220 protein-coding genes (2 of these 220 only partly in view) are annotated in these 224,403 nt (G+C 66.6%); 113 read left to right on the top strand and 107 right to left on the bottom strand.

Annotated elements, in window-relative coordinates; all coding sequences use genetic code 11:
* The 3 genes from E8M01_RS24790 to hpaH form a co-directional block, all read left to right on the top strand.
* A protein-coding gene (locus E8M01_RS24790) for an SDR family NAD(P)-dependent oxidoreductase (RefSeq protein WP_136962604.1) crosses the window boundary here: on the top strand, positions 1-692 show its 3' portion. It extends 46 nt beyond the left edge of the window; the window shows 692 of its 738 coding nt (coding positions 47-738); its start codon lies beyond the left edge, outside the window; the stop codon is at positions 690-692.
* Positions 693-756: 64 nt separating this feature from the next.
* Positions 757-2,250, top strand: a complete 1,494-nt coding sequence (locus E8M01_RS24785; RefSeq protein ID WP_136962603.1) for a 2-hydroxymuconic semialdehyde dehydrogenase — start codon at positions 757-759, stop codon at positions 2,248-2,250.
* 47 nt (positions 2,251-2,297) lie between these two features.
* Positions 2,298-3,080: a 2-oxo-hept-4-ene-1,7-dioate hydratase gene (gene hpaH, locus E8M01_RS24780; protein WP_136962602.1), complete on the top strand. Its 783-nt coding sequence runs from the start codon at positions 2,298-2,300 to the stop codon at positions 3,078-3,080.
* Between the two features lie 41 nt (positions 3,081-3,121).
* Here hpaH and E8M01_RS24775 read toward each other — a convergent pair whose 3' ends face one another.
* Positions 3,122-4,051, bottom strand: coding sequence for a LysR substrate-binding domain-containing protein (locus E8M01_RS24775; RefSeq protein WP_170182062.1), 930 nt, complete (start codon positions 4,049-4,051; stop codon positions 3,122-3,124).
* A 171-nt stretch (positions 4,052-4,222) separates the two neighbouring features.
* Between E8M01_RS24775 and E8M01_RS24770 the strand changes: the two genes are divergently transcribed.
* Entirely contained in the window at positions 4,223-5,281 is a 1,059-nt protein-coding gene (locus tag E8M01_RS24770) for an amino acid ABC transporter substrate-binding protein (protein WP_170182061.1), read from the top strand.
* Positions 5,282-5,389: 108 nt separating this feature from the next.
* Here the strand turns inward: E8M01_RS24770 and E8M01_RS24765 are convergent, their stop codons facing one another.
* From E8M01_RS24765 to E8M01_RS24750, 4 genes are all read right to left on the bottom strand, one after another.
* Positions 5,390-6,205 (bottom strand): amino acid ABC transporter ATP-binding protein, encoded by an 816-nt coding sequence (locus E8M01_RS24765; protein ID WP_136964808.1) that lies wholly within the window; start codon positions 6,203-6,205, stop codon positions 5,390-5,392.
* Positions 6,206-6,253: 48 nt separating this feature from the next.
* Positions 6,254-6,931, bottom strand: a complete 678-nt coding sequence (locus E8M01_RS24760; protein WP_136962600.1) for an amino acid ABC transporter permease — start codon at positions 6,929-6,931, stop codon at positions 6,254-6,256.
* A 14-nt stretch (positions 6,932-6,945) separates the two neighbouring features.
* Positions 6,946-7,611, bottom strand: a complete 666-nt coding sequence (locus E8M01_RS24755) for an amino acid ABC transporter permease (RefSeq protein WP_136964807.1) — start codon at positions 7,609-7,611, stop codon at positions 6,946-6,948.
* 174 nt (positions 7,612-7,785) lie between these two features.
* On the bottom strand, positions 7,786-8,709 hold the full coding sequence (locus E8M01_RS24750) for a transporter substrate-binding domain-containing protein (RefSeq protein ID WP_136962599.1): 924 nt from the start codon (positions 8,707-8,709) through the stop codon (positions 7,786-7,788).
* A gap of 662 nt (positions 8,710-9,371) precedes the next feature.
* Between E8M01_RS24750 and E8M01_RS24745 the strand changes: the two genes are divergently transcribed.
* Positions 9,372-10,337 (top strand): Bug family tripartite tricarboxylate transporter substrate binding protein, encoded by a 966-nt coding sequence (locus E8M01_RS24745; RefSeq protein WP_136962598.1) that lies wholly within the window; start codon positions 9,372-9,374, stop codon positions 10,335-10,337.
* A gap of 19 nt (positions 10,338-10,356) precedes the next feature.
* Here the strand turns inward: E8M01_RS24745 and E8M01_RS24740 are convergent, their stop codons facing one another.
* Both E8M01_RS24740 and E8M01_RS24735 read right to left on the bottom strand, forming a co-directional pair.
* Positions 10,357-12,009, bottom strand: coding sequence for a thiamine pyrophosphate-binding protein (locus E8M01_RS24740; protein WP_136962597.1), 1,653 nt, complete (start codon positions 12,007-12,009; stop codon positions 10,357-10,359).
* Positions 12,010-12,126: 117 nt separating this feature from the next.
* Positions 12,127-13,029, bottom strand: a complete 903-nt coding sequence (locus E8M01_RS24735) for a LysR family transcriptional regulator (protein WP_136962596.1) — start codon at positions 13,027-13,029, stop codon at positions 12,127-12,129.
* Positions 13,030-13,224: 195 nt separating this feature from the next.
* Here E8M01_RS24735 and E8M01_RS24730 point away from each other — a divergent pair, with 195 nt between their 5' ends.
* Positions 13,225-13,965: a hypothetical protein gene (locus E8M01_RS24730; protein WP_215908795.1), complete on the top strand. Its 741-nt coding sequence runs from the start codon at positions 13,225-13,227 to the stop codon at positions 13,963-13,965.
* A gap of 58 nt (positions 13,966-14,023) precedes the next feature.
* A complete protein-coding gene (locus tag E8M01_RS24725) occupies positions 14,024-15,022 on the top strand; it encodes an alpha/beta hydrolase (RefSeq protein WP_136962595.1) in 999 nt (332 codons plus the stop codon).
* A gap of 85 nt (positions 15,023-15,107) precedes the next feature.
* Here the strand turns inward: E8M01_RS24725 and E8M01_RS24720 are convergent, their stop codons facing one another.
* On the bottom strand, positions 15,108-16,121 hold the full coding sequence (locus tag E8M01_RS24720; RefSeq protein ID WP_246088420.1) for a helix-turn-helix domain-containing protein: 1,014 nt from the start codon (positions 16,119-16,121) through the stop codon (positions 15,108-15,110).
* A gap of 365 nt (positions 16,122-16,486) precedes the next feature.
* On the opposite strand from E8M01_RS24720, the gene E8M01_RS24715 reads away from it, so the two are divergent.
* Positions 16,487-16,723 (top strand): hypothetical protein, encoded by a 237-nt coding sequence (locus E8M01_RS24715; RefSeq protein ID WP_136962593.1) that lies wholly within the window; start codon positions 16,487-16,489, stop codon positions 16,721-16,723.
* Positions 16,724-16,839: 116 nt separating this feature from the next.
* The gene (locus E8M01_RS24710; protein ID WP_136962592.1) at positions 16,840-17,199 is read left to right on the top strand and encodes a hypothetical protein; all 360 of its coding nucleotides are present in this window, start codon (positions 16,840-16,842) and stop codon (positions 17,197-17,199) included.
* Positions 17,200-17,256: 57 nt separating this feature from the next.
* On the opposite strand, the gene E8M01_RS24705 is transcribed toward E8M01_RS24710, so the two are convergent.
* From E8M01_RS24705 to E8M01_RS24695, 3 genes are all read right to left on the bottom strand, one after another.
* Positions 17,257-17,487, bottom strand: coding sequence for a hypothetical protein (locus tag E8M01_RS24705; RefSeq protein ID WP_136962591.1), 231 nt, complete (start codon positions 17,485-17,487; stop codon positions 17,257-17,259).
* Positions 17,488-17,708: 221 nt separating this feature from the next.
* Positions 17,709-18,254, bottom strand: a complete 546-nt coding sequence (locus E8M01_RS24700) for a hypothetical protein (RefSeq protein WP_136962590.1) — start codon at positions 18,252-18,254, stop codon at positions 17,709-17,711.
* Positions 18,255-18,287: 33 nt separating this feature from the next.
* Complete coding sequence (locus tag E8M01_RS24695) at positions 18,288-19,277, bottom strand: formylglycine-generating enzyme family protein (protein ID WP_136962589.1); 990 nt, start codon at positions 19,275-19,277, stop codon at positions 18,288-18,290.
* 316 nt (positions 19,278-19,593) lie between these two features.
* Between E8M01_RS24695 and E8M01_RS24690 the strand changes: the two genes are divergently transcribed.
* Positions 19,594-19,998, top strand: a complete 405-nt coding sequence (locus tag E8M01_RS24690; protein ID WP_136962588.1) for a helix-turn-helix transcriptional regulator — start codon at positions 19,594-19,596, stop codon at positions 19,996-19,998.
* Between the two features lie 21 nt (positions 19,999-20,019).
* Here E8M01_RS24690 and E8M01_RS24685 read toward each other — a convergent pair whose 3' ends face one another.
* The 3 genes from E8M01_RS24685 to E8M01_RS24675 form a co-directional block, all read right to left on the bottom strand.
* Positions 20,020-20,502 carry a DUF2569 family protein gene (locus E8M01_RS24685; RefSeq protein WP_136962587.1) on the bottom strand — a complete coding sequence of 161 codons (483 nt, stop codon included), beginning with the start codon at positions 20,500-20,502 and terminating at the stop codon, positions 20,020-20,022.
* Between the two features lie 89 nt (positions 20,503-20,591).
* Positions 20,592-21,161 carry a hypothetical protein gene (locus E8M01_RS24680; RefSeq protein WP_136962586.1) on the bottom strand — a complete coding sequence of 190 codons (570 nt, stop codon included), beginning with the start codon at positions 21,159-21,161 and terminating at the stop codon, positions 20,592-20,594.
* A 146-nt stretch (positions 21,162-21,307) separates the two neighbouring features.
* On the bottom strand, positions 21,308-21,853 hold the full coding sequence (locus E8M01_RS24675) for a hypothetical protein (protein WP_136962585.1): 546 nt from the start codon (positions 21,851-21,853) through the stop codon (positions 21,308-21,310).
* A gap of 325 nt (positions 21,854-22,178) precedes the next feature.
* On the opposite strand from E8M01_RS24675, the gene E8M01_RS24670 reads away from it, so the two are divergent.
* From E8M01_RS24670 to E8M01_RS24655, 4 genes are all read left to right on the top strand, one after another.
* A complete protein-coding gene (locus E8M01_RS24670) occupies positions 22,179-22,571 on the top strand; it encodes a RidA family protein (RefSeq protein WP_136962584.1) in 393 nt (130 codons plus the stop codon).
* A gap of 59 nt (positions 22,572-22,630) precedes the next feature.
* Positions 22,631-23,698, top strand: a complete 1,068-nt coding sequence (locus tag E8M01_RS24665) for an ABC transporter substrate-binding protein (protein ID WP_136962583.1) — start codon at positions 22,631-22,633, stop codon at positions 23,696-23,698.
* A gap of 38 nt (positions 23,699-23,736) precedes the next feature.
* Complete coding sequence (locus tag E8M01_RS24660; RefSeq protein ID WP_136962582.1) at positions 23,737-25,056, top strand: amidohydrolase family protein; 1,320 nt, start codon at positions 23,737-23,739, stop codon at positions 25,054-25,056.
* Between the two features lie 223 nt (positions 25,057-25,279).
* Complete coding sequence (locus E8M01_RS24655) at positions 25,280-26,305, top strand: helix-turn-helix domain-containing protein (protein WP_136962581.1); 1,026 nt, start codon at positions 25,280-25,282, stop codon at positions 26,303-26,305.
* On the opposite strand, the gene E8M01_RS24650 is transcribed toward E8M01_RS24655, so the two are convergent.
* The gene (locus E8M01_RS24650; protein ID WP_215908949.1) at positions 26,275-26,955 is read right to left on the bottom strand and encodes an isochorismatase family protein; all 681 of its coding nucleotides are present in this window, start codon (positions 26,953-26,955) and stop codon (positions 26,275-26,277) included. The genes E8M01_RS24655 and E8M01_RS24650 overlap by 31 nt on opposite strands.
* Positions 26,956-27,061: 106 nt before the next feature.
* Entirely contained in the window at positions 27,062-27,928 is an 867-nt protein-coding gene (locus E8M01_RS24645) for a pirin family protein (RefSeq protein ID WP_136962579.1), read from the bottom strand.
* A gap of 125 nt (positions 27,929-28,053) precedes the next feature.
* On the opposite strand from E8M01_RS24645, the gene E8M01_RS24640 reads away from it, so the two are divergent.
* From E8M01_RS24640 to E8M01_RS24620, 5 genes are all read left to right on the top strand, one after another.
* Positions 28,054-28,995, top strand: a complete 942-nt coding sequence (locus E8M01_RS24640; RefSeq protein WP_136964805.1) for a LysR family transcriptional regulator — start codon at positions 28,054-28,056, stop codon at positions 28,993-28,995.
* A 133-nt stretch (positions 28,996-29,128) separates the two neighbouring features.
* Positions 29,129-30,187, top strand: a complete 1,059-nt coding sequence (locus E8M01_RS24635; protein ID WP_170182059.1) for an ABC transporter substrate-binding protein — start codon at positions 29,129-29,131, stop codon at positions 30,185-30,187.
* 57 nt (positions 30,188-30,244) lie between these two features.
* A complete protein-coding gene (locus E8M01_RS24630) occupies positions 30,245-31,615 on the top strand; it encodes an amidohydrolase family protein (RefSeq protein WP_170182058.1) in 1,371 nt (456 codons plus the stop codon).
* A 404-nt stretch (positions 31,616-32,019) separates the two neighbouring features.
* Positions 32,020-33,264, top strand: coding sequence for an acyl-CoA dehydrogenase family protein (locus tag E8M01_RS24625; RefSeq protein ID WP_136962576.1), 1,245 nt, complete (start codon positions 32,020-32,022; stop codon positions 33,262-33,264).
* 218 nt (positions 33,265-33,482) lie between these two features.
* A complete protein-coding gene (locus E8M01_RS24620) occupies positions 33,483-34,463 on the top strand; it encodes an IS110 family RNA-guided transposase (RefSeq protein ID WP_136958299.1) in 981 nt (326 codons plus the stop codon).
* 394 nt (positions 34,464-34,857) lie between these two features.
* On the opposite strand, the gene E8M01_RS24615 is transcribed toward E8M01_RS24620, so the two are convergent.
* Genes E8M01_RS24615 through E8M01_RS24605 form a run of 3 tightly spaced genes read right to left on the bottom strand, consistent with a single transcriptional unit; the run spans position 34,858 to position 38,427 of the window.
* Positions 34,858-36,972, bottom strand: coding sequence for a xanthine dehydrogenase family protein molybdopterin-binding subunit (locus tag E8M01_RS24615; RefSeq protein ID WP_136962575.1), 2,115 nt, complete (start codon positions 36,970-36,972; stop codon positions 34,858-34,860).
* Positions 36,959-37,435 carry a (2Fe-2S)-binding protein gene (locus E8M01_RS24610; protein ID WP_215908794.1) on the bottom strand — a complete coding sequence of 159 codons (477 nt, stop codon included), beginning with the start codon at positions 37,433-37,435 and terminating at the stop codon, positions 36,959-36,961. Before E8M01_RS24610 ends, E8M01_RS24615 begins: the two co-directional genes overlap by 14 nt.
* An 8-nt stretch (positions 37,436-37,443) precedes the next feature.
* Positions 37,444-38,427 (bottom strand): ABC transporter substrate-binding protein, encoded by a 984-nt coding sequence (locus E8M01_RS24605; RefSeq protein WP_136962573.1) that lies wholly within the window; start codon positions 38,425-38,427, stop codon positions 37,444-37,446.
* Positions 38,428-38,629: 202 nt separating this feature from the next.
* On the opposite strand from E8M01_RS24605, the gene E8M01_RS24600 reads away from it, so the two are divergent.
* On the top strand, positions 38,630-39,721 hold the full coding sequence (locus E8M01_RS24600; RefSeq protein ID WP_136962572.1) for a LacI family DNA-binding transcriptional regulator: 1,092 nt from the start codon (positions 38,630-38,632) through the stop codon (positions 39,719-39,721).
* Positions 39,722-39,852: 131 nt separating this feature from the next.
* On the opposite strand, the gene E8M01_RS24595 is transcribed toward E8M01_RS24600, so the two are convergent.
* A complete protein-coding gene (locus tag E8M01_RS24595) occupies positions 39,853-40,818 on the bottom strand; it encodes an IS481 family transposase (protein ID WP_136958885.1) in 966 nt (321 codons plus the stop codon).
* 99 nt (positions 40,819-40,917) lie between these two features.
* Here E8M01_RS24595 and E8M01_RS24590 point away from each other — a divergent pair, with 99 nt between their 5' ends.
* Positions 40,918-41,880, top strand: coding sequence for an ABC transporter substrate-binding protein (locus tag E8M01_RS24590; protein WP_170182057.1), 963 nt, complete (start codon positions 40,918-40,920; stop codon positions 41,878-41,880).
* Between the two features lie 36 nt (positions 41,881-41,916).
* On the opposite strand, the gene E8M01_RS24585 is transcribed toward E8M01_RS24590, so the two are convergent.
* Entirely contained in the window at positions 41,917-42,147 is a 231-nt protein-coding gene (locus E8M01_RS24585) for a hypothetical protein (RefSeq protein WP_136962570.1), read from the bottom strand.
* Between the two features lie 573 nt (positions 42,148-42,720).
* On the opposite strand from E8M01_RS24585, the gene E8M01_RS24580 reads away from it, so the two are divergent.
* Positions 42,721-43,614 (top strand): LysR family transcriptional regulator, encoded by an 894-nt coding sequence (locus E8M01_RS24580; protein WP_425467750.1) that lies wholly within the window; start codon positions 42,721-42,723, stop codon positions 43,612-43,614.
* A 12-nt stretch (positions 43,615-43,626) separates the two neighbouring features.
* Here E8M01_RS24580 and E8M01_RS24575 read toward each other — a convergent pair whose 3' ends face one another.
* A complete protein-coding gene (locus E8M01_RS24575; protein ID WP_136962568.1) occupies positions 43,627-44,010 on the bottom strand; it encodes a RidA family protein in 384 nt (127 codons plus the stop codon).
* 120 nt (positions 44,011-44,130) lie between these two features.
* Here E8M01_RS24575 and E8M01_RS24570 point away from each other — a divergent pair, with 120 nt between their 5' ends.
* Together E8M01_RS24570 and E8M01_RS24565 are read left to right on the top strand one after the other, a co-directional pair.
* The gene (locus tag E8M01_RS24570; protein ID WP_136962567.1) at positions 44,131-45,042 is read left to right on the top strand and encodes a LysR substrate-binding domain-containing protein; all 912 of its coding nucleotides are present in this window, start codon (positions 44,131-44,133) and stop codon (positions 45,040-45,042) included.
* 215 nt (positions 45,043-45,257) lie between these two features.
* Positions 45,258-46,643 (top strand): MATE family efflux transporter, encoded by a 1,386-nt coding sequence (locus tag E8M01_RS24565; protein ID WP_136962566.1) that lies wholly within the window; start codon positions 45,258-45,260, stop codon positions 46,641-46,643.
* On the opposite strand, the gene E8M01_RS24560 is transcribed toward E8M01_RS24565, so the two are convergent.
* From E8M01_RS24560 to E8M01_RS24545, 4 genes are all read right to left on the bottom strand, one after another.
* Positions 46,640-48,091: a M16 family metallopeptidase gene (locus tag E8M01_RS24560; RefSeq protein WP_136962565.1), complete on the bottom strand. Its 1,452-nt coding sequence runs from the start codon at positions 48,089-48,091 to the stop codon at positions 46,640-46,642. The two genes, E8M01_RS24565 and E8M01_RS24560, sit on opposite strands and share 4 nt — an antisense overlap.
* Positions 48,088-49,431 (bottom strand): M16 family metallopeptidase, encoded by a 1,344-nt coding sequence (locus tag E8M01_RS24555; protein WP_136962564.1) that lies wholly within the window; start codon positions 49,429-49,431, stop codon positions 48,088-48,090. Before E8M01_RS24555 ends, E8M01_RS24560 begins: the two co-directional genes overlap by 4 nt.
* A 486-nt stretch (positions 49,432-49,917) precedes the next feature.
* Positions 49,918-50,883, bottom strand: a complete 966-nt coding sequence (locus tag E8M01_RS24550) for a Bug family tripartite tricarboxylate transporter substrate binding protein (RefSeq protein WP_136962563.1) — start codon at positions 50,881-50,883, stop codon at positions 49,918-49,920.
* Between the two features lie 61 nt (positions 50,884-50,944).
* On the bottom strand, positions 50,945-51,718 hold the full coding sequence (locus E8M01_RS24545) for an SDR family NAD(P)-dependent oxidoreductase (RefSeq protein WP_246088419.1): 774 nt from the start codon (positions 51,716-51,718) through the stop codon (positions 50,945-50,947).
* 208 nt (positions 51,719-51,926) lie between these two features.
* Between E8M01_RS24545 and E8M01_RS24540 the strand changes: the two genes are divergently transcribed.
* Both E8M01_RS24540 and E8M01_RS24535 read left to right on the top strand, forming a co-directional pair.
* Positions 51,927-52,577: a GntR family transcriptional regulator gene (locus E8M01_RS24540; RefSeq protein ID WP_136962562.1), complete on the top strand. Its 651-nt coding sequence runs from the start codon at positions 51,927-51,929 to the stop codon at positions 52,575-52,577.
* Between the two features lie 20 nt (positions 52,578-52,597).
* Positions 52,598-53,125, top strand: a complete 528-nt coding sequence (locus E8M01_RS24535; protein WP_136962561.1) for a hypothetical protein — start codon at positions 52,598-52,600, stop codon at positions 53,123-53,125.
* On the opposite strand, the gene E8M01_RS36010 is transcribed toward E8M01_RS24535, so the two are convergent.
* Positions 53,059-53,253 (bottom strand): nucleotidyl transferase AbiEii/AbiGii toxin family protein, encoded by a 195-nt coding sequence (locus E8M01_RS36010; RefSeq protein ID WP_136964803.1) that lies wholly within the window; start codon positions 53,251-53,253, stop codon positions 53,059-53,061. The two genes, E8M01_RS24535 and E8M01_RS36010, sit on opposite strands and share 67 nt — an antisense overlap.
* 27 nt (positions 53,254-53,280) lie before the next feature.
* Positions 53,281-53,775, bottom strand: a complete 495-nt coding sequence (locus tag E8M01_RS24525) for a hypothetical protein (protein WP_136962560.1) — start codon at positions 53,773-53,775, stop codon at positions 53,281-53,283.
* Positions 53,776-53,805: 30 nt separating this feature from the next.
* Between E8M01_RS24525 and E8M01_RS24520 the strand changes: the two genes are divergently transcribed.
* From E8M01_RS24520 to E8M01_RS24500, 5 genes are all read left to right on the top strand, one after another.
* On the top strand, positions 53,806-54,102 hold the full coding sequence (locus E8M01_RS24520; RefSeq protein ID WP_136962559.1) for a hypothetical protein: 297 nt from the start codon (positions 53,806-53,808) through the stop codon (positions 54,100-54,102).
* Between the two features lie 17 nt (positions 54,103-54,119).
* Positions 54,120-55,055, top strand: coding sequence for a sulfurtransferase (locus E8M01_RS24515; protein WP_211596670.1), 936 nt, complete (start codon positions 54,120-54,122; stop codon positions 55,053-55,055).
* 43 nt (positions 55,056-55,098) lie between these two features.
* Positions 55,099-56,325, top strand: coding sequence for a YeeE/YedE family protein (locus tag E8M01_RS24510; protein WP_246088418.1), 1,227 nt, complete (start codon positions 55,099-55,101; stop codon positions 56,323-56,325).
* Between the two features lie 109 nt (positions 56,326-56,434).
* Entirely contained in the window at positions 56,435-56,851 is a 417-nt protein-coding gene (locus tag E8M01_RS24505) for a cupin domain-containing protein (RefSeq protein WP_215908793.1), read from the top strand.
* A gap of 57 nt (positions 56,852-56,908) precedes the next feature.
* On the top strand, positions 56,909-57,874 hold the full coding sequence (locus E8M01_RS24500; RefSeq protein ID WP_136958885.1) for an IS481 family transposase: 966 nt from the start codon (positions 56,909-56,911) through the stop codon (positions 57,872-57,874).
* Between the two features lie 15 nt (positions 57,875-57,889).
* Here E8M01_RS24500 and E8M01_RS24495 read toward each other — a convergent pair whose 3' ends face one another.
* The gene (locus tag E8M01_RS24495) at positions 57,890-58,780 is read right to left on the bottom strand and encodes a LysR family transcriptional regulator (protein ID WP_136962557.1); all 891 of its coding nucleotides are present in this window, start codon (positions 58,778-58,780) and stop codon (positions 57,890-57,892) included.
* Between the two features lie 356 nt (positions 58,781-59,136).
* Here E8M01_RS24495 and E8M01_RS24490 point away from each other — a divergent pair, with 356 nt between their 5' ends.
* Entirely contained in the window at positions 59,137-60,618 is a 1,482-nt protein-coding gene (locus E8M01_RS24490) for a methyl-accepting chemotaxis protein (protein WP_136962556.1), read from the top strand.
* A gap of 185 nt (positions 60,619-60,803) precedes the next feature.
* On the opposite strand, the gene E8M01_RS24485 is transcribed toward E8M01_RS24490, so the two are convergent.
* Entirely contained in the window at positions 60,804-61,865 is a 1,062-nt protein-coding gene (locus tag E8M01_RS24485) for a cyclase family protein (protein ID WP_136962555.1), read from the bottom strand.
* Between the two features lie 208 nt (positions 61,866-62,073).
* Between E8M01_RS24485 and E8M01_RS24480 the strand changes: the two genes are divergently transcribed.
* Positions 62,074-63,123, top strand: coding sequence for a CobW family GTP-binding protein (locus tag E8M01_RS24480; protein ID WP_136962554.1), 1,050 nt, complete (start codon positions 62,074-62,076; stop codon positions 63,121-63,123).
* A 65-nt stretch (positions 63,124-63,188) separates the two neighbouring features.
* On the opposite strand, the gene E8M01_RS24475 is transcribed toward E8M01_RS24480, so the two are convergent.
* Positions 63,189-64,082, bottom strand: a complete 894-nt coding sequence (locus E8M01_RS24475) for a LysR family transcriptional regulator (protein ID WP_136962553.1) — start codon at positions 64,080-64,082, stop codon at positions 63,189-63,191.
* Between the two features lie 84 nt (positions 64,083-64,166).
* On the opposite strand from E8M01_RS24475, the gene E8M01_RS24470 reads away from it, so the two are divergent.
* The 4 genes from E8M01_RS24470 (at position 64,167) to E8M01_RS24455 (ending at position 67,082) form a co-directional block, all read left to right on the top strand.
* The gene (locus E8M01_RS24470; protein ID WP_136962552.1) at positions 64,167-64,787 is read left to right on the top strand and encodes an NAD(P)H-dependent oxidoreductase; all 621 of its coding nucleotides are present in this window, start codon (positions 64,167-64,169) and stop codon (positions 64,785-64,787) included.
* 3 nt (positions 64,788-64,790) lie between these two features.
* Positions 64,791-65,204 (top strand): DUF6220 domain-containing protein, encoded by a 414-nt coding sequence (locus E8M01_RS24465; RefSeq protein WP_136962551.1) that lies wholly within the window; start codon positions 64,791-64,793, stop codon positions 65,202-65,204.
* A 151-nt stretch (positions 65,205-65,355) separates the two neighbouring features.
* Positions 65,356-66,066, top strand: a complete 711-nt coding sequence (locus tag E8M01_RS24460; protein WP_136962550.1) for a spermidine synthase — start codon at positions 65,356-65,358, stop codon at positions 66,064-66,066.
* Between the two features lie 128 nt (positions 66,067-66,194).
* On the top strand, positions 66,195-67,082 hold the full coding sequence (locus E8M01_RS24455; RefSeq protein ID WP_136962549.1) for a cation diffusion facilitator family transporter: 888 nt from the start codon (positions 66,195-66,197) through the stop codon (positions 67,080-67,082).
* Here E8M01_RS24455 and E8M01_RS24450 read toward each other — a convergent pair.
* The 4 genes from E8M01_RS24450 to E8M01_RS24435 are packed head-to-tail and all read right to left on the bottom strand — an operon-like array spanning position 67,079 to position 70,970.
* Positions 67,079-67,714, bottom strand: a complete 636-nt coding sequence (locus E8M01_RS24450) for an HAD family hydrolase (RefSeq protein WP_136962548.1) — start codon at positions 67,712-67,714, stop codon at positions 67,079-67,081. The two genes, E8M01_RS24455 and E8M01_RS24450, sit on opposite strands and share 4 nt — an antisense overlap.
* A complete protein-coding gene (locus E8M01_RS24445) occupies positions 67,711-69,219 on the bottom strand; it encodes an FGGY-family carbohydrate kinase (protein ID WP_136962547.1) in 1,509 nt (502 codons plus the stop codon). The genes E8M01_RS24450 and E8M01_RS24445 overlap by 4 nt, the downstream gene beginning before the upstream one ends.
* 51 nt (positions 69,220-69,270) lie before the next feature.
* Positions 69,271-70,071, bottom strand: a complete 801-nt coding sequence (locus E8M01_RS24440; protein ID WP_136962546.1) for a BtpA/SgcQ family protein — start codon at positions 70,069-70,071, stop codon at positions 69,271-69,273.
* Positions 70,072-70,109: 38 nt separating this feature from the next.
* Positions 70,110-70,970, bottom strand: coding sequence for a DeoR/GlpR family DNA-binding transcription regulator (locus E8M01_RS24435; protein ID WP_136962545.1), 861 nt, complete (start codon positions 70,968-70,970; stop codon positions 70,110-70,112).
* Positions 70,971-71,106: 136 nt separating this feature from the next.
* On the opposite strand from E8M01_RS24435, the gene E8M01_RS24430 reads away from it, so the two are divergent.
* From E8M01_RS24430 to E8M01_RS24415, 4 genes are all read left to right on the top strand, one after another.
* A complete protein-coding gene (locus tag E8M01_RS24430) occupies positions 71,107-71,904 on the top strand; it encodes an SDR family NAD(P)-dependent oxidoreductase (RefSeq protein ID WP_136962544.1) in 798 nt (265 codons plus the stop codon).
* A gap of 135 nt (positions 71,905-72,039) precedes the next feature.
* Positions 72,040-72,909 carry an ABC transporter substrate-binding protein gene (locus E8M01_RS24425; protein WP_136962543.1) on the top strand — a complete coding sequence of 290 codons (870 nt, stop codon included), beginning with the start codon at positions 72,040-72,042 and terminating at the stop codon, positions 72,907-72,909.
* A gap of 1 nt (position 72,910) precedes the next feature.
* Positions 72,911-73,696: an amino acid ABC transporter permease gene (locus tag E8M01_RS24420; protein ID WP_136962542.1), complete on the top strand. Its 786-nt coding sequence runs from the start codon at positions 72,911-72,913 to the stop codon at positions 73,694-73,696.
* A gap of 2 nt (positions 73,697-73,698) precedes the next feature.
* Positions 73,699-74,490 carry an amino acid ABC transporter ATP-binding protein gene (locus E8M01_RS24415; RefSeq protein WP_136962541.1) on the top strand — a complete coding sequence of 264 codons (792 nt, stop codon included), beginning with the start codon at positions 73,699-73,701 and terminating at the stop codon, positions 74,488-74,490.
* A 16-nt stretch (positions 74,491-74,506) separates the two neighbouring features.
* On the opposite strand, the gene E8M01_RS24410 is transcribed toward E8M01_RS24415, so the two are convergent.
* Both E8M01_RS24410 and E8M01_RS35775 read right to left on the bottom strand, forming a co-directional pair.
* Positions 74,507-75,487: an AraC family transcriptional regulator gene (locus E8M01_RS24410; protein WP_136962540.1), complete on the bottom strand. Its 981-nt coding sequence runs from the start codon at positions 75,485-75,487 to the stop codon at positions 74,507-74,509.
* A 349-nt stretch (positions 75,488-75,836) separates the two neighbouring features.
* Positions 75,837-79,730 carry an autotransporter domain-containing protein gene (locus E8M01_RS35775; RefSeq protein ID WP_170182055.1) on the bottom strand — a complete coding sequence of 1,298 codons (3,894 nt, stop codon included), beginning with the start codon at positions 79,728-79,730 and terminating at the stop codon, positions 75,837-75,839.
* Positions 79,731-80,109: 379 nt separating this feature from the next.
* On the opposite strand from E8M01_RS35775, the gene E8M01_RS24390 reads away from it, so the two are divergent.
* Complete coding sequence (locus E8M01_RS24390; protein ID WP_136962538.1) at positions 80,110-81,132, top strand: aldo/keto reductase; 1,023 nt, start codon at positions 80,110-80,112, stop codon at positions 81,130-81,132.
* A 36-nt stretch (positions 81,133-81,168) separates the two neighbouring features.
* On the opposite strand, the gene E8M01_RS24385 is transcribed toward E8M01_RS24390, so the two are convergent.
* The 3 genes from E8M01_RS24385 to E8M01_RS24375 form a co-directional block, all read right to left on the bottom strand.
* On the bottom strand, positions 81,169-82,152 hold the full coding sequence (locus E8M01_RS24385; RefSeq protein WP_136962537.1) for a D-2-hydroxyacid dehydrogenase family protein: 984 nt from the start codon (positions 82,150-82,152) through the stop codon (positions 81,169-81,171).
* Positions 82,149-82,415 (bottom strand): hypothetical protein, encoded by a 267-nt coding sequence (locus tag E8M01_RS24380; protein WP_136962536.1) that lies wholly within the window; start codon positions 82,413-82,415, stop codon positions 82,149-82,151. The genes E8M01_RS24385 and E8M01_RS24380 overlap by 4 nt, the downstream gene beginning before the upstream one ends.
* 140 nt (positions 82,416-82,555) lie before the next feature.
* A complete protein-coding gene (locus tag E8M01_RS24375; protein WP_136962535.1) occupies positions 82,556-83,074 on the bottom strand; it encodes a hypothetical protein in 519 nt (172 codons plus the stop codon).
* Positions 83,075-83,346: 272 nt separating this feature from the next.
* Between E8M01_RS24375 and E8M01_RS24370 the strand changes: the two genes are divergently transcribed.
* Positions 83,347-85,254, top strand: a complete 1,908-nt coding sequence (locus E8M01_RS24370) for a potassium transporter Kup (protein WP_136962534.1) — start codon at positions 83,347-83,349, stop codon at positions 85,252-85,254.
* Between the two features lie 60 nt (positions 85,255-85,314).
* Positions 85,315-86,520 (top strand): S41 family peptidase, encoded by a 1,206-nt coding sequence (locus E8M01_RS24365; protein ID WP_136962533.1) that lies wholly within the window; start codon positions 85,315-85,317, stop codon positions 86,518-86,520.
* A 25-nt stretch (positions 86,521-86,545) separates the two neighbouring features.
* On the opposite strand, the gene E8M01_RS24360 is transcribed toward E8M01_RS24365, so the two are convergent.
* Entirely contained in the window at positions 86,546-87,439 is an 894-nt protein-coding gene (locus E8M01_RS24360; RefSeq protein ID WP_136962532.1) for a LysR family transcriptional regulator, read from the bottom strand.
* 120 nt (positions 87,440-87,559) lie between these two features.
* On the opposite strand from E8M01_RS24360, the gene E8M01_RS24355 reads away from it, so the two are divergent.
* Both E8M01_RS24355 and E8M01_RS24350 read left to right on the top strand, forming a co-directional pair.
* Positions 87,560-88,318, top strand: a complete 759-nt coding sequence (locus E8M01_RS24355) for an SDR family oxidoreductase (RefSeq protein WP_136962531.1) — start codon at positions 87,560-87,562, stop codon at positions 88,316-88,318.
* A 65-nt stretch (positions 88,319-88,383) separates the two neighbouring features.
* On the top strand, positions 88,384-89,286 hold the full coding sequence (locus tag E8M01_RS24350) for an SDR family oxidoreductase (RefSeq protein ID WP_136962530.1): 903 nt from the start codon (positions 88,384-88,386) through the stop codon (positions 89,284-89,286).
* Positions 89,287-89,379: 93 nt separating this feature from the next.
* Here the strand turns inward: E8M01_RS24350 and minE are convergent, their stop codons facing one another.
* The 5 genes from minE to E8M01_RS24325 form a co-directional block, all read right to left on the bottom strand.
* Entirely contained in the window at positions 89,380-89,646 is a 267-nt protein-coding gene (gene minE / locus E8M01_RS24345) for a cell division topological specificity factor MinE (RefSeq protein ID WP_136962529.1), read from the bottom strand.
* On the bottom strand, positions 89,643-90,458 hold the full coding sequence (minD, locus tag E8M01_RS24340) for a septum site-determining protein MinD (protein ID WP_136962528.1): 816 nt from the start codon (positions 90,456-90,458) through the stop codon (positions 89,643-89,645). Before minD ends, minE begins: the two co-directional genes overlap by 4 nt.
* 18 nt (positions 90,459-90,476) lie before the next feature.
* The gene (gene minC / locus E8M01_RS24335; RefSeq protein WP_136964800.1) at positions 90,477-91,142 is read right to left on the bottom strand and encodes a septum site-determining protein MinC; all 666 of its coding nucleotides are present in this window, start codon (positions 91,140-91,142) and stop codon (positions 90,477-90,479) included.
* Positions 91,143-91,349: 207 nt separating this feature from the next.
* Entirely contained in the window at positions 91,350-91,760 is a 411-nt protein-coding gene (locus E8M01_RS24330; protein WP_170182054.1) for a GFA family protein, read from the bottom strand.
* Between the two features lie 49 nt (positions 91,761-91,809).
* The gene (locus E8M01_RS24325; protein ID WP_246088417.1) at positions 91,810-92,310 is read right to left on the bottom strand and encodes an Lrp/AsnC family transcriptional regulator; all 501 of its coding nucleotides are present in this window, start codon (positions 92,308-92,310) and stop codon (positions 91,810-91,812) included.
* 291 nt (positions 92,311-92,601) lie between these two features.
* Between E8M01_RS24325 and E8M01_RS24320 the strand changes: the two genes are divergently transcribed.
* Both E8M01_RS24320 and E8M01_RS24315 read left to right on the top strand, forming a co-directional pair.
* Positions 92,602-93,615 carry a 1-aminocyclopropane-1-carboxylate deaminase gene (locus tag E8M01_RS24320; protein ID WP_136962526.1) on the top strand — a complete coding sequence of 338 codons (1,014 nt, stop codon included), beginning with the start codon at positions 92,602-92,604 and terminating at the stop codon, positions 93,613-93,615.
* Positions 93,616-93,669: 54 nt separating this feature from the next.
* A complete protein-coding gene (locus tag E8M01_RS24315; protein ID WP_136962525.1) occupies positions 93,670-94,011 on the top strand; it encodes a hypothetical protein in 342 nt (113 codons plus the stop codon).
* On the opposite strand, the gene E8M01_RS24310 is transcribed toward E8M01_RS24315, so the two are convergent.
* Positions 94,012-94,767 carry a GntR family transcriptional regulator gene (locus tag E8M01_RS24310; protein ID WP_246088416.1) on the bottom strand — a complete coding sequence of 252 codons (756 nt, stop codon included), beginning with the start codon at positions 94,765-94,767 and terminating at the stop codon, positions 94,012-94,014.
* Positions 94,736-95,665, bottom strand: coding sequence for a dihydrodipicolinate synthase family protein (locus E8M01_RS24305; protein ID WP_136962524.1), 930 nt, complete (start codon positions 95,663-95,665; stop codon positions 94,736-94,738). Before E8M01_RS24305 ends, E8M01_RS24310 begins: the two co-directional genes overlap by 32 nt.
* Before the next feature lie 81 nt (positions 95,666-95,746).
* Between E8M01_RS24305 and E8M01_RS24300 the strand changes: the two genes are divergently transcribed.
* The 7 genes from E8M01_RS24300 to E8M01_RS24270 all read left to right on the top strand — a co-directional run bounded on the left by E8M01_RS24300 (position 95,747) and on the right by E8M01_RS24270 (position 101,328).
* Positions 95,747-96,475: an HAD family hydrolase gene (locus E8M01_RS24300; protein WP_136962523.1), complete on the top strand. Its 729-nt coding sequence runs from the start codon at positions 95,747-95,749 to the stop codon at positions 96,473-96,475.
* A gap of 29 nt (positions 96,476-96,504) precedes the next feature.
* A complete protein-coding gene (locus E8M01_RS24295) occupies positions 96,505-97,368 on the top strand; it encodes an amino acid ABC transporter substrate-binding protein (RefSeq protein WP_136962522.1) in 864 nt (287 codons plus the stop codon).
* A 28-nt stretch (positions 97,369-97,396) separates the two neighbouring features.
* On the top strand, positions 97,397-98,113 hold the full coding sequence (locus E8M01_RS24290) for an amino acid ABC transporter permease (RefSeq protein ID WP_136962521.1): 717 nt from the start codon (positions 97,397-97,399) through the stop codon (positions 98,111-98,113).
* The gene (locus tag E8M01_RS24285; RefSeq protein ID WP_215908792.1) at positions 98,110-98,775 is read left to right on the top strand and encodes an amino acid ABC transporter permease; all 666 of its coding nucleotides are present in this window, start codon (positions 98,110-98,112) and stop codon (positions 98,773-98,775) included. Before E8M01_RS24290 ends, E8M01_RS24285 begins: the two co-directional genes overlap by 4 nt.
* A gap of 80 nt (positions 98,776-98,855) precedes the next feature.
* Positions 98,856-99,584 carry an amino acid ABC transporter ATP-binding protein gene (locus E8M01_RS24280; protein WP_136964797.1) on the top strand — a complete coding sequence of 243 codons (729 nt, stop codon included), beginning with the start codon at positions 98,856-98,858 and terminating at the stop codon, positions 99,582-99,584.
* A 10-nt stretch (positions 99,585-99,594) separates the two neighbouring features.
* The gene (locus tag E8M01_RS24275) at positions 99,595-100,599 is read left to right on the top strand and encodes a threonine ammonia-lyase (protein ID WP_136962519.1); all 1,005 of its coding nucleotides are present in this window, start codon (positions 99,595-99,597) and stop codon (positions 100,597-100,599) included.
* A 72-nt stretch (positions 100,600-100,671) separates the two neighbouring features.
* Positions 100,672-101,328, top strand: a complete 657-nt coding sequence (locus E8M01_RS24270) for a glutathione S-transferase family protein (RefSeq protein ID WP_136962518.1) — start codon at positions 100,672-100,674, stop codon at positions 101,326-101,328.
* 122 nt (positions 101,329-101,450) lie between these two features.
* On the opposite strand, the gene E8M01_RS24265 is transcribed toward E8M01_RS24270, so the two are convergent.
* Positions 101,451-103,895 carry an autotransporter outer membrane beta-barrel domain-containing protein gene (locus E8M01_RS24265; protein ID WP_170182053.1) on the bottom strand — a complete coding sequence of 815 codons (2,445 nt, stop codon included), beginning with the start codon at positions 103,893-103,895 and terminating at the stop codon, positions 101,451-101,453.
* A gap of 447 nt (positions 103,896-104,342) precedes the next feature.
* Between E8M01_RS24265 and E8M01_RS24260 the strand changes: the two genes are divergently transcribed.
* From E8M01_RS24260 to E8M01_RS24250, 3 genes are all read left to right on the top strand, one after another.
* On the top strand, positions 104,343-105,281 hold the full coding sequence (locus E8M01_RS24260; RefSeq protein WP_136962516.1) for a LysR family transcriptional regulator: 939 nt from the start codon (positions 104,343-104,345) through the stop codon (positions 105,279-105,281).
* A gap of 216 nt (positions 105,282-105,497) precedes the next feature.
* The gene (locus E8M01_RS24255; protein ID WP_211596667.1) at positions 105,498-105,881 is read left to right on the top strand and encodes a DUF1236 domain-containing protein; all 384 of its coding nucleotides are present in this window, start codon (positions 105,498-105,500) and stop codon (positions 105,879-105,881) included.
* Between the two features lie 163 nt (positions 105,882-106,044).
* Positions 106,045-106,626 carry a tyrosine phosphatase family protein gene (locus tag E8M01_RS24250; protein ID WP_136962515.1) on the top strand — a complete coding sequence of 194 codons (582 nt, stop codon included), beginning with the start codon at positions 106,045-106,047 and terminating at the stop codon, positions 106,624-106,626.
* 75 nt (positions 106,627-106,701) lie between these two features.
* Here the strand turns inward: E8M01_RS24250 and E8M01_RS24245 are convergent, their stop codons facing one another.
* Entirely contained in the window at positions 106,702-107,298 is a 597-nt protein-coding gene (locus E8M01_RS24245; protein WP_136962514.1) for a helix-turn-helix domain-containing protein, read from the bottom strand.
* A 106-nt stretch (positions 107,299-107,404) separates the two neighbouring features.
* Here E8M01_RS24245 and E8M01_RS24240 point away from each other — a divergent pair, with 106 nt between their 5' ends.
* Complete coding sequence (locus tag E8M01_RS24240; protein ID WP_136962513.1) at positions 107,405-108,907, top strand: retropepsin-like aspartic protease; 1,503 nt, start codon at positions 107,405-107,407, stop codon at positions 108,905-108,907.
* Between the two features lie 57 nt (positions 108,908-108,964).
* Here E8M01_RS24240 and E8M01_RS24235 read toward each other — a convergent pair whose 3' ends face one another.
* From E8M01_RS24235 to E8M01_RS24220, 4 genes are all read right to left on the bottom strand, one after another.
* The gene (locus E8M01_RS24235) at positions 108,965-109,171 is read right to left on the bottom strand and encodes a TOBE domain-containing protein (RefSeq protein WP_136962512.1); all 207 of its coding nucleotides are present in this window, start codon (positions 109,169-109,171) and stop codon (positions 108,965-108,967) included.
* 64 nt (positions 109,172-109,235) lie between these two features.
* The gene (locus E8M01_RS24230) at positions 109,236-110,666 is read right to left on the bottom strand and encodes an aldehyde dehydrogenase family protein (protein WP_136962511.1); all 1,431 of its coding nucleotides are present in this window, start codon (positions 110,664-110,666) and stop codon (positions 109,236-109,238) included.
* 25 nt (positions 110,667-110,691) lie between these two features.
* Positions 110,692-110,931, bottom strand: coding sequence for a hypothetical protein (locus E8M01_RS24225; RefSeq protein ID WP_136962510.1), 240 nt, complete (start codon positions 110,929-110,931; stop codon positions 110,692-110,694).
* A 163-nt stretch (positions 110,932-111,094) separates the two neighbouring features.
* Positions 111,095-111,919 carry a universal stress protein gene (locus tag E8M01_RS24220; RefSeq protein WP_136962509.1) on the bottom strand — a complete coding sequence of 275 codons (825 nt, stop codon included), beginning with the start codon at positions 111,917-111,919 and terminating at the stop codon, positions 111,095-111,097.
* 340 nt (positions 111,920-112,259) lie between these two features.
* Between E8M01_RS24220 and E8M01_RS24215 the strand changes: the two genes are divergently transcribed.
* On the top strand, positions 112,260-113,216 hold the full coding sequence (locus E8M01_RS24215; RefSeq protein WP_136962508.1) for a 2-hydroxyacid dehydrogenase: 957 nt from the start codon (positions 112,260-112,262) through the stop codon (positions 113,214-113,216).
* Between the two features lie 9 nt (positions 113,217-113,225).
* Here E8M01_RS24215 and E8M01_RS24210 read toward each other — a convergent pair whose 3' ends face one another.
* From E8M01_RS24210 to E8M01_RS24200, 3 genes are read right to left on the bottom strand one after another with little or no spacing between them, the layout of a single operon-like run.
* Positions 113,226-113,873: a TetR/AcrR family transcriptional regulator gene (locus tag E8M01_RS24210; RefSeq protein WP_136962507.1), complete on the bottom strand. Its 648-nt coding sequence runs from the start codon at positions 113,871-113,873 to the stop codon at positions 113,226-113,228.
* A gap of 29 nt (positions 113,874-113,902) precedes the next feature.
* Positions 113,903-117,352 (bottom strand): indolepyruvate ferredoxin oxidoreductase family protein, encoded by a 3,450-nt coding sequence (locus tag E8M01_RS24205; protein WP_136962506.1) that lies wholly within the window; start codon positions 117,350-117,352, stop codon positions 113,903-113,905.
* 12 nt (positions 117,353-117,364) lie between these two features.
* Positions 117,365-118,552 (bottom strand): acyl-CoA dehydrogenase family protein, encoded by a 1,188-nt coding sequence (locus E8M01_RS24200; protein WP_136962505.1) that lies wholly within the window; start codon positions 118,550-118,552, stop codon positions 117,365-117,367.
* A gap of 116 nt (positions 118,553-118,668) precedes the next feature.
* Between E8M01_RS24200 and E8M01_RS24195 the strand changes: the two genes are divergently transcribed.
* The 4 genes from E8M01_RS24195 (at position 118,669) to E8M01_RS24180 (ending at position 123,916) form a co-directional block, all read left to right on the top strand.
* The gene (locus E8M01_RS24195) at positions 118,669-120,228 is read left to right on the top strand and encodes an acyl-CoA carboxylase subunit beta (protein ID WP_246088415.1); all 1,560 of its coding nucleotides are present in this window, start codon (positions 118,669-118,671) and stop codon (positions 120,226-120,228) included.
* 8 nt (positions 120,229-120,236) lie between these two features.
* Positions 120,237-122,228: an ATP-binding protein gene (locus E8M01_RS24190; RefSeq protein WP_136962503.1), complete on the top strand. Its 1,992-nt coding sequence runs from the start codon at positions 120,237-120,239 to the stop codon at positions 122,226-122,228.
* Between the two features lie 11 nt (positions 122,229-122,239).
* Positions 122,240-122,704, top strand: a complete 465-nt coding sequence (locus E8M01_RS24185; RefSeq protein ID WP_136962502.1) for a MaoC family dehydratase — start codon at positions 122,240-122,242, stop codon at positions 122,702-122,704.
* 96 nt (positions 122,705-122,800) lie between these two features.
* Positions 122,801-123,916, top strand: coding sequence for a TRAP transporter substrate-binding protein (locus tag E8M01_RS24180; RefSeq protein ID WP_136962501.1), 1,116 nt, complete (start codon positions 122,801-122,803; stop codon positions 123,914-123,916).
* Between the two features lie 96 nt (positions 123,917-124,012).
* Here E8M01_RS24180 and E8M01_RS24175 read toward each other — a convergent pair whose 3' ends face one another.
* Positions 124,013-124,735 (bottom strand): GntR family transcriptional regulator, encoded by a 723-nt coding sequence (locus E8M01_RS24175; protein ID WP_136962500.1) that lies wholly within the window; start codon positions 124,733-124,735, stop codon positions 124,013-124,015.
* 342 nt (positions 124,736-125,077) lie between these two features.
* On the opposite strand from E8M01_RS24175, the gene E8M01_RS24170 reads away from it, so the two are divergent.
* The 5 genes from E8M01_RS24170 to E8M01_RS24150 all read left to right on the top strand — a co-directional run bounded on the left by E8M01_RS24170 (position 125,078) and on the right by E8M01_RS24150 (position 133,470).
* Positions 125,078-126,394, top strand: a complete 1,317-nt coding sequence (locus E8M01_RS24170) for an MFS transporter (RefSeq protein WP_170182051.1) — start codon at positions 125,078-125,080, stop codon at positions 126,392-126,394.
* Entirely contained in the window at positions 126,378-128,213 is a 1,836-nt protein-coding gene (locus E8M01_RS24165) for a hydantoinase B/oxoprolinase family protein (protein ID WP_215908791.1), read from the top strand. The genes E8M01_RS24170 and E8M01_RS24165 overlap by 17 nt, the downstream gene beginning before the upstream one ends.
* Entirely contained in the window at positions 128,200-130,239 is a 2,040-nt protein-coding gene (locus tag E8M01_RS24160; RefSeq protein ID WP_215908790.1) for a hydantoinase/oxoprolinase family protein, read from the top strand. The genes E8M01_RS24165 and E8M01_RS24160 overlap by 14 nt, the downstream gene beginning before the upstream one ends.
* A 24-nt stretch (positions 130,240-130,263) precedes the next feature.
* On the top strand, positions 130,264-131,655 hold the full coding sequence (locus E8M01_RS24155; RefSeq protein ID WP_136962497.1) for a M20/M25/M40 family metallo-hydrolase: 1,392 nt from the start codon (positions 130,264-130,266) through the stop codon (positions 131,653-131,655).
* A 321-nt stretch (positions 131,656-131,976) separates the two neighbouring features.
* Positions 131,977-133,470 carry a carboxypeptidase M32 gene (locus tag E8M01_RS24150; RefSeq protein WP_136962496.1) on the top strand — a complete coding sequence of 498 codons (1,494 nt, stop codon included), beginning with the start codon at positions 131,977-131,979 and terminating at the stop codon, positions 133,468-133,470.
* A 7-nt stretch (positions 133,471-133,477) separates the two neighbouring features.
* On the opposite strand, the gene E8M01_RS24145 is transcribed toward E8M01_RS24150, so the two are convergent.
* Both E8M01_RS24145 and E8M01_RS24140 read right to left on the bottom strand, forming a co-directional pair.
* A complete protein-coding gene (locus E8M01_RS24145; RefSeq protein ID WP_136962495.1) occupies positions 133,478-133,954 on the bottom strand; it encodes a VOC family protein in 477 nt (158 codons plus the stop codon).
* A 65-nt stretch (positions 133,955-134,019) separates the two neighbouring features.
* Entirely contained in the window at positions 134,020-134,451 is a 432-nt protein-coding gene (locus tag E8M01_RS24140; protein WP_136962494.1) for a VOC family protein, read from the bottom strand.
* A 174-nt stretch (positions 134,452-134,625) separates the two neighbouring features.
* Here E8M01_RS24140 and E8M01_RS24135 point away from each other — a divergent pair, with 174 nt between their 5' ends.
* From E8M01_RS24135 to E8M01_RS24125, 3 genes are all read left to right on the top strand, one after another.
* A complete protein-coding gene (locus tag E8M01_RS24135; RefSeq protein ID WP_136964794.1) occupies positions 134,626-135,024 on the top strand; it encodes a MarR family winged helix-turn-helix transcriptional regulator in 399 nt (132 codons plus the stop codon).
* 103 nt (positions 135,025-135,127) lie between these two features.
* Positions 135,128-136,423 carry an MFS transporter gene (locus tag E8M01_RS24130; RefSeq protein ID WP_246088856.1) on the top strand — a complete coding sequence of 432 codons (1,296 nt, stop codon included), beginning with the start codon at positions 135,128-135,130 and terminating at the stop codon, positions 136,421-136,423.
* Positions 136,424-136,458: 35 nt separating this feature from the next.
* Entirely contained in the window at positions 136,459-136,845 is a 387-nt protein-coding gene (locus E8M01_RS24125; protein ID WP_136962493.1) for a tautomerase family protein, read from the top strand.
* A 29-nt stretch (positions 136,846-136,874) separates the two neighbouring features.
* Here the strand turns inward: E8M01_RS24125 and E8M01_RS24120 are convergent, their stop codons facing one another.
* From E8M01_RS24120 to E8M01_RS24100, 5 genes are all read right to left on the bottom strand, one after another.
* Entirely contained in the window at positions 136,875-137,870 is a 996-nt protein-coding gene (locus tag E8M01_RS24120; protein WP_136962492.1) for a DUF808 domain-containing protein, read from the bottom strand.
* A 130-nt stretch (positions 137,871-138,000) separates the two neighbouring features.
* On the bottom strand, positions 138,001-138,429 hold the full coding sequence (locus E8M01_RS24115) for a CopD family protein (RefSeq protein ID WP_136962491.1): 429 nt from the start codon (positions 138,427-138,429) through the stop codon (positions 138,001-138,003).
* A 12-nt stretch (positions 138,430-138,441) separates the two neighbouring features.
* Positions 138,442-138,786 carry a DUF3817 domain-containing protein gene (locus tag E8M01_RS24110; protein WP_246088414.1) on the bottom strand — a complete coding sequence of 115 codons (345 nt, stop codon included), beginning with the start codon at positions 138,784-138,786 and terminating at the stop codon, positions 138,442-138,444.
* A 146-nt stretch (positions 138,787-138,932) separates the two neighbouring features.
* The gene (locus tag E8M01_RS24105; protein ID WP_246088413.1) at positions 138,933-139,775 is read right to left on the bottom strand and encodes an urea carboxylase-associated family protein; all 843 of its coding nucleotides are present in this window, start codon (positions 139,773-139,775) and stop codon (positions 138,933-138,935) included.
* 59 nt (positions 139,776-139,834) lie between these two features.
* Entirely contained in the window at positions 139,835-140,734 is a 900-nt protein-coding gene (locus E8M01_RS24100; protein WP_246088855.1) for a LysR family transcriptional regulator, read from the bottom strand.
* 73 nt (positions 140,735-140,807) lie between these two features.
* Between E8M01_RS24100 and E8M01_RS24095 the strand changes: the two genes are divergently transcribed.
* On the top strand, positions 140,808-141,407 hold the full coding sequence (locus E8M01_RS24095) for a LysE family translocator (RefSeq protein WP_136962489.1): 600 nt from the start codon (positions 140,808-140,810) through the stop codon (positions 141,405-141,407).
* A gap of 18 nt (positions 141,408-141,425) precedes the next feature.
* On the opposite strand, the gene E8M01_RS24090 is transcribed toward E8M01_RS24095, so the two are convergent.
* Positions 141,426-142,277 (bottom strand): SDR family NAD(P)-dependent oxidoreductase, encoded by an 852-nt coding sequence (locus tag E8M01_RS24090; RefSeq protein WP_136962488.1) that lies wholly within the window; start codon positions 142,275-142,277, stop codon positions 141,426-141,428.
* Here E8M01_RS24090 and E8M01_RS24085 point away from each other — a divergent pair.
* The 4 genes from E8M01_RS24085 to E8M01_RS35770 are packed head-to-tail and all read left to right on the top strand — an operon-like array spanning position 142,276 to position 146,649.
* Entirely contained in the window at positions 142,276-144,663 is a 2,388-nt protein-coding gene (locus E8M01_RS24085; RefSeq protein WP_246088412.1) for a TonB-dependent receptor, read from the top strand. The two genes, E8M01_RS24090 and E8M01_RS24085, sit on opposite strands and share 2 nt — an antisense overlap.
* 19 nt (positions 144,664-144,682) lie before the next feature.
* On the top strand, positions 144,683-145,324 hold the full coding sequence (locus tag E8M01_RS24080; RefSeq protein ID WP_342778625.1) for a MotA/TolQ/ExbB proton channel family protein: 642 nt from the start codon (positions 144,683-144,685) through the stop codon (positions 145,322-145,324).
* Positions 145,324-145,761 (top strand): ExbD/TolR family protein, encoded by a 438-nt coding sequence (locus tag E8M01_RS24075; protein WP_136962487.1) that lies wholly within the window; start codon positions 145,324-145,326, stop codon positions 145,759-145,761. Before E8M01_RS24080 ends, E8M01_RS24075 begins: the two co-directional genes overlap by 1 nt.
* Positions 145,762-145,770: 9 nt before the next feature.
* The gene (locus E8M01_RS35770) at positions 145,771-146,649 is read left to right on the top strand and encodes a TonB family protein (protein ID WP_136962486.1); all 879 of its coding nucleotides are present in this window, start codon (positions 145,771-145,773) and stop codon (positions 146,647-146,649) included.
* Positions 146,650-146,688: 39 nt separating this feature from the next.
* Here the strand turns inward: E8M01_RS35770 and E8M01_RS24065 are convergent, their stop codons facing one another.
* From E8M01_RS24065 to E8M01_RS24040, 7 genes are all read right to left on the bottom strand, one after another.
* A complete protein-coding gene (locus E8M01_RS24065) occupies positions 146,689-147,222 on the bottom strand; it encodes a redoxin domain-containing protein (RefSeq protein ID WP_136962485.1) in 534 nt (177 codons plus the stop codon).
* 11 nt (positions 147,223-147,233) lie between these two features.
* On the bottom strand, positions 147,234-147,938 hold the full coding sequence (locus E8M01_RS24060) for a glutamine amidotransferase (protein ID WP_215908789.1): 705 nt from the start codon (positions 147,936-147,938) through the stop codon (positions 147,234-147,236).
* 177 nt (positions 147,939-148,115) lie between these two features.
* A complete protein-coding gene (locus tag E8M01_RS24055) occupies positions 148,116-148,832 on the bottom strand; it encodes a hypothetical protein (protein WP_136962484.1) in 717 nt (238 codons plus the stop codon).
* A gap of 15 nt (positions 148,833-148,847) precedes the next feature.
* Positions 148,848-149,528 carry a MarR family winged helix-turn-helix transcriptional regulator gene (locus tag E8M01_RS24050; protein WP_170182050.1) on the bottom strand — a complete coding sequence of 227 codons (681 nt, stop codon included), beginning with the start codon at positions 149,526-149,528 and terminating at the stop codon, positions 148,848-148,850.
* Positions 149,529-149,679: 151 nt separating this feature from the next.
* Entirely contained in the window at positions 149,680-151,134 is a 1,455-nt protein-coding gene (locus E8M01_RS24045) for a short-chain fatty acid transporter (RefSeq protein ID WP_136962483.1), read from the bottom strand.
* A 51-nt stretch (positions 151,135-151,185) separates the two neighbouring features.
* Positions 151,186-151,371, bottom strand: a complete 186-nt coding sequence (locus E8M01_RS35590; protein WP_246088411.1) for a 2Fe-2S iron-sulfur cluster-binding protein — start codon at positions 151,369-151,371, stop codon at positions 151,186-151,188.
* Complete coding sequence (locus E8M01_RS24040; protein WP_246088410.1) at positions 151,296-154,580, bottom strand: molybdopterin-dependent oxidoreductase; 3,285 nt, start codon at positions 154,578-154,580, stop codon at positions 151,296-151,298. The genes E8M01_RS35590 and E8M01_RS24040 overlap by 76 nt, the downstream gene beginning before the upstream one ends.
* 163 nt (positions 154,581-154,743) lie before the next feature.
* On the opposite strand from E8M01_RS24040, the gene E8M01_RS24035 reads away from it, so the two are divergent.
* Positions 154,744-155,430: a GntR family transcriptional regulator gene (locus E8M01_RS24035; RefSeq protein WP_136962482.1), complete on the top strand. Its 687-nt coding sequence runs from the start codon at positions 154,744-154,746 to the stop codon at positions 155,428-155,430.
* Between the two features lie 67 nt (positions 155,431-155,497).
* Here E8M01_RS24035 and E8M01_RS24030 read toward each other — a convergent pair whose 3' ends face one another.
* The gene (locus E8M01_RS24030) at positions 155,498-155,923 is read right to left on the bottom strand and encodes an Lrp/AsnC family transcriptional regulator (protein ID WP_136962481.1); all 426 of its coding nucleotides are present in this window, start codon (positions 155,921-155,923) and stop codon (positions 155,498-155,500) included.
* A gap of 124 nt (positions 155,924-156,047) precedes the next feature.
* Here E8M01_RS24030 and E8M01_RS24025 point away from each other — a divergent pair, with 124 nt between their 5' ends.
* Complete coding sequence (locus E8M01_RS24025; RefSeq protein WP_136962480.1) at positions 156,048-157,103, top strand: ornithine cyclodeaminase; 1,056 nt, start codon at positions 156,048-156,050, stop codon at positions 157,101-157,103.
* Positions 157,100-158,044 (top strand): citrulline utilization hydrolase CtlX, encoded by a 945-nt coding sequence (gene ctlX, locus E8M01_RS24020; RefSeq protein ID WP_136962479.1) that lies wholly within the window; start codon positions 157,100-157,102, stop codon positions 158,042-158,044. Before E8M01_RS24025 ends, ctlX begins: the two co-directional genes overlap by 4 nt.
* 46 nt (positions 158,045-158,090) lie before the next feature.
* Here the strand turns inward: ctlX and E8M01_RS24015 are convergent, their stop codons facing one another.
* The 7 genes from E8M01_RS24015 to E8M01_RS23985 all read right to left on the bottom strand — a co-directional run bounded on the left by E8M01_RS24015 (position 158,091) and on the right by E8M01_RS23985 (position 167,365).
* On the bottom strand, positions 158,091-158,342 hold the full coding sequence (locus E8M01_RS24015) for a formate dehydrogenase subunit delta (RefSeq protein WP_136962478.1): 252 nt from the start codon (positions 158,340-158,342) through the stop codon (positions 158,091-158,093).
* Entirely contained in the window at positions 158,339-159,160 is an 822-nt protein-coding gene (fdhD, locus tag E8M01_RS24010) for a formate dehydrogenase accessory sulfurtransferase FdhD (protein WP_136962477.1), read from the bottom strand. The genes E8M01_RS24015 and fdhD overlap by 4 nt, the downstream gene beginning before the upstream one ends.
* 5 nt (positions 159,161-159,165) lie before the next feature.
* Positions 159,166-162,012, bottom strand: coding sequence for a formate dehydrogenase subunit alpha (gene fdhF, locus E8M01_RS24005; RefSeq protein ID WP_136962476.1), 2,847 nt, complete (start codon positions 162,010-162,012; stop codon positions 159,166-159,168).
* Positions 162,013-162,022: 10 nt separating this feature from the next.
* Positions 162,023-163,594 carry a formate dehydrogenase beta subunit gene (locus E8M01_RS24000; protein ID WP_170182049.1) on the bottom strand — a complete coding sequence of 524 codons (1,572 nt, stop codon included), beginning with the start codon at positions 163,592-163,594 and terminating at the stop codon, positions 162,023-162,025.
* A complete protein-coding gene (locus E8M01_RS23995; RefSeq protein WP_136962475.1) occupies positions 163,591-164,097 on the bottom strand; it encodes a formate dehydrogenase subunit gamma in 507 nt (168 codons plus the stop codon). Before E8M01_RS23995 ends, E8M01_RS24000 begins: the two co-directional genes overlap by 4 nt.
* Positions 164,098-164,317: 220 nt before the next feature.
* Entirely contained in the window at positions 164,318-165,232 is a 915-nt protein-coding gene (locus E8M01_RS23990) for a LysR family transcriptional regulator (RefSeq protein WP_215908788.1), read from the bottom strand.
* Positions 165,233-165,688: 456 nt separating this feature from the next.
* Entirely contained in the window at positions 165,689-167,365 is a 1,677-nt protein-coding gene (locus E8M01_RS23985; protein WP_136962474.1) for a methyl-accepting chemotaxis protein, read from the bottom strand.
* Between the two features lie 1,062 nt (positions 167,366-168,427).
* On the opposite strand from E8M01_RS23985, the gene E8M01_RS23980 reads away from it, so the two are divergent.
* From E8M01_RS23980 to E8M01_RS23970, 3 genes are all read left to right on the top strand, one after another.
* A complete protein-coding gene (locus E8M01_RS23980) occupies positions 168,428-170,377 on the top strand; it encodes a PrkA family serine protein kinase (protein WP_136962473.1) in 1,950 nt (649 codons plus the stop codon).
* Positions 170,378-170,440: 63 nt separating this feature from the next.
* On the top strand, positions 170,441-171,763 hold the full coding sequence (locus E8M01_RS23975; protein ID WP_136962472.1) for a YeaH/YhbH family protein: 1,323 nt from the start codon (positions 170,441-170,443) through the stop codon (positions 171,761-171,763).
* A gap of 12 nt (positions 171,764-171,775) precedes the next feature.
* Positions 171,776-173,326, top strand: a complete 1,551-nt coding sequence (locus tag E8M01_RS23970; protein ID WP_136962471.1) for a SpoVR family protein — start codon at positions 171,776-171,778, stop codon at positions 173,324-173,326.
* 48 nt (positions 173,327-173,374) lie between these two features.
* Here the strand turns inward: E8M01_RS23970 and E8M01_RS23965 are convergent, their stop codons facing one another.
* Both E8M01_RS23965 and E8M01_RS23960 read right to left on the bottom strand, forming a co-directional pair.
* A complete protein-coding gene (locus E8M01_RS23965) occupies positions 173,375-173,872 on the bottom strand; it encodes a c-type cytochrome (protein WP_136962470.1) in 498 nt (165 codons plus the stop codon).
* A gap of 107 nt (positions 173,873-173,979) precedes the next feature.
* On the bottom strand, positions 173,980-174,609 hold the full coding sequence (locus E8M01_RS23960; RefSeq protein ID WP_211596666.1) for a TetR/AcrR family transcriptional regulator: 630 nt from the start codon (positions 174,607-174,609) through the stop codon (positions 173,980-173,982).
* Between the two features lie 97 nt (positions 174,610-174,706).
* Between E8M01_RS23960 and E8M01_RS23955 the strand changes: the two genes are divergently transcribed.
* Positions 174,707-175,546 carry a nuclear transport factor 2 family protein gene (locus E8M01_RS23955; RefSeq protein WP_136962469.1) on the top strand — a complete coding sequence of 280 codons (840 nt, stop codon included), beginning with the start codon at positions 174,707-174,709 and terminating at the stop codon, positions 175,544-175,546.
* Between the two features lie 32 nt (positions 175,547-175,578).
* Here E8M01_RS23955 and E8M01_RS23950 read toward each other — a convergent pair whose 3' ends face one another.
* Positions 175,579-176,508: an SDR family oxidoreductase gene (locus tag E8M01_RS23950; protein WP_136962468.1), complete on the bottom strand. Its 930-nt coding sequence runs from the start codon at positions 176,506-176,508 to the stop codon at positions 175,579-175,581.
* Positions 176,509-176,614: 106 nt separating this feature from the next.
* Positions 176,615-178,345 carry an L-arabinonate dehydratase gene (araD, locus tag E8M01_RS23945; protein WP_136962467.1) on the bottom strand — a complete coding sequence of 577 codons (1,731 nt, stop codon included), beginning with the start codon at positions 178,343-178,345 and terminating at the stop codon, positions 176,615-176,617.
* An 80-nt stretch (positions 178,346-178,425) separates the two neighbouring features.
* Here araD and E8M01_RS23940 point away from each other — a divergent pair, with 80 nt between their 5' ends.
* The 7 genes from E8M01_RS23940 (at position 178,426) to E8M01_RS23910 (ending at position 184,129) form a co-directional block, all read left to right on the top strand.
* Positions 178,426-179,493 carry a sugar phosphate isomerase/epimerase family protein gene (locus E8M01_RS23940; RefSeq protein WP_246088409.1) on the top strand — a complete coding sequence of 356 codons (1,068 nt, stop codon included), beginning with the start codon at positions 178,426-178,428 and terminating at the stop codon, positions 179,491-179,493.
* The gene (locus E8M01_RS23935) at positions 179,493-180,671 is read left to right on the top strand and encodes a Gfo/Idh/MocA family protein (RefSeq protein ID WP_170182048.1); all 1,179 of its coding nucleotides are present in this window, start codon (positions 179,493-179,495) and stop codon (positions 180,669-180,671) included. Before E8M01_RS23940 ends, E8M01_RS23935 begins: the two co-directional genes overlap by 1 nt.
* A gap of 285 nt (positions 180,672-180,956) precedes the next feature.
* Positions 180,957-181,628, top strand: a complete 672-nt coding sequence (locus E8M01_RS23930; protein ID WP_136962465.1) for an SDR family oxidoreductase — start codon at positions 180,957-180,959, stop codon at positions 181,626-181,628.
* Between the two features lie 3 nt (positions 181,629-181,631).
* Positions 181,632-182,510, top strand: coding sequence for an SMP-30/gluconolactonase/LRE family protein (locus tag E8M01_RS23925; RefSeq protein ID WP_136962464.1), 879 nt, complete (start codon positions 181,632-181,634; stop codon positions 182,508-182,510).
* 133 nt (positions 182,511-182,643) lie between these two features.
* Positions 182,644-182,856: a hypothetical protein gene (locus E8M01_RS23920; RefSeq protein WP_136962463.1), complete on the top strand. Its 213-nt coding sequence runs from the start codon at positions 182,644-182,646 to the stop codon at positions 182,854-182,856.
* 243 nt (positions 182,857-183,099) lie between these two features.
* Positions 183,100-183,321: a hypothetical protein gene (locus E8M01_RS23915; RefSeq protein ID WP_136962462.1), complete on the top strand. Its 222-nt coding sequence runs from the start codon at positions 183,100-183,102 to the stop codon at positions 183,319-183,321.
* A gap of 394 nt (positions 183,322-183,715) precedes the next feature.
* Entirely contained in the window at positions 183,716-184,129 is a 414-nt protein-coding gene (locus E8M01_RS23910; RefSeq protein WP_246088408.1) for a cupin domain-containing protein, read from the top strand.
* 48 nt (positions 184,130-184,177) lie between these two features.
* On the opposite strand, the gene E8M01_RS23905 is transcribed toward E8M01_RS23910, so the two are convergent.
* The 3 genes from E8M01_RS23905 to E8M01_RS23895 all read right to left on the bottom strand — a co-directional run bounded on the left by E8M01_RS23905 (position 184,178) and on the right by E8M01_RS23895 (position 186,463).
* Positions 184,178-184,915 (bottom strand): GntR family transcriptional regulator, encoded by a 738-nt coding sequence (locus E8M01_RS23905; RefSeq protein ID WP_136962461.1) that lies wholly within the window; start codon positions 184,913-184,915, stop codon positions 184,178-184,180.
* Positions 184,916-184,931: 16 nt separating this feature from the next.
* A complete protein-coding gene (locus tag E8M01_RS23900; protein WP_136962460.1) occupies positions 184,932-185,336 on the bottom strand; it encodes a RidA family protein in 405 nt (134 codons plus the stop codon).
* A gap of 92 nt (positions 185,337-185,428) precedes the next feature.
* Positions 185,429-186,463, bottom strand: coding sequence for an extracellular solute-binding protein (locus E8M01_RS23895; RefSeq protein WP_136962459.1), 1,035 nt, complete (start codon positions 186,461-186,463; stop codon positions 185,429-185,431).
* A gap of 187 nt (positions 186,464-186,650) precedes the next feature.
* On the opposite strand from E8M01_RS23895, the gene E8M01_RS23890 reads away from it, so the two are divergent.
* The 4 genes from E8M01_RS23890 to E8M01_RS23875 are packed head-to-tail and all read left to right on the top strand — an operon-like array spanning position 186,651 to position 190,518.
* Positions 186,651-187,793 (top strand): ABC transporter ATP-binding protein, encoded by a 1,143-nt coding sequence (locus E8M01_RS23890; RefSeq protein ID WP_136962458.1) that lies wholly within the window; start codon positions 186,651-186,653, stop codon positions 187,791-187,793.
* Positions 187,790-188,683, top strand: a complete 894-nt coding sequence (locus E8M01_RS23885; RefSeq protein WP_136962457.1) for an ABC transporter permease — start codon at positions 187,790-187,792, stop codon at positions 188,681-188,683. Before E8M01_RS23890 ends, E8M01_RS23885 begins: the two co-directional genes overlap by 4 nt.
* Positions 188,680-189,471, top strand: coding sequence for an ABC transporter permease (locus E8M01_RS23880; RefSeq protein WP_136962456.1), 792 nt, complete (start codon positions 188,680-188,682; stop codon positions 189,469-189,471). The genes E8M01_RS23885 and E8M01_RS23880 overlap by 4 nt, the downstream gene beginning before the upstream one ends.
* A gap of 54 nt (positions 189,472-189,525) precedes the next feature.
* Positions 189,526-190,518: a Bug family tripartite tricarboxylate transporter substrate binding protein gene (locus E8M01_RS23875; RefSeq protein WP_170182047.1), complete on the top strand. Its 993-nt coding sequence runs from the start codon at positions 189,526-189,528 to the stop codon at positions 190,516-190,518.
* A 24-nt stretch (positions 190,519-190,542) separates the two neighbouring features.
* Here the strand turns inward: E8M01_RS23875 and E8M01_RS23870 are convergent, their stop codons facing one another.
* Genes E8M01_RS23870 through E8M01_RS23855 form a run of 4 tightly spaced genes read right to left on the bottom strand, consistent with a single transcriptional unit; the run spans position 190,543 to position 193,998 of the window.
* Positions 190,543-190,950: a carboxypeptidase-like regulatory domain-containing protein gene (locus E8M01_RS23870; RefSeq protein WP_136962454.1), complete on the bottom strand. Its 408-nt coding sequence runs from the start codon at positions 190,948-190,950 to the stop codon at positions 190,543-190,545.
* Between the two features lie 7 nt (positions 190,951-190,957).
* The gene (locus E8M01_RS23865; protein ID WP_170182046.1) at positions 190,958-191,770 is read right to left on the bottom strand and encodes a carbohydrate ABC transporter permease; all 813 of its coding nucleotides are present in this window, start codon (positions 191,768-191,770) and stop codon (positions 190,958-190,960) included.
* 10 nt (positions 191,771-191,780) lie between these two features.
* A complete protein-coding gene (locus E8M01_RS23860; RefSeq protein ID WP_170182045.1) occupies positions 191,781-192,719 on the bottom strand; it encodes a carbohydrate ABC transporter permease in 939 nt (312 codons plus the stop codon).
* Between the two features lie 28 nt (positions 192,720-192,747).
* Complete coding sequence (locus E8M01_RS23855; protein WP_136962451.1) at positions 192,748-193,998, bottom strand: ABC transporter substrate-binding protein; 1,251 nt, start codon at positions 193,996-193,998, stop codon at positions 192,748-192,750.
* A 275-nt stretch (positions 193,999-194,273) separates the two neighbouring features.
* On the opposite strand from E8M01_RS23855, the gene E8M01_RS23850 reads away from it, so the two are divergent.
* Positions 194,274-195,311 carry a LacI family DNA-binding transcriptional regulator gene (locus E8M01_RS23850; RefSeq protein ID WP_136962450.1) on the top strand — a complete coding sequence of 346 codons (1,038 nt, stop codon included), beginning with the start codon at positions 194,274-194,276 and terminating at the stop codon, positions 195,309-195,311.
* 288 nt (positions 195,312-195,599) lie between these two features.
* On the opposite strand, the gene E8M01_RS23845 is transcribed toward E8M01_RS23850, so the two are convergent.
* Positions 195,600-196,757 (bottom strand): mandelate racemase/muconate lactonizing enzyme family protein, encoded by a 1,158-nt coding sequence (locus E8M01_RS23845; RefSeq protein WP_136962449.1) that lies wholly within the window; start codon positions 196,755-196,757, stop codon positions 195,600-195,602.
* 85 nt (positions 196,758-196,842) lie between these two features.
* Here E8M01_RS23845 and E8M01_RS23840 point away from each other — a divergent pair, with 85 nt between their 5' ends.
* The 5 genes from E8M01_RS23840 (at position 196,843) to E8M01_RS23820 (ending at position 201,706) form a co-directional block, all read left to right on the top strand.
* Positions 196,843-197,676 carry an IclR family transcriptional regulator gene (locus tag E8M01_RS23840; RefSeq protein ID WP_136962448.1) on the top strand — a complete coding sequence of 278 codons (834 nt, stop codon included), beginning with the start codon at positions 196,843-196,845 and terminating at the stop codon, positions 197,674-197,676.
* Between the two features lie 12 nt (positions 197,677-197,688).
* The gene (locus E8M01_RS23835; protein ID WP_136962447.1) at positions 197,689-198,564 is read left to right on the top strand and encodes an aldose 1-epimerase family protein; all 876 of its coding nucleotides are present in this window, start codon (positions 197,689-197,691) and stop codon (positions 198,562-198,564) included.
* A gap of 214 nt (positions 198,565-198,778) precedes the next feature.
* Positions 198,779-199,585: an HpcH/HpaI aldolase family protein gene (locus E8M01_RS23830; protein ID WP_136962446.1), complete on the top strand. Its 807-nt coding sequence runs from the start codon at positions 198,779-198,781 to the stop codon at positions 199,583-199,585.
* 5 nt (positions 199,586-199,590) lie between these two features.
* On the top strand, positions 199,591-200,688 hold the full coding sequence (locus E8M01_RS23825) for an ABC transporter ATP-binding protein (protein WP_136962445.1): 1,098 nt from the start codon (positions 199,591-199,593) through the stop codon (positions 200,686-200,688).
* Positions 200,681-201,706 (top strand): Gfo/Idh/MocA family protein, encoded by a 1,026-nt coding sequence (locus tag E8M01_RS23820; protein ID WP_136962444.1) that lies wholly within the window; start codon positions 200,681-200,683, stop codon positions 201,704-201,706. The genes E8M01_RS23825 and E8M01_RS23820 overlap by 8 nt, the downstream gene beginning before the upstream one ends.
* A 13-nt stretch (positions 201,707-201,719) precedes the next feature.
* On the opposite strand, the gene E8M01_RS23815 is transcribed toward E8M01_RS23820, so the two are convergent.
* Together E8M01_RS23815 and E8M01_RS23810 are read right to left on the bottom strand one after the other, a co-directional pair.
* Entirely contained in the window at positions 201,720-204,122 is a 2,403-nt protein-coding gene (locus tag E8M01_RS23815; protein WP_170182044.1) for a putative bifunctional diguanylate cyclase/phosphodiesterase, read from the bottom strand.
* A 58-nt stretch (positions 204,123-204,180) separates the two neighbouring features.
* The gene (locus tag E8M01_RS23810; RefSeq protein WP_136962442.1) at positions 204,181-204,705 is read right to left on the bottom strand and encodes a putative pterin-binding protein; all 525 of its coding nucleotides are present in this window, start codon (positions 204,703-204,705) and stop codon (positions 204,181-204,183) included.
* 190 nt (positions 204,706-204,895) lie between these two features.
* Between E8M01_RS23810 and folE the strand changes: the two genes are divergently transcribed.
* A complete protein-coding gene (folE, locus tag E8M01_RS23805) occupies positions 204,896-205,561 on the top strand; it encodes a GTP cyclohydrolase I (protein WP_136962441.1) in 666 nt (221 codons plus the stop codon).
* A 34-nt stretch (positions 205,562-205,595) separates the two neighbouring features.
* Positions 205,596-206,111, top strand: a complete 516-nt coding sequence (locus E8M01_RS23800; RefSeq protein ID WP_136962440.1) for a 6-pyruvoyl trahydropterin synthase family protein — start codon at positions 205,596-205,598, stop codon at positions 206,109-206,111.
* 68 nt (positions 206,112-206,179) lie between these two features.
* Here E8M01_RS23800 and E8M01_RS23795 read toward each other — a convergent pair whose 3' ends face one another.
* The 3 genes from E8M01_RS23795 to E8M01_RS23785 form a co-directional block, all read right to left on the bottom strand.
* Positions 206,180-206,443, bottom strand: a complete 264-nt coding sequence (locus E8M01_RS23795; RefSeq protein ID WP_136962439.1) for a hypothetical protein — start codon at positions 206,441-206,443, stop codon at positions 206,180-206,182.
* Positions 206,444-206,641: 198 nt separating this feature from the next.
* Positions 206,642-207,241: a GNAT family N-acetyltransferase gene (locus tag E8M01_RS23790; RefSeq protein ID WP_136962438.1), complete on the bottom strand. Its 600-nt coding sequence runs from the start codon at positions 207,239-207,241 to the stop codon at positions 206,642-206,644.
* A 4-nt stretch (positions 207,242-207,245) separates the two neighbouring features.
* Positions 207,246-207,530, bottom strand: a complete 285-nt coding sequence (locus E8M01_RS23785) for a DUF2917 domain-containing protein (RefSeq protein ID WP_136962437.1) — start codon at positions 207,528-207,530, stop codon at positions 207,246-207,248.
* 139 nt (positions 207,531-207,669) lie between these two features.
* Between E8M01_RS23785 and gcvA the strand changes: the two genes are divergently transcribed.
* On the top strand, positions 207,670-208,608 hold the full coding sequence (gcvA, locus tag E8M01_RS23780) for a transcriptional regulator GcvA (protein ID WP_136962436.1): 939 nt from the start codon (positions 207,670-207,672) through the stop codon (positions 208,606-208,608).
* Between the two features lie 133 nt (positions 208,609-208,741).
* Here the strand turns inward: gcvA and E8M01_RS23775 are convergent, their stop codons facing one another.
* Both E8M01_RS23775 and E8M01_RS23770 read right to left on the bottom strand, forming a co-directional pair.
* The gene (locus E8M01_RS23775) at positions 208,742-209,356 is read right to left on the bottom strand and encodes an SCO family protein (RefSeq protein ID WP_136962435.1); all 615 of its coding nucleotides are present in this window, start codon (positions 209,354-209,356) and stop codon (positions 208,742-208,744) included.
* Positions 209,357-209,509: 153 nt separating this feature from the next.
* Positions 209,510-209,899 (bottom strand): hypothetical protein, encoded by a 390-nt coding sequence (locus tag E8M01_RS23770; RefSeq protein ID WP_136962434.1) that lies wholly within the window; start codon positions 209,897-209,899, stop codon positions 209,510-209,512.
* 198 nt (positions 209,900-210,097) lie between these two features.
* Between E8M01_RS23770 and E8M01_RS23765 the strand changes: the two genes are divergently transcribed.
* Positions 210,098-210,778 (top strand): dienelactone hydrolase family protein, encoded by a 681-nt coding sequence (locus E8M01_RS23765; RefSeq protein ID WP_136962433.1) that lies wholly within the window; start codon positions 210,098-210,100, stop codon positions 210,776-210,778.
* A 6-nt stretch (positions 210,779-210,784) separates the two neighbouring features.
* On the opposite strand, the gene E8M01_RS23760 is transcribed toward E8M01_RS23765, so the two are convergent.
* Positions 210,785-211,693: a LysR family transcriptional regulator gene (locus E8M01_RS23760; protein WP_136962432.1), complete on the bottom strand. Its 909-nt coding sequence runs from the start codon at positions 211,691-211,693 to the stop codon at positions 210,785-210,787.
* Between the two features lie 151 nt (positions 211,694-211,844).
* On the opposite strand from E8M01_RS23760, the gene E8M01_RS23755 reads away from it, so the two are divergent.
* The 6 genes from E8M01_RS23755 to E8M01_RS23730 all read left to right on the top strand — a co-directional run bounded on the left by E8M01_RS23755 (position 211,845) and on the right by E8M01_RS23730 (position 216,847).
* Positions 211,845-212,543, top strand: coding sequence for an RraA family protein (locus E8M01_RS23755; RefSeq protein WP_136962431.1), 699 nt, complete (start codon positions 211,845-211,847; stop codon positions 212,541-212,543).
* A 2-nt stretch (positions 212,544-212,545) separates the two neighbouring features.
* Positions 212,546-213,763, top strand: a complete 1,218-nt coding sequence (locus E8M01_RS23750) for an aspartate transaminase (protein WP_136962430.1) — start codon at positions 212,546-212,548, stop codon at positions 213,761-213,763.
* Positions 213,764-213,801: 38 nt separating this feature from the next.
* On the top strand, positions 213,802-214,629 hold the full coding sequence (locus tag E8M01_RS23745; protein ID WP_136962429.1) for an ABC transporter substrate-binding protein: 828 nt from the start codon (positions 213,802-213,804) through the stop codon (positions 214,627-214,629).
* 79 nt (positions 214,630-214,708) lie between these two features.
* Entirely contained in the window at positions 214,709-215,407 is a 699-nt protein-coding gene (locus E8M01_RS23740) for an amino acid ABC transporter permease (RefSeq protein WP_136962428.1), read from the top strand.
* A complete protein-coding gene (locus E8M01_RS23735; RefSeq protein ID WP_136962427.1) occupies positions 215,407-216,117 on the top strand; it encodes an amino acid ABC transporter permease in 711 nt (236 codons plus the stop codon). Before E8M01_RS23740 ends, E8M01_RS23735 begins: the two co-directional genes overlap by 1 nt.
* Before the next feature lie 7 nt (positions 216,118-216,124).
* Positions 216,125-216,847 carry an amino acid ABC transporter ATP-binding protein gene (locus tag E8M01_RS23730; protein ID WP_136962426.1) on the top strand — a complete coding sequence of 241 codons (723 nt, stop codon included), beginning with the start codon at positions 216,125-216,127 and terminating at the stop codon, positions 216,845-216,847.
* A gap of 16 nt (positions 216,848-216,863) precedes the next feature.
* Here the strand turns inward: E8M01_RS23730 and E8M01_RS23725 are convergent, their stop codons facing one another.
* The 4 genes from E8M01_RS23725 to E8M01_RS23710 form a co-directional block, all read right to left on the bottom strand.
* Complete coding sequence (locus tag E8M01_RS23725; protein WP_170182043.1) at positions 216,864-218,216, bottom strand: carbohydrate porin; 1,353 nt, start codon at positions 218,214-218,216, stop codon at positions 216,864-216,866.
* A gap of 104 nt (positions 218,217-218,320) precedes the next feature.
* Positions 218,321-218,779 carry a DUF2493 domain-containing protein gene (locus E8M01_RS23720; RefSeq protein WP_136962424.1) on the bottom strand — a complete coding sequence of 153 codons (459 nt, stop codon included), beginning with the start codon at positions 218,777-218,779 and terminating at the stop codon, positions 218,321-218,323.
* Complete coding sequence (locus E8M01_RS23715; RefSeq protein WP_136962423.1) at positions 218,767-219,093, bottom strand: hypothetical protein; 327 nt, start codon at positions 219,091-219,093, stop codon at positions 218,767-218,769. Before E8M01_RS23715 ends, E8M01_RS23720 begins: the two co-directional genes overlap by 13 nt.
* 274 nt (positions 219,094-219,367) lie before the next feature.
* Positions 219,368-220,603, bottom strand: coding sequence for an MFS transporter (locus E8M01_RS23710; protein ID WP_136962422.1), 1,236 nt, complete (start codon positions 220,601-220,603; stop codon positions 219,368-219,370).
* A gap of 280 nt (positions 220,604-220,883) precedes the next feature.
* On the opposite strand from E8M01_RS23710, the gene E8M01_RS23705 reads away from it, so the two are divergent.
* Positions 220,884-221,648 carry an SDR family oxidoreductase gene (locus E8M01_RS23705; protein WP_136962421.1) on the top strand — a complete coding sequence of 255 codons (765 nt, stop codon included), beginning with the start codon at positions 220,884-220,886 and terminating at the stop codon, positions 221,646-221,648.
* 81 nt (positions 221,649-221,729) lie between these two features.
* A complete protein-coding gene (locus E8M01_RS23700) occupies positions 221,730-222,080 on the top strand; it encodes an endonuclease domain-containing protein (RefSeq protein ID WP_136962420.1) in 351 nt (116 codons plus the stop codon).
* A 265-nt stretch (positions 222,081-222,345) separates the two neighbouring features.
* On the opposite strand, the gene allE is transcribed toward E8M01_RS23700, so the two are convergent.
* Together allE and E8M01_RS23690 are read right to left on the bottom strand one after the other, a co-directional pair.
* Positions 222,346-223,143, bottom strand: coding sequence for a (S)-ureidoglycine aminohydrolase (allE, locus tag E8M01_RS23695; RefSeq protein ID WP_136962419.1), 798 nt, complete (start codon positions 223,141-223,143; stop codon positions 222,346-222,348).
* Between the two features lie 175 nt (positions 223,144-223,318).
* Positions 223,319-224,403, bottom strand: partial view of an acyl-CoA dehydrogenase family protein gene (locus tag E8M01_RS23690; protein ID WP_136962418.1) — the 3' portion only. 64 nt of this gene lie beyond the right edge of the window; the window shows 1,085 of its 1,149 coding nt (coding positions 65-1,149); its start codon lies off the right edge, out of view; its stop codon occupies positions 223,319-223,321.

Below are 224,403 nucleotides of genomic sequence, written 5' to 3'. Positions count from 1 at the left end.
CCGGCGGCATCGGCGGCGCGGCGGCGCAGGTGCTGGCCGGCCTCGGCGCCCATGTGGTGGCGACCGACCGCACGTCCTGCGCTGGCCTCGCCGAGACCATCGCCGCCACCGGCGGCACGGCCGAGACGATCAGCCTCGACCTCGACGGCAAGGACAAGGCCGCCGAACTCGCCGACCGGGCCGGTGATCTCGACGGCGCGGTGCTCGGCGCCGGCATCTATCGCGCGATCGACTGGGATGACGATGGCTGGGACGAGGCGGCCGCCGCGACGCTCGCCGTCAACCTGATGATGCCGATGCGGCTCGCCCGCGCCATCGCGCCAGGCATGGCCGCGCGTGGCCACGGCCGGATGGTGCTGGTCGGCTCGATCGTCGCCACCACGGGCGGTTCGTTTCCAGGCGTCGGCCCGCACTACGCCGCTTCGAAAGGTGGCCTGCACACGCTGGTGCGCTGGCTCGCCGCTCGCCACGGGCCGCAAGGCGTGCTGGTCAACGGCGTCGCGCCCGGCATTACCGACACGGCCATGGTCGGCGTCCACGATCTCAGCGGCGCGCTCGCCCGCCATCCGCTCGGCCGCGCGGCACGGCCGGAGGAAATCGCCTGGCCGATCGCCTTCCTCTGTTCGCCGGCGGCGAGCTTCGTCTCGGGCGCCATCCTCGACGTCAATGGCGGCGCGATGATGCGGGCGTGACCGACCGGGTTTCCCTGACCGAAAAGCCAGCCACGACGACAGGCTACGACCGGAGTTTCTCAGCATGAACATCGCCGTCAGCAGCCATTCCCGTTCCAGCCTTGCGCAATTGTCGCATTTCATCGACGGCCGTTTCGTCGCCGCCGGGCGGCCAGTCTTCGAGAACCGCAATCCGGCGACTGGCGGCCTCGTCAATCTGGTCGCCGAGGCCGATGCAGGCGTGGTCGACGACGCGGTCAAGGCTGCCCGCCGGGCGCTCAAGGGCCCCTGGGGACGGATGAGCGCGCCGGAGCGCGCGGCGATCCTGCGCAAGGTGGCCGACGGCATCATGCGCCACTTCGACGATTTCCTGACCGCCGAAGTGCTCGATACCGGCAAGCCGGTCGGGCTCGCCTCGCATATCGACATTCCCCGCGGCGCGGCCAATTTCAACGTCTTCGCCGACCAGGTCGTGTCGCTTTCGACTGAGAGCTTCCACCTGCCGACGCCCGATGGCACCGGCGCGCTGAACTACGCGCTGCGCGTGCCGCGCGGCGTCATCGCGGTCGTCTGCCCGTGGAACCTGCCCTTGCTGCTGATGACCTGGAAGGTGGCGCCGGCACTTGCCTGCGGCAATGCCGTGGTGGTCAAGCCTTCGGAGGAAACGCCGACCACGGCGACGCTGCTCGGCGAGATCATGAACGAAGCCGGCGTGCCGCCCGGTGTCTACAATGTCGTGCACGGTTACGGCCCCGACAGCGCCGGCGAATATCTCACCCGCCATCCCGGCGTCGACGGCATCACCTTCACCGGCGAGACACGCACCGGCACCGCGATCATGAAGGCGGCGGCCGACGGGGTCCGGCCGGTGTCGCTCGAGCTCGGCGGCAAGAATGCCGCCCTGGTCTTCGCCGACTGCGACCTCGACAAGGCGATCGAAGGCACGATGCGCTCGGTCTTCGCCAATTGCGGCCAGGTCTGTCTCGGTACGGAGCGCGTCTATGTCGAGCGATCGATCTTCGAGGCTTTTGTCGGCCGCCTGAAGAGCGGCGCCGAGAGCCTCCGGATGGGCGACCCGTTCGACAAGGCGACGACGCTCGGGCCGCTGATCAGCCGCGAGCACCGCGACAAGGTCACCACCTATTACGCCAAGGCGGCGGCCGAAGGCGCCACCGTCGTCACCGGCGGCGGCCAGGCCCGCCTTGGCGGCCCGCATGACCATGGCTTCTTCGTCCAGCCGACGATCTGGACCGGATTGCCCGAGACCTCGGCTGTGGTGCGCGAGGAGATCTTCGGCCCCTGCTGCCATATCGCGCCGTTCGACGACGAGGACGCGGCGATCGAGGCCGCCAATGACAGTCCCTATGGCCTGGCGACCTCGATCTGGACCGAGAATCTCAGCCGCGCCCACCGGGTCGCCGGTCGCATCGATGTCGGCATCGCCTGGGTCAATTCCTGGTTCCTGCGCGATCTCAGGACGCCGTTCGGCGGCTCCAAACAATCGGGCATCGGCCGCGAGGGCGGCGTCCATTCGATGGAGTTCTACACCGAGCTGCGCAACGTCTGCGTCAAGCTCTGACGCGCCCTGCCCGTTTCCTCTCCCAGCCGCTTTCCAAGGATCGAGCCATGCTGTCCGAAACCGACCGCCAGAAGGCGGTGGAAATCCTGCTCGAGGCCGAACGGACGCGCACCCCCGCGCTGCAATTGTCGAAGACCTGGCCAGAGCTCGCGATTGAGGATTCCTACGCCATTTCGAGTCTGGTCACTGAGCGCAAGATCGCCGGCGGCGCGAAGCTGATCGGCCACAAGATCGGCCTGACCTCGAAGGCCATGCAGCAATCCTCCGGCATCGACGAGCCGGACTATGGCCACCTGCTGGACAGCATGCTGCTCAATGACGGCGCCAAGGTGCGCTTCGACGACTATTGCGTGCCCAGGGTCGAGCCGGAGCTGACCTTCGTCCTGAAGGAACCGCTGAAAGGCCCGGGCATTGGCCTCGTCGACGTGCTGCGCGCCACCGAATGGGTCATCCCGTCGATCGAGATCATCGACGCGCGGGTGCAGAACCCACGCCAGATCACCGACACGGTGGCCGATAACGGCGCCGCCGCCGGGATCGTTCTTGGCGGCCGGCCGGTCCGCCCCGATGCGGTCGACCTGCGCTGGGTCGGCGCGGTGTTCTACCGCAATTCGGAAATCGAGGAGACCGGCATTGCCGCCGGCGTGCTCGGCCATCCCGCCATGGCGATCGCCTGGCTCGCCAACAAGGTCGGCCGCTTCGGCACCGTGCTGGAACCCGGCCATCTCATGCTGTCAGGCTCGTTCACCCGGCCGGTCTGGGCCGCCAAGGGCGACACCCTGCATGCCGATTTCGGCCCGCTCGGCGGCGTCGCCGTGCAGTTCGTCTGAGGCGAGAGCGGCGGGCATCCAGCGGCTTCGACCGCCGCCCCTCAGATCCGGCCGATCATCCGCCCCGCGGCGATCGCCTCGTGGATCTCCGCCTTCAGGATGCGGGCGAGTTCGCGCATGGCGAGGGTTGCCGGACGCTGCAGCGAATAGGCGATCATGAACTGCGTGGTGACGTCGGGATCGACCACCCGACGCACCACCAGGTCGGGGTCATTGACCTCCTTCAGGATCGTGCCGTGCGGCAGCACTGTTGGCGCGATGCCGCGCCGGACCAGGTCTTTCAGCGCCTCGAGCGCGTCGATCTCGACCAGCACCTCGAGCTCGGCGCCGCGCTGCTGGGCCACGCTGTCGAGCTGGCGCCTGAGCCCGTGATGCCGGCCGGGCAGGATCAGCGGCGCCGCGGCGAGCTGGTCGAAGGGGATGGTGTCGTCGTCCCATTCGCGCCGGTCGACCATGCTGCGCCTGGCGACGTGGAACAGGTCCACCGTCATCAGCGGGTCCATGCGGACATAAGGCGAGCGCCGGGCATTGTTGATGATCGCCATGTCGACACGGCCCGAGACCAGCCATTCGTTCACATAGCCGGAGAAGGCGTCGATGATCTGCAGCTTGACCTGCGGATGGCGCTCCAGGAACACCTCGACCAGGCGCGAGCCGATGGCCGCGCTCATCGACGGCGGCATGCCGAAGGAGACGGCGCCGGAGATGACGCTGGCGGTGTTTCTCAGCTCATCCTTGGCGGCCAGGAGGTCGCGCACCAGCGGCGCGACGGTCGCCTGGAATTGCGCGCCCTCTTCGGTCAGCCGGATGCCGCGGCCATGGCGGTAGAACAGTTGCGCCATCACCTCGGTCTCGAGCTGCCTGATGGCCCGGCTCAAGGCCGGCTGGGCAATGCCAAGCACGGTCGAAGCCTTCGACAGGCTGCCGGCCTCGGCGACGCCCAGGAAATATTGGAGGTGCCGCAGCTCCACCGGTGTCCATGCCTCCGCACGGCCGCCCCGTGCCACCCATGGTTAGCCGGGATCGATCGCCCAGTCCTATATCACGCCGGCATAGCTGCTAACGAGGCGGATGCGCTATCGGGCGAGCCATCCTTGGGCGCCAGATCGCGGCGCGCGTCGGTCGCGCCGAGGAGAGCCGCCGTGAGCACCCAATTTTCATCGATCGGGCTTGCCCGCCTCTTGCTGGCCGGGCTCGCGGCGCTCGCCGGGATCGCAGGCCAGGCCTCCGCCCAGCAACTGGCGCCGAGCCCGACGCTCGATGCCATCCGCGCCCGCGGCCATCTCGAATGCGGCGTGCATCTCGGCATTCCCGGCTTCTCCTTCGCCAATGACAAGGGCGAATGGCTGGGTCTCGATGTCGACTACTGCCGGGCCCTTGCCGCCGCCGTGCTCGGCGATGCATCAAAGGTCCGCTTCACGCCGACCTCGGTGCAGCAACGCTGGCCGGTGCTGCAATCGGGCCAGGTCGACGTGCTGGCGCGCGCGACCACCATCACCTTCTCGCGCAACGCGACGCTCGGCGTGAACTTCCAGGGCATCAATTTCTACGAGGGCCAGAGCTTCATCGTGCGCACGGCGTCAAGCGCGCGCCGGCCGGCGGATCTCGAGAACGCCTCGATCTGCGTGGCCTCCGGCTCGACCGACGACCGCACCGCCGCCGACTATTTCCGCGAGCGCAACATCAAGGTTTCGATCGTCGGCTTCCAGAAGAACGACGACGCCATCGCGGCCTACGATGCCGGCCGCTGCGACAGCTATACGGCGGGCCTTGCCATCCTGTCGGGCCAACGCACCAAGCTGAAGAACCCGGCCGAGCACACGATCATGACCGAAACCATTTCCAACGACCCGCAGGGACCGGTGACCCGCTGGGGCGACGAGCGCTGGCAGGCCATCGTCCGCTGGGTGATGAATGGCGTGGTCGCTGCGGAAAATCTCGGCATCACTTCTCGAAATGTCGATGACCTCAGGGCCAATTCCAGGAATGCCGAAATCCGTCGCCTGCTGGGCGCTGACGGCGGCTTCGGCGCCATGCTGGGCCTGTCCAATGACTGGCTGTTCAACGCCATCAAGCAGGTCGGCAATTACGGCGAAAGCTACGAGCGGACGCTGGGCAAGGCGTCGCCGCTCGGCCTGGAGCGCGGACAGAACCAGCTGTGGACCCGCGGTGGCCTGCTGTTCTCGCCGCCCTTCCAATAGGCGGCGGCGGCGTCAGGGCTTCACGCCGTCAGGGCTTGGCGTCGTCAGGACTTGGCGTCGTCAGGACTTGCCGCCGGCAGGATTTGGCGCCGTCAGGACTTGCCGCCGTCAGGATTTGGCGCCAACCCCGCCGAAGATTCCATGGAACCGGCCGAGGAAACTCCTCAGACGGTCGTTCTGCGGGTTGTCGAAGACCTCCGACGGCCTGCCTTCCTGGGCCACCCGGCCCTGGTCGAGAAACACCACGTGGTGCGAGACGTCGCGGACGAACAGCATCTCGTGGCTGACCAGCAGCATGGTCATGCCGGACTCCGCCAAAGCCTGGATCACACCCAGCACCTCGGCAACCAGTTCGGGATCGAGCGCCGAGGTGACCTCGTCGAACAGCAGCAGGCGCGGCTGCATGGCCACCGCGCGGGCGATCGCCACCCGCTGCTGCTGCCCGCCGGAGAGCTGATAGGGGTAATGGCCGGCCCGCTCGGCCAGGCCCACGCGGCCGAGCCAATGCGCGGTGATATCGCGGGCTTCCGCCTTCGGCTTGCCCAGCACCTTGGTCAGCCCGAGCATGACGTTGTCGGCGGCGGTCAGGTGCGGGAACAGATTGAACTGCTGGAACACCATGCCGATCCGGGCGCGCTGCGCCGACACCATGGTCTCGCTCAGCCGGCGCCGGCGGCCGTTGATCATCCGGTAGCCGATCGGATCGCCATCCAAAAGGATCTCGCCGCCGTCATGCTCCTCCAGCAGATTGACGCAGCGCAGGAACGTGGTCTTGCCGGAGCCGGACGCACCGATCAGCGACACCACCTGGCCCTGGCGCATGGTGAGGTCGATGCCCTTCAGCACTTCGACCTGCCCGAAGCTCTTGTGCACCGCGCGCGCCTGCAACAGGGGCAGGTCGGTCGCCGCAGATGGTTTCGTCATCGAGGCCTGGTCGGTCATCAAGGTCTGCTCGCTCATGCCGCGGCTCCGTCAGTAGCGCAGATAGGAAAACCGCCGCTCGAGCAGCCCGCCGAGCTGCGCAATGGCGAAATTGATGATCAGGTAGAACAGGCCGGCCAACAGATAGAAGTCGACGATCATGTAGTTGCGGGCCATGACCTGCTGCGAGGCGAGCAAGAGCTCGACCACGCCGATGACCGAGAGCAGCGTCGAGCCCTTGACGATCTCCAGGCTGGTATTGACCCAAGGCGGCAGCATCCGCCGCAGCGCCTGCGGCAGGATCGCGTAATAGAGCCGTTTCGGGAAGGTCAGGCCGATCGCCTTGGCTGCCTCCATCTGCCCGGCCGGCACCGACTCGACCGCGCCGCGAAAATTCTCCGCGACATGGGCGGTGGCGAAGGCCGACAGCGCAATGACGCCGGCCCAGAAGGCGGAAATATTGATGCCGAACAGCGCCAGCCCGTAATAGGTGAAGAGAATCAGCACCAGCAGCGGGATGCCGCGCATCAGGTCGACATAGAGGCGTCCGAGGAGGCGCAGCCACCACCAGCCATAGGCCAGGGCGACGCCCATGGTCACGCCGCAGAGCGTCGCGAACACGATGCTGACGACCGAGGTCAGCATGGTCACGCCAAGGCCGGTGAGCAGGGCCGTGCGGGCCTGCCACGCCTCGAACAGGAAGGTGCCGGGGACAAACGAAAAATCCATGACGGCGTCGTCCTCTAGCGGATCACGGAATAGCGGCGCTCGAGCTGCCGCAGGATGATGGCAATGAGATAGGCCGTTGCCAGATAGAGGGCGCTGGCGGTCAGCCAGACCTCCATGACGCGAAACGTATTGGCGTTGATCTGGCGCGCCACGAAGGTCAGTTCCGGCACCGCGATGGCTGCGGCGAGCGAGGTGTCCTTGAACAGCGAGATCAGGTTGTTGCTGATCGCCGGCAAGGTGATCCGGAACATCACCGGCAGCACCACGTAGCGCTGCCTCTGCCAGGGCCGCATGCCGATCGCCTTGGCGGCCTCGACATAGGCCTTGGGGATGGACGACAGGCCGGAGCGGAACACCTCCGACATATAGGCGCCGGCATAAAGCGACAGCGAGAGCACGAAACTCTGCGTCTTGTTCAGAAAATTGACGTCGAACTCCGGCAGGCCGAAATAGACGAAAAAGATCAGCAGCAGCAGCGGCGTGCAGCGGATGAACTCGACATAGGCCCAGACCGGCCCGGACAGCCATTTCTTGCCCGAGACGCGGGCATAGGCCGCAAGCAGCCCGATCACACAGCCGATCGCCAGCGAGATGACGGCAAGTCCGAGGCCGAGCAGCAGGGCATCGGCCAGCCGATCGGCGTTCCGCGCGATGACGGACCAGTCAAAATGATAATCGATCATGGGGGATGTCGCTGCCCTCGCCCGAATTCTTGAACCCTGGCCGCGATCCGCGCTGGCCACGGCCGTTTTTTAGCGAAATCCGTACGGCGGACGGCAGAGCCGAACCGGCTCCGCCGTCAGGTTGAAGAGGCTGGATTGCGGGAAGATTGGGAAACCCGCTCGCGGTCGTTTTCACGCGAATTCTTGCGGGAAACCCACTTTCGGCGTCGGCAGGTCGATGCCGAACCACTTCTTGTAGGAGGCGGCGAAGGTGTCGAAGTCGACCCCCATCATGGCCTCTTTGTAGACGGTGTTGACCCAATTCAGCCAGATGGGATCGCCCAGCTTGACCGCCGATGCGTAAGAATTCGGCATCCAGCCGTAACCGGCATCGACGAAGCGGCCGGGCGCCTGCTGCATCAACCAGCGCATGGCCGATTGATCCTGCATGGAGGCGTCGATGCGCCGGGCGTTCAGCGCCTGCATCGCCGCGTCGGGGCTCTCGAAGGCGTCGACCTTGGCCTGTGGCAGAGCCTTGTGAACCCATTCCTCAAGGAAGACGTTCAGCATGCCGCCGATCGTCACCGCGCTGCCGGCCGCCTTCAGCTCCTCGAAATTCTTATATTTGGCCCCGCGCGCCAACAGCATCAGGCCGACGCCCTCGCGATAATAGGGGATGGTGAACTCCACCTGCTGCGCGCGGCCGGGCGTCACCGTCATCCATTGCACGACGATATCGACCTTGTCGGTGATCAGGCTCGGAATGCGCGCGTCCGATCCCTGCAGCACGAATTCGACCTTTTCGGGATCGTCGAACAGGCTCTTCGCCAGCAGGCGCGCGAGGTCGATGTCCATGCCGACCAGCTTGCCGCTGGCATCCTGGAAATGCCAGGGCGGGTTGGTACTGCCGGTGCCGACGATCAGCTTGCCGCGCTCCTTGACCACATGGAGTTTGCTCCTCGCCGCGGCCTGCGCCACCGCCGGAGCCGGCAACGCGAGACCGCCGGCGGCGATGCCGCCGAGCGCCGCGCCCGCCAGCCCGAGGGCAAACATGCTGCGCCGTTCCACATTCAGGGCCGGATCACCGGTCGAAGCCTCGTCGTCACGCTTGTCCATCTTGATCTCCATCCTCGAAGCGCTCTCGCCGCGGACACGGTCCGCGGGTCGTCAACAAGCGGGCAAGACACGAGCCTGCACCGCCACGGGGAGTTGGCGCGGATCACCTACATGATCGCGCCGGCCGATCGGGCATGATGCGACGCTGCCTTGTCCGGCCGGGGCCTGATGCGGGTCGTCGCCAAGGCAAACGGAAGGGGCGACCGTGCCGACCAAACCCGATCATGACGGGAGAGACGGCCGCGGCGCCGGTCGAGTGGCGCGGGTCGGGACGAAAACCGGGGCGAAAGCGGCGGAGCGGCCAGCTGTCGCCTCCAGACGACGCGAGCAACGCTACGGCCAAGTGTCCACCCGCCCCAATAGTTCATGTGTTCCAGGAGAACATGATGGCGGCAAGTACTCAGCCGCCCAAAAACAGTGAGCTTGGCTGATTGTTAGGGCAAGACAGAACATGGTGCAAGGCGCGCGATATCCGGCGAAGCCAGCCGCCGGCGCGCCGATCCGCTGTCCTTTCCGCGGCTCGCCTGGGCCATCCCAGCCGCCCCATATGCCGCGCCGCTATATCTGCTAGCTGCGCCGGCATCATTCCCCCGGCATCGCATCGACCCGACAGTGCTGCCGCCTCGATCGAGGCTTCAAGAAAATGACCGGGACGATGCGCCATGCTCGACAGACGATGTTTCATTGCGTCCGCCCTTCTGGCCGGCGCAACCGCGGCCAAGGCCCAGTCCGGCGGCCCCGCGATCAAGCTCATCGTGCCCTTCGCCGCCGGCGGCAGCACGGATCTGGTCGCCCGGATCACCGGCGAGGCGCTGGCCGCCAGGCTCGGCCGCTCGGTGATTATCGAGAACCGGCCGGGCGCTGGCGTCATCACCGGCACCAATTCGGTGGCGCGCGCCGATCCGGACGGCACGACGCTCCTGTTCACCACGGTGTCGCATGCGGTCAATCCAGGGCTCAACAGCCGCCTGCCCTATGATTCCACGGCCGATTTCGTGCCGATCGCCCATGTCGCCACGGCCCCCCTGGTGCTGTCGGTGCACCCGTCCGTGCCGGCGGCCAAGCTCGGGGATTTCCTGGCCTATGTCAGGGCCAATCCCGGTAAGGTCCATTATGGCTCGGCCGGTGTCGGCTCGGTGCTGCACATGGCGGTCGAGCTGTTGAAACATCAGGCCGGGCTCGATGTCGTCCACGTGCCCTATCGCGGCGCGGCCCCGGCGATGACCGATCTGATCGCCGGCCACGTCCAGTTCATCATCGACCCGATCTCGACCTCGGCCCAGCAGATCAAGTCGGGCGCCATCCGCGCGCTGGCGGTGACCTCGGCCCAGCGGTCGCCGTCGCTGCCCGATGTCCCGACCTTCGCGGAGGCCGGCATGGCCGATTACGAGGCGTCGACCTGGAATGTCATTCTGGCGCCCAAGGGCACGCCGCGCGACCTGGTCGAGCACATCAACCGTGCCGCCAATGCGGCGGTGCGCGACCCGGCGATCGTCCGCCGGCTGGAACAGCTCGACATCATTCCGATCGCCGATTCCACGCCGGCTTCGACCGCCGCCTTCATCGCGCGCGAAACCGAGCGCTGGACCGCCATCATCAAGGCATCAGGGATAGCGCTGCAGAACTGAGCCCAGCCTTGGAGCGGCGCTATTCGGCCGCCCGGCCGGCGAGCGCCGGCTTCGGCAGAATGGCTTTCACGCTGGTATCGACCACCACGAATTCCGGGCCTGGCCGCGCCAGGATCGCGGGCAGGCCAGCGAGTTCGCCGGTCGAGCGGATGCGCGTGACGTTGAAACCGAAGGCGCGGCCGATGAGTTCGAAATCCGGATTGGCGAAGCTCGTGCCGCTCACCCGGCCGGGATAGTCCCGCTCCTGGTGGATGCGGATCGAACCGTAGATGCGGTTCTCCGAGACGATCACCTTCAGCGGCAGCCTGCGCTCGATGGCCACCGCCAGCTCGCTGCCGGTCATCAGGAAACCGCCGTCGCCGACCAGGCAGATCACCGGCCGCGCCGGCTCGCGTAGCGCGGCCGCGACCGCCGCCGGCACGCCGAAACCCATGGCGCCGGAGATCGGCGCAAGCAGGCGCTGCGGCGGCCTGAACGGAATGATCCGGTAGGCGGGTGCGGCAAAGGTGCCGGCGTCGAGCGTGATGATGGCATCATCAGGCAAATCGCGCGCGATGAGGGCAACGACATCTTCGAAGGGCACGCCGTCGTCGGCCTGGAACCGGCGCGGTGTGGCGATCGCCTGCTGCTCGGCCTTCAGGCGCTCACGCCAGGCCCGGTCTCTCGATGCCACGAGCGGCGCCGGCGGCGGCCCGAGCGCCGCGATCGCGGCCTGCGCGCCGCAGCCGATGGCGAGATCCGCGGCGAAATGTGTGCCTATGACGCCGTGGTCGGGATAGATGTGGACGAGCCGCTGGTCCGGCCGGACCAGCGACGGGAACGTATAGCCCTGCGTGGTGATGTCGGTCAGCCGGGCGCCCAGCACGATCAAGAGGTCGGTCTCGCGCAGCAGCGCCATCTGGGCCGGCGGATTGGCCAGGCCCATGTCGCCGGCATAGAGCCGATGGGCATTGTCCATCAGGTCCTGGTTGCGGAACGAGACGACGGCCGGAACCTCCCATTGCTCGACAAAGCCCAGCAAGGCCTGGCGGCCACCGGGCCGGTCGAGATTGGCGCCGGCGATGACCAGGGGCCGCCGCGCCTCCGACAGCCAGCGGTGGAGCGTGGCGAGGTCGGCCGGGTCGGGCGCCGCCTTGACCGGGGCCTGCGGCGACACCGCCTTCGATCCGGTCTCGGCGGTCAGCACATCCTCGGGCACGGCGACGACCACTGGACCTGGCTGGCCCGACGTCGCGACCTGGATCGCGCGCAGCATCGTCTCGGCCATGCGGTCGGGGTCGGTGACCTCGGCGGTCCATTTGGCGATCGATCCGAACATCTGTCCGTAGTCGATCTCCTGGAACGCGGTGCGCCTGACGTCGCGGCTGGCGACCTGGCCGACCAAGAGGATGAAGGGAACACCGTCCTGCTCGGCGGTATGCACGGCGATCGCGGCATTGCTGGCGCCGGGGCCGCGGCTGACGCAGGCGACGCCGACGCGGCCGGAAAGACGGGCATCGGCGAGCGCCATGAAGCCCGCCCCGGATTCGTGCCGGCAGACCACCGTGTCGATGTCGGCGCGGCCGTGGAGCGCGTCGAGCAGGCCGAGATAGCTTTCGCCGGGCACACAGAAGATCCGGTCGACGCCATGGGCGGCAAGGCACTCGACGATGACGTCGCCGGCGGTCGGCATGACTGTCTCCAAGACGGTGATGGTGTCCAAGCCGTCATAGACGCGGCGGACGATCCCTCCCAGGCTTGGCCGCCGCTTTCAGATATGCCGAACCGGTATTGATGACAGTCCGTCCCTCTACCCGTGCTTCGGGATCACCGCCGCCATTTCCTCGCGCAGCAGCCGGACGAAATTGTCGGCGTAGAGTGACGGCGCCCGGTCGTTCTTGACCGCGACATAGGTCTGGAACTGGGTCGGTTCGTCGATCGCGAGAATCTTGATGCCGCGCATCGACTGGTGCGCCACGGTGAACTGGTCGATGATCGCGATGCCGAGGCCGGCCGCCACCAGCGAGCAGACGGTGGTGCCGAAGCGCGCCTTGATCTCCATGTCATAGGTCAGGCCCTGGCGCTGGAAGATCTCGGCCATGATCCGGCCATAGGGGTCGTTGGGATCGATGCCGATCAAGGGATAGTCGACCATTTCGCGCGCCGAAATGCTGGTGCGGCTGGCCAGGGCATGATGTTCCGGCACGATGCAGCAGAGTTCGCCATTGGCCAGCGGCACGAAATCGATGCCGGGATGATCGAGCCGATAGCTCATCGCGGCGATCTCGCCCTTGCCGAGCAGGAGATAGTCGATCACCTCCTCGATCTTGAGAATGGTGATTTCCAGCTTCAGGTCGGGATGCAGGCGCTTCAGCTTCTCGATCGCGCGCGGCACCATGACGTGGCAGATGCTCGGCACCGAGCCGAGGCGCAATTCGATCGCCGTGCCGCGATGGAAGCGCGCCAGGGTGAAATGCAGGTCGTCGACCTTCTTGTAGACGCCGTTGATCTGCTCGAACAGCTCGTTGGCCTCGGGCGTCGGCGTGTAGCGGCCATGCCGGCGCTCGAACAGCTTCAGCTTCAATGTGCCCTCGATATGTTTCATCGAGCGGCTGATGCCGGGCGCCGAGACATTGAGGAGCTTGGCCGCGCCCGCAACCGTTCCAGTGATCATCAGGGCACGCAAGACTTCGATCTGGCGAAGCGTCAGCATCTTGGATTCCGGCCTAAGGGGACATCCAGACTAGGACATTGGACGCATGGGCGGAAACAGGCTGCCGCGGGATGCCGGCGCGCCTCGCCGGCACGGGGGCGTCAGGGCCTGAAACCCCGGCCTGGTCCCGTGGCATGACCCGGAAACGACGATCCGTCAGGTCTGCCACTCCGTTCGTCCCGGGATCACCTGTCCATGCGCCGCCTGATCATGTTTGCTCTTGTCATCGCCGGCCTCGCGCCGATGGTCCCGGCGGCCGCAACCGAGCTCGCCATTCCGCCGGTCGATTATCCCCGCCTCGTCCGCACCGCCGCGACGGCGGAAGGCTTCGTGCCGGCCGGCTGGAAGCTCGAAGCCCGCGAGGCCGGCGATCTCAACGGCGACGGCATCGCCGATCTCGTGCTGGTGCTGCGACAGGACGCGCCGCGCAACGTCGTCGACAACAGCGGAGGGCTCGGCACCAGGCGGCTCGACACCAATCCGCGCATCCTGGTGGTGGCTTTCGGGCAGGCGTCAGGCTTCCGGCTGGCGCTCGAGAACCACCAGCTCATTCCGCGCACGGAAGACCCGGTGGCGGACGATTATCTCGACGGCGGCGGCATCACCGTCGCCGGCGGCAGCTTCAAGCTGGCGATGCGCTCGTTCATGTCGGCCGGATCCTGGGAGATGTTCGTCGTGACCTATACGTTCAAGGTTCGCGGCGAGCGCATCGACCTGATCGGCTATGACCGCATCACGGTCGTCAGGAACTCCGGTGAAACCCGCGGCGTCTCGGTCAACTATCTGACCGGCCGGATGAAACTGACCACCGGTACCATCTCGAGCGACGCCGAGCGAGCGGTGTGGCGCGCGGCGCCGCGGCGCGGCACGATGACGCTCGACCAGATCGGCGACGGCATGGCATTCGACCCGCAGGCCGAGCGCAATCCCGAGTGACCACCGCCCCGGTGCGGCGCCGGATTGCCCGGCAAGGCGCATCGTATAGGTTCGCGGGATGAGACAGCGTTGGATCACCTGGTGCCTGATCGCCCTGGTTGCAGGTGCCGCGGCCGGTTACGCCGCCTTCAAGCTCAGCCCGTGGCCGTCGGTCATGCTGATCCGATTTGCCTTCGACATGGACGCCGCCGCGCGCAACCGCGCGCTGGAACGGCATCTGCCGGGCAAAGTCACGGAATGGCGCGACCAACGCTATGGCCAGAGCAGCGATGCGCTGTTTGACATCTTTCTCCCCTCCGATGCCGACGCGACGAGCAAACCGCTGCCCATGATCGTCTGGATCCATGGCGGCGGCTTCGTCGCCGGCAACAAGGCCGATACCGTCGGTTATCTCAGGATCCTGGCGGCCGGCGGCTATGCCGTCGTCGGCATCGGCTATTCGACCGCGCCGGGTGCGCGCTATCCGACACCCGTCGTCCAGGCCAACGAAGCGCTGGCTTTCCTTGTCGCCAATGCCGGCCGCTGGCCGATCGACCGAAGCCGGATCTTTCTCGCCGGCGATTCGGCCGGCGCTCAGATTGCGGCGCAGCTGGCCGCAGCGATCGGCGGCCCCGGCTATGCCGCGTCGATCGGCATCGCGCCGGCGATCGAGCCTGGCGCGCTCAGGGGTATCGTGTTGTTCTGCGGCGTCTATGACGCCAGCGCGATCGATCTCGACGGCGGCTTCGGATGGTTCATCAGGACCGTCCTCTGGTCCTATCTCGGCACCCGGGACTATGCCGGAGACCCTCGCCTTGCCGAATTCTCGGTTGCCCGTCACCTGAGCCCGCGATTTCCCCCGGCCTTCGTATCGGTCGGCAATGCCGATCCGCTGGCGCCGCAATCGGTCATGATGGCCGAAGCCATCCGCGCGCAGGGCGTCGCCGTCGACACGCTGTTCTTCCCGGCCGGCCACAGCCCGCCTTTGCCCCACGAATATCAGTTCAATCTCGACGAGCAGGCCGGGCGCCAGGCGTTGGAACGGCTCGGCACATTTCTCGCCGGATCGGCGCGCTGAGCGGAGCGAGGTCCGGCTTCGGCACGGCACCGGCATTTCGGGCGGGAAGGCCATGTGGTGCCGCGCAGCGGCCGGGCCGCGCCGCCTAGTATAATTCGCTGTGCCAACTGGCGAACGAGCCGCCCGAGCTCTCCTCGTCGGTCTCGTATGTCAGCCGGAGACGATTCATTTCGGCGCGGTACTGCCCGGGCGGCAAGCCGTAGGCCGCCCGGAAGGCACGGCTGCAATGGCTTTCGCTGGCAAAGCCATGGTCATAGGCCAGTGTTGCGATGGAGCGCACTTCGCCGAGGCGGCGGAGCGCGCCGCGCAGGCGCTCCAGCCGGCGGTGCAGGATATGTTGCGCCACGCCGCCGGATGCCTCGAACTGCCGATAGAGCACGCTGCGCGACACGCCGAGGCCGACGGCGACCGCCTCGACATCGAGGTGCGGGTCGGCGAGGCGCGTTTCGATATAGGCCTCGGTGCGCTCGCGTCTGAGCAGGAGGATCTGCTGCGCCGACGAGCCGGAGACCGGGCGCACCTCGCCTTCGCCCAGCGCCGCGGCGAGCAGCTCGGCGACCGCCCGCCCCGCCCGGGACGCAGTTCCCGCACTCAAGTGATCGCCGCGGCGCGCCAGCGAGACCATGAAGTCGCCGAGGAGGCCGGATCCGACCTCGGGCAGAATGGCGCCATGCAAGCTCCGCGTCAGCGGTGCCACCGCCTCGACGACATCGCGCGCCAGGCTGACGGTGATCAAGCGGGCGCCGTCGGCACGGGTCGCCTGCGGTTGGGTCATGTCGAACAGGATGATCTCGCCGGGGGCAAGCGCCCGCTCCTCGCCCGGCCGGCCGCCGGCCAGCTCGCCGCTCAGCAGCAATTGCAGCGCGACATGGTCGAAACCGTCACGCCTGACACGCGCCTGGTCGCGACGATGGATGACACCGCTGATGGTGCGATCGAAGACCAGCATGCGCTTGAAGCGGTGGGCCCGGACACGGGCTTCGAAGCGGCCGCCGGTCAGGCCGACATCCGAGCCGCCGGCATAGAGATCGTGATAGGCGCCGAAGCCGCCGGCCTCGTCGGGATTTTCGGCTGCGAAGGTGAGGGTCTGGACCGGCAAGGCTAAAGGTCGCTCCGCATGGCCAGACCACCGCGCCGGCGCGGAGGAAAGAGGTTCTGCCGCGCCGCTTATGCGGAGAATTTTACGCATCGGCAAGCCTGCCGGGAATCGGCGGGCGGCGCCCCGGCCAGACGTCAATTCGGGATCAACAATAAACGCATCGCGGACAATGCGGGATGCCCGGTCAAGAAAGCCGGACGCAGCGTCAATGCGGGAAGGTCCCCGGTCGTGCGAGAGGATGATCAGGTCGCTGTCAACGCGTCGCGCGGTCATCCGCTCGCGGGCGTTGCGGCGTTCCGCCCCAGGCAGGCCTTCAGGGGCCCCGTCGCGGGTTCTCCTCCCCCGTCCAGAATTGGTTGCACTCCATGAAGATGATCCTCTCGCTCGTCCTGTTGACCGCGATGTCCGCCGCCGCGGCAGCCCAGACCGCCGACACCTGCGCCGGCTATCTGCGTGCCCAGGCCGAAATGAAGGCCGCCCTGCGCAGCGCCGGCACGGCCATGCCGCCGGCCGATCCGATGGACGCCAAGATCGAAGCCTATTGCACGCGCAACCCCAATGCGCCGCTGGCCGAGGCCATGCAGAAGGCCCTCGCGCAGTAATCACCTGACAGCGGGCTGCGACGCAGGCGCTTCGCCTGATGCCGCAGCCCGCATGACAGCCGCATACGCAGCCATCGTTTCACGCCAATCCTTCCCAGCCCAGATCGGAATAGTCCATGATCCGTCGCAGCCTTCTCGCTGCCGCCGTACTGTCGGTCGCCTCGACCGGCGCGGCTTTCGCCCAGGCCCAGCAGAACTTCTCGCTGATCAACCGCACCGGCTTCCAGATCAACGAGGTCTATGTCAGCCCCTCGGCCAACAACAACTGGGGCCGCGACATCCTCGGCGAGGGCGTGATGCCATCAGGCACCCGCCGCAACATCACCTTCCCGCGCCGGACGCAGGCCTGCATGTTCGACCTGCGCGTCGTCTATGAAGATGGCGACAAATCCGAGATGAGCGGTCTCGACCTTTGCAAAGTGAGCAATGTCACGCTGACCTGGACCGGCAGCGCGACCCGTTTCGCGACGGATTGAGGAACCGGGCGGCACTCGCCCAACCCTCTCCGGTGGGAAGGGGGTTGGGCGTGCCGCTCAATTCAGCGTCACGCCGCGGCGGCCGATGGTCTCGAAACGCCAGAGGTCGCCGTGGCGGCGGGCGAATTCGCCCTCGTAGAATTGCAGGCAGGCCAGCACCACGTCGGGACTGACATTGGCGGCCGCCGCGAGTTCCGCGACCTCGCACCAGCACACCATGCCCTTCAGGCTGGTGAGAACGTGTCTGCGCACCGTGCCTTCCGGCCGGTCGTCACTATGGCTTTTCATGATCAGGCACCGTTGAGCCAGCCGTCCGGCGAAGCGGAACGGCTCTCAGCTCACCTGATGTGGGAAGCGCCCAGCGTAATCGATAGGGCCGACCCGCCGAATAGCGCGTCAGCCCAGCCGACCGGGAACACACGCGCCGGCCTGACGTTGACGCGAGCATCCGCCCTGCCGCCACGGCTTCCGACATTGCGCGACCGGCACGAGACTTGGCGGACCGCCGTCTACAGCGCGACCCGCCGGCTCGTGCCACAGGCGAAATCCCGCGCCGAGGCGTCGATAAAGGCGCGCGCCTTGTCATTGGCATCGCCGCCCGTGGCGACCGCCATGACACAGGAGCGACCGGAGGCCTCCAGCCGATAGATCACCAGCCGGCTCTGGTTGAGCGCGCCGACACGGCTGCCGACGCGATGGCGCACGATCGCCGCCATCGGCCGCGCCTCGCCGGCGGCACTGCGCCATTCGATCGTGGCGCCGGCTTCGAATGCCGTGCCGATATCCAGCCCTGCCTCGGGCCGCGTCGAGCCGAAACCGACGCTGGAACTGTCGGGCTCCGACATCCAGAGCACCGGGATGCCGGCCACGCCGCGACAACGCCTGACCTCGATGACGCCAGGCTCGGGCGAGCGCGCCTCCGGGCAGGTCGCGTAGACATGGCGTGTGTAGCGGCTCGCCTGGGCCGAGACGGGCTCGACCGAAGCGGCCAGCAGCAGCGCCGTCATGGTCATGCCGAACAATGTCCGCCGCATGCGCTTGACCTTTCCAGTCACGATGCCTGCCGAAAACCGGCAAGCCGTCAGCCATCAGGGCGCCAGGGTTCGCGCGACACGAATGCCGAGGAAATCCGCGCCTTCGGCGCGCGGTCCACCGCCGCGCGCATTGGATTGCAATTCCTTGGCATCGGCGCCCCAATGGCCACCGCGGGCACCGCGGCCGCTGCAACTGCCGCCGGTCCAGGCCGATCCGTCGGCCGGCGCGCCCTCGTAACCGCGGCCCGTCTCCATGGTCTGGTTGCAGTCCTCCACCCATTCCGCGACATTGCCCAGCATGTCGTGAAGACCGAAGCCATTGGCCGGGAAACTGCCGACCGGTGCGGTCCGCAGGTGGTTGTCGCTGCAAGCGATGTCGGACAGGTCCTCTGGCAGGTCGAGAGCTGCCGTCTGGCGCCGCAAGGTCTCGTCGGCGCCGTTGCCGTGCAGGCAGAGGCTGTTGGCATCGGCGCCGAACGGATAGCGCGTCGTGCTGCCGGCACGCGCCGCATATTCCCATTCGGCCTCCGACAGCAGGCGATAGGACTTGCCGGTCGTCCGGGCGAGCCAAGCGACATAAGCCTTGGCGTCGGCCCAGCTGACGCAGGTCACCGGATGAGTGCCGCCCTGGGGAAAGCCCGGAGCCTGCCATGAGCGATCGTCGCGCGGATTGAAACGGCCGTTCGCGGAATCCTCGAGCAAGACACATCTGGACACGGCATGGCCGCTGTCGCGCGCGAAAGCGGCGTATTGCTCGACGGTGATCTCGAACCTGGAAACGGCGAAGGGCGCGCCGATCCGGACCGCATGCTGCGGCAGGTCGAAGCCGGTCGCGTCGCCGGCCGCGGCGCCCATCAGAAACTCGCCCGAAGGCACAACCACCATCTCCGGACAGGCTTCGCACTCCCGGAAAGCCTCGCCCGGTTTCAGCGCGCCCACGCGTTCGACCGGCAGCGGCTGACCTTCGGCCCCGTTCAGGCTGGCTCCCGCGAGCAGCATCGCCAAGGCGACAGAACGCAGGATGCGGCACCATGCTGGCCCCATGCGAACTCCGTTGTTCGGCCCGCCGACGAGACCGGCGATGGCAACGATCGATGGCAGGCAATGACACCGCGGCCACGATGCCTGCGCGACAAGACGCGCGACCGGGCAGCGCCTCGCTCATCCCTGCACGATCGCGACCATAGCCGCGACCAGGCGAACAGGCTTGGACCAGAACGAAGCTCCCTCGTCTTGTCGCGAAACGACCGGTTCGCGTCGCGCAGCGCAACCGCCCGCGGCAAGATGCGGAAACAGTCGGTCTCCAGATTGATCCCGGGCGGCAACGATTCCTCTTCAGTCCAGACCCGAGGTGGAAGCCATGCTGGATGAGACGTCGACGATGCGGTTCTCGACGGCCGAGCCGACGGACCGCGGGTTTCGGGCGGTCAGGCTCGATGCGATCAAGCGGCTGGTTCTGGACAATCTCGGTGAACCCGATCTGACCGTCGGCAAGGCCGCGGCGGCGCAACGGGTCACGCCGCGCTATGTCCAGATGCTGTTCGAGGCCGAGGGCACCACCTTTTCCGCCTTCGTGCTCGGCAGGAGACTGGCCTTCGCCCATCGCATGTTCAGCGATCCGCGGCTCGCCAAGCGCGCGATCGGCGCCGTCGCCCTGGATGCCGGCTTTGGCGATCTCTCCTATTTCAACCGTGCGTTCCGCCGCGCCTATGGCGAGACCCCGTCGGACCTGCGCAACAGGACATTGTGCGAAGCGAGGAAATAGCGCGCAGCGGCCGGTCGCGCGTCAATGCACGAATGTGTTGCGGACCCTGACGGAATTGACGACGTAGGAGATCCAGATCGCGGCGACGACGCAGCTGAGAACATACTGCCCGACGGTTGCGGTATCGACATAGGCCAGAACATTGCCGCCAACGACCGCCTTCAGCCAGAGCGCCAGGGCTAGCGGCTCCAGCAGGTTGAGAATGCAGGTCGCGATAAACAATTTCGGAAAAGCGCTTTTCTTGTTGAAGAACAGGAATGCGGTGAAGACCAGCAGGCCAAGCACCGTGAGTTCCAACAGGACGGCGCCAAGGAACGCCACCGGCATGTCGCGCGCCGTGCCCTCCGGCAGCGAGGCAAACAGGCTGCGCGTTCCAAGAATGAACGCGATCGGTCCGGCAATCTGGCCGATCGCGACGATGATCAGCCAACCAGCGATGCCCTCGAGGGGCTTCTCTCCGGCGGGATCTCCCGGCGATGGAAGCTGCTGAACGTCCGACATCATCACCCCCCGCTTCCTGCTTCGGCCGCGCGGCCCGTCCCGCCCGTGTGAAAACCCGTCCAATGTCTCCAAAGAAGTGCCGTTGGCCGGCGTCAATCCGCGCTGACCAGGAGCGAGCCGAGAAAGCGCTGCGAGGCGAGATCGGCATCAAATCCCGACGGGCCGGTGGCGATGACCGTGATCAGCCGGTTCCGCTTCAAGACCCATAACCCGATCATGGTCCGCCGATCCTTGTCGATGACCAGCCGCATGGAGGGAAAGCCGCTGGTGTCCTTGCGATCCTCGCTGCGCAGGCGGCCGTCGCTCGCGACGCCTGTCCGGATCGACGCAAACAGGCTGTCGACCGCGACATCGGCCGAGGGCAGCTCCGTGGACGCTGCGGCAAAATCCTGGCCCCCGAGCGCAAAATGCGACTGGGACACCGTCAGTCCGCCCCGCTCATAGGTGGTGACACGCGGCCTGCCGGGGAACTCGATGCGAAAGCCGCCAGCCACGGAACGATGGTCCTGCCACAACGGCAGCGCCGCCTGGGCATGGCCCGGCCGTAATCCGGTCGAGACGGCCAGCAGCACCAGGAGGACGATGAACGCCCATGTCGCCTTCGCTGCAGCCCGGCGGAAGATCGTTTCGATCATCGGGACAACCCCCGGTTTGAACATCATCTCGACCGCGCCTCCTGGTCAACCAGACCCGGCGACGCGCCGGACCAGGAGCGATCGAAGTCGTCGCTGACGACCGGACGCTGCGACGGCGCGGCGCAGGCATCGGTACCTGTCGCCGGGCCTGCGGATGGCGCCCACGGACGCGGTCAATCCGCGTTCAACTGAAACGAGTCGAAATAGCGCCGTAACGTAGGATCGGCGTCAAACCCCGACGGGCCGCTGGCGGTCACGGTGATCCACCGGTTCTGTTTTAATATCCACAGCGCGACCATTGTCTGCTGATCCCGGTCGACGATCAGCCGCATGGATGGAAAGCCTGCGGTGTCCCTCCGCTCTTCGCCGCGTACGCGGCCTTCGCGCGCGACACGCGCCCGGATGGACGACAGCAGGTTGTCCACCGGCCGGCCCGCGATATTCCCAGATTCGGCGGAGGAAGCCATGAAATCCTGCGTGCCCAGCACAAGATCGGCCTGGGACACCGCCATTCCGCCCCGGTTATAGGCGGTGACGACCGGCTTGCCCGGAAACTCGATCCTGAACCCCCCGGCCACGGAACGGTATTCCTGCCATTCCGGAAGCGCCGCTTGCGCATGGCCCGGCCGTGACCCGCCAAGCCCTGTCAGCGCCATCAGGAAGACGATGAACGCCCATGTCGCGATCGCCGCAGCCCGGCGGCAGATGGTTTCGATCATCAGGACATCCCCGGCTTGAGTGTCATCCGAACTGCCAGCTCATTATCGACCGACGCGGATCATCCGGAGGCAGGATCGAAGGCCGTCACTCATCGCCGGCGCCGCCGACGGGTCGGGACCGGTTTCGGCGCCCCCGTGCGCGTCGAAACCACCATAATGAAAGCCGGCGGGCGCCGCTTGGACCAAAACGAAGTGGCCTCCGGCCTGTGGCGCAGTTGCCCGACGGCGGCGGTTCATCCTGGCGAAACCAGTTGGCCGACAATCTCGCTTGCAATCCGTGCAATCGTTTGCAAGCATGATTGCAGTCTTCAATTGGAAGCCGACAATGGAAAGAAACCACATCAGGGGAACCTGGCAGGAGGATTTTTCCTTTTCACCGGCGGTGGTGACGCGTGGCGGCCGGACCGTCTGGCTCGCCGGCCATACCGGCCAGAGAGCCGATGACGGCCGTTCGCTCGCCGGTGATTTCGAGGCGCAGACGCGCCAGACCTTTCGCAACCTGGAGAAAACGCTGACCGAGGCCGGGGCGAGCCTGGCGGACCTCGTCTCGATGACGGTGTTCCTGATCGATGCGCGCTATTCGCGACCGATGACCGATCTGCGCAAGGAGATCCTGAAGCGTGATTTTCCGGCCAGCGCCGCGATCACGGTGGCGGGCTTCGCCAATCCCGACATGATGATCGAGATCCAGGCCGTGGCCGTCGTGCCGGAGGCATGACCTGACGCCGCCCGACGACATCACGACAATCAAGAAACCGGACCCGAGGAGAAGCGCTCATGACGGCGACATCGTTGACCCGGCGGCGAGCACTGGCGCTGGTCGCAGGCGCTTCGGCCGGAGCGCTCGCGGCGCCCCGGCATGGCCGCGCCCAGGACTTCCTGGCGCCGGCAAAAATCGTCTGCGGCTCGGTGCCCTATATCTCGTCGGGCGGCTTCTTCATTCCGCTCGCCAAGGGCTATTATCGGAAGCTCGGCCTCGACGTCGAAGTGCGCAATTTCGTCGATGGCGGCCTTGCCATGCCTTCGCTCGCCGCCGGCGAGATCGATATTTCGACGGCGCCCTGCAATGCCGGCTTCTTCAACCTGGTGGCCAAGGGCATGGCAGTGCGCATCTTCATGGACCGCGGCCATGAAGGCAAAGGCCGCGGCTCGCAGGGGATCCTGGTCAGCAATGCGCTCCATGCCGCTGGCTTCACCAGTCTGGACGGCTATCGCCTGGCCAAGGGCAAGGTGCTGAGCATCGCGGTGATGGGCAGCGTCGCACATTACCTGCACGCCAAGGCGCTCGAACGGGTCGGCCTGAGCTTCGCCGACCTCGAGCTTCGCACCGGCCTGAACTCCAGCTCCGCGCTGCAGCTGATGGCGAGCGGCCGGGTCGACATCGTGCTGGATCCCCTGCCCGGCGCCTATGCCGCCGAGGCCAAGGGTGTCGGCCGGATCGTCACCTGGAGCGACGAGATCGCGCCCGGCATGCAGCTCTCGACCTTCGCGGCCAGTGAGAAATTCCTGCGCGAGCGGCGGTCCGCTGCCGTGCGCTTCTGCATGGCGACCCTGCAGGGCTACGCGGAATTCAACGCCGCCGCCGAGACCGACAAGCCTGATATCATCAAGATCCTCGCCGCCGAAACCCGCCTGCCCGAAGACCTGCTGACCAAGATCCGGCCGCGCTGGTCGACCATGGCGGCCGACGGCGCGCCGAACCGGCAAGCCATCCTCGACCAGCAGCGCTTCTGGCACGAGCGCACCGACATGCTGGTCAAGCCGGCCTCGCCCGAGCAGCTCTTCGACCTCGGCGTGCTGGAAGAGGCCAGAAACCGGATGGCCGAGAAGAACCCGTTCATCTGACAGGCGAAGCCGCGGCGCGCCGACAACGGAGACACAGCATGGCCAAGCGGACGCTGATCAAGGGCGCCCAGGTGGTGACCATGGACGACGCCTTGGGCGACTTCGCCGAAGCCGATATCCTGGTCGAGGATGGCGTCATCCGGGCCGTCGGCGCGTCGCTCGACGCCGGCGGCGCCGAGACCATCGACGCCACCGACATGATCGCGCTGCCCGGCATCATCGATGCCCATAACTGCCTGTGGCAGACGGTGCTGCGCGGCTTCGTCCCCGACCTCTGGCCGGGCAGCTATTTCAGCCAGTTCCTGCCGCTCCGCTCGAAATTTCGCCCTGAGGACAATTTCAACGCCGCCTATCTCGGCGGTTTCGAAATGCTGTCCTACGGCACCACCACGGTGGTCGATTATTGCCACAACGTGCGTGGCCCCGGTTATGCCGAGGCTTCCATCCGGGCGCTGAAAGAGACCGGCATCCGCCACGTCTTTTCCTATTCCTTCATGAGCGCGCAGCCGGACGGCTTCGCGCGCCCGGAGGACCGTTTCGCCGATGCCCGGCTCACCCATGACCGGTTCCACGATCCCGCTGGCCTGACCACGATCAATATCGGGGTGGAGTCGCTCGGCGCCCCCGGCCTCGAGGCCCAGCTCGCCTTCGCCCGCGAGCTCGGTGTCGCGAGCTGCATCCATGTCCACCAGGCCGACGCCGTCACCGAACTGGCGAGGCGCGGACTGATCGGCCCCGACCTGATGGTGATCCACGGCAATGCGCTGACCAATGGCGAGCTGGAGCTGATGGCGAAAGCCCGCATGCCGATCTGCTTCACGCCCTCGGCCGATGTCCAGGGCACGCCCGCCGACGTGGTCCGGCGCGCCATGGAGCGCGGTGTCGACGTGGTGTTCGGCTGCGACGTGCCGTGCCATGTCGCTTCCGATCCGATCGGCCAGCTCCGGGTGATGTACAACGTGCAGGGTTTCATCGACGGCGCCATGGCGCGCTCATTCGGTTCGGTCGCCGGCCGGCGGCCGCCGGTCGGGCCGGGCATGCCGCTGTTGAAGCCGCGCGACCTGATCCGTATCGCCACCATCACGACCGCCCGGGTGCTCGGTCTCGACGACCGCTTGGGCAGCCTGACGCCAGGCAAACGCGCCGATATCCTGCTGGTTCGCAAGGGGCCGTTCGGCGGCTCGGTCGCGCCCGATGCCTGCGCCCATCTCCTGTTGCAGACGAGCCCGCGCGACATCGACACCGTCATGGTGGACGGGCGGATCCGCATGCGTGGCGGCGCCTTGCAGGGTTTCGACGCGCGACGCGCCAAGGCCATGATGGCGGACTCGCGCGGCCGGATTCTCGGTGCGGCCTGAGCGGCAGCGCCGGCAAGGGTCGGGGTGATCGGATATGGAAGGATCGGCTTCCGATTCTGCACGCGCGCCCGGTCGCCTTGTTTCCCGACCGTCGCATGAAGGCCGCGGAGACAGGCTCACCTCACAGCGTCTTGGCCGGGTTTGTCCCGGCCAAGACGATGGATCCCCACCTGCGCCAGCCCTGGCCCGGCCCGATCGGCAACCATTGACGAGGCCCGCGACCATGACCACCGGAAAGCCGACAAGCTACAGCCCCGATCGGCGCGCCCAGCAATGGAGCGCGGCGGTGCCGGTCCGCTCCTATGCCCGCGACAGGGCCGACGGGCCGCGTTTCCACATCCGGGAATCGAACCACATCCAGGGCTTCTACCCCACCCACAAGCACGACTACTTCCAGATCATCTATTTCAGGACGGCCGCGCCGACGATCAGGATCGGCCTGACCGCCGACAAGCCCGCCCCGGGATCGATCTATTTCATCGGACCGATGGTGCCGCACCAGGTGCGTTTCGACCGGTCGACCCGCTGCGTGGTGGTCTATTTCGATCTCGACTTTCTGCGTCCCGACCTGACCACCTCCTATCCGGCCGCCGAGCTCGCCCGCATCGCGCCGGAACTCTATCCCTTCGTCTGGCAGAACCATGTCGAACTCGGTCTCGGCAACGAAGCCCGGACGCGGCTGGAACGATGCCTCGCAGTCATCCGGGCAGCTCACGACGCCCCAAGGCTCTGTTCCGGCGCGGTGATCCGCGCCGAACTGTCGCTTTTGCTCGCCGGCATCTGCCAGGATCACGAAGCCGACTTTGTCCATCTCGCCAGCAGCCTGCCGGCGCCCGGCCGCGACGGCGACCACATGCGCCGGATCGCTGATTATATTGGCGAGAACTATGCCGGCCCGACGAGCCTGGCGCGCGCCGCCGCGGCGACCCGCCTGTCGCGCAGCCGCTTGTGTGCGCTGATCCGCGGCCATACCGGCAAGACCTTCCAGACCCTGGTTGCCGAGATGCGGATCGAGGACGCCTGCGAGCGCCTGGCGGTCACCGACGAGCCGGTCGGGCGCATCGCCCACGGCGTCGGCTATCACGACGAGAAGTATTTCCTCCGGGCCTTCAAGAAGCTGACCGGCCTGACGCCACGCGAATTCCGGTCGAAGAAGGCCGGACCCGACCGCGAAGCGGACATGGCGAGGCCGGGCCTCGCCATGTCCATGTCAGCGGTTCACCTCCGCAGCGAGTCCAGTTCCTCGTGATTGATGGCAACCTGCTGCGCCTTGGTGTAGCTCTCGATCAGCAGCCGGTAATGCGGCCAGGCCTCGGCATAGACCTCGGCCCACTGCGCCGCATCCGGCCGGTTCCAGCTTCCCTGCAGTTCGGACAGCGTCGCCCCGGTGTCGATCGGGACGGCACCGGCCTGAGCGAGGCGGGCGATCGTCAGGTCGGAGGCCATTTTGGAGACGGTCCCGGAGGCGTCGACCACCGAGAAGACACGGTAGCCGGCCGTGACCGCGCTGATGCTCGGAAAGGCCAGGCAGACGCTGGTGATGGTGCCGGCGATGATCAGCGTCTTTTTGCCGGTCGCCTCGACGGCCGCGACGAAATCTGGATTGTCGAAAGCGTTGATCTCACCCCGGCGCGCGACATATTTGGCGTGGGGCGCGGACTGATGGATTTCCGGGATCAGCGGTCCGTTCGGTCCTTGCGGCACCGACGCGGTGGTGATGACGGGGATCTTGGCAAGCGTCGCCGCTTTGGCCAGCGCGACGACATTGCGGCGCAGGCGCGGCACGTCGATATCCTCGACCACCTGAAACAGCCCGCTCTGGTGATCGACCAGCAGCATCGCGGCATCATTCACGTCGATGGTCGGCTTGGCGCCGTTGAAATTGGCGGCATTGGCGATCGTGTTCATCACATTCTCCTCGTGTTGCCGGGCCGGCGGCCCGTTGAGACCCGCGCCGCGCGCGTGTCGGTTTTCCGGGGCGGCCGTTGCCACCCCCGGCCTGCCCTCAGGCTTCGATCCGGCCGAAGCGGCCCGCCTGAAAGTCGGTCATCGCCTGGCGGATTTCCTCGGCGCTGTTCATGACGAAGGGACCGTTCATGACGACCGGTTCGTCGATCGGCTCGCCGCTGAGCACCAGCACCGATGCATCGGTTTCAGCCTCCAGCGTCAGTTCGCCGCCTTGGCTGTCGAGCAGAACGAACTGGGCGTCGCGTGCCGCGTCGGCGCCGTTGATCCTGATGGCGCCGCGCAGCACCACCACGCCGACCGTCTGGCCCTCGGGCGGAGCCAACGATGTTGTCCCGCCGCTTGTCAGCTTCAGGTCCCAGATGTTGATCGGCGTGAAGGTGCGGGCCGGGCCATGATGACGGCCATGGTCGCCGGCAATGACGCGCAGCGTGCCCGCGCCGTCAGGCAGGTCGACGGCGGGAATGTCGCGGTCGAGCAGCGTCTGGTAGCCCGCCGGGGCATTCTTGTCGCTGGCCGGCAAGTTGACCCAGAGCTGGATCATTTCGAGCGTCCCGCCCTTTCGGGTGAACTCCCGGGAATGAAACTCCTCGTGCAGGATGCCGGAAGCCGCGGTCATCCACTGGACGTCGCCGGGGCCGATCAGACCACCATTGCCGGTGGAGTCGCGGTGCTCGACCTCGCCCTGATAGACGATGGTGAGCGTCTCGAAGCCGCGATGCGGGTGCACGCCAACGCCGCGCGGCCGATCGGCCGGCGCGAAGTCCTGCGGGCCAGCATAGTCGAGCAGCAGGAACGGGCTGACATGCTGGCCGTGCGAGCCATGCGAGAAGATCGAGCGGACCGGAAAACCGTCGCCGACCCAATGCGGCCGGGTGCCGCTATAGACCCCTAGGACCCGTCTCATGATGTTTCTCCTTAGCTGCCCCCTCGGGGGCATCGCGTTGGAAAAACAATATGTTTGGGACAATCAGCGCAGTAGCCTGCGAAACTCGGTCACAGAGTCCTATTCCGAGAACGATGGTGGCTATGATGCAGGACCTCAACGACTTGTACTACTTCGTCCAGGTGGTGGATCACGGCGGCTTCGCACCCGCCGGCCGGGCACTCGGCGTAGCCAAGTCGAAGCTCAGCCGCCGCATCGGATTGTTGGAAGAGCGGCTCGGCGTCAGGCTGGTTCAGCGGTCGACCCGCCGCTTCGCGGTCACCGATGTCGGACAGGCCTATTACCGCCACTGCCTGGCCATGGTGGTGGAAGCCGAGGCCGCGCAGGAAGAGATCGACCGGACGCGCTCGGAGCCACGTGGCGTGGTGTGCGTCTCCTGCCCCGCGTCGGTCCTGTATTTCCAGGTCGCCGAGATGATCGCCCGCTTCATGGCCGACAATCCCAAGGTGAACGTGCATCTGGAAAGCACCAACCGGCGGGTGGACGTGATCCGCGAGGGTTTCGACATTGCGCTGCGTGTCCGCTTCCCGCCGCTCGATGAAAGCGATCTTGTGGTCAGGATCCTCGCCGAAAGCGTGCAGCGCCTGGTCGCCAGCCCGGCGGTTCTCGCCGGCATCACTCATCCGCTCGTGCCCGCCGACCTCGGCACCCTGCCGAGCCTCGGCTGGGGGCCGCCGCACCAGGATCACGAATGGTGCCTCGAGGGCCCGGATGGAGCGACCGCGGTGGTGCGCCACGCGCCGCGCCTGATCACCGAGGACATGGTCGCACTGCGCCTTGCCGCCCTGCGCGGCGTCGGCGTCGTGCAGCTTCCGGCCATGGTGGTGAGACGCGACCTGCAGGCCGGAACGCTCGTCGACGTCCTGCCGAACTGGGCGCCGCGGGCCGGCATCATCCACGCCGTCTTTCCCTCCCGCCGCGGCCTGCTGCCGTCGATCCGCAAGCTGATCGACTTCCTGGCGGCGGACTATGCCAGGCTCGCCCGTGACGAAGCCGCGCATGCCCCGGCGCCCGCCGCTGCGCATTGAGGTGAACAACGGGCTTGACTCCCGGGCGGACAGGATCGACGATCGTGCAATCGATTGCACGACCTGGCGCCGGCACGACGCCATGGCGCAACCGCGACGAAGAACGCGGGTCGAAACGAAGGGGAGAGACGAGATGACCGGCATGCGACTGACACGACGGGGAGCGCTGGGCGCCGGGCTCGGCGCGCTTGCCCCTGTCTTTGCACCGAACCTTCAGGCCCAGGACTTCATGACGCCGGAGACGCTGCGCGTCGGCTCGGTGCCCTATATTTCCGCCGGGCCGACCTTCATCGCGCTCGCCCGCGGCTATTTCGACAAGGTCAATCTGAAGGTCGAGATGAAGAGCTTCGCCGACGGTGGCCTCGCCATTCCGATCCTGACCGCCGGCGAACTCGACATCACCATATCGACCTGCTCGGCGGGCCTGTTCAACACGCTCGCCAAGGGCGCGCCGTTCCGCCTGTTCACCGGCGGCAGCCGCGAGCGGCCGGGCGTCGGCTCGCAATGTTTCATGGTCAGCAACGAACTGCACGCCAAGGGGCTGACCAGCATCGCCGAGATCGCCAAGGCCAAGGGCTCGACCATCGGCATCAGCGTGCGCGGCTCGATCTCGCAATTCCTCTATTCGAAGGCTCTGGCGAAGGGCGGCCTGAAGCCCGACGATGTCGAGTGGCAATGGGGTGTTGCCAGCAATATCTCGCCGCAGATGCTGGGCGCCAACCGCATCGGCATCACCAATCTGCCGGTGCCGATGTGTTTCGCCGCCGAGAAGCGTGGCCTCGGCAAGATCCTGTTCTGGGGCGACGAGGCGGCACCCGACACCCAGATCGCCTTGTGGGCGGCGAGCGGCGAGGCCCGCGCCCGCCGCCGCTCGGCCCTGGTGCGCTTCGCCATGGTGCAGCGGCAGGCAGCGCAGGACTTCATGCAGGCCGCGCGCGACGGCAATCCTGCGATCATCAAGATCCTGGCGGATGCGACCGGCCTGCCGGCCGAGATCATCGAGACGTCGCGGCCGCGCTGGTCCGGTTACGCCCCGGACGGCATGCCGAACCTGGATTCGGTGATGGAACAGGCCGCCTTCTGGCACCGGGCCGGGATGATCCCGAAAGTGCCCTCCGCGGCGGAGGTCTTCGAACTCGACATCGCCGAGGAGGCCCGCAAGCGCCTCGACGACAAGAACCCCTTTATCTGATCTCCGGCAGGGCCGAAACATCGGCGGGAGGCACCGATCAGCATGGAAGACAGCGTGATGAAAAAGACATTGTTCCGCAACGGGTGGGTCGTGACGATGGACGAGGCCATCGGCGATATCGAGCGCGGCGAGGTGCTGATCGAAGGCGACAAGATCGTTGCGGTCGGCCGCTCACTCGGCGCCGGCGCCGACGAGGTCATCGACGCCACCGACATGATCGTCATGCCCGGCCTGGTCAATGCCCATATGCACACCTGGCAGGCTGGCCTGCGCGGCATCGGTGCCGAATGGCCGGCGGGCGCCTATCACCGCCACGTCCACGGCAACATGGCCATGCGCTACACCGCCGAGGACACCTATCTCGGCAATCTCGTCGGCGCGCTCAACCAGATCGACAATGGCGTCACCACGCTGTTCGACTGGTGCCATATCCTGCGCGACCTGCCGATGGCCGAACGGGCGGTGGACGCACTGGAGGAGAGCGGCATCCGCGCCCTGTTCGGCCACGGCACCGCCAAGCCGGTTCAGGCGCCGGGCGAGAAGCATCATTCGGAAATCCCGCATCCGCGCGAGCGCGTCGAGGCGCTGCGCCGAGGCCGGCTGGCAAGCGACGACCGGCTGGTGACCCTGGCGCTCGCCATCCTCGGGCCGGAAATCTCGACGGCCGAGGTGTGCCTTTCCGACTATCGGCTGGCGCGCGAATTCGGCCTGGTCTCGACCTGCCACGTGTCCTATCCGAGCGGCCAGCGCGTGCAGGAAAACGGCTGGCCGGCGCTCGCCGCCGCCGGCCTGCTCGGCCCCGACCACAATATCTGCCACGGCAACGCTCTGTCGGACAGCGACCTCGACTTCATCCTCGACCACGGCGTGACGGTCACCCCCACCGTCATGCTGGAACTGCAGGCGAAAGCCGATCCGCCGCTCACCGTGCGGGCGCGTGACCGCGGCGCGGTCATCTCGCTCGGCATCGACACCGAGCCGCTCTGCTCCGGCGACATGTTCAACGAAATGCGGTCGACCTGGATGCATTATCGCCACTTCACCAATATCGCGCGGGCCAAGGCCGGCAAGCCGCTCGGCGAGATCGCGGTGAAGGCCCGCGAAGTGCTCTACTGGGCGACCATGGGCGGCGCCAAGGCGATGCGGCTCGACCATCGCATCGGCTCGCTGACACCGGGCAAGAAGGCCGACCTGGTGCTGCTCGACACCAGCGATCTCGACCTGTTCCCGGTCTTCGATCCGGTGGTGAGCATTGTCGGTTATGCCAGCGGCGGCCATGTCGACAGCGTCTATATCGACGGCGTCGCCCGCAAGCGCGGCGGCCGGCTGACCTTCCCTCGGGAGGTGCTGCAGGCACGCAAGCGCGCGCTCACGGAGGCCACGGCGCGGGTCATGACGGAAGCGGGTTTGAGCCTGCCGATCGGGTGACGGTGGAATGCGCCGATAGACCAACCCTCTCCCAAAGGAAGAGGGTGGCGGCGCATAGCGAGTGCGAACGCATCTCGCGTTCGCTCGATGCTATGAGGCGCCGGTGAGGGGTCGTCCATATCCGGATAGGGCAGCATGCAGCGCGAGCATCGGCATGAGCCCTCGAGGCTTACGCCCCTCACCCGCCCGCTGACGCGGGCACCCTCTCTCTTTGGGAGAGGGTTGGTTCGCGCGCCGCCGCTCGTCCCTCGTTGTGCTCAAGACGCACGTCCCCTTCCCCGCCGAACTGGACGATAATCCACCAGATCGGGACGAAAGCGCCTGTCCGCATCAGCCCGCTCGACTAGGCTTCCTGACCGGAAGAGCTGCCGAAAACGGGGCTCCAGCTGGGCAGGAACAAGGCCATGATCCACGCGCACGACACATCGCTTTCGGAGGACCAGCGGCTGATGCGGCAGAGCTGCCGCTCGTTCGTGGACGATATCGTCACCCCGTTCATCCGCTCGAACTGGCAGCGCGAATGGGACATGAGCCCGGCCGGGCGGCTGCCGCCCGAGATCCTCGAAGGCGCCGACCGGATCGGCATCCGCACCCTCGGCGTGCCGGAGGCCCAGGGCGGCATCGAGCTCGACCGCGATACCGAGGTGAGGACCTTCGCGCTGATCGCGGAAGAAATCGCCCGTGGCGATTCCGGTCTCGCCGACAAGCTGGTGCAGAACTGGAAGGTGTCGATCCTGCTGCGGGAATTCGCGCCTGATCAGCTGCAGGCGACCTGGTTCCCGCGGCTCATCGACGACCCGCAATTCCTGCTGGCCCATTGCTTGACCGAGCCGCGCGGCGCCTCCGACCGCTGGCTGCCCTATAACGTGCCCGAAGCCGCCATGCACACCAAGGCCGTGCTCAAGGACGGCCATTGGGTGATCAACGGCCACAAGCAGTTCATCTCCAACGGCTATGATGCGAGCCTCTACGTCGTCTACGCCAATACCAATCCGAAGGTCGGCATGCTGCAGGGCACGTCGAGCTTCCTGGTGCCGCGCAATACGCCCGGCCTGACGGTGACCAAGTGCAACGAGACGCTCGGCTGCCGCTTCATGAACAATGGCGAGATCGTCTTCGAGGATTGCCGCGTGCCGGCCGATCACCTTCTGGTCGAGAGCGAGGCGCTGGGCAAGGCCGGGGTCTATTTCCGCGCCGGCAAGATCATCCAGGCGGCCAAGAACCTCGGCGTCGGCGTCGCCTGTTTCGAGCGCACCGCCGACTATGTGCAGAACTATGTCCAGGGCGGCCGCATCCTGATCAAGCACCAGGCGGTGGCGCTCAGGCTCGCCGACATGGCGACCCGCATCGAGGCGGTCCGTTCGCTGGTCGAGCGCGCCGCGAAAGCCGTCGACGAAGGCCATCCCGACATGGACGCGCTCTGCAACATGGCCAAGGTCTACGCGTCAGAAGAAATCATGAAGGTCGCCCAGCACGCGCTGGAACTGCATGGCGGCAATGGCGCGATGCTGGAATTCGGCGTCGAGAAACTGTTCCGCGACGCGGCGATCTTCCTGCATATGGACGCCACCGTCGACGTCAGCCGGATGAAGATCATCAAGACCATGTTCCCGGCAACCGCCGGCAAATATGCGGGACCCGAGGCCTGAGGCGGCCGTGAGGGGATGAGCCGCACGGTTGGGCAAACCCTCTTGCATGTTTGCGGGACCGACTCAGCGCAGGCTGAGAGGTGCGTCGAGGCCGGTGGCCACCGGCCTCGACGCGGATGTCCGGGACCGTTTCACCCTTTGGCTCAGCACCGCGGGAGAGCATGGTCCGGCCGTCCTCTGGCTCTTGTCCTGAACAGATGCTGGGGAGGAAGTCCCGTATGCAAGGCAAGGAAGCGTCCAAACAAGAGACCGAAGGCAAGTCTACCGTGGGAATCGACGTCAGCAAGAGCTGGCTCGACATCCACGTTCTGCCCGGCGGGGAGACCCACCGTTTTGCCAATGCCGAGTTGGGCATCCGGCAGTTGAAGCGCTGGCTTCAGCGCTTTGATCTGGCGCTGGTCGTGGTCGAGGCGACCGGCAAGTGGCACCGCCAGGTTCGCCGAAGCCTGCATGCCTCGGGCGTGCCGGTTGCCGTGGTCGATCCTTATCGCGTGCGCATGTTCGCGCGTGCCACGGGCACCTTGGCCAAGACCGACCGGCTCGATGCCCGCGTGTTGGCCCTGTTCGCGCGGGCCATGAACCCGGCCCAGCGACCGCCGGCACCGGAAGCCCTCGATGCGCTCAATGAGTTGGTCAGCGCCCGCGATGCGGCCGTCGACGAACAGACAGCCCTCAAGAACCAGCGGCACGCGGTCACCGACAAGTTCCTGATCCGCCATCTCGCTCACCGTCTCACCCGGATCGCCAAGGCTATCGAAGCCATCGCCGGCGAGATCGCCAAACGCATCGCGGCCGATCCATGCCTGGCCAGACGCCACGACATTCTGATCTCGATCCCTTCGTTCGGCCCGGCGGTCGCCACGACCCTGGTGGCCGCCCTGACCGAGCTGGGGACCTGCAACATCAAACAGATCAGCCTGTTGGCGGGACTAGCCCCGATCGCCGATGATTCGGGTGAACGACAGGGCGTCCGCGTCATCTGGGGCGGACGCTCCCGGGTGCGCCGCGTTCTCTACCTGGCGGCGCTCTCGGCCACGCGCTGCAACGCCGACATGAAAAGTTTCCACGACCGCCTGATCGCCAAGGGCAAGAAGCCCAAATGCGCCCTCATCGCCGTGGCTCGAAAGCTCGTCGTCCTCGCCAACACCCTTATCGCTCAGGACCGCACTTGGGCCACTCACGCTCCAAAACAGGCTTGACCCGAAACACAGATGCTCTCCCGCTTGCGACAGTGGGTGGCGGCGCATAGCGAGTGCGAACGCATCTCGCGTTCGCTCGATGCCATAGCGAGATGCGAACGCGTCTCGCGTTCGCTCGATGCCGTAGCGAGATGCGAACGCGTCTCGCGTTCGCTCGACGCCATAGCGAGATGCGAACCGTCTCGCGTTCGCTCTACGCTTTGGGAGGCGCCGGGTGAGGCTCTGAAAAGGGCCGCCCCTTCATTTCCAGCGGGAATGCACGGCGCGCATCGACGCGGTCACCCTCAGCCGGGCGCTGCCGCGGCCACCCTCTCCCACGCAGACGTGGGCGAGGGTCATGGGCGTTTCGCCGGAGCGGGGTCATGGCGCACGCATAGCTCCGCGCCAGCCCCTCCTAATCAGCCAGCAAACTCGCCATGATCCGCTCGCGGCTGAGCGGCAGGTGGCGGATGCGGCTGCCGAGCGCGCGCGCCACCGCATTGCCGATGGCTGCCGCGACCGGGCCCTGGGAGGCCTCGCCGACGCCGAGCGGCCGGTCGGCGGTGACGTTCAGGAGCTCGACGGTCACCGGCGGCACCTCGGAGAAGCGCAGGATCGGATAATCGTCCCAGGTGCGGCTGGCGATCGCGCCCTCGGCGAAACGCACCTGCTCCTTCAAGGTCCAGCTCGCCCCCTGCAGGATGCCACCCTCGATCTGGTTCCTGACGCCGTCAGGATTGATGACGAGACCGGCATCGACCGCCGACCAGATGCCTGACAGACGGACTTCCTCGCCGACCTCGACCTCGGCCACCACGGCGCAATAGGCGGCGCGGTTCTTGTAGCGGGAAAAGCCGATGCCCTGGGCCCGGCCGGTGCCGGCCTCGGCATCGCTGCGCCAGCCGGCAGTCCTGGCGGCGGCCTGGATCACGGCGCGGGCGCGCGGATCGCCAATGAGCTCCAGGCGGTAGGCGAGCGGGTCGCGGCCGGCGGCCTCGGCCAATTCGTCAAGGAAACACTCGATCGCGAAGACATTGGCGAAGGCGCCGAGCGTGCGCAGCGACGAGGCACGCACCGGCTGGGCGGTGATCAGGTGGTGGATGATGCGCTGGCCCGGCACAGCATAAGGGATCGCCGCATTGCGGATGCCGCCACCGCCGGCGGCGTCGGGAATGTCGGCGGCCGGGGCGGCCGCCGGCGGATCAGGCAAGGCCTCGGCAAGCTGCAGGTTGACATTGCCATTGGTGCCGGGCCGGGCCGCATGGGGCGGGCTCCAGATCTCGGTGGTCCAACCGGCCGGGCGGCCCTCGGCGTCGAGGCTCGCCTGGAGCCGCACCGCCATGGCGGCCCCGACCGGCGAAAAGCCGAGCTCGTCGTCGCGCGTCCACTCGACCCGGACGAGCCGGCCAGGATGGCGGAGCGCCAGGAAGGCGGCATCGGCCGCCGCGTCGTCGGCGCCGTTATGGCCGTAGCAACCGGCGCCCTGCCGATGCATGACCGAGACGGTGGCCGGATCGAGCCTGAGCGCCCGGGCGATCGCGCCGCGCAAGGGAAACACCCCTTGCGAGTGGCTGAAGACGGTGAGGTGCCCGGCGTCCAAGCGGGCGAGGCCGCAGGACAGGCCGATCGAGCCATGCGCGAGAAAGGGCCGCGAGTACGTCGCGACGATCGGCTCGCCAGCGGCCACCGGCGGTTCACCGGTCTCGATGACGCGATCGCTGACAACCTGGCCCATCAGCCAGTCCGGCGAGCCGGCCTGGTCCGGCACGGCCTCGCCGCCGGCCCAGATCGCCTGTGCACGCAGGATGTTTCTGGCGAGGCCGAGCGCGTGCTCGCTCCGGGCGGTCAGCGCCAGCACATTGCCATCGCGGTGCCAGGCAATCGTATCGCCGAACCGGCCCAGGCTTGCCGGGTCGAAACCTTCAAGGGTCGCACCGCGCCGGGGTGGCCGCATGACCCAGCCAAACACCATGCCGGGCTCGGCGATGTCCTGGATGAACGGCGCGCCGGTGACCTTGGCCTCGAGATCGAGGCGCGGCAGGCTTTGCCCGACGAAGCGATAATCCCCCGGCCCTTTGACCGGAGCCGCGCCGGTCGCGGCGCGCGACCAGTCGATCATTTCGGCGAGCGACCAGTAATCGAGATTGGTCGGCCGGCCGTCCCGGGTAAAGGCGCCGTCTTCGACAGCGAGGTCGGCAACGTCGGCGCCCAACCGGCTGGCCGCGGCCGCTGCCAGGAGCCCGCGCGCTTCGGCCGCGACCAGCCGGATGGCGCCGCCCGAGGCCTCGACCGACTGACTGCCGGCGGTATAGCCCTCGTTCGGCCCCTGATCGGTATCGCCGGAGACCATGGTGATCCGGGCGAGCGGCACATCCAGCTCTTCCGCCGCGATCTGGGCGAGCGCGGTCAAGACGCCTTGCCCCAGCTCGACCTTGCCGGTTGCAATGACGACATTGCGATCCGCAAAGCGGATCCAGCGGTCGAGCCGCGGATTGGCGGCAAGACTTGGCGGCAGGTCACCCGGCGGCATGGACGCCTCCGCCGCGCAGCACGCTCGCCGCGCGTTCGACCGCCGCGATGATGCGGTTCTGCGCACCGCAGCGGCAGAGATGGCGATCGAGCGCCAAGGCGATCTCGGCGCGTGACGGATCCGGATTGGCGGCGAGCAAGGCAAGGCCCGACATCATGATACCGGAGAGGCAGAAGCCGCATTGGCCAGCCTGTTCATCGATCAGGGCCTGCTGCAGCGGGTGCAGGCCGCCGGCCGAAATGCCTTCGACCGTGGTCACGGCACGACCGGCGAAGGCCGCGGCCTCGCGCCCGCAGGACGGCACCGGCTCGCCATCGACCAGCACCATGCAGGCGCCGCATTGTTCCAGGCCGCAGCCGAGCCGCGTCGCCTTCAGCCCGAGGCGGTTGCGCAGGAGCTCGATCAGCATGACCGGATCGTTCGCGTCCATGGCGACGGCCTGGCCGTTGACCTGCAGCGACAAGGCCCCGGTCACAACCGAAGCCCCGCACGCGCCGCGACCAGGAAACTGTCGTCGACATAACGCGAGGCCGGTGGCGGCACGCCGTTCCAACCGCCCTCCAGCTCGGCGCGCAGCGCCAGCACGGTCGCCATGCCCTCGGCATTGACCCTGGCATCACGGAACAGGCCGGTCACGGGATGGACCGCCTGGTCATAACCGGCGGCGGCCGCGGCCGGATCCATCTTCACCCGCGCGACCAGAAGGGCGATGGCCGTGTCGCGATTGGCCGGATCGAAGGTCCAGGCAAGACCGGCCAACAGGCCCCTGAGATAGGCCACCAGCTTCGGCCGCTCGGCGGCAGCGAAGCGGCGCAAGGCGAAGACGCCGATGCCCTGATAGGGACCGATCCAGCGCGACACCGGGCCAAGCCGCTTCAGGCCGCCGCGTGCGGCGATATCGGCATAGCTCGGGCTCAGCAGCGTCGCGGCGAAACTCTTGTCCTCGATCATCGCGGCGACGCGCCGGTCGGTCGCGCCGACCGATCGCAGGTGATAGTGGACACCGGCGGTCAGCCCGGTGAGAGCCAGGATCTTGCGCAGTTGCAGGGCGAAAGCGGTGTTCGGCGCATCGACGATCACGGTCCGGCCCATCAGGTCGGCGATATCAGACACGTCCGGCTGCACCACCAGTTCGTTCATGCCGTCGTCGAGACCTGCGACCACGACCACATCGACGCCGTCGGTCTCGACCATGGCGATGGCATTGTCGACGGCGGCATGAGCCACATCGATCTCGCCGGCGGCAAGCGCCCGCCGCAAGCCCGGCGAATCCGGAGTCCAGGCGATCTCGACCGCCAGTCCCTCGGCCGCGAAGAACCCCTGCGTCTCGGCCGCCAGCAGCGGCAGGTTGCCGGCGCCGGCAAAAGACATGACGCGAAGCCGGGCGGGCGTCCGTCCCGCGCCCTGCCCGGCCGGTGTCGCCTGGCTGCCGCCGGTCTTGGTCGAATCATTCACGGGCACTGCTCCAGATGCTCTGCCGATCGAGCGCCGAATGGCCGCTCGTTGGGCGCGGGCGAATTCTTGGCAATCGATTGCACAATGTCAATCACCGCCTTGTCGACGCTCCCTGCGCGTCGCCTCGCGCGCGTTTGGCCCGCGCGATTGACGCCAAGACAAGGACAATGCCACTTGTCCTGACAACAATGATCGGATCGGCATGGCGAAGTCACCCGCAGGGAAAAAACCACCTTCGGCGCGTCTGCCCGTCGCCGACCGGCCGCCGGCAGCTCCGGCCCGGCTCAAGGATGTCGCCGATCATGCCGGCGTGCACATCTCGACGGCATCGCGCGCCCTCGACCCGCTCAAGGAGCGGCGCATCTCGCCCGATGTCGCCGAGAAGGTGAAGGCCTCGGCGCGCGCGCTCGGCTATCAAGGCAACGTGATCGCCGCGAGCCTGCGCCGCCGCCGCTCGCATACCGTCGGCGTGGTCGTGCCGGACCTGACCAATCCGATGTTTCCGCCGATGTTTCGTGGCATCGAGGACCGCCTGCAGCAGATCGGCTACAGCGCGCTGCTGACCAATTCCGACTTCAATCTGGAGCGGGAATGGCAGTTGCTCGACATGTTCATCAAACGCCAGGTCGACGGGCTGATCCTGGCGACCGCCCGGCTCGACGATCCGATCGTCAGGGCGGCGCTGGAGCGCGGCATGGAGATCGTGCTGATGAACCGCTCGACCGCCGGTACCGCGGTCCCCGCCATCCTGGCCGACGAGCCGGCCGGCATCCGCGAAGCCTTCGACCACCTCCACGACCTCGGTCATCGGCGCATTGCCCATATCGCCGGGCCGCAGGATGTCTCGACCGGCCGCACCCGTCGCGAGGCCTTTGCCGCGGTGGCGGCAAGCCATGGCCTGGAGGCCGGACCACGCAATGTCGTCATCGCCGGGCAGTTCAGCGAGGAGGCCGGCCGGCGCGCGGCGCTGCACCTGCTGGAATCGGGATTTGCCCCAACCGGCATCGTGGCCGCCAACGACGCGCTGGCGCTCGGCGTCTACGACGCCCTGGACGAGCTCAATCTCGCCTGTCCCGGCGATGTCTCGGTGACCGGCTTCAACGACATGCCTTTCGTCGACAAGCTCAAACCGGCGCTCACCTCGGTGCGTATTCCGCAGTATCGCATGGGCTACGAGGCCGCCGACGAACTGGTCGCCCGGCTCGACGACCCCGCAAGGCCGGTGGCCCGGCGCATCCTGCCGCCGAAATTGATCATCCGGGACTCGACCGGGCCGGTGCGGCAAAGCGCCTGACCCCGCGGCGTTGACGGAAATCCGGCGCGCCCCATAATGCAACCGATTGCGCAAGCTTTAGCCCGCATCGCCCCTGGGAGGTCGACATGCGCCTGACACGACGGACGGTCCTGGCCTCGGGGCTCGGCGCCCTAGGTGTTTAGTCCCGGCATTTGATGGAGTGGATCGAGCCTGAATCGTTGAGGCTCTGTTGTCCAGAGTTTGCAGATGAATTCGTAGGGTGTGAGGCCCTTGAGGGTCTTCAGCCTCCGCCCGAAATTGTAGGCGCTGACGAAGTCGGCGAGATGCGCTTCGAACTGCCGGTGGCTGTCGTAGTGGTAACGCTTGACGGTGGCTTCTTTGATGGTGCGGTTCATGCGCTCGACCTGGCCGTTCGTCCAAGGGTGCTTCACCTTGGTGAGGCGGTGCTCGATGCCGTTCTCCTGGCAGCGCATGCCGAACATGTGCGTCACGTAGCGCGCCGTCGGACCATCGGCATACCGTGGCGGGAAGGTGAACTGGATGCCGTTGTCGGTGAGAACGGTATGGATCTTGTAGGGGACGGCCTCGATCAAGGCCGAGAGGAAGGCTGACGCGGAGGTCCGCCCCGTCTTCCTGACGATCTGTACGACGGCGAATTTGCTCGTGCGATCGATGGCGACATAGAGGTACAGCTTGCCCTCAGCGGTCTGCACCTCGGCGATATCGATGTGGAAGAAGCCGATCGGATAGGATTTGAACTTCGTCTTCGCCGGCTTCTCGCCTTCGACCTCGGGCAGGCGGCTGATCCCGTGACGCTGCAGGCAGCGGTGCAGGGATGACCGCGTCAGCGTCGGGATCGTCGGCTGTAGCGCATAGAGGCAGTCGTCGAGCGGCAGCAAAGTATGCTTCCGGAAGGCGACGATCACGGCCTCTTCCTCAATCGTCAGCACTGTCGAAGTCGGGTTCTTCGGCCCGGTCGGCACATCGGTCACCGAGGTCCGCTTCTTCCACTTCGCGACCGTCTTCTGGTTAATCCCGTAGCGCTTAGACAGAGCCCTCAGGCTCTCTTGACTATGTTGTATCGCTCGACGGACCGCCTCAGTCGTCGTGGCGCTCCCGTGGAGAACCTGGCCCATAGCGCGTCCCTCGATTCCTGCATCGAGATTGCACCATCAAAGCCCGGGATCAAACACCTAGGCAACCTCGCGGCTCCGGTCACCCGGGCGCAGGATTTCATGGCGCCGGAGCAGCTCAGGGTCGGCATCGTGCCCTATATCTCCTCAGGCCCGACCTTCATCGCCATCGCCAAGGGCTATTTCGACAAGGTCAACCTGAAGATAACCACCCAGAGCTTCGCCGATGGCGGGCTCGCCATTCCGATCCTCACCGCAGGCGAACTGGACGTCACCGTGTCGACCTGTTCGGCGGGCCTGTTCAACACGCTCGCCAAGGGCGCGCCGTTCCGGCTGATCATGGACCGTAGCCAGGAACTGCCGCAGCGTGGCTCGCAATGTTTCATGGTCAGCAACGAGCTGCACGCCAAGGGCCTGACCAGCATCGCCCAGATGGCGAAAGCCAAGGGCTCGATCATCGGCATCAGCGTGCGCGGCTCGATCTCGCAATTGCTCTATACCAAGGCGCTGGAAAAGGGCGGCCTGACACCCGACGACGTCGAGTGGCAATGGGGGGTGGCCGGCAACAGCTCGCCGCAACTGCTCGGCGCCAACCGCATCGGCATCGCCAACCTGCCGGTGCCGCTCTGTTTCGCGGTGGAGAAGCGTGGCGCGGCCAAGATCCTATTCTGGGGCGACGAGGCTCAACCGGGTGCCCAGGTCGGGCTGTGGGCGGCGAGCGGCGAAGCGCGCACCCGCCGGCGCTCGGCCCTGGTGCGTTTCGCCATGGCGCAGTTGCAGGCTGCGCGCGATTTCATGAAGGCGGCGAGCGACAGCAATCCCGAGATCAACCGCATCCTGGCGGAAGCCACCCAGTTGCCGCCTGAACTTATCGAAGGCGCCCGGCCCCGCTGGTCCGGCTATCCTCTTGATGGCATGCCGAACGTCGCCTCCGTGATGGAACAGGGAGCCTTCTGGGCGAAGGCCGGCCTCATTCCCAAGGCGCCAACGCCGGCCGAGACCTTCGACCTCGGCATTGCCGAGGAAGCGCGCAAGCGGCTCGACGACAGGAACCCCTTCGTGTGAGCGAGGGGCCGCTGCTTCCGCTGAGCTCGACTGGTCTCAGCTGAGTTTGATGTGCCTCAGACAGCAGGTTTCGAAGCGCCAGAGGTCGCCGTGACGGCGGGCGAATTCGCCCTCGTAGGATTCAAGGCAGGCGCGGGCGACATCCTCGCTCACCTCCGCGGCAGCGGCAATTTCCTTGACCTCGCACCAGCAAGGCATGTCCTTGAGCTGGGCCAGGACATATCTTCGAACCGCGCCATTCGGCCGGTCGTCATGGGGCCTTTTCATGATCGATCACCAGCGAAACAGCCGTCCGGCAAGGCGAGCGGCTTTCATCCTGGCTTGATGTAGGAAAGCAATTCCGCGACCGGAAGGGCCCGACCGTCAAGGGTGCTCCGCGCGATCGGTGGCTTGCGCAATGGCGGCGCGTCGCCTTGGCAGGCCGGACCACGCCGGATGAGGCGCGCGGCTCCGCGATATCGCGTCCTCGACTTCAATAATACTGGATATATCGGGCGAAATCCCTGCCGCAACGGCCGTCGGACCAGCTCTCCGGCGGATTGAGGCCAATGTCACGATGAAGCCGCGGTTCGGCCTCGGGACCAGCTAATGGCGCACCGCGGGGCCGGCCGAAAACCGACCGCCAGGCCAGGCCCAAGGCTGCCAGCCATGACCGCGTGGGTCGGTCATCCAGCCGCTCATGCGGCGAACAGGTCGTGCTGCACTGGACCATGACGCTCTCGATCTCCGGACGACGCTTCAGCCGGACGATGCGCCTTGCGCTCCAGCCGAACAATCCGGCTTGAACGAACCTATTGTTCACTCCTATAAACAAGCATGCAGCTCGACCTGATCTAGAATCTGCTGATCTTCACCCGGGTGGCCGAGGCCCGCAGCGTCACGAGGGCAGCCGAACGGCTGGGCCTGTCCAAGGCCGCCGTCAGCGTCAGGCTGAAGGCGCTGGAGCGCGAATTGGCGCTGCAACTGGTCAACCGCAGCACCCGCTCGCTGACGCTCACCGATGCCGGCGAACGGCTTCTCGACGGCATGGACCGCATGCTCGCCGATGCCAGCGATACCCTTGCCAACGTGCGCGACCTGGCGCTCAAGCCGACGGGACGGCTGCGCATCACCGCCTCGATCGGCGTCGGCATCAGCTTCGCCGCACCGCTCATCCCGGGCTTCCTCGACCGCTATCCGGAAATCGAGGTCGAGCTGTCGACGAGCCAGGACATCGCCGACCTGGCCGCCCAGGGTTTCGACCTCGGACTGCGCTTCGCCAATATCGTTCGCGGCACCGACATGGCCTGGCCGGTGGGGCGGGTCGATTGGTATCTGGTCGCCTCGCCCGGCTATCTGGCCAGGCGCGGCGTGCCACGCGAGCCCGCCGACCTCGCCGCGCATCGCTGCCTGCTCTATGGCTGGCAGTCCGTGCACGATCCCGCCTGGCGGTTCAGCCGCAATGGCCAGAGCCAGCCGGCGCCGGTGCAGGCGGCCTTCAAGGCCAATAACGGCGAACTGCTGATGCAGGCGGCCCTCGAAGGCGGCGGCGTCACCATGCTGTCGGGTTTTGCCTGCCGGCGGCACGTCGCATCCGGCGCGCTGGTGGCGCTCTTGCCCGAATGGACCATCGAGGGCTCGGATGCCGAGATCATTTTTGCGGTCAGGCCGTGGAGCGCGCGTGTGCCGCGGACAGTCAGGGCCTTCGTCGACTACCTGCAGGAGATCGAGACGCGGGCGTCGCCCACGGCTTGAGGCCGACACAGGTTATCGGGCAACGGCCACCGCTTCGATTTCGATCATCGCTTCAGGCGTATAGAGCGCCTTGACCTCGACGATCGAGTCGGCCGGAAACGGCGCGGCGAAATGCTTGCGGCGAAGCGCGACGACCTCGTCAAAATGCCCCATGTCGGTGACGAAGATGGTGACCTTGACGACCTGCTTCAGGCTCGAACCTCCCGCCAGCAGCGCCCGTTCCAGATTGGCGAAGGCTTGCTCGCCCTGGGCCCGAAAGCCGCCCGCGACGATATCGCCGTCGTCGCCATAGCCGGCCTGGCCGGAGATGAACAGGAACTCACCGGCACGGATCCCCTGGGACAGGAGATAGGGCTCGTAAGGGTCAGGAGAGGTGACGACACGCGCGATATGCATGAGATGACTTCTTTCGTTTCCGGCCGTGAATGGCCACCACGAAAGTAGGAACGGCCCAGCTTCTCGACAAAATCGAATTGCTCACTCGTGAGATGAGCTGAGCTCAGCTATAGAAGGATCATGAGAAAGCTGCCGCCACTCGCCGCCCTGCGTGCCCTCGAGGCCGCCGGCCGCCATCTCAGCTTCAAGCGCGCCGCCGAGGAGCTCGCCGTCACGCCGACTGCGATCAGCCACCAGATCCGGCTGCTGGAAGCGACGCTCGGACAGACGCTGTTCGAACGGCGGGCACGGCGGGTGGCCCTGACACCGGCAGGCCAGAAGCTCTACCCGACGCTTCGGGACAGTTTCGACGCCATGGCGCAGGCGGTCGCCGCGGTCCGGGTCCAGGACGCTGGCCGGGCCGTGACGCTGACCGCGACGCTCGCCTTGACCTCGATGTGGCTGGTGCCGAGGGTCGCGGCGTTCCGCGCCCGGTTTCCCGATATCGGCTTGCGCCTGCTGGCCTCCGACGACGTCGTCGATCTCGGCACCGGCGCCGCCGATATCGCGGTGCGTTACGGCAAAGGCCCCTATCCCGGCTGCCGCTCGGAGCTCTTGCTGCAGGGCCGGTTCGCACCGGTCTGCAGTCCCGGCCTCGGCCTTCGCACGGCCGATGACCTTGCCCGGCATGCCCTGATCCACTTCGAATGGCGCCACATGAGCGAGCACACGCCGCTCTGGCCCAACTGGTTCGCCGCAGCCGGCCGGCCCTATTCGAACGCCGGCGGCGAGATCGTCTTCTCCGACGAGACCCATGCGGTCCAGGCCGCCGCGGCTGGCCAGGGGGTCGTGCTGGCAAGCCTCGCATTGGTCGCCAACGCGATCGCGAGCGGCCTGCTCGCCGCACCATTCGGGCCGGTTCTCGACGGCGCCGGCTTCCATGTCGTGACCCCCGACCATCTCGCCGGCGACGCCAAGGTGACGGCAGTGCGCGAATGGCTGGTTGGCGAAGCTGCCGCGGTGGCCGGGACGATCACGACGCCAGTTGCCTAGAAACCGATCTCTTCGGCCATTCGCGATATCCGGCAAGTCCGGCCGGCGACACGATACGACGCCGGGTCTGATGCGCCCGGACGGGCTCCGGGACCCACGACGCGACCCAGCCCCTCGCCCGAGGCCCTTGCTGGTGCACCGCGTGCCGTGGAAGAACCTGCGGCCCCTCTTCGACGTCCCGTCGCGAGGCGTACCGGCCTGAACCGCCCCAGATCATGCATGAGCCTTCGCCACAGCAGCCGCTGACCCGCGCCGTCCTGAGGGAAGCGCGCGCCTCGCTGGCGCTCGGCTGGCCGCTGGTGCTGACCAATATCGCGCAGGTCGCGCTGATCGCCACCGACCTCATCTTTGTCGGCCGGCTGGGCAAGAATGAGCTTGCCGCCACCGCCATGGCCGCGAGCCTCTACCAGGCGGTCATGCTGTTCAGCATGGGCATCGTCTCGGCCTCCATGCTGCTGATGGCCAGGACGCTCGGTCGCGATCCCCATGCGGTCGACGATATCAGGCGCACCGTCACCCAGGGTTTGTGGAGCGCCGGATTGATCTCCGTTCCGGCCTGGGCTCTGCTCTGGCATTGCGACAGCATCTTCGTGTTGCTTGGCCAGGACCCGGACCTCGCCGCCCGCTCGACCGGTTTCATGCATGCGCTGCAATGGGGGCTCTTGCCCTATCTCGGCTATATCGTGCTGCGTTCGTTCCTGGCCGCCATGCAAAGGCCGCTCTGGACCATGCTGGTCGCGGCCGTCGCCGCCGCCTTCAACGCGCTGGCCGGCTGGTGCCTGATCTATGGCCATCTCGGCTTTCCGGCGCTCGGCCTGACCGGCGCGGGCCTCGCCACCTCCGGCGCGATGGTCGTGCTGTTCCTTGGGCTGGTGGTGGTGGTCGGCCTCGACCGGCGGTTTCGCGGCTATCGCCTGTTCCAGGGCCTGTGGCGGCCGGACCTGAAACGGCTCGCCGAGATCTGGCGGCTCGGCCTGCCGATCGGCATGGCCCAGGCCTTCGAGACCTCGATCTTTTATGCCTCCGCCATGATGATGGGCTTGCTCGGCGCAACCGCGCTCGCCGCCCACGCGATCGTGGCGCAGATCGGCGGCGCCACCTTCATGGCGGCGATCGGGCTGAGCCAGGCAGCGAGCGTGCGCGTCGGCCGGGCCCATGGCGCCGCCGATCCGGCGGCCGCCCGGCTCGCCGGCTGGACCGCCTATGGCCTCACGGTTGCTTATATGCTGATCGTCGCCGCCGTCATGCTGGTGACGCCGAAGACACTGATCGGGGTGTTCATCGACACCGAAGCACCGCTCAACCGCGACGTCGTGCTGCTCGCCTCGACGCTGCTGATCTGCGCGGCTTTGTTCCAGCTCGGCGACGGGATCCAGGTCGCCTGCCTCGGCATGCTACGCGGGCTGCACGACACCAGCGTGCCGATGCTTTTGACCGCCATCGGCTATTGGGGCATCGGCATGCCGCTGGGTGCGACGCTGGCCTTCGTGTGGGGCTTCGGCGGGGTCGGCATCTGGCTGGGCCTGGCCTCCGGGCTCTCGGCGGTCGCCGTGCTGACCACCTGGCGCTGGGCACGGCTCAGCGCCCGATTGGGGACTTAGTCAGCCGCCGGACAGGAGCTTACCTCGGCCAGCGATTTCACCACGCAATCGGCGCCGAGGCCGGCGGCCGACGGTGTCACCACGATCACGACCAGGCGGCTCGAAAGGTGCCTCGCGATCAGTGCGTTGACGTCGCTGGCGCTGACCCGGCCGACCCGATCGGCATAGGCTTCGAGATCATCCATGCCTTGCCCGTCGAGCAGCATGCCGCGAACGCGGTTGGCGGCGGCGTTCGACCGGCGCATGGCCTCGGCGAATTCCGTGACGATCCGCGTCTTGACCGGCTCGACCTCATCCGGGCCGACCCCTTCGGCAAGAAAACGTTCGAACTCCTGCCGCACCGCGGCGAGCGCGTCGGCGGTCCTGCCGGTGGCGACCGAGCTGCGCATCATCAGCCGATAGTGTCCGCGGGTGAGCGGGCCGATGCTGGCTTCCGTGCCATAGGACGCGCCGAGCCGTTCCCTGACCGCGCGCCACAGGCGCGAGGCCCCGCCCCGCCCCAGCACGGTCATGGCGATGTCGCGCGCCGGTCCCTCCGATGTCGCGTTCCACCCGGTCGCCTGGCCGGCGACGATCACCGTCTGCGCGACCGCCCGCTCGATCGCGATGGTGCGCAGCGGGCGCAGCGGCTGGAACGCCAAAGCAGGTCTCAGTTCGGCGGTCGCCGGCAAGCCGCCGAAGGTTTCGTCGACCAGGGCCGCAACGGCTGCGCGATCGAGCGGGCCGGCGGTGACGACGACGAGATTGTCCCTTGCGAGCACCGCCTTGCGCCAGGCCTCGATATCGGCGAGCGAAACCGCATCGACAACCGAAGGCGGCTCCATGGTCGAGGCGGCGACAAGCGGATGGTCGCCCGCCAGAAGCCGCACCAGGGCATCGGCCGCAAGCGGTTCGGCCGTCTCGCGTTGCGCCCGGGCGCTGCTGATGACCTCGCGCTTGATCCGCGCCAGATGGCGCGGCGGCAGGCGCGGCTCCATCATCATCAGCCTGAGCAGGCGCGCCGCCTGGCCGATCGTTTCGGCCGGGCCGTGAAGCTCGCCGAGGGTGAAGGCCGTCGAGCGCCTGAGGGCGACGCTGGCGCCGAGGTCCTTGAACTCTTCCTCGAGCGCGCCGCCGTCGAACGGCCCGGCCCCGCCGGCGACCAGCAGCCGGGGCGCCAGCCGCAGCAGGCCGATCGTCTCCGGGCTGTGCAGGGCATGCCGGTCGCGCCAGAAGAAGGCCAGGGCCTGCCCGGTCTCGCCGGCCAACGGCAAATGGACCAGCCGGATGCCCTGGGCCGTCGGTGCGTCGGTGATGCCGAAGCCACGCGCTTCGGCTGGCCCGGTGCGGGCCGCAAGCGTCACGACGACGAGCGCAAGCGCCCGAAGCGCCATCCGGCCGAACGAGGCGCCGCCCGTTGGACGCCCGGTCCAGGCCGTCAACCAGGTCGGGATCCAGGTCGCGCTCATTGTGTCCCCGTGGGTGCGAAGATGACGGTCGCCTCGCGCCCCTCGGCGGTCGTGGCACGCAGCAGCGCATTGACCTCCTCGGGCCTGATGCTGGCAACCGCCGGCGCCAGCTCGGCGAGCCGCTCATAGGGCAAGGGATGGCCGAGCCACGAGATCAGGCGCGCCGGCGCCGTCTGGGGATCATCGAGCTCGGTCTTGTGGCGCATCGCATAGCGCCGCTTCAGCCGATCGAGCATGGCCTCGTCGATGCCCTGGACCGCGAGCTCCCGCAGATAGGTTCGCAGCGCCTCGGCAAGCCGCTCGCGGGCCACGTCCGGTTCGGGCACGGCGGTCAGCCCGACCTGCAGCACGCCATCCATCACCCGTTCGAAGGTCACGTTGCGAATCGTCGCCGCCACGGCATCCTGCTCGACCAGCCGGCTATGCGGGCTGCCGCTGAGTTTGCTCGACAGGAACTGGGCGATCAGCGCACGCGCCGCCAGCGTCTTCACCGGGTCCTGATCGGCGAAGGCGATCGCGCGGCTGACGGTGACGGTGACGGCGGCGATCCGCTGGTCCTCCCTAAGGAAGACCATCCGGGCCGGCGCGAGGTTGGGCCTTCGGCCGAGCCAGGGGCGTGCCGGCGGCAGCGCTGGATCGAGCGGCGCCAGGTATTTCGCAGCGGTGCGACGCAGCAGATCCTCCTCCACCGGACCCGTGACGATGAAATAGACGTTGGACCGGCGATACCAGGCGGCCAGAAAACCGCGCCCGTCATCGGATGTCAGCGCCGATATCGTCGCCGGCGTGCCGATGGTCCATTGACCGAGCGGATGGTCGGGGTAGAGGAAGCGATCGACCTCCTGCCAGACCGGCGAGAAAGGATTGGCGCCGACCCGCCAGTTATACTCTTGCAGCACCACGTTGCGCTCGCGCAACGCATCCTGCGGCGTGATCTCGAAGCCGCCGAGCCGGGCGGCATAAAAGGCGAACAACCGGTCCAGCCGGTCAGCCGCATCGGGCGCGTCGGCGGGATAGCGGTGGACATAGCCGGTGATCCTGGAGGTCGTCCAGCCGTTCGACGAGCCGTCGGAGAAGAACCGGAGCGCGGTGTCGCGATGTTCGGCATTCCGGCCGACCAGCACCAGATGTTCGAGATAATGGGCGATGCCCCGGCAGTCATTGCCGGCTTCGTCGGCGCAGCCGGCGAGAACGATCATCTGGAACTGGACGAAGCGCGCCTTGGCGTCGCTGACCAGGAACACACGGTCCGCGACCTGCCGCTCGGCGGCGGCCACCGGTTGCGCCGCGGCGAGCCCCGTCACGGCCAGAACGACAAGCAGTGCGCGAAGGCCAGGCATCCGCAATCGTCCCCGGGCGTTCCGTCAGATGCCAGGCTCGATCCGGCGCATTTCGGCAACGGACCGTTGGCATCAAAACACTACCGCCATCTGATGTCATCCAGGCCGCGATCACGACCACGACAACCGCCGGCCCCCGCCCGCGGCGGCGTTCAAGCCTCCATGGCGCGGCGCGGCAGCGCCTGCAGGAAGTCCTGCAACTGGTGCTTCCAGAACCATGCCATGCCCGTGGTGCCGTGGCCGCGGAGACAACCACGGTTCGCCACTCTCGCTGGCGGACTATCGCCGCCGGACCAGGGTCCGAGAAGGCGGGGCAATCGCTTATGAGCCGGCTCCCACACCTGTCTGCCTGAATCACCGGGTCGTTCCAAGCCGCTGTTTTATCGTGCTTTTTCTCCTCGCAATCCGATTCAGATTCAACCTGAAGAGCGGCCCCGACGAGAGCCTCGCTTTGCCGGTCGTCCGGCGGCGGCAAGGATCCCGGCCTCACAGTTTCTCGATGCCGGCCTTGTCGACCACCTCGTTCCAGCGGCGGATTTCCGAAGCCACGAAGGCCTTCATGGCCTCGGGCGTGGTCGCCTCCGGCTGAACGCCGAGCGCGCCGAGCTGTTCGCGCACCTTGGCGTCGGCCACCGCCCGGCGGATGCCGTCATTCAGCTTGGCGACGATCGCGGGCGGCGTGGCGGCAGGTGCCGCGACGCCGATCCAGGAACGCACCTCGAAGCCCGGCAAGGTGCCGGCGACCAGCGGCACTTCGGGCAAAGCCGGCCAGGGCGCCGTCGAGGTGATGCCGAGGCCGCGAATGGTGCCGGCGCGGATCGCCGCACCTGTCACCGTGATGCTGTCGACCATCAGGTCGATGCGGCCCGACATCAGGTCGGTCAGCGGCTGCATGCCGCCGCGATAGGGGACGTGGGTGAGCTTGATGCCGGCGGTGACCGCCAGCAATTCGCCGGTGAGATGCTGGGTCGAGCCATAACCGACCGACGAGAAGGTGAGCTTGCCAGGCTCCCGTTTGGCCGCGGCGACCAGGTCGGCCAGGCTCTTGATCGGGCTCTCAGCCGACGTTGCGATGACGAAGGGAAAGGTCGCCGCGAGCGAGACGAAGGCGAAATCATCGACCGGATTGAAGCGCAGTGCCTTGTAGAGCGCCGCCGAGACGGCGTGACCGCCGGTGAGCAGGATGAGGCTGTAGCCGTCGGGATTGGCGCGCGACACCACCTCGGAGGCGAGGTTGCCGCCGGCGCCCGGCTTGGCCTCCACCACCACCTGCTGGCCGAGCGAGGCGGACAGGGAATTCGCCAAAACGCGGGCAATGGAATCGGCATTGCCGCCGGCACCGAAGCCGTGGACCAGGGTCACCGGCCGCTGCGGCCAGTCCTGGGCGCGTGCGGCTTGCGGCATGGCGCCGGCGGCGATCAGGCTGGCGAGCGCCAGGCGGCGGTTGAGCATGGGGTGTTCCTTCCTTCGGATATAGGCTTGTTGTTTCAGCCGGCGGCCTGCGCCGTCCGCTTCAGAGATGCCGGCCGCTGTCGACCACCAGGGTCGAGCCGGTGGTGAGCCTCAGATGGGTGATCGCCGCCATGACGGCGAGCGCGACGTCGTCGGCCTCGGCGACGATCCTGAGGGGTGTCGCGGCTGCCTGTTTCTCGACACCCTCGCGGCCGCGGCCCGGCACGAAATCGGTGGCGACCGCCGCCGGCGAGACGCCGATGACCCGGATCTCCGGACCGAGCACGCGAGCAAGCGACAGGCCCATCGTGTCGAGCGCTGCCTTCGAGGCGCAATAGGCGATGCTGCTGCCGAGCCCAGTGACCGCCGACAGGGAGGAGATGTTGACGATGATGGCATCGCCGCCACGCTTCATCAGCGGCGCGAAGGCGCGGATGGTGGCGAAGGGGCCGCGCACATTGGTCCGCAGGATGCGGTCGAAGACCTCGTCGGTGAGCCCATCGAGATCGGCATGGGGCACGGCACGGGTGACGCCGGCGGAATTGACCAGCATGTCGGCGCGGCCGAAGCGGGTTGCGACAGCCTCCGCCGCCGCGACGATGGCGCTCGTGTCCTCCATCGGAATCTGCAGGGCCAGATGCCCTGCCCCGGGCAATTCGCCGATCAGCGCCTCGGCCCGCTCCTGCCCGCTGTTGTAACCGACGACGACGGTGGCACCGCCGGCCGCCAGGCGCCGGACCGTTGCCGCGCCGATGCCGTTGCTGCCGCCGGTGACGATGGCGACCCGCCCTTCAAGGGCGTATTCGCCCTGCCCGCCCGCTCGTATCTCAGCCACGCCTGGTCTCCTCGCGATGTGCCGTCGTTAACAGGCAGACGTCGCATGCCGCCCGCCGCAGCGGACACTTCGCCGCCACCGCCGGCAAAAAGCTCGCCCGCAAGTCCTTTTCTCGGGAGGCACCATATGGCATTCTATTTTGCATGCAAACTGATCGTCACTGTCTCACCCCTGGCTTCGCCGGCCCCCAGCCGGTAGCGGCATCGCGATGACCAGGAGCCCCGCCGCCCGCCGCTCCAGCGATGTCTATGAATGGCTGCGCGCGGCCATCGTGACCGGCGATCTCAGGCCGAACGAACCGCTGATCGAGGCCGATCTCGCCGAGCGCCTGGCCGTCAGCCGCACGCCGGTGCGCGAAAGCCTGCAGCGGCTCGCGGCGGCGGGCCTGATCGTGCCGCGCAAGCGCGGCTGGTCAGTGCGCGAATATACGACCGAGGAGATGCAGCGAAAGTCGGAGGTGCGCGCCGGCCTGGAAGGGTATGCCACTTATCTCGCGGCCGAGCGGGCCACCGCAGCGGACCTCGCCGTCATCGCGAACCTGCACCAGGAGCGCCTCGCCTTGACGCCGGCCGACGAGGCGTTGCGGGTGAAAACCAACCGCGCCTTCCACGATGCGGTGATCGCGGCGGCCAAGAACCCCGAACTCGCCAGCGCGATCTACGAGACCGGCCAGTTCTATTTCAACGGGCCGGTCGCCCGGCTGACGCTGGGCGAGGAAATGCGGCTGGGCAATGCCGACCACCAGCGCATCGTCGATGCGCTGATCGCGCGTGATGCGCCGGCCGCCGAACGCGCCATGCGCGACCATATCCGGCGGACCTTGTCGGTGTTTCAGAGGGTGGCGGATTTGAAGGGGTGAGCGGCCTCCGCGCAGGGCCAATGAAGTCGGATGCGTTCGGTCTAACTCCCGCCCCGATCCGATACCGGCAAGGGAATGGCTTCGACGAGATCCCGGGTCAAAGACATCGCCCTTTCGGCAATACCTTGCCGCTCCGGCATAACGGCCAGTTCCTGGATTTCACTCGAAAACAAGCCGGGATCCATTCGGTCAAGACGCTGCAGCATGGCGGCACGCTCGTGAGACACGTGATGAAGCGACGCGCGCAACGTGTCGCGATGGACCGCGTCGACGACGCTGAGATCAAAGGCGTCGCGGACTTTCATCTCGGCGCCACGATGGCGCATTTTCTTGATCGCGGTCTCGACCGGATGCTCAATGTCGATCGCGTGCTCGCGAATACCGAGGGGGAGATCGGCAGGGATGATGCGCCGTGTGAGCGGCAGGTCGGTGATGTGGGGGCTGACGATGAAGTCGATCTCACCCTCGGGGTATCCAAGCTTCAGATAGTGGGCGGCCTCGTCATAGTCCTGGCAATGCCAAACTCCCTCCGCACCCAGCCTGGGTGAGAGATGCCAAGGTATTGAGGATCGTCGATGAAGATGTCGATGTCTTTGCTGGTGCGATGGTTCAACCACAACATGATGGCTGTCCCACCACCTAGCGCCCATGCGGCAACGGCATTCCGCCATCCGATAGAGCCTCCAAACCCGAGACGGCTCGTTCAAGCAGCGCGTGCCACTGAGTCAAGCTTGGCCTCCAGACCAAGGTTCCGCTCCCCGGTCTTCGCCTTCATGGCATCATAGACTTTGGCGAGCTGGGCGACCCCGATGCTGTGCTGCGAGGCAAAGCTGAGGATCAGGTTGGGCCGAACATCGGTGAAGAAGGCCGCGACGTGGACGATCCAATCGTGAAAATTGCCGGTCGCGATGCAGCTGGCAAGGATCTCCGGGGTGATGACCCGGATGTAGGGCGCGTTCACCGTGCGCGCGACCAGGTGATCCACTCGCTGTGCAGTGGAACCGGCCGCGACCGCTTGGGAATGCCCTGGCGCGTTCATGCGATAGATATAGGCGAAATCCGCCCAAAAAGCACCGGTCCGACGTCGACCTCCACCCGACAGTCGATCCGGCGGCACCCGTCGCCCGACGTTTTCGGCTGCATGTCGGATTGGTGTCCGCCGGTTCGTCCCCGGGTGATCGCAGGTGGCTGCGATCAAGCCCGGACGCCGTCGCATAAGGAGAATTCCGTGACAACCACGAACAAGCCCGGTGAATGCAGCATCGCGACGGTGGAGCGCCAGCTGACCGCGGTCGTCAAGGCCATGGTGCCGATGAGCGAAATCCCCGAGGCGCTCCGACGACAGCCGCCGATTGTTTTGCCCCTCCCCCAGACAATAACAGAGACTTCTCTCAATCTTCGTTTCAGTAAAATTTTGCACCAAGTCTTGGCTCAACAAAAAACAATTGATCGCCTTGGAAAGAACCGGGCACGCGCGATGATACCTCCCCATCCACAGCAAGGTGAACAACGCTTGCCGGGGTGACTATTGGAGGGTTGATCATGTCCATAAAGCACCTGTTCAGGCGACTGGCAGTCGCGGCGACCTTGCTCGTCGCCGGCGCGACGGTGGCATTCGCGAATTCAGGCCCGCTCGTCACCACCGATTGGCTGGAGCAGAACCTCGCCAATCCGAAAGTGCGGGTGATCGAGGTCAGCGTCGAACCAGGCCTGTTCGAACGCGGCCACGTGCCCGGCGCCCAGAACATCGTCTGGCACACCGATCTGGTCGAGACGGTCAATCGCGACATCGCCAGCCGGGAGAAATTCCAGGCCTTGCTGCGCCGGCTCGGCATCGACAAGGACACGACCGTGGTTCTCTACGGCGACAACAACAATTGGTTCGCCGCCTGGGGCGCCTGGGTGTTCGACATCTACGGCCTGCGCGACAACGTGAAACTGCTGGATGGCGGCCGCCGGAAATGGGAATTGGAGCGGCGCCCGTTCGCAACCAATGTGACGCCGGTGGTCGCCAGCACGATCACGCTCGCCGAGCCCAACCGGTCGCTGCGCGCACGCATCACCGATGTGCTGAACGTGGTCGAGAAGCGCTCCGAGGCACGCATCCTCGACATCCGCTCACCCGACGAGTTCACCGGCAAGATCATCGCGCCGGCAGGGGTGCAGGAACTGGCGATCCGCGCCGGCCATATCCCTGGCGCGGTCAATGTGCCCTGGGCTCGCGCGGTGAACGCCGCCGACGGCACGATCAAGCCGATCGAAGAGCTGCGCAAGCTTTATGCCGAGGTCGGCATCGACGGATCGAAACCGATCATCACCACCTGTCGGATCGGCGAGAGATCGAGCCATACCTGGTTCATCCTGTCGCGGCTGCTCGGCTACCAGGTGGCGAATTATGACGGCTCCTGGACCGAATATGGCAACACCGTCGGCGTGCCCATCGCCAATCCGGCCGGCACGGTCTGGGGCGGCAAGTGAACCAGGACGCCAGTCAGCCCATGGGCCGGCAAGCGAGACCGACGTGACGACGACCGACCCGGCGGCAGCAGCGGATGGCGCACCGGCGCCATCCGCGACCTGGCGTTACGCCATCGCGGCGGCGGCCAGCCTGGCGATCGCCGCGGCAGCCTACGGGCTCGGCCGGCAACCGGTCGCCGGAGCCCAATTGCAGCTCTCCCTGATCCTGGGGCTAGCCTTCGGCTTCGTGTTGCAGCGCTCGCGCTTCTGCTTCTTCTGCATCTGGCGCGACTGGCTCGACCGGCGCGATCCGCGCGGGCTCATCGGCATCATCACGGCGCTCGCCGCGGGCCTTGCCGGCTATACGCTGGTGTTCGGCGCCTGGCTGCCGGACCCATCGGGAACCCGCCTGCCGCCGACCGCCCATATCGGGCCGGTGGGCCCGGCGCTGATCCTCGGCGGGCTCGCCTTCGGGGCCGGCATGGCGATTTCCGGCTCCTGCATCAGCGCCCATCTCTATCGGCTCGGCGAAGGTTCGCCGACGGCCCCCTTCGCGCTGATCGGCACCGGCGCCGGTTTCATCCTCGGTTTCCTCTCGTGGAACCCGGTCTATCTGGCCGTCATCGCCGAGGCTCCGGTGATCTGGCTGCCGCGCCAGCTTGGTTATGCCGGCGCCCTGACCCTTGGCCTGGCCGTCGCGGCGGCAGCGGTGATCGTGCTGGCGCGCCGGCTGCCGCGGAGGCCGGCACCGGCGGCCATCGACCCGATCCAGGCGGTGTTCATCACGCGCTGGCCGGCCTGGGTCGGCGGCCTCGCCATCGGAGCCATCGCGACCGCCGCCTATCTGCGCTTGAGCCCCTTGGGCGTCACCGCCGAGATCGGCGCGCGCATGCGGCAGGCGGCCGATGCGGCAGGGCTCTTGCCGGCACGGCTGGAAGGCCTCGATACGCTCCGCGGCTGCGCCACCCTGGTGCGCGATGCGCTGCTGACGCCAAACGGCCTGTTCGTCCTGGGTCTTGTCGCGGCAGGTTTTGTCGCGGCGGTCCTGTCCGGTGCGTTCCGGCCAACTCGTCCCGGTCCCGGTCATATCGCACGCGGACTGCTCGGCGGGCTGCTGCTCGGCTTCGGCGCGATGATCGGGCTCGGCTGCACCGTCGGCACGCTGCTCTCCGGCATCATGGCGGGGGCTGCCTCGGGTTGGATCCATTGCGTCGCGCTGATCGTCGGCACGACTGCCACGCTGCGCGCCGGCCGACATCTCGGCCTGCTCGAAGGTCCGGCCGCAGGCTGACCGGGCCGAAGCCCTGGAGTGGCTTGCCAGCCTCAGGTCTTTTGCGTCAAAACACTGCCACGCATCAGACGGAACCGGCATGCCTCGCCATCGCGGAGAGCCAATCGCCATGCAAGACGTCAGCAACCAACGATCACCTGTCATCCTTGCCCCCGGCGCGGGCCGGACCTATCCGATGGGGCGCATCGGCGCCGTGTTCAAGGCCGACGGTGAGGAGACCCGGAACACCTGCTGCATCTCCGAATGGTGGCTTGAACCCCACACCCAGGGCCCGGGCGCGCATTCACACCCGGAAGACGACATATTCTACGTCGTCGAAGGCACGATGAGCATTCTGGTCGGCGAGCGCTGGGTCAACGCCGAGAAAGGCGCCTTCATCCTGATCCCCGGCGGGATGACCCACGATTTCCAGAATCGCAGCGACAGCAAGGCCGGCGCGCTCAACGTCTCAATCCCCGGCGGCTTCGAGCCACACATGCCCATGATCGCCAGCTGGTTCGCCGAGAACCCGCCAAAGGACGCCTAGGTGTTTGATCCCGGGCTTTGATGGTGCAATCTCGATGCAGGAATCGAGGGACGCGCTATGGGCCAGGTTCTCCACGGGAGCGCCACGACGACTGAGGCGGTCCGTCGAGCGATACAACATAGTCAAGAGAGCCTGAGGGCTCTGTCTAAGCGCTACGGGATTAACCAGAAGACGGTCGCGAAGTGGAAGAAGCGGACCTCGGTGACCGATGTGCCGACCGGGCCGAAGAACCCGACTTCGACAGTGCTGACGATTGAGGAAGAGGCCGTGATCGTCGCCTTCCGGAAGCATACTTTGCTGCCGCTCGACGACTGCCTCTATGCGCTACAGCCGACGATCCCGACGCTGACGCGGTCATCCCTGCACCGCTGCCTGCAGCGTCACGGGATCAGCCGCCTGCCCGAGGTCGAAGGCGAGAAGCCGGCGAAGACGAAGTTCAAATCCTATCCGATCGGCTTCTTCCACATCGATATCGCCGAGGTGCAGACCGCTGAGGGCAAGCTGTACCTCTATGTCGCCATCGATCGCACGAGCAAATTCGCCGTCGTACAGATCGTCAGGAAGACGGGGCGGACCTCCGCGTCAGCCTTCCTCTCGGCCTTGATCGAGGCCGTCCCCTACAAGATCCATACCGTTCTCACCGACAACGGCATCCAGTTCACCTTCCCGCCACGGTATGCCGATGGTCCGACGGCGCGCTACGTGACGCACATGTTCGGCATGCGCTGCCAGGAGAACGGCATCGAGCACCGCCTCACCAAGGTGAAGCACCCTTGGACTAACGGCCAGGTCGAGCGCATGAACCGCACCATCAAAGAAGCCACCGTCAAGCGTTACCACTACGACAGCCACCGGCAGTTCGAAGCGCATCTCGCCGACTTCGTCAGCGCCTACAATTTCGGGCGGAGGCTGAAGACCCTCAAGGGCCTCACACCCTACGAATTCATCTGCAAACTCTGGACAACAGAGCCTCAACGATTCAGGCTCGATCCACTCCATCAAATGCCGGGACTAAACACCTAGGGTCCTTCGATCGCCTCAGGCCGGATTGAGCACGGCGGCGCGCGCCTTCAGCTCGCTCGCCGCGAAGTCGATGAAGGCGCGAATGCGCGGCGTATCCCTGAGATCGGCATGCACGCCGAGCCGCACCGCCTGGACCGGCGCGGGCAGCGGCGTGTCGAGGCGGCGGAGCCCCGGCCGGCCGTCGCCGAGCACGCGTGGCAATGCGGCGAGCGCCACGCCGGCTTCGACGGCGGAAAGGTGAGCATGCAGGCCGTTGGCGCGCAGGATCACCTGGGCCTTCGGCGCCAAGGCCTCGAGCCAGTCGACCTGGCAGACCCGGCCGGCCCCTTCATGCAGCGTCACCACCGCATCGCCGGGACAGCCAGCGGCGAAGTCCGGCGGCCCAAGCCGCTCCAGATAGGCCGGTGCGGCATAGAGGCCATAACCAATGTCGGCGACCTTGCGCTCGATCAGGTCTTCCTGCTCGAAGGAGCGGAAGCGAAACGCGATATCGGCCTCGTGGCGCGACAGGTTGAAGACCCGTCCGTCATTGATCAGCTCGACGCTGACCAGCCGGTGCAGGCTGCCGAAGCGGGCCACGATCGGCGCCACCACGCAATCGCCGAGCCAGTCGAGGCTGGTCACCGAGATCGTACCCTGCAGGCCGGTGTCGCGGGCCGCAATCCGGCGCTCGATCACCAGGGCGCCCTCGTCCATCCGATCGAGGCCGTCGAGCAGCGCCGCACAGAGCGGGGTCGGCGACAGTCCGCCGGCTGCACGTTCGAACAGCTTGACGCCGATGCGCCGCTCGAAGCCGCCGAGCCGGCGGCTGACCGTCGGCTGGGTCGTGCCGAGGGCCCGTGCCGCGGCGCTGAGCGAACCATGGCGGGCCACCGCCAGCGCGATCCTCAGATTGTCCCAATCCAAAACCCGTCTCCCGCCGTGATGAGCCGAGTCATCCTATACGAATCCGCATGGAGCTCGTTCAGCGCCGTTGATCGCTGTTTGCCTTCGGCGATTGCGCGACCCGCCGGGCCTCCCCACCCTCGACCTGGCCCAGAGCGTCGCCGCGTTCGAAAGAATCGACGCAACCAAAAGTTGCCAACAAACCAGAAGACAAAACGTTACCTTACGTAATCGCGGATCAATATATTGCTTTCGTAACGCCTTATTAAGCAAAAACTACAACTTTAACGATGTTCGGCGCCGCGAATCGCCTGATCTAGCGAGATCAACCCAGGGCCGATGACGCGTCGTCACCTTCCCGCCACGCGAGGCTTAAGATGTTAAATCTTGCATCAAAGAAAAACCAAGAGATCGCAGCCAAGCTGTCGGCTCTGGATCGTGTCCAGGCTGTCATCGAATTCGATCTCACTGGTACCATCCTCGCGGCAAATCAGAATTTCCTGACGACGGTCGGCTATGCGCTCGGCGAGATCGTCGGCAAGCATCACAGCATGTTCGTCGAACCCGGCCACAAGGACAGCGCCGAATATCGCGATTTCTGGAACCGGCTCAGAGCCGGCGAGTTCCAGGCGGCGCAATACCGGCGGATCGGCAAGGACGGCAGGGAAATCTGGATCGAAGCTTCTTACAATCCGCTCATGGGACGCGACCGGAAGCCCTACAAGGTGGTGAAATTCGCGACCGACATCACAGCGCAGAAGGCCGCCGATGCCGACCGCGCCGGTCAGGTGGCGGCGATCCGCAAGGCGCAGGCGGTGATCGAATTCACGCTCGATGGCAAGATCCTGGACGCCAATGATAATTTCCTCGGCGCGGTTGGCTATTCGCTGGCCGAAATCAAAGGCGAGCACCACCAGATGTTCGTCGAGCCGGCGACGCGCGGCAGCCTGGAATACCGCCAGTTCTGGGAGGCGCTGAAACGCGGCGAATATCAGGCCGCGCAATACAAGCGCGTTGGCAAGGGCGGCAGGGAGATCTGGATCGAGGCCTCCTACAATCCGATCTTCGATGCCGCCGGGCGGCCCTACAAGGTGGTGAAATTTGCCACCGACATCACCCAGCAGATGCAATTGCTGGCCAATCTCCGGCTCATGATCGACCAGAATTTCGGCGAGATCGACCAGGCCGTGGCCCGTTCGACCAGCGAGTCGAGCAATGCGGCGGAGGTCGCGGAAGCCACCCGCGGCAATGTCCAGACCATGGCGGCGGCGGCGGAAGAGCTGGCCGCCTCGGTGGTCGAGATCTCGCAGAGCATGGCCAAGTCGCAGTCGGCCACCGACAGCGCCCTGGAACAGACCCATACCGCCGGAAGCTTCGCCAAGCGCCTGTCGGACGCGGCGAGCGCCATGGGCGGCATTGTCGGCCTGATCAACAATATCGCCGGCCAGATCAACCTGCTGGCGCTCAACGCAACCATCGAGTCGGCGCGCGCGGGCGAAGCCGGGCGGGGCTTCGCCGTGGTCGCGTCCGAGGTCAAGAACCTCGCGAACCAGGCGGCCAAGGCGACCGAGCAGATCAGCTCGGAAATCAATGGCGTGCAGACCATCTCGACCGAGGTGGTGAACGCACTCGACTCGATCCGCGCCTCGGTCGAGATCATGCGCAACAATGTCATCGCAACCGCGGCTTCGGTCGAAGAACAGAGCGCGGTGACCCGCGACATGTCGTCGAACATGCAGAGCGCGGCCCGCGCCGTGTCCGAGATCTCGACCAGCATGACCGGCATTTCGGCCGCGGTGACGCAGGTGTCCCAGGCGGTCTCGACGACACGAGAGGCGGCAAGCGTGCTGGCGCGCTAGGCTCTCGGGCGGCTCGCCTGGATCGGCCGAAGAGGCCGGTCTCGACGGTCGGCGCCGATCATCATTGGCTCCGCCCCCGAACCGCCTCGCAGACCCGAAAGCCTGCGAGGCCGAACAGCGTCTCTGGCGTCAGCCCAGCCGATCGCCAGGACGTGCCGTGCGCTCCGGAGCCACGATCCCGCCGCTCAGGTGACCGCGATCGGACCGCCGGGCGAGCCGGTCGCGCCTTTGATCGGGATCGGCGAGAAAATGTAGACGAACTGATATTTCCGATCGGCGATGAGGGCGTCGAACTGCAGGTTCTCGTGGACGTGGATGCCATTCTTGGTGATCAGTTCGGCATGAACCGGAAAGGCCAGATTGCGGTCGGGATTCGGCACCGCCTCGACGCCCCAGCTGTCGCCCCCCATGACGACGATCTGCTTCTCGATCGCCCAGCGCGCGACTTCCAGGCCCGGCCCGGGTTCACCCGAACCGTAGCGGTCGTTGTTGCGCATCCAGAGCGAGCCCCAGCCGGTGTTGAAGAACAGCGCGTCCCCCGGCTTGATGTCGTTCTCGTTCATGTTCTGCTTGGCCAGCGCGCCGCGGACATCGGCGAGCGTGACCTCCTGGCCGACATCCATCATGCCACCGCGCTGGGCCATGACGTCGATCAGATGGCCGCGGGTGAAGATCGGTTTGACGTTCTCGATCCCGAGCTTCTTCATGCCGGTCGAACCGACCATGTCGGACCCGCGCACGCCGTTGTAATAGGCCATCTCCGAGGTATCGCCGTCCTTGCCGAGCTGCACGCCGATATGGGCGAGACCGTCGAACTGGGTGCCGGTCTGGCCAATCTCGGTGGCAAGATATTCGTCGTTGTAGACCAGCTTGTTGCCGGCGAACGGCCCGCCGGTCGGGTTGCCGGGAATGCGCAGGGTAAAGGCCCGGTCGCCAAATTTCGGCATGGCCGCTTCGGACATCCGGCCAATACGATAGATCTTGCCGTCGCGGATCCACTGCGCCGCCTCCAGCACCTTCTGCGGCGTGATGTGATTGGTCGCACCGATCTGGTCGTCGGCTCCCCACCGCGACGGCCACCAGGGCTGAACGGCCGGTGTTTGCGCCTGGGCCGGGGTCACGGCCATCTGCGCGACATGCAAGCTCGCGGCGGCAACGACGCCGCCGACCGCCGCGCCTTTCAGAAAGTCGCGCCGCTCGGGCGCGTTCGGCTGCTCGGCAAGGTCCTTCGGGTCACGCACTGTCATGGCGATGTCCTCCTTGAAACGTCCGAATGATTATTGTGGTGAGCCCGACGGGCCACGCCGATCCGTCGCGCCTGCCAAGTATTGAACGATTGAAGACGGACGGGAAGCGGTTCGTACGACCAATATATCTGATGTAATGTTGTTACACTTATCACAGTGTCATCCGCGGGAAGTGGAACTCACCGCCGGTTCCAACTAGACTTGACGGATGAGCATCTTCGATCGGGACAAATCGGCAGAACGCATCCCCGTCTGCATCGTCACCGGGTTCCTGGGGGCGGGGAAAACGACGCTGATCAACCGGTTGCTCGGCAATCCCGGCATGAAGGGTGCGCTCGTCATCGTCAACGAGTTCGGCGCCGTCGGGCTCGACCACCTGTTCATTGAAAGCACCGATACCGATCTTGTCCTGCTGTCGTCCGGCTGCATCTGCTGCACGGTGCGCGGCGACCTGGAAATGGCCTTGCGCGATATCGCGGCCAAGCGGCAGGCCGGTACGATCGCGCCGTTCGACCGTGTCCTGATCGAGACCACCGGACTTGCCGATCCGGCGCCCGTCGCGGCGCTGTTCCTGAACCACCCGATGGTCATGCACGACTTCCGCCTTCAGGCGGTCGTCACCGTCGTCGACGCGGTCAACGGCATGCGCCAGCTCGACGAACATGCCGAAGCCATGGTGCAGGCCGGCCTGTCGGACCTGCTGCTGATCAGCAAGACCGACATCGCGGATGCGCGGGATGCGGCCAGCCTCGATCGCCGGCTCGGCCAGATCGCGCCTCAGGCCAAACGCATGGTCGCATGTCATGGCGAGGTGGCGCCGGAGATCATCTTCGCGGCGGTTCCGGCGGCACCCGCGCGATCGTTGCCGCCGCCCCTGGAAGCACATCCGGGCACATGCGCCGATCCGCAATGCAGCCATCCCGACCACGGAACACGCCACGATGCCAGCATTCGCACGATCTGCATCGTGCATGACCGGCCTTTGCCCTGGGCTATCGTCAACGACTGGCTCGGCCTTGTCCGTTCGACCTGGGGCGATGCGCTCCTGCGCCTCAAGGGACTTGTCGCGGTCACCGACGAGCCCGGCCCGCTGGTGGTCCATGGCGTCCACCGGACCTTTCACCCGCCGGTCGCACTCGACGACTGGCCCGACGACGATCGCCGGACCCGCCTGGTGCTGATCGTCAGAGACGTCGATCCCGGGGCAATCCTCGCGAGCTTTCAGGCGGCGACCGCCGAAGCCGAAGCGCCGACGTGACGTCCTGATGGAGCCGCTCCTTGCCGGCTCGCATTGCCGGCCGTCCGCTCGGCGCAGCAGGTCCGTCAGCGCAGCAGGTCTTGGATGATCTTGGCGACATGCTGCACAGCCATGTCCTGATCCCGCCTGACGTGCCAGGCGAGATGCAGCGGAAAACCCTTGACCGCGACCGCTGGCTCGAACGCCGCGAATTGCTCTTGCCATCGCGGCGGCAGGCAGCGGCTCGGCAGCAAGGCGATCAGGTCCGAGCCCGCGAGCAAAGGCGGCACCATTATGAAGCTCGGCACGACCATGCCGACGCGACGGGTCCGGCCGATGCCGGCCAGCGCATCATCGAGCGCGCCGCGGGTTTCGCCACGCCCTGACACCAGTACATGGGGAAAGGCCAGCCAGCGCTCGAGATCGAAGCCGTCGGCGGCGGGATGGCCCTTGCGCATCAGCACGAGATAGTGCTCGTCGAGCAAATGCTTGCGCCGGAACGACAGGCCGACCTCGGGAAACACCGAGGCCGCCAGGTCGATCTGGCCCTTGGCCAGCGCATCGAGCGCCGCCGATGCGCCATGCCAGGGCTGGATCACGACGTCGATGCCGGGCGCCGTCAACCCCAACCGGTGGTGCAACGGACCGGCGATGACGGTCGCCGGGTGGTCGGCCATGCCGATCCTGACCGTCTGGCTGAGATCGGCGAGATCGATCGCCGGCGGTGCGAGGATGATGGTTGCTTCGGCCAGCAGGTTCTTGAGCGGCACCCGCAGCGTCTCGGCCTTGGGCGTCAACCGCATCATGCCCTTGCCACGCTCCAGCAGCGGATCGCGGAACAGGTGGCGGCAGCGCTCGAGGGCGCTGGAGGCGGCGGGTTGCGACAGGCCGAGGCGGTCGGCCGCACGCGAGACATGGGCCTCGTCGAGCAGCGCGTCGAGCACCACCAGCAGATTGAGATCGACGGAGCGTAAATTCATGAAATCAATAATACCATATATTGATCATCCATTGGAATAATGTGATCGCTGGCGCCACCCTCCGGACCCGCAACGGAGGCTGTCATGCCCAAGACCCAGACACACACCAAGGCCAAGGCGAAGACCTTGATCCTGGTCTTTCACCCCGACCTTGCCCGCTCCAAGGCCAATGCGGCTCTGGTCGCGGCCGCCAACCGGCTCGACGATGTCGAGATCGTCGACATGCAGGCGCTCTATCCGTCCGGGAGCATCAGTGTCGACACGGAGGTCCGTCGCCTCATCGCGGCCGATCGCATCGTGCTGCAGTTTCCGGTCATGTGGTATTCGCCGCCGCCGATCCTGAAGTCGTGGCAGAACGCCGTGCTGACCCACATGTTCTACATCGCCTATGAGGACGAGGGACGGCTGATCGAGGGGCGCCCATTGTTGGTCGCGGCAACCGCCGGCAACCTGCCCGCGGCCTATGCGCCTGAAGGCGTCAACCTGTTCGCGCTGACCAACCTGCTGCGTCCGCTGCAATCGACGGCGCATCGCTGCGGCCTCGTCTGGGCCGAGCCCTTCACCGTCTATGAAGCCAACCGGCTCAACCCGCAGGCTCGCGACCTTGCCGGCAGGCGTTATGCCGAACGGCTCCGGCACTGGTCCGCCGAGACGGCCTCTCATCCGGCCGGTTCAGCCACCGAACCCGTCGCGGTCGAGGCTTGAGCCATGACCGATCCGGATGTGCAACTGGTTCGCGACCGCTCCGCCAAGGTCGCCCCGCGTTATGTCGTTTATGCCATCGCCATGATCCCGCCGATCATTCTCGCGCAGTTCCTGCTCGCCGGGTTGGCCCTGTTCCAGAGCGCGACAATCTGGGGCCTGCACGGCGGCCTGGGCTTCCTCTTGATGATCCCGATCGTCACGGTGTGGATCGCCACACTGACCACGGCCAGCATCCGGCCGCTGCGCTGGTGGGCACTGGTCCAGGTGATCCTCTATGCCCTGCAGATCATCTGGATCGTCGCCGGCCAAGCCACCGGTTCGGGCATCCTGCAGGCCTTGCACCCGTTCAATGCCGGCCTGCTCCTGACCGCCGCCCTGGTGCTGGTCGCCAAGGTCCACCGGAGCCACGCGGGCTGAGGCCTCGAACCCGACAATGGACCGGGCTTGCCCGATCGGCCAGCCCGGTTCCGCGCGCAGATCCATTGACGGCATCCGCAAGCGTCGCGATATGGGGTCGTATGGTCGTCCGTGCCGGCCGTTCCATGCCCCCAACCCGACGAGTTCATCCGTGATCCCCTGGCAACTGCTCGACACCGCAACAATGCCCGGCGGCGGCGAACTGCGCCTGAAGCGGCGCGGCGCCGAGTTCTCGATCATGTCGGGACAGATCGAGCTGATGAACAGCCGTCTCAGCAGCTCGGAAGAGGCACTCGCGACGAAGTCCTGCAACCGGCTTGGCGACCGGGCCAGGCCGCATATGTTGATCGGTGGCCTCGGCATGGGTTTCACGCTCCGTACCGCCCTGACCGGGCTCGGACCCGACGCCCGGGTCACCGTTGCCGAGCTGGTTCCGGCCGTGGTCGCCTGGGCACGCGGCCCAATGGCCGAGATTTTCGGCACCAGCCTGACCGATCCGCGCGTCAGCATCCGCGAGACCGATGTCGGCGACCTCATCCGGTCCGGCGCCGCGGCCTATGATGCGATCCTGCTCGATGTCGACAACGGCCCGGAGGGGCTGAGCCGCGACGCCAATAACGAGCTCTACGGCATGGGCGGATTGCGCGCCGCCCGGACGGCGCTGCGTCCCGGCGGCATCCTGGCGGTCTGGTCGTCGGCGCCGGCCCCGGCCTTCACGCAGCGGCTGCGCGAGGCCGGTTTCAGCGTCGACGAAATCCGCGTGCGCGCCAATGGGACAGGCGGCGGTGCGCGCCATGTCATCTGGATGGCGGCCAGTCCTGGCGCGCCTGCCCTGCCCCGAAGGCCGAGCCGGGCGCCCTGACCATCGCTGCCGGCCAACCCTGCTCTTGCGACTGATTTGCAAGATAATACAATCACTTGAATGGCTTGCCAGCGCGCCGCGACTTGGCTAGATAGCGCCGCTCCCCCTTGCAGGTGGTGCCCGAACCCATGTCGAAAACCCTCAAGCTGGCGGCCGGGAGCCTCGTCGTCGGCGTCGTCGTGCTCGGCCTGAAACTGCTCGCCTGGCGCATGACCGGCTCGATCGCGCTCTATTCCGACGCGCTGGAGAGCACGGTCAACGTGGCGACCGCCATCGCCGCGATCCTCGCCGTCCGGCTGGCGGAGCGGCCGGCCGACGCCAACCATCCTTATGGCCACCACAAGGCCGAATATGTCAGCGCCGTCCTGGAAGGCGTGATGATCGTCGTGGCCGCCATCCTGATCATGCGCGAGGCCTATTCGGGACTGCTGGCGCCGAAGGCGCTCGACGCCCCGCTCGAGGGCCTGCTGGTCAACGGGCTCGCCAGCCTGATCAATGCCGCCTGGTGCTGGCTGCTGATCACCCGCGGCAGGCAATGGCGTTCGCCGGCGCTGCTCGCCGATGGCCGCCATCTCCTGTCCGACGTGGTCTCGTCCGTTGGCGTGACGCTCGGCGTGCTGCTCGCCATCGTCACCGGCTGGGCCATTCTGGACCCGCTGCTCGCCGCCATCGTCGCGCTCAACATCCTCTGGTCCGGCTGGCAGGTGATGAAGGATTCGCTCGGTGGCCTGATGGACGAGGCGGTGCCGGAAAAAACGCTCGAGCGCATCCGCGGCGTCATCTCATGCGAGGCCGACGGCGCCTTGGAAGCGCATGACCTGCGCACCCGGCAGGCCGGCCGCGTCACCTTCATCGATTTTCATCTGGTGGTGCCCGGCCAGACCCTGGTGTCGCAGGCCCATGACATCTGCGACCGGATCGAACGTGCCTTGAAGGCCGAGATCGAGGACGCCCTGGTGACCATTCATGTCGAGCCGGAGAACAAGGCCAAACATTCCGGTATCGTCGTTCTCTAAGGCGATGAAACGAGATCCAGCACGACGGCCAGATCGTCGGTGTCACGATCGACGTCCTGCAGCATGTCGACACTCGCCCGATAGCCGAGCACGAAGAGACCGGCGGCCCTGGCAGACCTGGCGCCCGACAGACTGTCTTCCACCGCGATGACCTGATGCGGCACAAGATGCAGGAGCCGGCAGGCGTCCAGGTAGGGCGCCGGATCGGGCTTGCCGGCCGCGACGTCGTCGAGGCTGATCGAGCCGATAAGGCAGCCGCCAATGCCGAGCGCGGCAATATTGGCATCGACGATCACGCGGCTGGAATTGGAGACGCAGATCTGGGGAACGCCGCGCCGCGCCAATCGGGTGATGGTCTCGACAGCTCCAGGCATCGGCATCATCGCCGCCGGGTCTGCGGCATAGTCGGCATTGATGGCGGCCAGCCAGTCGGCCCGGCCGAGCCCGGCGGGATAGCGCGCCCTGATCGCCTGCCAGACATCGCCCATGTGGACACCGCGAAAGGCCTGATCGGACAGATCGGACAGATCGACGCCCCAGGCCCTGGACGCCGACACCAGGGCGCGGTGGTGACGCGGCTCGCTATCGACCAGCGTGCCGTCGATATCCCAGGCCACGGCATGGTGGCTCAAGGTGCGACCTGACGCATGGTGGCGAGCTTGGCATAGAGTTCCCGATAGCGGCGATAGCCGCGACGATAGACCTCGGCGTTGCGCGGATCAGGTTGCAGCCGGTCGGCATGGCGAACGAAGGCCGACAGCCCCGACCAGTCGGCCGTCAGTCCGGTGCCGATCGCCGCGGTCCAGGCCGCGCCAATGCAGGAGCCAGGGTGGCCGGCCAGGCGCTGGACCGGCTGTTGCAGCACGTCGGCGACGATCTGCATCCAGGCCCGGCTCTGCGCGCCGCCGTCCGAGGCAATGAACCGCTCGGTGCGATGGCCAAGGTCGCGGAGGACCTCGACATGATGGGCGATGGCATAGGCATAAGCCTCCAGCAACGCGCGCCAGAGATGGCCGAGATCGTGGCTGAGCGTCAGGCCCTCGATCAGGCCGCGCGCCGATGGATCGTGGATCGGCGTCTTCTCGCCGAGGAAATAGGGAAGCACCGTGATGCCGTCGGCGCCGGCGGGCCTGGCCTCGGCCAGCCGGTCGAGGTGCTGATGGATCGTCAGGCCCAGCGCCTGAGCGGCGGCGGCTTCGCCGGAAGCGAAAGTGCGGACGAACCAGTTGAGCGCCGACCCGCCGGTCGACATGCAGCCGTTCGGCATGAACAGGCCCGGCACCAGATGATAGTCGAGATAGAGCCGCGGATCCGGCTGCGCCCGGTCGGTTGCGACAAGGACGTCGACCGAACCGCCGAATTTCAGCAGGACGTCACCCGGCCCGGTGATGCCGGCGGCAAGCGCCGAGGCGATCATGTCGGCAGCGCCACCGACCACCGGCGTTCCCGCCGCAAGGCCGGTTGCCGCCGCCGCGGCCGCCGAGATGACGCCGATGATCTCATGGGACAGCGCCATGGCCGGAATGGCTGCGCGCGGCACATGGGCGAGCGCAACCAGTTCAGCGTCGATCTCATGGCTGGCGAGATCGACGAAGCCCGCCTCCAGCGCCCAGTTCTGCTCGACCCGGCGCTCTCCCGTCAGGCGCCAGTTGATATAGTCGTAGGAGCCGAAGACGGTGGCGATCCGGGTGAAGACATCCGGCTCGTGGCGTTCCAGCCAGCGCAGCTTGGCGGTGACCAGCTGTTGGTTGATGCCGTTGCCGGCCTTGGCGATGAAGGCCCGCTCATCGCATTCCGCGCGCAGGTCTTCGACCTCGACGCCGCAACGGCCATCGCTTTGCTGAATGCTCGGCCGCAGCAGCCGGCCCTCGCCGTCGAGCAGCACGACGGCGGGCAGCATGCCGGTGGTGCCGACCGCCGCCACATCGCCGGCGGCGACGCCGGTTGCCGCGAGCAATTCCTTGATGATGTCACGGACGTTCGCCCACCATTGCTCGGGATCCTCCTCGGCCCAGCCGGCATGATCCGACCGGAGCGTGACCGGCCGCGAGGCAAGGCCGAGCACGGTATCCGGCAGCCTGACAAGGATGCCGATCGTCGACGTCGTGCCGATATCGAGGCCGAGAACGCAGGTCATGTCGGTTCCGCCAAATTCGTCGCGGTGAGCGGGCCCGCCGAGCGCCGCGCGTTAGCGCAGGCCCCCGACGACATCCATGAAGCGCTTGACGCGCGCGCCGTCGACGGCGTTCCAGGTGATGCCGTCGACCTTGAAATGCGTGCCGATGACGACCCCGCTGGCCATCGAGAAGATATCGCCGACATTGTCGATGTTGACGCCGGTATTGGCGAAGATCGGCACATCGCGGACCGCCTCGCAGACGCTGCGCAGATGCGATTGATCGGCCGGCTGGCCGGTGATCGGCCCGGAGACCAGAATGGCGTCCGCCATCGACGAGAACACCGCGCTCCTGGCCCTCAGCTCGATCGGTCGCTGGTCGAGCGAATGGGCGAACTCGGCATTGATGTTGAACAGCAGCTTCATGTCGTCACGGCCGAGATTGTGCCGGAGCCGCGAGGCCGCGGCGCAATCGGGCTGCCACAAGCCCATGTCGGAGGCGAACAGTCCGGTGAAGATCTCGCGCACGAAGCTCGCCCCCGTGACGGCGCCGATGCCGACGCTGGCGATCGGATCCCAGAGATAGTTGACGCCAAACGGCACTTTCAGCACCGGCTTGACCGCCTGGACGATCGCCGTCATGGCGGCGATGCCTTCGACCGGCGCCTTGAACATGTAGGGGCGGTCATTCTCATTGCCGAACATGATGGCGTCGACCCCGCCCGCCTGGAGCGCGGCCACATCGGCCAGCACGCCGTCGATCAGCCTGGCCATACCGCCGTCGGCATCATAAAGCGGCGTCCCCGGCAGGGCCCCGATATGGGCCATGGCGACGACGACCTTCTTCTTGCTGCCGAAACACTCAAAGACCATGGGATTCTCTCCTGAAGTACAAAGCCGCCGGCAGCGCGTCATGCGCCCGCCGGCGGCCTGGCGATGCGCACCTCGACGCGCGAAGCGGCCAAGACAGCCGCCAGCCTCTCGGGAGGCTCGGCATCGGTGATGAGGACATTGATGTCCGGCAACGGAGCGATGTGAACGAGCGACATGCGCTGGAACTTGGCGCTGTCGCAGACCACGATCTTGAGGCCGGAGCGGCGCAGGTAGACGCGCTTCAGGTCGGCATCCTCGAACGAATAATCGAACAGGCCTTCAGCGGTGATGCCGGAGACGCCGATAACAGCGACGTCGAACCACAACGCCTCGAACTGGGCGACCGCCGACGGCCCGAAGGTCGACATCTCGTCGGGGCGCAGACGGCCGCCGGCGACATAGACGTCCGGCGCGACGCCATCCAGCGCGGCCGCGATGCGCAGGCTGTTGGTGAAGATCTTGGCGTGCTGCAGGCCCTTCAGGTGGCCGGCCATGAGGAAGGTCGTGGTGCCGACATCAAGCGCGATCGTCCGATATTTCGCGACGATCGCGGCGGCCGCGGCGGCGACCGCCTCCTTGGCCGCGCGGCGCTGGCGCAGGCGCGCGTCGAAGCTCGGTTCCTCGCTGTCCATCGAGACCGGCGGCAGGCTGTCGGGTGGAACCGCACCGCCATGGATGCGCCGCAAGCGCCCCTCGCCTTCCAGTTCCAGAAGGTCGCGCCGGATGGTCATATCCGAGACGTCGAGCGCCTCCGCGAGCACACTCACCGTGACCGATCCGGCGGCCGCCAGCTGATCGAGAATATGGGCGTGGCGCTGCCGGCCGAGAAGGCGCGACCGATCGCGCTCCGGGACCGGATGGGGCACGCCAGGACCGGCGGGATTGTCGTGATCGTCCATTCCGAATCCGTGGGCAGCGCCTCAGGCAGAGGTTCCTCTTAGTTGATATTCGAACATTTTCAAACATCAAATTTCGTCTTGATGTCAATTTATGTTTGCTATCTAGTGCTCCCATCCTCCTCGGAGCCCTCCCGCGATGTCGAATGCCGCAGCCCATCCGGTCTTTCCCGAATTGGCCGGCAGGCGTGCCGTCGTGACCGGCGGCGGCGCCGGCATCGGGCGCGCGATATCGGCGGCGCTCGCCCGCCAGGGTGTCCGGGTCGCGATCGCCGATCTCGACATCGAGGCGGCCCGGGCGACCGCCGGCGAGATCGGCCACGGCGCCATCGCCCTGCCTGTCGATGTCAGGGACAGGCGATCGGTCGAGGCCGCCTGGGCGGCCGCGCTCGACACGCTCGGCGGCTGCGACATTCTCATCGCCAATGCCGGCGTCTCGACCATGCAGCACGCCATCGACCTCACCGACGAGGACTGGGACTTCAGCTTCGCGGTCAATGCCCGCGGCGTGTTCCTGACAAACCAGGTGGCAGCCCGCCATTTCGTTGCGCAAGGCACCGGCTGCATCGTCAACACCGCCTCGCTCGCGGCCAAGGTCGGCGCGCCGCTGCTGGCGCATTATTCGGCCTCGAAATTCGCCGTGCTCGGCTGGACCCAAGCGCTCGCCCGCGAACTCGCGCCGCACGGCATCCGCGTCAATGCCGTGTGTCCGGGCTTCGTCAAGACCGGAATGCAATCCCGCGAGGTCGCCTGGGAAGCCGCTCTGCGGCAGGTCACACCGGAGCGGGTGATCTCAGACTACGTGGCGCAGACGCCGCTCGGGCGCCTGGAGGAGCCGGAGGATGTCGCCGACGTCGTGCTGTTCCTCTGTTCCAGCCAGGCGCGCTTCATGACCGGACAGGGCGTCAACGTCACCGGTGGCGTCTACATGACGTGAGCGCCGTTGCAACCCTCGCCGGCCCGGTGGCCGTCGCAGAGATCGAACATATTCGATCACGGACTGAGGATTTCGCGCAGGTTGGCGCTCAGGCTTCCGGATCGGCAGATGACATGACAACGGGGGAAACAGACAATGGACCATAAGACTTCGCTCTCGCACCGGCTCGGACGCTTGCGCACCCTTGCAAGCCGCCGAGCCGTCGTCGCCACCGCCCTGCTCGGCGCGGCGTTGATCCCGGGCGGCATCATGGCAGCCTTCGCGCAGCAGCGGATCGCGCCGCCGGCCGCACTCGCCGCCAAGGGCACGATCACCTATTGCGCAACCATCGACAATCCGCCCCGCGCCTTCCACGACACGCAGCAGCGCCCGACCGGCTTCGAGGTGGAGCTCGGCACCGAGATCGCGGCGCGCATGGGCCTCAGGGTCAACTGGGTGCAGCTGAAATTTGTCGGCCTCGTTCCGGCCCTGCAGGCGCGGCAATGCGATGCGCTGATGCAGGAACTGTTCATCCGGCCGGAGCGGCTCGAGGTCATCGACATGATCCCGTTCTCGCGGACCGGCCAGCGCATCGTCACGACCAAGACCAGCACCTTGCGGGCCAGCTCGCTGGATGATCTGTCCGGCCGCAAGATGGCGGTCCCCAACGGCACGACCATCCACACCCTGGCGTTGGAGGCCAATGCCCGGCTGAAGGCGGCCGGCAGGCCGGAGATCAACCTGGTCGTTCTGCCGACAACGACCGAGACGTTCCAGCAGCTGGCCACCGGCCAGATCGAGGTGCTCGGCACCACGACGACCGCCGCCTCCTATTATATCGGCCTCAGGCCGAATGATTTCAGACCGGAAGGCAACCCGTTCGGGCTCATTCTGACCGGTATCGGGCTGCAAAAGGGCAATGGCGAACTCGGCGAGGCCATGAAGAGGAGCTTCGAGGCGATCGTCACCGACGGCACCTATCGCAAGCTCATCGAGAAATGGAACATGCAGGGCTCGGAACTCTGAGATGGGTTTCGACTGGGCCTTCTTCTGGGAGCGGCTGACCAATCCCGGGGACCTCTATCTCCTGGCCATCGGCAAGACCATCGTCATGGCCGTCCTGGCCATGCTGCTCGGCCTGGTCATCGGCGTCCTCGTGGGCTTCGGCCGGCTGTCGCGGTTCAGGCCGGTCGCCTGGGCCTGCGGCTTCTATGTCTGGCTCATTCGCGGCATCCCGGTGCTGGTCCTGCTGGTGTTTTTCTTCTCGGGCCTGGCCGCCGCCGGGTTCTTCCGGTTCGCCGACCTGACGGTCGGCGGACTGACCATCTCAGCCTCGTTCCAGGCGGCAGTGATCGGGCTCGGCATTCACGAAGGCGCCTATATGGCCGAGATCGTGCGCAACGGCATCCAGGCCGTCGCGCGCGGCCAGATCGAAGCCGCCAAGTCGCTCGGCATGGGAACATTGCAGGTGACGCGGCGGATCATCCTGCCGCAAGCCACCCGGGTGATCGTTCCGCCGCTCGGCAACGACTTCAACCACATCCTGAAGACGACGTCGCTGGCCAGCGTCATCGGCGTCCAGGAGATCTTCCAGCTGACCGAGAGCATGTCGGCGACGACCTTCAAGACGTTCGAGCTGCTGATCGTGCTGTCGATCACCTATCTGGTGCTGACCACGGTCTGGAACTTCGTCCAGGGCGTGATCGAGACCAAGCTGCGCGCCCATGAACTGGACGAGCCGGTGACCACCTGGACACAGAGCGCGGCGTTCTACCTGCGCGCCGGAGCCACTCCGGCAACCGATAGGAGGTAGCGATGGCGACCGAAAACGCGATGCCGGCGCCGACGGCGCTGGTCCGCGCCCAGAATGTCCAGAAGTGGTTCGGCTCGCATCAGGTGCTGAAGGGCGTCGACCTGTCGGTCGAACGCGGGCAGGTGATGTCGATCATCGGTCCGTCGGGTTCGGGCAAGAGCACCTTCCTGCGCTGCATCAATCAGCTCGAGACCTACCAGGCGGGACGGATCTATGTCGGCGACGCGCTGATCGGCTTCGAGGAAGCGCGGGACGGCAAGCTCGTTGCCTTGAGCAATCGCCGGATCGTCGCCCAGCGGCGGCGCATCGGCATGGTGTTCCAGCAGTTCAACCTGTTCTGGCACATGACCGTCCTGGAAAACATCATCGAAGCGCCGGTGCTGGTGCTCGGCCAGCCGCGCCACCAGGCGGAGCGCAAGGCCATGGAACTGCTGGAACGGGTGGGTCTCGCGGAAAAGGCCAACGCCTTCCCGTCGAAGCTGTCGGGCGGCCAGCAACAGCGCGCCGCGATCGCACGGGCGCTGGCGATGAACCCGGAGCTGATGCTGTTCGACGAACCGACCAGCGCGCTCGATCCCGAGACGACAGGCGAAGTTCTCAGCGTCATCGCCGAATTGGCGAGCTCCGGCATGACCATGATCATCGTCACTCACGAGATGAGTTTCGCGCGGCAGGTGTCGGACCGGGTGATGCTGATGGAGAACGGCATGGTCGATTACGGGGGCCCGCCGGAACAGTTCTTCGGCGCGCAGCCGAGCCCCCGCCTGAAGGCCTTCCTGTCGACGATCCACTGACGGACAGGGGCCGGCCTTATCGGCGCATCATGACCCCGGGGCTGTCGTACAGCACGGCATGCCGGTAGTCGCCAGGCGTTGCGCCTTCGGCCCTGCGGAAAGCCCGGTAGAACGTGGCGAGGCTGTCGAAACCGCAAGCAAAGGCGATGTCGATGACCGGACGCTCCGGCGTCTGCGCCAGCAGCCGGCGGACCTCGTCGAGCCGCATCGCCGTGATCGTACGATGGCAGGACATGCCGGTCGGCTCGAACAGCATGTGCACCTGCCGGACCGAGATGACCAGTGCCTTGGCCAGGGTTTCGACCCCAAGATCCTGGCGATACAGATTGCCGGCGATGATCCGCCGCGCGGCCGTGAGATGGGCGGCACGCACCGCCTCCCGGCTTTCCGGCGTGCTGCGGCCAATGGCGCCCCGCGACAGCAGCACGAGCTGGGCCAGATGGCCGATGGCGCTGTCGGCCTCGGCAGCGGCGAGCTGGGCGCCGGCGTCGGCCAGGCTGAGGAACGACGCCCGGATCAGCTTGGAATAGCGGCTGTCGGGCGCCAGCGTTTCGGTGTGAAAATCGCGGGCCGACCGGGCGAGCGCTTCATGACCGTCGATTGGGATCCGCAACAGCCGGACATGCATCGAGCCGGGACGTTGGGCCAAGGCGAAGGGCAAGTCGGAATAGCTGGTCGATATCGCCCCTGCGTCCATATAGACACGCCCGCGCGGCGTGTCGCACCAGCCCGGACCTTCGATCAGGTGGGAGATGCGCAGGCTGTCGCTGGAGAGCCGGTTTATATCCTCCCGGTTGCGGCTGACGTCATAGGCGGTGGCCTGAATTTCGGAGAGCAGCGCACTGCCGAGCGGCATGGAGGAAAACCGGCCGCGGAAATCGCCCCGCTTGTCGCGGTCGATATCCATGGTTACGCCGGCCAAATGTTTGCCGCGCACCTCGCGCCAATGATCGAAGCGCTCGTGCGGTCGGAGCTCGTCGGTGGACCAGGAAAGCATCAGGCGGCGGTTCCGCGACCGCTGGACCGCGCTCGGGAGCAGCCGGCCGCCAGGCGATCAAGGTATTGTTCCGGTTGTAAACATAGCTGTCCCGCTGCGAGGCAGCAAGCAAGCCGAAGCACCGTCGCCGGCGTGGCCGGACAGCGACGTCGAGCGCAGCGCGTGTCCCGCATGATCCCTCCCGGCCAGCGGCCGGTATCTCGCACGGATCACGCCATGCGCGGCATGCGCGAGGTCGAACCGGCTGGAAAAGGCAAGCGAACTCCGGCCGGAAATCCCGGTTTCGCTGGCCCGCGGTGATGCCGGTCTTCCCGGCGGTGTCGCCAGCGACCAGACTGGCGCCCGCCCCCTACCAGCTGTGCCGCAACCCCAGATTGGCCCGGATCGAGCGATGGCGATCGCCAAGTTCGCCATCGAGCGACGCGGTTGCCCGCATGCCGCCGGCAAGCCTGGCCTCGGCGCCGAACGAGGCGAGCATGGTATGGGTCGAAGCGCGCGCGCCGAACACCGCGAAACCGGAACCGGCAAGCGTCTGAAACGCCGCGTCGATCGAGCGCTGGGTTCCCGCCTGATAGCCATAGGCGAGCCTGCCGAAGGTGAGGAGATCGGCGCCCGGCGCCAAGGGCGTCAGGCTGTCGAGGCGAAGCCCCAGTTCGGTGCGCAAGGTGCCACTCGTCCTGGCGCCATAGGTCAGCGCGAAAATGCCGGTGGCCGGCGCGGCGAAGCCCTCGGAATAGGCCGAAGCCGAATAGCCGATCGCTTCGACCGCCGCATAGGGCGTCCAGGCGAGCGCCCGCGTGCCGAAGCGCCGGCCGGCCTCGATCCGGCCGCCCAAGGTATGGCCGACCGGCGACGACGTGTAGGTCTCGCTGAGCCCGCCGACACTCACCTGACGCGACACGTCGAAACGGTTCCAGCCATAAGCAAGCGCCGCCGAGAGATAGCCCTCGCCGAGCCGCGTCGAGCCGTAGAGGCCAGCCTGGAAGAAGTCGCCGCTGGCGCTGCCGCGCCCGCCGAAGGAACTTCCGCCACCTGATAGCGCGAAACCGACGAGGGTGTCGGCCGCGATCCGCTTGTCGGCGCCGGCGGCGACGCCGAACATCGAGGATGTGGTCCCGGCCGCGCTGAGCCCGGCATCCGAGGCCGAGCGTCCGGCCTGGCCGGAGGCCTTGGTCCAGACGCTCCAGCCGGCTTCGACGCGGGCGGCCGGCGTCGGTCCGGCCGACAGATCAGCCATCTCGATCAGCGACGAACCGGGTGCGGACGCGGTCGCGCCGCGGGCGCCGGCCATCGGGTCGAGCATGAGGTTCAGGAACAGGCTGGCGCCGTTGAATGCCGCCTGCTGAGTGCCGGCCGCGACCTCGCCGGAGACCGTCGTCAGGCCGCCCGGCGTCATCGCCGCGAAGATCATGGGAAGACTGCCGGTACCGCGGAACGACGCGGCAATAGCGTCGGCGACGCTCTGCTGGTTTCTCGGGAGACCGGAATAGGCGATGTCGAAGTTGAGATAGGCATGGGTGCCATCATAGCTCAGGCTCGACTTGAGGCTTGCCGGCAGGTTGGTGACGACGCCCGGATCGAATGTCCCGCTGACACCGCCTGCGGCATGGAGAATGGCATATTGCCTGCTGATCGGCGCGCCGAGTTGGAAGCTTGCCGTCACCGTGCCGGCAAGCGATGCCGTGCCGGTGACAGTGGTGCGGTCGGCGGTGGTGGGCGATACCTCGACCCGGTAGCTCGATCCGGCCGCGAAGGCCAGATTGCCCGCGACCGTCAGCGTGCCGATCGAATTGCCGGGCGCCAGCACACCACCTGCGGCGACGACCGTGTTGCCAACCGTGCCGGTGCCGCCGAGCGTGCCACCCGAGAGCACCGCGAGGGTGCCACCGAGCATGCCGTTGACCGAAAGCGTGCCGGCCTCGATCGTCGTCAAGCCGCCAAAACCGCTGGAATTGCCAGTGAGAATCGTGCGGCCACCGCCGATCTGGCGGATCGCGCCGTCGCCCGAGATGACGCCATCGAACTGGTAGGTGTTGGATCGGTTGAAGACGAGAGCGCCATAATTGACGACGTCGCCGACGATCGATCCGGTCATGCCGCCATTGCCGATCTGCAGCGTCGAGCAGTCGCAGATCCGCGTGCCGCCGGTATAGGTGCTGGCGCCGGTCAGCGTCAGGGTTCCAGCAATATCCAGTTCGAGCCCGAGCGTGCCCGCGCCGTCGCGGATCACCCCGGAAAAGGTCGTGCTGGCATTGGACGTGCCGACCAGCCGCAAGGTGGCGCCATTGGTGACGGTGCCGGCGCCGGCAAGCGAGCCGATGGCCTGGTCGAAACCGCCGAGGTCGAGGGTCGCACCCGACGCGACCACATAGGCGCTCTGCATGCCGAAGGCATAGGCTGCTCCGCCCTGCAAGGTGCCGGCCGAGACCGTCGTCGTGCCGGTATTGGAGAGCCAATGGACGATGAGCGTACCGGCGCCGGATTTGGTCAGGTCGGCGCCCCCGGTGATGACGCCGGAGAGCGTCAGCGTCCGCCCGTCGGTATCGACGGTGCCGCCGCCCGTGGCGAGCGTGATCTGATTACCGATCGTCAGGTCGGCGGCGCCGGCCCTGAGGGTGCCGCCGGAAAACGTCATCATGCCGGTGCTGAAGGCCGCTGCATGGCCCGCAACCGTGACGCCGCCTGAGAGTGTCGTACCGCCGGCATAGGTATTGGCGCCGTTCAGCACCACCGTGCCGCCGGTGACGGCGATGGCGGCGCCGGGGCCGCTGCCGGCGACGAAGCCCTGGCCGGTCGGCACGCTCGACGCGCTGGCGTCGCCGATCGTTCCGTTGAAGGTCAGCGTGCCCGTCGGATTGAACGTGGTGGTTCCGTTCGCCAGGAACAGGTCGGAGCCCGCCGCCGCACCATTGCCGCCCCCGACACTGCCCCCGGCGCCGCCGGCGGCGCTGCCGCCGCTGAACGTACCGGAGCCGGTGATGTTCAGAGAGGCACCATCGCGCACGAAGATCGCGCCGCCGAAGCCGGCGCCGCCGCCGCCGCCGCCGCGAGAGCCGCCATCGAAGCCGGCCCCGTTTCCGCCGCCCGTGCCGCCGCTGCCGCCGTCTCCAACATTGCCGCCGCCGCCGCCGCCACCACCGAAGCCGCCAGCGCCACCCGTGGTGTTATAACCACCGCCGCCGCCGCCGGCGCCGAACCCACCGACACCGGCGGTTCCGCTCATGGTACCGCCGCCACCGCCGCCGAAGTCGCCGCCGCTGCCGCCACTGCTGTCCGCGCCGCCGCCGCCGCCACCGCCACCTCTTCCACCATCCGTGCCGGCGCCGTTGGTCCCGCCCACCCCGCCTGAGCCCGCGGCAAGACCACCGCCGCCACCGCCGCCGCCGCCATCCGTAGCGTTCGACGAGCCGGAGCCCCCGGCGCCACCGCCGGTGCCGCCACCACCGCCGCCACCACCCGTGTTGTAGGCGCCATGGGCGACGGCCCCTGCGCCGCCAGCGCCGCCATTCGTACCGGCAGTTCCGCTGGTGCCGGTGCCGCCGTTGCCGCCACTGCCGCCGGGCCCTGTGCCGCCGGCGCCGCCAGTGATGGTGAACCCACCGCTCACGCCGCCGCTGCCGCCGCCACCGCCGCTGTAACCGCCACCGCCGCCGCCGGCATTCTGTCCCGCGCTGCCGCCGCTGCCGCCCAGGCCACCGCCACCGCCGCCACCGGGCGTCCCGCCGAAGACACGGTTGCCACCGCTGCCGCCGGTCACCGTATTGTCGCTGAAGCTGACATTGCTGACGGTGGCCGTGCCGCTATTGACGAAGATCGCGCCGCCCGCGCCCAAACCACCGCCGCCGGCACCGATGCCCGAGCCACCCGCGCCACCGGTCGCCGCACCGCCCTTCAGCGTGACGTTCTGGATGGTCGCGCTGCTGTCGAGGAAGAAGATGCGGTTGTTGCCCTGCGCATCGATGGTGTGGCCACCACCGTCAATGGTGATGTTGCTGGACACCGGCGGCAACAGGGTGGAGCCCAGCGCGATGTTGTTTTGAAGGACGATGCGATCGCCCGGATTGGCATTCGCAATGGCCGAGGACAGGCCTGCCGCGTCGGAAACGGCAATGTCGATGGCGAAGGCCGGCGTGGCGAGCCCGATCAGCATGGACGATGCCAGCAGGGCCGCACGCAAGGCCGACGCGCCACGGATCTGTGAGACTGCAAGGACGGCCTTGCGCCGTCCGACCTCGAAATTCATGCCCTGCCCCGCGCGGGATCCGGTCGCCGGCCATTGGCGGCGGGACTCGGATCGTGGGGCGTTTGTCGCGGCGTCGCATGGTGCCGTCTTCTCACTCAGCGCATGAGTTTGTCGCGCGCGCCTGCCGCAGACGCATTTCGCCGACATGTGCCCTTAGCGACACACAGCCCCGCATGGTGCCGCTGGCGCAAGCGCCGGATGCGGTATCGGCAAGGCTGCTGCCTCGTCCGCGGTCGTTGCGAACCAGGCCCCGGCGTGATGGTCTTTTCGACCATCCCCGATGATCGCCTTTCGATCATCGACGAGAGCCGAACAGCCACGCGGGCGCGACGTAGCGGCGGCGCTGCCGGCGAGACGGCCGAGCACAGGAGAAACCGGCATGGATTATCGGCGTCTTGGACATTCGGGCCTGCGCGTGCCCGCCCTCAGCTTCGGCACCGGGACCTTCGGTGGCGGCAACGACTTCTTCAAGGCCTGGGGCTCGACCGACGCGGCCGGCGCCTCGCGGCTGATCGACGTCTGCCTCGACCATGGCGTGTCGATGTTCGACAGCGCCGACGTCTATTCCGGCGGGCTGGCCGAACAGATCCTGGGTGAAGCGATCAAAGGCAAGCGCCAGCGGCTCTTGATCTCGACCAAGGCGACCTTCCCGACCGGCGACGGCCCCAACGATTTCGGCTCGTCACGCCAGCACCTGATCGAGGCGGTGGACAAGGCCTTGCTGCGGCTCGGCACCGACCATATCGACCTCTTGCAACTGCACGGGCAGGACTACAACACGCCGGTGGAAGAGACGCTGGCGACGCTCGACCAGTTCGTCCGCGCCGGCAAGGTCCGCTATGTCGGCTGTTCCAACTTTTCCGGCTGGCACCTGATGAAGTCGCTCGCCGCCTCCGACCGCTACGGCTATCCGCGTTATGTCGCCCATCAGGCCTATTATTCGCTGCTCAACCGCGACTACGAGTGGGAGCTGATGCCGCTCGGACGCGACCAGGGCGTCGGCGCGGTGGTCTGGAGCCCGCTCGGCTGGGGCAAGCTCACCGGCAAGATCCGGCGTGGCCAGCCGGCCGCGCCCGGCACCCGCGCCCATGACATCGCCGGAACCGGTCCGCGCTTCGAGGAAGAGCGGCTGTTCAAGATCGTCGAGGCGCTCGACGCCGTGGCCAAGGATTGCGGCAAGACCATTCCGCAGGTGGCGCTCAACTGGCTCTTGCAAAAGCCTACCGTCTCGAGCGTCATCATCGGCGCGCGCAACGAGGAGCAACTCGTCCAGAATATCGGCGCGATCGGCTGGACGCTGACGCCCGAGCAGAATGCCAGGCTCGAAGAGGCGAGCCAGGTATCGCCGGCCTATCCGGTCTGGCACCAGCGTGGCTTCGCCATGCTGAACGAAGGCGGCTGACCGAGCGCATCTCCGGGGGCTGGCGCTGATGCCGGCTCAGGAGCGCCGGATACCAAGGGCGTCAGGGTTCACGACATTGATCGGCTTGCCGGCGCCATAGGCGATGATCTGGTCGAAGATGTCGGCGAACTGGATCTCGTAGTCCTCACGCGTCACATAGCCGATATGCGGCGTTGCGACGACATTGGCCATGGTCAGCAGGGGATTGCCGGTGTCGCGCACCGGCTCCGCCTCGAAGACGTCGACCGCGGCCATGCCCGGACGGCCGGCACGCAAGGCCGCGACCAGCGCGCCGGGCGCGATCAGCGGTGCGCGGCTGGTATTGACGATCAGCGCCGTCGGCTGCATCAGCGCGAGGTCACCAGCCGTGACGATGCCACGCGTCGCGTCCAAAAGGCGCATATGCAGGGACACGACGTCGCTTTCGGCGAAGAAGGCCGCCTTGTCGGATGCCACGGCATGGCCATCGGCCCTGGCCCGGGCGAGCGAGGCCTCGCGCCCCCAGACCAGCACCGTCATGCCGAAGGCCTTGCCGTAACCGGCAACGACGCCGCCGATCCGGCCATAACCGAAAACGCCGAGGGTCTTGCCGCGCAGGCCGCTGCCGACGCCGCTTTGCCATTGGCCGGCCCTGAGCGAAGCCATCTGCTGGGGAATCTGGCGCATGGCGGCCAGGATCAGGCCCCAGGTCAGCTCGGCGGTCGCATAGGACGGCGCGCCGGCCTGCATGTTCGACGCGATGATCACGCCTTGCCGGGTGCAGGCATCGACATCGATATGGGGATAGACGCTGCGTTGGCTGATCAGCCGGAGCTTGTCGAGCCGCGCGATGAGATCCGCCCCGATGCGGGTCCGCTCGCGGATCAGCACCAGCGCCTCGGTATCCTTCAGCCGCGCGGCCAGTTGCTCGGTCTCCTGGACATGATCGGTCCAGATCTCGACCTCATGGCCGGCGAGCTTATCGAAACAGGCAAGTGTGCGCAGTGTGTCGTGATAGTCGTCGAGAATGGTGATCTTCATGCTGGCCGCGCTGTCCCTGATGCTCCAGGGCCGGGAGAGTGCCGCGACCGCGCCAGAAGCGCGAGACCCGATTGCGTGATCACGACAAGGGCGCGGCCATCGGCCTGTCGCCGCGTGATCAGCCCGCGATCGATCGCATCCTCCCATACCGGCAGCCGCGGGCACGAGGTGCGCCAGGCTTCCATCACCTCGGCATAACTGCGCTCGCCGCGCGCGACCCATTCGACAAGATCGAGGATCAGGGCATCGATCGGATCGGTCATCGGGCCTGGCTTCCGGACTGCCACCGAGGCCGATCATAGGTCCGGCCAGCCAATCGATCTAATATATGAGAGATGCAATACCCATATTATGGAAATATGGATATCGAAGCGCCCACCGGCCGTTGGCGACAAGCCTTCGATCACGGCGGCGGGCAGCCGCACGAAGCCTCGGCCCGACGGGCGAAGAATTCGGTCTCGAGCCGCCAGGTCGTGCCGCCGTCGGGCGAGCTTTCGCCGAGCCAGTGGAAGGAAGCGGGCGTGATCCTGGTGAAGCTCCAACGGATCGGCGCGCCAGCACTGGTGGTGCCCTCCTGCACGATGTCGCCGCCGCGGGCACGTCCGATCTGGCGCGTGTAGATCTGCCGCAGCGGGTCACTCCACAGGATGTGCCAGGCATCGAGGCCGGGATCGTAGACCCTCAGCGTCGTGCCGAAGAAGATGCCCGGCAAGATCCAGACGTCCTGGATGGCGCGGCCTTCGAGCACCCAGCCGAAATGGATCTCGCCGGCCGCTTTATGCAGGGTGCCGTCGTCCCGATGGATCACGGCATCCATGGTCCAGCGGCCGACGAGCCAGCCATAGAGGCTCATCTTGTCCGCCCGGTCGGGCGCCGGACCCTCGGTGTGAAGCGCGTCAATGAAGGACGAGGCGGTTGTCATGGCAGGCCTATCGCTTGTTGAAGACGATGCCCTGTCCATAGACCGCACCCGCTTCGCCACCGCTTGGGGAAAATTGCTGTTCCCGAGGCATTGTTCCCGAGGCGCTTTTCCCAAGACGCTTTTCCCAAGGCATGGCGATGGCCAGGCCGTCGCTGGGCCGGGCCTCGGCCGATAGGGCGGAGCAACGCTCCAGGGCCGGTCTTGCGCCCGGCCCCTAGCAATTTCCGCCGGCCGGTTCCAGACTGCATGTCTTGCGGCTGACCGGGTGGACGATGACTGTCATTCATGCCCGCGCATCGAAACCATCAGGTGCACTGCCGGCCGCCGCGACGCTCGGCGCGCTCGGCGTCGTCTATGGCGACATCGGCACGAGCCCGCTCTACGCGCTGAAGGAAGCGGCCAAGGCCGCGGCGCGCGGTGGGGAACTGACCCAGGACGCGATCCTCGGCATCGTCTCGCTCATCCTCTGGGCGCTGATCCTGATCATTTCGCTGAAATACGCGCTGCTCATCCTGCGCGCCGACAACCGCGGCGAAGGCGGCATCGTCGCCATGCTGGCACTGCTGTCGGCCCGCCATGCCGAACCCGGGACCTGGCGCGCCAAGCTTTTGATCGTCGGCCTGATCGGCGCGGCGCTGCTTTACGGCGACGGCGCGATCACCCCGGCCATCTCGGTGCTCAGCGCCATGGAGGGATTGAAGGTCGACGCACCAGCGCTGCACCATGCCGTGGTGCCGATCACGGTGGTCATCCTGATCGGGGTGTTCTTGCTGCAAAAGAAGGGCGCCGGTTTCATCGGCCAGATCTTCGGCCCGGTCATGCTCGGCTGGTTCGTGGTGATCGCGCTGCTCGGCATTTACGGCATTGTGAGATCGCCCGGCGTGCTCGTGGCTCTGAGCCCGCACTACGCCTTCAACTTCCTGATCCACCAGAATTTCCACGTCAGTTTCGCCATTCTCGGCGCCGCCTTTCTGGCGGTGACCGGGGGCGAGGCCATGTATGCCGACATGGGTCATTTCGGCCGCCTGCCGATCCGGCTCGCCTGGTTCTGCGTCGCCCTGCCGGCGCTGGTGCTGAACTATTTCGGCCAGGCCGCGCTGCTGCTCATCGAGCCGAGCGCGATCGGCAACCCGTTCTACCAGCTGGCCCCCAACTGGGCGCATTACCCGCTGATCGCCTTTGCGACGCTGGCCGCCGTGATCGCGTCACAGGCGATCATCTCGGGGGTCTTCTCGCTGACCCAGCAGGCGATCCAGCTCGGCTTCCTGCCGCGCATGCATATCGCCCACACCGCCAGCCACGAGATCGGCCAGATCTATGTGCCGCTGGTCAATTGGCTGCTGGCGGCGGCAACGCTTGGCGCCGTCATCGGCTTCGGCAGTTCCGAAGCGCTCGCCGGGGCCTATGGCATCGCGGTGTCGCTGCTGATGGCGATCACCACGCTGCTGGCGGCGCTGGTGGCGCTGAAATGGGGCTATCCGCCGGTCATCGTGATCGCGGTCAACGGCTTCTTCTTCATCATCGACTGCATCTTCTTCGCGGCCAATTCGACCAAGCTGCTGGAGGGCGGCTGGTTCCCGCTGGTACTCGCCGCCATCATCGCGTCGCTGATGCTGACCTGGCGCAGCGGGGTCAAACTGGTCGAACGCGCGCGCGCCGACCTGCGCCAGCCCGAAGAGGAGCTGGTCGAGACCGCGGTCGGCACCTGCCGGGCGCGGCTGCCGGGGATCGCCGCGTTTCTCGCCTCGGCGCCCAATGGCGTGCCGCTCGCGCTGACCCAGTTCATCAAGCACAATCGTGTCCTGCATGAACGCGTCCTGCTGGTCACCGTCGTCATCGAGGAATCGCCGCGCATCGACGATGAGGACCGCGTCGAGGTGACCGATCTGATCGAAGGCATTTCGCGGGTGATCCTGCGTTTCGGTTTCATGCAATATCCAACCATCGCGGGTGGCCTGCAGCTGGCCCGCGAGCAGGGCAAGTTGCCCGGCATCAATCTGGCCGAAATCACCTATTACATCGGCCGGGAGACGATCATCCCGAATGACGAGATCGCCGGCATGGCGGTGTGGCGTGAAACGGTGTTCGCCTTCATGCAGCGCAATGCCGAACGCTCGGCGGTGTTTTTCGGGGTGCCGACCAAGCAGGTGGTCGAATACGGAACCGAGATCGAAATCTAGACCACGGTCCCGCGGGGCTGCCCCTGCGCCCTCGCACAATCCGGCAGGAGAGCTCCCGCCATGAAGCTGTCTGCGAGATTGATCATCGCCGCGCTCGTGATCGGGTCGAGCCCGGTGGCCGCATGGTGCCAGACGGCTCCGGCGGATGCGGCCCATGTCTCCGGGCAGATCGACGAGATCATTCGCCGCCGCTTTTATGACCCGCAGAGATTGCCCGCCTTCGAGGCCGTGGCGAGCACACGCGGGGCGAACCTTGACTGGGTGGCGGCAGCGCTCGCCGCTCTCGGAGCCTCCCACACCGGCCGCTATACGCCTGATCAGATCGACTATTACGAAGTGATGGATGCCTACCGGACGGCCGGCGCCGGGGACAGGGCCAGGGAGATCTTTCCGCCTGATGGCACGATCACCTATGCCGGCATCGGTCTGGTGCCGCGCCGGATCGAAGGCAAGATCTTCGCGGCCTATGTCTACGACGGCTCGCCCGCCGACAAGGCCGGCGTCAGAACCGGTGACGAGATTCTCAGCGTCGACGGCCAGCCATTCCACGAGATCGGGTCGTTCCAGACGCGCATCGGCCAGACCGTCGACATTGCCGTGCGCCGGACAGCCGAAGCCCAGCCGCTGACGATCGCCGTGCCGGTCATCGCCATCAGGCCCGCCGACATGCTGCGCGACGCCATCCGCGACAGCGTCCGCATCGTCGAGAGGGATGGCAAGCGCTTGGGTTACCTGCGCATCTGGACCTATGCCGTGCCCGGCGTTCGCCGGCTGCTGGCTGAGCTGCTGACGACGGCGCCGCTGAAAGACGCCGACGGCCTGGTTCTCGACATGCGCGGCCGCTGGGGCGGGGCGCCCGCCGACGCCGCCGAGATGTTCATCGGACGTTCGCTGCCGATGGAACTGGTCGGCCGGGACGGCAATGTCGTCACCGCCAATATGCGCTGGCAGAAGCCGATGGTCGGCCTGATCGATGCCGGCGCCCGATCCGGCATGGAAATTCTCGCCTCCGGGCTCAAGAAGGCCGGCATACCGCTGGTCGGGGCGCAGACAGCAGGCGCGGTGCTCGCCGGCCGCGGCTTCGTGCTTGGCGACAACAGCCTGCTGATCGTCGCGGTCATGGATGTCCGGGTGGACGGTGGGCGTCTGGAAGGCTCGGGCGTCGTCCCAGATATCGCGGTCGCCTTCGATCGCCGCTATGCCGATGGGGCGGACCCGCAGAGGGAACGGGCCATCGGCCTTCTCGCCGAACGCCTGCGACACTGAGCGGAGCCGGCTCTGCTTTGTCTGCTCAACGCCGGTCGACACCGAAGGCACGCACCAGCCAGTCGATGAACACGCGCACGCGCGGCGAGAGCTGCCGGTTGCGCGGATAAAGCAGCGAGACCGGCGTCGGCGACGGCGGATGGTCGGCGAGGACCGGGACCAGCGTGCCGCGATCCAGATCGTCCTGGACATGATATTTCGGCACCTGGATCAGGCCGAGGCCAAGACGCGCGGCGGCGACAAAGGTCTCGGCGCCATTGACCGAAACGACGGCCGGCAGGGCAATGTGGCGCAAGGCTCCGTCGATGGTGAATTCCAATGGCATGAGCTGTCCCGTCGCCGAGGAGCGGAAGCCGATCATGCGGTGGCCCTGCAAGGCGTCCGGGCTCGCGGGCAGGCCGAAGCGCGCGATATAGGCAGGCGCCGCGCAGGTGATCTCGTCGAGCATTGCCACCCGCCGCGCGATCATGTCGCTATCCTTGAGATCGCCGACCCGCAAGACGCAATCGATGCCCTCGCGGACGAGATCGACCAGCCGGTCGCCCTCGCTCATGAACAGCTCGATCCCGGGATATTCGGCGAGGAAAGCCTGAAGCCGCGGCAGCACGAAATGGCGCGCCAGCGTGCCGTGCACGTCGACCCGCAGCAGCCCCTTGGGCTTGGCGCCGCCAAAGGCGCCTTCGGCATCCTCGACATCGGCGATCAGCGCCAGGCAGCGCCGGTGATAGGCCTCGCCGTCGAGCGTCGGGCCGACATGGCGGGTGGTGCGCTCCAGCAGCCGGACGCCGAGCCTCGCCTCGAGCTGCTTTATCGCGTCAGTGACGGTCGAGCGCGGCAGGCCGAGATCCTCAGCCGCGAGCGTGAAGCTCCTGCGCTCCACCACCCGCGTGAACACCCGCATGGCATCGAACCTGTCCATGATTGTTCGCCATGCCCGGATAGTGATGCCAAGACATGCATGATTATCCGGAAAATTGAAAGGTTCAAGGTCTCTCCATCGAAGGCGGTCGTGCCGCTCGGGATCACCAGGAGAATGACCATGACCGAAATCAACCCCAAGATTGGCAACACCAACAAGGTCGCCATCGTCACCGGCGCCTCGCGTGGCATCGGCGCCGCCATTGCCGAGCGGCTCGCCGGCGACGGCTTCACCGTCGTCATCAATTATTCCGGCGACGCCGTGCCGGCCGAAGCGCTTGCCCGCGGAATAGAAACCAAGGGCGGCCGCGCCCTGACCGCCAAGGCCGATGTCAGCGACGCCGCGGCCGTGCGCGGCCTGTTCGACCAGGCCGAGGCGGCCTTCGGCGGTGTCGACGTGCTGGTCAACAATGCCGGCATCATGACGCTCTCGACCATCGCCGACACCGATGATGCCGCTTTCGACCGGCTGATCGACGTCAATCTCAAGGGTACGTTCAACACCCTGCGCGAGGCGTCGCGCCGGCTGAACAACGGCGGCCGGATCATCAATTTCTCGTCGAGTGTCGTCGGGCTGCTGCAGCCGACCTATGGCGTCTATGCCGCCACCAAGGCGGCCGTGGAAGCCATGACCGGCGTGCTGGTCAAGGAGCTGCGGGGCCGTTCGATCAGCGTCAATGCGGTCGCCCCCGGCCCGACGGCGACCGACCTGTTCCTCAACGGCAAGCCGCAGGACCTGGTCGACCGCATGGCCAAGATGGCGCCGCTCGAGCGGCTCGGCCAGCCCGAGGACATCGCGGCAACCGTCGCCTTCCTCGCCGGGCCCGACGGCGCCTGGATCAACGGCCAGACGCTGCGCGCCAATGGCGGGATCATCTGAGCCCGCTCCTTCCCGCCGAAATCTTATCCGCGCCCGGAAAACCACCCGCCTCAGGAAACATCATCATGTCCACGCACGTCATTCTCGTCACCGGCGCCTCCTCGGGCTTCGGCCTCATGACCGCCCGAGCGCTCGCCGAGGCCGGCCACACCGTCTATGCCTCGATGCGCGAAACCACGGGCCGCAATGCTCCACGCGTCGCCGAAGTCGCAGCCTGGGCGGAACAGCAAGGCGTCGACCTGCGCAGCGTCGAACTGGACGTCCAGTCCGATGCTTCCGCTGGGTTTGGCATTGCCCATATCCTCGACGATGCCGGCCGCCTCGACGTCATCGTTCACAATGCCGGCCACATGGTGTTCGGCCCCGCCGAGGCCTTCACCCCGGACCAGTTCATCCAGCAATACGACGTCAACGTGCTCGGCGCGCAACGGGTCAACCGCGTCGCGCTGCCGCATCTGCGCCGGCAAGGCCGGGGCTTGCTCGTCTGGGTCGGTTCGTCCTCGACGCGTGGCGGCACGCCGCCGTTCCTGGCGCCCTATTTCGCGGCCAAGGCGGCGATGGACGCGCTCGCCGTATCCTATTCGGCGGAATTGTCGCGCTGGGGCATCGAGACGACCATCATGGTGCCTGGCGCCTTTACCAAGGGCACCAATCATTTCGCCCATTCCGGCGCGCCTTCGGACGCGGCGCGGGCAGCGGAATACCGGACAGGTCCCTATGCCGGCGTCGCCGACCAGGCGTTGAAGGGGCTGGCAGCGCTCGAACCGGCCGATGCCGACCCGGCCGAGGTGGCGCGCGCGATCGTCCGGGTCGTCGACACACCGTTCGGCAAGCGGCCGTTCCGGGTCCATGTCGACCCGTCGCAGGACGGCGCCGAGATCGTCAACGGCGTCGCCGACCGCATGCGCCGCGAAATGTTCTGGCGCATCGGCCTGCAGGACCTGCTCGGCCCCGGGATCAACAGCTGAGCTCGCCCGATCGCGCGATCGGGCCTCCAGAATGCGAGCAGCCGCCGGCTGATGCCGGCGGCGGCTTTTCGTTATCGGCAGCTCGGGGCCCGCTTACAATGCGGCAGCCATCGCGCCTGCATTGGGAATCTGGATGTCGATCTCGAGCGTCGACATCGTCTCGCCGCGCTCCATGGTCACCTGCACGTGGTCCTGATCGACCTGAACATGTCTGGTGATCACGGCCATGATCTCCTCGCGCAACACGGCGACAAGATCGGGCTGGTTGCGGCTCTTGCGCTCATAGGCCAGCAGAACCTGCAAGCGCTCGCGCGCCACAGGCGCACTGCTGCGGCGCCTGAAGAGGTCGAACAGGGTCATGCCGCCCTCCTTCCCAGGAGCCGATCGAGGAGCCCCCGCTTGTCGGTCGGCAGGGCCATCGGAACGTGCTCGCCGTCCAGCCGCCTTGCGGCCTCGATATAGGCGCGCGCCGCGGCGTTGCCTGGCTCGTTGAGCGTCACCGGCGAACCCAGATTGGATGCGCGCAGGACCGCTTGGCTTTCCGGGATGATCCCGAGAAGCGGCGTGGACAGGATCTCGAGGACATCGTCGATCCTGAGCATGTCGCCGCGGGCGGCGCGTGCCGCATCATAACGTGTCACCAGGATGTGCTTGGTCACGCTCTCGCCGCGCTCCGCCTTCAAGGTCCGGGAGTCGAGCAGGCCGATGATGCGGTCGGAATCGCGCACCGAGCTCACCTCCGGATTGGTGACGATCACCGCATCATCGGCAAAGCGCATGGCGAGCTGAGCACCGCGCTCGATGCCGGCCGGGCTGTCGCAGAGCACGTAGTCGAAGGTTTCCTTGAGCGGCGCGATCACCTCGGCCACGCCCTCCTCGGTGAGGGCATCCTTGTCGCGCGTCTGCGAAGCGGGCAGCAGGTAGAGCGAGGCGATGCGCTTGTCGCGGATCAGCGCCTGGGTGAGCTTGGCCTGGCCCTGCACGACATTGACGAGGTCGAAGACCACACGCCGCTCGGCGCCCATGACCAGGTCGAGATTGCGCAGCCCGACATCGAAATCGATCAGCACGACCTTCTTGCCGGCTTGCGCCAGCGCGGCCCCGAGCGCGGCGGTCGAGGTTGTCTTGCCAACGCCTCCCTTGCCGGATGTGACGACGACGACCTTGCCCATGTCCGTATCTCCAATCGATTAGTTGAGGGCTGCGACCTGGATCGCGCCGTTCTCAAGAAAGACCTGTATCGGCTTGCCGCGCGTCGACGGCGCCATGTCTTCGGCAGTGTGATACCAGCCGTCCACGGCCAGCAGCTCAGCCTCGTTTTTCCGGCAGAAGATGCGCGCCTCGGCATTGCCGGTGGCGCCGGCGAAGACGCGCCCGCGCAAGGTGCCGTAGACATGCACCGACCCACCCGCGACGATCTCCGAGCCGGAGCCGACGGAACCGAGGACGATGACATCGCCCTGCGGATGATAGACCGACTGGCCGGAACGGATCGGCGACTGGATGATCAACGAGCCCGGAGCCGGAGGCTCTTCCTTGGGCTCCGGCGCGGCGGCGGCCTTCTGCTCGCGCGGCGCCTTCGAATCGAAGATGACCGACGTCCTGGCGCCGATCAGCAGCGGCGGCAGGTCGGGGCCGAGCGAATCGATGCCCTGGGCCTCGATGGCGTAAATCCTGATGCCGCGCTCGGCGAGCTGGGCGACCAGATTGCCGACCTCGCTTGCCCGGGGCTTGAGGATCTTCAGGTCCAATACGACCGGCCGGCCGGCGAAGAACCCCGGAGAGTTTTCGGTCCAGCGATCCAGGGCTTCCAGCCACTCCTGCAACGGCGCTTCGGGCGCCAGTGCGAAGGCCATGAACGACCGCGCCGGAAAGCGTATCGACTTCCCCGGGACGGGGGTGACGCTGGTCGTCTGGATGGGGATGATGGTCGTCACGGAGCCGCGTCCTTACTGATGTGTTAACGCTATTCCGCCGTGGTTAATGAAATGTAAAATTGCCGAGCCGAGCGCCGGGCATTCGGCACCTTTCGATGCGAGCCGCCGGGCCGCGACCGGCGCGCGCTAGGCGGTGACCTTCGGCGCGAAGCCGGTTTCGCCGCCAAAGCAGGGCAGCGCGTCGGAAATGCTGAACCAGTCGGCCTTGTGGTCCGTGAAATAATGCGCCGAGGGCGGTGGCAAGGCGCCGGTGATGATGCCGGCGGGAATGCCGATCTTGCCCGGCAAACGCCGGTCCTCGCTGTGGACGTGGGTTCCGCAGGTGGCGCAGAAGACCCCTATTGCGTTCTCCGAGGCCCGATAGGATCGAAGCTCGCCGGTGCATTCGACCGTGAGGTCGACGACCGGCACCGTCGCCCAGGTGGTGAAGGCCGCGCCCCCGAGGCTCCGGCAGAAGCCGCAATGGCAATTGATCAGCCGATTCGGGGGCTTCGCCAGGCGCGCTTGGTAGCCGCCGCAATGACAGGCGATTTTCATCCGTCTTGATCCCTCGGTGCGGCAACCGGCCGGTCGCCGAACGCTAGGCTCAAAATGCCAGCAATCCGTCCGTCTTGATCTCGTCGAGCACGAAGAAGGTGCGCACCTGCCGGACCCCGGGCAACGCCAGGATCTTCTCGCTGTGAAAGCGGTTGAAGGCATTGAGATCGCGCACCCGGATCTTCAGGAAATAATCGACCTCGCCGGCCACCAGGAAACATTCGAGCACCTGAGGCAGCGCGCGGGCGGCCTTGGCGAAGTCGGCGAAACTGTCCTGGGTCGAGCGGTCGAGCACGATGCCGACCAGCACCGCCGTCTCGCGCTGAACCGCCTTGGGGTCGACCAGGGCATGCACGCCCTTGATGACGCCAGAGTCGAACAGCCGGCGCGTGTGGTTCCAGCAGGCCGACGGACTGAGGCCCACCTTCTTGGCCAGGTCGGCATTCGACAGCCGCCCGTCCTCCTGCAGCGCCTTCAGGATCTTCTTGTCCTGGGCGGAGAGTTCCGGGACCTGTTCGGCGGCTTCCATGCGGAGAAGATCCTTCGTCATTGACGACCTCGCCCAGAAGAGATTGTAGCGTGAGGCACCGGATGGGAAGCCTGGTTTGCAAGCCCATTCGTCAGGCACGGCCCTGATCTGACCGCTGCCGCGGAACCGGCCGCATCGCCCGATCCTGCACAGGAAGATTCTTTCTATTTTTTGGACATTTTCGAATGAAAATCCTCCAGTGAAATAACATGTCCGAATAACATCGCCTTTCCATCCTCACCTTCAAAAGCACATTCACGCGATCTTGGCTCACATTTGGTGCCGGTTTCCTCGCACCAGAAGGGCGACATCATGTTGGAAAAATTCGCGCGCTATCCCCTCACCTTCGGACCGACGCCGATCGAGAAGCTGCAACGGCTCGGCGTCCATCTCGGCGGCAAGGTGGAACTCTATGCCAAACGCGAAGACTGCAATTCCGGCCTGGCCTTCGGCGGCAACAAGCTGCGCAAGCTCGAATATATCGTGCCCGACGCCCTCGCCTCCAATGCCGACACGCTGGTGTCGATCGGCGGCGTGCAGTCGAACCACACGCGCATGGTCGCGGCGGTCGCCGCCAAGATCGGCATGAAGTGCCGGCTGGTCCAGGAAAGCTGGGTGCCGCACGAGGACGCCGTCTATGACCGCGTCGGCAATATCCAGCTCAGCCGCATCATGGGCGCCGACGTGCAACTGGTCGACGAAGGTTTCGACATCGGCATCCGGCAGAGCTGGGAAGACGCGATCGCCGACGTGAAGGCCAAGGGCGGCAAACCCTATGCGATCCCGGCCGGCGCCTCGGTGCACAAGTTCGGCGGCCTCGGTTATGTCGGCTTCGCCGAGGAAGTCCGCGCCCAGGAGAAGGAGCTCGGCTTCAGCTTCGATTATATCGTCGTCTGCACCGTCACCGGCTCGACCCATGCCGGCATGCTGGTGGGTTTTGCCAAGGACGGCCGCGAGCGCAAGGTGATCGGCATCGATGCCTCCTTCACGCCGGCGCAGACCAAGGCGCAGGTGCTGAAGATCGCCAGGGACACCGCGACCCTTGTCGAGCTCGGCAAGGATCTTGGCGCCGACGATGTCGTGCTGCTCGAGGACTATGCCTATCCGGTCTATGGCGTGCCGTCGGAAGCGACCAAGGAAGCGATCCGCCTCTGCGCCCGCCTCGAAGGCATGATCACCGACCCGGTTTATGAGGGCAAATCCATGCAGGGCATGATCGACCTGGTGAAGAAGGGCTATTTCCCTGCGGGGTCGAAGGTTCTCTACGCCCATCTCGGCGGCGCTCCGGCGCTCAACGGCTATGGCTACGCCTTCCGCAACGGCTGAAGCGCGACCGGGATGGCCTCCTTCTTGCTGCGCTCGCAGGAAAAGGAGGCCACCATGTCCAAGTCGTTTCAGCTGTCGCTCGCGCCCCAGCGCCTTTGGCAGGAGATCAATCCCTGGACCTTCTATCAGCAAGGCGCGCGCTTCGGCTTCATCAATATCGACCTCGGCCAGACCCCGCACCCGGAGGTGGAACAGGCCATCCTCGACGATGTCGGCAGTTATGGCCGCCAGCTTGGCCGGATCGGCGATGCGCTCGACGTGCTACTCGACCACATCAAGCTCGACGGGCTCAGCCAGACCGAGCAGGATGCCCTGACCATTCTCCGCGGTCAGCTCGCCGAGGTGCGCAAGGTCAAGCGGCGCGCCCGGGCCGGCGCCCAGGGTGAAGACGCCTGACTATTCGGTGGCCCCAGCCTTCAGGTGATCGACCAGCACCATGCCGGTGGCCAGGATGTGCCGCTTCAATAGGCCGCAGGCGCCTTCCGTATCGCCGGCGAGGCACAAGGCCAGGAGATCCTTGTGCTCCTGCTGCGACTGGTCGAGGTGCCGCGTCTCCTCCCAGGTGAAGCGCAAATAGCGCTCGAAGTTGAGCCGGAGGTTGGCGATGATCGCGAGCGTCCGTTGCCTGCCCGCCGGCGCATAAAGAGACTCGTGGAAGCGCGCATTGAGCGCGATGATCCGGTCGGTCGACCTTGCCTTGTCGAGCTCGGCAAGCGTGCGCGCCGCCGCCTCCAGATCCGCCTTGGTCATCCGCGGGATGGCCCATTCGAGCGCTTGCGCTTCGAGCAAGCTGCGAAGCTGGGTCATTTCCCAGGCTTCGTCCGCAGTCAGAACCGCGACGCTGACGCCCCGCCGCGGTTCGGCCTTGAGGAAACCTTCGCCGACGAGCTGCTTGAAGGCTTCCCGCACGATCATCTGGCTGACGCCAAAGCGGCTGGCGACGGCGTCCTGCCGAACCCGCTCGCCGCCGCGCAATGTGCCGCGGATAATGGCTTCGCGGAGCGCGTCGGTGACCACGACGGAGGCCGAACGGGCCTCCCCCGGCTCATCAGGAAGAGCTGCAAGCGACGATTGGCGCGGCGTCATCCCCATCCTCGACAAATGAGCCACGAGTCCGAACTCAATTCGGACGCCGGGCCGTGAATGAATCACGGAGCGAATGATAGTCGGTTTTCGCGAGCGCCGCGATCAGACGCGCCTCCTGGCCGGCATTCAGCGGCACGAGCGGCGGACACAGCGAGCGCCAGCCCGGCTCGCCCGTGAGATCGGCTAGCGCCCATTTCACGGCCGCCACCAGCGGCACTTCTGAAAGTGCCGCTCTGATTGCCCCAGCCTTGTCGATCCGCGCCGCGAGGTCCCCTGCATCCCGCCAATCCCCGAGGCAGGGCGCCGTCACGTTGAGCGAGGCCGAGATCACGCCGGCAAAGGCCCCGGCCCCCGATCCGATGTCGGCGACCGCCGTCTCCGTGCTGGGGAAAACCGCAAAGCCTGGCAGGTCGCGGGCCAAGGCTTTCGCAGCCGCGATGTCACCGGACGAATCCTTCAAGCCGACGAGCACGTCGGGGTGGCGATCGCGCAGGCGACGGATCCATTCGGTCGAGAACCGGATGCCCGTGTTCTGCGGGAAATTGTAGAGGTAGAGCCGCAGCCTCGTCCGATCGGTCCGCGCGATCAGGTCTTCGAAAAAGGCGCTCAGCCCCGCGTCATCGATGCCCTTGTAGTAGAACGGCGGCAGGACGAGCGCCCCCTGAAAACCGAGATCGACGGCCTCCCCCGTCAGGGCTGCGGCGTCGGCGAGAGAGGCTGCGCCGGTCCCGACCATGAAGCGGTCGAGCGGCAAGCCTGACGCCGCCACGGCCCTCATGACCTCGACGCGCCGGGCCACCGGCAGAGAGGTCGCCTCGCCGGTCGTCCCCAGGAGGTTCACGCCATCGCATCCAAGGGCCAGGAGCCGCCGGCAATGGCTGACGAGGCCGCCGAGATCGACGGCGCCTTCGGCGTCCGAAAACAGCGTGGCTGTGGCGGCGATGATGCCCGCAGGCTTGGTCATCGAAGGTCTCCTCGTGGTGTTGACGAATAATCGATAAGCGATTATCGCTAATTTAACAACCGCAGACAGCCCGAGGATGCCATGAGATTGCGACTTTCCGACTTCGATGCCGTCACGTTCGACGTCTACGGAACCCTGATCGACTGGGAGCCGTCGATCATCGCCTTTCTCGGCGCATGGGCCGGCCGTCATGGTGTTTCGGCGCCGGGCAAGGACCTGTTGATGGCTTTCGATCGGGCGCGCGCCGACATCCAGAAGGAGCGCCCGGCCCATCTCTATCCGGACATCCTGCGCCGTTGTTTCGAGCGAGTGTCACGCGAATTCTCCATTGCCATCGACGTCGAGGAACGGGAGCGCTTCGCCGCGACCCCACATGCCTGGCCGGCCTATGCCGACAGCCAGGTCGGGCTGAAAGCCTTGCAGGCCAAGGCCAAGGTCGGTGCGCTCAGCAATATCGACAATGCCTCGCTCGCCAGTTCCTGCATCAAGCTCGGCTTCAGCTTCGATGTCGTCGTCACGGCCGAACGGGTCGGGGCTTACAAACCGGACTGGCCGCATTTCCATACCGGCATCGCCGATTTCGCGGCGCTCGGCATTCCGCGCCAGCGCATCCTGCATATCGGCCAGAGCCTGCGCGCCGATGTCACGCCCGCCAACAGGCTCGGTCTCCCCTGCGCCTGGATCAACCGGCCGGGCCGGCTGCTCGGCTTGTCCGGCGAGGGCGCGGCCGAAGCCAAGCCCGACCTGACCGTGTCCAGCCTCGTAGAACTCGTCGCCGCGCTGACCGGCGCGCCGGCCGACATCACCTGAACGACCAGCAACCCTTCCAAAGGTGGATCATGCACAAGCTCTTTCTGACGATCGCCGGCGCGGCATGTCTGATCAGCGGCGCGGCCCAGGCCCAATCCAGCGATGCGGTGCTCGACCGCATCAGGCAGAAGAACACCATCACGATCGGCTACCGCGAGGCGTCCATCCCGTTCTCCTATCTCGATGACGCCCGCCGGCCGGTCGGATATTCGATCGCCATCTGCATGAAGGTCGTTGAGGCGGTGAAGCTGAAGCTCGACCGGCCGAACCTCACGGTGAATTTCGTTGCGGTCAATCCGCAGAACCGCATCCCGCTGGTCGCCAACGGCACCGTCGACATCGAATGCGGATCGACGGTCAACACCATCGCGCGGCAATCGCAGGTCGACTTCAGCGCCACCCCGTTCATCTCGACCACGCGCCTGCTGGTGAAGGCCGGATCCGGCATCCGCGAGGTCGAGGACCTCGACGGCAAGGCCGTCGCGCTGCCGATCAACACCACGCCCGAGCGGCTGATCAAGGCGCTGATCGAGGCCGCCAAGCTGAATGTCAGGATTGTTCCGGTCCGGGATAATTCCGAGGGCTTCCTGGCGTTGTCGACCGGCCGCGCGGACGCCTTTTCGACCGACGACATCCTGCTGTTCGGCCTGCGCGCCGCGACCGCCAATCCTGCCGACTACGCGGTGGTCGGCCGGCCGCTGTCCTTCGACCCCTATGGCATGATGATCCAGAAGAACAGCACGGTCTTCCTCACCCTGGTGAACGCAACCATTGCCCGGATGACGCGCTCGGGCGAACTGCAGGCGCTCTACGACACCTGGTTTACACGGCTGTCCGTGCCGCTTTCGCCCGACCTCGCCGCCGCCTTCAAGCTCCAGGCCATTCCTGAGTGAGAGGCCAAGCTTCGGAGGAGCCACAGCCATGAACTATGCCTGGAACTGGTCGATCCTGATCGAGCCGCCTTATCTTGGATGGCTCGCCTCCGGGCTGGGGCTGACGCTGGTCATCTCGCTTGCCGCCTGGCTGTTCGCGCTCCTGGCCGGCACGCTTGTCGGCTTGGCCGGGACATTGCCTGGCCTGGCCGCGCGCGCCGCGGCCAGGCTCTATGTCGGGCTGTTCCGCAACGTGCCGCTGCTGCTCCAGCTATTCCTCTGGTTCTTCGTCGTGCCAGAGCTGTTGCCCGCTCGTTGGGGCTTCTGGCTGAAACGCGAATTGCCCTATCCGGAATTCTGGACCGCCATCGTCGCGCTCGGGCTGTTCACGTCGGCGCGCGTCGCAGTGCAGGTCGGCTCGGGAATAGCCGCCGTGCCGCGTGGCCAGACAATGGCCGCCCTGGCGGGCGGAATGAGCCTTTGCGCGGCCTATCGCTTCGTGCTGCTGCCGCAGGCCTTCCGGCTGGTGTTGCCGCCGATGACCTCGGACTTCCTGACGGTGTTCAAGAACTCGGCGCTCGCCCTGACGATCGGCGTGTTCGAACTGACCGCGCAAAGCCGCCAGATCGAGAGCTACACCTTCCAGGGCTTCGAGGCTTTCACCGCCGCCACCGTCGTCTATCTCGTCATCGCGCTCGCGGTGACCGGCGTCATGCGCGGCATCGAGCGGCGCACGGCTCTGCCCGGCGGCATGGGACAAGGATGATGGCGGAAGCTTCCTTCGACCTCGCCGTCATCGCGAGAGCCCTGCCCTTCCTGCTCGAGGGGCTTGCGCTCAGCCTGATCCTGACCGGCGTCGCCATGATCGGCGGCATCGTTCTCGGCCTCGGTCTCGCCATCGTCCGCTTGTCGGGGCGGCCCATGCTGGCGGCCCTTGCCGCGGCCTATGTCAACGGCTTCCGGGCTATCCCTCTCGTCCTGGTTCTCTTCTGGTTCTATTTCCTCGTGCCGCTCCTGCTGGGTCAGGCGGTCGGCGCGCTGCACGCCGCCCTCATCGCCTTCGTGCTGTTCGAAGCGGCCTATTATTCCGAGATCATCCGGGCCGGCATCCAGGGCATCCGCCGCGGCCAGTGGCATGCCGCCTTGGCCTCCGGGCTCGGCTATGCCCAGACGCTGCGCTTCGTGATCCTGCCGCAGGCCTTCAGGACCATGCTGCCCTTGATGATCACCCAGGCGGTCGTGCTGTTCCAGGATACCTCGCTCGTCTACGTCATATCGCTCAGGGACCTCATGACCTCGGCGAGCATCGTTGCAAACCGGGACAACCGGCTGATCGAAATCTACGTCTTCGTGGCGGTCATCTACTTCCTGATCTGTGCCACGGGGGCGTTCTGGGCCGGCAGGCTGCGGCAAGGGAGGACGGAATGAACCACCTGCAAACAGGCCCGAGCTCGGCGTCGGCGCCGCTTGAAGCCGCCGGCTGGTCGCTTCAAGGCACGCGCGACCCGATGATCGTCATGACCGGCCTCTGCAAGAGCTATGGGGCGATCGAGATTCTCAGAGGTTGCGATCTCACCGTCGAACGCGGCGAGGTCGTCGTCATCTGCGGCCCGTCCGGATCCGGCAAGAGCACCTTGATCAAATGCATCAACGGCCTCGAACCCTTCGGTCGCGGCTCACTGATAGTCGACGGCATGGATATCGGCGCGCGGCGCGCCGATTTGACCGGCTTGCGCGCCCGCATCGGCATGGTGTTCCAGCATTTCGAGCTCTACCCGCATCTCACGGTCATGGAGAACATCTGCCTCGCGCCACTGCGCGTGCTGAAGCGCCCGCGCGACCAGGCCGAAGCCAAGGCCGAGGCGCTGCTCGCCCGCGTCGGACTGCCCGACAAGGCCAAAGCTTACCCGGCCGAGCTTTCCGGCGGCCAGCAGCAGCGCATCGCCATTGCCCGCGCGCTCGCGATGGATCCGGTCGCCATGCTGTTCGACGAACCAACATCGGCTCTCGATCCGGAAATGATCGGCGAAGTGCTCGGCGTCATGCAGGAACTGGCCCAGGACGGCATGACCATGGCCGTGGTCACCCACGAAATGGGCTTCGCCCGCCGTGCCGCCGATCGCGTCGTCTTCATGGACCAGGGTGTGATCGTCGAAGTGGCTCCAACCGAAGCGTTTTTCGCCGCCCCAAAGTCCGAGCGCGCCCGCCTTTTCCTGTCCCGCATCCTGTCGCATTGAGGCTGGCACCATGACCTTGCGACCACCGGTCGTGGCCGATGTCGCCGACGCGCTGGCCCAGCTCGCCGGCGTGGCGATCCGCACGCCCCTGCTGCGCTCGGACGAACTCGATGCGCTGAGCGGCGGCAAGGTCTTCATCAAATGCGAAAATCTGCAGCGCTCCGGCGCCTTCAAATTCCGCGGAGCCTATAACTGCCTGTCGCGCCTCGACCGCGCGGCATTTCCAGGTGGCGTCGTCGCCTATTCGACCGGCAATCACGGGCTGGCGGTCGCGGGGGTCAGCCGCATGCTCGGCCTTGCCTGCACCATCGTCATGCCCTTCGATGCGCCGTCGGTGAAGATTGCGCGGGCCAGGGCCCACGGCGCCGATATCGTGCTCTACGACCGGCACAGGCAACGGCGAGAGGATATCGCGGCAAGCATCGCCGAGCGCAGCGCGGTCGCCGTGGTTGCTCCAGGCGACAATCCCTTCGTTATCGCCGGCCAGGGCACCGCCATGGCCGAGGCGCTGCAGGATCTCGCCTTGGCCGGCATCGCGGTCGATGTCGCCATGGTGCCCTGTGGCGGTGGCGGGCTCGCCGCCGGCACCTGTCTTGCCGTCGAAGCCCTGGGGTTCCAGACCGAGGTCTGGGCAGCCGAACCGGCTGGCTTTGACGATACCAGGCGATCGCTCGCTTCGGGCAAGCGGGAATGCAATGCAACGGTCGACGGCTCGATCTGCGACGCCCTGCTCGCCCCGACGCCCGCCGCCCTGCCCTTTGCCGTCAACAAAGATCGGTTGGCCAGGGTTGAGGTCGCCGATGACGACGAGGTGCTCGATGCCATGCGCTTCGCCTATCAAGAGCTCAGGATCGTGCTCGAACCGGGTGGCGCCGTCGGCCTCGCGGCCTTGCTGGCGCGGCCCGGGGCGTTGCGGGGTCGAACCGTCGTCGTCGTCGCGTCCGGCGGCAATGTCGATACGGCGGTCTTCATGCGGGCGCTGGCGCGACAGCCGATCGGTGGCGCCGCGGCGTGACGCAGCTTGCGAGCCGGCGGCGCTTGCGTGATGACTGACACTCCCGATGCCACATGCGGCAGGAGCGATGCCATGGCGGTCACGCTGCACGGCTACCACTACAGCGTCTATCTCAGGATCGCCCGGATGGTGCTGGCCGAGAAGGGAGTGGCTTATGACCGCGTGGAGGTGAACCCCTTCGCCCAGGACATGCCCGAGAGCTACCTGAAGCTCCATCCGTTCCGCCGGGTGCCGACCCTCGTCGATGATGGCTTCGTGCTCTACGAGACCGGGGCGATTACCCGCTATATCGACGACGCCTTTGCCGGGCCGGCCTTGCAGCCGCTCGCCGCGCGCGAGCGGGCGCGCATGGCGCAGATCATCTCGATGATCGATTCCTACGGCTATATTCCCCTGGTCCGCCAGGTGTTCGCGCAACGCGTGTTCGGTCCCCGCCTCGGACGAAGCACCGACGAAGACCTGATCCGCACGGGCATCGATGGCGCGTCGCGTTTTTTGACCGCGCTCGAAGATTTGGCCGCGCGCGAAAGGAGGGCTGACGGCGGCGGCCCGCTGGCCGGTGGCGCCGTGTCGCTCGCCGATCTGCATCTGGCGCCGATGGTCGCCTATTTCACCGCAGCCCCTGAAGGCCATTCGCTGATGCGGAACTATCCGAGGCTCTCGGCCTGGTGGGCCTTCATGCGGAACCGGCCAGGCCTGAGCGACACCGATCCGGGCCTGCCCGGCTGACCAGGCTGATCCAATGCGGCCTTCATGGCGGCCTTCATGGCGGCCTCGCACTGAAACGATGACGGGCTTCGATCGGAGCGACCATGGCGCCCCGGCATCGTCCTGCCGGGGCGCCGTGCGGGTCAGAACCTGACGTTGAAATTGGCCTTGGCGGTCTGGTCGATGAGGCCGGAGCCGAACTGGCCACCATAGGTGAAGCCGAGGGTGGCGGCCGGCGTCAGATTGAAGTCCAGGCCCGCCTCGACGACCGCAGCGTTCCGGGCGATCGGCACGCCGGTGATGCCGAAGGGCGTGCCGCCGGCAAAGGCCAGGCGCGCCGCCGGCACGGTGTCGCCGAAGGCATGACGCCAGCCGAGCGTGCCGCGCGCCCTCGCGCTGACCGAGCCGAGCATGAAGCCGGTCGCACCGTGCAGGCCGAGCGTGGTGAAGGTGAGACCGCTGGCGGCGCCGGAACTGACGAGCGCGACGGCGTCCGGCTTCTCCGCGAAGGCGGCCGTCGACAGGCTCACATAGGCCAGATTGGCGAAAGGCTCGATGGCAAGGATGCCGATCGGCGTCTGTGCCAGCGTGATGCCATAGCCCAGTTCGCCGAAGACCTGCGCGGAGCCTGCCTTGTAGCCACCCTTCAGGTTGTCGACGAGGCCGGGAAGGGCGACGGAACGGCTGGTTGCGATGTCGTGCCACGTATAGGCCGCGCCCGCACGCAGCGCGAGCTGCCCCCACTGCGTGCCGCCATAAAGGCCGGCGTGGTAATTGTCGCTCGATCCCGCCGCTCCGCGCTCCCTGACCGCAAAGTCGGTGCGGCTATAGCCGGCGACGATGCCGAGCCGCCAGATGTCGAGAACGGAGCCGTCGGCGCCGATCAGGAAACCGCCGGTCGAGCGGTTCAGCCGGGCGGCATTGCCATCGCCGCTCCAGCGTCCCCAGGAGCCAAAGGCCTGGCCCCAGACGGCGAAACGCTCGGTGCTGGCGGCAGCCGACACCGGGCCGTCGGCCGCATAGACGGCGACCGGCGCACGGGTCGCGCCGGCCGCGCCGAAGGCAGCGCGCAAGCGGTTGATCGCCGCCTCGCGCAGGAACCGGCTGTCCTCGACCAGCGCGGTCCTGGCCGAGGCATGGATCTCGCCGGAGAGCTGGTCGAAGGCGGCACGCGCCGCGTCCGCGCGCGTCAGTTGCACCAGCGCATCATAGAGCACATGGCCTCGGCCCAACGCCTCGGCGGCGGTTGCCGCCACGGCCTGGTTGCGGGTGGCGCCGACCGACGCAAACGAGGCCTGATTGCGGGCGAGGTCGAGATAGACGTTGTTGGTGTCGTAGCTCAGGCCGAGGCTAATGAAGAGGCCGGCCTGGCCGAAGCTCGCAAAGGTACCGGTCACCCCGCCCGCGGCGGTCAGGATGGTGTAGCGCGTGCCCGGCAGATAGGTGCCCGGCGCCTTGACGACATCAACGGTGCCGCCGGACAGCACCGCGGTGCCGTCAGCCACGATCCGGTCGCCCTGCCCCGCCGGGTTGATCTCGACCTGGTAGCGCGAGCCGGCGGCGAAACCGACATGGCCTGAAACATTCAGCGTGCCCAGGGAATTGCCCGGCGCCACCGTGCCGCCGGCCTTGACCGTCAGCCCCCCGACCGTGCCGGAGCCGCCGAGCACGCCGCCCGAGGCGAGGCTGAGCGTTCCGCCGAGCGCGCCGTTGACGACAAGCTTGCCGCCCGAGACCGTCGTCTGGCCGGCAAAGCCGGAGCTGTCGCCGGTCAGGATCGTCGTGCCGGCGCGCTGCTCGATGGTGCCATGGCCCGACACCTTCGGCGCGAAGACATAGGCGCCGTCGGTGTGGTTGAAATTGAGCGTGCCGGTGCCGTTGCCGAACCGCAGTTCGGCCGCGGCGAGCGTGCCCGCCGCGACCGCCGGCGAACCGGCGACCGCGCCGATGTTGACGGTACCGGTGCCGGCTGCGTAGCTGGCGAGGGTGACGATGCCCGATCCGCCCGTGCCGACCGAAACCTTGCCGCCCTCCGCGATGGTCAGCACGCCGGCGCCGAAAACGCCGAGGTCGATCGCGCTGGCGCTCCAGGTCGAGCCCGCGCCATGCACGGTCACCGTGCCGGTCACGTCGTTGTCGTAGCCGATTGAACCCTTGCCGCTGGCGACAGCGCCGCCGTTGCCGACGGCCAGCGTGCTGGTGCCGGACCAGCCGACCACCAGTTCGCCACTGTTGGTCCAGGTCGAGCCGGCACCGGTGACCGTCACCGCGCCAGTGGATCCGGTGTAGAGGCCGAGGCTGCCCATGGTGTTGGCGACGGTCGCGCCGCCGGAAATGGTCAAGGCGCCAGACCCCAGGATACCGACGATGAGCTCGCCGGCGTTGGTCCAGGTCGAACCGGCGCCGGTGACCGTCGCCGTTCCCGCGGACCCGTCGTAGAAGCCCAGAAGGCCGTCGCTGCTGGAAACCCTGCCTCCGCCCGCGATGGTCATGGAGCCGCTGCCGGAATTGCCGATCGTGAGCTGGCGGGAGATCGTCCATGTCGGTGAGGTCGCGCCGAGGGGATCGACGTCGCCAGAAGTGCTCACGCTCTGCCCGGCGGCCTGACCGAGCCCGCCCAGGCCCAAGGCCAGGACCGAGCAGCCGACGAAGACCGCCCGCCGCAGGCGGCCCGGCGATGGCGCCGACCGATCGCCCGGATCACCGTGCAGCCCACCGGCGCGCAATATCCATGGCCCGGCCGCCTCGTGGCGCCCAGCCGTCTGCCCTGTCATGTTCATGCCCATTCATGCCCCCGGAAGCAGCGCCTGGCCCGCTTCCATTCCTTACCCGCAATGGCCGATCCGCCGTCGCGCCGGCGGAATGATTTCAATTCCCTGGGGGACCACACCCATCGGAGCCGGATCCTTTGCCGGCGACCACGACCCGGCCTTTCCGGTCCCCGTCGGCGAGTCTTGATCCCTTGAAAGTGATGACGAGAAGCATGACGATGTGTCAAATTCATCGAAGTCAAAATTTAATGAGCACAACGCATCATGCTGACATTGCGGCACATTGAGATCGTCGGCGCTTTGGCGCAGCACCGCCACTTCGGCCGCGCGGCCGAGGCCCTGGGCATCACCCAATCCGCCCTGACGCGCGCGCTTCAGGCGCTCGAGACCGATCTCGGCGTCAGGCTGTTCGACCGGGGTACGGGCATTCCGGAACCGACAATGTTCGGCCGGATCGTGCTGGAATGGGGCCAGCCGGTCGTGCGCAGCATGGACAATCTCACACGCGAGATCCGCCTGGCCAGGGGGCTCGAGATCGGTGAGGTAACGGTCAGCGCGGGCACCTTTCCGTCGGAGCTCTGGGTACCTCGGACGCTGGGGCGGCTGGCCATGGAATTTCCGAATGTTCGCTGCCGCATGCGTTCCTGCGAGAGCCGCCGTGCGGTGAAGGACGTTCTGAACGGCAGCTCGGATATCGCGGTTGCCGACCTCGTCGAAGTGCGCGGGCTCGATGAGCTCGCGTTCGACCGACTGGTCACCGTCAAGGTCGCCTTGTTCTGCCGGCCGGGACATCCGCTGCTCAAGCACCGGGTGATCAAGGAGATAGATCTCGCAGACTTTCCCTTGGCCGGCCCCCGGCCCTCACACTACGCGTCGGAGGTCATGGACAATGCCGGCGAGAACCGCGCATTGACCGTGCCGAAGTCCGGCGGCTTCGTTCCACGGCTCTGGGTTGAGAGCTTCACGGCGATGCGTCAGGTCGTGAGTGCCAGCGATGCGATCAGTTGGGCACCGGTTCCGCTGCTCGATCCCTTTTGGAAGGCGGGCGAATTGGCCCCTCTGGTGATGCGGCCCGCGCCAATCGACGTCGAATTCGGCCTCATCTACCCACGTTATCGAACCCCCACCCCCGCCGTAATGGCGTTCATCAAGATCATCCGAGCGATAGCCGGCAACAAACCGGTGCCACCAGCGACGGCGTAAATCTGAGGCGGCGTGCGGCGGTAGCTGTCGGCGACCGCAAGGCCTGAACCTCCCGCCATGACGAGGCCGATCGTTATTCGCCTCGCCCTCGAACCCTTTCCGTCATGCCGCGTTCTACCCCTGATAAGCGCAAAAACGCGCCGAAACCGGGAGACGATCTTGACACGCAACTCACTCACGAAAATGACGATCCTCAGTCTTGTTCTGGCGCCCAGCATGGCGTTCGCGCAGACCCAGGTGCCGGAACCGAGGCCGGGTATTCCTCCGGGCGTCGGCACGGGCGCAGCGACCGGCGCTGTCGGCGGCGCGATCGTCGGCGGCCCGGTGGGTGCGGTGGTCGGCGGCGTCGCTGGCGCCGTGGTCGGCGGCATCGCCGAGGCATCTCAGCCGCAATTCCGCACCTATGTGACCGAACGGCGCCATCCGTCCTATCGCTACTCGAGCGACGTGGTCATCGGCGGCGAACTGCCGAGCGCCGGCGTGACCTATTATGAGGTGCCCCGCCAATATGGCGAGACCCGGTATCGCTACACGGTGGTCAACAACCGAACCGTGCTGGTCGACCCGCAGACGCGCCGGATCGTCCAGGTCTTCGACTAATATTTCTTCGACTAATATTTCTTCGACTAATATCTCTTCGACTAATACCCTGACGGAACCGGCCTCCGGCGCCATCCGACAAAGATCCGTCTATCGGGATGTCGTGGAGATCAATTAAGACTGTCCCGGCGCCGTCCAGCGGCGCCGGGATAAGGATTCTCCGATGCAGAACATCGCGATTTCGGTTCTGACCATTTGCGGCATTGACGAACTGGCCAAGCACAGCAGCCGTTCCGTGACCCATGTCCTGTCGGTGCTCGACCCGGAATGGCCGGAACTCGAGGCCTTCCAGACCTTCGGCGCCCATCATCGCACCGTGCTGCAATTTCACGACATCATCGACGCCAGGCCGGGCATGGTCATGCCCGAACCGGAGCATGTCGCGCAGATCCTGCGCTTCGGGTCGGAGCTCGCCGGCTCCAAGGCCGGCCGTACCGAGGGGCACCTGCTGGTGCATTGCCATATGGGCGTGTCGCGCTCGACCGCCGCGATGCTGACACTGCTGGCGCAAGCCAACCCGGACGAACCCGAGGACGGGCTGTTCGAGCGCCTGCGCGAGATCCGGCCGCAGGCCTGGCCCAATTCCGTGATGATCGGTTTCGCCGACGAGGCTCTGCAAAGGAACGGCCGACTGACGTCGGCGCTCGGCCGGCACTACGCTCACCAGCTCAAGCATGATCCGCGGTTCGTCGACTGGATGACCCAGCTCAAGCGCGATCGCGAACTGGCCATGGCCGGGGCATAGCTGACGACAGGTTCGAGCCACCCTGCCCTGCCGCCAACGCAGCCATGGACCGGCGCGGGACGCGCCGGGCGCCGGTTATGATGCCGCCGACCCCTTCCGTGACTTTGTTTTGACGCGAAGGTTCGCCGACGCGTCGCCCGGCAGGGCATCGCCGGGATAAAGACTGAGGTTGAGCCGATAGGGCTCCCCTCCTTCGGTCTCGGCGGCCTCGAACCGGGCAGCCAGTTTGGCAAGTTCCGCCTTGAACTCGGCCACCGCCTCGGGCGCGATGCGCGCGGCGACGACCGAGACATGGACCGTGCGCGTCTCGTCATCGGGCAAGGCGGCGATCGCCGCCGCCAGATCGCTGCGCGCGAAGGCCAGAACCACCCGGTGCGGTGCCTTCAGTTGGTCGGTCTCCGGCGCCACGTCGAAGCTCGACGCGGTGATCCGGTAATATTTCTCGACCGTTCGTCCGATATCGCGCGTTCCTGCGGTCTCGACCAAGCCGGCCGCCAGCAGAATGCGCATGTGCCGCGTCAGGTTGGCCGGGTGCACACCCATCCGCGCGGCAATCTGGCTCAAGGTCGCGGGCTCGCTCCCCAGCTTCTCCAGCATCGCCATACGTGTGGCATGCATGAAGGCCGAGATCTCGCCTGGCGTCGTCAAGGTTCGATGCCGCAGCGTCACCATAATTCGCACATCACTTTAGCATATTTGCTAACGATAGCATATTTGCCATCGTTGGTTTCGGTGGGGCTTCCACGCCATGCCGCCAACTTAGAAAATTACGGAGATCATGGATATGTCGCGAAACTATTTTCGCGCACCTTGCGACGCGCCCTCCCTGCGCGACGCGGCCGTCGCTCTTGTCCTGCTGGTGCTGTGCCTCCTGGCGCTCGTTCTGGCAGTCGAATGCGCCGCGACCGCTCCGCTCTCGGGCATGCCTGCCGCCAAGGGTCCCGCGGTCCTCATGCAGGCCGGGGCGACCACACCACGGCCCGAGACGACGCGCAGCGAGCTCGCGGACGCCCTGGCCCGGGCCAAGCAAGGCTGGCGCGCCGACCCCCAGATCGGCGCCGCTGCCTATGCGCAACGGCTGTTCCAGAGCGGCGACTTCTGGTCGGCCTGGCGCGTTGCCCAGCCGCTGGCAGAGGCCTGGGAAGTCTCGACGGACGCACTCAGGCTGGCGGGCAAGCTCGCCTATATGCTCGGGCACTACGACATGGCGGAGCGCTATTTGAAGACGCTGATCGACAGCCTTGGACCGGCCGCGACGATCCAGGAGACGAGCTATCTCATCCTGACCTACTACCAACAAAACAGATTCGACCGGATCAGCGCGCTGACGATCCCGCCGGCGATCGAACGTCCGCACCTGACCTTCATCCGATCCTTCAGGGAAAAGCCGTATCAACTCGATTGGGCCGGCCCGGAGCGGCTTTCCGCCGTTCCTCTCATCGCAGCCGACCCGCTGCCGGTCTTCCGCATCGAGATCAACGGCAAGGCCGTGACCGTCGGCCTCGACACGGGCGCCGACACGCTGATCCTCGACGCCGACCTGGCCGCGACGCTTGGCATCGGACCCGTCGTCGCTCTCGGAGGATCCCATGCCGGCGGCCTCGACACCCAGCCGAGCATGGGCCGGATCGAGAGCCTCAAGCTCGGCGGCGTGACGATCAGGCACGTGCCGGTCCTGGTTCTTCCGATGCAGCGGTTCATCGTCGTCCAGCAGGACAGCCAGATCGTCCTCGACGGCATTGTCGGCACCGCCCTCTTGCGCCAGTTCGTCCCGACCCTCGATTTCTTCAACAACCGGCTCGTGTTCCGCGCCCGCGGAGCCGAAGGCATAAGGGATGCCCGCGCCGGCCTGATCCGAGGGATCGTGGCCGAGATCCCCTTCGCCCTCGATTCGACCCATGTCATGCTGGCGCGCGGGCGCATCAATGGCAGCGAGGAACTCACCTTCTTCATGGATTCGGGCCGGGTTCCCGGCCGCGACAGTCATGTCGTCACCGCGCCAATCCAGACCTTGCGTCATCTGGCCATTGCGGAGCCGGATCGGGCCGCCGCCGCGGAGGCCGGCAGTGCACCGCCGGCTTCCGGCAGCTTCCGAATGAGTTCGGTCCAGCTCGGTCCTCTCGTCCAGAACGACGTGAGCGGCGAATATGGCGCCCGCCGGCCGGAAATCTATTGGCGCGGCGGCTACATCCTCGATGGAACCATCTGCCATGGCTTCATGCGGAAATACGGCTCGTGGACGATCGATTTCGACAACATGACCTATATTGTCGGCCGCTGAGGCCGACACGACGGATTGTAGCGTGGTGACGACATGCCGACGGCGGCACGGCGCCGGTCAGTCGACGGCGATCATCACGTCGGAGGCCTTGACCACGGCATAGGCGTCCTGGCCGACCACCAGCTTCAGCTCGTCGACCGCCTCGTTGGTGATCGAGGAGGTGACGATGGTGCCGCCGATATCGAGGCGGACATGGGCCGTCGTCGCGCCCTTCTTGATGTCCACGACCTTGCCCTTGAGTAGGTTTCTGGCGCTGAGTTTCATGAGGTGTTTCCGATCGGGGGGAAAAGGCGGCAGGGAGACCGAGCTCCCCGCCGTCGGAGCGTCATCAGGCGGCCGCGTAGCCGACCGTGCCCTTGATCTCAAGGAATTCCTCGAGGCCGAAACCGGCATATTCGCGGCCATTGCCGGACTGCTTGTAACCACCGAAGGGCGCACCGGCGTCCCAGGCGGGATAGTTGATATAGACATTGCCGCTGCGCATCTTGGCGGCGATCTTGCGCGCCCGGTCGACCGAGCCGGACTGGACATAGGAGGCCAGGCCATAGGGCGTGTCATTGGCCCGGGCGACGACCTCTTCCTCGGTCTTGTAGGGCAGGATCGACAGCACCGGCCCGAAGATTTCCTCACGTGCGATGGTCATGTCGTCGGTGACGTTGGCGAAGACCGTCGGGCGGACATAGTAGCCGCGGTTCAGGCCCTCGGGGCGGCCCGGACCGCCGGTGACGAGTTCGGCGCCTTCCTTGATCCCGGCCTCGATCAGCCGCTGGATCTTGTTGTACTGCACCTCGCTGACCACGGGCCCGAGCCAGGTCTCTTCCGAGGCCGGCGCGCCGACCTTCAGCGGTTCGGCCGTCGCCCGGGCGATCGCCACGGCTTCGGCATGCTTGTCGGCCGGTACGAACATGCGGGTCGGCGCGTTGCACGACTGGCCCGAGTTGCGCATGCAGCCTTCGACGCCCAGCTTGACCGCCCGGTTCAGGTCGGCATCCGAGAGGATGATATTGGCCGACTTGCCGCCAAGCTCCTGATGCACGCGCTTGACCGTGTCGGCCGCCGCCTTGGCGACCAGGATGCCGGCCCGGGTCGAGCCGGTGAACGACACCATATCGACGCCGGGATGGCGCGAAATCGCCTCGCCGACCGTCGGGCCATCGCCATTGACCAGGTTGAACACGCCCTTGGGGATGCCGGCCGCGTGCACGACCTCGGCGAAGATGAGGGCGTTGAGCGGCGCGATCTCGCTGGGCTTGAGCACCATGGTGCAGCCGGCGGCGAGTGCCGGCGCGACCTTGCACATGATCTGGTTGAGCGGCCAGTTCCACGGCGTGATCATGCCGACGACGCCGATGGCCTCCTTGGCGATCAGCGTGGTGCCGCGCAGTTGCTCGAATTCGAAGGTCTCGAGCGTCTCGATCATCTTGGCCAGATGCGAGCTGCCCATGGCAGCCTGGGCGGTGTGGGCGAGCTTCTTCGGTGCGCCCATCTCGCGCGACAACGTGTCGGCGATATCGGCATAACGGGTCTTGTAGACCTCGAGCAGACGGCGCATCAGCGCCAGGCGCTCTTCACGCGAAGTGGCGGAGAAGGCCGGAAAAGCGGCGCGCGCGGCGGCAACCGCCTTGTCGACATCGGCCGCAGTGCCGAGCGCGATGGTGGCGATCGCCTCTTCGGTCGACGGATCGATCACCTCGAGCGTAGCGCTGCCGCTCGGCTGGACCCACTCGCCATTGATGTAGAATTCCCGTTCGTGTGCCATGACGCGTGTCTCCCCAAAATGACTTTCAAGACTGATTTTCGACAGATTCAGAATTCCGCCGGGCGCGATCATAGCGATGACGAAGACGCGTGCCAGAGGGGTCAGGATCCGGGTCCAAGTTGACGTGAACGCAGGCCGCATTCGGCGGCGACGGCGCCAGCGCAAGGCTCAAGACCTCACTCCTGGCTCGCTGCATCGAGAACCAGACGCTGAAGCCGTAGGGCGCGATCTCGCAGGTGGTCAGGATCCGGCCTTCGATCTCCATGGACCATGCCTCATGCGCTATAGCCAATAGTGCATAACGATAGGCGACGCCCGCGCCGATGTCACGGTCCTGGCGGAGGGATATTCCAAGGTCGGGTGGCAGCCATTCACCGAGCGGCCGGCTGTCACCGGGCCGGCACGCCGACGACCGATCCCTCATGAAATCAATGCGCCATGAAGGTCGGAACCGTCATCGTTTGCATGATCGTCCTGGTCGTCCCGCCCAGTACGAACTCACGGAAGCGGGAATGGCCATAGCCGCCCATGATCAGAAGGTCGGCCCCGACGTCGGTTGCGTGCGACAGGAGCGTATTGGCCACGTTCCCGGCCACCACCAGCTTGCGCAACTCGACATTGATCCCATGCCGGGAGAGATGGCTCACGATGTCGAAGCCTGGAATCTCGGGCCGCTCCTGGCGTCCGGCGAGCACGGTCACGACCTGGACCCGCTTGGCACTCGTCAGCAGCGGCACGGCGTCACCGACCGACCGCGCCGCAACCTGGCTGCCATCCCAGGCGACCAGCACGGTGCCGAAGGCCGGCCCGTCCCGCTGAATATAGGGTACCATCAGCACGGGCCGTCCCGAACCGAACAGCACGATCTCGGCGAGATCATTGCTCGCGGCGGGCGCGGCCGGATCGGCCTGCTCGATGACCACCATGTCGAAATGACCGGCGAGCCTGGCCAGCCCCCTGTCCGGGTCGCGCGGCTCGGTGGTCATCACCAAGGTTTCGCAGGCGACGCCGGCCAGTTGTGCCGCCGCGGCGAAATTGCCCAGCGCCTTCTCCGCCTCCTGGCGAAGCTGTTCACGTGCCTGCCGGAAGATATCGGAGGGAATTTCCCAGCCGCCATAACGCGCCGCCTGCGGTTCGGGAATCACGCAGGCCGCGGTCGCATGGGCCTTCAGCGCGGCTGCGAGTGCCAGCGCATAAGGTTCGACGGGGCTCGGTTCCCGGTCGATCAGAACCAGAATGTCGCGCATCCCCATGATCGTTCTCCTGCCTGCCGGGCGCGAGCTGGCCTCTCGGATGGCGGGCCTCGGCCGGCTCGCGGCGGCGCACGGTGCGCCGCCGCCTCAGCGAAACGCCCTCACGCCGCCGCCGGTTCCAGCCGGCAACCTCGGTGCCGATCCATTCGGCGCCCTTGCGCCGCCAACCCGAGCAAGGACGGGCGGCAAAGATCGGCGCGAACGGACATGGGCGCCGCCGCATCGGGCCTCGACCAAAGCCAAACCGATGCAGCAAGATGCGGACAGCGATGCGCGAAAATCCATGGCCCGGCGGCGGCTGTCCGTGCTTCCTGGCCGCCATTGCCGATGGAGCCGCGTCTTGTCCAAGTCCCCGATCCTGCTGGCCTGCAATTTTCCCGAACGGCTGACCAGGCTGTTGCGGGAGCGCTACGACGTCCATGGGCCAATGGAGCGTTCGGCGGCTGATGCCGTGCCGCCCGGCGGCCATGACGCCCGCGCGCTGCTCACCATGGGTACGATGAAGACCGATCGGGCGCTGCTGGACGTCCTGCCGAAGCTCGGCCTCGTCTCCTATTTCGGCACCGGTTACGAGGGGATCGACCTCGGCGACGCGGCGGCGCGCCGCCTCAGCGTCACCCACAGCCCCGGGGCCAATGCCTCCAGCGTCGCCGATTTCGCCATGGGCCTGGTGATCGCCTCGGCGCGCCAGATCCTGGCGGCCGACCGCTTCGTCCGGGACGGCCGCTGGCGCGGCAATGCCGCCGAGCGCATGCCCTCGGTGCCCGGCCTGACCGGCGCCAGGCTCGGCATCTATGGCTATGGCGCCATCGGCAGCAAGGTGGCGGCCCGCGCCGCGGCCTTCGAGATGGAGATTGCCTATCACAGCCGGACCGAACACCGGGACATCGGCCATGCCTACAAGCCGAGCCTGATAGCGCTGGCCGAATGGGCCGACATCCTGGTCGTCTCGGTCCGTGCCGACGCCTCCAACCGTCATGCGGTCAATCGCGCGGTGCTGGCGGCGCTCGGGCCCAAGGGCCATCTGATCAATATCTCGCGCGGCATGGCGGTCGACACCGCGGCGCTGATCGAAGCGCTGGAGAATGGCACCATTGCGGGTGCCGGCCTGGATGTCTTCGAGAACGAGCCCGAGGTGCCGGCGCGGCTCATCGCCTCGCCCCGGGTTGTGCTCACCCCCCATATCGCGTCGGCCAGCATTTCCGCCCGCGAGGCCCAGGAAGACATGATCCTGGCCAATCTCGATGCCTTTTTCGCCGGGCGTCCGGTGGTCAATCCCGTGCCCGGTTCGGGCTGAACGCCCGATTCAGCGGGTGAAGGCCGCGACCAGCGTGCGGATCAGCTCTTCCGGACGGCCCCGCACCGGGTCGAACCATTCAAGCGACCAGTTGAGCGCGCCGAGAATGGCAAGCCGGGCGACTTCCGCGTCGATGCCCGGCGCCAGGGCTTTCGCCGCGGCCGCCTCGTCGAGCAACCGGCGCCAGATCGCCTCGTAATCGCGACGGGCCTGGCTCAGCTGGGCCTTCAGGCTCGGCGGGACATAGGGAAAGCAGCGGATATGGGCCGAGGTATAGTCGCTCTCGACCAGCAGGGTTTCCAGATGGGCCGAGATGGCGGCCTCAATGCGTGCCTTCATGGGCGCGCCCGGCCCGAGCGCGGCGACGGCCGAGGCCACCGCCTCGTGGACGCGCTCGACGCCGATCCGCAGCACGTCCGCCGCCAGCTCCTCCTTCGAGGCGAAATGATAATAGAGGCTGCCGGCCTTCATGCCGACCTGGGCGCCAATGTCGCGCAGCGAGGTCTCGGTATAGCCGCGGGCGCGGAACAGGCTCGCCGCAACGTCGAGGATCTGCTGGCGCGACACTTCGGCCCGCTTCGGCGGCCGGTCCTCGGCGGCCGACGGACGCGTGCGCAGGCCTCGCGTGCGCGGACTTCGCGTGATTGTCTCCGCCATGTTGCCTCCTTCTCGCGCCACGGCCCCTCCTATTCCGCGGCGACGCTTGCTGTCGAGAGGCCCGGCCAGCGGGCGAGCAGGGCGTCGCGGCGGGCTGCCGCCTGCCTTTCGGCCTGAGCCTTGACGTGGCCGAAGCCCCGGATCGACAGCGGCAGGGTCGCGATCTCCAGCGCCAGCGGGTGATTGGCTGATGTCAGTTCCGGCAACAGCCGGGTGCGAACCAGCGCTTCGTAGTCTTCGATCAGCCGACGCTCCATCCGCCGCTCGGCGGTGCGGCCGAACGGATCGGCGAAGCTGCCGCGCAGGCCCTTCAGCCGCGCCAGCAGCTTGAAGGCTGGAATCATCCACGACCCGAAACGCATCTTGCGCGGCTCGCCGGTGACCGGATCCAGCCGGGCAAAGAGCGGCGGCGCCAGGTGGAAGGCGACGCGGCCGCCGTCGAACTCGCGGGCCAGCCGGTCGAGGAAGCCGGTTTCGACATGCAGCCGGGCCACCTCATATTCGTCCTTATAGGCGAGCAGCTTGTGGAAGCTCTTCGCCACCGCTTCGGCAAGCGCCGTCGATCCCGGCGCCACCCGGGCCTCGGCCGCCGCCGTCATGATGACCAGCGCGCGGAAACGCGCGGCCAGCGCCTCGTCCTGGTAGGCGACGAGCGCGCTGGCCCGGATCTCGACGAGCCTATCGAGATCGGTTGCGACCACGGCCTCACCGCCGCGCGGCAGCCGGGCCTCGACGGCGATGCGGTCGAAACCGAGCGCCCTGCCCCAGGCGAAAGCCGCCTTGTTCATCACGACCGCCGCGCCGTTGAGCTCGATCGCCTGCAGGATCGCCGCTTCGGTGACCGGCACCCGGCCCTTCTGCCAGGCAAGGCCGAGCGCCATCATGTTGGCGCCGACGGCATCGCCGAGCAGGTGGGTGGCGAGCATCGAGAGATCGGCGAAAACAACCTCGCCACGCGCGGCAAGCCGCCGCTTCATCAGTTGATCGGGAAAGACCAGGTCCGGCCTGGCGGTGAAGTCGCCGGTCATGACGACATGGTCGTTGACGATGGCGAGCGCGCCCTCGGCGATGAGCGGCAGGACCTCGGGGCTCGAGGCCACAGCCAGATCGCAGCCGATCAGCGTTTCGGCCTCGCCGCGCGCCAGCCGCACCGGACCGGTGGCGATGGGTCCGGCAATCCGGATATGGGTGGTCACCTCGCCGCCCTTCTGGGCCAGGCCGATCTGGTCCATCACGGAGACACCGCGGCCGTCGAGATGGGCGGCCATGCCAATGATCGCGCCAATGGTGACGATGCCGGTGCCGCCGATACCGCCGACGACAAGGCGCGCCGGACGGTCGAGATCGATGGCCGGCGCCGGCACCTCCGGCGGTTTCGCGGTCGCGGCCTCGGGTTTTCTGGGCAAACCGCCTTCGACGGTAACGAAGCTCGGGCAGAAGCCCTCGACGCAGGTGGCATCCTGGTTGCAGCTCGTCTGGTCGATCCGCCGCTTGCGGCCGAATTCGGTTTCCAGCGGCACGATCGAGACGCAGTTCGACTTCTTGCCGCAGTCGCCGCAGCCCTCGCAGACCGCTTCGTTGATAACGACGCGCCGGCCGGCGTCGGGCATCAGCCCACGCTTGCGGCGGCGGCGCTTCTCGGCGGCGCAGACCTGGTCGTAGATCAGCACCGAGATGCCTTTGACCTCGCGCAATTCGCGCTGGACGGCCTCCAACCGGTCGCGCGGATCGATGGTGACCCCCGTGGGCATGGCCGCGCCGCGGTGGCGTTCCGGCTCCTCGGCGACGATGCGGATCTGGCCGACGCCTTCAGCGCTCAGCTGGTGGGCGATCTGCGCCACGCTGAAACCGCCCTCGGCCGTCTGGCCGCCGGTCATGGCAACCGCATCGTTGTAAAGCAGCTTGTAGGTGATGGTGACGCCGGCCGCGATCGCCGCGCGGATCGCCAGCAGGCCCGAATGGGCATAGGTGCCGTCGCCGAGATTGACGAAGACATGCGGCGTCTCGGTGAACGGCGCCTGGCCGATCCAGCTCGCGCCCTCGCCGCCCATCTGGGTGAAGGTCGACGTGTCGCGGTCCATCCATTGCGCCATGTAATGGCAGCCGATGCCGGCAAGCGCCCGGCTGCCTTCCGGTACCACGGTCGAGCGATTGTGCGGGCAGCCCGAGCAGAAAAAAGGCAGCCGCCTGGCCAGGGCCGGCTCGGCCGCCGCCGGTGCCGCGCCGAGCTTCGCCATGCCGGGCGCGATCGTTTCCGCAATGGTTCCGGCATCGCCGAGCCCAGCCAGCCGGCCGCCGATGACGCGCGCCAGGTGATCGGCGGTGAAGGCGGCCCGCGGCGACAGCAGCGGCTTTCCGGCATGGTCGATCTTGCCGGCAAGCCGCGGCCTCTGGCCGGCTTCGAGCGTCAGCAGCGTGCGGGCGACCTGGTCCTCGACCAAGGGCCGCTTCTCTTCGATGACCAGCACCTCGTCGGCGCCGGCCGCGACCTCGCGGACGAAATCCGGGTCGAGCGGCCAGGGCATGCCGATGGCGGCGAGGCCGACGCCGAGATCGGCGAGACGCGCGAGATCCAGGCCGAGAAGACCAAGCGCCTGTTCGACGTCGAGGCGCGACTTTCCGACCGCCAGGATGGTCAGCCGGCGGCGGTCGGGTCCGGGATCGGCCAGCACGCGGTTGAGGCCATTGGCCCGACCGAAAGCGATGGCTGCCGGCAATCTCAAGTCGAACAGCCGGCGCTCCTGCTCGAGTGGCGAGTCCGGCCAGCGGATCGACACGTCGGACGGCAATCCATCTGGTGTGACGATGACGGGCGTGACCTCGGCGAGATCGATGGCGGCGGCCGAATCCATGGTGTCGGCCAGTGCCTTCATGCCGACCCACAGGCCGGTCGCCCTCGACATGGCGAGGCCGACCAGGCCGAAGCGCAGGACCTCGGCGACATTGGCCGGATGCAAGACGGGAATCGAGGCGTCGAGAAAGGCATAGTCGGATTGCGAGGGCAGGCTCGCCGACTTGCAGGCATGGTCGTCGCCGGCGATCGCCAGCACGCCGCCCGATGGCGCGGTGCCGGCGGCATTGGCATGTTTCAGGACGTCGCCGGAGCGGTCGACGCCCGGGCTCTTGGCGTACCAGATGGCGAAGACGCCATCGTGTTTGGCGCCTGGCGACAGGCCGATCTGCTGGCTGCCCCAGACGCTGGTGGCGGCCAGGTCCTCGTTGAGGCCGGGCTGGAAAACCACGTCCTCTTTCGCCAGATGGCGCTTGGCGGCCCAAAGCTCTCGGTCATAGGTGCCGAGCGGCGAGCCGCGATAGCCCGAGATGAAACCGGCAGTGTTCAATCCGGCGGCCCGGTCAAGCCGTCGCTGGACCAGCGGCAGGCGCACCAGGGCCTGCACCCCGGTCAGGTAGATGCGGCCTTCATCGGCGGTGTATTTGTCGTCGAGCGTGACGAGGCGGGTGGCTGCGGGTCCATCCATGGCGATGATCCCTCACAAACGCTTGGCGACTTCTTCGAGCATGACCTCGGTGGCGCCACCGCCGATCGCCTGGACCCGGGCATCGCGTGCCATCCGTTCGATGGCGCTTTCGCGCATGAACCCCATGCCGCCGTGGAACTGCACGCAGTCATACATCACGGCGTTGACCAGCTCGCCGCAATAGGCCTTGAGCATGGAGACCTCGCGGGTGACGTCCTCCCCCCTCGCGTCGCGCCAGGCGGCGGAATAGACGAGCTGGCGGCCCGCCTCGACCTCGGCCGCGCGCATGGCGAGCCGTTGGCGGATCGCCTGCTTGTCCCAGAGCGGCTGGCCGAAGGCCTTGCGCGTCTTGACATAGGCAATCGTCATGTCGAGGGCGGCCTGGGCCTCGCCCATCGCCATGGCGCCAATGACGATGCGCTCGTTCTGGAAGTTCTTCATGATGGCGTAGAAGCCCCGCCCCTCGTCGCCGAGCACCGCGTCATGGGGCACCAGGCAATCCTCGAAGACGAGTTCGGCCGTATCGGACGAGCGCCAGCCGTGTTTGTCGAGCGCCCGGCCGACACGGAAGCCCGGCGTGCCCTTTTCGACCAGGAACATGGTGACCGCCTTGGAACCGCCGCCGACATTGCCGGTCTTGGCCGCGACGCAATAGAGATCGCCATGGACACCGTTGGTGATGAACATCTTGGCGCCGTTGAGCACGTAACCGTCCGCCGTGCGGCGTGCCGTGGTGCGAATGCCCTTCACGTCGGAACCGGCATCGGGCTCGGTGACGGCGACCGCACAGATGGTCTCGCCGGCGATGATCCGGCCCATCCAGTTGTCCTGCTGGTGCCGGCTGCCGGCATTAAAGACATGGACCGAGGCCATGTCGGTATGGACAAGCGCGGTGATCGCCACGCCGGAAAAGGTCGAGCGGCCGAGTTCCTCGGCCAGCACCACGCTGCCGCGGGTGTCCAGGCCTGAGCCGCCGAGCGCCTCGGGATAGCGAATGCCGAAAAAGCCGAGCGCCCCCATGCGCCGCAAGACCTCGCGCGGCACGAAGCCCTGGGCTTCCCAGGCCTCGCCATGCGGCTTGATCTCCTCGTCGACGAAACGACGCACCTGCTCACGCAGCATGTCGTGCTCTTCCTCGAAGAAGGGTGAGGACCGGCCGATCGTGGTGGCAGCACCGGTCGGGCGCACATTGATGGTCATGAAACGATCCCTGTCTTGCCGGCGCCGGTCGCGACGCTTGACGGCGACCGCGAAGGCGACTTACTAATCTAACATACGTTAGGTAGATTGATCGCGAAGTCAACAGAGGCGAGATGATGGCAGCGGACGCCGGTTCCGAATTCCCCGCGCTGATCGAGGCGTTGCGTGGCCACCGGCGCGCGGCCCTTGGCGGTGGCGGCGAGGCGCTGGTCCGGCGCCACCGTGAGCGCGGCAAGATCCTGGCGCGCGACCGCATCGACTTGCTGCTCGACCCGGCAAGCCCGTTCCTGGAACTGTCGCCACTGGCCGCCCACGGCCTCTATGGCGGCGAACTGCCGGCGGCCGGCATCATCACCGGCATCGGCATCGTCCACGACACGCCGGTGATGGTCATCGCCAACGACGCGACGGTGAAGGGCGGCTCGTTCTTCGCCGAGACGGTGCGCAAACACTTGCGCGCGCAAGAGATCGCCTGTGACCATCGCCTGCCTTGCCTCTACCTGGTCGATTGCGGCGGCGCCTATCTGCCCGAGCAGGACCGGGTCTTCCCTGACCGCGACCATTTCGGCGGCACCTTCTTCAACCAGTGCCGCATGTCGGCTTCAGGCATTCCGCAGATTTCGGCGGTGTTCGGCGGCTGCACCGCCGGCGGCGCCTATATCCCGGCTCTGTCAGACGAGGTGGTGATGGTGCGCGGCACCGGCCGCATCCATCTCGGCGGCCCGCCGATCGTCAAGGCGGCAATCAACGAGATCGTCGACGGCGAGACGCTTGGCGGCGCCGACATGCACGCCACCGTTTCCGGCGTCACCGACCATGTCGCGGCAACCGAGACCGAGGCGATCGGACGCTTGCGCGAGATCGTGCTTGGCTTCGGCGCGCTGCGCCTGGTCAGCCCGCCGCCCTTCGCCCCGGCGCCGCCGCTGGCCGATCCGGGCGAGCTGACCGCGATCGTGCCGGTGGATCTGAAGAAACCCTATGACGTGCGCGACGTGATCACCCGGCTGGTCGATGGAAGCGCCTTCCAGGAGTTCAAGCCGGCCTACGGCGCCTCGCTGGTCACCGGCTTTGCCCGCATCCACGGCTATCCCGTCGGTATCATCGCCAATAGCGGCGTATTGTTCGCCGAAGCCTCGGTCAAGGGCGCCCATTTCATCGAGCTCTGTGACCAGCGGCAGATTCCGCTGATCTTCCTGCAGAACATCACCGGCTTCATGGTCGGCACCGAGGCCGAGCGCGGCGGCATCGCCAAACATTCGGCCAAGCTCGTCTATGCCGTCTCCAATGCCCGGGTGCCGAAATATACCGTGATCATCGGCGGCTCCTATGGCGCCGGCAATTACGGCATGTGCGGCCGCGGTTTCCAGCCGCGCTTCCTGTTCGCCTGGCCGAATGCCCGGATCGCCACGATGAGCCCGGAGGTCGCGGCGACCGTGGTGACGGAACTGCGCCGGCAGAGCCTGAAGGGCGCCGGCGACGAGGCTGGCATCACCGAACTCGACCGGCGCACGCGTGCCCAGTTCGAGGAACAGAGCGACCCCTATTACGCCACCGCGCGGCTCTGGGACGACGGCATCATCGAGCCCGGCCAGACCCGCGACGTCCTCGGCCTTTGCCTGTCGCTCAGCGCCGGCGAGCCTAGGGATACCTCCCCCCGCCCGGTCTATCGGATGTGAGTGCACTCATGTTTCGCTCTCTTCTCATCGCCAACCGGGGCGAGATCGCGGTCCGGATCGTCCGCACCGCGCGCCGCATGGGTATTCGCACCATCGCGGTCTATTCGGAGGCCGACGCCGAGGCGCTGCATGTGCGTCTTGCCGATGCCGCCGTGCCGATCGGGCCGGCGCCGGCGCGCGACAGCTATCTGCGCGCCGACCGCATCATCGAGGCCGCACGCCTGGCCGGCGCCGAGGCCATCCATCCGGGCTACGGTTTTCTCTCGGAAAAGATCGAGCTGCCGACGCTTTGCGCCGAACATGGCATCGCCTGGGTCGGCCCGCACGCCAAAGCCATCGCCGCCATGGGCTCGAAGATCGAAGCAAAACGCCTGGCGGCCAAGGCCGGCGTGCCGGTCGTGCCGGGTTATGACGGTGAGGACCAGAACCCCGGGCGGCTCGAAGCCGAGGCACTGCGCACCGGCCTGCCTGTCATGATCAAGGCTTCCGCCGGCGGCGGCGGCAAAGGCATGCGGGCCGTCGCTTCGGCGGAAGCCCTGGCCGAAGCGCTGGGCTCGGCCCGGCGCGAGGCGGAAGCCGCCTTTGGCGACGGCCGCCTCCTGATCGAAAAGCTGATCACCCGGCCGCGCCATGTCGAGGTGCAGGTCATCGGCGACAAGCACGGCAACCTCGTCCACCTCTACGAGCGCGACTGTTCGGTCCAGCGCAACAACCAGAAGCTCCTGGAAGAAGCCCCCGCGCCACACCTTTCCGATGCGACACGGGCCGCCCTGCATCGCCATGCCGTCAGGCTCGCGAGCGCCATTGGCTATGACTCGACCGGCACCATGGAGTTCATCGTCGACGCCGCAACGGAAGAGGTCTTCTTCCTGGAAATGAACACCCGCCTGCAGGTGGAACATACCGTCACCGAGGCGATCACCGGGCTCGACCTGGTGGAATGGCAATTGCGCGTCGCGGCCGGCGAAAGGCTCGGGTTCGCCCAGGGCGACATCATGATGACCGGCCATGCGATCCAGGCGCGTCTCACCGCCGAACGCGCCGACGAGGGTTTTCGCCCCGATGCCGGGCGCATCGCGCTCTGGTCGCCGCCATCCGATATCCGGGTCGATTCCGGTGTCGAAACCGGCACCATCATCGGGCTCAGCTATGACAGCCTGCTCGCCAAGCTGATCGTATCGGGTGCCGACCGGCCGCAAGCGCTGCAACGGCTCGCAGCAGCGCTCGACGATTTGACCGTGCTCGGCCCCGCCACGAACCGGGCATTCCTCGCGGACGCCGTGCGAACCGAGGCTTTTGCCGAAGGCCGTGCCACCACCCGGCTGATCGCCGAGACCTGGCCGGATGGCTGGACGCGCGACGCGGCCGATCTCGTGCTCGCCCGACGGCTCGCGGCGCTCGCCATGTGGATGGCAGGTCGGGCCGGGGAACGCCGCTCACCCTGGTCGAACCTCCAAGGCTTTCGCCTGCTGGCGGCCGGCGCCACGCCCTTCTCGGTTTCGGCCGATGGCACGACGGCCCTGGTGACGGTCACCGGTGATGGCAGGCACTTCACGCTGGCCGATGCCGACGGCACGACAACGGTCGAAGCATCCTGCGATCGAGAGGTGCTGACCGCGGTGACCGACGGCGCCGCCATCGCCTGCCGCTTCGCCATCGATGGCCGGCATGTGGCCATCCGCGCCCGTTCGGTCGAGGCGGCATTCCGGGTGCTACCGGCTTCGGAGGCAGCACTACTGGCGGGTGCTGGCGCAAGCGTGGCGGGCGGCGCCAATATCATCGCGCCCATGCCGGGCCTGATCGCCGAGATCCGGGTCGCCGTGGGCGATGAGGTCGCGGCCGGCCAGACGCTGGCCGTGCTCGAATCCATGAAGCTGTTCACGGATCTCAAGAGCGCCTGCGACGGCCGGGTCGAACGCATCGCCGCCGAGCCCGGCAAGACAGTCAGCGCCGGCGCGTTGATCGTCGCCGTCAAGCCGGCCGAAACGCCCGCGCCCTAGGGAGAAAAGCCATGCCGGGACTGTGGTTCGAAGACTTTTCGGTCGGCCAGACCTTCGACCATCCGATCACCCGCTCGGTGACCGAGATGGACAACATGCTGTTCTCCAACATGACGCTGAACCCGCAGCCGCTGCACATCGACGCGCATTTCGCCGCGGGCACCGAATTCGGCAAGCCGCTGGTCAATTCGCTGTTCACGCTTGGCCTGATGATCGGCATTTCCGTGCATGACACGACGCTGCGCACGACGGTGGCCAATCTCGGCATGACCGATGTGAACTTCCCGGCTCCGGTGTTCCAGGGCGACAGCATCCGCGTGGTGACCACGGTGGAGGCGGTCCGGCCGAGCGGCTCGCGCCCGCAGGCCGGCCTCGTCACCTTCCGCCACAGGGCCTTCAACCAGGACGACAAGGAAGTGGCCAACTGCACCCGTATCGCGCTGATGCACCGGCGGCCGCAGGAGGCAGGCGCCTGAGCCAGCCCCAGAACGGGCACCGAACCACACACGGCCCGCCGCATGCGTCCGGCGCGGGCCGACGGCAAAACGGGACGCACGGGAGGATAAGAGACCATGCCCAAGACCATCACGACGACACCCCTCACCCGCCGCAACGCCGCGGTCCTGTCACTCGCCGCGACCGCCGCCGTCGTCGCGTCACCGGCCGTCGCCCAATCCCAGCCGCAACTGCGCTGGCGCATGGTGACCAGCTATCCGAAAAGCCTCGACACGCTCGACGGCGGCTGCCGGATGCTCGCCAAGATCGTCTCGGACCTGACCGACGGCCGCTTCGACATCCAGGTCTTCGCCGCCGGCGAAGTGGTGCCGGCGCTGGCCGTGCTCGACGCCGTGCAGAACGGCACGGTCGAGATGGGCCATACCGCGAGCTATTATTACGTCGGCAAGGAACCGTCGCTCGCCTTCGACACCTGCCTGCCCTTCGGTCTCAATGCCCGCCAGCAGAATGCCTGGATGACCCATGGCGGCGGCGCGGCGCTGATGCAGGAACTGTTCGCGCCCTACAACATCAAGGTGTTCCCGGCCGGCAATACCGGCGCCCAGATGGCCGGCTGGTTCCGCAAGGAGATCGCCACGGTGGAGGACCTGCGCGGCCTGAAGTTCCGCACCGGCGGCCTGGTCGGCCAGATCCTGACCAAGCTCGGCGTGGTGCCGCAGCAGATCGCGGCCGGCGACATCTATCCGGCACTGGAGCGCGGCACGATCGACGCCGCCGAATGGGTCGGCCCGCATGACGACGAGCGCCTGGGCCTGCAGAAAGTGGCCCGCTATTATTACGCGCCCGGCTGGGCCGAAGGGTCCGCCCAGGTCTCGCTTTATGTCGGGCAGAGTCGGTTCGACGGGCTGCCGCCGGCCTATAAGTCAGCCGTCGAACAGGCATCCGCCGCGGTCAACACGTGGATGCTGGGCAAATATGACAATGACAACCCGGCCGCGCTGCGCCGGCTCGTCGCCTCGGGCGCGCAGATCCGGCTCTATTCGCGCGAGGTCCTGACCGCCGCCTTCGACGCTTCCGAGCAGCTCTATGCCGAACTCAGCGCCAAGGACCCGAAGTTCAAGAAGATCTTCGACGCCTGGAACGCCTATCGACGCGAGGAATCGCTGTGGTTCCGCGTCAACGAGCTGCAATTCGACAGCTATATGGCGTTCCGCCTGGGACGCCCGGGCTGACGGTGCGACCCGCGACGGCTCCGGAGATCGACAGCTCGCCCGCCAGGGCGAGCCGTTGCCCCGTCTGGGGCGACGGCAGGGCGTCCGGTCGGCGCGTCAGCGCTTGTCCTGCCGCTTGCGCGGCTTGGCCGGCGGCTTCGCCGGCACGCCCGACCGCGTCATCTCGGCCACCGCCGCGTCGCGAGCGTTGAACACGGTCTTGGTGATCAAGGCCGCGGCCGCGTCGGCATCACCCGATCGCACCGCCTGGAGCACGGCGCCCATCTCGTCGATGCTGGTCCGCAGCCGTCCCGGCACGGCCATGGCCTTGACCCGGAGCCAGCTGATGCGCGCATCGAGATGCGCCAGCATGTCGCCAGCGGTGCCATGCCCGGCGACCGCAAGCAGGTGGTCGTTGAACCGGTGCACCAGCAGAACGATCCGCGGCACGTCTTCCGCACCGGCGGCCCGTGTCATCTCGGCAAAGATCGCCTCCAGCGTGGCGATATCGGCAAGCCCGGCCCTCTCGGTGAAACGCCTGATGACCAGGCTCTCCAGCATCGCGCGGATCTCGTAGATCTCGCTCGCCTGTTCCGGCGTCAGCGTCACCACGGTCGGCCCACGGCGCGGCTCGACGGTCACCAGCCGTTCGGCCTCGAGCCGGCGAATCACTTCGCGCACCGAGGCCCGGCTGATGCCCATGGCGTCGCAGAGCTCGCGTTCGATCAGCCGCGTGCCGGGCTGGATCCGGCCCGAGATGATGGCATCCCAGACCTGCTCGAACGCCCGGTCGCGGACGAGCACGGGCGGCCCCAGAGCTTCGAGCGTGCTGGCGATCATGCGACGGCTTCCTCCATTGTCCTGCGAACCACGCGAGCGCCGCCATATCAAGACGGCACTGCTCAAAGATTGCCCAGCCCTTGCCAAAACAACGATCGTCCCATGTCGCGGTTCGGCTTGACAGGCTGAAGCCGCCGATTAGCATCTTGTCAGACAAGATGACAGGCTGACAAAAGCCGCCGCTAGAAAAAGACCATCTCCGAACGGCTGTGCAGGACTCGACTTTGGGGGGTCGGCATCCGATCGCGCCTTGCCGCCGCGCTTTGCGGCGACCGATGCCCGTCCGAGTCCACCAGGGACCGCGCCGGCGATGCCGCGCCGCCCGAATGCCAGGAGATGCCCATGTCACAAGCAGCCGCGGCCCTGCCGGATGTCGCCACGACAGCCGATTTCGAGCGCATTCGCAGACGGGCGATCCTGTCCTGCGCCATCGGCAATTTCGTCGAACTGTTCGACTTCCTGATCTTCGGCCTGTTCGCCGCCCAGATCGCCGCGAACTTCTTTCCCGGCGGCGATCCGGTGATCTCGCTCCTGTCGGCCTTCGCGACCTATGGCGTCGGCTTCGTCATGCGCCCGGTCGGCGCCATCGTCATCGGCGCCTATGGCGATCGCAAGGGCCGCAAGGCCGCGCTGATCCTGACGGTCGGCATGATGGCCGGCGCCACCGCGCTCACCGGCCTCATTCCCTCCTATGCCTCGATCGGCATCTGGGCGCCGATCCTGCTGGTGATCTGCCGGCTGATCCAGGGTTTCTCGACCGGTGGCGAATGGGGCGGAGCCGCGGCCTTCCTGGTCGAATATGCGCCGCCCGGCAAGCGCGGCCTGATCGGCAGCATGCAGCAGTTCAGCGTCGGCATGGCGCTGATCGCCGGAACGCTCACCGCGGCGATCCTCAACTCGGTGCTCGACAAAGAAGCCATGATCGCCTGGGGCTGGCGCATCCCGTTCATTCTCGGCTTCGTGCTGGCGCCGATCGGCCTCTATCTCCGCTCGCGGGTGTCGGAAACGCCCGCCTTCAACAAGGCCGTCACCCAGAACACCGTCGCCTCCTCGCCGCTCCGCGACGCGCTGACCATCTATCGCCTGCCGGTTCTCGCCGCCTTCGGTATTTCGGTGGTCGGCACCGTCGGCAACTACACCTTCAACATCTTCATGCCGAGCTTCGCGGCGACCCAGCTCGGCATTCCCGCCGGTTCGGCCTATTACGCCTCGGCGGTAGCGGCGGTCGTGCTCACCGTGCTGACGCCGGTCGCCGGCTGGCTGTCCGACCAGGTCGGGCGCAAGCCGGTGCTTCTGGTCTCCGCCATTGGTTACGGGCTGCTGTCCTACCCGCTGTTCCAGTACCTGGTGGGCACACCGACCGCGACGGGCCTGATGATCACCCAATGCATCTCGGCAGCACTGCTCGGCTTCTATGCCGGTCCGCTCTGCGCGGTGCTGGCCGAACTGTTCCCGACCAAGGTGCGGTTCACCGCGCTATCGATCGGCTACAGCATGGCGGTGACCATTTTCGGCGGCTTCGCGCCCTTCGTCGCGACCTTCCTGATCCGCGAAACCGGCAGCCCGCTGTCGCCGGCGCTGTTCGTCATCCTCGCGGCGGTCATCAGCACCGTCACGCTTCTTCTCATCAAGGACCCGACCAATGCTCCGCTCGACTAATGCCGCGGGTGCCGGGATGGGCGCGCCGCCCATCCCGGTCGTCTGCGATTCCGTCACGATCGAGATCGTGCGCGGCGCCATCCGGGCGACCCAGGCCGAGATGGAGGCGCTGCTCGAGCGCACCGCCATCTCCGCCTTCATCCGGGAGAAGAAGGACTTCTACACCGGGCTGTTCGATGCCGACGGCGTCATGGCCGTCGGATCGAACGTGCCGATCTTCGGCGACATGACCAGTCCGGTGTTCCGCGACTTCCCGCCGGACACCATGCGCGAAGGTGACCTCTACTGGTACAATGACTGCTACGGCTCGCGCGGCGCGGTCTCGCATTCGAACGACCAGGTGCTGCTCGCCCCGGTGTTCCACCAGGGCCGCCGCTGCGCCTTCGTGATGTGCTGGGCACATTTCGCCGATATCGGCGGCTTGCGCGCCGGCTCGATCAGCCCCGACACGACAGATATCTTCCAGGAGGGCATCATGATCCCTCCGACCAAGCTGATCGATGCCGGGCGGACCAACGAGGCGGCGCTGGCGATCTTCCATCGCAACTCGCGCTTCCCGAGCCAGAGCCTCGGCGACATGCGCGCGCTGATGGCGAGCAATGCGCTCGGCGTCCGGCGCGTCGAGGAGATCGTCGCCCGGTTCGGTGCCGATGTCGTCGCCGACGCGCTGCGCCAATTGCTGGCGCGCACCCGCCGGCTGGTTCGCGCCAAGCTCGCCGAGACCTTTGCCTACGGCACCCATCACTTCACCGATGCCATCGATGCCGACGGCCACGGCCACGGCCCGTTCCGGATCCGCTTTGCGCTGACCCGCGAGCCGGCTGCCGATGGCGAGGACCGGTTCATCTTCGATGCCACCGCAAGCGACGACCAGGCGGTCGGCCCGGTCAATTTCCTGATGAACCCGGGCGTTCCCGGCATGGCGCTGGGGCTCTATTATCTCGGCGGCGATCCGAGCCAGGTCTGCAATGCCGGCGGACCGCAGGCGATCGACGAGGTTCGCCTGCGCGAAGGCTCGCTGCTCTGGCCACGCTTCCCGGCGCCGCTCGGCATGCGCGGCCTGACCATGATGCGGGTGCTGGCGGCGCTGAACGGCCTGATCAATGTCGCCGGCGGCGGCGCGCCGGCGGCCCATTCGGCCTATGTCATTGCCTTGATGCGCGGCACCTACCGGACATCGGAAGGCACGCTGGAGCCGTTCCTGCTGGCCGACGGCATTGGCGTCGGTTATGGCGCACGCCCGACCGCCGACGGCATCGACGCGGTCTATTTCGTCGCCCAGGAGAATTACCCGGTCGAGTTCCTGGAGGCGGGTTATCCGGTGCGCCTGCGCGCCTATGGCATCGTGGCGGATTCGGGCGGTGCCGGACGTTATCGCGGTGGCTGCGGCATCGTCAGGGAATATGAGGTGCTGGCCGAGCAGGCGGTGCTGGCGGTGCGCATCGACAGCGTCAAGAATCCACCCTGGGGCATGGCTGGCGGCATGTCGGGCGGCGTCGGCCGCGCGGTGGTAAACCCGGGCACCCTCGACGAACGCCGGTTCGAGCCGCTGTCCGACGGCAATCCGCTGACGCGCGGCGACATCCTGCGCATCGAAACCGGCGGCGGCGGCGGCCATGGCCATCCGTTCGACCGTCCGGCTGCCGATGTCCTGGAAGACGTGCTCGGCGGTTTCGTCAGCGCCGATGCGGCCCGGCGGCTCTATGGCGTCGTGACCGACGGCCGCGCCGTCGACGAGGCCGCCACCCGAACCCTGCGTGCCGACCGCCCGGCGGTCCGCTCCTTCCATCGCAATGAGTATGTCGATGCCATCATCTGAGGCCGGTCTCGCCGTCGCCGTCGATATCGGCGGCACCTTCACCGACATTGCCTTGCATGACCCGGTCAGCGGCAAGGTCTGGCGCGCCAAGACGCCGAGCGTGCCTAGCGATCCGTCGCAGGCCTTCATGACCGGCGTCGGCCTGGCGCTGGCCGAAGCCGGCAAGGCTGCGCCATCCCTGGAACGCGTGCTGCACGGCACCACGGTCGCCACCAACATGATCCTGGAGGGCAAGGGCGCCAGGTCCGCCCTGGTCACGACATCAGGCTTCCGCCATGTCCTGGCCATTGGCCGCCAGGACATCCCGCGCCGGGCCAATCTTTATGCCTGGGTGAAGCCGGAACGGCCGGTGCCGGCCTCCCGCGTGTTCGAGGTCAAGGAGCGCATCGGCCCCGGCGGCGTTGTCATGGAACCGCTGGACGAGGCGAGCGCGCGCGCCGCGGCCGACGAGTGCCGCGCGCTGGATGTCGCGGCGGTGGCGATCTGCCTGCTACACTCCTTCGCCAATCCAGCCCATGAAGAACGCGTCGCGGAAATCTTCCGGGAATGCCTGCCCGGCGTCGCGGTGACCACATCGGTCGATATCCTGCCGGTGGTGCGCGAATATGAGCGGTCGCTGGCAACCGTGCTCAATGCGGCGGTGATGCCGGGGGTCTCGACCTACCTGTCGCGGCTCGAACAGCGGCTCGATCAGGCCGGCATCGCCGCGCCCCTGCTCCTGATGCAGTCGAATGGCGGCGTCGCCGGCGGCGCGACGATCCGGCGCGCGCCCGCGCTGACCGCCCTTTCCGGCCCGGCGGCAGGCGTCGTCGGCGCCCGCGACGTGGCGGCGGCCTCGGGCATCCGCGATATCATCACCGTCGACATCGGCGGCACCAGCGCCGACATCTGCCTGATCAAGGACGGCAAGATCAGCCTCACCCAGCATGGCCATGTCGGCGAATGGCCGCTGCCCCTGCCCATGGTCGACATGGTCACCATCGGTGCCGGCGGCGGCTCGATCGCGCGGGTCGCCGACGGCACGCTCGCCGTCGGCCCGCAAAGCGCCGGCGCCGACCCGGGCCCCGCCGCTTATGGCCGCGGCGGCCGGATGGCAACCGTTACGGATGCCCATGTCGTGCTCGGCCATCTGCCGGCCGAATTGCTCGGCGGCCGGATGGCGCTGGATGCCGCCGCCGCCCGCGCCGTCATCACCGATTGCGTCGCAGCCCCGCTCGGCCTCACGCCGGAGGCGGCGGCGCGCGGCGTGCTCGCCATCATCGACAACCACATGGTCGGCGCGCTGCGCGTCGTCTCGGTCGAGCGTGGTCACGACCCGCGGGATTTCACCCTGTTGCCTTTCGGCGGCGCCGGGCCGTTGCACGGCTGCGCGCTCGCCGAACTGCTCGGCGTCAGCCGCGTCCTGGTGCCGCCGGCGCCGGGCGTGCTGTGTGCCGACGGCCTGCTCGCCGCCGACCTCAAGGCTGATTTCAGCCGCACCTTGCCCAAGGCCGGGGCGATTGACGTGACTGCCGCCGAGGCGATCTTCGCAGAACTCGAAGACCGGGCCGCGCTCTGGCTGGAGGCCGAAGGCGTCGCCGTCGACGCCCGGTCGCGATCGCGGGTCGCGCTGATGCGCTATCACGGCCAGGGCGGCGAGGTCACCGTGGCCTGGTGCGGAACGGCTGAGCGCACCGAAAGCGCCTTCGCCGCAGCGCATGAGAGCCTCTACGGTTTCATCCTGGAGGCGCCGGTCGAGCTCGTCACCCTGAGGGTCGAGGCAACCGGCCGGATGCCGCCACCGCCGCGCGCGCAACTCGCCGCTGGTTCCGGCAAGGTGCGAAGCGGCTCGCTGACCGTGCATTTCGCGTCCGGCGCGCGGGACGTGCCGCTGCTCGATCGTGCCGCCTTCGGCGCCGGCGACCGCTTCGCCGGGCCGGCCATCATCAGCCAGCTCGACGCGACCACCCTGGTGCCGCCAAACTGGACGGGCGAGGTTCACACGTCAGGCGCGATCCTGCTGACGGCGGCGGGCCAGGACAACTAGGCGACAGGACAGGCGACCAGCGAGATGACCGGACCCAACCCCTTGCCGGCGCCATCGGCGGCGCTGGCCAAAGTCTTCACCCATATCGCCGACAACCAGGACAGCTTCGTCCAGCGGGTCATGGACTATGTCCGGCACCCGAGCATCAGCGCCCAGAATATCGGCATCCGCGAGGTCGCGGCCTTGCTCGTCGCCATGCTGGAAAAGCTCGGCTTCGCGGCCGAGACGATCCCGACGGCCGGCCACCCCATGGTGCTCGGGCGCTGGGACAAGGCGCCGGGCGCGCCGACCGTGCTGCTCTACGGCCATTACGACGTCCAGCCGCCGGACCCGCTGGAGGCCTGGGTGAGCCCGCCATTCGAGCCGGCGATCCGCGACGGGCGGATCTATGCCCGCGGCATCGGCGACAACAAGGGGCAGCACTTCGCCCAGTTGCTCGCCATCGAATCGCACCTGGCGGTGCATGGCCGCCTGCCCTGCAACGTCATCTTCCTGCTCGAGGGCGAGGAGGAGATCGGCAGCCCGCGCATTGCCGATTTCGTCGCCGAACACCGCGACAAGCTGAAGGCCGATTTCGTCGTCACCGCCGACGGCCCGCTGCACGAATCCGGCACGCCGACGATCTGTTATGGCGTGCGCGGCATGGCCTCGTTCGAACTGCGCGTCCGCCACGCCGGCCGCGACCTGCATTCCGGCAATTTCGGCGGCGTCGCGCCGAACCCGATCTGGACCCTCGTCCACCTCCTGGGAACGATGAAGAACGCCGCCGGCGAGATCACCATTGACGGTCTCGCCGATGCGGTCATCCCGCCGACCGCCAATGAACTCGCGGCCGCCGCACGGCTGCCGCTCGACCTCGACACGGTCAAGGCCGAGCTCGGGCTCGACCGTCTGGATGTGCCGGCCGGACGCGGTTATTACGAGCGGCTGATGTTCCATCCGACCCTGACCATCAACGGCCTGCACGGCGGTTATGGCGGCCCCGGCACCAAGACCGTGCTGCCGCACGAGGCCTTCGCCAAATGCGACATCCGGCTGGTCGAGGCGATGACGCCGGCCGACGTGCTCGCCAAGGTCGCGGCCCATGTGAAGCGCCACGCGCCGGAGGTCGAATTCCTGCCCGGCAACGGCATGTTGCCCTCGAAAACACCGCTGGAATCGCCTTATGGCGAGACGATCCGGCGCGCCATCCAGATCGCGCAAGGGATCACGCCCTTGGAATATCCGGCCGTCGGCGGCAGCCTGCCCGACTATGTCTTCACCAAGACCCTCGGCATCCCGGCCTTCGTCGTGCCCTATGCCAATGCCGACGAGGCCAACCACGCGCCCAACGAAAACCTGAAGCTCGACTGCTTCGTTAACGGCATCCGCACCGGCGCGGCGTTGCTCGACCAGCTCGGGCGGCAGGAGGGCTGAGCTCGCTGGGAATGAGCGCCTAGATGAGGACGCGCGCCAACCCTCGCCCACGCCTTCGTGGGAGAGGGTGGCCGCGGCAGCGGCCGGGTGAGGGTGGCTGCGTCGGTGCTATCAGCGCATTTCCGTAGGAAATGAAGGGCGGCCCTCTGCAGACCCTCACCCGGGTCCTGACGGACCCACCCTCTCCCGCAAGCGGGAGAGGGTTTGCGCACATGCACGAAGGTTTTCCGTCCTCGCGGACGATCTCACGGCATCTCCCGCTGGCATAGTCGGCGACAACCCGGTATCCCCGCATCGCCTTGCCGCAGATGGGAGACAGTGATGACCGCTTCGACCGCGCTTTCAGCCCATTTCGGCCGCGTCGCCGCCCTGTCCAATGCCATTGGCATCCTGCAATGGGACAATGACGTGATGATGCCCAAGGGCGCCGCCGGCACCCGGGCCGAAAGCATGGCGCAGTTGCAGGTGCTGCGCCACGGCATGATGACCGACCGGCGGATCGGCGACTGGCTCGCGGCAGCCGCGGACGAGGCTGGCCTCGGTCCCTGGGAGCGCGCCAACCTGCGCGAGACCAGGCGGATCTGGACCGTCGAGACGGCGCTGCCGGCCGACCTCGTCGAGGCCTCCAGCAAGGCGATCTCGGCCTGCGAAATGCGCTGGCGCCAGGCGCGCGCCGATGCCGATTTCAAGGGCCTGCTGCCTGAACTTGCCGAGGTGCTGAAACTGCAGCGCGAGATCGGCCGCGCCAAGGGCGAAAAGCTTGGCCTGTCGCCCTATGACGCCCTGCTCAACGATTATGAGCCAGGCGGCCGCTCGGACCGCATCGACGCCCTGTTCGAGGACCTCGCTGGCTTCCTGCCCGGTTTCACCGAGGAGGTCATTGCGATCCAGGCCCGGCGGCCGGCGCCGCCCGAGCTCGACGGCCCCTTCCCGGTCGAACAGCAGCGCCAGCTCGGCCTGAAGATGATGGCGGTGCTCGGTTATGATTTCGAGCGCGGCCGGCTCGACGTGTCGACCCACCCGTTCTGCGGCGGCGCCGACAATGACGTGCGCATCACCACCCGCTACGACGAGGCCGATTTCACCCGCGCCCTGATGGGCGTGCTGCACGAGACCGGCCACGCGCTCTACGAGCAGGGCCGGCCGCAGGCTTTCATGAACCAGCCGGTCGGCCAGGCGCGCGGCATGAGCATTCACGAGAGCCAGTCGCTCCTGATGGAGATGCAGGCCTGCCGCAGCCGCGAGTTCATCCAGTTCGCCGCCCCTGTCATGCGCGAGGCCTTCGGCGGCACCGGCCCGGCCTGGGAGGCCGACAGCCTGCTCAGGCGCTATACCAAGGTGTCGCGCGGCTTCATTCGTGTCGATGCCGACGAGGTGACCTATCCCGCCCATGTCATCCTGCGCTACCGGCTGGAAAAGGCGCTGATTGCCGACCAATTGCCGCTGGCCGACCTGCCGGCGGCCTGGAACGACCAGATGCGCGAGCTCGTTGGCGTCGTGCCGCCGGATGACCGGCTCGGCTGCCTGCAGGACGTCCACTGGCCGAGTGGCGGATGGGGTTATTTCCCGACCTATACGCTCGGCGCCATGACCGCGGCGCAGATCTTCGACGCCGCCTGCCGGGCCGATCCGGAGATCCTGCCGGCCATCGGCCGCGGCGATTTCTCACCGCTGGTCGGCTGGTTGAGAGCCCATGTCCACAGTCAGGGCTCGCTCCATCAGACCGACGAGCTCTTGACCCGCGCGACCGGCCGGCCGCTCGACGCCAGCGTGTTCAAGGCCCATCTCCGGCGCCGCTACGGTCAAGCGGCGTGACGGCGGATCACCCGCCGTCATAGGCCTTTTTCAGGCCGGCAATGTCGAGCTTGACCATGCCGAGCATGGCTTGCATGACCCGCTGGGCCTTGGCCCGATCGGGATCGCCGAGCAATTGGGTGAGCACCGTCGGCACGATCTGCCAGGACACGCCATAGCGATCCCTGAGCCAGCCACACTGCTCGGTCTGGCCGCCGGCGGACAGGCCGTCCCAGAGATGATCGACCTCGGCCTGGTCGGCGCAGTCGATCTTGAACGAGATGGCGTGGGTATAGTCCATGGGCGTGCCGCCGTTGAGCGCCATGAAGCTCTGGCCGGCAAGGACGAAATCGACCACCAGAACGCTGCCGTCCTTGCCGCCGGGACTGTCGCCGACATTCTTCTGGATGTGCTTGATGCGCGAGTCCGGGACGATCGAGACGTAAAAATTCACCGCCTCTTCGGCTTCCTTGGCGAACCACAGGCAAGGTGCGATCTTGGACATCAGTCAGATCCCTCGTTTCGCGTTGAAGGGGCACCGGGCCGTAAACCGGCCCGGCGCGACGGGCATCAGGCGGCGGCCGTCTCACCCTCACCGGCGCCGACGGCCGCGGGGTCCATCCACATCACCTCCCAGATATGGCCGTCCGGATCCTCGAAACTGCGGCCATACATGAAGCCGTAGTCCTGCTGCGGGCAGGGATCGACACGGCCGCCGGCAGCTTCCGCCTGGCCGATCATCGCGTCGACCGCGTCGCGGCTATCGGCGGAAATGCAGATCAGCACCTGGTTGGTCGTCTTGGCGTCGCTGATCGGCTTGGAGGTGAACTGGCGGAACTTGTCGTGGGTCAGCAGCATGGTGTGGATGGTCTCGGAAAAGACCATGCAGGACCCGGTATCGTCGGAGAATTGCGGGTTCTTCGCGGCGCCGACGGCCTGGTAGAAAGCGGTCGCGCGCTTGAGGTCGGTGACCGGCAAATTGATGAAAATCAGCTTAGGCATGAAGGGCTCCTCTCGTTGGCTTCGATCCTAGGACGAACGGCGTGACGCGGTATCGACACGGCCCTCGAAAAAAAATGCGAGGACCGGCCAATGGCGCCCGCGCCTGTTCCGCCGGACATCCGCGCCCCACGAGGCGCGCTTGCCTTGCGATCATTGCGGGTATATACCCGTGTCATGGCTGGTGATTGCTACTGCATCCTGCTGCGAACCGCGGCCCGCAAGACCTCGGCGATCTATGACGAAGCGCTCGCCTCGCTCGGCATCAATATCGCCCAGTTCAGCATGCTCAGGCGGATCGCCCGGGCGGCGCCCGTGTCGCTGACCGAGCTCGGCCGGTTGACCGAGCTCGACCGGTCGACGGTTGGCCGCAATGCCAAGGTGCTCGAGCGAATGAACCTGGTTCGGACGGTTCCCGCCCGCGACCAGCGCGAAGCCACGCTGGTGCTGAGCGACCATGGCCAGCGCATCCTCGCCGAAGGCGCGCCGCTTTGGGATCAGGCCCAGGAGAAGATCGAATCCATGCTCGGGGCGGACGCCGCCAAGCAGCTGCGCACGCTCATCCAGGCGTTATGATTTGCCGCTCAAATACGGGTATCTACCCGTAATATCACTTAGGCCCGTGCCGCCGGGATCATTGAAAGGCTCCGCCGTGACGCATTCGAACAAGACCTCTGAATTGTCGACCCGCCTGGCCGCGGGCCTGCAGCGCAGGAACGTTCATTATGGCTGGGTCGTCATCGCCACAACCTTCCTGACCATGCTCGCAACAGCCGGCGCGATGGGCTCGGCCGGCGTGATGATCGAGCCGTTGCAGCGCGAATTCGGCTGGCAGAATGCCGATATTTCCTTCGCGCTGGCGGTTCGCCTGGTGCTGTTCGGGCTGATCGGGCCGTTCGCCGCGGCCTTCATGAACCGTTTCGGCATCAGGAACGTCGTGGTCGTCGCACTCGCGCTGATCTCGGCCGGTCTTCTCGGCTCGTTCGTCATGACCGAGGTCTGGCAACTGGTTCTCCTGTGGGGCGTGGTTGTCGGCCTCGGCACGGGAATGACCGCCCTGGTGCTCGGCGCCAGCGTCGCGACACGCTGGTTTTCCGCCCGCCGCGGACTGGTCGTCGGCATGCTGACGGCCAGCACCGCGACCGGCCAGCTGGTCTTTCTGCCGCTGCTGGCGGCCTTGACCAGCCAGATCGGCTGGCGGGCCGCGCTGGTCTTCGTCCTGGCCATGCTGATGCTGGCGCTGACGGCGGTGTTCTTCCTGATGCGCGACGCTCCAGCCGATGTCGCATTGCCGCGCTATGGCGAGGCGGCGGTGGCCGACGCGCCAGCCCGCCAGCAGGGGCTCGCCACCCTCCTGCTGTCGCCGCTGATCGCACTGCGCGACGCGGCGCGGACCTATACGTTCTGGGTGCTGTTCGCCACTTTCTTCATTTGCGGGCTCAGCACCAATGGCCTGATCCAGACCCATTGGATCACGCTTTGCGGCGATTTCGGCGTGGCGCCCGTCGGCGCCGCCGGCATGCTCGCAGTCATCGGCGTGTTCGACTTCGTCGGGACCATCCTCGCCGGCTGGCTGTCCGACCGCTACGATAACCGCTGGCTGCTGTTCTGGTTCTATGGCCTGCGAGGCCTGTCGCTGATCTACCTGCCGTTCACCGATTTCACGCTCTACGGCCTGTCGATCTTTGCCGTGTTCTACGGCCTCGACTGGGTGGCGACGGTGCCGCCGACGGTCAAGCTCGCGGCCGAGCGCTTTGGTCCCGAACGGGCAACGCTGGTCTTCGGCTGGGTCTTCGCCGGCCACCAGCTCGGCGCCGCGACGGCCGCCTTTGGCGCCGGCGCGACGCGCACCGAATTCGCCACTTATTTGCCGGCGCTTTATGTCGCCGGCGCCTTCTGCCTGGTCGCCGCCATGCTGGTCATGTCGCTGACCCACCAGGCCAAACCGGAACCGCAACCCGCGCCGGCAACCTGATCCTCCACCCCACCCCAGCAAGAAAGGCCAGAACCATGCCGCTCGTTCGCATCGAACTGATCAAGGGCAAGAGCGCCGCATTCCGCAAGACGGTCGGCGACGTCGTCTATGACGCCATGCGCGCCACCCTCAACGTGCCCGAGAACGACCGCTTCCAGCTCGTCACCGAACACGAACCGGACAATTTCATTGCCGACAGGACCTATCTCGGCATCGAGCGCTCCGACGACCTGATCATCCTTCAGGTGACGCTCAATGAGGGGCGCACGGTGGAGATGAAGAAGGCCTTCTACGAGGCCGTCGCCAATGGCCTGCATGAAAAGCTGAAGCTCCGCCGGGAGGACCTGTTCATTGGCCTGGTCGAGGTGCGCAAGGAGAACTGGTCGTTCGGCAACGGCATCGCGCAATATGCGACGGCCTGAGGATCGGGGGCCGGCGCGACGCCGGCCCGTCACGCCGTCTGGCGGCGCAGCGCCTTGACCTGCTTCCAGGCCGGCGCCAGCACATAGCCGACGACGGGAATGAGCAGCGCGCCGAGCACCAGGCCAATCGCCCCGGAGCCGGCCGCCGTGACCAGCCATTCGATGAAGCCGGCGAGCCCGGTCGGCAGGACCAGCGCGACGGCGACGGCCGCGTCATGGATGACATGGGCGATCTGCGGCAGGCCGTAGGTTTCGAGCCCGTGCACGATGATGCCGCCGCCGACCCAGATCATCGCGGCGGTGCCGACGACGCCGAGCACCTTGACGAAGACCGGCATGGCCAGAACCAGCGCACGTCCGAACGCCCGCGTGAGGCTGCCGAAGACCGATGTCGAGCCGTTCCTGGCCAGCGCGATGCCGATGTCGTCGGCCTTCACGATCAGGGCGACCGTGCCGTAGACCGCGACCGTGATCGCTATGCCGACGACCGCTAGGACCATGGCCTGGATCCAGAAGCCGCTGCCCGGGACTGCGGCCAGGGTGATCGCCATGATCTCGGCCGAGAGAATGAAATCGGTCTTGATGGCGCTCGAGACCTTCTCGTCCTCGACACTTGCCGGCGCCAGCGCCACCGTGCCGATCTCGGCCTCGTGCTGCTCGGCATGATGCGGCAGCACCGCTTCGAACACCTTTTCGGTGCCCTCATAGCAAAGGTAGGCGCCGCCGATCATCAGGAGCGGCGTGATCGCGGCGGGCGCGAAGAAGGCGAGGCCAAGCGCGGCCGGCAGCAGGAACAGAAGCTTGTTGCGCAGCGACCCCCAGGCGATCTTGCCGACGATCGGCAATTCGCGCTCGGCGGAGAAGCCGGTGACATAACGTGGCGTGACGGCGGCATCGTCGATGACCACGCCGGCCGCCTTGGCACCCGCCTTGACGGCCTGGGTCGCGACATCATCGAGCGATGCCGCCGCAACCTTGGCGATGGCTGCGACGTCGTCCAGAAGTGCGATCAGTCCGATGCTCACCTGTCGTCCTCGCGCTCGCCCGCCGCTCTCGGTTGCGGCCGGGTCGGAACTTACACGTATGCTGCAGTGCGGCACCAGGGCCGGCAGGCGCGGCAATTCGCGCTCTTGCCTCAGGCATCCTGGCCGCCGCCTAAAACGGTTTGATGACCACCAGGACCGCGATGATCATGACCGCCACCAGCGTCAGCGGTCCGGACAGGCGCAGCGGGGCGGCAAGCTCGCCACCGGCGTCGCCCGCCATGCGCCTGAGCGCGCCGCCCTGCATGCCGTGCAGGGCCGTCAGCGCGGTCACGATCACCAGCTTGGCGAGAAACCAGGGCGAGGAATACCACCCGGCCCAGACGACCATGGCGAGCCCCAACGTCCAGGCCAGCCCCATGGCCGGCGTCGTGACCGTCCCGTCCCATCGGCGCACCGCCGCGAGCAGGCCTGAATCCGAGGGAGAATGGGGTTGCGGTTTCGCCGCGAGCAAGGACAGGGCCAGGGCATTGATCAACATGCCGCCGGTCCAGGTGACGATCGCCGCGACGTGAAAGGCTTTCAGCCAGAAATAGCCCATGGATGACCCCGGTCAGGCGGGCGAAGCGAGAGCCGCCTGTCTCCGCCTCAGGTCGCGTTCATTCCAGAATGCGCCAAAGGGGATGAAGGCGACGACGAGCAAGCGGATCACGTCGCGTCTCGGCCAATGGCCGCTGGTGACGGTCTGGATCAGCATCCAGACATAGAGCACGAAGGCGAGGCCATAGACGGGCCCCATGATCGTGGTCGCCAGCGGATAGCCGGCGAGCCGCTTGAGCGGCACGGCGACGAAGACAAGGGCGACCAGCGTCGTGCCCTCGATGAGCGAAACGAGCCGCATCCGGCGCAATTGATCGTGTTCCTCGGCACGATCGAGCCCTGGCTGCGGGGACGTCATGCGACCTCCCGCAGCATTGTCTCGATGGCCGCGAATGGCAGGACGTTGATTGCCTGTGACCCCATGCGAATTGCCCTTGCCAAAGTGATTGATGCGGCCTGCCTCGGGTAGAAAACTCTGGCCTCTGCGCCGCGCGGCGGCCGACCTCAGACTATCCCATGGTTTCGAGAATAGGCATTGCGCGGCGGCGATCGCCAGCACGCGAGCACGTCATCCCTGGGGCGATAGATCTCGACCTTCAACGGGTAGCACCTGGCGGCGTCGTCGGAATGGCCGGAGCTGCAATCGCCCCCCGGACAGGCCGACAGCGCGCCCAACAGATCGATCTCGGCGAAGAACTCGATGAAATCGCCCGGTCGCACCGGGCTTGCCTTCATGAAGTATTGGTGCGTGTCGCGGGTGAAGCCGGTGCACATGAAAACGTTCAGCACGTCATGGACATGAGGCTCGGCTTGCGCCAGCGGCATGTTGCGCTCGGCCGCCAGGGCCCGCGTCAGATTGGAGTGGCAGCAGTGATGGTACTCTGTCCCCTTCAACAGGACGTTGGTGTAGGGGTCGCAGCGCGTGCCGATGACGTCGTGAACGCCTCCGCCGTCCTCGTCCCAGCCATACCAGTCGAGCGTATCGTGGGTGATGGTCGCCATCGGACGCAGGTTCGGCAAACTGCTCCACAACCGATCGCCGGTGCTGACATGGGTCGCGTGCAGCGCCCGCGTCTTGCCGCTGAAGAAGCGCTCCGACAGGTCGTGCTGGTTCCACAGGTTGAGATCGCCGACTTGCGAGCCCTCGATGCTGACGATGCGCAGGAAATGGCCGGCCGGCACGCTGAACGCCCTTGCATCGCGCGGCGGCACGATCAGTTCGGAGACCTTGGTCAGCCCGGAGCGAGCCGCTTCGTAGAATGCGGCATCGAACGGCGGCAGGTTTTCGCTCGCATAGACGACGACGGCTTGCGCGCCGCGCCGCGCGGCTGCGTCGGGCGGTGCCATTGCGTGAGCCGATCTCGCCATTGTCCCGCCTCTCCCCCGTGTTTTCGGCGCAATATCCTTCAGGCCGCCTGTTGCCGTCGTGTCAGGCCGTCGCGGATGCAGCGGGCCAGTTCGCTGGTCGCCGCGGCGACCGTATGCGCCGGCAGATGCAGGTTGACGGCGAAGCTCGGCAGGTCCGGCAGGCCGTGATCGGCGCCAAGGATGTCGAGATCGGCCGGAACCGCGGAGGCGAGCCAGGCGGTGACCGCCAGGTCCATCCGTGCCGTCGCTGTCGCCGCATCGATATTGCCATTCTCGAAGACGGTGCGCCACGCCACGCCCTGACGGTCCAGCGCCGCCAGAACCACCGGCCGGAAGGCACAGGTCTCGGCCACCAGCGAAATCGGCAAGGGACGTTTGCGATAGGCGTTGCCGGTCTTGGCGCCGGCCCAGACCAGCCGCTCGATGCCGAGGCATTCGCCTGAGGTCGCGCCGACCGGCTCCTCGATCACCGCCAGGTCGATCTCGCCCGCCGCCAGCTTCTCGGCAAGCTCCGGCGAAGAACCGCAAACGAGCGAAATCTCCACCTTGGGGCAAGCCTCGGCATAGGCCTTGATGACCGGAGCCAGCAAGGTGCCGACGAGATCGTAGGGCAGGCCGAAGCGGACATGGCCGGTGAACACCTGGGTGGTCATCTCGGTCCAGATCTCGTCGTTCAAGGCGAGCAGGCGCCGGGCCTTGCCGATCAGGCGCTCGCCCGCGGCGGTCAGCCTGAGGCCACCCCGGTCGCGCTCGAACAGGGCGCAGCCGATGACATCCTCGAGCCGTTTGATCTGCTGGCTGACCGCCCCTTGCGTTACGTGCAGTGCATTGGCGGCGGCGGTCATGCTGGCGGTCGCCGCAACCGTCACGAAGGTTCTGACCAGGGCGGTATCGAGGTTGCGCGCCATTCCGGCATTATGACTTCTAATGCCAAGCATGGCAAACAATGGCTTTCCTAATGCTGGGAGATGGCTGCAACTGGCTGATCTCTCGGGTCGGGCAGCCGCCATCATGACATGGGACAACCTGGCGCCACTGGTCGTCTTCGCGCTCGTCTCGACCGTCACGCCGGGCGGTGCGACGACGCTCGTAACCGCCTCGGGCGCAAGGTTCGGCTATCGGCGCTCGGTGCCGCTGATGGCTGGCATCACGGCGGGCCTCGCCGGTCTCGCCGCCGCCGCGGCGGTGGGGCTCGCCAGCCTCATCCTGGCTGCGCCGTCGCTGCAGCTCGCCATGAAGATCGCCGGCTCGGGCTATTTCCTGTGGCTCGCCTGGCGGATCGGCCGGAGCGGGGCGCCCGATCTGAAGACCGAGATGGCCACCCCGACAGGCTTCGCCGGCGGCGCCCTGCTGCTCCTGCTCAACCCCAAGGGCTGGGCCATGGCGCTCGCCGCCGCCGCGTCCTTCGCCATGCTGGCGAACGGACCATTGCAGCTCGCCGTCCTGCTCGGTTCGGTGCTCGGCCTCGCTTCGGCCTTTTCGCTGTCGCTCTGGTGCCTGGCCGGCCTGATGCTGGCGCAGATGCTGAAGACCGAGCGGCAATGGCGCATGCTCAACGTCGCGCTCGGGCTCGCGCTCGCCGTCTCGATCGTGCCGATGTGGCGGCAGTGAGCGGGCCGGACCGCCGCGCTAGTCGCCCTTGACGAAAGCGGCAAAGGCCGTCGCGTAGTCAGGGTGCCAGCGCGACAAGGGCGGGCGGTTCTCGACGATATCGCCGGCCGCCCACAGGATGCGCCGCTCATCGAGCGACCGGGGCACGTCATTGTCGGGGCAGAGGATATAGAAGTCGCCGGCCTCGAGCCGCGTCATCATGAAATCGACGGTCTCTTCCGAAGTCCAGGCGCCGGCCGGTTTTTCGGTGCGGCCCTTGGCGGTCAAGCCGGTATAGACGAAACCCGGGATCAGCAGATGGGCGCTGACGCGGTTGCCCGGCGTGTTGCGCAACTCGTGCTGCAATGCCTCGGTGAAGGCTTTCACGCCAGCCTTGGAGACGTTGTAGGCGGGATCGCCTGGTGGCGTGGTGATGCCCTGCTTCGAGCCGGTATTGATGATCAGGCCCGGCCGGCCGCGCGCCATCATGCCGGGCGCGAAGACCTGCGTGCCGTGGACGACGCCCCACAGATTGACGCCGAGGATCCGTTCCCAGGTCCCGGCCGGACCGAACAGGGCGCTGCCCGGCTGGATGCCGGCATTGTTCATCAGGATGTCGACGCCGCCGAAGTGGCTCACCACCGCCGCCTCCAGCCGGCGCAGCTCGTCCGGCCGGCTGACATCCGTCGCCATGGTCATGACGCTGCCGGCACCATCGGGCGACGCCGAGGCGATCAAGGCCGCCGCCCGGGCGAGCCGGTCTTCGCCGAGATCGGCAATGCAGACCTTGAGGCCAAGCCCGGCGAAGCGCGTCGCCGCGGCAAGGCCGATGCCACCGGCGCCGCCGGTGACCACGGCCACGGAACCTCGGGTGAAGGCGGGGTGCGACATGACGCTTTCTCTCGATTTCAGGGCAGGCCGATCGCCCGCCTGGGGCAATGGCCCGGATATATCGGCTGGCGGGCGGCACGGCCAGCATCGCCTGCCCGATCACGCAGATCTGACACCCTTGATCGCCTCTTGCAGTTGCCATTCATTTGCAATAACTGTTGCGAACAATTCGCAACAGTTACACTGTTACATTTTCCACGACATGGGCAGGCAGCGCGTGATGAATCGGGTCGAGATGGCTGGGAATGGAGATGTCGCGGCACGCCGGACGGGGTTGTCCGGCACGTCGAAATGGTCGCTGCCGGTGGGTTTGATGACCTTGGCATTCGGCGCCGAAAGTCCTGCGCTGGCGCAGGTCACGGAATTGCCCGTCATCGTCGTCGAGGCGCCCCGGGAGGAGCGGTCGCGTGGCCCGTCCGACGGCGAGCTCACGGTCATCGATCGCAGCTTCGCTCCGGTGACGGTGGTCCAGGAAGGCGAGATCCGGCGCAATGGCGGCCGCACCATCGGCGATCTCCTGGGCAACCTGCCCGGCATTACCAGTTCGGGCTTCGCGCCGGGCTCGGCGAGCCGGCCGATCATTCGCGGCCTCGACGCTTTCCGGGTGCGGATCCAGGAAAACGGCGTCGGCACGCAGGACGTCTCCGACCTCGGCGAAGATCACGGCGTGACCATCGATCCGTCGAGCGCGCAGCGTGTCGACGTGGTGCGTGGTCCGGCGGTCCTGCGCTACGGTTCGCAGGCGATCGGCGGCGTGGTCAATGTCACCAATGAACGCATCCCGACGGTGCTGGGACCGGAGGGCATTTTCCCGGCGCTGCGCACCGCGCTGTCCTCGGTCGACCGCGGTGTCGATTCCGGCCTGACCGTCAGCGCACGCAAGGGCAATATCGCGTTCCACGGCGAGTTCAACCGGCGCACCGCGGAAGACTATGCGACGCCCGGCGGCGGTCACCAGGCCAACAGCTATCTGCGCGCGATGAACGGCTCGATCGGCGCCACCCTGTTCTTCGACGGCGGCTACTGGGGTGCTGCGGTTGCCCATACCAACGCGACCTATGGCATTCCCGGCACCTTCTCGGCCGCCGAACGCGCGCGGATCGCGCTGCAGCAGACCCGTTTCACCTCCAAGGGTGAATACCGGCCGGAATCGGGGCCGATCGACATCCTGCGCTTCTGGTTCGGCGCATCGATCTACGCCCATGCCGAGGACTCGTTCATCCCCGCCGCCGACCGCTTCGCGACGGCGCTGACCTTCCGCAACAAGGAGGCCGAAACGCGCGTGGAAGCGCAGATGCGTCCGCTGGAAACGGCGATCGGCGCCTTGACCATCACGACCGGCGTCTCGGCCAATTACCAGCTCGCCGGCGCTACCGGCGTCGCCCCGCCGCTGTTCGAGCCGGCAACCACACAAACCGCCGCGAGCTATCTGTTCGGCGACCTGCAACTGACCCCGACGACGCGGCTGCAAGCTTCCACCCGGGTCGAATACACCGCGCTGCGCGGCATTGGCGGCATCTTCCCGAGCGACTATCTCGGCTCGTCCGGCCCGGTGCTCGACACCCCCATCGCCCGCTCCTTCGTGCCGTTCAGCGCCAGCTTCGGCCTGCTGCAGGATCTGCCGTGGAATTTCGTCGGCAGCGTCACCGCCCAGTTCGTCGAGCGGGCGCCGCGCGTGCCCGAGCTGTTCTCGAAAGGCGCCCATGCGGCGCCCGGCACCTTCGACATCGGCAATCCGACCCTGAACAAGGAGCAGGCGCGCACCTTCGAGATCGGCCTGCGCCGGAGCGCCGGCCCGCTGCGGCTGGACATGTCGGCCTATTACACCAGCTTCAACGGCTTCATCTTCAAGTCGCCGACCGGCCTTTATTGCGGCGAGACCTTTGCCAGCTGCGGCACCGGCACGGCCTATCGGCAAACCGTGTTCCGCCAGCGCGACGCCACCTTCTACGGCACCGAGTTCCGGGTTCAATACGACGTCGCGACGATCGGCACCGGGACGCTTGGCGTCGAGGCGCAATATGATTTCGTCCGCGCCCGCTTCGCTGACGACACCAACGTGCCGCGGATCCCGCCGCACCGGCTCGGCGGCGCGGTATTCTGGCGCGACGGCGGCCTGTTCGCCCGGGTCAGCCTGCTGCACGCCTTCGCTCAGCGCCAGATCGCCGCCAACGAGACGCCGACCGCCGGCTACGACCTGCTGAATGCCGAGATCAGCTACACCACGCGCCTGAACGCCAACACCTATGGGGTCAGCGAGCTGACCGCCGGCCTGACCGGCACCAACCTGCTCGATGCCGAGATCCGCAACCACGTGTCGTTCAAGAAGGACGAAGTGGTCCAACCCGGGCGCGGCGTCCGCGCCTTCGTCAACCTGCGCTTTTGACATCCGAGGACCTGAGATCATGCATGCGGACCTGAACCCCCTCTCGCTGTTCTGGATGGCCGGCCCGGTGGTCAAGGCGGTCATGCTGATGCTGCTGGCCGCCTCGCTCTGGTGCTGGATCATCGTCGCCGAATGCCTGTTCGCCACCCGGCGGCTGCGCCAGGCCGTCGGCGCGGCCGAAGCCGGCCGGTCGAGCCGGATCATCGAGGCCATTTTTGACGGCGGTGCCCGCGAGGCGGCACTGCATTATCCCGACGAAGCGGTCGGTGCGCGGCGCGAACGTGTCGTCGGGGCCATGCGGCGGCGTGTGCAGGAGACCATCGAGGCAGCCCATGGCGGCCTCGCCAATCTTGCCGTCATTGCCTCGGTCGGTCCGTTTCTCGGGCTGTTCGGCACGGTCTGGGGCATCATGACCTCGTTCATCGGCATTGCCGGGTCGCAGGACACCAGCCTTGCCACTGTCGCCCCAGGCATCGCGGAAGCGCTCGCCGCGACCGCCATTGGCCTTGCCGCCGCCATTCCGGCCGCCTTCGGCTACAATCAGCTGGTGGGCGTCTACGGCAGGCTCGGCAAGCGGCTGGTGCGCCTGGTCGAGGATGACGCCGCGCGTGTCCTGCGGCCGCAGCCGGACATGAGCCACGTGACGGAAGGCGCCCGCTGATGGCCTTCGGCTCCGACCCATCCCCCGGCGACGAGTTCGCCCCGCTCGCCGACATCAATGTGACGCCGTTCATCGACGTCATGCTGGTGCTGCTGATCATCTTCATGGTGACGGCACCGCTTTTGACCGCAGGCATGAAGGTCGAGTTGCCACAGGCGCGCTCCAGCCAGCCGCTCGAACCGGTGCAGCCTGTCGTCGTCACGGTCGGCCCGGACGGCCGGCTGCAGGTCGGTGACCGTGACGTCGCCCGCGACGGCCTGGTCGGCCTGGTGCGCGAGACGCTCGGCGGTGGAGCCGACCGTCACATCCAGGTGCGCGGCGACGCCAAGGCGGATTTTGGAGCCATCGTCAGTGTGCTCGACCTGCTCGCCAGCAATGGCCTGACCAGGATCGCGCTGGTCACCCAGCGCCCGACGGCGCCCGCGGCGACACGCTAGGCGCTCGGCATGACAGCGCGCGGCATACTCCATCCCGGCTGGCTGCGTCCGGCGCTCATGCTGGGCGTGGTCACGGTTCACGGCGCGCTCATCTGGGCGCTCAGCCCGAAGACGCGCGCCCATGTCGGACTGGCGCCGCCGGTCATCGAAATGGTCCAGGCGCAAGCCGAGGCGTCGGCACCGGCACAGCCGCCCGAAACCGAGGCCGCGCCGAGCGCCGAGCAGGCGCCGGCGGTGGAACAGGTCGCGGCGGCCGAGCCGGCGCCGGCCGAGCTGCCACCGCCCGTCGTGCCGCCATCGGTCGAGCCGCTGGTGGAGGCGCCTGTCGACAGGCCGGAATTGCCGCCGGAACCGGTTCCGCCACCGGTCGTGGCGGAGCCGAGCGCGCCGGTGATCCCGGCGGTGCAGCCGCAGCCCGAACGACCGCGCGATGCCCAGGCCGAGCGCCGCATCGAGCAAAGACGGATCGAGCGGGAGCGTGCCGCCGAGGCTCAGCGTCGCGAGCGCGAGGACGAGCGTCGGCGCAAGCGCGAAGAACAACGCCAGCAAGCCATGGCGCGCCCGCCACGCGAGCTTTCGACCGGCACCGCGGCCTCCGAAGGCAGCCGTCCGGCCCAGGCGGGCGGTAATGTCTCGGCGGCGGCTTACGCCTCGCAGGTGCACCGCATCCTGCAGACCCGCACCAGCGCGCTCGGCCTGAATGCCCGCGGCAATGTCAGTGTCAGCTTCGCCATCGACGCCTCCGGCCGCATGGCCGCCTCCGGCATCATCCGCTCGTCCGGCGACGACGGCGTCGATCACGCCATCCGGACCATGCTGGCGCGGTCGAGCTTCCCGGCGCCGCCGGCCGGCCGCTTCTCGGGTTCCGTCACGATCCGGATCCAGTAGCGCCGCCCGACCGGCATTGCGGCCTCGCGGCAGCGCGCCCTATCGCATGGCACAGGCGCCGTCGGCACCCGAGCCCGCGCCGGCTGCCGCGACGGCGACCGGTGGTGCCTGGCCGAGGGCGGCGGCAATCATGGCGCCCAGCGCCATGTCGTCTTCCCGGCCGAAGCCGTGGTGCCGAATGGTGCCGTCGCGGCCGACCAGGACCGTCGTCGGCGTGCCGCGCATGTGATAGCGGCCCATGGTGACCGGAATCGCGCCGCGTTCGCCCGGCGCATCGACGCCGATTGGAAAGGTCAGCCGGTATTCATGGATGAAGGCCGCGAGCGACACGGGCGCCATCGCCGCGTGATGCTCGAACACCGTGTGCAGTCCGACGACCGCAAGGTCGGTGTCGCCGAACATGTGGTGGGCGCGCTCGGCCTGGGGGGTGCCATGCGCGACGCAGCTCGGGCACAACATCTGGAAAGCATGAATGAGCACGACCCGGCCGCGCAGGCCGCCGAGCGTCAATGGAGCCGGGCTGTTGAACCACTGGCTGACGGCCCATTCCGGGGCCTCGATCGGGGTGACCATCGCCGCTCTCCTCAAGACCTGTCGAGACCCGCGAGCCAGTCGCGGAACACCCGCGCTCCGGCCCGCTTCAGGGCTTCGCCGTGGCGACGGCTGTCGGCCCTGAGTGCATTCGGATCGATACCGGCAGCGGCGATTTCCGCGGCATGGCCGATCAGCCAGCGTTCGATGTCCTGGACATCGACCTCGCCGTGGAACTGCAAGCCCAGGACATCGCGGCCGATCGCGAAGGCCTGGTTCGGGCAGATCTCGGTCCCGGCGAGCCGGACCGCGCCCGGGGGCAGATCAAACGTATCGCCGTGCCAGTGCAGCACCGGCACGCCGTCGAGATGAGCGAGCGGTGAGGCCTGGCCCTCGGCGGTCAGATCGAGGCGCGACCAGCCGATCTCCTTGGCCGGCCCGGGATAGACCTCCGCGCCCAGGGCACGCGCCATCAGTTGGGCGCCCAGACAGATGCCGAGCGTCGGCCGCCCCGCCTGGAGGCGCCGGCTCAGGAGATCCTGTTCGGCCCTCAGGAACGGGTAGCGATCCTCCTGATCGGCGCCGATCGGGCCGCCAAGGACGATCAGGAGTTCGGTCTCGACCGGATCGAGGCTCCCAAGCGCGTCCACGCCGGCGTCATAGACGCCGACGGTATAGCCGGCCGCGCGCAGTGCCGGCTCGATGACACCCAGTCCCTCGAAGGCAACATGGCGAATCGCGACGGCGGTCCTCAGCATGCGGCCCTCCGACAGCCCGCGGCGGCGCGAGACCTGCCGCGACCGCCATCTGGCCACTTGCCCGGGCGTGCTTGGTCGTTCAGGGCTTTCCGTGGCATGATTCAGCTCCTTCTCTGATGCTCGGAGGGGGATACGGTGAGCGGTCCGCCGGTGGCAGCCGGCGGGCCGCTTCCGCCGTCAGCGGCCGGGCATGACGCGGCCGGGCAGATTGAGCTTGCCGGATGCCACCTTGAACACGTCGGCGACACAAAGCAGCGGCGCGTGCAGATTGGCGTCGACACGCAGACCCGCCGTCACGCCATCATAAGACGCGGTGGCGATGGCCCCGAGACCGGCCAGCGGGATGCGCACCTCCACCGTGTCGCGCGAGAAGGTCACGGCATGGTCCGGGCTGTCGATCAGCAACGGCACGCCAGGCCAGGTCTCGGGCACGCGCGGCCGGGTGCCGGCCGGGATGTCGCGCACTTTCAGCCCACCGGGACAGGCCCGGTCCTCGGCCAGCACGACCCAGTGCGAATGCCAGATATGGCGGTTGCGCGCGCCCTTGGCGCCGTCGTCGAAATCGGGGTGGAAGGTTGCGGCCAGCGCGACGATACCCTGATCCCTTTCGAAGCCGACATCGGCCGAGTTGAGCGAGGTCGGCCAGACATAGGCATAGACACTCGACCCCTCGAACCGGCCGGTGGGCTGCGGCGTCAGGCTGCCGGCCTGCTCGCGCACCTGGGTGCGGAAGACCACCTCGCCGCCGCTGGTGGTGATTTCGGTGCGAATGATGTCGAAAGGGGCCGGCGTGGCGGCATTCGGTGCGGCGCGGATGTCATGCGCGAGGGCCTGCTGGAGGCAAAGCGGCAGCGTCGCGGCGAGGGCCATGCCTCGCAGCCATGTCGTCGTCATGGGCGTCGTCCTTCCCTAGGTCGGTGGTGCTCGGAGGTTGGCCGGCCCCGTCTCGAAGGCCGTCCAGGTGGCAGCCTGGACGGCGGGGTCGGCCGGCTCATGCTCGCCGCAATCGACCCGCAAGTGCCGGTCACCGAAGGCAGCGTTCACGAAGGCACAATGATGAGGGGTTTCCGCGCCCGCATGGGCGTGGGGCCGGAAATAGCGGCAGGTCACGCACATGCGCTGAACCGGAATGGCGCCCGCGACCTGCAGCGCGCGGATCGCCTTGACGACCAGAACCAGGAACTCCGCCTGGTCCGACGGCCTCAGCGCAGCCAGCGCCTGGTCGGACGCGCTGGAGGCAAGCCCGATGGCGCGAACCGCGGCGCGGCCGGCGGCGGTGACCCGGACAGCCAGTGCGCGGGCGTCCGTGGGATCGGGAAGCTTTTCGACGAGGCCCTTTCGGGCCAGTGCCGCAATGGAATCGGTGGCCGTCGGCTGCGTCACGCCGAGATGTTCGGCGACGGCACGGACACGCACGCCGGCGGTGTCTCGCCCTGCGAGGAAGGTCAATATGTGCGCCTGGGTCGGATTGAGGCCGACGCCCTCGCTGACCGCCCACTGATCCGCCCTGATCGCAGCGGCAATGCGCTCCAGGCCGTCGCGCAGTCGGCGCGGTAAAGGACTGGAAAGCGTGTCGAAATCGGCGGTCATGCCGAATGAATAGGACTCCTATGATATCATGTCAACGGCCGATCCCATGCAACTCCCGCATCCGCGTAGCGGAAGGAAATGCCCTGCTCCCCACCGTCCGCGCAGCCAGGCTTCGAGGCGGCACGCCTCGAAGCCCGACCGTCGGCTCCGGTCAGGGCATGATCGGCGGGTGATAGGTGAAGGTCGCCATCAGGACCGCGGCCAGCACCATCACGATCGGGAAATGGATGACGAACTGCACCGAGGTATAACCGATCAGGTCCTTCGACTTCAGGCCGAGAATGCCGAGCAGCGGCAACATCCAGAACGGATTGAGGAAATTCGGCAGCGTCTCGGCGATGTTGTAGACCATGACGGTCCAGCCGAGATGGGCGCCGATCTCGTTGGCCGCCTTCATGATATAGGGCGCCTCGATGATCCACTTGCCGCCGGCGGACGGGATGAAGAAGCCGAGCACCGCCGAGTAGATGCCCACCAGGAACGAGAAGACGGTCGTATTGGTCGAAAAGCCGACGAACCAGTGGGCAATGGTATCCGACAAGGTGACGCCGTTGGCGTTTGGCACCTTGGTCAGGATCTGCGCGATGCCGGCATAGAAGGGAAACTGCAGCAGCACGCCGGAGACGCTCGGCATGGCCTTGGAAAAGGATTCGATCAGGCTGCGCGGCCGCCAGTGCAGCAGGATGCCGAGAATGAGGAAGACGAAATTATAGGTGTTGAGGCCGGACAGCGTGATCAGCGGGTTGCCCGATTGGAACGTCTGCCACAGCCAGCCGCAGGCGAGCAGCACGATCAGGATGGTCAGCACCGGGCTGAATTCGAGATAGTCGCCGGGCCGCGATGCCTTCTTGACTTCGACCTTGTCGTTATCGAGCGAGACGCCGAGGTCTTCCGCGGTCTTGGCATCGGCTGGCGCGGGCGTGGTGAAATAGCAGATGGCCGCCGAGAGCAGCGTCACCGCGACCGTGGTCACCAGGTTCTGCCAGGTCAGGATGGTCTCGGCGAAACCGATGACCCCGGTGATCGGCAGGAGCGAAGCCGGAATGCTCGCGGCATTGGCCTGCAATTGGGCGGCCGATGAGGTGATGCCCAGCGTGAAGCCGCAGCCGAGCCCGAGATAGCCGGCAGCGCCCGCGGCCCGGTAGTCGAGCCGGATGTCCTTCCGACGGGCGATCTCGCGCACCAGGAGGCCGGAAAAGATCAGGCTGACGCCCCAGTTGACCAGCGACAACAGGATGCTGAGGACGCCGACAAAGACCACCGCGCCGCGGCCGGTCTTCGGCACGGCCGCGAGCCGGCCGAGCAATGCCGCGACCGGCGGCGACATCGCCACGACATAACCGCCAATGGCGACCAGGGCCATCTGCATGGTGAAGGGGATGAGGTTCCAGAAGCCGTCGCCGAAGGCCCGGCTGACCGTCAGCGGCGAACCGCCATGCAGGATGGTGCCGCCGGCGACCGCAATCACGGCGATCAGCACGAAGACATAGGCATCCGGAAACCAGCGCTCGGCGAAGGCCACCATGTGCTGGGAAAACCGGGCGAGGATATTGTCGCCGCTGCGTTTCTCGGCGGCGAAAGATGGCACTTGTGTCGTATCGGTCATGATGGTTCCCGCTGGTTCCGTTTGTGGCTCTGGCTGGTTTTTTGATCTCGCTTAAAGCGCGAGTGTCAGTTCGGAGAGGGGCACCGCCTGGCAGGTGAGGCAGTGGTCCTCGTCGCCGTCGAAGGCGCTGAGCCTGGCGACGTCGCCGTCGACGATGCGCATCAGGCAGCTCTCGCACTGGCCGACGCGGCAACCGCTCGGCAGCGACAGGCCGGCGGCCTGCGCCGCATCGAGCAAGGTGCCGAGCTCGGGCGACCAGACGAAGCTCTTGCCGCTGCCGGCGATATGCACGGTCTGGGGGCGAGCGTCGCCGGCACCGCCGGCGGCGTGACGAAAGCCTCGGCGAAAATGTCGAAGCGCCGCATGCCACGCGCGACCAGTCCCTCGATCATCGCCGCGACGAAATCCGGCGAGCCGCAGAGATAAGCCAGCGGCCGCCCTTGCAGGACCGGCAAGACGGCATCGAGATCGATGCGTCCGACGCGGTCGTGGCCGCGGTCGGCTGGCCGGGGCGCGGAATAGCTGGTGACGATGTCGAGCTCCGGCAGGAGCCGGCCGAGCTCCTCGAGCCGGCCGGCGAAGGAATGCTCGCCGCCATTGCGGCAGCCGTAGAGCAGCAGCACTTTCGGCGCGCGCAGCGCCGGATCGATCTTCGCCAGGGCTTCGAGATGGCTGATGAACGGGGTGATGCCGATGCCGGCCGCCAGCAGGATGATCGGACGGCTGCCACCGAGCGGCGGCGTGAAGACGCCACCCGGCGGCTCCAGCAGCACCTCGTCGCCGAGATCGAGGGCGTGTACATGGTCGGGCATGTGGACGCGCGCATCGGCGCCGGCCCCGGTCGGCGGGTCGCGCCGCACCGCGACCGACAGCCGGTCCGGCCGATCGCCGGCGCCGGTCAGCGAGTAGGCCCGGGCGAGACGGGTGCCAGCCAGGGACAAGACGACATGCTGGCCGGGCCTGAACGCCGGCAGCGGCAGGCCATCGCGGGCGGCAAGCTCGAGGGCGACCACATTGTCGGCCTCCTGCCGCCGGCCGGTCACGGCGAAGGCGCGCCGGCCGCTCCAGGTGCCGAGGCTTGCCGCGTCGTCGCGCCTGATATCGCAGATGCCGGCGCGCAACGGCACCGAACCGCTGACCGGATCGCGCTGCCGGTCGCTGAGGATGGCGTTGACATTCATCGTCCGGGGGCCGGCTTCCGCGGTGCGCGCGCGGCCGAGCGGCGGACAATCCTCCCACCAGCCGAACTCGGCGATCACCACGCGGTCGTCCAGCGCCGGGTTCAGGCGCAGCCGCAGGCTCGCCTCACCGCTCGGCGTCTCGACGGTCGCCCAGTCGCCGTTCGAGAGGCCAAGCCTGGCCGCCAAGGCGGGGCTGATTTCGACGGCGGGATCGGGCGATTTTCGCCGCAGCGAGGCGATGTGGCGATGCGAGGAATGGACGAACCAGCCGCTCTTGGCGGTGGTCAGCACATAGGGGAAGCGCACGTCGGGCTCGGGCGCCAGCGGGCTGTCGGCCGGCTCGACATGGCCGGCCAGGGGCGCATAGCCATGGCCCAGCATCAGCTCGGAATAGAGCTCGACCCGGCGTGTCGGCGTGGCGAAGCCTGTGACCGTGCCGTCGTCCTTCGTTGCGGCATATTTGGCGGTCGCGAAGGCCTGGGGGAAGCGCAGGCCCTCGGGGTGCTCGCGCAGGTCGTCGACGGTGACGCCGAGCGGCTCGAGCTGGTGGTTCCAACCAGCCTCGATATCGCCGCCAAAGAACAAGTCGCCCATGCCGAGCCGGACCGCCAGGGCCGCCGCGATCTCGTAATCGGCCTTGCTCTCGCCTGCCGGTTCGACCATGCGGGGCCGGAACTGGATGGTCTCGACCGCGGCTTGGGTGATCTCGAAGCCGATCTTCAGCGCGTCGCGCTCCCAGGGCATGTTGGCCGGCAGCACGATATCGGCACTCTCGGCCGTCGGGTTCATGAACATGTCGACATGGACCTGGAACTCCAGGGCCTGCAGGGTCTCGCGATTGCGCGCGGAATCGCCTTGGGAGACGACAAAATTGGTGCCGAAACCAAGCAGGGCGCGCACGCGGTAGGGCTCGCCCTCGATCACCGCCCGGCTGAAGTCGCGCGCGGTGATCCAGGCCTTGGCCGGCGGCCCGAGCGGCAATTCGGCGAGCCCGAGCGCCTTGGCCTTCTGGGCGGCGGAGAGAATGTTCAGGTCGTTGAGCACACGGGTCGGCGGCGGCACCGGCCAGAGATTGCCACCCGACCGGTCGCAGGCGCCGGTGAGCGCATAGAGCGTGGCGATGGCACGTTCCATCGCGGTCGCATTGGTGTGCTGACCAACCCCGGTCCAGGAGTGATAGGCAAGCCGCGGCTTGCCGGCGAACAGGGCGTTGAAGGCCTCGATATCGGTCCGGTCGAGCCAGGTCAGCGCCGCGACATGGTCAGGCGTATAGGCGGCAGCCTCGGCCGCCAGCAGATCGAACACGGTGGCCGCGGCGATCGTCCGGCCGTCCGCAGCCAGCAGGGTAACGTTGCCCTCGAGCCGGACCCTATCGGCATTCTCCAGCGCAAGGCGCGTGTCGTAGGGCCGGGCCTTGCCGGCCGCATCGAGCACGACGAAATCGTCGGGGCCGGCGCCAGCCCAAAGATCGGCCGCGCGCAGGAAGCGGCCGGTGGCGCCGTCGACCAGCAGCGGCGCATTGGTCCAGGCGCGGACGAAATCGGCGTCGTAGCTTGCCGTCGCGATCAGATGCCGGACCGCACCCATGGCGAGCGCGCCGTCGGCGCCCGGCCGGATGCGCAGCCAGAGATCGGCCTGCTGACCGGATCCGTCGGGCTTGGGGTCGACCACCACGACCTTGGCGCCGCGCCGGCGGGCATCGACGACGCGCGTTGCCTGGGCAAGCCAGGTGCGTGCGGGATTGTGGCCCCAGAGCACAATGATGTCGGCCTCGTCATAGTCGGGAAAACCGATGCCGCGGCCGAAGGTCAGCGCATGGGCATAGTCCTTGTGCCAGCCGCAGACCTCGACCGCGTAAACGAGGTTCGGGCTGCCGAAACCGCGGATGAAGCGCTCGACCCATTCGAAGCTGTCGACCATCGGCGTGCCGCTGGGGGTGGTGACCGCGAAGGCGACGGCTTCCGCGCCATGGTCGCGCCGGATCGCGCCGAGCCTGTCGGCGATCTCGTCCAGCGCCTCGTCCCAGGAGATCTCGATCCAGCCGGCATCGGCATCATCGCGCGGCCGGGTGCGCTTCAAGGGGCGGGTCAGCCGACGCGGGCTGCCGGCCATTTCCGGAGCCGCACGGCCCTTGGCGCAGAGCGCGCCACCGGTCGGATGGCCGGCGAGCGGCTCGACCCCGACCACCCTGCCCGCCTCGACGACGGTCACCGCGCCGCAGCGCGACCGACAGAGCGTGCAATAGCCGGGGAACCGTTGAGCCAAGACCGGAACCTTGTTGGATGAACTGGACTGATGTGTGACGCATTTAAGTAGCGCGTTACACATTTACGTCACGCGTCATATGCTTCGTCAAGCGGTTTTGGCCTATGATCGGGGGAATCGGGCTTCGGCCTTCGGGCCGGCCCAAAGAGCAGGTGAACCGCCAATGGATCCAAATCTGCGCCAACAGGTGCTGCAGCAGGTGCGAGCCGAGATCATTTCGGGGCAAAGCCTGCCCGGCACGATGTATTCCGTGCCGAGCCTCGCGGCGAGCCTCGGCGTGTCGACAACGCCGGTGCGCGAGGCGCTGCTGGAGCTCAGCCGCAACGGCCTGGTCGAGCCCATGCGCAATCGCGGCTTCAAGGTGGTCGAGCCGACGCTGCAAGATCTCAACAACCTGTTCGACCTGCGCGAGGTGCTGGAACTGCACGCCGCCGTCATCGTCGCCCGGATGCCGCACAAGGACCTGTCGAGCCTCCATGGCTGGGCCGACGAGATCGCCCGTGCCGTGCGCGAAGAGGATGTCCGGCTCTACCTGGAAGCCGATCGCAGCTATCACCACGACCTGGTGGCGGCGGCCGGCAACGACCTGCTGACCGAAACGGTCATGGGCCTGCGCGACAAGATGCGGCTCTACGGCATCGGTTCACGTGCCGGCCTCGAGCGCCAGCACGCCTCGATTCCGGAACATTACCGCATCATCGAGCTGGTCATGGCCGGCGACGAGGAGGCGGTCACCGCCCTGCTGCGCAGCCATGTGCGGTCCTGGCAGCCGATTTTCGTCGATGCGCTGATGAAGTCGAAGGAGAGCCTGCGCGAGCCGATCGTGCTGGCCCAGGCCCGCACCGGCTGAGACCGGACGACAAGGCGCGGCTGTCGACAAAGGACACCGCGCGCCGCGCGCGGACCAGGTTCCGTCCTCAGACGGAACTGAGCAAGATGCTGGTTTCGCTGTTCAAGATGCCGTCGATGGCGCGCACGTCGCGCAGGACGCGGTCGAACTCCCTGAGGTTCGAGGCCCTGATCTCGGCGACCAGGTCCCAGGTGCCATTGGTCGTGTGCAACGCGTGGAGCTCCGGCAGGCCACGCAGCTTCTGGATGATCGCCGTCGTCGACTTGCCGGTCACCTCGATCATCATCACCGCCTGGATCGCGCCATCCTCGTGATCCTGACGGACACGCACGGTGAAGCCCAGCACGGCGCCGGAGCCGAGCAGCCGCTCAAGCCGCATCTGCACCGTGCCGCGCGACACGCCAAGGATGGCCGCGAGCTTCGACAAGGGGGCCCTGCCGTCCTGGCGCAGGACGGCGAGCATGCGGCGGTCGAGATCATCGAAATGATGCATGGCATTTTGTACATCACGGCTGTGCAAAATGCCAGAAATATCGGCCATAATGCGCAGAGTTCTGCATATCTTGTACGAGGCGCATGGCCCTAACCTGACGGCATCTCATTCGTCGGGGACACTCATGGTTCAATATGTCGGCGTGGAACATGTCATCCGCCTGGTCGCCTCGACCGGCCTGCCGGAGGTCTTCACCGGTCTCGCCGGCTATATCGAGGAGGACTTCCGCCGCTGGGCCGATTTCGAGAAGGCGCCGCGCATCGCCAGCCATTCGGCCCATGGCGTGATCGAACTGATGCCGGCCAGCGACGGCCGCCTCTACGGCTTCAAATATGTCAACGGCCACCCACGCAACACACGAAGCGGCTTGCAGACGGTGACCGCCTTCGGCGTCCTCGCCGATGTGGCGACCGGCTATCCGCAATTCCTGTCTGAGATGACGCTGACGACGGCGCTCAGGACGGCGGCCACCTCGGCGCTCGCCGCGCGCTATCTCGCCCGGCGCGATGCCAAGGTCATGGCGCTGATCGGTCTTGGTGCCCAGTCCGAATTCCAGGCCCTCGCCTTCAAGGCGCTGCTCGGGCTGTCGCGGCTGCGGGTCTATGACATCGACCGACTGGCGACCGGTAAATTCCTGGCCAATCTCGCCGATCAGGGCTTCGACATCACCGTCGCCAGCAGTTCCGACGAGGCGGTGCTCGGCGCCGACATCGTCACCACGGTGACCGCCGACAAGCAGAAGGCAACCATCCTGTCCGACAACATGGTCGGCGCCGGGGTGCACATCAACGCGGTGGGCGGCGATTGCCCCGGCAAGACCGAATTGCAGCGCGAACTGCTGCTGCGCGCCGACGTCTTTGTCGAATATCCCGAACAGACCCGCATCGAGGGCGAAATCCAGCAGATGCCTGCCGACTTTCCCGTCACCGAGCTATGGCAGGTGATCACCGGCCAGGCGCCGGGCCGCCGGTCGGACCGGCAGATCACCGTCTTCGACTCGGTCGGCTTCGCCATCGAGGACTTCTCGGCGCTCCGCTACCTGCGCGACCGGGTCCAGGGCACCGATTGCTACAGCGAGATCGACCTCTTGGCCGAGCCGGACGACCCGCGCGACCTCTTCGGCCTGTTGCGTCCGGCGCTCGGCCGCAGCGTCGCGGCCCTGGCGGACATCGGCGCATGAAACCGGTCTCCGTCCAGGCGCCACGCGGCGTGGTGATGATCCGGCCCCACCACTTCTCGCCCAATGCCGATACCGCCGCGGACAATGCCTTCCAGTCGGACGACCGGACACGGACGGCCAAGACCATCGCGGCCGCGGCCCATGCCGAGGTCAGCCGGACCGCGGCGGCGCTCGAGGCGGCCGGCGTCACCGTTCATCTGTTCGAGGACGAGACCGACACGTCCCCGGACTCGGTTTTTCCGAACAACTGGTTCTCGACCCATGCCGGCGGCCATGTCGCCATCTATCCGATGTTTGCGCCGAGCCGCCGGGCCGAGCGGCGGACCGACGTCATCGAGATGCTGAAGCAGCGCTATCGGGTCCAGGACGTGATCGACTATTCGGGGCTGGAACAGGACGGCGTCTATCTGGAAGGGACCGGCGCCATGGTGCTGGATCATCTCGAACGCGTCGCCTATGCGGCGCGCTCCAAGCGCTGCAATGACGTCGCGCTGGAGCGCTTCTGCACCCATTTCAACTTCGAACCGGTGGTGTTCGACGCGACCGATGCGGCCGGGCGGGCGATCTATCATACCAATGTGCTGATGTGTATCGGCAGCGACATCAGCCTGATCGGACTGGCGACCATCGAAAATGCCGCGCGCCGCGCCGAAATCCGCGACCGGCTGGAGGCTGGCGGCCGCGCCATCATCGATCTCTCCCACCGCCAGGTCGGCGCCTTCGCCGGCAACGCGATGGAATTGCAGGGCCGCGGCGGACCGCTCCTGGCGCTGTCGGCACGGGCGCTGCGGGCGCTCGACGACCGGCAACGCCAACTGCTGGAACGTTCGGTCGAGATCCTGCCGCTCGACGTACCGACCATCGAGCTGGCCGGCGGCTCGGTGCGCTGCATGCTGGCCGGTGTCCACCTGTCGCCACGCCGGTCCGACCGGGCGGCATAGGCTTTGCCGGACCAGCCCCTCGGAACGCCGGTGGAACGCAGGCCGCTCAGCGCGCCAGGACGCTGCTCGTCGGCCGCTTGCCCTTGATCCCGGCGAGCGCCTTGGCGACCAGCGGCGCCAGGGCCGGATCATCCGGCCGGAAAGCCGTGACGAAATCCTCGCGCATCCGCCAGCTCCAGAACTGGTTGATGTGATCGGCGATCGCCGCGACCGCCTGATCCTCCGGGTAGGATTTGAAGAACTCGGCAATGTGGCCGGCCATGTGGGCGAGTTTGGCCGTCGGGTCTGTCGCGCTCATGAGGCAATGGCTTCGCGCTGGGGCAACGGGGCGTGGGTGAAGGCGACCGCGGCGTCGCGCCGGGCCACCGCGACCAAGCTGACACCGAGCGCATGGGCCCGGTCGATGGCCAGCGACGTCGGCGCGGAAATGGCGACCAGCGTGCCGGCGCCAAAGATCGCCGCCTTCTCGATCATCTCGAAGGAACAGCGGCTGGTGATCACGACGAAGCCGTCGGCGGGATTGAACCCGGCGCGCAGACAGGCGCCGATCAACTTATCCAGGGCATTGTGGCGGCCGACATCCTCGCGCGCCATCAGGATCGCGCCGGCCGGATCGCAGAAGGCCGCGGCATGGACCGCCCGGGTCAGCCGGTGCAGCGGCTGATGCTCGTCGAGGCCTGCCAGCGCCCGCGCGATCGCCACCGGCGCGATCGGCGCGGCCGGAGCGACGGTATCGCTTGCGCCGGGGATCTGGTCGAGGCTCTCGACACCACAGAGCCCGCAACTCGTCCGCCCCGACAGGCTGCGCCGGCGCGCCAGATGCCGGCCGAGCGCCTCGGCGACGAGGTCGACGGTGACGACGAAGCCGTCGGCCTGCTCCTCGACCCTGACGCCACGAATGTCGTCGAGGCTCCGGACAATGCCCTCGGTCAGGCTGAAGCCGGCAACGAAGTCGTCGAGATCGCCAGGCGTCGCCATCATCACGGCATAAGGCAGATTGCCGTAGACAATGTTGACGGGAACCTCGACCGGCACTTCCACCGCGCTCGGCCGGTCGAGCGCGCGGTCATAACGCAGCGTCCGTCCGATGGTGGAGCGCGACACGGGAATGGACATGGTCCCTACTCCGCCGCTTCGGGCATTTGCCCGGCGATCAGCCTCAGCAGCACGCTTTCCTCGCGGTTCTGCTCCTGCCACTGCGAATAATAATTGGTCCGCCGCACCTCGACCGCGGTCACCTTGTATTCCGGGCAATTGGTCGCCCAGTCGGAATAGTCTGTCGTGATGACATTGGCGCCGGTGTCGGCATGGTGGAAGGTGGTGTAGACCACGCCCGGCTGCATGCGCTCGGAGACTTCGGCCTTCAGCGAGATGTCGCCGGAACGGCTCGCCAGGGCAACCAGATCGCCCGATTTGATGCCGCGGTTCTCGGCATCGAAGGGGTGGATCTCCAGCACGTCCTCGGCATGCCAGGTGGAATTGGCGGTGCGCCTCGTCTGCGCCCCGACATTATATTGGGAGAGGATGCGGCCGGTGGTCAGGATCAGCGGGAAGCGCGGACCGGTTCGTTCCTGCGTCGGCACGAACTCGGTGATCATGAACTTGCCCTTGCCGAGCACGAAACGATCGACATGCATCAGCACGGTGCCGGTCGGCGCCTTGTCGTTGCAGGGCCATTGCACCGAACCGAGCCTGTCGAGCTTGTCGTAGCTGACCCCGGCAAAGGTCGGCGTCAACAGCGCGATCTCGTCCATGATCTCGCTCGGATGGCCGTAGGACATGGGATAGCCGAGCGCGCGCGACAGTTCCGCGGTGACCTGCCATTCGGCCTTGCCGGCCATCGGCGCCATCACCTGGCGCACCCGGTTGATCCGCCGTTCGGCATTGGTGAAGGTGCCGTCCTTCTCCAGGAACGAAGCGCCCGGCAGGAAGACATGGGCATATTTGGCCGTCTCGTTCAGGAACAGGTCCTGGACGACGACACATTCCATGGCCGCGAGCCCGGCGGTGACATGCTGGGTATTGGGGTCGGACTGGGCGATGTCCTCGCCCTGGACATAGAGCCCCTTGAACGTGCCGCCGACCGCCTCGTCCAGCATGTTGGGGATACGCAGTCCAGGCTCGGTATCGAGCGGCTGGCCCCACATCATCTCGAAGATCTGGCGCGTCGCATCATCGGCGACATGCCGGTAGCCGGAGAATTCGTGCGGGAACGAGCCCATGTCGCAGGCGCCCTGGACATTGTTCTGCCCGCGCAAAGGATTTACCCCGACACCCTCGCGGCCGATATTGCCGGTGGCCATGGCAAGATTGGCCATGCCCATGACCATGGTCGAGCCCTGGCTGTGCTCGGTGACGCCGAGGCCGTAATAGATCGCGCCATTGCCGCCGGTGGCGAACAAGCGGGCGGCCGCCCGCACATCGGCGGCCGGCACGCCGGTAAACTGCTCGCTCGCCTCGGGCGAATTGCGCTCGTCGGCAATGAAACGGGCCCAGACCTCGAAATCGTCGAGGTCGCAGCGCTCGCGGACATAGTCTTCCCTGATCAGGCCCTCGGTGACCACGACATGGGCAATGGCGTTGATCAGCGCGACATTGGTGCCGGGCATGAGCTGCAGGTGATAGTCGGCCTTGATATGCGGCGACTTGACGAGGTCGATGCGCCGGGGATCGGCGACGACCAGCCGGGCGCCCTCGCGCAGCCGCTTTTTCATCCGCGAGGCGAAGACCGGATGGCCATCGGTCGGATTGGCGCCGATGACCAGGATGACGTCGGACTTGGCGACCGACTTGAAGTCCTGCGTGCCGGCCGAGGTGCCGAGCGTGGTCTTCAGGCCATAACCGGTCGGCGAATGGCAGACGCGGGCGCAGGTATCGACATTGTTGTTGCGGAAGGCGGCGCGCACCAGCTTCTGGACGAGGAAGACCTCCTCGTTGGTGCAGCGCGACGAGGTGATGGCGCCGACCGATTCCCGGCCATAGTGACCCTGGATGCGCCTGAACTCGGAAGCGGTATGGTTGATCGCCTCGTCCCACGACACTTCGCGCCAGGGATCGCTGATCTTCGCCCGGATCATCGGCTTGGTGATGCGATCCTTGTGGGTGGCATAGCCCCAGGCGAAACGACCCTTGACGCAGGAATGGCCCTCGTTCGCCTTGCCGTCCTTGTAGGGCACCATGCGGATCACGCGGTCGCCCTGCATCTCCGCCTTGAACGAGCAGCCGACGCCGCAATAGGCGCAGGTGGTGACCTTGGAGTGCTCCGGCTGGCCATGCTCGATGATGGAGTTTTCGGTCAGCGTGGCGGTTGGGCAAGCCTGCACGCAGGCACCGCAGGAAACACATTCGGAGCCTAAGAAATCCGTGCCGCCCGGCGACACCCGGCTGTCGAAACCGCGGCCGATAATGGTCAGCGCGAAAGTACCCTGCACTTCCTCGCAGGCGCGGACACAGCGGTTGCAGACGATGCATTTCGCCGGGTCATAGGTGAAATAGGGGTTGGACGTATCCTTCGTGTCGTGGCGGTGGTTCTCGCCGTCATAACCGTAGCGCACCTCGCGCAGGCCCACGGCTCCCGCCATGTCCTGCAGCTCGCAATCGCCATTGGCCGAACAGGTCAGGCAGTCGAGCGGATGGTCGGAGATATAGAGCTCCATCACCCCCTTGCGCAGCTTGGCGAGGTGCTGTGTCTGGGTGCGCACCACCATGCCGTCCTCGGCCGGCGTGGTGCAGGAGGCCGGCGTGCCGCGCCGGCCTTCGATCTCGACGAGGCAGAGCCGGCAGGAGCCGAAAGGCTCGAGGCTGTCGGTGGCGCAGAGCTTGGGGATCTTGGTGCCGAGGCTCATCGCCGCTGCCATCACCGAGGTGCCGGCGGGCACCGAGACGGTCTCGCCGTCAATGGTCAGGGTCACCTGCTTCTCGGCGACGCGGATCGGCGTGCCGAAGTCGATTTCCTTGATCAGGCTCATGATTTCATCCTCACTCGGCCGCCACGGCCATGGCGGGGCGATGGAAATCCTCGGGGAAATGGCGGATCGCGCTCATCACGGGCATGGGGGTCAGGCCGCCCATGGCGCAGAGCGAGGCATCGGTCATCAGGCGGTTGAGATCGGCCAGCACGGCGAGATTCTTGTCCCGCTCGACGCCGGCGATGATCCGGTCGACGGTCTCGACGCCACGCACCGCGCCGATCCGGCACGGCGTGCATTTGCCGCAGCTTTCCTTGGCGCAGAATGCGAAGGCGAATTTCGCCTGTCTCGCCATGTCGGCGGTGTCGTCGAACACCACCATTCCGGCATGGCCGAGCATGCTCTGCACGCCGGCCAGTGCCTCGTAGTCCATTGGCGTGTCGAGCAGGCTGTCGGGCAGATAGGCGCCGAGCGGACCGCCGATCTGCACGGCCTTCAGCGGCCGTCCGGAGCGGGTGCCGCCGCCGAAATCCTCGATCAGGGTGCGCAGGCTGATGCCGAAGGCGAGTTCGACCAGGCCGCCGCGCCGGATATTGCCACCGAGCTGCACCGGCATGGTGCCGCGCGACCGGCCCATGCCGCAATCGGCATAGGCCTTGGCGCCATGGACCATGATCCAAGGCACGCTCGCCAGCGACAGCACGTTGTTGACCACCGTCGGCTTGCCGAACAGGCCCTGCAGCGCCGGCAAGGGCGGCTTGGCACGGACGATGGCGCGTTTGCCCTCGAGGCTTTCGAGGAGCGAGGTCTCTTCGCCGCAGATATAGGCGCCGGCGCCGAGCCGGACTTCCAGCTGAAAGGCCCGGCCGGACCCCAGCACCGAGGCGCCGAGCAGGCCCGCATGCTCGGCCCGCGCGATGGCGCGGTTGAGCGCACGGTGAGCATGCGGGTATTCCGAGCGGAGATAGATGAAACCCTTGGTGGCGCCAACCGCAATGCCGGCGATGACCATGCCCTCGATCAGCGTGAAGGGATCGCCTTCCATCAGCATGCGGTCGGCAAAGGTGCCGCTGTCGCCCTCGTCGGCATTGCAGACGATATATTTCTGCTCGGCGACGGCATCGAGCACGGTTTTCCACTTGATGCCGGTCGGGAAACCGGCGCCGCCGCGGCCGCGCAGGCCCGAGGCCCTGACCCGTTCGACGACATCGGCCGGCGCCATGGCGAGCGCCTGTTCCAGGCCCTTGAAGCCGCCATGGGCACGATAGTCGGCGACTGACAGCGGATCGGTGAGACCGACGCGCGCGAAGGTCAGGCGCTGCTGGCGCTTCAGCCAATCGAGTTCCTCGGTCGGGCCGTGGCCGAGCGGATGGGCTCCTCCCTCCAGGAAACCTGCCTCGAACAGGCCGGCGACGTCGGCTGGCGAGACCGGCCCATAAGCGACCCGGCCGGCGGATGTCTCGACCTCGACGAGCGGCTCGAGCCAGAGCATGCCACGCGAGCCGTTCCTGATGATCTCGACCGGTCGGCCACGCTGCTCCACCGCGCGGCGGATCGCGGTTGCGACAGCCTCGGCACCAACCGACAGGGCGGCCGCGTCGATCGGCACATAGATACGAACGGGCTTGGCTTTATCGCTCACGCCGGCACCCTTTCGATGATCTGGGCGGTCTCGACCGCCCTGCCCTCGCAGAGCGCCGAGAGGCGCTGGGCGTCGAGCCGGCCAACCAGCTCGCCGTCGACCAGCGCCGCCGGCCCAAGCGCGCAATTGCCCAGGCAATAGACCGTCTCGATCGTCAGATCGCCATCGGCCGTGGTTGCGTCGACCGCCAGGCCATGGCGCGTTCTCAGATGATCGACCAGGTTCTCGCAGCCGACCGCCTGACAGGCCTCGGCGCGGCACAGCTTGATGACGCGGCGGCCGGCAGGCTCATCACGGAAATCATGGTAAAAACTGATGGTGCCTTGGACCTCGGCGCGGGACAGGTTCAAGGCATCCGCGATCAGCGGCACGGCTGCCCGGTCGACATAACCGAACTCGTCCTGAAGCGCGTGCAGGATCGGCATGACCGCGCCGTCGAGACTGCTCAGGCGCGTGATCAGCGCCCGCGCAACCTCGATATCCCAAGCCGCATAATGTCCCATGCTTCCTCCAGTCGCCGCCGTTGAACCGGCGACCTTGCTGGAGCCATGGTGCCTGCAGACTGGAAGAGTTCAAATTGTTTGTTCCGAACATTTGATAGCCAAGGACTATCAAATTGTCCCTCTCGGCCGTCGCGCCTGAGCAATTGACCTTGTGATAAGCCACATTGGGCCGACTTCACTCAAATCCCGGCAATCGATAGCCGCTAGCAATAGGTCCAGACTATTGCGCCGCCAAGGTCCTGGGGATCCCGGCATTCCTGACCGGTTCGGCCACCATCAGCAGGTTTCGCGCGAGCGGCGCGATCGGCTGGCGATCGGCCACGATGAGGCCAATGGTGCGCTGCGCGTCGGGCTGCACCAGCGGCAACGCCCTGGTGCCCAAGGGAATGCCGAAGAACTCCAGCAATTGCCGCGAGACGATCGAGGAAATGCCGAGCAGGCCGGCATGGGAGCAGAGATTGAAGATCGAATTGGTCTCCATGGTCGGCACCGGCATCTGGCCAACCGAGCGGAAGATGCCGTCGATGATCCGGCGGTTCTGCATGTCCGAGGTCAGAAGGCAGAGCTTGAGCTTGGCCGCCTCTTCCCAGGTCACTTCGCTGCGCGCTGCCATGGCGCTGTCCTCGCGCATCAGCAGGACATAGGATTCCTGGTAGATCGGCTTGGAAACGACCCGCTCCAGCGGCTCGTTGTCGAGATAGGTCAGGCCAACATCGAGCTCGAAATTGTCGATCCGGCTCTGGATCTCCTGCGAGGTCAGCGACAGCACGGTCAGCGACACCTCGGGGAAGCGGGCCGAGAACGGCCCGGTGATATGGGCGACCATCGGCAGGGCGGTCGGGATGGCGCCGAGCCGGAGCCGGCCGCTGACGCCCTGCCTGAGCTCCGCGATCGACTGCTTGAGCAGGTCGGATTCGGCCAGGATGCGCCGGGCATGGGCGACCACCACCTCGCCCTCTTTGGTCAGGCCCTTGAACTGCCGTCCGCGCTCGACGATCAGCACGCCGAGTTCCTCTTCCAGCTGGGCGATCGCCGTCGACAGGGTCGGCTGGGAGATGTTGCAGGCTTCCGCCGCACGCCTGAAATGTTTCTCCCGCGCCAGGGCATCCAGGTAGATCAGCTGCTTGATGATCATCGCTTGCCAGTTATCGCATTGCTGGCCGCCGGCTGGCCTCGTGCGAGCTTAACTCGAATTTCTCACACGGCTACCGCCTGCGCCGTCCCAAGGGACCGACAGCGCAGGCGAGAAATCTATCATCGGTCGAGCTTTTCGACACACTCCGTCAGCCGCTTCGGTCCGACAAGGTTGCCGTTGCGGCGGACATCCGCGGCCTCGGCCGGCTCAACCGTGTGGAGAATATGCCTTTTGCCACCTCCTGGCGCCTGTCACCCGGCAACAGCGACAAGCCGGCGGCAGAGACCGACAGCCTGATGGACGATGCCGAACCTGATCGGGGTCGGGCAGCCGGATTTCCGGCGCTCGCGTCACAGCCGTCCTGCGGGCCTGACCCATCGCGATCGCGGACCTCGCGCGCCGCTCGAAAGCGGGACAACCGCCTCGGCGCCATTCCAGGACGATCCTCCCGACCGCCTATGCCGCCTGCAGATCGTTGATGAACCCGCTCACCGCTTGCTGGAGTTCGCCTGCCTGTCCGGACAGGCCGCCGGACAAGGTCATGAGCTGCGTCGACGCCGCGCCCGTCATCTCGGCGGCCTGACCAACCCCGCTGATATTGGCCGTGACCATGTTCGCGCCTTGAGCCGCCCGCTGGCAGTTGGACGCGATCTCCGCCGTTGCCGCTCCCTGCTCCTCCATCGCGGTGGCGATCAGGGTCGTCGTCTCCTTGATCCCACCGATGGTGCGGACGATTTCACCGATCGAGCCAACCGTGGTTTCGGTCGCCACCTGGATCTCGGCCACCTTACGGGAGATTTCCTCCGTCGCCTTGCCCGACTGGGAGGCCAGCTGCTTCACTTCCGCCGCGACCACCGCGAAGCCCTTTCCGGCCTCGCCCGCACGCGCCGCCTCGATCGTGGCGTTGAGCGCGAGGAGATTGGTCTGGTCGGCAATGCCCTTGATCAAGCCGACGACTTCGCCGATTGCGTTTCCCGCCTCGGCGAGCGTCCGGATCCGCTCGTTCGACGACGAGGCCTCGCCAAAGGCTTTGTCGGAAATCTTGGCAGAATGCAGAACCTGGCCACTGATCTCCCGGATCGACGTGGACAGCTCCTCGGCGGCGGAGGCAACGGTCTGGACGTTGATCGAGGCCTCCTCGGCCGCCGCGGCGACCGTCTGCGCCTGACGCGAGGTTTCCTCGGCGGTGGCCGACAGGTTGGTCGCCGCGTCCGCGACCTCCTTCGACGACAATCCGAAGCTGCCGGCCAATTTTTCCATGGTGGCGACGAAGCGTTCGGAAATGCTGTTGCGTCGCGCCAGCCGCTCTCGATCGACGGCTTCGCCGGCAGCCCGCTCGGCGCGCATTCGCTCGGCCTCCTGCAACTGGTCGCGGAAGGTCAGAACCGACCTGGCGATGTCGCCGATCTCATTGGTTCGTTCGGTGTCCGCGACATCGACCTGCAGGTTGCCGTCGGCAAGCGCCGTGATCGTGGCGTTGAGGCGGCTCAGCGGCCTGGTCACGCAGGTCACCACAAAGATCATCACACCGCATGCCAGCATCAGCGCGACCGAGAGCACCGCCATTGTCAGCATTCGCGTGTTCGCGAAGGCGGCTTCGCCCGTGGCATGCGCGGCGGCGCTGCCCTGGCGATTGATCTCGACCAATTCTGCCAGGATCAGCGATACCGCGTCGAAGCGGTTGCGGCTTTCCGTCCTGAAGAGGGCGCCGGCTTCGGCGCTTTTGCGCGCGCGAGTGAGCTGCACGAGCTGCGCGTCGACAACCATATAGGCCTGCCACGCCGGACCGAGCTTCTCATAGGCGGCACGCTCCTCCGGAGATGCGATCAAGATCTCGAATTTGCGCTGATTGGCCTGAAGCGCCGCGAGGGCCTGGCTCATCCTCTGCTCGGCGGCCAGCACGTCCGCCGCCTCGATCGAGACGATGAGCGCGCCCTCGGAGGCACGAAACTTCGCCGCGCTGGTGTTCATCGCGTTGGCCGCGTCGAGGGCCGGCAGCCAGTTGGTCGCGATATCGATCGTGCTGTGGTGGGTGCGCGCAAGCCCGACATAGGCGGTGGCGCCGAGCACCATGATCATTCCAAGAAGCAACACGCATCCGCCCATGAGGGCCATTTTCAACGTCAGCCTCATTTTCAATCTCCGCGCGAATCGCCCGCTGCAAGCACAACCTGCAAAAGCATCCTATGCTATTGTTAACGACACGTTATCCAGTAATTACACAGCAATATTGTATTATTCTTCAGAAATTCACAAATATTGAATGTCACGTCACGGTCATCAAGAATTATGATCATGACTAACATGACAACGCCAACCCAATGGGCATGGCCGACGCCTGAATGACTGGGGAAAGCCCGGCGACTGCGGCTCCATTGCCGAAGACGCCCGCGCGCCTGTCTCGTCATGCGACGACAGCGTGGCGGTCAATGCTTCAGCCCGCGCCGCGAACCGCGCTCAAAGGCGTAGAGCCCGGCGACCGCCGAGCCGCGTCAAATTGACACGACCGTTCCAGGATGAGGCAGTGCCGGTCGCGCGCCTGTCCCACCGCGACAAGGACCGCCCGGATGACGGCTGTTGCCGCTCGGCCGTTCCTTCCGGTCCGGCTGAACGTCACGCAAGAGTGACAGGCGACGGTGACGCACCGTCGTGCACGGCCCGACCATGCCGGTTCCCGTCGGCGGAGAGCCGCCGAAAGCCGCGCTGCGCGCCCGGTCGGACCGCCAAAACGGCCGCTGCCGGCACGCCGGCGCGAAAAACTCTTCACGATCGTTTCTCGGCCGACAGCTTGGCTTTGCCGGGACGGCACCCACCCGGGCGCCGCTCGGCGACAGCCCGCGACATGCCCCCGCCACGGTTCGGTCCTTCGATGGATCGAGGCTCCAAGGCCCGCATTTTGCTTGGCCTGGATCAAGAAGCCCATAAGCGCGTTCCTTCGTCAGCGAACGACCATACCGGACGCCCAGGCGGTACCTATATGAATCCTGAGGGAGGAAAGCAGAAGAAAAGGTCCAGAGTGCATGACCGCCAGGCAATTCAAGCGTTATCATCGTAGGGAGCGGGCACTGAGTCGCTCTGATGCTCCCCGCAGCGCCGCGGGGCTCGGGCATCGATCAAGAGGCGCATGATTTCGGGGCAGGGAAGCGGCTTAGGAGACTCATATCTTATTCAGCCAGCACATGGCGGGAGGTTGATATGCATCCGCATGAATCCGACGTCTTCAATCTCTTTTCGGAGATTTACAGAAGCGAGACACAGGAGGAGATGAGCCTCCAGCAATACCTCCTCGCGTGCCGTGAAAATCCGTCAATGTACGCCACGGCTCCAGAAAGAATGATGGAGGCGATCGGCGAGCCGACCTTGGTCGATACGAGCGCCGACGAGCGCCTCGGCCGCATCTACTCGAACCGCACCATCAAGATCTATCCGACCTTCGCCGATTTCTACGGCATGGAGGATACGATCGAGCGGATCGTCGGCTATTTCCGCTACGCGGCCCAGGGCCTCGAGGAACGCAAACAGATCCTCTACCTGCTCGGCCCGGTCGGCGGCGGCAAATCCTCGCTGGCCGAACGGCTGAAGAAGCTCATGGAGAAGCGGCCGATCTACACCTTGAAGATCGGCGACCAGATCAGCCCGATCTTCGAATCGCCGCTCGGTCTGTTCCATCCCGAGCGCATGGCCGATCTCCTGGAAGACAAATATGGCATCGCGCGCCGGCGGCTGAACGGCCTGATTTCGCCCTGGGCGGCGAAGCGGCTGGACGAGCTCGGCGGCGACATCTCCAAATTCAGCGTGGTCCGGCTGATGCCGTCGCGCCTGCGCCAGATCGGCATCGCCAAGACCGAACCCGGCGACGAGAACAACCAGGACGTTTCGGCCCTCGTCGGCAAGGTCGATATCCGGCAGCTGGAGAATTTCAGCCAGGCCGATCCCGATGCCTATTCTTTCAGCGGCGGATTGAACCGGACGACGCAGGGGCTGCTGGAATTCGTCGAAATGTTCAAGGCGCCAATCAAGGTGCTGCATCCGCTGCTGACCGCAACCCAGGAAGGCAATTACAACGGCACGGAGAATTTCGGCGCCTTCCCCTTTCAAGGCATTGTTCTGGCCCACTCCAACGAATCCGAGTGGCTGCAGTTCAAGAACAACAAGAACAACGAGGCCTTCCTCGATCGCATCCTGGTGGTCAAGGTGCCCTATTGTGTCCGGGTCACCGAGGAACGGCAGATCTATGAAAAGCTCTTGCGCGAGAGCGACCTGGTCAAGAACCCCTGCGCGCCGGAAGTGCTGGAGATCCTGAGCCGCTTCACGGTGGCGACACGGCTGGTCGAGCACGGCAATTCGCCGCTCTACACCAAGATGCGGGTCTATGACGGCGAGAACCTGAAGGACGTCGACCCCAAGGCCAAGTCGGTGCAGGAATATCGCGATGCCGCCGGCGTCGACGAGGGCATGACCGGCGTCTCCACCCGCTTCGCCTTCAAGGTCCTCTCCGAGACCTTCAACTACGGCACCAAGGAGGTCGCCGCCGACCCCGTGCATCTCATGTATATTCTGGAACAGGCGATCAAGCGCGCCCAGTTCCCGCAGGAGGTCGAGGCCAAATATCTCGACTTCATCAAGTCGGAGCTGGCGACCCGCTACGCCGAGTTCATCGGCCATGAGATCCAGAAGGCCTATCTCGAATCCTATAGCGAATACGGGCAGAACCTGTTCGACCGCTATATCGCTTATGCCGATGCCTGGATCGAGGACCAGGACTACAAGGACCCGGACACCGGCCAGATCCTCAACCGGGAGATCCTCGACAGCGAATTGTCGCAGATCGAGAAGCCGGCCGGCATCGCCAACCCGAAGGACTTCCGCAACGAGGTGGTCAAGTTCACGCTCCGGGCACGCGCCAGGAACAGCGGTCGCAACCCGGCATGGACAAGCTACGAGAAGCTCAGGGAAGTCATCGAGAAGCGTATGTTCGGCCAGGTCGAGGACCTGTTGCCGGTGATCAGCTTCGGCTCCAAAAAGGACAGCGCCACCGAGAAGCAGCATACCGAGTTCGTCCAGCGCATGGTCGAACGCGGCTATACCGAAAGGCAGGTACGGCGTCTGGTCGATTGGTACATGCGGGTGAACAAGGCCGGCTGACGTCCCGGCGCTTGAGACGCGCCGGGAGATAGCCCACGTTTTGCATCAACCGAGGTGAACCGCATGCCGAACTATATCGATCGGCGCCTGAACCCGAAGGACAAGAGCCTCAGCAACCGGCAACGCTTCCTGAGGCGGGCGCGCGACGAATTGAAGCGCATCGTCAACGACCAGATCACATCAGGCAAGATCACCGATGTCGATGGCGATCACGCCGTGCCGGTGCCGGTCAGAGGCACGGCCGAGCCGAGCTTCCAGCATGCCCAGGGCAGCGGCCGGCGGGACCATGTCCTGCCGGGCAACAAGGAGTTCGTCACCGGCGACCGGCTGCCGAAACCGAGTGGCCAGGGTGGCGGCGGCGGCGCCGGCAAGGGTCCATCCGGCAGCGGCGGCGACGAGGACGATTTCCGCTTCGTGCTGTCGCGTGAGGAATTCCTCGATCTGTTCTTCGAGGACCTGGAACTGCCCGATCTGATCAAATTGAACCTGAAGGAAGTGGTGTCCTTCAAGTCGCGCCGGGCCGGCTACACCATCGCCGGGGCGCCGACCAACATCAATGTCGGCCGCACCATGCGCAACAGCTTCGGCCGCCGCATCGCGCTGAGACGGCCGAAACTGAAGGAACTGGATTCGGTCTCCGAGGAGCTCGCCAAGCTCGAGGCCAAGCCTCAGCCGGGCGCCGCAGTGCGGGCGCGCATCGCCCTGCTGCGCGAGGACCTGGCGAAGCTCAGGCGGCGGCGCAAGCTGATCGGTTATGTCGATCCGGTCGATATCCGCTTCAATCGCTTCGAGCCGCAACCGCTGCCCAATGCCAAGGCCGTGATGTTCTGCCTGATGGACGTCTCCGGCTCGATGGGCGAGCGGGAGAAGGACCTGGCCAAGCGCTTCTTCGTGCTGCTGCACCTGTTCCTGAAACGGCGCTACGAACGCATCGACATCGTCTTCATCAGGCACACCCACGAAGCGCAGGAGGTCGACGAGGAGACGTTCTTCTACAGCACGCAAAGCGGCGGCACGGTGGTCTCCACCGCCCTGAAGGAAATGCAGCGCGTCATCGAGGAACGTTATCCCAGCAAGGAATGGAACATCTATGCCGCCCAGGCCTCGGACGGCGACAACGGCTATGACGATAGCGATTACTGCACGATGCTGCTCAACAGCGAGGTGATGCGGCTCTGCCAATATTACGCCTATGTCGAGATCATCGACGAGCGCGAGAGCCATATTTTCGGCTCGACCGACAATGGCACGTCGCTCTGGCGGTCCTATTGCAAGGTCGGCGAGAAATGGCCGAACTTCCAGATGACCCGCATCGCCAAGCCGTCCGACATCTATCCGGTCTTTCGCAAGCTCTTCGCGAAACAGCAGGCCTCCAAGGGCCAATGAACGGCGGTTCCCGTGGAAAAGCGTGCCAAAGCCTCCAGCCTCTTGTTTTCAGGTTCCGACTGGAACTTCCAGACCCTGTCGCGCACCTATGATGCCATCGAGACGGTGGCGCTCGACGACCTGAAGCTCGACGTCTACCCCAACCAGATGGAGATCATTTCCTCCGAGCAGATGCTCGATGCCTATGCCTCCATCGGCATGCCGCTGATGTATCAGCACTGGTCCTTCGGCAAGCACTTCATTCACGAGGAACATCTCTATCGGAAAGGCCGCCGGGGGCTGGCCTATGAGCTGGTGATCAACTCCAACCCCTGCATCGTCTATCTGATGGAAGAGAACACCATGGCACTGCAGGCCCTGGTGACCGCGCATGCGGCCTTCGGCCACAACCACTTCTTCAAGAACAACTATCTGTTCCAGCAATGGACCGATGCCGGCGCGATCCTGAACTACATGGAATTCGCCAAGACCTATATCGCGCGCTGCGAGGAGCGCCACGGCATCGCAGCGGTGGAGCAGATCCTGGATGCGGCGCATGCCCTGATGGACCAGGCGGTGTTCCGCTATCGGCGGCCGCCACGGCTGTCCTCGGAAAAGGAGCGGGATCGCATCCGCGAGCGCCTGGAATATGAGGAGCAGTCGTTCTCCGACCTGTGGCGGACGCTGCCGCGGCGCAAGGAGAGCATCACCCCGTCGGAGGCCGAACGCGAGGCTCAGGAGCGCAAGAAGTTCCTCAATCTGCCGGAAGAGAACCTGCTCTATTTCCTGGAAAAGAACAGCCTGATCCTGGAGCCCTGGCAGCGCGAACTGGTGCGGATCGTCCGCATCGTCGCGCAATATTTCTATCCGCAACGGCAAACCAAGGTGATGAACGAGGGCTGCGCCACCTTTGTCCACTACACTATCCTGAACACGCTGTTCGACCAGGGCAAAGTCGGCGAAGGCACCATGCTCGAGGTGTTGCAGAGCCATGCCAACGTGGTGTTCCAGCCAAATTTCGACGACCCGCGTTATTCCGGCCTCAACCCCTATGCGCTCGGCTTCGCGCTGATGCAGGATATCGAGCGCATCTGCATGAAGCCGACATCCGAGGACCGCGACTGGTTTCCCGATTTCGCCGGCAATGGCGACTGGCGCGCAACGCTCATCGACGCCTGGGCCAATCACCGCGACGAATCCTTCCTGCGGCAATATCTGAGCCCGGCATTGATCCGCAAATTCCGGCTGTTCGTGCTGGCCGACGAGCCGGATGACAGTCACTACAAGGTCGCCTCGATCCATGACGAGCGCGGCTACGACAAGGTCCGTTCGGCGATCGCCAACAGCTACGATGTCGGCGCCAACCGGCCGGACATCCAGGTGGCCGACGTCGATCTGCTGGGCGACCGGCATCTGCGCCTGCAACACATGGTGCAGAACGGCGTCGTGCTGGCGGAGGCCGGCCGCCAGGCGACCCTGCGCCACGTGCGCCGCCTGTGGGGCTACAATGTCAGCCTTGCCGGGGTCGACGCGGAAAGCGGCAACCAACTCTACGAGGTCTCCGCCGACGAGACGGCGAACTGACCGCCGGCGGCCCGAAAGCGCCGGAGCGAACCCGCCTCGCCGCGCGCCTCATTGCGCCTTTTCGTATTCGGCATATTGCTCCGGCGTCATGCCGGGCAGCTTCTGGATGAAAGCGACGACTGCCCGCAGCTCCTCGTCCTTGTGGCTATCGGCAAATGACGGCATGCCGGTCATCCTGACACCGTTCTTGACGATCCAGTAGAGCTCGGCGCCGGTCCAGCCGGCGACGGTATCGGCGAGATAAGGCGGCTCCGGGATCAGGCCCTTGCCGAAGTCCACGGGGTCCTTGCCCGGACCGCCGTGACAATAGACGCAGGTCTCGTTGTAGAAGCGGAAGCCGAGCTTGAGGTCGGTGGATGGCGCAGGTTGCGGTTCGGCCGCCGCCCGGCGCGCGACCGAACGCTGCATGGCAGTGGTCAGCAACCAGGCGACCGGTGCGCTGTCCGGCCCGCGTGCGGCAACGTTGACGACGCCGCTATAGACGACCGCGAAGCCGGCGATCGCGAGGGCAACAAGAGCGACGATAAATCCGGCGATGAATTTCATGGCGCGCTCCCCCGTGCGGGACGCGGCTCGTTCGCTGCTCACCGCGAACGGACAGCCAAAGCGATGCTACTCCAGAGACATCCGGCCGGACAGACGCCTGCCGGCCGTCAGCCCCGCCGCCCGGGCATTGCTTGAGGTGATCGGCCGCCGTCCAGCGCGCTCATCGCGGCGGCGACCACGCCGTCGAGTTCGTCCCGCGATGCCCCGTCGCGCGCCTGGAGCGACAAGCCCTGCATCACCGCGGCATAAAAGGTTGCAAGCCTCGCCGTGTCGGTGCCGGCGATGAGATCCCCCTCGCGCAGGCCGCGGTCGAGCCGCTCGCGGACCCGCTCGATGGTCTGGCGCCTGATATCCTGGAGATAGGCGCGCGACGGCTCGTTCTCGGCCAGGCCATTGACCAGCCCGAGGATCACCAGGCAGCCACCGGATCCCGGAGCCGCCAGCGCGACATCGGCGCTCGCCTTCAGCATGTTCTCGACGGCATCGCGCGTTGCCGCTGTCTCTTCCAGCGCGCGCATGGCGCCAGCGCCGGCGGTTCCGAGGTAGAGGTCGACCGCCTCGCGGAAGATCGCTTGCTTGGAGCCAAAGGCGGCATAAAAACTCGGCGGGTTGATGCCCATGGCGGCGGTGAGGTCGACCAATTGCGCGCCCTCGTAACCTTTCGCCCAGAACACCCGCATCGCGCAGGCGAGCGCGTGGCTCCGGTCGAAATTGCGCGGACGTCCCCGGCTGGTCATCCCGAACCTTTCTGTAGTCGATTTTACATAACCCCGTTGACCTCGGCGCTCAAGCCTGACAGGAATCTGTAGCCACAATTATGGAAATGAGGCGAGCATGGCCGAGAACAGCCGCGACAGCGAGCGGATCGCGATCATCAGGAGCTATTTCCGCAAGATCGACGAACGCGATCCGAGCTTCTTCGACGATGTCGCCGAGGACGTTCAGCTGTTCTTCCCGAAATTCGGCATAGGCCACGGCAAGGCCGCGCTGGCCCTGTTCGGTGAACGGCTGGGAAGTGATCTCGAAAGCCTCAGCCACGATATCGATGGGTTCAACGTCATCGTCGCCGGCGACACGATCGTCGTCGAGGGCCAGGAGAGCGGCGTCACCCGCGCCGGCCTGCGCTGGCCCGATGGCGTCGTGTCGGAGGGCCGCTTCTGCAACGTTTTCGAGTTCGACGGGCTCAAGATCCGGCGCATCCACATCTATGTCGACCCCGACTTTACCAACAGCCATGACGAGCGCGTCCGACTGCTGCGCGGAGGAAAGACGCCCGGGGACGAGACCCGTGGCGTCGTCAACCGCTATTTCATGATGATGCTGACGGGTGCCGAGCCCGAAGCGATCGCCTCACTGTTCAGTGAGGCTATCGACTGGGACATTGCCGGCGATACCACCCTTGTGCCCTGGATCGGCCGAAAGACCGGTCGCGCCGGCGTCGCCAGTTTCGTCCAGGACCTGCGCGAACGGATCGAACCGGTCAGTTTCGAGGTGAGCTCGATCCTGGTCGACGGCAAGCGAGCGGTCGCCATGGGTGCGCTCGTCTCGAAGGTGACGAACACCGGCAAAACCATTGAAACGGAGTTCGCGCTCGATTTCACCGTCGAGGCAGGGCTGATCACACGCTACCGGATGCTCGAGGACTCGTTCGCGGTCGCCAGGGCGGCGGCCTGACATCAGGCCTTCGCCCGGCGCGGCCCCCAGCCTCAGCGGGCCCGAGCGCTGAAAGACGTCTTGGTCAATTGCTCGGACACGTCCCACAAGCGGGCGGCGGCCGCCTCGTCCTTGGCCTGCGGCATGACCTTGGCGAGCTTCGGCGGCCCTTTCAGTTCATAGAACCAATCCGGCCCGTAATAGGCGCCGCCGACGGCCTCGGGCGATGTCGCCGCGAGCAAGGTCGGCAAGGCGCCATCCGCGGCCGAATGGCTCGCCAGCGGCTGCAGCAGGAGACTGAGCCTCGACAGCAGGCCACCGGTGCCGGGGCCATTCGGGATCAGCTCGGTGCGGGCATAACCGGGATGAGCGGCATTGCTCATCAGGCCCCAGCCGGCGGCATCGCTCCGGCGCTGCAGTTCAAGAGCGAAAATCAGCATGGCGAGCTTCGATTGCGCATAGGCCCGCCACGGCGAATAGGCGTTCTGCCCTTGCAGGTCGTCGAAATGGATCTGACCGCTGCGATGGGCAAGGCTGCTCAGATTGACCACCCGAGGCTTGTCGCCCTGCCTGAGCAGCGGCAACACATGGGCGGTCAGCGCAAAATGGCCAAGATAATTGGTGCCGAATTGCAGTTCGAAGCCGTCGAAAGTGGTCCGCCGCTCGGGTGGCGTCATGACCCCGGCATTGTTGACCAGCAGATCGAGGCTCGGGCGTTCGGCCCGCATACGCTCGCCAAAGGCCGCGACCGAGCCGAGATTTGCCAGATCCAGCGGTTCGAAACGGATGCTGGCGGCCGGAACCGCCTTGCGGATCGCCGCGACCGAAGCAATCCCCTTGTCCGGATTGCGTCCGGCCAGGATGACCTCGCCCCCGGCGCGTGCCAGCGCCAGGGCGGTCTCGAAGCCGAGGCCGCCGGTGCCCGTGACGATAGCCGAACGGCCAAGCTGCGAGGGGATGTCTGCTGATGTGAAAGGCGCCATGGCTTTTGCTCGTCCAGTGATCGACTGGACGATAAATATGCATCAAGTGCAATTTTGCAATAAGGGCATCAATTATCGCCAGCGTCCGTCGGAGCTGCCGGCCGCGTCAAAAGATCTCCGGCTCGGGCGTCGGCTCGCCGCGCTCCAGCACGTCGAAATCGGCGCCGAGATTGGCCTGGCGGACATGCTGCTCGAACAGCGCGCCATAGCCTCGCGCGAAGCGTTTGGGCGGCTGAACCCAGGCCGCCTTGCGCCGCGCGATCTCGGCCTCGTCGACCAGCATGTCGAGGCGGCGGTTGGGCACGTCGAGCAGAATCTCGTCGCCGGTCTGCAGCAGAGCCAGCGGCCCGCCGACACGCGATTCCGGGCAGATATGCAGCACGCAGGTGCCGAAATGGGTGCCGCTCATGCGCGCGTCCGACAGCCGCACCATGTCTCGGACACCGCGCGCCAGGAGCGTCTTGGGGATCGGCAGCGCGCCCCATTCCGGCATGCCGGGACCGCCGACCGGGCCGGCATTGCGCAGCACGATGACGCTGTTCTCGTCGATGCCAAGCGTTTCGTCGTCGATGCCGCGGGTCAGCGCGGCATGATCGTCGAACACCACGCAACGGCCGCGATGGGTCATCAGGGTGGGGCTGGCGGCCGAGGGCTTGATCACCGCCCCATCGGGGCAGAGATTGCCGTAGAGCACGGCAAGCCCCGGCTCGGATGACGCCGGTTTGTCGAGCGTGCAGATGACCGCCTCGTCGCGCACCACGGCACCGGCGATATTGTCGCCGAGCGTCTTGCCGGTCACCGTCATGGCCGTGAGATCCAGCCGGTCGGCAATGCGTGAGAGCAGAGCCGGCAGGCCGCCGGCAAAGTAGAAATCCTCCATCAGGAAGCGGCCGGCCGGATAGAGATTGGCCATGACCGGCGTGCGCCGTGCCGCCGCGTCGAAGGCATCGATGGTCAGCGGAATGCCGGCGCGCCTGGCCATGGCGACGAGATGCACGACGGCATTGGTCGAACCGCCGAGCGCGGCACAGACCTCGACACCATTGGCGAAGCTGCCGGCGCTGAGCAGGCTCGAGGGTTTCAGGTCTTCCCAGACCATTTCGACAATGCGCTCGCCGGCCTGCGAGCACATGCGCGGATGGGCGGAATCGGCGGCTGGAATGGAGGAAGCACCAGGCAACGAAAAACCGATGGTCTCGGCGATCGCGGTCATGGTGGTGGCCGTGCCCATGGTGTTGCAGGTGCCGGGCGAGCGCGACGAAATGCCCTCGATCTCGATCCAGTCGGCATCGGAGAGATTGCCGGCGCGATAGTCGTCCCAGAACTTGCGGGTATGGGTGCCGGAGCCGATGGCCTGGCCGTTGCGGCGAGAGTTCATCATGGGGCCGGCCGAGCAGAAGATCACCGGAATGTCCATGGAGGTCGCGCCCATGATCAGGCCGGGCGTGGTCTTGTCGCAGCCGCCGAGCAGCACCGCGCCGTCGATCGGCAACTGGCGCATCAGCTCCTCGGCCTCCATGGCCAGGAAGTTGCGGTAGAACATGGTGGTGGGTTTCACCAGCACTTCGCCGAGCGACATGGCCGGCAGTTCCACCGGAAAGCCGCCGGCTCGGATCACCCCGCGCTTCACCGCTTCCGCCCGGTCGCGCAGGTGGAAATGGCAAGGGCTCATCTCGCTCCAGGTGTTGAGAATGCCGATGACCGGCCGGCCCATGAACTCGTCGCGGCGGAACCCCATCTGCTGGGTGCGCTGGCGGTGCGAATGCGAGCGCATGTCGTTCGGCCCGTACCAGCGGTGGCTGCGCAGGGTCTCGGGCGTCTTGATGCGCTTGGTCATGCTGGTTCGCTCGCGTTCGGCAATTGCAATGATCGGTGTAAGCGCTATCATTGCTGCCTCATCGAAGGAAGGCAAGACGCGTGTCGCCACCCCGCACGATCCGTGGCCCCGGCCTGTTCATCAGCCAATTCATCAGCAATGAGCCGCCTTTCGATACATTGGACGGCATGGCGCGCTTTGCCGCCGGCAATGGTTTCGTCGCCCTGCAGATCCCGGTCCACGATCCGCGCTTCATCGATCTTCAGCGCCTCGACGAAAGCGGTTACATTGGCAAGCTGGAGACCACGCTGCACGGCGATCGCCTCGCGATCAGCGAGATCGCCGCCCATCGCGCCGGCCAGCTCATGGCGGTCAACCCGGCCTATGACGCGGTCATGGATGGCTTTGCGTCAGCCGATTGCCGTGGCGATCCGGCCAGGCGCCAGGCCCGAGCGGCGGCCGATCTTGGCGCCGCCATCACGCTCGCCGGCCGGCTCGGCGTTGTCAGGCTCGCGACCTTTTCGGGCAGCCTGGCCTGGCCATTCTTCTACCCCTTCCCGCCACCGCCGGAGGGCCTGATCGACCGGGCTTTCGCGGCACTGGCGGCGCGCTGGCGGCCGCTGCTCGACCATGCCGACCAGGCCAATGTCGACATCTGCTTCGAGCTGCATCCGGGCCAGGATCTGCATGACGGCGCCACCTTCGATCGCTTCCTGGCCCTGGTCGACGGCCACCCGCGTGCCAAGATCCTCTATGATCCGAGCCACATGCTGCTCCAGCACATGGACTATCTCGGCTTCATCGATCGCTACCACGACCGCATCGGCGCCTTTCACGTCAAGGACGCCGAATTCGTCGTCAGCGACCAGCGTGGCGTCTATGGCGGTTATGGCGACTGGCTGGAGCGGCCAGGCCGGTTCCGCAGCCCAGGCGACGGCCAGATCGACTTCAAGGCGATCTTCTCCCGGCTGACCCGGCATGGCTATGACGGCTGGGCGGTGCTCGAATGGGAATGCTGCCTGAAGAACCGGCTCGACGGCGCGGCCGAGGGCGCCCGCTTCATCGCCGACCACATCATCCGCGTCGGTGAGACGCCGTTCGATGCGGGGATGCGGGCGCAAGGCTCGCCCGATAGGCTCGACGCCATGCTCGGCCTCAGGAGACCATGATGCCCAATCCGGTTCTCGAACGCTTCGGCCGGCCGTTCCGCCTGGGCCTTGCCGGCGGCGCGCCGCCCTCGCTGATCGGGCCGGTGCATCGGACGGCGAGCGTGATGGACCAGCGCTTCCAGCTGGTCGCCGGCGTGCTGTCGTCGCGCCCCGAGCGCGCGCTGACCGAAGGCCGCGCCGCCGGCCTGGCCGAAGACCGCTGTTATGCCAGCGTCGAGGCGATGATATCGGGCGAGGCGCGCCGGCCCGATGGCATCGAGGCCGTCGCCATCATCACGCCGAATGACAGCCATGCCCGCTATGTCCGCCTGGCGCTGGAGGGCGGCCTCGACGTGATGGTCGAAAAGCCATTGTGCAACGATCTCGGCGAGGCCCTGGCGCTGGCCGATCTGGCGCGCCGGACCGGCCGGGCGGTGGCGCTGACCCATACCTATTCCGGCTATCCGATGATCCGCGACATGCGCGCGCGGATCGAGGCCGGCGAGATCGGCCAGATCCGCCTCGTCCAGGTCGATTACATGGCCGGCGGCCTTGCCACCCGGGTCGAGGACGCGCCTGATGCCGCCCGGCGCTGGCGGCTCGATCCTGCGGTCAGCGGGCCATCGCTGGTGCTCGGCGATATCGGCACCCATGCCCATCACCTCGTCGGTTTCGTCACCGGCGAGCGGCTTGCCAGCGTCTCGGCCGATGTCGGAACGCTGATGCCGGGCCGGCGGGTGCATGACATCGCGCAGGTGCGCTTTCGCCTGGGCAATGGCGCGCGCGGCCGGATCGACGCCTGCAACGCCGCCGCCGGCGCGTCCAACCAGGTATCGCTGACCGTCTATGGCGAGACCGGCCATTTGCGCTGGGAGCATCGCCATCACGGCCGTCTCGTCCAGGCCAATCTCGACGGCGACATCAGGATCATCGGTTCCGGCCAACCGAACCTGACGGATATGGCCAAGGCGGCGACCCGGCTGATGCGGCCGGGCCACCCGGAAGGCCTGCAGGAGGCGGTGGCCAATCTTTATTGCGGCCTCGCCGACGAGATGCTGGCGCGACGCGGGCTGGCCCCGGCGGCGGCCACGCTTACGCCGTCGATCGCCGACGGCGTCGCGGGATTGGCCTTCGTCGAGGCTTGCCTGGCGAGTTCAGCGGCGGGTGGCGCGCATGTGGAGCTGGCGACGCATGGATGAGGGCTCAGCGTCTGCGCACCCGTACGGCGGCCCTTCGACGCGCAGGCTCCCACCTCCCGCCGGCGGCGGGAGGTCGGCGCGTCAGCGCCGGGAGAGGGGGATTTGCCCTCATCGAACGGTCGCACCCATTTCGCACGGCCCTCGTCCGTTGAGCGCCTCGCCCCCTCTCCCGACCTCCGCTGACGCTCCGGTCGACCTCTCCCCGCCGGGGAGAGGTGACGCGCAGCCCTACCGGACCGCGGGGCCTTTCGAAACTGCAATGCCCATCGATCGCAAGGACCAGACATGGCGACCATCCTGATCACCGGCTGCGACACCGGCCTCGGCGTCGAATTCGCCCGCCAATATGCCGCCGACGGCCATCGCGTGCTGGCGACCTGCCTCGATCCCCAGGCCGCCCATGAGACCCGCGCGATTGCCGGCGATATCGAGGTGTCGAAGCTCGATGTCACCGATCACCGGGCCATCGAGGCGCTGGCCGAACGGCTCGACGGCGAGCCGGTCGACATCGTGCTGAACAATGCCGGCATCGGCCGGCCGCACCCGCCCTTCGGCCAGACCGATTACGCCAACTGGCGTCGCATCCTGGAGACCAACCTGATCGGGCCGATGAAACTCGCCGAATGTTTCGTCGAGCATGTGGCGGCCAGCGAATTGAAGCAGATGGTCTTCGTGTCGAGCCGCATGGGCTCGATCGCGCTCAACAATTCCGGCGGCTCCTATGGCTATCGCTCGAGCAAGGCCGGGCTCAACATGGTGGTGAAGACGCTGGCCGTCGATCTCGCGCACCGGCAGATCTGCGTGCTGGCGCTGCATCCGGGCTGGGCGGCAACCGAGCCTGGCGGTCGCGTGCCAGTGAGCGAAAGCGTCGCCGGCATGCGTGGCGTCATCCACCGCGCCGGCCGCCACCACACCGGCAATTTCGTCACCTATTCCGATCAGCCCCTGCCCTGGTGAACCATGCCCGAGCCGTCGATCGAGATCGTCCTTGATAGGACCAATCAGCTCGGCGAAGGCCCGTGCTGGCATGGCGGTGAACAGGCGCTCTACTGGGTCGATGCGCTGGCACCCGCCGTGCACCGGCTGGACGCCGCCGGCGAACTCAGCACCTGGACCATGCCGGAGATCATCGGCTCCTTCGTGTTTCGCCGCGCGGGCGGGCTGGTCGGCGCGCTGAAGAGCGGCTTCGCGGCCATCGACCTCGCCGACGGTGCGGTCAGCACCATCGTCGACCCCGAACCCGACCGGCCGACCAATATCCTCAACGACGGCAAATGCGACCGGCGCGGCCGCTACTGGTGCGGCTCGCGCAATGGCGAACTCATCAACCCGACCGGCGCGCTGCACCGGCTCGACCCGGATCTTTCGGTCCGGCGCATGGACCAGGGCTTCATCGTCTCCAACGGCATCGCCTTTTCGCCCGATGACCGGACCCTCTATCTCGCCGACAGCCGGGCCGAAACGGTATTCGCTTATGATCTCGACATCGACGACGGGGTGATTTCCAACCGCCGGGTGTTCTTCTCGACCCGCGACATTGCCGGGCGCTGCGACGGCGCCACCGTCGATGCCGAAGGCTTTTACTGGTGCGCACTGATCCATGGCGGCCAGGTCGCCCGGGTCGACCCCAAGGGCCGCTTCGACCGGCTGATCGACCTGCCGGTGAAACATCCGACCATGTGTACCTTCGGCGGCCGCAAGCTCGACATCCTCTATGTCACCTCGGCCGCCGCCATGGTGCCCGAAACCGAACGGACGGCGACGCCGCATGCCGGCGCGCTGTTCGCCATTCACGACCTCGGCGTGAGAGGCCTGCCGGAACCCCATTTCGGCGGATGAGGTGGCCCGCGCGGCCGCGGGCTGCCCGCGGGAATTCCCGCGGTCGGGTTCGGGGGATCACCCGATGCCAATTCCGGCGTCCGGCGCCAAACATCGCCTCATGACCATCGTCCTTGTCCAGGAGCGACCAGCCATGAGATTGCCCCTTCTCGTCCTGCTCTGCGGCGCGGCGATCAGTGCGCCGGCGCTCGCCCAGGAGGCCGGCGTCGGCAATGCCGGCAGCGCGGCCAATTACGACTACAGCTATCGTTTTCCCGGCGACCTGCCATCCAGCGGCTATGATGCCGACCGGGCCCAAACGGAGCCGTCGCGACGCCCGGCCCGCAGCTCACGCGCGCGGCACTGATCGCAAGGCCGCGGCACCACAGGATCCGGCCGCCCGGCGTCGGTGACGGGCCGGCGACCCGTGGCTCAAGGGCGCTGATTTTTCGTCATTTCGGCCATTCGGTACGGGGCGGCGGCCTGCCGCACTCAATTCCGCGTGCCGCGTTCAACACAACAATTCCCAATCGAGTGATCACCGGATGCCATTGCCGGGTGCCGCCCCCACCTTGGCCTCTCCGACCACTCGCCACAGGAGAATTCAGCCATGAAGTTCCCGTTTCTCGCCTTGATCTTCGCCGCCGCGATCAGTTCGCCGGCCTTTGCCCAGGGTGCGGGCGACGCCGGCAATGGCGGCGGCGGCAGCCGGGCCAATTACGACTACAGCTATCGCTTCCCTGGCGAGCAGCCGCAGAATGTCTTCGAGGGGTCGCGGCCGCGCGGCGCGCCGGCAATCCGCCGGGACCAGACCCCGCATGCCAGGCGCTGAACGTCCGACGCGCCCGCTCGCGACGCGGCGCTCGTGACGCTCGCACCGGTGGCGGCGGACCGGGATGAACCGCCATGGCGGAGGCTCCCGGCGCCGGCACCGGCGATTGCGGATGCGGCACGAGTTTTGCGGCTTACAAACTTCACTGACATTCACGGGCGACGACAATTGAAACGGGCAATCACTCGGTAAGGAATCGCAGCGTTCTGCACTTCTCCTTCCTCATTTCGCTCCAGCCCGCCCTTTCCGTGGCTCGTCATTGCTTGACCAGAACAACGGGATCGCGTAGTTCTTTCACTGTGAAATTTCACTGAGAAAGCGTCGGTACCGATGCCATCGGCGACCGGCTGAACGGCCGCGCCGAAGGTCCGGCGATCGCCGAGAGGAGAGCTGGTTGACCAAGGAAATGCTGCTGCAGATGAGCCAGATCGCGCCCGAAGCCTGGCTCGATTTTCCGGATTACGGCTTTCGCCAGTTCTTCTTCTGGAAGAACGAGGCGACCGGGGCGAGCATCGCGCTGCTCGACTTCGCCGCAGGCGGCGGTGTGCCGATCAAGCACGCGCATGCCTCCAACCAGTTCATGTACTGCCTGGAGGGCGCCTATGAATATACCGACAGCAAATTGCTGCTGGTGCCGGGCGCCTTCTACATGAATCCGAAGGACCATCCGCACGGCCCGACGATCGCCCGCCAACGCAGCCTGCTCATCGAAATCTATGACGGCCCGCATTATTACGAGCGGCCGGTGTTCCACACCGATGCCACCATTGGCGGGCTCCTGGCCAAGGACCGGCCGGCGAAGACCTGATCACGCTCTGACGGAGATGGGCGCTCGCGCCGGGCGAGCGCCCCGCCGTCACGGCGTGAAAGCGAGGTCGCCGGCGGCGATCGAGGCATCGACGATGTTCTGGCGCAGCGTCTCGATATGAAGCCGCATGGCGTCGGCCGCGCCCGAGGCATTGCGCGCCGCCAAGGCCCTGAACACCGCGGTGTGCTCTTCCTGGGTCTTCTGGAGATTGTCGAGCTTCCAGGACCGCAAATGCCAGATCCGGCTGATGCGGGCGTGCAGGGCACCAAGCGTTTCGAGCAGGATGGCGTTGCCCGCCGCCTCGGCGATCTTTTCGTGGAACATCCTGTCGTGCCGCATGAACGCGTCGAAGTCCTCCGCGTCGAGCGCGCGGCGGCCGCCGGAAAGAATGCGTTCGAGCGCCTCGACCACGGTGGTGTCGGCGCGCTGGGCAGCAAACCGCGCCATTTCGGTTTCGATGACGATGCGCGCCTCGAGCACCGTCAAGGCGTCGTTGAGCGAATCCGGCGTGATGATGATGCCCTTGCGCGGGACGATCTCGACGAAGCCCTGGGCGCTCAGCATCTGCAAGGCCTGATGCACCGGCGTCTTGCCGATGCCGATCAGATCGCTGATCACCTGTTCGTTGATCCGCTCGCCCGGCCGCAGCTTCAACGTCACGATCAGGCGCTTGATTTCATCATAGGCCGCCTGCTTGAGACTGACGCGCTCCGGGCTGGACCGCGACGACTGCACTCCGCCGCGGATCTGACCGGCCTCGCGCGCCATGTGACCTCGCTTCAACATGCGACCTCGCCGGCGGTCAGCCGGCGCCCGCGCCAATATGGGCAATGCCTTCGATTTCAACCTTTATCGAAGGCTCCGCAAGGGCTGCTACCTGGACCAGCGAGCAGGCGGGAAAATTTCCGCTGAAGAACTCCTGCCGCGCCTTCCAGACCAGCTCGCGCCGGCTGATGTCGGTGACGAAAATCGTCAGCTTCACGATGTCGCTCGCCCGGCCGCCGGCGGCCTCCACCAGGTTTTGCAACTTGGTGAAGATGATCCTGGACTGCTCATATTCATCGAGGCCCTCGACGGCCTTCATCTGGCGGTCGCGCGCGGTCATGCCCGAGAGATAGGCGACGCCGCCGACAACAAGGCAATTGGACCAGAGGCCATCGGCGGGTTCGGAAACATGCGGGCTGACGGCGCGGGTGATGGACGACATGCGGGATAGCTCCAAGGGGTCAAAGATGTGGCGAAAAATGCGGCGAATGCTCGCCACGATCGATGGAAAAAAGACGGCCTGGCGGCGCTGTTTCAGCGGTTGACGATCTCGTTCCAGGCATTCACCAGCGCGTTGCGGTTCTCGGCGAAATATTGCCAGTCGATGCGGTGCAGCCTGGATATTTCCGGCACCGAATCGGCGATGTCGCGGGGCACCGGAACGTCCCGATTGGCCGGCCGGCTACGGCCGTTGACGATCCAGGCGGCCTGCGCTTCGGTGCCCAGCAGATGATCGATGAAGCGGTCGGCGAGCGCCGGGTTCTGGCTGTTGGCCACCTTGGTGACGTTGAGCGGCACCGCATAGGCGCCCTCCTCCGGCACGACGAACTTCAGCTCCGGCAGGTCGCGGTCCTGCATCAGCGCCAGCACGTTGCCGCTGAAATAGGGCGTCGCCCAGATCTCTTCGGTCTTCAGCCAGCCGACGGCGACACTCTCCTGCTCCCACAAGCCCGGGCCGGAGGTGCGGATCTGACGGATCGCCTTCATTCCGGCTTCCGGCGACTTGAGGCCTCCGCCACCCAGGCGCGCCAGGGCGTCGAGGGAATAGACCGACGAGTTATAGGTGATGTTGGGATGCGAGACGCGGCCCTTGAGGTCGGCGCGCAGGAGATCGCCCCATGACTTCAGCGGCGTCGTCACCCGCTTGGCGTTGTAGACGATGCCCCAACTGCCATAGGCCGCCGGCACGGCCTGGCCATCCCAGATCAACAGCGCCGGATCGACCTTGGCGAGGTTGGGGATCTTGGCCGGATCCAGCCTGGCGACGAGACCGGAACGCGCCACCAGCGGCATCAGAACATCGATGAAGGCGGCGACATCCGTATTCGGACGGGCGCGACCGGCCTGCATCTGGGTGAAGCGCGGGCTGTCCCAGGCCTCCGTGACCTGGACCTTGTCCTTCTCGGCAAAGGTATCGAGGAAAGCCCGCTTGAAATTGGCGCCGAGCAATCCTGGATACCAGCTCACCGCCAGCTTGGCCTCCTGCGCCCCGGCGGTGCCGGCCAGCGACGAGACCGCCGCCGCGGCGCCCGACGCCAAAAGCATTCTGCGGGTCAGATCATGGCTCATTGGATGTCCTCGCTAGGGTTGGCCTGCGGCTTCCGGGGAGGCGTCAGGCTTGTCATTGCCGACGTCGCCGGCCGGAATCGAACAGGCGCGCCCACCTTTCTTGGCCCCGACAACGTCTGTGAAGTTTCTCTATTTTGAACTTATGGACCAAAGAATATGGAGTTGACAAGAGACATGGGATAGATTTGTGTCCAGTGAAATTTCTTTAGCAACACAGGAGGGCCGCTTGATCGAGGCGCAGAAGTCCCACGGGGAGGCATCGCCGGCGGCCGTCAAGGTCTCGGCGCGGGCACTCGCCAAGAGTTTCGGCGCCTATCAAGCGCTCAGAAATGTCGACCTGGAGATCCGCTCGGGCGAGTTTCTGACACTGCTCGGCCCGTCCGGCTGCGGCAAGACCACCTTGATGCGGATCATCGCGGGCCTGGAGACGAGCGACAGCGGCACGATCGCGATCGATGGCCGCGACGTGACACACGCGCCGCCGCGCCATCGCGGGCTCGGCATGGTGTTCCAGAACTACTCGCTGTTCCCCCATATGACGGTGGCCGACAACATCGGCTACGGGCTTGCGGTGAAGGGCCGGCCGAAAGCAGCGGTTGCAGCCCGCGTCGCCGCCATGCTCGACCTGATCCGGCTGCCCCAGGTCGCCGACCGGAAGCCGGCGGCGCTATCGGGCGGCCAGCAGCAGCGCGTCGCGCTTGCCCGCGCGCTCGCCACCGAACCGTCGCTGCTGATGCTCGACGAGCCGCTCGGCGCGCTCGACCTGAAGCTTCGCCGCCAGTTGCAGGGCGAGCTGAAACGCATCCACCGCGAAACCGGAATGACGTTCCTGTTCGTCACCCACGACCAGGAGGAGGCGCTGTTCCTGTCCGATCGGATCGCGGTCATGCGCGATGGCCGGATCGAGCAGCTCGACGTGCCGGACGCCATCTATCACCGGCCCGTCAACGACTATGTCGCCGACTTCATCGGCGACGTGACCTTGCTGCCCTGCTCGGTCGACGCCACCGATCGCAGCCGTGCTCATGCCGAGGGCTGGCCGGGCGCGGCGGCCATCACGCTTGCCGAACCGGCGCGGCACGAGACCTTCCGGCTCGTGGTGCGCCCGGAACAGGTGCGCCTGGCGCCGCGCAGCGGGATCGGCCTGCCGGCCGCGATCGAAGAGGTGATCAATGAGGGCAGCACGACCCTGGTCCTGCTGCGCAGCGCGGATGGACACGGCCTGAAGGCCAGGCTGATGGGCCGGCCATCGTTCGATCTCAGCCGCCGCGCCGATGTCGACGCCATCGTCGAAGGGGCGGGCATCGGCCTGCCGGCCGCGTCCTCATGACCGCCGCTGTCCTTGCATCGGGCCCGCCGGCCAAACAGCGGCGCAGACGCGGGTTGCGCATTGCCGGCCTCGCCGGGCCAGCCTTGCTGGTCATCCTGCTCTTGCTGGCCGTGCCGCTGGTGCAGATGGTCGACGCCAGCTTCCGCCGCCAGGATTTCGGCATTCTCCTGCCCGGTTTCACCCTCGACAACTACCGGCAGATCCTGGCCTCGGCGCAATATGCCGAGCTGTTCTACAAGACCGGCTTCGCCGCCGCGCTCGTCACCCTGCTCTGCGCGCTGCTCGGCTTTCCAGTGGCGCTGATGATCGCCAGCGCGCCGGCGCGCCGCAAGCCGATCCTCTATTTCCTGGTCGCCGCCCCGCTCCTGGTCAACACCGTGGTGCGCAGTTATGGCTGGCTTCTGATGCTGGGCAATCGCGGCGTCATCAATGCGTCGCTGATGTCGCTCGGCGTCATCGACGAACCGCTGCCGCTCTCCGGCAATACGCTCGGCATGGTGATCGGCGCGACGCAGGTGTTCCTGCCCTTCATGATCCTGTCGCTCGCCGCCTCGCTCGAAGGCATCGACCAGCGCCTGCTGGAATCGGCGGAAATTCTCGGCGCGGGGCGAGCCAGGGCCTTCCGCGACATCACGCTGCCGCTGGCGATGCCGGGCTTGATCGCCGGGTCGGTGCTGGTGTTCAGCCTGATGCTCGGCGCCATCGTCACACCCCTGATGCTGGGCGGAACGGCGATCCGCTTCCTGTCGGTCGCGATCTATACCGATGCGCTGGTGCTGTTCGACCTGCCGCGCGCGACGGCCCTCAGCGTCGTTCTCCTGGTCGTGGTCATCGCGATCTATGCGCTTCAGCGCCGTTTCGTGCGCAGCTACAAGGACGACGCCCGATGAAGCCCCCGTCGATGCCGGTGCGTCTCGCGGCCTGGCTCGCTTACGCCTTCATGCTCACCCCGCTCGCGGTGATCGTGCTGTTCTCGTTCAGCGAACGCTCGTTCTTCCAGTTTCCGCCGCAAGGCTTCTCGCTGAAATGGTATGGCCGCGCCTGGGACAGCGGCTTGTTCCTATGGCCGGCGCTGCGCAGCCTGGTCGTCGGTGCCTGCGCCACCGCGCTGGCCGCGGCGCTGGCGATCGGCGCCGGCCTCGCCATCCGCGAGCTGAAGGCGAACCGCGTGGCGCAGGCCCTGGAGTTCGTTTTTCTGTCGCCGCTGATCGTGCCCCATCTCATCCTCGGCATCGCGCTGCTGCATTATTACAATCCACCGGGCCTGATCGACACCTTCGCCGGCCTGCTCGCCGCCCATGTCGTGATGATCCTCCCCTTCCTGTTCCGCACGGTGCTGGTCAGCATCCACGACCTCAATCCGCAACTGGAAGAAGCCTCCGAACTGCTCGGAGCATCACCCTTCACCACATTCCGGCGGGTGATCCTGCCGGCGCTGACGCCGGGCATCGTGGCGGGAGCGATCCTGGCCTTCATCGTCTCGTTCGACCAGTTCACCGTCTCGCTGCTGATCACCCAGCGCGAGCAGATCACGCTGCCGGTGGCAATCTACAAATACCTCTACGACGTGAACGATCCGGTGGCCGCCGCGGTGTCGACGGTGCTGGTCGTCGCCGGGTTCTCCATCACGCTCCTCGTCCAGCGCCTTGGCTGGCTGAAAAGCGTTCCGGGCGGTTGAGCCTTCGGCCGAGGCCGAAACGACAACCGCCATGCCAACATGACGAGGTTTCCCTTGGACCAGATTTTCCCGAAAGGCCTGACCCGGCGCGCCTGTCTTGCGCTGCCGCTGGTCGGGCTTGCGCCGCGCGGCGGCCAGGCCGCCGACTACCCGGCCCGTCCGGTGACCCTGATCGTGCCCTACGCCGCCGGTGGCACGGCCGATATTCTCGCGCGCATCGTCGCCGAAGCCTTCAGCACGGCGCTCGGGCAATCCTTCATCGTCGAGAACAAGGCCGGCGCAAGCGGCACCATTGGCAGCAATGCCGTCGCCAAGGCCACCGATGACGGCTACACGCTGCTGTTCAGCGCCGGCGGCCCGCTGACCATCGGCCCCAATCTCAGCAAGGGCACGCCCTATCGCACCGCCACCGACTTCACGCCCATCGGGCTGTTAAGCCAGGTGCCGAGCTTCCTGGTGGTCAACCCGAACAATCCCGCGAAATCGGTGGCCGAACTCGTGGCGGCCGGCAAGACGCAGTCGAGAAAACTGCATTTCGCGTCACCCGGTGTCGGCACATCGGTTCATCTCTTGGCCGAGCTGTTCCGCCTCGAGGCCGGGTTCGAGGCCGTCCATGTGCCTTATCGCGGCGGCGCGCCCGCGGTGAACGACCTGCTTGGCGGCCATATCGACTTCCTGTTCGAGAATGTCCCCCAATTGATGGCGCAGGTCACCGCAAAGAGCCTGCGCGCCCTGGCGGTCACCGCGCCCGCCCGCATCGCCTCGGCGCCCGACGTTCCGACCCTGGACGAAGCCGGTGTCGGCAATGTCGGCGTCGGCACCTGGTATGGCCTGCTCGGTCCACGCGGGCTCGCCCCCGCCGTCACCACGCCGCTGGCCCGCGCCCTGCAAAAGGCCGTCACCGAGCCCGCCGTCGCCAGGCGCCTCGCCGATCTCGGCGCGGATATCGATGTCCGCAGCGGGGATGCCTTTGCGCGCTTCATCGCCGAAGACAGCGCCCGCTGGAAGGCCACCATCGAACGCGCCAGGATCGAACCCGCGAATTAGGGTCCGGCCGCTACGAGGCGGGGCTCACCCGCCCTGCCTCAGCCGGAGCGGCTCGGGCAGGCCGACATTCTGCGACCGGAAATAGAGCCTTATCGGCACGCGGGCCGAGCGCCCGGTGCCCGGCTTCTCGGCACTCACCTGGATATTGTGCGAGGGATTGCCGACAAAAGAGAAACGGCCATCCCGCCGGGACATCACCTTGGCGGTCTCGGCGAAAGTGGTGAAGTTGAAAGTCCAGAGTGTCACCGTCGCGTCCGCCACCGGCGCGCCGGCGTCATCGACCACCTGGCCGGTGACGATGCCGTCGTCATGGCGGAGCGTGTAGAGGTTCCAGCCGCCGGCGACCAGCGCCAGGGTCAACGGCACCAGCACGAAGCGATTGAGCAGAAGCCGCTGCCAGCGCGGGCGGGTGATGTCGTCCTCGTCGCTCATCCCCGGCTCACCCCTTGGTCGCGCCTGACGTCAGGCCCTGAATGAATTCCTTCTGCGCCAGCAGGAACAGGATGATGCCGGGAGCCAGCACCATGATGCAGAAGGCGTAGAGCGCGCCGGTCGTGTCCTCCTGGTAGGACAGGAAGCGGGCGAGCCCGAGCGGCAAGGTCTGCATATCGGCCGAACGGGTCATGATCAGCGGCCAGAGGAAATTGTTCCAGGACCAGATGAAGGACAGGATGACATTGGTCGCCATGGCCGATTTGGCCAGTGGCATCATGACCTTCCAGATGATCCGCCATTCCGACAGGCCGTCGATCTTGGCCGCGTCGATCAGCGAGCGCGGCACGGCGTCGAAGCTCGCCTTGAACACGAAGATGCAGATGATGGTGGAGAATTGCGGCAATGCCAGGCCGAGATAGCTGTCGAGCAGGCCAAGTTTGCCGGTGATCAGATAGGCCGGGATGATGGTCGCCTGGAACGGCACCATCATGCAGGACAGGAACAGCATGAGCACCACGCCCTTGCCGGCAAAACCGCGCGACAGCGAATAGCCGGCCATGGCGTTGAAGATGACATTGGCGGCAATGGTGATGACCGAAACCACCACGCTGTTCAGGAAATAGCGGGCGAAGGGAATGGCGTACCAGACATCGACATAAAAGAACGGGTGCGGATCGCGCGGAATGATGTTGGGCGGATAGGAGAAGATGTTTTCGCCCGACACCGAGGTCTTCAGCACCCAGTAGAACGGCACCAGCATGACGAAGCAGGCGAGCATCAGGGCGAGATGGATGGGCCAGCGCGGATAGCGGTGCATCGCCCCTCTCCTAATCCTGATCGACCGCGCCGGCATTGCCGCCGGAGAGCCGGTTGGCGGCCCAGGCAATGACGATCAGCAGCACGAAGAAGACGATGGTGACGGCGGCGGCATAGTCGAAACGGGTCTGCACGAAACCGAGCTTGTAGATATAGGTGACCAGGATCTCGGTGGCGCGCCCCGGGCCGCCGCCGGTCATCACATAGATCAGGTCGAAGCTGGTCACCGAGTTCAGCATGCCGATGACGAAGCAAAGGAAGATCGAGGGTTTCAGCAGCGGCGCGGTGATGCGCAGGAAGCGGCGAAAAGCATTGGCGCCGTCGATCTCGGCCGCCTCGTAGAGATTGCCCGGAATGTTCTGCAGGCCGGTCAGCAGGATGATCATATAGAAGCCGAGCATCTGCCAGATATTGGCGGCGATCACCGAGGGCAGCGCCCAGGTGAAGGAATTGAGGAACTGGATCGGCGTGTCGGTGAGATTGAGGGCGCGCGCGGCGTAATTGATCAGGCCGACCCGCTCGTCGAACATCCAGCGCCAGATGATGGCGACCGCCACCGTCATCAAGGGATAGGACAGGAAAATCAGGGTCCGATAGACATTGCGGCCACGAATGTCGGAATTGACCAGCAGCGCCAGGCCGAGCGCCATGGCGATGCCGATCGGCGCCGAGCCGATGACGTAAAGGGTGTTCCACAGCGCCTGCCAGAACACCTCGTCGGTGAGGATCTCTTCGTAATTCTCCAGCCCGACCCAGACGGCGGGTTTCAGCGGCGACCAGGCCTGGAACGACAGCACCAGGTTCCAGCCGAGCGGCAGGATGCGGTAGAGCAGGAAGATCAGCAGCGAGGGCGCCAGGAAGCACCAGATCAGCACCGCCTGGCGCGTCTTCTTCTTCGCCATGAAGGAACCGCGGCGTATCCCGGCCGGCTCGGCAAGCGCGATCGTCATGTCGTCGCCTCTTGGCTGAGCACTGCCCTCACGACCGCCGCATGACACGGACGACCGCGCGTTCGGCATCGTTCAGCGCGGTCTTGGCGTCCTTGCGGCCGAGCAGCGCGTTCTGGATCTCCGGCCAGAAGGCGTCCTTCACCTGGGCATCATTGGGCAGCGGCCAGTTGCCGGTCATCTTGTCGGTATGGGCGAGCTGGGTCTCGAGCACCGCATGGGCGAGCGGATCCTCGGCCTTGACCTTGGCGAGGCCGGCGGCGTCGGCCGCGACATTGCCGGTGAGGATGCGCCGGCGGGTGGAAAACTCGGTCGCCCATTTGTTGCCGGTCATATGTTTGACCAGGGCGAAGGCAAGCTCCGGGTGCTTCGAGGTCTTCGACACGGCCAGGCCGTGATTGGTCGGCGTCGACCAATTGCCCGGCGCCTGGACCGCGCCCAGCGTGTCGCCATTGACCCAGGGGCCCTGCCCCTTGACGAAAAAATAGGAGGCGGAATGGGCTTGCAGCATGCCGACATTGCCGGCGGCGAAGGCGCCGTTCGGCTCGACCCAGCGGCCGGTCCAGGCGACCTTGTTGATCGCGCCCGACTGGGTCGCCTTGGCCAGCTTGTCGAGCATCGCCGCGGTCTCCGGCGTATTGACGGCCGGGGTCTTCAGGTCCGGCTTCAACAGCTCGACACCGTTCATCTTGAACAGCGGCCAATAGAGCCAGTCGAAATTCAGCGTCAGGAAACCGGTCTTTTCGCCCTTGGCCATGGCCTGCGAGAAGCTCAGAATCTCGTCGAAAGAGGTCGGCGGCCCCGACAGGCCAGCCTCCTTGAACATGATCTTGTTGTAGTAGAGCAACGTCTTGGCGACATAGAAGGGAATGACGAAGGTCTTGCCGTTATAGGCAAAACCCTGGAGGTAATCCGGATTGTAGAGCTTGGCGACCTCCGGGTCCCTGGCGAGGTAAGGGGTCAGATCGAGCAGCGCGCCATTGGCGGCCCATTCGACCCAGATCGCGCCTTGCAGGTCGACGATATCAGGCGCGGTGCCGGCCACCAGCTGGGTCTGATAAAAGGCCGGCAGTTCCGGCCCCTTCTTGTCCAGCCATTCGATCTCGACGCCCGGATTGAGCTTCTGGAAATCGGTGAACTCCTCGCGGAACAGCGCCTCCTGGTCCGAGATGTTCCAGGTCAGGATGCTCAGCTTGCGGCTGGTCTGGGCCCTCAGATAGGCCGGCAGGCCGAGGCTTCCGGCCAGCACCGCGCCCGCCTTGACGATTGTCCTGCGGTCCATCTCATCCTCCCTGGTCTGCCCTCTGGGACGCTTTTGCGCCGGGCTTGGCGGCGTGGCCGGATCAATCGGCCGCGGTCACAAGGCAAATGATAGCGTTTACATTGATGGGGTCAAGCACTGGACGGGAGCGCAATGGAATCCATCAAGACAGCTGTTTTCAACTCTGGCTTGCGCATTGACAGTCCCGTGCAAGCGGTATCATCTGGTGCAACCGGGCGCTCGGTTTCGCGGCCGGCGCGGCATGCGGCCGGCAGGGCAAGGGATATCAGGTGGTGATGGAGAGCGGATCGCCTCATATACGCGAGCGGCTCAATTCGGCGCGCTCGCGCATGGCCGATGTCGCCCGGCTCGCCGGCGTGTCGACGGCCACCGTGTCGCGGGCCTTGCGCCAGCCGGACCTGGTCTCGCCGGCCGTCAGGGCGCGGGTCCAGGAGGCGGTGGAGCGGCTGTCCTACCGGCGCAACCTGATGGCCGGTGCGCTTGCCAGCGCCCGCAGCATGACCATCGGCGTGATCATTCCCTCGATCGTCAATTCGTTCTTTGCCGCGACCGTCGAGGCCATGGAACAGGCCTTGAAGGGCACCGACTATCAATTGATGCTGGGCAATAGCGACCATTCCGAAGCCAACGAGGAGCGGCTGGTCGCCTCCTTCCTGGCCTGGTCGCCGGCGGCCATGGTGCTGACCGGGCGGCGGCACACGCGCAACACGATCAGGGCGCTGATCGAGGCGGAGATCCCTGTCATCGAGACCTGGGAACTGACCGACCATCCGATCGATACGATCATCGGCTTTTCCCAGCGTGCGGCGGGCCGGATCGTCATCGACCATTTCAAGGCGCGCGGGGCAAAACGCCTGGGTTTCATCGGCGCCATGATGGACCGCGACTACCGGGCGGTGGAGCGGCACGCCGGCTTTGTCGAAGCCGCGCTGGCCGCCGGCTTCCCGGCCCCCGCCGAGGTCACCGTGGCGGAACGGGCCAGCACGGTTGGCGGTGCCAGGGCCTTTGCCGACCTCATCGCCCGGCATCCGGATGTCGATGCGGTGTTCGCCACCAATGACACATTGGCGCTTGGCGTGCTGTTCGAAGCGCAGCGGCAAGGCCTTGCCATTCCCCGGCGGTTGAAGCTCTGCGGCTTCGGCGATCTCGAATTCGGCGCGGCGAGCGAACCAAGGCTGACCACGGTCCGGCCACCCCGGCGCGAGATCGGCCAGCAGACGATCGAAATCCTGCTGAAGCGGCTGGCCGGCGGCGAAGCCGGCGACCGGGTCGTCGATCTCGGCTTCGACCTGGTGGTGCGCGGCAGTACGTGAGGGCGAGTGGCGAATAGCGAATGGGGATGATGCGAAACGCATCATGAAATGACCTTCTCCCATGGGGAGAAGGTGGCGGCGCATAGCGAGATGCGAACGCATCTCGCGTTCGCTCGATGCTATGAGCCGCCGGATGAGGGGACGTCCATATCAGGAGAGGGCGGCATGCCCGACGAACACGATCGATAGTTCTTGGAGCTTACGACCCTCACCCGCCGGCTACGCCGGCACCCTCTCCCTCCGGGAGAGGTTTGATTCAACAGCGTTTTTCTCTTCGCCCTCAGTGCCTCACCCGCCCCTTGCCAGCCGATCCCAATCGACATCGATGCCAAGCCCCGGGGCCTCGGACAGCGTCACCAACCCCGCTTCCACCTTCAGCGCCTCTCCCGCCAGCCGGTCGCGCCAGGGATTGGGATTGCTGTCGATCTCGAGCAGGCCCGGCCCGCCGGCCGCGGCCAGCAGATGCGCCGAGGCCATCAGGCCGATGCCGCCACCAAGATAATGCGGGCAATAGCTGATGCCGGCGGCCAGCGCCCGCTTCGCCACGGCAAGGCAACCGGAAACCCCGCCCCATTTCGCCGCGTCCGGCTGCAGGACCCCGAAACAGCCGGAGCCGATGGCGGCGTCGAACTCGGCCATGGCATTCATGTTCTCGCCCGCCGCCAGCGCCGTGCCGATGCGGCCCGCGACCTCCAGCCATTCGGCCGATGGCCGGTCGGCGGCGATCGGCTCCTCGATCCAGGCGAGACCATAGGCGCGCGCAAGGTCCGCCCCGAGCCGCGCCGCTTCCGGCGCGGTCCAGCCCTGATTGGCATCGATCATCAAGGTCGCGGCGTCGCCGAGCGTCCGGCGCGCCGCCTCCAGCGACCGCCGGTCGGTCATCTCGCCGAAGCCCACCTTGAGCTTGAAGGCGGTGTGGCCGTGGCTGCGCTCGCGCGCGATCACATCCGCCGGATGCTCGGGCCCGATGCCGCTGGCATAGGCGCGGATGCGGCCGCTCAGCCCGCCGAGATGACGCCAGAGCGGCAAGCCGGCCTTGCGCGCCGCGAGGTCATGGCAGGCCATGTCGAGGCCGGCGGCCACCTGGCGGATGGGCCCCCATTCGCCCGACTGGATCGCCAGGATATGGAGGCGGCTCATCAGGCGGTCGAAGACCTGGCCGGCGGCGAGCGGCCCGAGCGCGACCAGGGCCGGGCCGATCACCGAGAGCGCCAGGCGCGCCCGGTGCTCGGCGCCGACGGATGGAAAATTGCACCAGACCTCGCCGAAGCCTTCGGCGCCGGCCTGATCGCGCACCCTCAAGAAGACGGCGGGGCGATCGGTCATGACGCCGAACGAGGTCTTGACCGGCACGGCGATCGCCGCGCGCAAGGCCAGCGCCTCGACCGTGACGATGCTGATGTCGGCGCCAGGGCTTGCCGGTTCAGATGTGATCAACGATGTCATCTGTTGAAATCCAGTTTCACGGCGCTTAGGAATAGCCGAGCCTGCCATAAGGGCAACAGGCCGATCATCAGAAGGCATCCCGATCATGCCGACGGCTGCGCTCACGTCCAGGACCGCCGACAAGGCCAGGCCCGAAGCCATCGCGGCCTCGCCGGTGCGCGCCATCGAGCGCACCATGAAGATCCTGCGGGCGCTCGGCTCGAGCCCCGGTTACGTGACGTTGACCGAACTCAGCCAGAGCATCGACCTGCACAAGTCGACCGTGCTGCGTTTCCTCAGGACGCTGGAACAGGGCGGCTTCGTCGCGAGCGGCCCCGGCGGCAAAGGCTGGCGGCCGGGACCGGTCTTTCTCGATATCAAGTCGCGCGCCATCGCCGAGCAGGATCTCGCCGAGATCGCGCGCCCCCTGATGGAAGAAGCGGTCAAGCTGACCAACGAGACGGTGCAGATGGCCATCCTGCCGGACAACAGCATCGTCTATATCGCCAAGGTCGAGCCGCTCGACGCGCCCCTGCGCATCAACACCCAGATCGGCACCAGACGGCCGATCCATTGCACCGCGCTCGGCAAGGTCCTGGCGGCCTGGCGCGACCCGACAGCGGTCGACGCCATCATCGCGGAGGCCGGGCTGACACGTTATACCGCAAGCACCATCACCACGGCCGAAGCGCTGCACAAGGCGCTGGCCAAGGTGCGCCGCGAGGGCCATGCTTTCGACCTCGGCGAGTTCAACCAGCTGGTCACCTGCGTGGCGGCGCCGATCCGTGGCGCCGACGGCCAGGTGGTGGCGGGACTGAGCATTTCGAGCTTCGGCCAATCGGCCAAATCGGCGCGCTTCGCCGAGCTGACGCGCCAGGCTCGCGCCACTGCCGAGCGGATTTCCGAACGCATCGGCTGGACGCCGGGCGCAACCCGTTGAGGATATCAGGGCATGATCGAGCTTGAGAACGGACCGGCGCGCGCCACCATCGCGACGACCGGCGCCGAGCTGCACGCCTGGCACGCCGGTGGTCGCGACCTGCTGTGGACGCGCGACCCCGCCTGGTGGGCCAAATCGTCGCCGGTGCTGTTCCCGATCGTCGGCTGGGCCAACCAGGGCGTGATCCGCGCCGACGGCAAGGTGCGGCCGATGGGCGTGCACGGCTTCGCCGCCACGAGCGAATTCACCCTCGAAGCTCACAACCGCGCCAATGTCAGCCTGGTCTTGACCGACAATGCCGCGACCCGCGAGGTCTATCCTTATCCGTTCCATCTGCGGATCGCCTACCGGCTCGAGGAGGCCAGGCTCGCCGTGCGTTTCGAGGTGACGAACCCGGGCGCGCGCGCCCTGCCCTATGCACTCGGGTTGCACCCGGCCTTTCGCTGGCCGCTGGCCGGCCTCGATCGGGCCGACCATGCCATCCTGTTCGAAAAGCCGGAAAACCCCGAGGTGCCGGTCATCGCGCCGGGCGGCCTGATTTCACCGGCCAGGCGCCCGGTGCCGCTCGACGGGCGCAGGCTGAAACTCACCGATGACCTGTTCGCGGCGGACGCGCTCTGTTTTCTCGACGCCAACAGCCGCTCGTTCCGCCTGGTTGCCGGCGACAAGGGCCCGAGCATCGCGCTGGAGGCCGACGATTTTCCGCATCTGGCGCTCTGGGCCAAACCGGGCGCGCCTTTCGTGTCGATGGAGGTCTGGACCGGTCATGGTGACCCGCAAGGTTATAGCGGCGAACTCGTCGACAAACCCGGCATGCGCCTGCTGGCGCCCGGGGCGAAGGCCGGACATGGGGTCGATTTTGTGTACCGAGAGGTGGATGCGGGGTGAGTGGCGAATGGGGCATGATGCCAAAGGCTTCGCGCAAACCCTGTCCCGCGGGAGAGGGTCAATTCGGCGCGCTCTCCACCATTCCAAAGTTTCACTCTCCGCAACTCATTTTCTTCTGGTGGAATTTCCTTGGCAAACTTCGCGCACCCACCTATCGTGATGCGACGCTGAGGCAGCCGCTCAAGAGCCACCCGGCGCGTGCCAGGGAGGCCGCATGCCCGACATCCATTCCACGCCGAAGAACCCGTTTCGCGCCGCGCTCGGCCAGGGCCGGCCGCTGATCGGCATCTGGTCCATGCTCAACTCGGTGAATGCCACCGAGGGGCTCGGCTGGTCGGGTTATGACTGGATCCTGATCGACGGCGAGCACTCTCCGGTCTCGCTGCATGACGCGATGGACCATTCGCGCGCGCTCGCCGCGACGCCCGCCGTGCCGATCCTGCGGCTCGTCTGGAACGATCCGGCATTGCTGAAGCAACATCTCGATGCCGGCCTCTCGACCATCATGCTGCCCTATGTGCAGAGCGCCGATGAAGCCCGGGCCGCGGTCGATGCCATGATGTATCCGCCCAAGGGCCAGCGCGGCGTCGCCGCCATGCACCGGGCGAGCCGCTATGGCCGGTTCAAGGACTATGTGGCGCGGGCCAATGACGAGATCTTCCTGATCGTCCAGATCGAGACCATGGCCGCGCTCGAGGCCTGCGAGGAGATCGCCCGGGTCGATGGCGTCTCGGCGGTGTTCTTCGGCCCCGGTGATCTCGCGGCCAGCATGGGCAAGCCAGGCGAAGCCGCGCATCCGGAGGTGACGGCCGCGATCGAACGGGGCTTGAAGCGCTGCCGGCCGACCGGCAAGGCGGTCGGCGTGCTCGCACCGAACGACGAGATCTCCGAGCGGCACATCCGCTCCGGCTTCGATTTCGTTTCGGTGGCCAATGATTGCGCCATCCTGTTTCGCAATGCCGATGCCGGCGCGGTGCGTTTCCGCGCGGTGGCCGAAGCGGCCGGGACGGGAAAGGCCTGAAGCCCATGGCGACGGTTGAATTCCGCAAGCTGACCAAACGCTACGGCACGCTGGAAATCGTCCACGGCATCGATCTTGCGATCCATGACGGCGAATTCATCGTGCTGGTCGGGCCATCAGGCTGCGGCAAGTCGACGACGCTGCGCATGCTGGCCGGTCTCGAGGACATCAGCGCGGGCGACATCCTGATCGACAACCGGGTGGTCAACGAGATCGAGCCACGCGACCGCGACATCGCCATGGTGTTCCAGGACTATGCCCTCTACCCGCATATGTCGGTCTACGAGAACATGGCCTTCTCGCTGCGCTACCGGGGCGTCGCCAAGCGCGACATCGACGTGCGGGTGCGCGACGCCGCCGCGGTTCTCGGCCTCGAACCCTATTTGCAACGCCGGCCGAAACAATTGTCCGGCGGCCAGCGCCAGCGCGTCGCCATGGGCCGCGCCATCGTGCGCAAACCCCAGGTCTTCCTGTTCGACGAGCCCCTGTCCAATCTCGACGCCAAGCTGCGCGGCTCGATGCGGGTGGAGATGAAGAAGCTGCACCAGCGGCTCGGCGTCACCACCGTCTATGTCACCCACGACCAGGTCGAAGCGATGACGCTGGCCGACCGGGTGGTGGTGATGAACGGCGGCCATATCGAGCAGACCGGCACGCCGGACGAGGTCTATCACGCGCCGGCCAGCCTGTTCGTCGCGGGCTTCATCGGCGCGCCGACGATGAACCTGATTCCGGCCCAGCTGACATCAGGCGCCATGCTCAAGCTCGCCGGCGGCGCGGCCGAGGCGCCCCTGCCGGCGGACCGCAAGCCGGCGGCCGACGATCTCACCTTCGGCATGCGGCCCGAAGACGTCGAAGTCGCCGAGGGCGAGACACCCGCGGGCCGCCTCGACGTGCCGGCACAGGTCGAGGTGGTCGAGCCGCTCGGCGCCGACACGCTGGTGTTCACCAGCGTCGCCGGCCATCCGGTGGCGGCGCGTGTCCGTCCCGAGGTGCGTCCGAAGCCCGGCGAAAACCTGAAACTGCGCTTCAATCTCGATCGCATGCACCTGTTCGACACCGCGACCGGCCGGGCGATCGGAGCGCCGCAGGCCCATGGCTGAGATCACCAAGATCGGCTTGGCGGGTTTCGGCGCCTGGGGCCAGATGCATGCCCGCGCGATCGCCGCGATCGACGATGCCAGGCTGACCGCGGTGTTCTGCCATGGCGAGAGCTCCGAACGCGCGGCGGCCGAGGCGCTGCCCGATGTCCCCCGTTTCCGCAGCTACGACGCCATGCTGGCGGCCGGCGGCTTCGACGCGGTGACGGTCGCGGTGCCGAACGACCGCCACGCCGGTTTCGCGATGGCCGCGCTCGAGGCCGGCGCCCATGTCATCCTGGAAAAACCGCTCGGCGTCACCTTGGCCGAATGCGACCAGGTGCTGGCGGCTTCGGCCGCGGCCGGCCGGCATGTCGCGGTCAATCACGAGCTGCGCGTCTCGCATCAGTGGGGCAAGGTCCGCGAGATCATCGCAGCCGGCGAGATCGGCCAGGTGCGGCACCAGCATTTCTCGCTGTTCCGCAAGCCGTTCCGGCTCGGCTCCGGCGGCTGGCGCCACGACCGCCAAAGGGTCGGCTCCTGGATCCTGGAAGAGCTCGTGCATTTCGTCGACCTGGTGCTCTGGTATGGCGCGGAGAACGGCCAGCCGGTGTCGCTGCAAGCGTTCGCCTCGTCGGCCGGCGGTCTCGCCGATACCGTCTCGGTGATGCTGCGCTGGGCCGACGGCTCGACCGCGCTCGTTACCCAATGCCTCGCCGGCTTCGAACATCACACGCTCCTGGAGATCGCCGGTGATGCCGGTGCCGTCCGCACCTGGTGGGCCGGTGTCAGCGACCGCACGGCGACACCCGGCTTCGCGCTCGCGGTATGCCGGCGCGGCGCCGAAGCGGCGGAGCCGGTGGCCATCCCACGCTCCGGCGAGATCTTCGAGCTGGAGGAGAATATCCGCCGGGCGCTGGACGGGTTCCGCACCGGCCAGCTGGTCATGCCGCTTGCCGCCGCGCGCGCCGCGGTCGCGATCTGCCTCACCATCGAGCGGAGCATCGAGACCGACGCTGCGGTGGTCTTGCACACGATCTGACGCGACCCCGCGATCAGGCCGCCTGGCTCAAGAGCCGCTCGATCCGGGTGAAGGCTTCCTCGACCTCCGCCGCCGGCACCGGATGACCAAAATAGAAGCCCTGGATCTCGGCGCAGCCGATCTCGTTGATCGTGTCGAACTGGGCGCGCGTTTCGACGCCCTCGGCGGTGGTCACCATGTTGAGACTGCGGCCGAGATCGGTGATCGAGGTAACGATGGCGCGGCAGTCCTCGCGGTCGTTGACCTCGCTGACGAAGGAGCGGTCGATCTTGATCTTGTCGAAGGGAAAGCTGCGGAGATAGCTGAGCGAGGAATAGCCGGTGCCGAAATCGTCCATGCAGGTGCGGATGCCGAACGAGCGCAATTGATGCAGGATCGCCAGCGTCGCCTCGCTGTCCTGCAGAAGCACCGTCTCGGTGATCTCGAGTTCCAGCCGGTTGGGCGCGAGCCCCGAGGCGGACAAGGCGGCAAAGACGGTCTGGGCGAACTGTCCCGTCCTGAACTGGACGGCGGACAGATTGACCGAGACGCGGGTCGGGCCAGGCCATGACGCGGCATCGACGCAGGCCTGCCGCAGAACCCATTCGCCAATGGCGACGATCAGCCCGGTCTCCTCGGCGACAGGCACGAATTCGGCCGGGACGACCTCGCCCCGCTCAGGATGGTTCCACCGGATCAGCGCTTCGAAACTGACCACCGTCATGGTCTTCAGGTTGACGATCGGCTGATAGTGGACGGCGAATTCGCCGGCGCCGAGGGCCGAGCGCAGGTCCTCCTCCAGCGCACGCCTGGCATTGAGCTCGGCCTTCATCGACGCCTCGAAGAAGCGATAGCTGCCACGTCCCTCGTTCTTGGCGCGATAGAGCGCCATGTCGGCGTTGCGCAGCAGTTCGTCGGAATCCAGGCCGTCCTTGCCGGCGATCGCGATGCCGACACAGGTGCCGATGCTGAGCTCGTTGCCCTCGATCGAAAACGGCTGCCGGGTCCGGTCGACCAGGCGTTGCGCCATGCCCTGCATCTCGGCGCTGCCGCCGCCGCCACGGAACATGATGGCGAATTCGTCGCCGCCGAAACGGGAGACGATATCGCCATCGCGGACGCATTCCTTCAACCGGTCGGCGACGCTCCTGAGCAGCAGATCGCCGACCGCATGACCGAGCGAGTCGTTGACGATCTTGAAGTTGTCGAGATCGAGATAGAAGATCGCGAAATTGGCTTTGCTGCCCCGCTTGTCGGCCAAGGCATCGTCCATCCGCGCGCGAAACAGGGTGCGGTTCGGCAGATCGGTCAGCGCATCGTGGTGCGCCATATGGGCGATGCGCTCCTCGGAACGCCGCCGCTCGGTAATGTCTTCGTAGGTCGAGACCCAGCCGCCGTCCGGCATCGGCTGCTGCGAGACCGAGACGATCGTGTCGTCGTCCAGCTCAAAGGCGAAGGTCGCCGAGGCGCGATCGGCGGCGATGCTGTTCTGCCGGTCGATCAGCCCGGCAAAACGCTGAGTGCCGAGTGCGCGTATCGTCGCCCCCGGCTGCACCCATTGCTCCCTCAGGTTGAATATTTCGCGATAGCGCTGATTGCAGACGATCAGGCGATGCATGCCGTCAACCAGCAGCAGGCCTTGCGACATGTTGTTCAACGCCGCGTCGAAACGCTGGTTCTGGGTTCTGAGCTCGACGTCGCGGATCTGCAGCATCTCGTTGCGCTGCTTGAGGTCGGCATTGGTGCTGAGGATTTCGACATTGGCCTGTTCCAGGTCGAGCTTGGCCTCTTCCAGCACGCCGGCCAGGACATGCACTTCGTCATGGGCCCGGTTGAGCTGGATATGGCGGCGATAGAGCATCAGCATCAGCACGAGGCCGGCGATGACCAGCGCCGCGATCAGGCTGGAGAAGATCCAGTGCAGGCGCAGCAGATTGCGCTGGTCGGCATCGACATTGTCGCCCGAGACCCGGTTGGCCGAAGCGGCGAGGCCCGCCAGTTTCTTGTCGAGCGGGGCGAGCATGGCCCGGATACGGCTGACATTGTCGCCCTGGCTGACCTTCTCCACCAGCGGCGCGATCTCGGCCAGGACCCGGCCGAGATCGGCCACGATCTGCCGCCGCTCGGGATCCTGCTCGACGAAATCCTCGAACTCGCCCGAGTTCATCAGCTCGAGCCGGTTGAGCAGGATCTGATAACGCAGGTCGACGTCGTCGGCGGTGACCGGGCTGTTCGGCAGCGCCGAAGCCGCGACGACCTCTTCGAAACGCACCACTTCGAAGGCCGCCTGGCTTGCCAGCCAGGTCACGTTGTAGCGCGCGGTCTGGCGGATGATGCTCTGCCGCTCGACGATCAGGACCGAGACATAGACGGCCGCCGCCACCAGGCCCAACATGATCAGCCCGAACAGGATCCCAACCCGGCTCAGCTTCGGCATGACCATGGTCCGGTTTGGGCGTGCCGCGCGATGGGGACCGGTGAGGCTGCCACGTCAGTCAGCGGACAATGATCTGGGAGAGCTGCCAGGCCGAGCGGCTGTAATATTTCTGGCTTCGCAGCTCGGGGTCGGAATCGTAGGGATAGACGATGAACAGCGGGCCCTTGTCCCGCACAGGCATGTATTCGTTGTTGCGCTTGAGCGCGAGAATGACGTTGTAGCGGGTGAAATCCTCGATCGGAATCTCGGTGGTATAATCATTGAGCGCGATCGCCTGGATGCGGTCGCCGCTGGCGCCGACGCTTTTCAAGAGCTTGTCGATCGACACGCCCTCGAACTTCTGCGGACCCGAATGCCACGGCGTCGAGGTCTCGAAGGACACCAGCCCCATGGCTTCGAGCATGGCGCGGTCGAATTGCGCGGTATTGCCGACATTGGTCACGGAGATCTTACCGGAGATCGTCAACATGACCCTTTCGGCCGGGGTCGCCAGACCTTGAGCGGAAGCGCGGCCACAGATAAGGAGGCCCGCCGCGGCGATTGCACCCAAGCTAAATGAACGCCTGATATTGTTGACCGGCATCATGAACTCCCTTGCTACGCGAAGGCGACCTGAAATTCCCACAAATGCACATAACAATCGGTGAACCCGCCAGCTGATCCTGGCAGTTGCACGTTACCAGCATGATACGCCCGCTGATCCGGGACACACAATATTCCGGTAACCAATAGGTTATACTTTTCATATCGGCGTACAGCCATTGAGAGAACGCATGACAAAGAACAACGTTTTGGCGAATTGCGCTCGGTTCGGCAACGAGGCCGTCGACGGCTTCCTGGACAAGGCCGAGCGTGCCGCGATGATGGCATCCGCGGCCGAAAAGCTCGAAGAGCTGTTCGATGTCCTGAAGATCGATCACCGCAATGATCACAACACCCGCGACACGCCGGCCCGCGTCGCCAAGATGTTCGTCGAGGAGATCCTTCACGGGCGCTATGTGCCGCCGCCGAAGATCACCGAGTTCGAGAATGCCGCCCGCTACGACCAGTTGATCGTCACCGGACCGATCGAGCTGCGCTCGACCTGCGCCCATCACATGATGCCGATCTACGGCAGCGCCTATATCGGCGTGCTGCCCTCGGTCGACGGCAAGATCATCGGCCTGTCCAAATACGACCGGATCGTCAATTATTTCGGCACCCGCCTGCAGATCCAGGAAGAGCTGGTTAAGCAGATCGAGCAATATATCGTCGAGACCACCAATCCGCGCGGGCTGGCGGTGCGTATCAGCGCTGTCCATATGTGCAAGACCCACCGCGGCGTGCGCGCCAGCCACGCGAGCCGGATGGTCAACAGCACATTTTACGGCGAGATGGCCACGTCATCGGCGCTCAAGGCGGAATTCCTGCAGGAATGCGCAGCCCTGGACCGGCGATGAAGCGTCGAGCGAAGCACTGACACGAGGCACCGACATGGCCGATTCAGCGGTTTCGATCATCCCCGACGTGCAACGCCTCAAGCCGAGCCAGCGCGAGACCTACCGGTCGACCAAAAGCTACGACCACAATGAGGGCCTGTCCTGCTGCTTCCGGCAATGGCGGGCGAGCCATTCCCATTGCCGTTTCGTCCACGGCTACGCGCTGGCCTTCAAGTTCGTTTTCGCCACCCATGAACTCGATGAGCGCAACTGGTGCTACGACTTCGGCGGCATGAAGCCGGTCAAGGCGTGGCTGCACGAGATGTTCGACCACACCATGGTGGTGGCCGAGGACGACCCCGAGCTCGCGACATTCCGCAAGATGGCCGCGGACGGCTTGGTCGACCTGCGCATCCTGCCGGCGGTCGGCTGCGAGGCGACGGCAAAATTCGTCTTCGACCACGTGGCGCCGTCGATCAAGGCCGAGACCCATGGCCGGGTCTGGCTCGAATCCGTCGAGGTGCGCGAGCATGCCGGCAATTCGGCCGTCTACGAGCGCTTGGGCGGCTGAACCGCCTCACGGCAGTTGCCTGCGAACCATGCCCATACCGACCGCGGCGGCTTCGGCCGCCGCCCGGCTCAGCGCAATTCACGAGCGTGACCGACGGGCGCGTTGCGCCTCACCAGGCGGTCGTGAAACGCCTTGCCCAGGCGCGGCGCCTTTGCGAGCTGACTGGCCAGGAACCGCCTGGTGACGCGCCCGTAGCCAGGTGTCCACCATGCACAGTAGACGGCGAACTTGTCCGCGCCGGCCGGGCGAACGCCGAGGACTTCCATCAGCCGCCCTTCGCCATTCTTTGCCACCACCCGATCGCCAATCGAGAACGTCGTTGCGGATTGCATGACACGAGCCCTCCCGTTTGCTCGGCTGCCCCCGCATCTTCCCGGATCGGAAACGCTACCCGCAAATAACCGCGGTTTGATGGCGCCCACCATCACGGTCTCGTGCCTGCGCACCGGCCGGGCCAGGCAATCGGGCGCACCATTGCCGCGCCGGAGAGGCCGTTTGGCCGCCCCTGCGTCATGATCAAGCCGGCTGCTTCATGCAGCCATCGACCAGCGCATGCTGTCGAGCCGGCTGCACGGGGTCATGCCCTGAAACGCGCCGATGACCTTTTCCAGCCGCCAGAGCCGCGCCTCGTCGGGATGCCTGCGGGTCACGAAGCCCGACTTCGCGGCGAGCGCCAGCATGGCATCGTTGGAGCGCAACGTCTCGCCAGCCAGAATGAGGCTGCCGGCGCGCGCCGCCCGGCATTCGACGCTGGTGATCAGCGCCTGGCCGACGCCGCGGCCGTGCCAGGCATCGGCGACCGACAGGGCAAATTCCGAAATGCCGGTCGCAGCCTCGACCGCGTAGATCGCTTCGCCGACCACCAGGGTCTCGCCCCGGACATCGGTCTCGGCGAACAGGCCGAAAATGTTGCCGGCGCCGTGATGGGTGATGCGGTCGAGTTCGGCTGCGGTCAATTCGTTGATGCCGCCAAGAAAACGGTTCTGCCGCGAGGCGCGCGTCAGGCCGCGCACATGTCCCTGCAGCAGCGCGGCATCCGCGGGCTCGATGGCCCGGACCGTAATGCGCGCGGCCGGCAGGCGAAGCACGTCGATCGCGCTTGCGGGTGTCTCGAAAAGCGCCGTGGCCATGACGTCACGCCGCCTTCTCGTGCAGCGTTTCGACCAGCACCGGTTCAACCACCACCGGCTTGCCGACGGTCAGCGAAGCCGGCCCGGCAATGGCGCAGACGACGGTCAGGCCGGAGCTTTCGACCACATAGCTATCGCCGCCGGTCAGCACGATATCGCGCCGGTCGTTGTCCTGGGTGATCCAGACCGCACCTTCCAGGCAAGCCACCGTCGCGCCGGCGCTATCGCCCAGGCGAACCAGGCCGCCGCGCTCGAGATGGATCAGAGCATCGTTTGAAAGACAGACCATGTCCGCCTCCTGTTAGCATGAGCCTGATGCATGCCTATTGATGTCAATTTCGCAGAACAGGCTCGACAAGCCTGGATGTTGCGCGCAAGATCGTGCCTGTTCAAACGATCAATTCTCACGCTTTGCATGAGTTGAGGGAATGTCAAACCGGCGCTATGACCTGCCTCCGCTCGATTTCGTGCAAGGCTTCGAGGCCGCCGCCCGAAACCTCAGCTTCACCAAGGCGGCGCGCGAATTGTTCATCACCCAGTCGGCGGTCAGCCGGCAGATCAAGGCGCTCGAAGAGGCGCTGGGCACGGTGCTGTTCGAGCGCCGGCATCGGGCGCTGCGGCTGACCGACGACGGCCAGACGTTCTACCGCATCGCCATGGATGTGCTCGACCGGCTGCAATCGTCGATCGACCAGATGCGGCAGAGCCGCACATCGGACCAGTTGTCGATCACCACGACCACCGGGCTGGCCTCGCTCTGGCTGATCCCGCGCCTGAGGCGTTTCACCAAGGTCAATCCGCATATCGACGTGCGCATCGTCGCCAATGACCGGCCGCTCAACCTCGATCGCAGCCTGGTCGACATCGCCATTCGGTATGCCCAGCGCGAAACCGCGCCGAAAGATGCCATCCCGCTGTTCGGCGAGGAAATCCTGCCGGTCTGCTCGCCGCTCGTCTCGCGCGATCCGGCAACGCCGCTGCGCGAACCGGCCGACCTTCGCCACCACACGCTCCTGCACCTCGATTATCCCGGCATGCAGCGGACCTGGTACGACTGGGGCACCTGGCTGACGGCGCTCGGCATCGAGGATCTGAAACCGGCCGGGACGCTGCATTTCACCCGCTACGAGCAGATGATCCAGGCCGCCATCAGCGGCCAGGGCGTCGCACTCGGCCTGTCGCCGCTGATCAACGAGCCGATCCGCTCGGGGCTGCTGATCGCGCCGTTCGACAAGACCGTGGTCGGCTCGCGCGGCTATTTCCTGATCCGCTCGAGTGCCGCGGCGGCCAAGCCGCAGGTGCAGGATTTCTGTACCTGGCTGGCGGAGGAGGCTGCCAACGATGCCGCGGAAGACGGGGGCAAGTGAGAAACTGCTGGCGAATGGCGAGCGGCGAATAGGGATGGACGCGTCGCGCGCCGACCTGCTTGACTTGTGGTTGCCGCTCTAGACGCGTGCCGCGGCCCCATTGGCCATTCGCCACTCACCATTCGCGCGCCCCTCACCCCCCGGCCAGCAGCCGCTTCACCTTGTCGAGTGCGGCGTCATGGGCCTCGCCATAGGCGATGGTGCCGGCCAGCCGGCCCTCGCCGTTCATGAGATAGACGATGGCGGTGTGTTCCATCGTATAGGTCTCGCCCTCGGTCGGCACCTTCATGTAGACCGCCCGAAAGGCCTTGGCCGCCGCGGCGATCTCGGCTTCCGAGCCGGTCAGCCCGATGATCCTGGGATCGAAGGAATCGGTATAGACCCTCAGGAGTTCGGGCGTGTCGCGCACGGGGTCGACGGACACGAAGAAGACGCGGAAATCGCGTGCGGCATCGCCAAGCTCCTGGATCACATTGGCCATTTCCATCATCGTCGTCGGGCAGACATCCGGACAGTGGGTGAAGCCGAAAAAGATCGCATAGGGCTTGCCGGCGAGGCTTGTCGACGACAGGCGCCGGCCATTTTCATCGGTCAGCTCGAACGGGCCACCGATGGCGTCGCGGTCGAGCAAGGTGGTGGCGCTGCGCGGTGATGGCAGCGGCCCCTGCCAATAGGCCCAGGCGCCCGCGGCGGCGATGACCGCGATCAGGCCCCAGAGGCCGTAACGAATGAAACGAAGAGGTGTCATCAAGCTTGCTCGTCGGAAACGGAAATGCCGGCTTGAGGCAAGGCCTGCTCACGCTGTCGCAGACTTGCGCCGGAATGCCGGCCTGTCACGCCGGGATGAGAATGCCACAAAGGCGCGCTGCCGGATGCCCTCAGCGGGCACGGCCGGGCGCCGTCAGGCGGCCGGCGGCGGCGCGCGCGATTGCGGGCGGCCGAGCTGATCCCGCGGCCTGACCTCGGCCGAAGCGATGGTGACAGGTGCTGCGCCCGGCATGGCCGGAGCGGCACGCGCCATGACCGCCGCCGGCACCGGGCGGACGGCCAGCACACAGGCGTCGCACAAATGCGCACCGGCATGCGGCTTCCCGCGCGGCGCCGCGTCGGAGGCCGGCGCACAGAATTCGGCCGGACTGCCATCCGGCAGGACCAGTTGCGCGAAACCGGGCGGACCGCTGGCTTCGCCAAGCACGACCGGCCTGTGGCCGAAGCCGAGCCAGATCATCGCCACGGCGAACAATGCCGCGACGACGGGCCGGAGATCGGGATGGCGCAGGCGAGCCAGCATGGCGACCGGGACTGTGAAAACCAGAATAAGAGCCTTAGCCGCACGCAAGCCGGCCGCCAAGCACCCGATGTGTCGCATGCCGGATGCCGCGGTTCACAAAGCCGTGGCGGGGGCCGCGCCTGCTGGACAAGCCGGGTGAAGCGGCGGGATCATCGGCATCGGTTGTTCTGCCGCTTGGCGGCGAAAGCGGGGTACGGCATGGCTCAACAGGGTAAGGTCACGGCGCATCGCATGGCCGACGGCGCCGAGATCGACGTCTATCACGTGAAGCCCAAGGCCGGACGGCGTGGCGGCCTGGTGCTGATCCAGGAGATTTTCGGCCTGACCGATCATATCCGCGAGCAATGCGACGTCTACGCGGCGGAAGGCTACGAGGTCCTGGCGCCGGCGCTCTATGACCGCGAAGCCCCGGGCCTGCAGGCGCCCTACAGCCCCGAGGGCATCGCGATGGCGATCAAGATCGCCCGCGAGCAACATCCTTTCGACCTGTCGATTGCCGATACCCAGAGCTGCATCGAGATGCTGCGGTCCGCCGGTCCGGTGTTCATCACCGGCTATTGTTACGGCGGCTCGGTGACCTATGCCGCGGCGGCGCGCTGTGCAGGGCTGTCGGCAGCTTCAGGCTATTACGGCAGCATGGTCCCGCGCCTCGCGGCGGAAGCGCCACGCTGCCCGACCATCCTGCATTTCGGCAAACAGGACAGCGGCATTCCGCTCGACAGCATCGAAGCGTTCAAACTGGCCCGGCCGGAGGTCGAGGTCTATCTCTATGACGCCGGCCACGGCTTCAATTCCGACCGCCGCGCCGACTATGACTCGGTCAGTGCCGGGCTCGCCTTCCAGCGCACGCTGGCGCTGTTCCGCGCGCATGGCGGCTGACGCACCCTAGCGCCCGGGCAGGCTGCGCGCCGAGAAATCGCAGCACCCTTGAGCAATCGCCGCCATGCGGGCGCCGAGCGGCGACAGATCCTGGGCGCGGTGGACGGCGAAATAATGCAAGAGCGGAATGGCCGGCTCGGTCTCGATGATCCTGAGCTTGCCGCTGGCAATCTCGGGCGCAAAATAGCTGGCGGTCAGAAAGGTGATGCCGAGCCCCGAGGCCGCCAGGCCGGCGAGCACATTCAGGCTGTTGCACTGGACCACCTGATTGACGGTCAAGCCGTTGACCACAGCCCAGTCGAGCACAAGGCGCTGCAGGCCGGAGCCCTGGCCCTGGGTCAGGATCGGATAGTTGTTCAGTTCCTTCAGCGGGATCTTGTCCTTCGCCGGGCCGAAGCCGGGCGCGCAGACCCATTCCAGCTTGACGCCCTGCAAGGGCACCGCGGTGACGGTCGAGCCCGGCGGCGGGTCGAGCCCGATGACCAGGTCGAGTTCATTGGCGCCGAGCTTTTCGAACAGATCGATGCTGGCGGCCACTTCCGGTACCGGCACCAAGCCTGGATAGTCGGCCTTCATCGCCACGATGAAATTCGGCAGCCAGGTGAGCGCGACCAGTTCCGTGACGCCGAAGCGGAACGGCCCGGAAAACGTCGCGGCGCCGCCGGCCGCCTCGCGGAAGCGCAGCTCCAGCGACAGCATGTCGGCGGCAAGGCCAAGGCTCGCCTCTCCCGCCCGGGTCAGCCGCAAGGTCCGGCTGGAACGGTCGAGCAGCTGGCCGCCAATGACGTCCTCGAGCTCGAGGATGCGCTTCGAAATGGTCGATTGCGCGAGGTTCAGCCGGTCGGCCGCTTCGACGAATCCGCCAAGGCTGGCGGTCCAGTAAAAGGCTTCGAGTTGTTTCAGAGTGACCGGCATGGGCACAACTCCTCGCGACAGACGTGATCGTCCCTATCCCGTTCAATGAACAAAAGCGATTGAGAATGCGAATAATATTCGCTTTCTGTCATCCCGCGCGGGTCACATAATCTTCATCCAGCCCGCATTCCAGCACACGGTCCTTACGCCCATGTCGCTCATTGGTCATCGTTCCAACCCATCCGCGCCGCCGGTTCCCGAGGGCATTCTCGACGCCTTCCGTTCGGCCCAGGTGGCGGTCATCTCCGACAACATGAACCGGTTGCATGGCACGCGGGCGCTGCGCCCCTACCACCGCGCCGGCAAGCTCGTCGGCACCGCGGTGACCGTGAAGACCCGGCCAGGCGACAATTTCATGCTGCACAAGGCCTATGAGATCCTGCGGCCTGGCGACGTGCTGGTGGTCGACGGCGGCGGCGACCTGATCCAGGCGCTGGTCGGCGAGGTCATGATGAGCCGGGCCAAGGTGATGGGGGTCGCCGGCTTCGTGATCGACGGCGCGATCCGCGACGTCGCCGCCTTCGCCAGCGCCGACTTCCCCTGTTATGCCCGCGGCGTCACCCATCGCGGTCCCTACAAGGCCGGCCCCGGCGAGATCAATGTGCCGGTTGCCATTGACGGCATGGTGGTGATGCCCGGCGACGTGGTGGTCGGCGACGAGGACGGCGTCATCTGTTTCGACCGCGCCGACGCCGAGGAGTTGCTGGCGCTGGTGCAGCAACAGGAGGCGCGCGAGGCCGGTGCGCTCAGCGCGATCGCAGAGGGCCGCTTCGACAATTCTTATATCGGCGCCACCGGCGTCGCCGAGAAGACTCATACCAGCGACGCCGGCGTCGTGGAGAAGGCCTGATCATGACCGTCGTCACCGAGATCCCGCTGTCGCCGCGCGTCAAGCGCATCAAACCCTCGCCCAGCATGGTCGCGCGCATGCGCGCCCAGGAGCTGAAGGCTCAGGGTCACGACATCATCGACCTGACCGTCGGCGAGCCGGACTTCGATACGCCGGCCCATATCCAGGCCGCCGCGACCGCAGCCATGGCGGCCGGCGAGACGCGTTATACGCCGGTCAACGGCACGCCACGCCTGCGCAAGGCGATCGCCGCCAAACTCGCCCGCGAGAACGGCGTCACCTATGGGCTCGACCAGATCACCGTTGGCACCGGCGCCAAGCAGGTCCTTTTCAACGCGCTGGCCGCAACCCTTGGCGAAGGCGACGAGGTGATCGTTCCCGCGCCTTTTTGGGTGTCCTATCCCGACATGGTGCTGGCCTGCGACGGCACGCCGGTCATTGTCGCCTGCGGCGAGAATTCCGGTTTCAAGCTGACGGCGGAGGCGCTCGAACAGGCGATCACGCCAAAGACCCGCTGGCTGATCCTCAACACCCCGTCGAACCCGACCGGCGCATTCTATTCGGCGACCGAAATGAAGGCGTTGACCGACGTGCTCATGCGCCACCCGCATGTGGCCCTGATGACCGATGACATCTACGAGCATATCCGCTTCGACGGCGGCGAGCCGGTTTCGCCGGTGGCGATCGAGCCGCGTCTCGCCGGCCGCACGCTGCTGGTCAACGGCGTCTCCAAGACCTATGCCATGACCGGTTTCCGCATCGGTTATGGCGCGGGCCCGAAGCCGCTCATCGGCGCGATCAACGTCATTCAGTCGCAGACGACGTCGGGCGCCGCCTCGATGAGCATGGCGGCCGCGGCGGCGGCGCTCGAAGGCGACCAGAGCTTCGTCGCCGAGGCGCGCACCGCCTACCGGGCGCGGCGCGACCGGGCGGTGGAACTCTTGAACGGCATTGACGGCATCACCTGCCAGACGCCGGATGGCGCCTTCTATGTCTACCCTTCCGTTGCCGGGCTGATCGGCCGGAAGCGGGCGGACGGGCGTGAGCTGAAGACCGATTTCGACGTTGCGCTGTTCTTCCTGGAAGAGGCCGGCGTCGCTGTGCTCGACGGCGCGGCCTACGGGCTGTCGCCGTATCTCCGCCTGTCGATCGCCACCTCGCTCAGCGATATCGAAGAAGCCTGTACGCGGCTGAAACGCGCGAGCCAGGCGCTCAACTGATCAAGAAACAGCAGATCAAGACCACAAGGGGACCTACCATGAAACGCGCATCCCAGCTCACCTCCGTCCTGGCGCTCGGCGCGGCCCTCGTCGCGGGCGCGACGCTCGCCGCCAAGGCCGACCAGCTCGCCGACATCCGCTCGCGCGGCAAGCTCATCTGCGGCACGCTCGGCACCGCCGAGCCGTTCTCGTTCCAGCATCCGCAGACCCGGCAGATCGTCGGTTACGACGTCGACATTTGCCAGAAGGTGGCGGAATCGCTCGGCGTGGCGCTGGAATTGAAGCCGATCGCGGTGGAAGCGCGCATCCCCGAGCTGACCCAGGGCCGGGTCGATATCCTCGCCGCCAATCTCGGCCATACGCCCGAGCGCGCCCAGCAGATCGACTTCTCGTTCTCCTATTTCGTCAGCCAGCAGAAGATCATGGTGACGCGCGAGTCCGGCCTCACCTTGCTGGAACAGCTCGCCGGCAAGAAAGTGACGGCGATCAAGGGCTCGTCCTCCGAACAGGGCGTGCGCCGACTGATCCCGACCGCCGACACCGTCACCTTCCAGGACACCTCGTCCGCCTTCCTGGCGCTGGTGCAGGACAAGGTCGACGCCTTCTGCGCCTCGGAACTGATCCTGGTGAAGCTGCGCCAGCAGGCGCAGGCGACCAACCCGATGGTGGTGATCGAGAAGTCGCTGTTCGCCGAACCCTGGGGCCTCGGCCTGCGCCGTGGCGAGACGGCGTTCCGCAACCACGTGAACGGTGTGCTCGCCGGGCTCGAAAGCTCCGGTGAGATCGACCGCATCTTCACCAAGTGGCTGGGCGAAGGCACGGTGTTCAACATCCGCCGCGACTTCAAGATCGAAGAGATCCGCTGAGGCGGGAACGGGCTGCCTTCATCGACCCTCTCCCTCAGGGAGAGGGTCAATTGAGCGCCCTCCCACGGGACCTGACGCAATGGGTTATGTCTTCGATCTCGGCGCGGTCTTAAGCGGCCAATATCTCAACTGGTTCCTGATCGGCATCGCCACCACGCTGGCGCTGACGGCGGCCGCCTGGTGCCTGGCCATGACGGTCGGCATCCTGCTCACCCTCGTCAGGATGATCCCGTTCCGGCCGTTCGAATGGTTCGTCGCGCTCTATGTCGAATATCACCGCAACGTGCCGCTGCTGGTGCAGATCTTCGTCTGGTATTTCGGCGTGCCCTCGCTCCTGCCGCGCTGGGCGAGGCTCTGGATCAACGCCCATCACGGCGAGTTCCTGCTGGCCACCGTGGCGCTGGGCCTGGCGGCCGCGGCCTATGTCGCCGAGGACCTGCGCAGCGGCATCCGCTCGATCCCGAAGACCCAATATGAGGCGGCACGCTCGATCGGCTTCGGCTATCTCGGCGCCATGGGCTATATCGTGCTGCCGCAGGCACTGCGCATCGTCATCCCGCCCCTGATCAACCAGACCTTGCTCTTGTTCAAGAACACCAGCCTCGCCATGGCGATCGGGGTTGGCGAACTCACCTACCGCACCCGCGAGGTGGAGAGCTACACGTTCAAGACCTTCGAGGCCTTCGCGGTCGCGACCGCGGTCTATCTCGCCGTGTCCTTCTGCATCATGGCGCTCGGCGATTTCGCCGACCGCCGGCTCAAGCTGGAGGCGCGCTGATGCTGCAGATCCTCCAGGACAATTGGCTCCTGTTCCTCGTCGGCCAATATCCGCACGGGCCGATCGGCGGCCTCGCCATGACGATGTTCATGGCGGTGACCGCGCTGACCTTGTGCTTTCCCTTCGCCATCGCGCTGGCTCTGGCCCGCCTCAGCCCTTATCGGGTGCTGCGCCTGCCGGCGACAGCCATCGTCCACGGGGTGCGCGGCCTGCCGCTCATCATGTTCATCTTCTGGACCTATTTCTTCTCGCCGCTGATCATCGGGCGCGCCGTCGGCGGCGTCGAAACCCTGGTCATCGCACTGGTGATCTATGAGGCGGCCTATCTCTCCGAGATCATCCGCGCCGGCATCGAAGGCTTGCCCAAGGGCCAGGTCGAAGCGGCCAAGGCGCTGGGCCTCGGTTATTTCGCCACGACGTTTAAGGTCGTGCTGCCGCAGGCCTTGCACAACATGCTGCCGAGCATGGTCAGCCAGTTCGTCTCGACCATCAAGGAAACCTCGCTCGGTTACGTCATCAGCGCGCATGAGGTGACCTTCGCCGCGAGCCAGGTCAACAACGTGCTGCTGACCAAGCCGTTCGAGGTCTATGGCATCCTGGCGCTGACCTATTTCACGCTGTGCTTCGCGCTGACCTCGCTCGCCCGCTTCATCGAGCGGCGCATTTCAGCCGAGCGCGGTGCGGCGCCCGGCGTGACGGTGACCGCGTGAGGCCGGCATGATCCGCTTCGAGAATGTCGACAAATGGTTCGGGCCGATGCAGGCGCTCGCCGGGGTCTCCGGCGAGGTCCGCCGCGGCGAGGTCAAGGTGCTGGTCGGGCCATCGGGCTCCGGCAAGTCGACGCTGATCCGCACGGTGACCCGGCTCGAGGCGATCCAGGGCGGCCGCGTCACGGTCGACGGCCAGGACATTGCCGGCCGCGGCCTCGACATCAATGCGCTGCGCCAGCGCGTCGGCTTCGTGTTCCAGGCCTATAACCTGTTCCCGCACCTGACCGCGGCCGGCAATATCACGCTGGGACTGACCAAGCTGCGCAACATGGCCAAGCCGGAAGCGCGCGAGCGGGCGCTCGCCGAACTCGCCCGTGTCGGTTTGGCCGACAAGGCCGACGAGATGCCGGGCAAGCTCTCCGGCGGCCAGCGCCAGCGCGTCGCCATTGCCCGCGCGCTCGCCATGGACCCCGAGGCCATGCTGTTCGACGAGCCGACCTCGGCGCTCGACCCGGAAATGGTCGGCGAAGTGCTCGCCGCCATGAAGCAGCTCGCGGCGGCCGGCATGACCATGATCTGTGTCACCCACGAAATGGGTTTTGCCCGCGAGGTGGCCGACGAGATCTGGTTCATGGAGCAAGGCCGCGTCGCCGAACGCGGCGCGCCGGCGGACCTGATCGACAGCCCCAGCCACCCGCGGCTGAAGAGTTTCCTCAGCCGGCGGGTGTGAGGCGCGCCGGTCCGGCTCAGTAGCGGGCGTGGATGCGCATGCCGAAGACATGGACCGGGCCGGCGCGGTCGCGGTTGTAGCCGGGATTGTGGACGAGCTGGTAATTGGCCGCGACGAAGACGTTGTCGCGGTAGACCGGCAGCTCGTAATAGGCCTCCATCAGCCGCTCGCTGCCGTACCTCAAGCGCCCGTCGCCGACGATGATGCCGGTGCCGCCGGAGGCGAGGAACTGCTTGTGGTGGCTGGACAGATCGTTCTGCGCCACCGCGATGCCGGCCGAATGGCCCGGCCGGTTCCACAACTCGCCCTTGAAACTCAGGCCGAACGACACCGAGCGGTCGATCTGGGTGAACGCGAAGGTCTCGGTCTTGCCGTCGCTCCAGCTGGCGCGCAGGAAGGCACCGACATTGTCGGCGAGTTCCTGGTCGACCAGCAGGCCGAAACCCCATTTCTGGTTGCCGAAGCGGCGGGTGGTGGCCATCGCCTCGTCCGGCGTCAGCCCGCCGCCGGCACTGATCACGCCGGCTTGGCTGTAATTGCCCATGGCGCCGACCGAATAGAAGGCGAAAGGCTTGATCGCGCCGGGCCGGCCGAACCAGCGGTGCTGATAGGCAACCTCCAGGATATGGTTGAGGTTGTTCATGCGGAACGGCAGCTCGCCGCCATTCGGCTGCGAGGGCAAGAGCAGCGCGCCATAGCGGATCGCGAGCGCCGGATCCGGGATCACCTCGATCGCAACACCTTGGGTATAACCGCGCACGTCGGCCGCGACGTCCCAGGCGCCCGGCCCCCAGATCGACCAGTTCCAGAACTGCCGCCGGGTGTCGCCGGCATAGGCGCTGGTCTGGAAAATATCGAGGGAGGCGAACTTGCCGACGGTGACCACCACCCGGCGGGTCGGCACGAAACCGGCGAGCTGGTTGAAGTCGCCCGGCCGCCATTCGGTCTCGGGGCCGAGCGCGAAGGTCTGGCGCAGGAACAGCCTGGCGACCGACAGGACGCCAACCCGGTTGCCGGCCTTCTGGGCGTCGCCATTGGTGAAGCCGGCAATGCCCAGCGTATCGCCGAGGCCGAAGCCCTGGAAATATTCCGGGTTGAAATAGAGTTCGCCGCCGGTCCAGGGCAGACGGAAGCCCATATAGGCGGTGATGCTGGTCGACTGGCGCACCTGGCCGCCCGGCGGCAGGCTGTTCTGCCCGCTATAGGGTACCCGGAAGCTCGGATAGCCCTGGATGAACTCGGTCAGCTGGGCGTTGATCCGGACATCCTCGGCCACCCGCTCGCCGGTCGGATAGGACCAACCCTGGGCGTGAGCGGGAATGGCGGCGAGCGACAACAGCGCGGCCGATGCGAGGGTGCGGAGCTTCAAGCGTGGGGCGAGCCCAAGGGGCATCGCAAGCCGAATCTGGCGTGTCATTGATCACCTGTGTCGAGATGTTGCGTTATGTTTCGATAGTTTGTGAAGGGCGTGTGTCAGGCTGCCCACAGCGAGCAGCCGACGGCTGTCAGGCCATGCCGGGAAAAGCCTCGCGATCGGCCCTCCGGACTGTCGCTGGACTTTGCCTCGGCACCGCATCCGGGCCGACCGGCGGGCGCCAGCCGGACCGGCGTTGCCGCGACCCGCGCGAGACGGACGAGATCCGCCGTATCGCGCCCGCCCGGGAAGGCCAGCAGAACATCCGGCCGGCTGTCTTCGAGCATGAAGGCATTGCGCCGCGCCTCGGCTCGGTTGCCGAGCAGCGTCCAGTTCGGCGGATAACGCACGACATGGACGTTGTGCTCGCGCGCCCAGGCCTCGGCGGCATTGCCGATCGCCGCCAGCCCGCCATGGATGAGCACGCCGATCGGCTGGCCGCCATGCAGGCGGTCAAGCTCGCGCCGAATGGCGGCCGCGTCGTCATAATGCCGACCACCACAGATCAGGACACGCATGGGAAAACTCCCCGAGGCATCGCCTTTGATCCGGCGCTCGAGCCGGTATCCAGGCTCCAGCAGAGTTCGAGGCGGCCGCTCGCCGGACTGACGCGCCAGGTCGCGCGCGGACGGCCGAGGACATGGCGGTTGACCAAGGCACCAGGGTTTGGCCGCGACTTGATCGGTATCACGCGCGCGCCTTGGTCCGCCGAAGCGGGGCGCCCCGGCAGGCCAGGCACGATGGCCTTCAGTTTTGGCGTGAAAACGCGGGAGCTTGCGGTGAAACGAAAAGTTTCGATTGGGCCGCGAAAGGCCTCTGTCTTGATTGTCATGGCTCGTCTCCTGACCGGATCGAATCCGGCCGAAGGCGAGCGACGCTGGAGCCCCCTAGGCCCTGCTGCCGTTCAGCCGATCGATCAGATCGGATCCCGTCCTGTTCAGGTGTCGAAGCGCCCGGCCGACCAAGGAGGTCGCCGCGACGCCACTAGGGTCGCTGTCCATCGCTCTGCTTTGATTTTCGAGAAAAAGGCCCGGCGGAACCGAGCGAGCCCGAAGTAGTTTGCCGGGCTGAGCCTGTCAACCCGCAAATGCCACGCGATTCCGGGGTCATTCGCCAGCCGGTACCAGCACTGCCCGGCGCTCCTGCCGGACCCAGACCAAGGTCACGATGCCGGCGGCCACGATCATCGGCAGAATGACGATGTTGAGATTGGACCAGCCATAGGTTTCGAGGAGCGGACCAGCACCGAGGGTCGCGATGGCGGTCAGCCCATAACGCAGAATTTCGGCCGCCCCCTGGACCCTCGCCCGCTCGGCCGGCCGGTATGACCGGGCCAGCAAGGTGGTGCCGCCGACGAACATGAAGTTCCAGCCGACGCCCAGGCAGAACAGCGCAAGATAGAAGGCGGTCAGGCTGGCGGAGGCGACCGCGACCACCGCGCAGGCGACATTCAGCGCCATGCCGGCGAACAACACGGTGGCGAGCCCGAACCGGGCGATCAGCCGGCCGGCGAAGAAGGACGGGCCGAACATGCCGACGAGATGCCATTGGATGATATTGGCGCCGTCGTCGATGCTGTGACTGCAGGCCACCGCCGCAAGTGGTGCCGCCGTCATGATCAGCATCATCACCGCACCGCCGATGACATTGTTGGCGGCGGCGGCCAGGAAGATCGGCTGGCGCATGACGGTGGCCAGCGGACGGGCCGGAAGTTCGAAAGCTTGCCCGGCAGCGGCATGCATGGCGACATCCCGATAGCCGATGGCGAGCAGGGCTGCGGAGGCAAGCCCGAGCAGGAACACCATGAGGTAGGAACCGGCGAACAGCACCGGATAGAGATCCTTGCTCCAGGCCGCCAGTGCCGGCCCAAGCACGGCCGCGATGACGCCGCCGGCGAGAACCGTCGAGATCGCCTTGGCCTTGGCTTCATCAGGCACGGAATCCGCCGCGGCGAGCCGGTAATATTGGGCGAAGGCCTGGAACGCCCCGACACCGGCCGTGCCCAGGCAGAACAGCCAGAAATCGCCGCGAAACACCGCCAGAACCGAGACGAGCCCGCCGAGCGCGCCGAACAGGGCCCCCAGCGTGAAGCCCCAGCGGCGGCCGATGCGCTCCATCAGCAACGAGGCGAAAATCGTCACGACCGCACCGGCAACCGTGATCATGGCGAACGGCAAGGTGGCAAGCGACTTGTCCGGAGCGAGTTGGTAACCGGTGAGGCCGGTGAGCGTCAGGTCGATCGCAACCGCGGCGGTGAACAGGCCCTGGCAAATGGCCAGCACGGTGGCGTTGCGCGTGCCGGAAGCCGGCGGACGAAGACGATCGAAAATACCTGATGCCATGGGAGCGTGCCGCCTGACCTGCTGATTGAGGCGCCGCGACTGCAGCGGCGCCGTGCGAAGTTTCGCTCACCACGGTGATGTCTGAAATGACGTAAAACCCTCTTTCTAAGACATTTTGCGCCAGCGGGTCGGCGCCGGCAGGCGGTCTTGTCGCAGGCTCGTCCGAGCGATCCGATTGGAGAGCAAGAACCAGGGTGCCCGATGGCGCCCCATCGGCTCTAAGGGCGTCATCAACCCCAAGGCCCGGGCTGCCCACGGCCCCAACCCCCAGGACATCCCGATGACCCAGCTTCACAACAAGACCATCATCATCACCGGCGCCAGCTCCGGCATCGGCCATGCCACCGCCAGGCTGTTCGCCAGCCAGGGTGGCCGCCTGGTCGTCGCTGCCCGGCGGAAGCCCGAACTCGACGCACTGGTCGACGAGATCCGCGAGGCCGGCGGCCAGGCCGTGGCCCTCGCCGGCGACGTCAAGGACGAGGCCTTCGCCAAGGCCCTGGTGGACGAAGCAACCGGCCGCTTCGGCGGACTGGACGTCGCCTTCAACAATGCCGGCATCCTCGGCGAGATGGGGCCGACGCCGGACATGGCGCTGACCAACTGGTCGCAGGTGATCGAGACCAATCTGACCAGTGCCTTTCTCGGCGCCAAATATCAGATCCCGGCGATGATCAAGCGCGGCGCCGGCTCGGTGATCTTCACCTCGACCTTTGTCGGCCATACCGCCGGCATGCCGGGCATGGCGGCTTATGCCGCAAGCAAGGCCGGCCTGCTCGGCCTGATGCGGGTGCTGGCGGTGGAGTTCGGCCCGCAGGGCATTCGCGTCAACGCGCTGCTGCCCGGCGGGACCGACACGCAGGCGGCCGCCGAATTCGCCACCACCGAAGAGGCCAGGGCCTTCGTGCGCGGGCTGCATGCGCTGAAGCGGATCGCGACGCCGGAAGAGCAAGCCCGCTCGGCGCTCTATCTCGCCTCCGACGCGTCATCGTTCACGACGGGTTCGACGCTGATGGTCGATGGCGGGGTGTCGATCAACCACACCTGAGCGGACACCGGCGTTGTGACATCAACCCTTTCTGGATCCAGAAAGGGTTGATCCACGCGCGACATCTGCAATCATTATCCAATGACGACCTCTCTCCGGCGTTTCGCAAGGCGCCTGCGCCATGAAGCAACAAAGCCGGAGGACCAACTCTGGCAGCTTCTGCGTGGCCGCCAGTTTGGCGGTTACAAGTTCCGACGGCAGGTGCCGGTGGACCGTTACGTTGTCGACTTTCTTTGCACCGAAGCCCGCGTGGTGATCGAGATCGACGGGCGGCAGCACGGGCCGCTGGCTGATTATGACGCAGGGCGCTCGGACGTCATCTGCAGCTACGGTTTCGAGGTCGTGCGCTTCACCAACAGCGAGATCATGGAGCATCCTGAGCCGAGCCTGGCGCGGCTGAAGGCGATTTTGGATAGCCGGATCGTGGAGTGAGGGATTGCCGTCAGCGGCAAACCCCGACACCGAAAAAGCACAAGCGGATCAACCTTCTCCCAAAGGGAGAGGGTGGCGCCGTCAGGCGCCGGGTGAGGGGCGTGAGCGTTGAGGAAGGTGGCAATGCTCGTCGAGCACACCGCCCTAGCCGGAGATGGACGACCCCTCACCCGCCCGCTGACGCGGGCACCCTCTCCCTCTGGGAGAGGGTTGATTTCGTTGCGCTTTTCTAAGCCAAGCAAACCTTCCCCGAGGTCCCAATCCCCTACAACGCCACGTCGCGATTGACGTTCTTGTAGAGGAGATATTCGACGTCGCCGAAACCGGTCGGATAGAATTGCTGCGGGCAGAAGCCACCCATCCAGATGAAATCCTCGGCCCAGATCTCGTGCCATTCCTGCCCCAGAAAATAGAGCCCCTGCCCCTCCAGCATGTAGAGCCCGTGCTCCATGATGTGGGTCTCGACGTCCGGGAACGACGCGCCGGTCTGAAACCACATCAGGTTCATCTCGAAGTCGAAGCGCATATCACCGAACGGTAGCAGATACTGGAAGCCGCGGCCTTCGAGCCCGGTCGGGTTTTCGCGCGGCACCCGGTCGCGATGCGACACGATCGGTTCCGGTGGCGGCAGATCGATCGCCTCGTAGCGCTTGCGCAAGGCCAGGACGCGAACCTCGTCGCGGCCTTCGTTCTTCAGCGTGAAGGCGACGCCCGGCGGGATATAGGCAAAGCCGCCTCCGGTCAGTTCGGCCGGCTGATCGGCGCCAACCCGAATGACCACGGCGCCCGACAGCACGAAGAGGAAATGCTGGACGCCGGTTTCCACGACGGCGCGGTTGCTGCCGCCGCCCGGCGCGACCTCCAGGACGAACTGGGCGAATTGCGCACCGAGCACGGGCGCCGCCAGGAAGCGAACCACGGTCAGATCATAGGCCGGCAGCCGGCTCTTCAGCACGCCTTCCGGCGGCATGAAAGCATAGTTCCGCCTGACCACGCCGCGATTGTGCCCGATGGCGCCGGGCGGCAGGCGGCCAGCGGGGATTTTGAGAGAGCGCGGATGCATGGGCTGGTCCTTGGTGGCGGATGAGGGGGCGCGAGGCCCCGAGCCTAAAGTGCGGCCACCGGACCCGCCACACATCCATCAGCATGGCGGCGCCGCGTGAGGGCGCGCGAGGCATCGCCACCCGCCATGCCGGCGGCGAACCTCTCGATCTCGACCAGCCAGGCCTCCGCCTGCCTCAAAGCGACCGCGCGATCAGCACCTTCATGATCTCATTGGTGCCGCCATAGATCTTCTGGATGCGCGCATCGACGAACATCCGCCCGATCGGGAACTCCTGCATGTAGCCATACCCGCCATGCAGTTGCAGGCATTCGTCAACGGTCTCGTTCTGTTTCTCCGAGCACCACCACTTGGCCATCGAGGCGGTCACGGTGTCGAGCTCGCCGGCGATCAGCTGCATCACGCACCAGTCGACGAAGACCCGCGCGATCATCGCCTCGGTCTTGCGTTCGGCGAGCTTGAAGGCCGAGTTCTGGAATTCGATGACCGGCTTGCCGAAAGCCTTGCGCTCGCGGGTGTAGTCGACGGTCAGCCGGATCGCCTTTTCCATCGCGGCGACCGCGCCGACCGCCAGCGACAGGCGTTCGCGCGGCAATTGCTGCATCAGCTGCGCAAAGCCCTGGCCCTCGACCTCGCCCAACAGGTTCTCCGGCGGCACGACCGCATCATCGAAGAACAGCTCCGATGTGTCGGATGCATTCATGCCGATCTTGTCGAGGTTGCGGCCGCGACGGAAACCGTCATTGCCCTCGGCCTCCAGCACGACGAGCGACACGCCCCTGGACCCGGGCTCGTCGCTGGTGCGCGCCACCACGACGATGAGGTCGGCGAGCTGGCCATTGGTGATGAAGGTCTTGGAGCCGTTCAGCACATAGGAGTTGCCACGCTTGCGCGCGGTGGTGCGCACCGCCTGCAGGTCCGAGCCGGTGCCCGGCTCGGTCATGGCGACGGCGCCGATGAATTCGCCCCGCGCCATTTTTGGCAGCCAGCGCTGCTTCTGCGCCTCGGTGCCATAGCTGAGAATGTAATGGGCGACGATCGTGCTGTGAACGCCAACCGGCCCGGCGATCTCCGGCACGATGGTCTCGAGATCTTCGGTCACCGCCGCGTCATAGGCAAAGCTTGCGCCGAGCCCGCCATAAGCTTCCGGCACGCTTGCCAGCAGCGCGCCCATGTCGCCGAGCGCGCGCCAGGCCGAGCGATCGGTGATCTTGTCGCGCCGCCAGCGTTCGGCATGCGGCGCCAGATCCTTGGCCAGGA

The sequence above is a fragment of the Phreatobacter stygius genome, assembly GCF_005144885.1.
Classification (GTDB): domain Bacteria; phylum Pseudomonadota; class Alphaproteobacteria; order Rhizobiales; family Phreatobacteraceae; genus Phreatobacter; species Phreatobacter stygius.
This window is presented reverse-complemented; position numbering and strand designations above follow the sequence as displayed.

Excerpts from the sequence above, each read along its gene's own strand:
- E8M01_RS24785 (WP_136962603.1), top strand. The coding sequence starts at position 757 with ATGAACATCGCCGTCAGCAGCCATTCCCGTTCCAGCCTTGCGCAATTG.
- hpaH (WP_136962602.1), top strand. The coding sequence starts at position 2,298 with ATGCTGTCCGAAACCGACCGCCAGAAGGCGGTGGAAATCCTGCTCGAG.
- E8M01_RS24765 (WP_136964808.1), bottom strand. The coding sequence starts at position 6,205 with ATGACGAAACCATCTGCGGCGACCGACCTGCCCCTGTTGCAGGCGCGC.
- E8M01_RS24760 (WP_136962600.1), bottom strand. The coding sequence starts at position 6,931 with ATGGATTTTTCGTTTGTCCCCGGCACCTTCCTGTTCGAGGCGTGGCAG.
- E8M01_RS24750 (WP_136962599.1), bottom strand. The coding sequence starts at position 8,709 with ATGGACAAGCGTGACGACGAGGCTTCGACCGGTGATCCGGCCCTGAAT.
- E8M01_RS24745 (WP_136962598.1), top strand. The coding sequence starts at position 9,372 with ATGCTCGACAGACGATGTTTCATTGCGTCCGCCCTTCTGGCCGGCGCA.
- E8M01_RS24740 (WP_136962597.1), bottom strand. The coding sequence starts at position 12,009 with ATGCCGACCGCCGGCGACGTCATCGTCGAGTGCCTTGCCGCCCATGGC.
- E8M01_RS24735 (WP_136962596.1), bottom strand. The coding sequence starts at position 13,029 with ATGCTGACGCTTCGCCAGATCGAAGTCTTGCGTGCCCTGATGATCACT.
- E8M01_RS24730 (WP_215908795.1), top strand. The coding sequence starts at position 13,225 with ATGCGCCGCCTGATCATGTTTGCTCTTGTCATCGCCGGCCTCGCGCCG.
- E8M01_RS24725 (WP_136962595.1), top strand. The coding sequence starts at position 14,024 with ATGAGACAGCGTTGGATCACCTGGTGCCTGATCGCCCTGGTTGCAGGT.
- E8M01_RS24715 (WP_136962593.1), top strand. The coding sequence starts at position 16,487 with ATGAAGATGATCCTCTCGCTCGTCCTGTTGACCGCGATGTCCGCCGCC.
- E8M01_RS24710 (WP_136962592.1), top strand. The coding sequence starts at position 16,840 with ATGATCCGTCGCAGCCTTCTCGCTGCCGCCGTACTGTCGGTCGCCTCG.
- E8M01_RS24705 (WP_136962591.1), bottom strand. The coding sequence starts at position 17,487 with ATGAAAAGCCATAGTGACGACCGGCCGGAAGGCACGGTGCGCAGACAC.
- E8M01_RS24695 (WP_136962589.1), bottom strand. The coding sequence starts at position 19,277 with ATGGGGCCAGCATGGTGCCGCATCCTGCGTTCTGTCGCCTTGGCGATG.
- E8M01_RS24690 (WP_136962588.1), top strand. The coding sequence starts at position 19,594 with ATGCTGGATGAGACGTCGACGATGCGGTTCTCGACGGCCGAGCCGACG.
- E8M01_RS24685 (WP_136962587.1), bottom strand. The coding sequence starts at position 20,502 with ATGATGTCGGACGTTCAGCAGCTTCCATCGCCGGGAGATCCCGCCGGA.
- E8M01_RS24680 (WP_136962586.1), bottom strand. The coding sequence starts at position 21,161 with ATGATGTTCAAACCGGGGGTTGTCCCGATGATCGAAACGATCTTCCGC.
- E8M01_RS24675 (WP_136962585.1), bottom strand. The coding sequence starts at position 21,853 with ATGATCGAAACCATCTGCCGCCGGGCTGCGGCGATCGCGACATGGGCG.
- E8M01_RS24670 (WP_136962584.1), top strand. The coding sequence starts at position 22,179 with ATGGAAAGAAACCACATCAGGGGAACCTGGCAGGAGGATTTTTCCTTT.
- E8M01_RS24665 (WP_136962583.1), top strand. The coding sequence starts at position 22,631 with ATGACGGCGACATCGTTGACCCGGCGGCGAGCACTGGCGCTGGTCGCA.
- E8M01_RS24660 (WP_136962582.1), top strand. The coding sequence starts at position 23,737 with ATGGCCAAGCGGACGCTGATCAAGGGCGCCCAGGTGGTGACCATGGAC.
- E8M01_RS24655 (WP_136962581.1), top strand. The coding sequence starts at position 25,280 with ATGACCACCGGAAAGCCGACAAGCTACAGCCCCGATCGGCGCGCCCAG.
- E8M01_RS24645 (WP_136962579.1), bottom strand. The coding sequence starts at position 27,928 with ATGAGACGGGTCCTAGGGGTCTATAGCGGCACCCGGCCGCATTGGGTC.
- E8M01_RS24640 (WP_136964805.1), top strand. The coding sequence starts at position 28,054 with ATGCAGGACCTCAACGACTTGTACTACTTCGTCCAGGTGGTGGATCAC.
- E8M01_RS24635 (WP_170182059.1), top strand. The coding sequence starts at position 29,129 with ATGACCGGCATGCGACTGACACGACGGGGAGCGCTGGGCGCCGGGCTC.
- E8M01_RS24630 (WP_170182058.1), top strand. The coding sequence starts at position 30,245 with ATGAAAAAGACATTGTTCCGCAACGGGTGGGTCGTGACGATGGACGAG.
- E8M01_RS24625 (WP_136962576.1), top strand. The coding sequence starts at position 32,020 with ATGATCCACGCGCACGACACATCGCTTTCGGAGGACCAGCGGCTGATG.
- E8M01_RS24620 (WP_136958299.1), top strand. The coding sequence starts at position 33,483 with ATGCAAGGCAAGGAAGCGTCCAAACAAGAGACCGAAGGCAAGTCTACC.
- E8M01_RS24615 (WP_136962575.1), bottom strand. The coding sequence starts at position 36,972 with ATGCCGCCGGGTGACCTGCCGCCAAGTCTTGCCGCCAATCCGCGGCTC.
- E8M01_RS24600 (WP_136962572.1), top strand. The coding sequence starts at position 38,630 with ATGGCGAAGTCACCCGCAGGGAAAAAACCACCTTCGGCGCGTCTGCCC.
- E8M01_RS24595 (WP_136958885.1), bottom strand. The coding sequence starts at position 40,818 with ATGGGCCAGGTTCTCCACGGGAGCGCCACGACGACTGAGGCGGTCCGT.
- E8M01_RS24590 (WP_170182057.1), top strand. The coding sequence starts at position 40,918 with ATGGCGCCGGAGCAGCTCAGGGTCGGCATCGTGCCCTATATCTCCTCA.
- E8M01_RS24585 (WP_136962570.1), bottom strand. The coding sequence starts at position 42,147 with ATGAAAAGGCCCCATGACGACCGGCCGAATGGCGCGGTTCGAAGATAT.
- E8M01_RS24575 (WP_136962568.1), bottom strand. The coding sequence starts at position 44,010 with ATGCATATCGCGCGTGTCGTCACCTCTCCTGACCCTTACGAGCCCTAT.
- E8M01_RS24570 (WP_136962567.1), top strand. The coding sequence starts at position 44,131 with ATGAGAAAGCTGCCGCCACTCGCCGCCCTGCGTGCCCTCGAGGCCGCC.
- E8M01_RS24565 (WP_136962566.1), top strand. The coding sequence starts at position 45,258 with ATGCATGAGCCTTCGCCACAGCAGCCGCTGACCCGCGCCGTCCTGAGG.
- E8M01_RS24560 (WP_136962565.1), bottom strand. The coding sequence starts at position 48,091 with ATGAGCGCGACCTGGATCCCGACCTGGTTGACGGCCTGGACCGGGCGT.
- E8M01_RS24555 (WP_136962564.1), bottom strand. The coding sequence starts at position 49,431 with ATGCCTGGCCTTCGCGCACTGCTTGTCGTTCTGGCCGTGACGGGGCTC.
- E8M01_RS24550 (WP_136962563.1), bottom strand. The coding sequence starts at position 50,883 with ATGCTCAACCGCCGCCTGGCGCTCGCCAGCCTGATCGCCGCCGGCGCC.
- E8M01_RS24540 (WP_136962562.1), top strand. The coding sequence starts at position 51,927 with ATGACCAGGAGCCCCGCCGCCCGCCGCTCCAGCGATGTCTATGAATGG.
- E8M01_RS24535 (WP_136962561.1), top strand. The coding sequence starts at position 52,598 with ATGAAGTCGGATGCGTTCGGTCTAACTCCCGCCCCGATCCGATACCGG.
- E8M01_RS24515 (WP_211596670.1), top strand. The coding sequence starts at position 54,120 with ATGTCCATAAAGCACCTGTTCAGGCGACTGGCAGTCGCGGCGACCTTG.
- E8M01_RS24505 (WP_215908793.1), top strand. The coding sequence starts at position 56,435 with ATGCAAGACGTCAGCAACCAACGATCACCTGTCATCCTTGCCCCCGGC.
- E8M01_RS24500 (WP_136958885.1), top strand. The coding sequence starts at position 56,909 with ATGGGCCAGGTTCTCCACGGGAGCGCCACGACGACTGAGGCGGTCCGT.
- E8M01_RS24490 (WP_136962556.1), top strand. The coding sequence starts at position 59,137 with ATGTTAAATCTTGCATCAAAGAAAAACCAAGAGATCGCAGCCAAGCTG.
- E8M01_RS24485 (WP_136962555.1), bottom strand. The coding sequence starts at position 61,865 with ATGACAGTGCGTGACCCGAAGGACCTTGCCGAGCAGCCGAACGCGCCC.
- E8M01_RS24480 (WP_136962554.1), top strand. The coding sequence starts at position 62,074 with ATGAGCATCTTCGATCGGGACAAATCGGCAGAACGCATCCCCGTCTGC.
- E8M01_RS24475 (WP_136962553.1), bottom strand. The coding sequence starts at position 64,082 with ATGAATTTACGCTCCGTCGATCTCAATCTGCTGGTGGTGCTCGACGCG.
- E8M01_RS24470 (WP_136962552.1), top strand. The coding sequence starts at position 64,167 with ATGCCCAAGACCCAGACACACACCAAGGCCAAGGCGAAGACCTTGATC.
- E8M01_RS24465 (WP_136962551.1), top strand. The coding sequence starts at position 64,791 with ATGACCGATCCGGATGTGCAACTGGTTCGCGACCGCTCCGCCAAGGTC.
- E8M01_RS24455 (WP_136962549.1), top strand. The coding sequence starts at position 66,195 with ATGTCGAAAACCCTCAAGCTGGCGGCCGGGAGCCTCGTCGTCGGCGTC.
- E8M01_RS24445 (WP_136962547.1), bottom strand. The coding sequence starts at position 69,219 with ATGACCTGCGTTCTCGGCCTCGATATCGGCACGACGTCGACGATCGGC.
- E8M01_RS24440 (WP_136962546.1), bottom strand. The coding sequence starts at position 70,071 with ATGGTCTTTGAGTGTTTCGGCAGCAAGAAGAAGGTCGTCGTCGCCATG.
- E8M01_RS24435 (WP_136962545.1), bottom strand. The coding sequence starts at position 70,970 with ATGGACGATCACGACAATCCCGCCGGTCCTGGCGTGCCCCATCCGGTC.
- E8M01_RS24430 (WP_136962544.1), top strand. The coding sequence starts at position 71,107 with ATGTCGAATGCCGCAGCCCATCCGGTCTTTCCCGAATTGGCCGGCAGG.
- E8M01_RS24425 (WP_136962543.1), top strand. The coding sequence starts at position 72,040 with ATGGACCATAAGACTTCGCTCTCGCACCGGCTCGGACGCTTGCGCACC.
- E8M01_RS24420 (WP_136962542.1), top strand. The coding sequence starts at position 72,911 with ATGGGTTTCGACTGGGCCTTCTTCTGGGAGCGGCTGACCAATCCCGGG.
- E8M01_RS24415 (WP_136962541.1), top strand. The coding sequence starts at position 73,699 with ATGGCGACCGAAAACGCGATGCCGGCGCCGACGGCGCTGGTCCGCGCC.
- E8M01_RS24410 (WP_136962540.1), bottom strand. The coding sequence starts at position 75,487 with ATGCTTTCCTGGTCCACCGACGAGCTCCGACCGCACGAGCGCTTCGAT.
- E8M01_RS35775 (WP_170182055.1), bottom strand. The coding sequence starts at position 79,730 with ATGAATTTCGAGGTCGGACGGCGCAAGGCCGTCCTTGCAGTCTCACAG.
- E8M01_RS24390 (WP_136962538.1), top strand. The coding sequence starts at position 80,110 with ATGGATTATCGGCGTCTTGGACATTCGGGCCTGCGCGTGCCCGCCCTC.
- E8M01_RS24385 (WP_136962537.1), bottom strand. The coding sequence starts at position 82,152 with ATGAAGATCACCATTCTCGACGACTATCACGACACACTGCGCACACTT.
- E8M01_RS24380 (WP_136962536.1), bottom strand. The coding sequence starts at position 82,415 with ATGACCGATCCGATCGATGCCCTGATCCTCGATCTTGTCGAATGGGTC.
- E8M01_RS24375 (WP_136962535.1), bottom strand. The coding sequence starts at position 83,074 with ATGACAACCGCCTCGTCCTTCATTGACGCGCTTCACACCGAGGGTCCG.
- E8M01_RS24370 (WP_136962534.1), top strand. The coding sequence starts at position 83,347 with ATGACTGTCATTCATGCCCGCGCATCGAAACCATCAGGTGCACTGCCG.
- E8M01_RS24365 (WP_136962533.1), top strand. The coding sequence starts at position 85,315 with ATGAAGCTGTCTGCGAGATTGATCATCGCCGCGCTCGTGATCGGGTCG.
- E8M01_RS24360 (WP_136962532.1), bottom strand. The coding sequence starts at position 87,439 with ATGGACAGGTTCGATGCCATGCGGGTGTTCACGCGGGTGGTGGAGCGC.
- E8M01_RS24355 (WP_136962531.1), top strand. The coding sequence starts at position 87,560 with ATGACCGAAATCAACCCCAAGATTGGCAACACCAACAAGGTCGCCATC.
- E8M01_RS24350 (WP_136962530.1), top strand. The coding sequence starts at position 88,384 with ATGTCCACGCACGTCATTCTCGTCACCGGCGCCTCCTCGGGCTTCGGC.
- minE (WP_136962529.1), bottom strand. The coding sequence starts at position 89,646 with ATGACCCTGTTCGACCTCTTCAGGCGCCGCAGCAGTGCGCCTGTGGCG.
- minD (WP_136962528.1), bottom strand. The coding sequence starts at position 90,458 with ATGGGCAAGGTCGTCGTCGTCACATCCGGCAAGGGAGGCGTTGGCAAG.
- minC (WP_136964800.1), bottom strand. The coding sequence starts at position 91,142 with ATGGCCTTCGCACTGGCGCCCGAAGCGCCGTTGCAGGAGTGGCTGGAA.
- E8M01_RS24330 (WP_170182054.1), bottom strand. The coding sequence starts at position 91,760 with ATGAAAATCGCCTGTCATTGCGGCGGCTACCAAGCGCGCCTGGCGAAG.
- E8M01_RS24325 (WP_246088417.1), bottom strand. The coding sequence starts at position 92,310 with ATGACGAAGGATCTTCTCCGCATGGAAGCCGCCGAACAGGTCCCGGAA.
- E8M01_RS24320 (WP_136962526.1), top strand. The coding sequence starts at position 92,602 with ATGTTGGAAAAATTCGCGCGCTATCCCCTCACCTTCGGACCGACGCCG.
- E8M01_RS24315 (WP_136962525.1), top strand. The coding sequence starts at position 93,670 with ATGTCCAAGTCGTTTCAGCTGTCGCTCGCGCCCCAGCGCCTTTGGCAG.
- E8M01_RS24305 (WP_136962524.1), bottom strand. The coding sequence starts at position 95,665 with ATGACCAAGCCTGCGGGCATCATCGCCGCCACAGCCACGCTGTTTTCG.
- E8M01_RS24300 (WP_136962523.1), top strand. The coding sequence starts at position 95,747 with ATGAGATTGCGACTTTCCGACTTCGATGCCGTCACGTTCGACGTCTAC.
- E8M01_RS24295 (WP_136962522.1), top strand. The coding sequence starts at position 96,505 with ATGCACAAGCTCTTTCTGACGATCGCCGGCGCGGCATGTCTGATCAGC.
- E8M01_RS24290 (WP_136962521.1), top strand. The coding sequence starts at position 97,397 with ATGAACTATGCCTGGAACTGGTCGATCCTGATCGAGCCGCCTTATCTT.
- E8M01_RS24285 (WP_215908792.1), top strand. The coding sequence starts at position 98,110 with ATGATGGCGGAAGCTTCCTTCGACCTCGCCGTCATCGCGAGAGCCCTG.
- E8M01_RS24280 (WP_136964797.1), top strand. The coding sequence starts at position 98,856 with ATGATCGTCATGACCGGCCTCTGCAAGAGCTATGGGGCGATCGAGATT.
- E8M01_RS24275 (WP_136962519.1), top strand. The coding sequence starts at position 99,595 with ATGACCTTGCGACCACCGGTCGTGGCCGATGTCGCCGACGCGCTGGCC.
- E8M01_RS24270 (WP_136962518.1), top strand. The coding sequence starts at position 100,672 with ATGGCGGTCACGCTGCACGGCTACCACTACAGCGTCTATCTCAGGATC.
- E8M01_RS24260 (WP_136962516.1), top strand. The coding sequence starts at position 104,343 with ATGCTGACATTGCGGCACATTGAGATCGTCGGCGCTTTGGCGCAGCAC.
- E8M01_RS24255 (WP_211596667.1), top strand. The coding sequence starts at position 105,498 with ATGGCGTTCGCGCAGACCCAGGTGCCGGAACCGAGGCCGGGTATTCCT.
- E8M01_RS24250 (WP_136962515.1), top strand. The coding sequence starts at position 106,045 with ATGCAGAACATCGCGATTTCGGTTCTGACCATTTGCGGCATTGACGAA.
- E8M01_RS24245 (WP_136962514.1), bottom strand. The coding sequence starts at position 107,298 with ATGGTGACGCTGCGGCATCGAACCTTGACGACGCCAGGCGAGATCTCG.
- E8M01_RS24240 (WP_136962513.1), top strand. The coding sequence starts at position 107,405 with ATGGATATGTCGCGAAACTATTTTCGCGCACCTTGCGACGCGCCCTCC.
- E8M01_RS24235 (WP_136962512.1), bottom strand. The coding sequence starts at position 109,171 with ATGAAACTCAGCGCCAGAAACCTACTCAAGGGCAAGGTCGTGGACATC.
- E8M01_RS24230 (WP_136962511.1), bottom strand. The coding sequence starts at position 110,666 with ATGGCACACGAACGGGAATTCTACATCAATGGCGAGTGGGTCCAGCCG.
- E8M01_RS24225 (WP_136962510.1), bottom strand. The coding sequence starts at position 110,931 with ATGGAGATCGAAGGCCGGATCCTGACCACCTGCGAGATCGCGCCCTAC.
- E8M01_RS24220 (WP_136962509.1), bottom strand. The coding sequence starts at position 111,919 with ATGGGGATGCGCGACATTCTGGTTCTGATCGACCGGGAACCGAGCCCC.
- E8M01_RS24210 (WP_136962507.1), bottom strand. The coding sequence starts at position 113,873 with ATGGCGGAGACAATCACGCGAAGTCCGCGCACGCGAGGCCTGCGCACG.
- E8M01_RS24205 (WP_136962506.1), bottom strand. The coding sequence starts at position 117,352 with ATGGATGGACCCGCAGCCACCCGCCTCGTCACGCTCGACGACAAATAC.
- E8M01_RS24200 (WP_136962505.1), bottom strand. The coding sequence starts at position 118,552 with ATGACCATCAATGTGCGCCCGACCGGTGCTGCCACCACGATCGGCCGG.
- E8M01_RS24195 (WP_246088415.1), top strand. The coding sequence starts at position 118,669 with ATGGCAGCGGACGCCGGTTCCGAATTCCCCGCGCTGATCGAGGCGTTG.
- E8M01_RS24190 (WP_136962503.1), top strand. The coding sequence starts at position 120,237 with ATGTTTCGCTCTCTTCTCATCGCCAACCGGGGCGAGATCGCGGTCCGG.
- E8M01_RS24185 (WP_136962502.1), top strand. The coding sequence starts at position 122,240 with ATGCCGGGACTGTGGTTCGAAGACTTTTCGGTCGGCCAGACCTTCGAC.
- E8M01_RS24180 (WP_136962501.1), top strand. The coding sequence starts at position 122,801 with ATGCCCAAGACCATCACGACGACACCCCTCACCCGCCGCAACGCCGCG.
- E8M01_RS24175 (WP_136962500.1), bottom strand. The coding sequence starts at position 124,735 with ATGATCGCCAGCACGCTCGAAGCTCTGGGGCCGCCCGTGCTCGTCCGC.
- E8M01_RS24170 (WP_170182051.1), top strand. The coding sequence starts at position 125,078 with ATGTCACAAGCAGCCGCGGCCCTGCCGGATGTCGCCACGACAGCCGAT.
- E8M01_RS24165 (WP_215908791.1), top strand. The coding sequence starts at position 126,378 with ATGCTCCGCTCGACTAATGCCGCGGGTGCCGGGATGGGCGCGCCGCCC.
- E8M01_RS24160 (WP_215908790.1), top strand. The coding sequence starts at position 128,200 with ATGCCATCATCTGAGGCCGGTCTCGCCGTCGCCGTCGATATCGGCGGC.
- E8M01_RS24155 (WP_136962497.1), top strand. The coding sequence starts at position 130,264 with ATGACCGGACCCAACCCCTTGCCGGCGCCATCGGCGGCGCTGGCCAAA.
- E8M01_RS24150 (WP_136962496.1), top strand. The coding sequence starts at position 131,977 with ATGACCGCTTCGACCGCGCTTTCAGCCCATTTCGGCCGCGTCGCCGCC.
- E8M01_RS24145 (WP_136962495.1), bottom strand. The coding sequence starts at position 133,954 with ATGTCCAAGATCGCACCTTGCCTGTGGTTCGCCAAGGAAGCCGAAGAG.
- E8M01_RS24140 (WP_136962494.1), bottom strand. The coding sequence starts at position 134,451 with ATGCCTAAGCTGATTTTCATCAATTTGCCGGTCACCGACCTCAAGCGC.
- E8M01_RS24135 (WP_136964794.1), top strand. The coding sequence starts at position 134,626 with ATGGCTGGTGATTGCTACTGCATCCTGCTGCGAACCGCGGCCCGCAAG.
- E8M01_RS24125 (WP_136962493.1), top strand. The coding sequence starts at position 136,459 with ATGCCGCTCGTTCGCATCGAACTGATCAAGGGCAAGAGCGCCGCATTC.
- E8M01_RS24115 (WP_136962491.1), bottom strand. The coding sequence starts at position 138,429 with ATGGGCTATTTCTGGCTGAAAGCCTTTCACGTCGCGGCGATCGTCACC.
- E8M01_RS24110 (WP_246088414.1), bottom strand. The coding sequence starts at position 138,786 with ATGACGTCCCCGCAGCCAGGGCTCGATCGTGCCGAGGAACACGATCAA.
- E8M01_RS24105 (WP_246088413.1), bottom strand. The coding sequence starts at position 139,775 with ATGGCACCGCCCGACGCAGCCGCGCGGCGCGGCGCGCAAGCCGTCGTC.
- E8M01_RS24100 (WP_246088855.1), bottom strand. The coding sequence starts at position 140,734 with ATGCTTGGCATTAGAAGTCATAATGCCGGAATGGCGCGCAACCTCGAT.
- E8M01_RS24095 (WP_136962489.1), top strand. The coding sequence starts at position 140,808 with ATGACATGGGACAACCTGGCGCCACTGGTCGTCTTCGCGCTCGTCTCG.
- E8M01_RS24085 (WP_246088412.1), top strand. The coding sequence starts at position 142,276 with ATGACGCTTTCTCTCGATTTCAGGGCAGGCCGATCGCCCGCCTGGGGC.
- E8M01_RS24090 (WP_136962488.1), bottom strand. The coding sequence starts at position 142,277 with ATGTCGCACCCCGCCTTCACCCGAGGTTCCGTGGCCGTGGTCACCGGC.
- E8M01_RS24080 (WP_342778625.1), top strand. The coding sequence starts at position 144,683 with ATGCATGCGGACCTGAACCCCCTCTCGCTGTTCTGGATGGCCGGCCCG.
- E8M01_RS24075 (WP_136962487.1), top strand. The coding sequence starts at position 145,324 with ATGGCCTTCGGCTCCGACCCATCCCCCGGCGACGAGTTCGCCCCGCTC.
- E8M01_RS35770 (WP_136962486.1), top strand. The coding sequence starts at position 145,771 with ATGACAGCGCGCGGCATACTCCATCCCGGCTGGCTGCGTCCGGCGCTC.
- E8M01_RS24065 (WP_136962485.1), bottom strand. The coding sequence starts at position 147,222 with ATGGTCACCCCGATCGAGGCCCCGGAATGGGCCGTCAGCCAGTGGTTC.
- E8M01_RS24060 (WP_215908789.1), bottom strand. The coding sequence starts at position 147,938 with ATGCTGAGGACCGCCGTCGCGATTCGCCATGTTGCCTTCGAGGGACTG.
- E8M01_RS24055 (WP_136962484.1), bottom strand. The coding sequence starts at position 148,832 with ATGACGACGACATGGCTGCGAGGCATGGCCCTCGCCGCGACGCTGCCG.
- E8M01_RS24050 (WP_170182050.1), bottom strand. The coding sequence starts at position 149,528 with ATGACCGCCGATTTCGACACGCTTTCCAGTCCTTTACCGCGCCGACTG.
- E8M01_RS24045 (WP_136962483.1), bottom strand. The coding sequence starts at position 151,134 with ATGACCGATACGACACAAGTGCCATCTTTCGCCGCCGAGAAACGCAGC.
- E8M01_RS24035 (WP_136962482.1), top strand. The coding sequence starts at position 154,744 with ATGGATCCAAATCTGCGCCAACAGGTGCTGCAGCAGGTGCGAGCCGAG.
- E8M01_RS24030 (WP_136962481.1), bottom strand. The coding sequence starts at position 155,923 with ATGCATCATTTCGATGATCTCGACCGCCGCATGCTCGCCGTCCTGCGC.
- E8M01_RS24025 (WP_136962480.1), top strand. The coding sequence starts at position 156,048 with ATGGTTCAATATGTCGGCGTGGAACATGTCATCCGCCTGGTCGCCTCG.
- ctlX (WP_136962479.1), top strand. The coding sequence starts at position 157,100 with ATGAAACCGGTCTCCGTCCAGGCGCCACGCGGCGTGGTGATGATCCGG.
- E8M01_RS24015 (WP_136962478.1), bottom strand. The coding sequence starts at position 158,342 with ATGAGCGCGACAGACCCGACGGCCAAACTCGCCCACATGGCCGGCCAC.
- fdhD (WP_136962477.1), bottom strand. The coding sequence starts at position 159,160 with ATGTCCATTCCCGTGTCGCGCTCCACCATCGGACGGACGCTGCGTTAT.
- fdhF (WP_136962476.1), bottom strand. The coding sequence starts at position 162,012 with ATGAGCCTGATCAAGGAAATCGACTTCGGCACGCCGATCCGCGTCGCC.
- E8M01_RS23995 (WP_136962475.1), bottom strand. The coding sequence starts at position 164,097 with ATGGGACATTATGCGGCTTGGGATATCGAGGTTGCGCGGGCGCTGATC.
- E8M01_RS23990 (WP_215908788.1), bottom strand. The coding sequence starts at position 165,232 with ATGATCATCAAGCAGCTGATCTACCTGGATGCCCTGGCGCGGGAGAAA.
- E8M01_RS23985 (WP_136962474.1), bottom strand. The coding sequence starts at position 167,365 with ATGAGGCTGACGTTGAAAATGGCCCTCATGGGCGGATGCGTGTTGCTT.
- E8M01_RS23980 (WP_136962473.1), top strand. The coding sequence starts at position 168,428 with ATGCATCCGCATGAATCCGACGTCTTCAATCTCTTTTCGGAGATTTAC.
- E8M01_RS23975 (WP_136962472.1), top strand. The coding sequence starts at position 170,441 with ATGCCGAACTATATCGATCGGCGCCTGAACCCGAAGGACAAGAGCCTC.
- E8M01_RS23965 (WP_136962470.1), bottom strand. The coding sequence starts at position 173,872 with ATGAAATTCATCGCCGGATTTATCGTCGCTCTTGTTGCCCTCGCGATC.
- E8M01_RS23960 (WP_211596666.1), bottom strand. The coding sequence starts at position 174,609 with ATGACCAGCCGGGGACGTCCGCGCAATTTCGACCGGAGCCACGCGCTC.
- E8M01_RS23955 (WP_136962469.1), top strand. The coding sequence starts at position 174,707 with ATGGCCGAGAACAGCCGCGACAGCGAGCGGATCGCGATCATCAGGAGC.
- E8M01_RS23950 (WP_136962468.1), bottom strand. The coding sequence starts at position 176,508 with ATGGCGCCTTTCACATCAGCAGACATCCCCTCGCAGCTTGGCCGTTCG.
- araD (WP_136962467.1), bottom strand. The coding sequence starts at position 178,345 with ATGACCAAGCGCATCAAGACGCCCGAGACCCTGCGCAGCCACCGCTGG.
- E8M01_RS23935 (WP_170182048.1), top strand. The coding sequence starts at position 179,493 with ATGCCCAATCCGGTTCTCGAACGCTTCGGCCGGCCGTTCCGCCTGGGC.
- E8M01_RS23930 (WP_136962465.1), top strand. The coding sequence starts at position 180,957 with ATGGCGACCATCCTGATCACCGGCTGCGACACCGGCCTCGGCGTCGAA.
- E8M01_RS23925 (WP_136962464.1), top strand. The coding sequence starts at position 181,632 with ATGCCCGAGCCGTCGATCGAGATCGTCCTTGATAGGACCAATCAGCTC.
- E8M01_RS23920 (WP_136962463.1), top strand. The coding sequence starts at position 182,644 with ATGAGATTGCCCCTTCTCGTCCTGCTCTGCGGCGCGGCGATCAGTGCG.
- E8M01_RS23915 (WP_136962462.1), top strand. The coding sequence starts at position 183,100 with ATGAAGTTCCCGTTTCTCGCCTTGATCTTCGCCGCCGCGATCAGTTCG.
- E8M01_RS23905 (WP_136962461.1), bottom strand. The coding sequence starts at position 184,915 with ATGTTGAAGCGAGGTCACATGGCGCGCGAGGCCGGTCAGATCCGCGGC.
- E8M01_RS23900 (WP_136962460.1), bottom strand. The coding sequence starts at position 185,336 with ATGTCGTCCATCACCCGCGCCGTCAGCCCGCATGTTTCCGAACCCGCC.
- E8M01_RS23895 (WP_136962459.1), bottom strand. The coding sequence starts at position 186,463 with ATGAGCCATGATCTGACCCGCAGAATGCTTTTGGCGTCGGGCGCCGCG.
- E8M01_RS23885 (WP_136962457.1), top strand. The coding sequence starts at position 187,790 with ATGACCGCCGCTGTCCTTGCATCGGGCCCGCCGGCCAAACAGCGGCGC.
- E8M01_RS23880 (WP_136962456.1), top strand. The coding sequence starts at position 188,680 with ATGAAGCCCCCGTCGATGCCGGTGCGTCTCGCGGCCTGGCTCGCTTAC.
- E8M01_RS23870 (WP_136962454.1), bottom strand. The coding sequence starts at position 190,950 with ATGAGCGACGAGGACGACATCACCCGCCCGCGCTGGCAGCGGCTTCTG.
- E8M01_RS23865 (WP_170182046.1), bottom strand. The coding sequence starts at position 191,770 with ATGCACCGCTATCCGCGCTGGCCCATCCATCTCGCCCTGATGCTCGCC.
- E8M01_RS23860 (WP_170182045.1), bottom strand. The coding sequence starts at position 192,719 with ATGACGATCGCGCTTGCCGAGCCGGCCGGGATACGCCGCGGTTCCTTC.
- E8M01_RS23855 (WP_136962451.1), bottom strand. The coding sequence starts at position 193,998 with ATGGACCGCAGGACAATCGTCAAGGCGGGCGCGGTGCTGGCCGGAAGC.
- E8M01_RS23850 (WP_136962450.1), top strand. The coding sequence starts at position 194,274 with ATGGAGAGCGGATCGCCTCATATACGCGAGCGGCTCAATTCGGCGCGC.
- E8M01_RS23845 (WP_136962449.1), bottom strand. The coding sequence starts at position 196,757 with ATGACATCGTTGATCACATCTGAACCGGCAAGCCCTGGCGCCGACATC.
- E8M01_RS23840 (WP_136962448.1), top strand. The coding sequence starts at position 196,843 with ATGCCGACGGCTGCGCTCACGTCCAGGACCGCCGACAAGGCCAGGCCC.
- E8M01_RS23835 (WP_136962447.1), top strand. The coding sequence starts at position 197,689 with ATGATCGAGCTTGAGAACGGACCGGCGCGCGCCACCATCGCGACGACC.
- E8M01_RS23830 (WP_136962446.1), top strand. The coding sequence starts at position 198,779 with ATGCCCGACATCCATTCCACGCCGAAGAACCCGTTTCGCGCCGCGCTC.
- E8M01_RS23825 (WP_136962445.1), top strand. The coding sequence starts at position 199,591 with ATGGCGACGGTTGAATTCCGCAAGCTGACCAAACGCTACGGCACGCTG.
- E8M01_RS23820 (WP_136962444.1), top strand. The coding sequence starts at position 200,681 with ATGGCTGAGATCACCAAGATCGGCTTGGCGGGTTTCGGCGCCTGGGGC.
- E8M01_RS23815 (WP_170182044.1), bottom strand. The coding sequence starts at position 204,122 with ATGCCGAAGCTGAGCCGGGTTGGGATCCTGTTCGGGCTGATCATGTTG.
- E8M01_RS23810 (WP_136962442.1), bottom strand. The coding sequence starts at position 204,705 with ATGCCGGTCAACAATATCAGGCGTTCATTTAGCTTGGGTGCAATCGCC.
- folE (WP_136962441.1), top strand. The coding sequence starts at position 204,896 with ATGACAAAGAACAACGTTTTGGCGAATTGCGCTCGGTTCGGCAACGAG.
- E8M01_RS23800 (WP_136962440.1), top strand. The coding sequence starts at position 205,596 with ATGGCCGATTCAGCGGTTTCGATCATCCCCGACGTGCAACGCCTCAAG.
- E8M01_RS23795 (WP_136962439.1), bottom strand. The coding sequence starts at position 206,443 with ATGCAATCCGCAACGACGTTCTCGATTGGCGATCGGGTGGTGGCAAAG.
- E8M01_RS23790 (WP_136962438.1), bottom strand. The coding sequence starts at position 207,241 with ATGGCCACGGCGCTTTTCGAGACACCCGCAAGCGCGATCGACGTGCTT.
- E8M01_RS23785 (WP_136962437.1), bottom strand. The coding sequence starts at position 207,530 with ATGGTCTGTCTTTCAAACGATGCTCTGATCCATCTCGAGCGCGGCGGC.
- gcvA (WP_136962436.1), top strand. The coding sequence starts at position 207,670 with ATGTCAAACCGGCGCTATGACCTGCCTCCGCTCGATTTCGTGCAAGGC.
- E8M01_RS23775 (WP_136962435.1), bottom strand. The coding sequence starts at position 209,356 with ATGACACCTCTTCGTTTCATTCGTTACGGCCTCTGGGGCCTGATCGCG.
- E8M01_RS23770 (WP_136962434.1), bottom strand. The coding sequence starts at position 209,899 with ATGCTGGCTCGCCTGCGCCATCCCGATCTCCGGCCCGTCGTCGCGGCA.
- E8M01_RS23765 (WP_136962433.1), top strand. The coding sequence starts at position 210,098 with ATGGCTCAACAGGGTAAGGTCACGGCGCATCGCATGGCCGACGGCGCC.
- E8M01_RS23760 (WP_136962432.1), bottom strand. The coding sequence starts at position 211,693 with ATGCCGGTCACTCTGAAACAACTCGAAGCCTTTTACTGGACCGCCAGC.
- E8M01_RS23755 (WP_136962431.1), top strand. The coding sequence starts at position 211,845 with ATGTCGCTCATTGGTCATCGTTCCAACCCATCCGCGCCGCCGGTTCCC.
- E8M01_RS23750 (WP_136962430.1), top strand. The coding sequence starts at position 212,546 with ATGACCGTCGTCACCGAGATCCCGCTGTCGCCGCGCGTCAAGCGCATC.
- E8M01_RS23745 (WP_136962429.1), top strand. The coding sequence starts at position 213,802 with ATGAAACGCGCATCCCAGCTCACCTCCGTCCTGGCGCTCGGCGCGGCC.
- E8M01_RS23740 (WP_136962428.1), top strand. The coding sequence starts at position 214,709 with ATGGGTTATGTCTTCGATCTCGGCGCGGTCTTAAGCGGCCAATATCTC.
- E8M01_RS23735 (WP_136962427.1), top strand. The coding sequence starts at position 215,407 with ATGCTGCAGATCCTCCAGGACAATTGGCTCCTGTTCCTCGTCGGCCAA.
- E8M01_RS23730 (WP_136962426.1), top strand. The coding sequence starts at position 216,125 with ATGATCCGCTTCGAGAATGTCGACAAATGGTTCGGGCCGATGCAGGCG.
- E8M01_RS23720 (WP_136962424.1), bottom strand. The coding sequence starts at position 218,779 with ATGCGTGTCCTGATCTGTGGTGGTCGGCATTATGACGACGCGGCCGCC.
- E8M01_RS23715 (WP_136962423.1), bottom strand. The coding sequence starts at position 219,093 with ATGACAATCAAGACAGAGGCCTTTCGCGGCCCAATCGAAACTTTTCGT.
- E8M01_RS23710 (WP_136962422.1), bottom strand. The coding sequence starts at position 220,603 with ATGGCATCAGGTATTTTCGATCGTCTTCGTCCGCCGGCTTCCGGCACG.
- E8M01_RS23705 (WP_136962421.1), top strand. The coding sequence starts at position 220,884 with ATGACCCAGCTTCACAACAAGACCATCATCATCACCGGCGCCAGCTCC.
- E8M01_RS23700 (WP_136962420.1), top strand. The coding sequence starts at position 221,730 with ATGACGACCTCTCTCCGGCGTTTCGCAAGGCGCCTGCGCCATGAAGCA.
- allE (WP_136962419.1), bottom strand. The coding sequence starts at position 223,143 with ATGCATCCGCGCTCTCTCAAAATCCCCGCTGGCCGCCTGCCGCCCGGC.